This window comes from Rhizobium sp. A37_96 (genome assembly GCF_053521765.1).
The window spans coordinates 1-224,362 of sequence record NZ_JBNWDS010000002.1 but is presented as its reverse complement, the minus strand read 5'-3'; the positions used below and the strand labels follow the sequence as shown (position 1 = coordinate 224,362).

The 224,362-nt window shown below is 62.4% G+C and carries 221 protein-coding genes and 2 tRNA genes (1 of these 223 cut by a window edge); 122 read left to right on the top strand and 101 right to left on the bottom strand.

All coding sequences use genetic code 11. The annotated features are described in order from the left end of the window. The 4 genes in view from ACQZ6J_RS07500 to ACQZ6J_RS07485 are tightly spaced (at most 45 nt apart) and all read left to right on the top strand, a layout consistent with a single transcriptional unit that may run on beyond the window. On the top strand, positions 1-1,048 hold the 3' portion of the coding sequence (locus ACQZ6J_RS07500) for an imelysin family protein (RefSeq protein ID WP_163984954.1). The gene continues 242 nt to the left of window position 1, outside the view; only the last 1,048 of its 1,290 coding nucleotides appear in the window; its start codon lies beyond the left edge, outside the window; it ends in the stop codon at positions 1,046-1,048. 45 nt (positions 1,049-1,093) lie between these two features. Continuing rightward, a complete protein-coding gene (locus ACQZ6J_RS07495) occupies positions 1,094-2,653 on the top strand; it encodes a di-heme oxidoreductase family protein (protein WP_449083104.1) in 1,560 nt (519 codons plus the stop codon). Continuing rightward, the gene (locus tag ACQZ6J_RS07490) at positions 2,653-3,762 is read left to right on the top strand and encodes an imelysin family protein (protein WP_449083102.1); all 1,110 of its coding nucleotides are present in this window, start codon (positions 2,653-2,655) and stop codon (positions 3,760-3,762) included. The genes ACQZ6J_RS07495 and ACQZ6J_RS07490 overlap by 1 nt, the downstream gene beginning before the upstream one ends. 5 nt (positions 3,763-3,767) lie before the next feature. Next, entirely contained in the window at positions 3,768-4,853 is a 1,086-nt protein-coding gene (locus ACQZ6J_RS07485; protein WP_449083100.1) for a DUF1513 domain-containing protein, read from the top strand. 116 nt (positions 4,854-4,969) lie between these two features. On the opposite strand, the gene ACQZ6J_RS07480 is transcribed toward ACQZ6J_RS07485, so the two are convergent. Next, complete coding sequence (locus ACQZ6J_RS07480; RefSeq protein WP_163984958.1) at positions 4,970-5,650, bottom strand: GntR family transcriptional regulator; 681 nt, start codon at positions 5,648-5,650, stop codon at positions 4,970-4,972. A gap of 329 nt (positions 5,651-5,979) precedes the next feature. Here ACQZ6J_RS07480 and ACQZ6J_RS07475 point away from each other — a divergent pair, with 329 nt between their 5' ends. Then, entirely contained in the window at positions 5,980-6,777 is a 798-nt protein-coding gene (locus tag ACQZ6J_RS07475) for an alpha/beta fold hydrolase (protein ID WP_449083097.1), read from the top strand. Positions 6,778-6,793: 16 nt separating this feature from the next. Here the strand turns inward: ACQZ6J_RS07475 and ACQZ6J_RS07470 are convergent, their stop codons facing one another. Next, a complete protein-coding gene (locus ACQZ6J_RS07470; protein WP_449083095.1) occupies positions 6,794-7,870 on the bottom strand; it encodes a DUF2252 family protein in 1,077 nt (358 codons plus the stop codon). Positions 7,871-8,033: 163 nt separating this feature from the next. On the opposite strand from ACQZ6J_RS07470, the gene ACQZ6J_RS07465 reads away from it, so the two are divergent. The 3 genes from ACQZ6J_RS07465 (at position 8,034) to guaA (ending at position 10,799) form a co-directional block, all read left to right on the top strand. After that, positions 8,034-8,495 (top strand): PaaI family thioesterase, encoded by a 462-nt coding sequence (locus ACQZ6J_RS07465; protein WP_163984961.1) that lies wholly within the window; start codon positions 8,034-8,036, stop codon positions 8,493-8,495. Next, entirely contained in the window at positions 8,492-9,133 is a 642-nt protein-coding gene (locus ACQZ6J_RS07460; protein WP_163984962.1) for a 5'-methylthioadenosine/S-adenosylhomocysteine nucleosidase, read from the top strand. Before ACQZ6J_RS07465 ends, ACQZ6J_RS07460 begins: the two co-directional genes overlap by 4 nt. Before the next feature lie 103 nt (positions 9,134-9,236). Further along, on the top strand, positions 9,237-10,799 hold the full coding sequence (gene guaA / locus ACQZ6J_RS07455) for a glutamine-hydrolyzing GMP synthase (RefSeq protein ID WP_163984963.1): 1,563 nt from the start codon (positions 9,237-9,239) through the stop codon (positions 10,797-10,799). A gap of 92 nt (positions 10,800-10,891) precedes the next feature. On the opposite strand, the gene ACQZ6J_RS07450 is transcribed toward guaA, so the two are convergent. Next, the gene (locus tag ACQZ6J_RS07450; RefSeq protein WP_163984964.1) at positions 10,892-11,332 is read right to left on the bottom strand and encodes a lipid-binding SYLF domain-containing protein; all 441 of its coding nucleotides are present in this window, start codon (positions 11,330-11,332) and stop codon (positions 10,892-10,894) included. Positions 11,333-11,594: 262 nt separating this feature from the next. Between ACQZ6J_RS07450 and mug the strand changes: the two genes are divergently transcribed. Next, positions 11,595-12,149: a G/U mismatch-specific DNA glycosylase gene (gene mug, locus ACQZ6J_RS07445; RefSeq protein ID WP_449083092.1), complete on the top strand. Its 555-nt coding sequence runs from the start codon at positions 11,595-11,597 to the stop codon at positions 12,147-12,149. Between the two features lie 28 nt (positions 12,150-12,177). Here the strand turns inward: mug and ACQZ6J_RS07440 are convergent, their stop codons facing one another. Beyond that, positions 12,178-12,732, bottom strand: coding sequence for an NADPH-dependent FMN reductase (locus ACQZ6J_RS07440; protein WP_449083090.1), 555 nt, complete (start codon positions 12,730-12,732; stop codon positions 12,178-12,180). A 59-nt stretch (positions 12,733-12,791) separates the two neighbouring features. Here ACQZ6J_RS07440 and ACQZ6J_RS07435 point away from each other — a divergent pair, with 59 nt between their 5' ends. Further along, a complete protein-coding gene (locus tag ACQZ6J_RS07435) occupies positions 12,792-13,274 on the top strand; it encodes a MarR family winged helix-turn-helix transcriptional regulator (protein WP_348643430.1) in 483 nt (160 codons plus the stop codon). A 7-nt stretch (positions 13,275-13,281) separates the two neighbouring features. On the opposite strand, the gene ACQZ6J_RS07430 is transcribed toward ACQZ6J_RS07435, so the two are convergent. Further along, the gene (locus tag ACQZ6J_RS07430) at positions 13,282-13,788 is read right to left on the bottom strand and encodes a hypothetical protein (RefSeq protein WP_449083088.1); all 507 of its coding nucleotides are present in this window, start codon (positions 13,786-13,788) and stop codon (positions 13,282-13,284) included. Positions 13,789-13,871: 83 nt separating this feature from the next. Here ACQZ6J_RS07430 and ACQZ6J_RS07425 point away from each other — a divergent pair, with 83 nt between their 5' ends. The 3 genes from ACQZ6J_RS07425 (at position 13,872) to ACQZ6J_RS07415 (ending at position 15,532) form a co-directional block, all read left to right on the top strand. Further along, positions 13,872-14,486 carry a TetR/AcrR family transcriptional regulator gene (locus tag ACQZ6J_RS07425; RefSeq protein WP_449083086.1) on the top strand — a complete coding sequence of 205 codons (615 nt, stop codon included), beginning with the start codon at positions 13,872-13,874 and terminating at the stop codon, positions 14,484-14,486. A 101-nt stretch (positions 14,487-14,587) separates the two neighbouring features. Further along, the gene (locus tag ACQZ6J_RS07420; protein WP_449083084.1) at positions 14,588-14,962 is read left to right on the top strand and encodes a DUF4180 domain-containing protein; all 375 of its coding nucleotides are present in this window, start codon (positions 14,588-14,590) and stop codon (positions 14,960-14,962) included. An 18-nt stretch (positions 14,963-14,980) separates the two neighbouring features. After that, the gene (locus ACQZ6J_RS07415; RefSeq protein ID WP_449083082.1) at positions 14,981-15,532 is read left to right on the top strand and encodes a GNAT family N-acetyltransferase; all 552 of its coding nucleotides are present in this window, start codon (positions 14,981-14,983) and stop codon (positions 15,530-15,532) included. A 10-nt stretch (positions 15,533-15,542) separates the two neighbouring features. On the opposite strand, the gene ACQZ6J_RS07410 is transcribed toward ACQZ6J_RS07415, so the two are convergent. Continuing rightward, positions 15,543-16,106: a methylated-DNA--[protein]-cysteine S-methyltransferase gene (locus ACQZ6J_RS07410; RefSeq protein ID WP_449083080.1), complete on the bottom strand. Its 564-nt coding sequence runs from the start codon at positions 16,104-16,106 to the stop codon at positions 15,543-15,545. A 504-nt stretch (positions 16,107-16,610) separates the two neighbouring features. Between ACQZ6J_RS07410 and ACQZ6J_RS07405 the strand changes: the two genes are divergently transcribed. Then, complete coding sequence (locus ACQZ6J_RS07405) at positions 16,611-17,234, top strand: 2'-5' RNA ligase family protein (RefSeq protein WP_449083078.1); 624 nt, start codon at positions 16,611-16,613, stop codon at positions 17,232-17,234. Positions 17,235-17,243: 9 nt separating this feature from the next. Here the strand turns inward: ACQZ6J_RS07405 and ACQZ6J_RS07400 are convergent, their stop codons facing one another. Both ACQZ6J_RS07400 and ACQZ6J_RS07395 read right to left on the bottom strand, forming a co-directional pair. Beyond that, a complete protein-coding gene (locus ACQZ6J_RS07400) occupies positions 17,244-18,881 on the bottom strand; it encodes a SulP family inorganic anion transporter (protein WP_449083076.1) in 1,638 nt (545 codons plus the stop codon). A gap of 89 nt (positions 18,882-18,970) precedes the next feature. Continuing rightward, positions 18,971-19,852, bottom strand: a complete 882-nt coding sequence (locus tag ACQZ6J_RS07395; RefSeq protein WP_163984975.1) for a LysR family transcriptional regulator — start codon at positions 19,850-19,852, stop codon at positions 18,971-18,973. A gap of 91 nt (positions 19,853-19,943) precedes the next feature. Between ACQZ6J_RS07395 and ACQZ6J_RS07390 the strand changes: the two genes are divergently transcribed. The 3 genes from ACQZ6J_RS07390 (at position 19,944) to ACQZ6J_RS07380 (ending at position 23,539) form a co-directional block, all read left to right on the top strand. Continuing rightward, positions 19,944-20,918, top strand: coding sequence for a quinone oxidoreductase family protein (locus tag ACQZ6J_RS07390; RefSeq protein WP_449083074.1), 975 nt, complete (start codon positions 19,944-19,946; stop codon positions 20,916-20,918). A gap of 258 nt (positions 20,919-21,176) precedes the next feature. Next, positions 21,177-22,358 carry an MFS transporter gene (locus ACQZ6J_RS07385; RefSeq protein ID WP_449083072.1) on the top strand — a complete coding sequence of 394 codons (1,182 nt, stop codon included), beginning with the start codon at positions 21,177-21,179 and terminating at the stop codon, positions 22,356-22,358. Positions 22,359-22,477: 119 nt separating this feature from the next. Beyond that, on the top strand, positions 22,478-23,539 hold the full coding sequence (locus ACQZ6J_RS07380) for a M14 family zinc carboxypeptidase (protein WP_449083070.1): 1,062 nt from the start codon (positions 22,478-22,480) through the stop codon (positions 23,537-23,539). 291 nt (positions 23,540-23,830) lie between these two features. Here the strand turns inward: ACQZ6J_RS07380 and ACQZ6J_RS07375 are convergent, their stop codons facing one another. After that, complete coding sequence (locus ACQZ6J_RS07375; RefSeq protein WP_449083068.1) at positions 23,831-24,352, bottom strand: MarR family winged helix-turn-helix transcriptional regulator; 522 nt, start codon at positions 24,350-24,352, stop codon at positions 23,831-23,833. A gap of 155 nt (positions 24,353-24,507) precedes the next feature. Between ACQZ6J_RS07375 and ACQZ6J_RS07370 the strand changes: the two genes are divergently transcribed. The 5 genes from ACQZ6J_RS07370 (at position 24,508) to ACQZ6J_RS07350 (ending at position 27,433) form a co-directional block, all read left to right on the top strand. Further along, positions 24,508-24,858 (top strand): ArsC family reductase, encoded by a 351-nt coding sequence (locus ACQZ6J_RS07370; RefSeq protein WP_449083066.1) that lies wholly within the window; start codon positions 24,508-24,510, stop codon positions 24,856-24,858. Positions 24,859-24,907: 49 nt separating this feature from the next. After that, positions 24,908-25,333: a putative toxin-antitoxin system toxin component, PIN family gene (locus tag ACQZ6J_RS07365; RefSeq protein WP_449083064.1), complete on the top strand. Its 426-nt coding sequence runs from the start codon at positions 24,908-24,910 to the stop codon at positions 25,331-25,333. Between the two features lies 1 nt (position 25,334). Further along, positions 25,335-25,562: a toxin-antitoxin system HicB family antitoxin gene (locus tag ACQZ6J_RS07360; protein ID WP_163984982.1), complete on the top strand. Its 228-nt coding sequence runs from the start codon at positions 25,335-25,337 to the stop codon at positions 25,560-25,562. A 27-nt stretch (positions 25,563-25,589) separates the two neighbouring features. After that, positions 25,590-26,063, top strand: a complete 474-nt coding sequence (gene ybaK, locus ACQZ6J_RS07355) for a Cys-tRNA(Pro) deacylase (RefSeq protein WP_449083061.1) — start codon at positions 25,590-25,592, stop codon at positions 26,061-26,063. A 116-nt stretch (positions 26,064-26,179) separates the two neighbouring features. Then, positions 26,180-27,433 carry an aminopeptidase gene (locus ACQZ6J_RS07350; RefSeq protein WP_449083059.1) on the top strand — a complete coding sequence of 418 codons (1,254 nt, stop codon included), beginning with the start codon at positions 26,180-26,182 and terminating at the stop codon, positions 27,431-27,433. A gap of 75 nt (positions 27,434-27,508) precedes the next feature. Here the strand turns inward: ACQZ6J_RS07350 and ACQZ6J_RS07345 are convergent, their stop codons facing one another. Together ACQZ6J_RS07345 and xseA are read right to left on the bottom strand one after the other, a co-directional pair. Continuing rightward, a complete protein-coding gene (locus ACQZ6J_RS07345) occupies positions 27,509-28,099 on the bottom strand; it encodes an NAD(P)H-dependent oxidoreductase (protein ID WP_449083058.1) in 591 nt (196 codons plus the stop codon). Beyond that, positions 28,099-29,700 carry an exodeoxyribonuclease VII large subunit gene (xseA, locus tag ACQZ6J_RS07340; RefSeq protein ID WP_449083056.1) on the bottom strand — a complete coding sequence of 534 codons (1,602 nt, stop codon included), beginning with the start codon at positions 29,698-29,700 and terminating at the stop codon, positions 28,099-28,101. Before xseA ends, ACQZ6J_RS07345 begins: the two co-directional genes overlap by 1 nt. 238 nt (positions 29,701-29,938) lie before the next feature. On the opposite strand from xseA, the gene ACQZ6J_RS07335 reads away from it, so the two are divergent. Further along, complete coding sequence (locus ACQZ6J_RS07335) at positions 29,939-30,169, top strand: homogentisate export protein (RefSeq protein WP_163984987.1); 231 nt, start codon at positions 29,939-29,941, stop codon at positions 30,167-30,169. 1 nt (position 30,170) lies between these two features. On the opposite strand, the gene ACQZ6J_RS07330 is transcribed toward ACQZ6J_RS07335, so the two are convergent. Beyond that, complete coding sequence (locus tag ACQZ6J_RS07330; RefSeq protein ID WP_449083054.1) at positions 30,171-32,009, bottom strand: hypothetical protein; 1,839 nt, start codon at positions 32,007-32,009, stop codon at positions 30,171-30,173. Between the two features lie 238 nt (positions 32,010-32,247). On the opposite strand from ACQZ6J_RS07330, the gene ACQZ6J_RS07325 reads away from it, so the two are divergent. Both ACQZ6J_RS07325 and ACQZ6J_RS07320 read left to right on the top strand, forming a co-directional pair. Continuing rightward, positions 32,248-33,261, top strand: a complete 1,014-nt coding sequence (locus ACQZ6J_RS07325) for a glycosyltransferase (protein WP_449083052.1) — start codon at positions 32,248-32,250, stop codon at positions 33,259-33,261. Continuing rightward, the gene (locus tag ACQZ6J_RS07320) at positions 33,258-33,644 is read left to right on the top strand and encodes a GtrA family protein (protein WP_163984989.1); all 387 of its coding nucleotides are present in this window, start codon (positions 33,258-33,260) and stop codon (positions 33,642-33,644) included. Before ACQZ6J_RS07325 ends, ACQZ6J_RS07320 begins: the two co-directional genes overlap by 4 nt. 104 nt (positions 33,645-33,748) lie before the next feature. Here ACQZ6J_RS07320 and ACQZ6J_RS07315 read toward each other — a convergent pair whose 3' ends face one another. Next, the gene (locus ACQZ6J_RS07315; protein WP_449083049.1) at positions 33,749-34,735 is read right to left on the bottom strand and encodes a Gfo/Idh/MocA family protein; all 987 of its coding nucleotides are present in this window, start codon (positions 34,733-34,735) and stop codon (positions 33,749-33,751) included. Between the two features lie 317 nt (positions 34,736-35,052). Here ACQZ6J_RS07315 and ACQZ6J_RS07310 point away from each other — a divergent pair, with 317 nt between their 5' ends. From ACQZ6J_RS07310 to ACQZ6J_RS07295, 4 genes are all read left to right on the top strand, one after another. Beyond that, entirely contained in the window at positions 35,053-35,622 is a 570-nt protein-coding gene (locus ACQZ6J_RS07310; protein WP_163984991.1) for an isochorismatase family protein, read from the top strand. Beyond that, positions 35,619-36,617, top strand: coding sequence for a GlxA family transcriptional regulator (locus tag ACQZ6J_RS07305; RefSeq protein WP_449083047.1), 999 nt, complete (start codon positions 35,619-35,621; stop codon positions 36,615-36,617). The genes ACQZ6J_RS07310 and ACQZ6J_RS07305 overlap by 4 nt, the downstream gene beginning before the upstream one ends. A gap of 106 nt (positions 36,618-36,723) precedes the next feature. After that, the gene (locus ACQZ6J_RS07300) at positions 36,724-37,674 is read left to right on the top strand and encodes an aldo/keto reductase (RefSeq protein WP_449083045.1); all 951 of its coding nucleotides are present in this window, start codon (positions 36,724-36,726) and stop codon (positions 37,672-37,674) included. Positions 37,675-37,689: 15 nt separating this feature from the next. Continuing rightward, positions 37,690-38,133 (top strand): N-acetyltransferase family protein, encoded by a 444-nt coding sequence (locus ACQZ6J_RS07295; protein ID WP_449083043.1) that lies wholly within the window; start codon positions 37,690-37,692, stop codon positions 38,131-38,133. Here ACQZ6J_RS07295 and ACQZ6J_RS07290 read toward each other — a convergent pair. Further along, positions 38,123-38,740 (bottom strand): hypothetical protein, encoded by a 618-nt coding sequence (locus ACQZ6J_RS07290; RefSeq protein WP_449083041.1) that lies wholly within the window; start codon positions 38,738-38,740, stop codon positions 38,123-38,125. The genes ACQZ6J_RS07295 and ACQZ6J_RS07290 overlap by 11 nt on opposite strands. 165 nt (positions 38,741-38,905) lie before the next feature. On the opposite strand from ACQZ6J_RS07290, the gene ACQZ6J_RS07285 reads away from it, so the two are divergent. Next, positions 38,906-39,400 (top strand): YciE/YciF ferroxidase family protein, encoded by a 495-nt coding sequence (locus tag ACQZ6J_RS07285; RefSeq protein WP_449083039.1) that lies wholly within the window; start codon positions 38,906-38,908, stop codon positions 39,398-39,400. A gap of 54 nt (positions 39,401-39,454) precedes the next feature. On the opposite strand, the gene ACQZ6J_RS07280 is transcribed toward ACQZ6J_RS07285, so the two are convergent. Next, entirely contained in the window at positions 39,455-40,348 is an 894-nt protein-coding gene (locus tag ACQZ6J_RS07280) for a LysR family transcriptional regulator (protein WP_449083037.1), read from the bottom strand. Between the two features lie 130 nt (positions 40,349-40,478). Here ACQZ6J_RS07280 and ACQZ6J_RS07275 point away from each other — a divergent pair, with 130 nt between their 5' ends. From ACQZ6J_RS07275 to ACQZ6J_RS07260, 4 genes are all read left to right on the top strand, one after another. Continuing rightward, positions 40,479-41,474, top strand: coding sequence for an aldo/keto reductase (locus ACQZ6J_RS07275; RefSeq protein WP_449083035.1), 996 nt, complete (start codon positions 40,479-40,481; stop codon positions 41,472-41,474). Positions 41,475-41,727: 253 nt separating this feature from the next. After that, positions 41,728-47,241 (top strand): alpha-2-macroglobulin family protein, encoded by a 5,514-nt coding sequence (locus ACQZ6J_RS07270; protein ID WP_449083033.1) that lies wholly within the window; start codon positions 41,728-41,730, stop codon positions 47,239-47,241. A 9-nt stretch (positions 47,242-47,250) separates the two neighbouring features. Next, entirely contained in the window at positions 47,251-49,338 is a 2,088-nt protein-coding gene (pbpC, locus tag ACQZ6J_RS07265) for a penicillin-binding protein 1C (protein ID WP_449083031.1), read from the top strand. A gap of 78 nt (positions 49,339-49,416) precedes the next feature. After that, entirely contained in the window at positions 49,417-49,776 is a 360-nt protein-coding gene (locus ACQZ6J_RS07260; RefSeq protein WP_163985001.1) for a nuclear transport factor 2 family protein, read from the top strand. A gap of 268 nt (positions 49,777-50,044) precedes the next feature. Here ACQZ6J_RS07260 and pheT read toward each other — a convergent pair whose 3' ends face one another. The 6 genes from pheT to infC all read right to left on the bottom strand — a co-directional run bounded on the left by pheT (position 50,045) and on the right by infC (position 56,080). After that, positions 50,045-52,468, bottom strand: coding sequence for a phenylalanine--tRNA ligase subunit beta (gene pheT / locus ACQZ6J_RS07255; protein ID WP_449083029.1), 2,424 nt, complete (start codon positions 52,466-52,468; stop codon positions 50,045-50,047). Between the two features lie 16 nt (positions 52,469-52,484). Further along, positions 52,485-53,567 carry a phenylalanine--tRNA ligase subunit alpha gene (pheS, locus tag ACQZ6J_RS07250; protein WP_163985003.1) on the bottom strand — a complete coding sequence of 361 codons (1,083 nt, stop codon included), beginning with the start codon at positions 53,565-53,567 and terminating at the stop codon, positions 52,485-52,487. Between the two features lie 36 nt (positions 53,568-53,603). After that, entirely contained in the window at positions 53,604-54,440 is an 837-nt protein-coding gene (locus ACQZ6J_RS07245; protein ID WP_449083027.1) for a serine/threonine protein phosphatase, read from the bottom strand. A 138-nt stretch (positions 54,441-54,578) separates the two neighbouring features. Further along, positions 54,579-54,983 carry a 50S ribosomal protein L20 gene (gene rplT, locus ACQZ6J_RS07240; protein WP_112801302.1) on the bottom strand — a complete coding sequence of 135 codons (405 nt, stop codon included), beginning with the start codon at positions 54,981-54,983 and terminating at the stop codon, positions 54,579-54,581. A gap of 37 nt (positions 54,984-55,020) precedes the next feature. After that, positions 55,021-55,224 (bottom strand): 50S ribosomal protein L35, encoded by a 204-nt coding sequence (rpmI, locus tag ACQZ6J_RS07235; RefSeq protein WP_003544621.1) that lies wholly within the window; start codon positions 55,222-55,224, stop codon positions 55,021-55,023. A 319-nt stretch (positions 55,225-55,543) separates the two neighbouring features. Next, positions 55,544-56,080: a translation initiation factor IF-3 gene (gene infC / locus ACQZ6J_RS07230; RefSeq protein ID WP_028750883.1), complete on the bottom strand. Its 537-nt coding sequence runs from the start codon at positions 56,078-56,080 to the stop codon at positions 55,544-55,546. A 278-nt stretch (positions 56,081-56,358) separates the two neighbouring features. On the opposite strand from infC, the gene ACQZ6J_RS07225 reads away from it, so the two are divergent. Together ACQZ6J_RS07225 and ACQZ6J_RS07220 are read left to right on the top strand one after the other, a co-directional pair. After that, positions 56,359-57,171, top strand: coding sequence for an alpha/beta hydrolase (locus ACQZ6J_RS07225; protein ID WP_449083025.1), 813 nt, complete (start codon positions 56,359-56,361; stop codon positions 57,169-57,171). A gap of 234 nt (positions 57,172-57,405) precedes the next feature. After that, complete coding sequence (locus ACQZ6J_RS07220; protein WP_449083024.1) at positions 57,406-58,005, top strand: transglutaminase-like cysteine peptidase; 600 nt, start codon at positions 57,406-57,408, stop codon at positions 58,003-58,005. A gap of 117 nt (positions 58,006-58,122) precedes the next feature. Here ACQZ6J_RS07220 and ACQZ6J_RS07215 read toward each other — a convergent pair whose 3' ends face one another. Further along, positions 58,123-58,308 (bottom strand): hypothetical protein, encoded by a 186-nt coding sequence (locus tag ACQZ6J_RS07215; RefSeq protein WP_449083022.1) that lies wholly within the window; start codon positions 58,306-58,308, stop codon positions 58,123-58,125. 120 nt (positions 58,309-58,428) lie between these two features. Next, positions 58,429-59,412 carry an iron exporter MbfA gene (mbfA, locus tag ACQZ6J_RS07210; RefSeq protein WP_163985008.1) on the bottom strand — a complete coding sequence of 328 codons (984 nt, stop codon included), beginning with the start codon at positions 59,410-59,412 and terminating at the stop codon, positions 58,429-58,431. A gap of 258 nt (positions 59,413-59,670) precedes the next feature. Here mbfA and ACQZ6J_RS07205 point away from each other — a divergent pair, with 258 nt between their 5' ends. Further along, positions 59,671-60,138: a group III truncated hemoglobin gene (locus ACQZ6J_RS07205; RefSeq protein WP_163985009.1), complete on the top strand. Its 468-nt coding sequence runs from the start codon at positions 59,671-59,673 to the stop codon at positions 60,136-60,138. Between the two features lie 222 nt (positions 60,139-60,360). Here the strand turns inward: ACQZ6J_RS07205 and ACQZ6J_RS07200 are convergent, their stop codons facing one another. Then, positions 60,361-60,918, bottom strand: a complete 558-nt coding sequence (locus tag ACQZ6J_RS07200) for a DUF308 domain-containing protein (RefSeq protein WP_163985010.1) — start codon at positions 60,916-60,918, stop codon at positions 60,361-60,363. A 140-nt stretch (positions 60,919-61,058) separates the two neighbouring features. On the opposite strand from ACQZ6J_RS07200, the gene ACQZ6J_RS07195 reads away from it, so the two are divergent. Continuing rightward, complete coding sequence (locus ACQZ6J_RS07195; protein ID WP_449083019.1) at positions 61,059-61,682, top strand: TetR/AcrR family transcriptional regulator; 624 nt, start codon at positions 61,059-61,061, stop codon at positions 61,680-61,682. A gap of 9 nt (positions 61,683-61,691) precedes the next feature. On the opposite strand, the gene ACQZ6J_RS07190 is transcribed toward ACQZ6J_RS07195, so the two are convergent. The 3 genes from ACQZ6J_RS07190 to ACQZ6J_RS07180 form a co-directional block, all read right to left on the bottom strand. Further along, a complete protein-coding gene (locus ACQZ6J_RS07190; protein ID WP_163985012.1) occupies positions 61,692-62,606 on the bottom strand; it encodes an EamA family transporter in 915 nt (304 codons plus the stop codon). A gap of 131 nt (positions 62,607-62,737) precedes the next feature. Beyond that, positions 62,738-63,259: a GNAT family N-acetyltransferase gene (locus ACQZ6J_RS07185; protein WP_449083016.1), complete on the bottom strand. Its 522-nt coding sequence runs from the start codon at positions 63,257-63,259 to the stop codon at positions 62,738-62,740. A gap of 17 nt (positions 63,260-63,276) precedes the next feature. Next, positions 63,277-63,849 carry a helix-turn-helix domain-containing protein gene (locus ACQZ6J_RS07180; RefSeq protein WP_449083014.1) on the bottom strand — a complete coding sequence of 191 codons (573 nt, stop codon included), beginning with the start codon at positions 63,847-63,849 and terminating at the stop codon, positions 63,277-63,279. Positions 63,850-64,020: 171 nt separating this feature from the next. Here ACQZ6J_RS07180 and lepA point away from each other — a divergent pair, with 171 nt between their 5' ends. Genes lepA through ACQZ6J_RS07165 form a run of 3 tightly spaced genes read left to right on the top strand, consistent with a single transcriptional unit; the run spans position 64,021 to position 66,441 of the window. Further along, positions 64,021-65,853 (top strand): translation elongation factor 4, encoded by a 1,833-nt coding sequence (lepA, locus tag ACQZ6J_RS07175; RefSeq protein WP_163985015.1) that lies wholly within the window; start codon positions 64,021-64,023, stop codon positions 65,851-65,853. A 59-nt stretch (positions 65,854-65,912) separates the two neighbouring features. Further along, positions 65,913-66,143, top strand: a complete 231-nt coding sequence (locus ACQZ6J_RS07170) for a type II toxin-antitoxin system CcdA family antitoxin (protein ID WP_449083012.1) — start codon at positions 65,913-65,915, stop codon at positions 66,141-66,143. Next, positions 66,097-66,441 (top strand): CcdB family protein, encoded by a 345-nt coding sequence (locus tag ACQZ6J_RS07165; protein WP_449083010.1) that lies wholly within the window; start codon positions 66,097-66,099, stop codon positions 66,439-66,441. Before ACQZ6J_RS07170 ends, ACQZ6J_RS07165 begins: the two co-directional genes overlap by 47 nt. A 2-nt stretch (positions 66,442-66,443) precedes the next feature. Here ACQZ6J_RS07165 and ACQZ6J_RS07160 read toward each other — a convergent pair whose 3' ends face one another. Beyond that, positions 66,444-66,899 (bottom strand): GFA family protein, encoded by a 456-nt coding sequence (locus ACQZ6J_RS07160; protein ID WP_449083008.1) that lies wholly within the window; start codon positions 66,897-66,899, stop codon positions 66,444-66,446. Positions 66,900-66,996: 97 nt separating this feature from the next. Then, on the bottom strand, positions 66,997-67,731 hold the full coding sequence (locus ACQZ6J_RS07155; RefSeq protein ID WP_449083006.1) for a type 1 glutamine amidotransferase: 735 nt from the start codon (positions 67,729-67,731) through the stop codon (positions 66,997-66,999). A 226-nt stretch (positions 67,732-67,957) separates the two neighbouring features. Between ACQZ6J_RS07155 and ACQZ6J_RS07150 the strand changes: the two genes are divergently transcribed. Then, positions 67,958-68,251, top strand: a complete 294-nt coding sequence (locus ACQZ6J_RS07150; RefSeq protein WP_153367239.1) for an Rdx family protein — start codon at positions 67,958-67,960, stop codon at positions 68,249-68,251. A gap of 23 nt (positions 68,252-68,274) precedes the next feature. Here the strand turns inward: ACQZ6J_RS07150 and ACQZ6J_RS07145 are convergent, their stop codons facing one another. After that, positions 68,275-68,703 (bottom strand): BA14K family protein, encoded by a 429-nt coding sequence (locus ACQZ6J_RS07145; RefSeq protein ID WP_449083004.1) that lies wholly within the window; start codon positions 68,701-68,703, stop codon positions 68,275-68,277. 179 nt (positions 68,704-68,882) lie between these two features. On the opposite strand from ACQZ6J_RS07145, the gene ACQZ6J_RS07140 reads away from it, so the two are divergent. The 3 genes from ACQZ6J_RS07140 (at position 68,883) to ACQZ6J_RS07130 (ending at position 70,894) form a co-directional block, all read left to right on the top strand. Continuing rightward, a complete protein-coding gene (locus tag ACQZ6J_RS07140; RefSeq protein ID WP_449083002.1) occupies positions 68,883-70,313 on the top strand; it encodes a phosphomannomutase in 1,431 nt (476 codons plus the stop codon). 92 nt (positions 70,314-70,405) lie between these two features. Then, positions 70,406-70,492 (top strand) — tRNA-Leu (locus ACQZ6J_RS07135). A 273-nt stretch (positions 70,493-70,765) separates the two neighbouring features. After that, the gene (locus ACQZ6J_RS07130) at positions 70,766-70,894 is read left to right on the top strand and encodes a hypothetical protein (RefSeq protein WP_281411016.1); all 129 of its coding nucleotides are present in this window, start codon (positions 70,766-70,768) and stop codon (positions 70,892-70,894) included. 68 nt (positions 70,895-70,962) lie between these two features. Here the strand turns inward: ACQZ6J_RS07130 and ACQZ6J_RS07125 are convergent, their stop codons facing one another. Continuing rightward, positions 70,963-71,229, bottom strand: coding sequence for a DUF982 domain-containing protein (locus tag ACQZ6J_RS07125; protein WP_163985021.1), 267 nt, complete (start codon positions 71,227-71,229; stop codon positions 70,963-70,965). A 365-nt stretch (positions 71,230-71,594) separates the two neighbouring features. Here ACQZ6J_RS07125 and ACQZ6J_RS07120 point away from each other — a divergent pair, with 365 nt between their 5' ends. Beyond that, complete coding sequence (locus ACQZ6J_RS07120; protein ID WP_163985022.1) at positions 71,595-71,768, top strand: hypothetical protein; 174 nt, start codon at positions 71,595-71,597, stop codon at positions 71,766-71,768. A 147-nt stretch (positions 71,769-71,915) separates the two neighbouring features. On the opposite strand, the gene ACQZ6J_RS07115 is transcribed toward ACQZ6J_RS07120, so the two are convergent. The 3 genes from ACQZ6J_RS07115 to ACQZ6J_RS07105 form a co-directional block, all read right to left on the bottom strand. Continuing rightward, positions 71,916-73,835 (bottom strand): beta-N-acetylhexosaminidase, encoded by a 1,920-nt coding sequence (locus ACQZ6J_RS07115; RefSeq protein WP_449082999.1) that lies wholly within the window; start codon positions 73,833-73,835, stop codon positions 71,916-71,918. A gap of 24 nt (positions 73,836-73,859) precedes the next feature. Further along, a complete protein-coding gene (locus ACQZ6J_RS07110) occupies positions 73,860-74,636 on the bottom strand; it encodes an SDR family oxidoreductase (RefSeq protein WP_449082997.1) in 777 nt (258 codons plus the stop codon). An 83-nt stretch (positions 74,637-74,719) separates the two neighbouring features. Beyond that, positions 74,720-75,583: a MurR/RpiR family transcriptional regulator gene (locus ACQZ6J_RS07105; RefSeq protein WP_163985025.1), complete on the bottom strand. Its 864-nt coding sequence runs from the start codon at positions 75,581-75,583 to the stop codon at positions 74,720-74,722. A 274-nt stretch (positions 75,584-75,857) separates the two neighbouring features. Here ACQZ6J_RS07105 and ACQZ6J_RS07100 point away from each other — a divergent pair, with 274 nt between their 5' ends. The 3 genes from ACQZ6J_RS07100 to ACQZ6J_RS07090 are packed head-to-tail and all read left to right on the top strand — an operon-like array spanning position 75,858 to position 78,935. Next, on the top strand, positions 75,858-76,343 hold the full coding sequence (locus ACQZ6J_RS07100; RefSeq protein ID WP_163985172.1) for a hypothetical protein: 486 nt from the start codon (positions 75,858-75,860) through the stop codon (positions 76,341-76,343). 11 nt (positions 76,344-76,354) lie between these two features. Then, a complete protein-coding gene (locus ACQZ6J_RS07095; protein ID WP_163985026.1) occupies positions 76,355-77,830 on the top strand; it encodes a M81 family metallopeptidase in 1,476 nt (491 codons plus the stop codon). A gap of 1 nt (position 77,831) precedes the next feature. Then, positions 77,832-78,935, top strand: coding sequence for a D-TA family PLP-dependent enzyme (locus ACQZ6J_RS07090; protein WP_449082994.1), 1,104 nt, complete (start codon positions 77,832-77,834; stop codon positions 78,933-78,935). Positions 78,936-79,109: 174 nt separating this feature from the next. On the opposite strand, the gene ACQZ6J_RS07085 is transcribed toward ACQZ6J_RS07090, so the two are convergent. The 6 genes from ACQZ6J_RS07085 to ACQZ6J_RS07060 form a co-directional block, all read right to left on the bottom strand. Then, positions 79,110-80,243: an ABC transporter ATP-binding protein gene (locus tag ACQZ6J_RS07085; protein ID WP_163985028.1), complete on the bottom strand. Its 1,134-nt coding sequence runs from the start codon at positions 80,241-80,243 to the stop codon at positions 79,110-79,112. Between the two features lie 84 nt (positions 80,244-80,327). Then, positions 80,328-81,557, bottom strand: a complete 1,230-nt coding sequence (locus tag ACQZ6J_RS07080; RefSeq protein ID WP_163985029.1) for an extracellular solute-binding protein — start codon at positions 81,555-81,557, stop codon at positions 80,328-80,330. Between the two features lie 36 nt (positions 81,558-81,593). Continuing rightward, positions 81,594-82,451 (bottom strand): carbohydrate ABC transporter permease, encoded by an 858-nt coding sequence (locus tag ACQZ6J_RS07075; protein ID WP_163985030.1) that lies wholly within the window; start codon positions 82,449-82,451, stop codon positions 81,594-81,596. Further along, positions 82,448-83,335: a carbohydrate ABC transporter permease gene (locus ACQZ6J_RS07070; RefSeq protein WP_163985031.1), complete on the bottom strand. Its 888-nt coding sequence runs from the start codon at positions 83,333-83,335 to the stop codon at positions 82,448-82,450. Before ACQZ6J_RS07070 ends, ACQZ6J_RS07075 begins: the two co-directional genes overlap by 4 nt. A 13-nt stretch (positions 83,336-83,348) precedes the next feature. Further along, on the bottom strand, positions 83,349-84,509 hold the full coding sequence (locus ACQZ6J_RS07065; protein WP_163985032.1) for a Gfo/Idh/MocA family protein: 1,161 nt from the start codon (positions 84,507-84,509) through the stop codon (positions 83,349-83,351). Between the two features lie 194 nt (positions 84,510-84,703). Continuing rightward, the gene (locus ACQZ6J_RS07060; protein ID WP_163985033.1) at positions 84,704-85,036 is read right to left on the bottom strand and encodes a hypothetical protein; all 333 of its coding nucleotides are present in this window, start codon (positions 85,034-85,036) and stop codon (positions 84,704-84,706) included. 256 nt (positions 85,037-85,292) lie between these two features. Between ACQZ6J_RS07060 and ACQZ6J_RS07055 the strand changes: the two genes are divergently transcribed. Further along, positions 85,293-86,165: a glycosyltransferase family 25 protein gene (locus ACQZ6J_RS07055; protein ID WP_449082990.1), complete on the top strand. Its 873-nt coding sequence runs from the start codon at positions 85,293-85,295 to the stop codon at positions 86,163-86,165. Positions 86,166-86,211: 46 nt separating this feature from the next. Here ACQZ6J_RS07055 and ACQZ6J_RS07050 read toward each other — a convergent pair whose 3' ends face one another. Both ACQZ6J_RS07050 and ACQZ6J_RS07045 read right to left on the bottom strand, forming a co-directional pair. After that, a complete protein-coding gene (locus ACQZ6J_RS07050) occupies positions 86,212-88,194 on the bottom strand; it encodes a polysaccharide biosynthesis protein (protein WP_163985035.1) in 1,983 nt (660 codons plus the stop codon). A gap of 217 nt (positions 88,195-88,411) precedes the next feature. Then, positions 88,412-90,091, bottom strand: a complete 1,680-nt coding sequence (locus ACQZ6J_RS07045) for a GumC family protein (protein WP_449082987.1) — start codon at positions 90,089-90,091, stop codon at positions 88,412-88,414. Between the two features lie 195 nt (positions 90,092-90,286). On the opposite strand from ACQZ6J_RS07045, the gene ACQZ6J_RS07040 reads away from it, so the two are divergent. The 11 genes from ACQZ6J_RS07040 (at position 90,287) to ACQZ6J_RS06990 (ending at position 104,416) form a co-directional block, all read left to right on the top strand. Continuing rightward, positions 90,287-91,366: a glycoside hydrolase family 5 protein gene (locus ACQZ6J_RS07040; RefSeq protein ID WP_449082985.1), complete on the top strand. Its 1,080-nt coding sequence runs from the start codon at positions 90,287-90,289 to the stop codon at positions 91,364-91,366. Positions 91,367-91,454: 88 nt separating this feature from the next. Beyond that, complete coding sequence (locus tag ACQZ6J_RS07035; protein ID WP_163985038.1) at positions 91,455-92,690, top strand: hypothetical protein; 1,236 nt, start codon at positions 91,455-91,457, stop codon at positions 92,688-92,690. Positions 92,691-92,843: 153 nt separating this feature from the next. Continuing rightward, complete coding sequence (gene purU, locus ACQZ6J_RS07030) at positions 92,844-93,728, top strand: formyltetrahydrofolate deformylase (protein ID WP_163985039.1); 885 nt, start codon at positions 92,844-92,846, stop codon at positions 93,726-93,728. A gap of 99 nt (positions 93,729-93,827) precedes the next feature. Next, positions 93,828-94,379 (top strand): hypothetical protein, encoded by a 552-nt coding sequence (locus tag ACQZ6J_RS07025; protein WP_449082982.1) that lies wholly within the window; start codon positions 93,828-93,830, stop codon positions 94,377-94,379. Between the two features lie 134 nt (positions 94,380-94,513). Next, positions 94,514-97,441: an aminotransferase gene (locus ACQZ6J_RS07020; RefSeq protein WP_449082980.1), complete on the top strand. Its 2,928-nt coding sequence runs from the start codon at positions 94,514-94,516 to the stop codon at positions 97,439-97,441. A gap of 512 nt (positions 97,442-97,953) precedes the next feature. Next, positions 97,954-98,148 carry a hypothetical protein gene (locus tag ACQZ6J_RS07015; RefSeq protein ID WP_034489296.1) on the top strand — a complete coding sequence of 65 codons (195 nt, stop codon included), beginning with the start codon at positions 97,954-97,956 and terminating at the stop codon, positions 98,146-98,148. A gap of 304 nt (positions 98,149-98,452) precedes the next feature. Then, a complete protein-coding gene (locus ACQZ6J_RS07010; protein ID WP_449082978.1) occupies positions 98,453-99,463 on the top strand; it encodes a P1 family peptidase in 1,011 nt (336 codons plus the stop codon). Positions 99,464-99,568: 105 nt separating this feature from the next. Continuing rightward, a complete protein-coding gene (locus tag ACQZ6J_RS07005; RefSeq protein WP_449082976.1) occupies positions 99,569-101,098 on the top strand; it encodes an ABC transporter substrate-binding protein in 1,530 nt (509 codons plus the stop codon). Positions 101,099-101,185: 87 nt separating this feature from the next. Beyond that, on the top strand, positions 101,186-102,139 hold the full coding sequence (locus ACQZ6J_RS07000) for an ABC transporter permease (RefSeq protein ID WP_449082974.1): 954 nt from the start codon (positions 101,186-101,188) through the stop codon (positions 102,137-102,139). Next, complete coding sequence (locus ACQZ6J_RS06995) at positions 102,136-103,002, top strand: ABC transporter permease (RefSeq protein WP_449082972.1); 867 nt, start codon at positions 102,136-102,138, stop codon at positions 103,000-103,002. Before ACQZ6J_RS07000 ends, ACQZ6J_RS06995 begins: the two co-directional genes overlap by 4 nt. A gap of 22 nt (positions 103,003-103,024) precedes the next feature. Further along, entirely contained in the window at positions 103,025-104,416 is a 1,392-nt protein-coding gene (locus ACQZ6J_RS06990) for an amidase (RefSeq protein ID WP_449082970.1), read from the top strand. A gap of 21 nt (positions 104,417-104,437) precedes the next feature. Here the strand turns inward: ACQZ6J_RS06990 and ACQZ6J_RS06985 are convergent, their stop codons facing one another. Further along, a complete protein-coding gene (locus ACQZ6J_RS06985) occupies positions 104,438-104,917 on the bottom strand; it encodes an Lrp/AsnC family transcriptional regulator (protein ID WP_163985047.1) in 480 nt (159 codons plus the stop codon). Positions 104,918-105,041: 124 nt separating this feature from the next. Between ACQZ6J_RS06985 and ACQZ6J_RS06980 the strand changes: the two genes are divergently transcribed. Then, positions 105,042-105,968: a DMT family transporter gene (locus tag ACQZ6J_RS06980; RefSeq protein ID WP_449082967.1), complete on the top strand. Its 927-nt coding sequence runs from the start codon at positions 105,042-105,044 to the stop codon at positions 105,966-105,968. A gap of 67 nt (positions 105,969-106,035) precedes the next feature. On the opposite strand, the gene ACQZ6J_RS06975 is transcribed toward ACQZ6J_RS06980, so the two are convergent. From ACQZ6J_RS06975 to ACQZ6J_RS06955, 5 genes are all read right to left on the bottom strand, one after another. Then, positions 106,036-106,275, bottom strand: a complete 240-nt coding sequence (locus ACQZ6J_RS06975; RefSeq protein WP_163985049.1) for a hypothetical protein — start codon at positions 106,273-106,275, stop codon at positions 106,036-106,038. 74 nt (positions 106,276-106,349) lie between these two features. Then, a complete protein-coding gene (locus ACQZ6J_RS06970; RefSeq protein WP_449082965.1) occupies positions 106,350-107,204 on the bottom strand; it encodes a C40 family peptidase in 855 nt (284 codons plus the stop codon). A 15-nt stretch (positions 107,205-107,219) separates the two neighbouring features. Further along, positions 107,220-107,564, bottom strand: a complete 345-nt coding sequence (locus ACQZ6J_RS06965) for a MarR family transcriptional regulator (protein ID WP_163985051.1) — start codon at positions 107,562-107,564, stop codon at positions 107,220-107,222. A 214-nt stretch (positions 107,565-107,778) separates the two neighbouring features. Then, entirely contained in the window at positions 107,779-108,171 is a 393-nt protein-coding gene (locus ACQZ6J_RS06960; protein WP_449082962.1) for a GFA family protein, read from the bottom strand. Between the two features lie 132 nt (positions 108,172-108,303). Further along, a complete protein-coding gene (locus ACQZ6J_RS06955) occupies positions 108,304-109,695 on the bottom strand; it encodes a leucyl aminopeptidase family protein (RefSeq protein WP_163985053.1) in 1,392 nt (463 codons plus the stop codon). Between the two features lie 149 nt (positions 109,696-109,844). On the opposite strand from ACQZ6J_RS06955, the gene ACQZ6J_RS06950 reads away from it, so the two are divergent. Further along, positions 109,845-110,672 (top strand): tetratricopeptide repeat protein, encoded by an 828-nt coding sequence (locus ACQZ6J_RS06950; RefSeq protein WP_449082960.1) that lies wholly within the window; start codon positions 109,845-109,847, stop codon positions 110,670-110,672. Positions 110,673-110,768: 96 nt separating this feature from the next. Here ACQZ6J_RS06950 and ACQZ6J_RS06945 read toward each other — a convergent pair whose 3' ends face one another. The 11 genes from ACQZ6J_RS06945 to ACQZ6J_RS06895 all read right to left on the bottom strand — a co-directional run bounded on the left by ACQZ6J_RS06945 (position 110,769) and on the right by ACQZ6J_RS06895 (position 120,853). After that, positions 110,769-111,413 (bottom strand): LysE family translocator, encoded by a 645-nt coding sequence (locus ACQZ6J_RS06945; protein WP_449082958.1) that lies wholly within the window; start codon positions 111,411-111,413, stop codon positions 110,769-110,771. 141 nt (positions 111,414-111,554) lie between these two features. Continuing rightward, positions 111,555-112,532 carry a type II secretion system F family protein gene (locus ACQZ6J_RS06940; RefSeq protein WP_163985056.1) on the bottom strand — a complete coding sequence of 326 codons (978 nt, stop codon included), beginning with the start codon at positions 112,530-112,532 and terminating at the stop codon, positions 111,555-111,557. Positions 112,533-112,554: 22 nt separating this feature from the next. Continuing rightward, entirely contained in the window at positions 112,555-113,562 is a 1,008-nt protein-coding gene (locus ACQZ6J_RS06935; RefSeq protein WP_163985057.1) for a type II secretion system F family protein, read from the bottom strand. Positions 113,563-113,570: 8 nt separating this feature from the next. After that, a complete protein-coding gene (locus tag ACQZ6J_RS06930) occupies positions 113,571-115,052 on the bottom strand; it encodes a CpaF family protein (protein ID WP_163985058.1) in 1,482 nt (493 codons plus the stop codon). A gap of 79 nt (positions 115,053-115,131) precedes the next feature. After that, positions 115,132-116,403, bottom strand: a complete 1,272-nt coding sequence (locus ACQZ6J_RS06925; RefSeq protein WP_163985059.1) for an AAA family ATPase — start codon at positions 116,401-116,403, stop codon at positions 115,132-115,134. 31 nt (positions 116,404-116,434) lie between these two features. Beyond that, entirely contained in the window at positions 116,435-117,166 is a 732-nt protein-coding gene (locus tag ACQZ6J_RS06920; protein ID WP_449082955.1) for a CpaD family pilus assembly protein, read from the bottom strand. Between the two features lie 56 nt (positions 117,167-117,222). Further along, entirely contained in the window at positions 117,223-118,755 is a 1,533-nt protein-coding gene (locus tag ACQZ6J_RS06915) for a type II and III secretion system protein family protein (RefSeq protein ID WP_163985061.1), read from the bottom strand. A gap of 14 nt (positions 118,756-118,769) precedes the next feature. Next, positions 118,770-119,585 (bottom strand): Flp pilus assembly protein CpaB, encoded by an 816-nt coding sequence (gene cpaB / locus ACQZ6J_RS06910; protein WP_163985062.1) that lies wholly within the window; start codon positions 119,583-119,585, stop codon positions 118,770-118,772. Between the two features lie 162 nt (positions 119,586-119,747). Further along, entirely contained in the window at positions 119,748-120,260 is a 513-nt protein-coding gene (locus ACQZ6J_RS06905) for an A24 family peptidase (RefSeq protein ID WP_449082952.1), read from the bottom strand. Positions 120,261-120,352: 92 nt separating this feature from the next. Further along, on the bottom strand, positions 120,353-120,535 hold the full coding sequence (locus ACQZ6J_RS06900) for a Flp family type IVb pilin (RefSeq protein ID WP_449082950.1): 183 nt from the start codon (positions 120,533-120,535) through the stop codon (positions 120,353-120,355). 135 nt (positions 120,536-120,670) lie between these two features. Then, complete coding sequence (locus ACQZ6J_RS06895) at positions 120,671-120,853, bottom strand: Flp family type IVb pilin (RefSeq protein ID WP_449082948.1); 183 nt, start codon at positions 120,851-120,853, stop codon at positions 120,671-120,673. Positions 120,854-121,256: 403 nt separating this feature from the next. On the opposite strand from ACQZ6J_RS06895, the gene ACQZ6J_RS06890 reads away from it, so the two are divergent. From ACQZ6J_RS06890 to ACQZ6J_RS06860, 7 genes are all read left to right on the top strand, one after another. Continuing rightward, positions 121,257-121,679: a pilus assembly protein N-terminal domain-containing protein gene (locus ACQZ6J_RS06890; protein WP_449082946.1), complete on the top strand. Its 423-nt coding sequence runs from the start codon at positions 121,257-121,259 to the stop codon at positions 121,677-121,679. A gap of 155 nt (positions 121,680-121,834) precedes the next feature. Continuing rightward, complete coding sequence (locus ACQZ6J_RS06885; protein WP_449082944.1) at positions 121,835-122,470, top strand: TadE/TadG family type IV pilus assembly protein; 636 nt, start codon at positions 121,835-121,837, stop codon at positions 122,468-122,470. A 14-nt stretch (positions 122,471-122,484) separates the two neighbouring features. Then, positions 122,485-123,057 (top strand): TadE/TadG family type IV pilus assembly protein, encoded by a 573-nt coding sequence (locus ACQZ6J_RS06880; RefSeq protein ID WP_449084148.1) that lies wholly within the window; start codon positions 122,485-122,487, stop codon positions 123,055-123,057. A gap of 138 nt (positions 123,058-123,195) precedes the next feature. Further along, positions 123,196-124,416, top strand: a complete 1,221-nt coding sequence (locus ACQZ6J_RS06875; RefSeq protein ID WP_449082942.1) for a phosphopentomutase — start codon at positions 123,196-123,198, stop codon at positions 124,414-124,416. Beyond that, on the top strand, positions 124,413-125,381 hold the full coding sequence (locus ACQZ6J_RS06870) for an adenosine deaminase (RefSeq protein WP_449082940.1): 969 nt from the start codon (positions 124,413-124,415) through the stop codon (positions 125,379-125,381). The genes ACQZ6J_RS06875 and ACQZ6J_RS06870 overlap by 4 nt, the downstream gene beginning before the upstream one ends. A 120-nt stretch (positions 125,382-125,501) precedes the next feature. Then, positions 125,502-126,131, top strand: coding sequence for a uracil phosphoribosyltransferase (gene upp / locus ACQZ6J_RS06865; RefSeq protein ID WP_112801400.1), 630 nt, complete (start codon positions 125,502-125,504; stop codon positions 126,129-126,131). A 127-nt stretch (positions 126,132-126,258) separates the two neighbouring features. Then, complete coding sequence (locus tag ACQZ6J_RS06860) at positions 126,259-126,783, top strand: TIGR02281 family clan AA aspartic protease (RefSeq protein ID WP_449084147.1); 525 nt, start codon at positions 126,259-126,261, stop codon at positions 126,781-126,783. 49 nt (positions 126,784-126,832) lie between these two features. Here ACQZ6J_RS06860 and deoA read toward each other — a convergent pair whose 3' ends face one another. From deoA to ACQZ6J_RS06815, 9 genes are all read right to left on the bottom strand, one after another. Beyond that, positions 126,833-128,140, bottom strand: a complete 1,308-nt coding sequence (deoA, locus tag ACQZ6J_RS06855) for a thymidine phosphorylase (protein ID WP_449082938.1) — start codon at positions 128,138-128,140, stop codon at positions 126,833-126,835. Positions 128,141-128,144: 4 nt separating this feature from the next. Continuing rightward, the gene (deoC, locus tag ACQZ6J_RS06850) at positions 128,145-128,918 is read right to left on the bottom strand and encodes a deoxyribose-phosphate aldolase (RefSeq protein ID WP_449082936.1); all 774 of its coding nucleotides are present in this window, start codon (positions 128,916-128,918) and stop codon (positions 128,145-128,147) included. Continuing rightward, a complete protein-coding gene (locus tag ACQZ6J_RS06845) occupies positions 128,915-129,721 on the bottom strand; it encodes a purine-nucleoside phosphorylase (RefSeq protein ID WP_449082934.1) in 807 nt (268 codons plus the stop codon). The genes deoC and ACQZ6J_RS06845 overlap by 4 nt, the downstream gene beginning before the upstream one ends. Then, positions 129,718-130,110 carry a cytidine deaminase gene (locus tag ACQZ6J_RS06840; RefSeq protein WP_028754402.1) on the bottom strand — a complete coding sequence of 131 codons (393 nt, stop codon included), beginning with the start codon at positions 130,108-130,110 and terminating at the stop codon, positions 129,718-129,720. Before ACQZ6J_RS06840 ends, ACQZ6J_RS06845 begins: the two co-directional genes overlap by 4 nt. Positions 130,111-130,113: 3 nt before the next feature. Beyond that, on the bottom strand, positions 130,114-131,085 hold the full coding sequence (locus tag ACQZ6J_RS06835; RefSeq protein ID WP_163985073.1) for an ABC transporter permease: 972 nt from the start codon (positions 131,083-131,085) through the stop codon (positions 130,114-130,116). 10 nt (positions 131,086-131,095) lie between these two features. Further along, entirely contained in the window at positions 131,096-132,199 is a 1,104-nt protein-coding gene (locus ACQZ6J_RS06830) for an ABC transporter permease (protein WP_163985074.1), read from the bottom strand. 7 nt (positions 132,200-132,206) lie between these two features. Beyond that, positions 132,207-133,718, bottom strand: coding sequence for an ABC transporter ATP-binding protein (locus ACQZ6J_RS06825; RefSeq protein WP_449082931.1), 1,512 nt, complete (start codon positions 133,716-133,718; stop codon positions 132,207-132,209). Between the two features lie 81 nt (positions 133,719-133,799). Beyond that, positions 133,800-134,795, bottom strand: a complete 996-nt coding sequence (locus tag ACQZ6J_RS06820) for a BMP family lipoprotein (protein WP_163985076.1) — start codon at positions 134,793-134,795, stop codon at positions 133,800-133,802. 371 nt (positions 134,796-135,166) lie between these two features. After that, entirely contained in the window at positions 135,167-135,484 is a 318-nt protein-coding gene (locus ACQZ6J_RS06815; RefSeq protein ID WP_163985077.1) for a hypothetical protein, read from the bottom strand. A gap of 231 nt (positions 135,485-135,715) precedes the next feature. Between ACQZ6J_RS06815 and ACQZ6J_RS06810 the strand changes: the two genes are divergently transcribed. Then, a tRNA-Ser gene (locus tag ACQZ6J_RS06810) sits at positions 135,716-135,805 on the top strand. Positions 135,806-135,997: 192 nt separating this feature from the next. Here the strand turns inward: ACQZ6J_RS06810 and ACQZ6J_RS06805 are convergent. Further along, positions 135,998-136,894 (bottom strand): SDR family oxidoreductase, encoded by an 897-nt coding sequence (locus tag ACQZ6J_RS06805; RefSeq protein ID WP_449082928.1) that lies wholly within the window; start codon positions 136,892-136,894, stop codon positions 135,998-136,000. Positions 136,895-136,987: 93 nt separating this feature from the next. Here ACQZ6J_RS06805 and ACQZ6J_RS06800 point away from each other — a divergent pair, with 93 nt between their 5' ends. Both ACQZ6J_RS06800 and ACQZ6J_RS06795 read left to right on the top strand, forming a co-directional pair. Further along, positions 136,988-137,821 carry a helix-turn-helix transcriptional regulator gene (locus tag ACQZ6J_RS06800; protein ID WP_163985079.1) on the top strand — a complete coding sequence of 278 codons (834 nt, stop codon included), beginning with the start codon at positions 136,988-136,990 and terminating at the stop codon, positions 137,819-137,821. A 247-nt stretch (positions 137,822-138,068) separates the two neighbouring features. Next, positions 138,069-139,004 (top strand): SDR family oxidoreductase, encoded by a 936-nt coding sequence (locus ACQZ6J_RS06795; protein ID WP_449082926.1) that lies wholly within the window; start codon positions 138,069-138,071, stop codon positions 139,002-139,004. Positions 139,005-139,121: 117 nt separating this feature from the next. Here the strand turns inward: ACQZ6J_RS06795 and attM are convergent, their stop codons facing one another. Then, positions 139,122-139,913: an AttM family quorum-quenching N-acyl homoserine lactonase gene (attM, locus tag ACQZ6J_RS06790; protein WP_449084146.1), complete on the bottom strand. Its 792-nt coding sequence runs from the start codon at positions 139,911-139,913 to the stop codon at positions 139,122-139,124. Between the two features lie 122 nt (positions 139,914-140,035). Between attM and ACQZ6J_RS06785 the strand changes: the two genes are divergently transcribed. Next, positions 140,036-140,929, top strand: coding sequence for a LysR family transcriptional regulator (locus ACQZ6J_RS06785; protein WP_449082924.1), 894 nt, complete (start codon positions 140,036-140,038; stop codon positions 140,927-140,929). A gap of 33 nt (positions 140,930-140,962) precedes the next feature. On the opposite strand, the gene ACQZ6J_RS06780 is transcribed toward ACQZ6J_RS06785, so the two are convergent. Beyond that, positions 140,963-142,267 (bottom strand): MFS transporter, encoded by a 1,305-nt coding sequence (locus ACQZ6J_RS06780; RefSeq protein ID WP_449082922.1) that lies wholly within the window; start codon positions 142,265-142,267, stop codon positions 140,963-140,965. Positions 142,268-142,376: 109 nt separating this feature from the next. On the opposite strand from ACQZ6J_RS06780, the gene ACQZ6J_RS06775 reads away from it, so the two are divergent. Continuing rightward, a complete protein-coding gene (locus tag ACQZ6J_RS06775) occupies positions 142,377-142,829 on the top strand; it encodes a winged helix-turn-helix transcriptional regulator (RefSeq protein ID WP_449082920.1) in 453 nt (150 codons plus the stop codon). A 49-nt stretch (positions 142,830-142,878) separates the two neighbouring features. Here the strand turns inward: ACQZ6J_RS06775 and ACQZ6J_RS06770 are convergent, their stop codons facing one another. The 4 genes from ACQZ6J_RS06770 to ACQZ6J_RS06755 form a co-directional block, all read right to left on the bottom strand. Further along, positions 142,879-143,760, bottom strand: coding sequence for an NAD(P)/FAD-dependent oxidoreductase (locus ACQZ6J_RS06770; protein WP_449082918.1), 882 nt, complete (start codon positions 143,758-143,760; stop codon positions 142,879-142,881). Beyond that, positions 143,757-144,206 (bottom strand): RrF2 family transcriptional regulator, encoded by a 450-nt coding sequence (locus ACQZ6J_RS06765; protein ID WP_449082916.1) that lies wholly within the window; start codon positions 144,204-144,206, stop codon positions 143,757-143,759. The genes ACQZ6J_RS06770 and ACQZ6J_RS06765 overlap by 4 nt, the downstream gene beginning before the upstream one ends. Before the next feature lie 128 nt (positions 144,207-144,334). Beyond that, positions 144,335-144,919 carry an isochorismatase family protein gene (locus ACQZ6J_RS06760; protein WP_449082914.1) on the bottom strand — a complete coding sequence of 195 codons (585 nt, stop codon included), beginning with the start codon at positions 144,917-144,919 and terminating at the stop codon, positions 144,335-144,337. Between the two features lie 78 nt (positions 144,920-144,997). Beyond that, positions 144,998-145,747 carry a sulfite exporter TauE/SafE family protein gene (locus ACQZ6J_RS06755; RefSeq protein WP_449082912.1) on the bottom strand — a complete coding sequence of 250 codons (750 nt, stop codon included), beginning with the start codon at positions 145,745-145,747 and terminating at the stop codon, positions 144,998-145,000. 98 nt (positions 145,748-145,845) lie between these two features. Here ACQZ6J_RS06755 and ACQZ6J_RS06750 point away from each other — a divergent pair, with 98 nt between their 5' ends. The 4 genes from ACQZ6J_RS06750 (at position 145,846) to ACQZ6J_RS06735 (ending at position 149,602) form a co-directional block, all read left to right on the top strand. Then, a complete protein-coding gene (locus ACQZ6J_RS06750) occupies positions 145,846-146,727 on the top strand; it encodes a LysR family transcriptional regulator (protein WP_449082910.1) in 882 nt (293 codons plus the stop codon). Positions 146,728-146,812: 85 nt separating this feature from the next. Continuing rightward, positions 146,813-147,619 carry an alpha/beta fold hydrolase gene (locus ACQZ6J_RS06745; RefSeq protein ID WP_449082908.1) on the top strand — a complete coding sequence of 269 codons (807 nt, stop codon included), beginning with the start codon at positions 146,813-146,815 and terminating at the stop codon, positions 147,617-147,619. Positions 147,620-147,755: 136 nt separating this feature from the next. After that, positions 147,756-148,877: an alkene reductase gene (locus ACQZ6J_RS06740; protein WP_449082906.1), complete on the top strand. Its 1,122-nt coding sequence runs from the start codon at positions 147,756-147,758 to the stop codon at positions 148,875-148,877. After that, positions 148,874-149,602 (top strand): SDR family NAD(P)-dependent oxidoreductase, encoded by a 729-nt coding sequence (locus ACQZ6J_RS06735; RefSeq protein WP_449082904.1) that lies wholly within the window; start codon positions 148,874-148,876, stop codon positions 149,600-149,602. Before ACQZ6J_RS06740 ends, ACQZ6J_RS06735 begins: the two co-directional genes overlap by 4 nt. 13 nt (positions 149,603-149,615) lie before the next feature. Here ACQZ6J_RS06735 and ACQZ6J_RS06730 read toward each other — a convergent pair whose 3' ends face one another. Further along, positions 149,616-149,906, bottom strand: a complete 291-nt coding sequence (locus tag ACQZ6J_RS06730; protein ID WP_449082902.1) for a hypothetical protein — start codon at positions 149,904-149,906, stop codon at positions 149,616-149,618. A 152-nt stretch (positions 149,907-150,058) separates the two neighbouring features. Between ACQZ6J_RS06730 and ACQZ6J_RS06725 the strand changes: the two genes are divergently transcribed. Next, the gene (locus tag ACQZ6J_RS06725) at positions 150,059-151,117 is read left to right on the top strand and encodes a LacI family DNA-binding transcriptional regulator (protein ID WP_449082900.1); all 1,059 of its coding nucleotides are present in this window, start codon (positions 150,059-150,061) and stop codon (positions 151,115-151,117) included. A 13-nt stretch (positions 151,118-151,130) separates the two neighbouring features. On the opposite strand, the gene ACQZ6J_RS06720 is transcribed toward ACQZ6J_RS06725, so the two are convergent. Next, complete coding sequence (locus ACQZ6J_RS06720; RefSeq protein WP_449082898.1) at positions 151,131-153,290, bottom strand: mechanosensitive ion channel family protein; 2,160 nt, start codon at positions 153,288-153,290, stop codon at positions 151,131-151,133. Positions 153,291-153,456: 166 nt separating this feature from the next. Between ACQZ6J_RS06720 and ACQZ6J_RS06715 the strand changes: the two genes are divergently transcribed. Beyond that, complete coding sequence (locus ACQZ6J_RS06715; protein WP_204326232.1) at positions 153,457-154,428, top strand: DUF1444 domain-containing protein; 972 nt, start codon at positions 153,457-153,459, stop codon at positions 154,426-154,428. Between the two features lie 101 nt (positions 154,429-154,529). Here ACQZ6J_RS06715 and pncB read toward each other — a convergent pair whose 3' ends face one another. From pncB to ACQZ6J_RS06680, 7 genes are all read right to left on the bottom strand, one after another. Further along, positions 154,530-155,834, bottom strand: coding sequence for a nicotinate phosphoribosyltransferase (pncB, locus tag ACQZ6J_RS06710; protein ID WP_449082896.1), 1,305 nt, complete (start codon positions 155,832-155,834; stop codon positions 154,530-154,532). Positions 155,835-156,038: 204 nt separating this feature from the next. After that, positions 156,039-156,998 (bottom strand): 2-hydroxyacid dehydrogenase, encoded by a 960-nt coding sequence (locus ACQZ6J_RS06705; RefSeq protein ID WP_449082894.1) that lies wholly within the window; start codon positions 156,996-156,998, stop codon positions 156,039-156,041. Positions 156,999-157,009: 11 nt separating this feature from the next. Then, positions 157,010-158,647, bottom strand: coding sequence for an ABC transporter ATP-binding protein (locus tag ACQZ6J_RS06700; RefSeq protein ID WP_449082892.1), 1,638 nt, complete (start codon positions 158,645-158,647; stop codon positions 157,010-157,012). Beyond that, the gene (locus ACQZ6J_RS06695; protein ID WP_449082890.1) at positions 158,644-159,798 is read right to left on the bottom strand and encodes an ABC transporter permease; all 1,155 of its coding nucleotides are present in this window, start codon (positions 159,796-159,798) and stop codon (positions 158,644-158,646) included. The genes ACQZ6J_RS06700 and ACQZ6J_RS06695 overlap by 4 nt, the downstream gene beginning before the upstream one ends. After that, positions 159,798-160,889 carry a microcin C ABC transporter permease YejB gene (locus tag ACQZ6J_RS06690; protein ID WP_449082888.1) on the bottom strand — a complete coding sequence of 364 codons (1,092 nt, stop codon included), beginning with the start codon at positions 160,887-160,889 and terminating at the stop codon, positions 159,798-159,800. Before ACQZ6J_RS06690 ends, ACQZ6J_RS06695 begins: the two co-directional genes overlap by 1 nt. A 170-nt stretch (positions 160,890-161,059) precedes the next feature. Further along, positions 161,060-162,913 (bottom strand): extracellular solute-binding protein, encoded by a 1,854-nt coding sequence (locus ACQZ6J_RS06685; protein WP_449082886.1) that lies wholly within the window; start codon positions 162,911-162,913, stop codon positions 161,060-161,062. A gap of 109 nt (positions 162,914-163,022) precedes the next feature. Beyond that, positions 163,023-163,658: a TetR/AcrR family transcriptional regulator gene (locus ACQZ6J_RS06680; protein ID WP_163985100.1), complete on the bottom strand. Its 636-nt coding sequence runs from the start codon at positions 163,656-163,658 to the stop codon at positions 163,023-163,025. A gap of 37 nt (positions 163,659-163,695) precedes the next feature. Between ACQZ6J_RS06680 and ACQZ6J_RS06675 the strand changes: the two genes are divergently transcribed. The 7 genes from ACQZ6J_RS06675 (at position 163,696) to ACQZ6J_RS06645 (ending at position 170,597) form a co-directional block, all read left to right on the top strand. Further along, complete coding sequence (locus tag ACQZ6J_RS06675; RefSeq protein WP_449082883.1) at positions 163,696-164,265, top strand: isochorismatase family protein; 570 nt, start codon at positions 163,696-163,698, stop codon at positions 164,263-164,265. 158 nt (positions 164,266-164,423) lie between these two features. Beyond that, on the top strand, positions 164,424-165,458 hold the full coding sequence (gene mepA, locus ACQZ6J_RS06670; protein WP_449082881.1) for a penicillin-insensitive murein endopeptidase: 1,035 nt from the start codon (positions 164,424-164,426) through the stop codon (positions 165,456-165,458). 99 nt (positions 165,459-165,557) lie between these two features. After that, the gene (locus tag ACQZ6J_RS06665; protein WP_163985103.1) at positions 165,558-165,938 is read left to right on the top strand and encodes a methylglyoxal synthase; all 381 of its coding nucleotides are present in this window, start codon (positions 165,558-165,560) and stop codon (positions 165,936-165,938) included. Between the two features lie 34 nt (positions 165,939-165,972). Next, positions 165,973-166,995 carry a glucokinase gene (locus ACQZ6J_RS06660; RefSeq protein WP_449082879.1) on the top strand — a complete coding sequence of 341 codons (1,023 nt, stop codon included), beginning with the start codon at positions 165,973-165,975 and terminating at the stop codon, positions 166,993-166,995. 210 nt (positions 166,996-167,205) lie between these two features. Beyond that, positions 167,206-168,999, top strand: coding sequence for an ABC transporter ATP-binding protein (locus ACQZ6J_RS06655; RefSeq protein ID WP_163985105.1), 1,794 nt, complete (start codon positions 167,206-167,208; stop codon positions 168,997-168,999). A gap of 14 nt (positions 169,000-169,013) precedes the next feature. Then, positions 169,014-169,838, top strand: a complete 825-nt coding sequence (dapB, locus tag ACQZ6J_RS06650) for a 4-hydroxy-tetrahydrodipicolinate reductase (RefSeq protein ID WP_449082876.1) — start codon at positions 169,014-169,016, stop codon at positions 169,836-169,838. 123 nt (positions 169,839-169,961) lie between these two features. After that, entirely contained in the window at positions 169,962-170,597 is a 636-nt protein-coding gene (locus ACQZ6J_RS06645) for a 2,3-bisphosphoglycerate-dependent phosphoglycerate mutase (RefSeq protein ID WP_163985107.1), read from the top strand. A gap of 195 nt (positions 170,598-170,792) precedes the next feature. On the opposite strand, the gene phnF is transcribed toward ACQZ6J_RS06645, so the two are convergent. Beyond that, on the bottom strand, positions 170,793-171,527 hold the full coding sequence (phnF, locus tag ACQZ6J_RS06640; protein ID WP_163985108.1) for a phosphonate metabolism transcriptional regulator PhnF: 735 nt from the start codon (positions 171,525-171,527) through the stop codon (positions 170,793-170,795). 101 nt (positions 171,528-171,628) lie between these two features. Between phnF and phnG the strand changes: the two genes are divergently transcribed. The 15 genes from phnG to phnN all read left to right on the top strand — a co-directional run bounded on the left by phnG (position 171,629) and on the right by phnN (position 184,614). Further along, complete coding sequence (gene phnG, locus ACQZ6J_RS06635) at positions 171,629-172,105, top strand: phosphonate C-P lyase system protein PhnG (protein WP_163985109.1); 477 nt, start codon at positions 171,629-171,631, stop codon at positions 172,103-172,105. Further along, the gene (gene phnH, locus ACQZ6J_RS06630; RefSeq protein WP_163985110.1) at positions 172,105-172,731 is read left to right on the top strand and encodes a phosphonate C-P lyase system protein PhnH; all 627 of its coding nucleotides are present in this window, start codon (positions 172,105-172,107) and stop codon (positions 172,729-172,731) included. The genes phnG and phnH overlap by 1 nt, the downstream gene beginning before the upstream one ends. Before the next feature lie 3 nt (positions 172,732-172,734). Then, positions 172,735-173,844, top strand: a complete 1,110-nt coding sequence (locus tag ACQZ6J_RS06625; RefSeq protein ID WP_163985111.1) for a carbon-phosphorus lyase complex subunit PhnI — start codon at positions 172,735-172,737, stop codon at positions 173,842-173,844. Beyond that, complete coding sequence (locus ACQZ6J_RS06620; RefSeq protein WP_163985112.1) at positions 173,841-174,752, top strand: alpha-D-ribose 1-methylphosphonate 5-phosphate C-P-lyase PhnJ; 912 nt, start codon at positions 173,841-173,843, stop codon at positions 174,750-174,752. The genes ACQZ6J_RS06625 and ACQZ6J_RS06620 overlap by 4 nt, the downstream gene beginning before the upstream one ends. Continuing rightward, positions 174,749-175,525: a phosphonate C-P lyase system protein PhnK gene (phnK, locus tag ACQZ6J_RS06615; protein ID WP_047634880.1), complete on the top strand. Its 777-nt coding sequence runs from the start codon at positions 174,749-174,751 to the stop codon at positions 175,523-175,525. Before ACQZ6J_RS06620 ends, phnK begins: the two co-directional genes overlap by 4 nt. A gap of 9 nt (positions 175,526-175,534) precedes the next feature. Next, the gene (gene phnL, locus ACQZ6J_RS06610) at positions 175,535-176,242 is read left to right on the top strand and encodes a phosphonate C-P lyase system protein PhnL (protein WP_163985113.1); all 708 of its coding nucleotides are present in this window, start codon (positions 175,535-175,537) and stop codon (positions 176,240-176,242) included. Further along, entirely contained in the window at positions 176,239-176,856 is a 618-nt protein-coding gene (locus ACQZ6J_RS06605) for a DapH/DapD/GlmU-related protein (RefSeq protein WP_449082872.1), read from the top strand. The genes phnL and ACQZ6J_RS06605 overlap by 4 nt, the downstream gene beginning before the upstream one ends. 94 nt (positions 176,857-176,950) lie before the next feature. Continuing rightward, positions 176,951-177,505 (top strand): pyridoxamine 5'-phosphate oxidase family protein, encoded by a 555-nt coding sequence (locus ACQZ6J_RS06600; protein ID WP_449082870.1) that lies wholly within the window; start codon positions 176,951-176,953, stop codon positions 177,503-177,505. Between the two features lie 223 nt (positions 177,506-177,728). Next, positions 177,729-178,583 (top strand): phosphonate ABC transporter ATP-binding protein, encoded by an 855-nt coding sequence (gene phnC / locus ACQZ6J_RS06595; protein ID WP_449082868.1) that lies wholly within the window; start codon positions 177,729-177,731, stop codon positions 178,581-178,583. Between the two features lie 93 nt (positions 178,584-178,676). Next, entirely contained in the window at positions 178,677-179,582 is a 906-nt protein-coding gene (gene phnD, locus ACQZ6J_RS06590) for a phosphonate ABC transporter substrate-binding protein (RefSeq protein WP_163985117.1), read from the top strand. A gap of 65 nt (positions 179,583-179,647) precedes the next feature. Beyond that, positions 179,648-180,628: a phosphonate ABC transporter, permease protein PhnE gene (phnE, locus tag ACQZ6J_RS06585; RefSeq protein ID WP_449082865.1), complete on the top strand. Its 981-nt coding sequence runs from the start codon at positions 179,648-179,650 to the stop codon at positions 180,626-180,628. Between the two features lie 8 nt (positions 180,629-180,636). Continuing rightward, positions 180,637-181,983 (top strand): phosphonate ABC transporter, permease protein PhnE, encoded by a 1,347-nt coding sequence (phnE, locus tag ACQZ6J_RS06580; RefSeq protein WP_449082863.1) that lies wholly within the window; start codon positions 180,637-180,639, stop codon positions 181,981-181,983. Positions 181,984-182,169: 186 nt separating this feature from the next. After that, positions 182,170-182,856: a DUF1045 domain-containing protein gene (locus ACQZ6J_RS06575; protein ID WP_449082861.1), complete on the top strand. Its 687-nt coding sequence runs from the start codon at positions 182,170-182,172 to the stop codon at positions 182,854-182,856. A 16-nt stretch (positions 182,857-182,872) separates the two neighbouring features. After that, the gene (locus tag ACQZ6J_RS06570; RefSeq protein ID WP_449082859.1) at positions 182,873-184,012 is read left to right on the top strand and encodes an alpha-D-ribose 1-methylphosphonate 5-triphosphate diphosphatase; all 1,140 of its coding nucleotides are present in this window, start codon (positions 182,873-182,875) and stop codon (positions 184,010-184,012) included. After that, positions 184,009-184,614 (top strand): phosphonate metabolism protein/1,5-bisphosphokinase (PRPP-forming) PhnN, encoded by a 606-nt coding sequence (gene phnN, locus ACQZ6J_RS06565; protein WP_449082858.1) that lies wholly within the window; start codon positions 184,009-184,011, stop codon positions 184,612-184,614. Before ACQZ6J_RS06570 ends, phnN begins: the two co-directional genes overlap by 4 nt. Before the next feature lie 224 nt (positions 184,615-184,838). On the opposite strand, the gene polA is transcribed toward phnN, so the two are convergent. Continuing rightward, positions 184,839-187,841 carry a DNA polymerase I gene (gene polA / locus ACQZ6J_RS06560; RefSeq protein ID WP_449082856.1) on the bottom strand — a complete coding sequence of 1,001 codons (3,003 nt, stop codon included), beginning with the start codon at positions 187,839-187,841 and terminating at the stop codon, positions 184,839-184,841. Positions 187,842-188,277: 436 nt separating this feature from the next. Between polA and ACQZ6J_RS06555 the strand changes: the two genes are divergently transcribed. Next, complete coding sequence (locus ACQZ6J_RS06555; protein ID WP_163985124.1) at positions 188,278-188,700, top strand: MarR family winged helix-turn-helix transcriptional regulator; 423 nt, start codon at positions 188,278-188,280, stop codon at positions 188,698-188,700. Here ACQZ6J_RS06555 and ACQZ6J_RS06550 read toward each other — a convergent pair. After that, positions 188,691-191,024 carry a bifunctional diguanylate cyclase/phosphodiesterase gene (locus ACQZ6J_RS06550; protein WP_449082853.1) on the bottom strand — a complete coding sequence of 778 codons (2,334 nt, stop codon included), beginning with the start codon at positions 191,022-191,024 and terminating at the stop codon, positions 188,691-188,693. The two genes, ACQZ6J_RS06555 and ACQZ6J_RS06550, sit on opposite strands and share 10 nt — an antisense overlap. Positions 191,025-191,223: 199 nt before the next feature. Here ACQZ6J_RS06550 and ACQZ6J_RS06545 point away from each other — a divergent pair, with 199 nt between their 5' ends. Both ACQZ6J_RS06545 and ACQZ6J_RS06540 read left to right on the top strand, forming a co-directional pair. Continuing rightward, entirely contained in the window at positions 191,224-192,612 is a 1,389-nt protein-coding gene (locus ACQZ6J_RS06545; protein ID WP_449082851.1) for a dipeptidase, read from the top strand. 134 nt (positions 192,613-192,746) lie between these two features. After that, complete coding sequence (locus tag ACQZ6J_RS06540; protein ID WP_449082849.1) at positions 192,747-193,673, top strand: nucleoside hydrolase; 927 nt, start codon at positions 192,747-192,749, stop codon at positions 193,671-193,673. A 40-nt stretch (positions 193,674-193,713) separates the two neighbouring features. On the opposite strand, the gene ACQZ6J_RS06535 is transcribed toward ACQZ6J_RS06540, so the two are convergent. The 7 genes from ACQZ6J_RS06535 to ACQZ6J_RS06505 form a co-directional block, all read right to left on the bottom strand. Next, on the bottom strand, positions 193,714-194,715 hold the full coding sequence (locus ACQZ6J_RS06535) for an alpha/beta hydrolase (protein ID WP_449082847.1): 1,002 nt from the start codon (positions 194,713-194,715) through the stop codon (positions 193,714-193,716). A 58-nt stretch (positions 194,716-194,773) separates the two neighbouring features. Then, on the bottom strand, positions 194,774-195,349 hold the full coding sequence (locus tag ACQZ6J_RS06530) for a TetR/AcrR family transcriptional regulator (RefSeq protein WP_449082845.1): 576 nt from the start codon (positions 195,347-195,349) through the stop codon (positions 194,774-194,776). 239 nt (positions 195,350-195,588) lie between these two features. Continuing rightward, positions 195,589-196,758 carry a M20 aminoacylase family protein gene (locus ACQZ6J_RS06525; RefSeq protein WP_449082843.1) on the bottom strand — a complete coding sequence of 390 codons (1,170 nt, stop codon included), beginning with the start codon at positions 196,756-196,758 and terminating at the stop codon, positions 195,589-195,591. 78 nt (positions 196,759-196,836) lie between these two features. Then, entirely contained in the window at positions 196,837-197,898 is a 1,062-nt protein-coding gene (locus ACQZ6J_RS06520; protein WP_449082841.1) for an ABC transporter ATP-binding protein, read from the bottom strand. After that, positions 197,895-199,448 carry an ABC transporter permease gene (locus ACQZ6J_RS06515; protein WP_449084145.1) on the bottom strand — a complete coding sequence of 518 codons (1,554 nt, stop codon included), beginning with the start codon at positions 199,446-199,448 and terminating at the stop codon, positions 197,895-197,897. Before ACQZ6J_RS06515 ends, ACQZ6J_RS06520 begins: the two co-directional genes overlap by 4 nt. A gap of 211 nt (positions 199,449-199,659) precedes the next feature. Next, positions 199,660-200,676 (bottom strand): iron ABC transporter substrate-binding protein, encoded by a 1,017-nt coding sequence (locus ACQZ6J_RS06510; RefSeq protein WP_449082839.1) that lies wholly within the window; start codon positions 200,674-200,676, stop codon positions 199,660-199,662. A gap of 118 nt (positions 200,677-200,794) precedes the next feature. After that, a complete protein-coding gene (locus ACQZ6J_RS06505; RefSeq protein ID WP_449082837.1) occupies positions 200,795-201,679 on the bottom strand; it encodes a LysR family transcriptional regulator in 885 nt (294 codons plus the stop codon). A gap of 99 nt (positions 201,680-201,778) precedes the next feature. On the opposite strand from ACQZ6J_RS06505, the gene ACQZ6J_RS06500 reads away from it, so the two are divergent. Next, the gene (locus ACQZ6J_RS06500) at positions 201,779-202,186 is read left to right on the top strand and encodes a CidA/LrgA family protein (protein WP_163985135.1); all 408 of its coding nucleotides are present in this window, start codon (positions 201,779-201,781) and stop codon (positions 202,184-202,186) included. After that, complete coding sequence (locus tag ACQZ6J_RS06495) at positions 202,173-202,877, top strand: LrgB family protein (RefSeq protein ID WP_449082835.1); 705 nt, start codon at positions 202,173-202,175, stop codon at positions 202,875-202,877. Before ACQZ6J_RS06500 ends, ACQZ6J_RS06495 begins: the two co-directional genes overlap by 14 nt. A 56-nt stretch (positions 202,878-202,933) precedes the next feature. On the opposite strand, the gene ACQZ6J_RS06490 is transcribed toward ACQZ6J_RS06495, so the two are convergent. Next, on the bottom strand, positions 202,934-204,271 hold the full coding sequence (locus ACQZ6J_RS06490; RefSeq protein ID WP_163985137.1) for an MFS transporter: 1,338 nt from the start codon (positions 204,269-204,271) through the stop codon (positions 202,934-202,936). A gap of 392 nt (positions 204,272-204,663) precedes the next feature. Between ACQZ6J_RS06490 and cyoA the strand changes: the two genes are divergently transcribed. From cyoA to ACQZ6J_RS06465, 5 genes are all read left to right on the top strand, one after another. Further along, positions 204,664-205,797, top strand: coding sequence for a ubiquinol oxidase subunit II (gene cyoA, locus ACQZ6J_RS06485; RefSeq protein ID WP_449082833.1), 1,134 nt, complete (start codon positions 204,664-204,666; stop codon positions 205,795-205,797). A 47-nt stretch (positions 205,798-205,844) separates the two neighbouring features. Then, entirely contained in the window at positions 205,845-207,848 is a 2,004-nt protein-coding gene (cyoB, locus tag ACQZ6J_RS06480; protein WP_449082831.1) for a cytochrome o ubiquinol oxidase subunit I, read from the top strand. A gap of 5 nt (positions 207,849-207,853) precedes the next feature. Continuing rightward, positions 207,854-208,483, top strand: a complete 630-nt coding sequence (cyoC, locus tag ACQZ6J_RS06475) for a cytochrome o ubiquinol oxidase subunit III (protein ID WP_163994985.1) — start codon at positions 207,854-207,856, stop codon at positions 208,481-208,483. Then, positions 208,480-208,884: a cytochrome o ubiquinol oxidase subunit IV gene (gene cyoD / locus ACQZ6J_RS06470; protein WP_163994841.1), complete on the top strand. Its 405-nt coding sequence runs from the start codon at positions 208,480-208,482 to the stop codon at positions 208,882-208,884. The genes cyoC and cyoD overlap by 4 nt, the downstream gene beginning before the upstream one ends. Positions 208,885-209,077: 193 nt before the next feature. Beyond that, positions 209,078-209,842: an SURF1 family protein gene (locus ACQZ6J_RS06465; RefSeq protein ID WP_449082828.1), complete on the top strand. Its 765-nt coding sequence runs from the start codon at positions 209,078-209,080 to the stop codon at positions 209,840-209,842. 55 nt (positions 209,843-209,897) lie between these two features. Here the strand turns inward: ACQZ6J_RS06465 and ACQZ6J_RS06460 are convergent, their stop codons facing one another. Beyond that, entirely contained in the window at positions 209,898-210,512 is a 615-nt protein-coding gene (locus ACQZ6J_RS06460; RefSeq protein ID WP_449082826.1) for a histidine phosphatase family protein, read from the bottom strand. A gap of 228 nt (positions 210,513-210,740) precedes the next feature. Here ACQZ6J_RS06460 and ACQZ6J_RS06455 point away from each other — a divergent pair, with 228 nt between their 5' ends. From ACQZ6J_RS06455 to ACQZ6J_RS06445, 3 genes are read left to right on the top strand one after another with little or no spacing between them, the layout of a single operon-like run. Continuing rightward, the gene (locus ACQZ6J_RS06455) at positions 210,741-210,950 is read left to right on the top strand and encodes a CbtB domain-containing protein (protein WP_112801541.1); all 210 of its coding nucleotides are present in this window, start codon (positions 210,741-210,743) and stop codon (positions 210,948-210,950) included. 12 nt (positions 210,951-210,962) lie between these two features. Further along, complete coding sequence (locus ACQZ6J_RS06450) at positions 210,963-211,703, top strand: CbtA family protein (protein ID WP_449082824.1); 741 nt, start codon at positions 210,963-210,965, stop codon at positions 211,701-211,703. Between the two features lie 34 nt (positions 211,704-211,737). Beyond that, positions 211,738-212,361, top strand: a complete 624-nt coding sequence (locus tag ACQZ6J_RS06445; protein ID WP_449082822.1) for a hypothetical protein — start codon at positions 211,738-211,740, stop codon at positions 212,359-212,361. A 59-nt stretch (positions 212,362-212,420) separates the two neighbouring features. Here ACQZ6J_RS06445 and ACQZ6J_RS06440 read toward each other — a convergent pair whose 3' ends face one another. After that, positions 212,421-212,720 (bottom strand): GCG_CRPN prefix-to-repeats domain-containing protein, encoded by a 300-nt coding sequence (locus ACQZ6J_RS06440; RefSeq protein ID WP_449082820.1) that lies wholly within the window; start codon positions 212,718-212,720, stop codon positions 212,421-212,423. Positions 212,721-212,959: 239 nt separating this feature from the next. On the opposite strand from ACQZ6J_RS06440, the gene ACQZ6J_RS06435 reads away from it, so the two are divergent. After that, positions 212,960-214,567, top strand: coding sequence for an inorganic phosphate transporter (locus tag ACQZ6J_RS06435; protein ID WP_163994851.1), 1,608 nt, complete (start codon positions 212,960-212,962; stop codon positions 214,565-214,567). Between the two features lie 196 nt (positions 214,568-214,763). On the opposite strand, the gene ACQZ6J_RS06430 is transcribed toward ACQZ6J_RS06435, so the two are convergent. From ACQZ6J_RS06430 to ACQZ6J_RS06415, 4 genes are all read right to left on the bottom strand, one after another. Further along, complete coding sequence (locus ACQZ6J_RS06430) at positions 214,764-215,213, bottom strand: Ros/MucR family transcriptional regulator (RefSeq protein ID WP_163994853.1); 450 nt, start codon at positions 215,211-215,213, stop codon at positions 214,764-214,766. Positions 215,214-215,486: 273 nt separating this feature from the next. Then, the gene (locus ACQZ6J_RS06425; protein WP_449082817.1) at positions 215,487-216,275 is read right to left on the bottom strand and encodes an EAL domain-containing protein; all 789 of its coding nucleotides are present in this window, start codon (positions 216,273-216,275) and stop codon (positions 215,487-215,489) included. A gap of 335 nt (positions 216,276-216,610) precedes the next feature. Continuing rightward, positions 216,611-217,456, bottom strand: a complete 846-nt coding sequence (locus tag ACQZ6J_RS06420; RefSeq protein WP_449082815.1) for a sugar phosphate isomerase/epimerase family protein — start codon at positions 217,454-217,456, stop codon at positions 216,611-216,613. A gap of 222 nt (positions 217,457-217,678) precedes the next feature. Beyond that, positions 217,679-219,556: an adenine deaminase gene (locus tag ACQZ6J_RS06415; protein ID WP_449082813.1), complete on the bottom strand. Its 1,878-nt coding sequence runs from the start codon at positions 219,554-219,556 to the stop codon at positions 217,679-217,681. Positions 219,557-219,828: 272 nt separating this feature from the next. On the opposite strand from ACQZ6J_RS06415, the gene ACQZ6J_RS06410 reads away from it, so the two are divergent. The 5 genes from ACQZ6J_RS06410 to ACQZ6J_RS06390 all read left to right on the top strand — a co-directional run bounded on the left by ACQZ6J_RS06410 (position 219,829) and on the right by ACQZ6J_RS06390 (position 224,209). Further along, complete coding sequence (locus tag ACQZ6J_RS06410) at positions 219,829-220,866, top strand: ABC transporter substrate-binding protein (RefSeq protein ID WP_449082811.1); 1,038 nt, start codon at positions 219,829-219,831, stop codon at positions 220,864-220,866. Between the two features lie 46 nt (positions 220,867-220,912). Continuing rightward, positions 220,913-221,737, top strand: coding sequence for an ABC transporter permease (locus tag ACQZ6J_RS06405; protein ID WP_163994861.1), 825 nt, complete (start codon positions 220,913-220,915; stop codon positions 221,735-221,737). Between the two features lies 1 nt (position 221,738). Beyond that, on the top strand, positions 221,739-222,527 hold the full coding sequence (locus ACQZ6J_RS06400; RefSeq protein WP_163994863.1) for an ABC transporter permease: 789 nt from the start codon (positions 221,739-221,741) through the stop codon (positions 222,525-222,527). 6 nt (positions 222,528-222,533) lie between these two features. Beyond that, positions 222,534-223,592 carry an ABC transporter ATP-binding protein gene (locus tag ACQZ6J_RS06395; RefSeq protein ID WP_449082808.1) on the top strand — a complete coding sequence of 353 codons (1,059 nt, stop codon included), beginning with the start codon at positions 222,534-222,536 and terminating at the stop codon, positions 223,590-223,592. Between the two features lie 83 nt (positions 223,593-223,675). Further along, complete coding sequence (locus ACQZ6J_RS06390) at positions 223,676-224,209, top strand: cupin domain-containing protein (RefSeq protein WP_449082806.1); 534 nt, start codon at positions 223,676-223,678, stop codon at positions 224,207-224,209. The last annotated feature ends 153 nt before the right edge of the window (positions 224,210-224,362 follow it).

Sequence of the window (224,362 nt, the reverse complement as noted above, 5' to 3'; positions counted from 1 at the left end):
CAAGGCCCGCGTTCCCTATGCGCAGACGGAAGCCTACCGCTTCGGCAACTCGATCGTCGACGACTGGGAAGGCAAGGTAAACTCCTGGCCGCTGGATGAAGGCCTGATCGACTATGTCGACGCCTCCTACGGCACCGAAAGCGACGAGAACGCGCTCTACGTCGCCAACGTCATCGCCAACAAGACGATCAAGATCAACGGCAAGGATGTCGACGCTTCGCATCTGACTCCGGAATTCCTGTCGGGCACGCTGCATCAGGCGGGCGGTGTCGAAGCCAACGTCGCGACCGGCTATCACGCCATCGAATTCCTGCTGTGGGGCCAGGACCTGCACGGCACCGGACCGGGCGCCGGCGAACGCCCCGCCACGGACTACGATCTGAAGAATTGCACGCACGGCAATTGCGACCGCCGCGCCGAATATCTGAGGTCCGCCTCGACGCTCCTCGTTTCCGACCTGCAGGACATGACCGACAAGTGGGCGCCGGAAGGCGAAGCCACCAAGCATATCGAAGCCGATCCGAAGGCCGGCCTTACCGCCATCCTGACCGGCATGGGCTCGCTCTCCTACGGTGAACTCGCCGGCGAGCGCATGAAGCTCGGCCTGCTGCTGCACGATCCGGAAGAAGAGCAGGATTGCTTCTCCGACAATACCTATAACGAGCACAATGGCGACGCCATCGGCATCGCTGCCTCCTATACCGGCAACTACACCCGCATCGACGGCACGAAGCTGAAGGGTCCGTCGCTGCACGATCTGGTCAAGGCCAAGGATCCGGCGCTCGACAAGGAAATGGAAGGCAAGCTCAACACCACGCTTGCAGCCATGAAGGCCCTGGTGCATCGCGGCGAGACGGTCGAAAAGTACGACCAGATGATCGGCGAAGGCAACAAGGAAGGCAACGCCACCGTGCAGAAGGCCATCGACGGCCTGCTCGACCAGACGAAGAGCATCCAGCGCGTCATCGCTGCGCTCGATCTCGGCACGATCAAGCTCGAAGGTTCGGACAGCCTGGACAATCCGAACGCCGTCTTCACGAAGAAGTAATGAGGGAGAGCGGCAGCGCGACAGAGCGCTGCCGCCCCGATACCCATGATGCATATCCCGGCCAACCGTGCCCTTTTGCCCGCCATCGCTGCGGGTTTTTTGGTTTTTTCCATTACCCTCGCCGTCGCCGGTATCCTCGATTTTCCGACCGTCCGCACCGACCTCTCGCCCGAACAATTGAAGCGGGTCAGCGACGTTACCCGCGCAACGACGAATTTCTCCAAAGCCGAGCCTTATGAGACGATGCAGGGCGGTGCGGCCACCTCGATCGATCCCGTCAATCGCGATATTTTCTCCCGCCCTTCCGCCAATCTGAGCGATGAAGGCGGGCAGGATTTTCATCTCGGCAACGCCCTCTTCCGCAAGCTCTGGGTCTCGGCTCCCTCGTCCACCCAGGCATCCGACGGGCTCGGCCCGTTGTTCAATGCCCGTTCCTGCCAGAGCTGCCATATCCGCGACGGCCGCGGCCACCCGCCGGAGGCTGGCGGGGCGGTTGCGACCTCGATGGTATTGCGTCTGGCTCGGACGGCCGTCACTGCGGACGAGGAACAGGCCATCAAGGATTTTCATGCGCTGAATTTCCCTGATCCGACCTACGGCGTGCAGCTGCAGGATCTTGCCGTGCCCGGCCTTGCCGCCGAAGGCAAGGTGACGGTCGGCTATAGCGAGGAAGCGGTGACGCTTGCCGGTGGAGAGACCGTGACGCTGCGCAGGCCCAGCTACGGCATATCCGATCTTGCCTATGGGCCACTGGATGCGGCCACCACGCTTTCGCCGCGCATCGCGCCGCCCATGATCGGCCTCGGCCTGATCGAAGCCATTCCGGATGCCGATATCCTGGCCAATGCGGACCCGGATGGCAAGAAAGGCACCGGCATCCGTGGCCGCCCCGCCATCGTTCGCGACCATCGCACCGGCCAGATCGCACTCGGCCGCTTCGGCTGGAAAGCGCAGAATGCGACCGTGCGCGACCAGGTGGCCGATGCCTTCTCGGTGGATATCGGCATTTCGACACCCGACCGGCCGAATGCTCACGGCGACTGCACCCCGAACGAAGCACACTGCCTCGCCATGCCGACCGGCGTGCAGAAGCGTCTGGGCGACACGGAAGCACCGGACCCGATCTTGCCTCTCGTCACCTTCTATTCCGAAAACCTCGCCGTACCGGCCCGCCGCAAGGCCAGCCTTCCCCCCGTGCTGCACGGCAAGGAGATGTTCTACCGCTCCGGCTGCGCGGCCTGTCACACCCCGAAATTCGTCACCCGCGACGGCATAAAGGACAAGGACGGCAAGGATTCGCCGCAGGCGTTCCAGCTGATCTGGCCCTATTCCGATTTTCTGCTCCACGACATGGGCGAAGGTCTTTCGGATGGGCAGCAGGTGGGCGTGGCATCCGGTCGCGATTGGCGCACGCCGCCGCTCTGGGGTATAGGCCTGACACAGACCGTCAGCGGCCAGCAGGCCTATCTGCATGACGGCCGCGCCCGCACATTGACCGAAGCCATCCTCTGGCATGGAGGAGAGGCTGAAAAAGCCCGCAACGCATTCGCCGACCTTTCGAAGGACGATCGGCAAGCCCTCATCAACTTTCTGGAGTCACTCTGATGCACCACTGGAAACGCCTTGCTGCCAGCCTTCTCCTCACCGTTGCGGCCTTGCCTGCCCATGCCGAAGACGCGACGACCAACGGCGCCGGCCTGAACGAGGCGGCGGTGCCGGCCACGCTGCAGAAGGCGGTGGACGACGTCATTCGTCCCGGCTATCGTGCCATGCACGATTCCGCCTCGAAGCTGACGGTGGCGATGAAGGCGCTTTGCGCCGATCCCACGGACGCAACCCTTGCCGGCGCCAAATCGGCGTTCGGCGACACGGTGAAGAGCTGGTCGCGCATCGAAATCGTCGATACCGGCCCGATCATCGAAAAGAACCGTTTCGAGCACATCCTGTTCTACCCCGACCGCAAGGGCGTCGGCCTCAAGCAGGTACAGGCGCTGATCGCCAAGGCGGACGGGCAGGACACGACCGTCGAGGCCGTCGCCGGCAAGAGCGTGGCGCTCATGAGCATGACGGCGCTGGAATACGTGCTCTACGGCAACGGTTCGGATGTGCTCGGCAAGGACAAGCAGGGCTTCCGGTGCCGCTATGGCGCGGCCGTCGCCGGCAATATCGAAAACACGGCCAAGGAAATCGCCGACGAATGGGATGCGCCCGACGGCGTGCAGAAATCCTGGAAATTCCCCGGCAAGTCCAGCAACGATTTCATGGACAACAAGGAAGCCGTTACGGCGCTGCTCGGCATCCTCGTGCATGGGGCGGCCAATATCCGCGACCAGCGGCTGGAAACCTTCTACAAGGGCGATCCGGCCGCGGCACGGCCGAAGATGGCGATCTACTGGCGCTCGGCAAACACCTGGACGTCGTTCACCGGCAATGTCGAGGGCCTGAAGACGCTCTGGGAAAAGGCCGATATGGCAAGCCTGCTGCCGGCGGACAAGCGTGCTACCGCCACCAAGATCGATGGATTGCTGAACGAGCTTGCGACAATCGCGCCGACGATCAATCCGGATATCGAGGCTGCCATCGGCGGCGACGCGGAACGCGCCAAGATCGACAAGCTGCTTTCCGTCAGCCGCGACCTCGCCACCAGCTTCAGCGATGAATATGGCGGCGCCATCGGGCTTTCGGCCGGCTTCTCCTTCGCGGACGGAGACTAAGCGCCATGCGCAGCGGCCTCATCGATCGGAGAGCTTTCGTCAAGGCTGCGGGGCTGACCTTCCTTGCGGCCCTGAAGCCCGGCGCATTGATGGCGCTGGAGCGGGCCGATGCGGTCTATGCTTCCGGCATCCGCGCCGCCGACGGCTCGTTTGCCGTGGCGACGGTGACAGAACAGGGCCGCATCGTCGACCAGGTCGCCCTGCCCGCCCGCGCCCATGGCATGGCTTTTTCGAAGGCGACCGGCAAGACCGTTGCCTTCGCCCGCCGGCCCGGCACCTATGCCATGATCTTCGATCCATGGAACAAGGCCGAGCCGATCGTCATCTCTGCCAAAGAGGGGCGGCATTTCTACGGGCATGGCACGTTTTCGCCCGACGGCAGGCTGCTCTACTCCAGTGAGAACGATTTCGACAACAATCGCGGCATTATCGGGCTTTACGATGCCCGCAACCGCTTTGCCCGTATCGGCGAGTACGAGACCTATGGCGTCGGCCCGCACGACATGACGGTCTCGGACGACGGCAGGTTCCTGATCGTCGCCAACGGCGGCATCGAGACGCATCCGGATTTCGGCCGCACCAAGCTCAACCTCGACCATATGCAGCCGTCGCTGACGCTGATCGACGCGGCGAGCGGCCGGCTGATCGAGAAACACACGCTGCCGCCGCAATATGCCCGGGTCTCGACCCGCCATGTCGATATCGATGCAAGCGGCCGGGTCTGGTTTGCCTGCCAGTACGAAGGCCACCGCAACGACCTGCCGCCGCTTGTCGGCCACTTCACGAAGGGCGAGGACCTGACCTTCGTCACCCTGCCCGACGATACGACGCGGGCGCTCGGAAACTATGTGGGCGCCATTGCCGTCAATCGCGCCGAAAACCTTGTCGGCGTCACCTCGCCGATCGAAGGGACGTCGGTGACGCTCGATGCGGCGACGGGCAAGGTACTGAAGGTGGAGAGCATCGCCGATGCGGCAGGCATCGCCTCGGCCCGGAAAGGCTTCGCCGTTTCGTCCTATGACGGTGATTTCCTGGGGGAGCATAGCGACGTCGCCTGGGACCAGCACATCGTCCGCATCGCCCACAGCTGATCCGACTGCGGTCCAAAGCGCATCGCGATCTCAAGGATTCGCTTCCTGCGCTTCGGGTTCTTGATCGTGAGCATGTCGATGCCGCAAAACCGCTGAACGCTTTTGCGCGACCTGCTTCAGGCAAGCTTGCTGGCTTCGATGAAGCGCCGTAGTGCCGTCGCCGCGTTCAGCATGTGTGCCCGCATGCGCCGCGACGCCATCTCGCCGTCACCCTCGGCGATTGCCTGCATGATGGCCTCATGCTCCGCTCGGGATCGATCGAGGCGCTGCTCCTGCTGCAGTTGCGCGCGGCGGAAGGCCGTCAGGCGGCTGCGGATCGCGATTGCCTGTTCGGCCAGAAAACTGTTGTGGGTGGCGTGATAGATCGCCTCGTGGAAAGCGCGGTTGAACGTATCGTAGGCATCGAAATCACCCTTCTTGACGAGTGTTTCTGAAGCATCGTGCAGTTCGATCAGATGGCTGCGCTCGAGCGGCGTCATGCGATAGGTGGCAAGCCTGGCGCACATCGCTTCGATTTCGGCAACCGTTTCGAACATGTCCATGATGCGCTCAGGTGTCATGCGGGCGACGACGACCCCGCGCCGCGCCCGTACCTCGACAAGGCCGCTTGCCGCCAATTGCCGCAACGCCTCGCGGACAGGAGTGCGCGAGGCGCCGAAGCGATCGGCAAGCTGCTGCTCGTCCAGCGCCGCGCCCGCCTCCAGCCTCCCGGTCGCGATCTCGTCCGCCAGGGCGTTGCGGATTCGATCGGAGAGCAAACCGCGATCCTCGATCGTGTCATCCAATCCATCCGTCATCCAAGATCCCCGTTATCCGTTGCCTGCTGTATGCAGCCACAATCTCATTTGCCGATTTTGCATGCAAATCCACCATCACGCAACCGTTACGCATCCAATAATTGACTCTATCCGATATAAAGAATACAAAAACCGTCATTGAGGCTGCTTTTGCATACACAAGGCGGTCTGGATGACAAATCGGAATGCAAAACGGGGCATGTTTGATCCGAGCAAGGTCGGGCAGGTGCCTATCCGAGAAATACGACAACGGCAGGAAGCTCAGCGTCCCGGCATCCGGGCGAACGGTCTCCTGCCGTCTCCTCCCTTTCAAAACAAGGAACACGACGATGATGATAACCAGACGGAATTTCTCGACCGCCATTGTTGCGGGCGCGGCCGCCTCCCTCATGTCCACCCACAGCATGGCAGCCAGCAACCCGGCCGCCGGCTCGGCAGTCTCAGCCCCGCCAAAGGCCCGCAACGTCGTCCTTGCGCATGGTCTTTTCGCAGACGGCTCCTGCTGGACGGACGTCATTGCGCGGCTGCAGGCAAAGGGGATGAATTGCACGGCGGTGCAGAATCCGCTGACGACGCTGCCCGAGGCCGTGGCGGCAACCCAGCGCGTTCTCGACCGGCAGGACGGACCGACCGTCCTCGTCGGCCATTCCTTCTCCGGCATGATCGTCACCGAAGCCGGCGTGCATCCGAAGGTTTCCTCGCTCGTCTATGTCGCGGCCCGCGCACCGGATGCGGGTGAGGATTATACCGCGCTCGCCAAGACATATCCGACGCCGCCGGCATCGGCAGGGATCGTCTTCGACGGCGACGAGGGGCGGTTGACGGAGGAAGCCTTCCTGCGTGACTTCGCCGGCGACCTGCCCAAAGCCAAGGCAGAGGTGCTTTACGCCGTGCAGCAGCCCTTCCAGAAAGCCCTGCTGGCCGGCAAGACGACCCAGGCCGCCTGGCGCAGCAAGCCCAGCTGGTATGCGGTTTCCACCGAGGACAGGACGATCAATCCGGATCTGGAACGCTTCATGGCCAAGCGCATGGGCGCCAGGACCATCGAAGTAAAGGCCAGCCATCTCTCGCTGATCTCGCATCCCGATAGGATCGCCCAACTGATCCTGGAAGCCGCCGGGCATTGACCGATATCCCGCCGGCCTAGCTTTTCCTGGCAAATTCCGCCTGCTCGGCGCTGACCGCGACGGTGGCGGCCTTGGCGGCCGCGCGCAGCCAGTCCGGGCCGCGCGTATCGAGATCGGCAAGAATGCCGGGAACGAGCGAGGCGTCGTTGACATGGCAATTGCCGATTTCGAAACCCATCAGATCCAGCATATCGGGCGACAGGAGCACCTCCGCATCGCCCAGGACCTCGATCTTGCGGCTGTTCGGCGACAGGCGGCGAACCAGCAAGGTCCCATCCACCTTGTAGCGCGGATCGGGCGAACGCGCCCGGCCCGTCGCGATGATCCCCGTGTGGATCGTCTGGTCCGACGGATCATGCTTGAGCGACCAGCCCGACTGCAGGAGCGCCTTCACCTCGCGCAGGACCGGGCCGCCACGCCATTCGACATAGGCGACGAAGCGCGGACGGCCGAGGCTGCCGGTGCCGGCCAGGCGCGGTTTCGGCTCGAACGTCGTCGCCGGATCCGGCAGAGCCTTGTGCAGCGCCTTGAGATAGCGATTGGCCACGGGATCAGTTGCCGGCGGCAAGGTGCGATATTTTTCCCAGAAAGCCTTGCGCTCGGCATTCGGCAGCAGCACGGCATTGCGCAGCCACTTGTAGTCGCGCTCCAGGATGACGGGAGACGGCTGCTGCAAGCCTCGGCGATAACCCGCCAGGATGGCATCGGCAACGGCGCGCGGCGTGGGGCCGCCATCGGCGCGTGCCAGGACGGCGCTGGTCGTGAGACGAACGAGATCGAGCGCGTAGGGCATGACGGCCGCCTCGTCGAAATCATTGGCGCCCCAGACGAGCCGCCCTTCCTCATCGCGCCAGGTGCCGAAATTTTCGAGATGCGTGTCGCCGATCGCCAATAGCCGCGGGGCGGTCTTGAGGTCGGGGCAGATGTCGAGAATGATTTCAGCCCAGCGCCAGTAGGTTCCGCGCAGAAAAGAGAAGCTGTCGCGCTTCATCAGCTTGTGTTTTTTTATCAGGCCGGCCTCGACCAGATCCGCACCAAGCTGCGCCCGCATCCAGGTCTCGTAGGCCGCTACCGATTGCAGGATCGTCGTCATTCCGGCACCTCGTCGTGGGATCTGTCGTTTCGGATAACATGGCACTGCCATTGAGGAAATTCGATGTCGGCAAACGAGGCCTCGGAGCATCGCCTTTTCCACCGGATAACCCTTGTCCAAAGCGCCTCTCCGTGCCAATTTCGCACCCGCAAAAGGGGATGGCATGACAGGGGCAAGCGAGACGGGGACCAGCGGCGATTTCAGGACCCGCATCAAGACGAGCTTCGACCGGCAGGCGGCGATGGCGACGATCGGCGCGGAGCTGACGCGCGTCGAGCATGGTACGGTCGAGATCGAGCTGCCGTTCGACGTGAAGCTGACGCAGCAGCATGGCATCCTGCACGCAGGCATCATCGCCGCGGCGCTGGATTCGGCCTGCGGGTTTGCCGCCTACAGCGTCATCGATCCCTCCGCATCCATCCTCACCATCGAATTCAAGATCAACCTGATGTCGCCGGGGCGCGGCGAACGCTTCCTGTTTCGCGGCGACGTCACCAAGCCCGGCACGACGATCATCGTCGCCGACGGCCGCGGCTACGCCATCGGCGACGGACCGGCCAAGCTGATTGCCTCGATGACGGGAACTATGATGGTCATCCGGGGCAGAGAGGGAATTAGCGGATGAAATTCGAACTGAAGCGCGTATCGGGCAAATCGATCCTGTTCGTGATGGCGGCCGAGGCCGAATACGGGCCTTTCCTGCGCTCGCGCATCGATCCGCTGATGACGGGCGTCGGCCCCGTGGAAGCATCGATCGCGCTCACCCGCGCCCTGGCCCACCTCGAAGCGCAGGACGACCTGCCCGATCTCGTGGTTTCGCTCGGCTCGGCAGGCTCTTCCAGGCTGGAGCAGACGGAAGTCTATCAGGTCACCTCCGTTTCCTATCGCGACATGGACGCCTCGCCGCTGGGCTTCGAAAGAGGCCGCACGCCCTTCCTCGACCTGCCGGCGACGATCGAGCTGCCACTGCGCATCCCCACCATCGCCGAGGGCAGCCTTTCGACGGGCGCCAACATCGTGTCCGGCTCGGATGCCTACGAGCGCATCGGCACCGACATGGTCGACATGGAAACCTTCGCGGTGCTGCGCGCCTGCCAGATCTACGGCCTGCCGCTCATCGGACTGCGCGGCATTTCCGACGGGCAGGTCGAACTGCAGCGCATTTCCGACTGGACGGAATATCTGCATGTGATCGACCGCAAACTGTCCTACGCCGTCGACGGGCTGTTTACGGCGCTGGAAGACGGCGTATTCTGGTTCTGATCGACCCGGAAGCACGAGAATCGAGGACAATCGGGACAATAAAATCGGCTCCGGCCTGATTTGCCCAATTGCCAGGGAAAGCGCTTTTCATTAAAGGCTCGCCATGACCCAGACAGCACATCCAGACACCGTTCTCATCGTCGATTTTGGCAGCCAGGTGACGCAGCTCATCGCACGCCGCGTGCGCGAAGCCGGCGTCTACTGCGAAATCGTTCCTTTCCAATCCGCCGAAGCCGGTTTCAAGCGGCTGCAGCCGAAGGCCGTGATCCTCTCCGGCAGCCCGGCCTCGACCGTGGACGAAGGCTCGCCGCGCGCGCCGCAGATCGTCTTCGACAGCGGCATCCCGGTGTTCGGCATCTGCTACGGCCAGCAGACGATGTGCATGCAGCTCGGCGGCAAGGTCGAGAGCGGCCATCACCGCGAATTCGGCCGCGCCTTCCTGGAAGTCGACAAGGATTGCGCCCTCTTCGAAGGGCTGTGGTCGAACGGTTCGCGCCATCAGGTGTGGATGAGCCACGGCGACCGCGTGACCGCGCTGCCCGAAGGCTTCGAAGTGGTCGCCACCTCCTCGAACGCGCCCTACGCCTTCATCGCCGACGAGAAGCGCAAATATTACGGCGTGCAGTTCCATCCGGAAGTCGTGCATACGCCCGATGGCGCCAAGCTGATCGGCAACTTCATTCACAACATCGCCGGGATCAAGGGCGACTGGTCGATGTCGGCCTATCGCGCCAAGGCCGTGCAGGCGATCCGCGACCAGGTCGGTGACAAGCGCGTCATCTGCGCGCTCTCCGGCGGCGTCGACTCTTCCGTCGCCGCGCTGCTGATCCACGAGGCCGTCGGCGACCAGCTGACCTGCATCCTCGTCGACCACGGCCTGATGCGCAAGGACGAGGCGGCCAACGTCGTCGCCATGTTCCGCGAGCACTACAACCTGCACCTGCTGCATGTGGACGCCTCGGACCGCTTCATCGGCGAGCTGGAGGGTGTTTCCGACCCCGAGACCAAGCGCAAGATCATCGGCCGGCTCTTCATCGAGACCTTCGAGGAAGAGGCCAAGAAGCTCGGCGGCGCCGACTTCCTCGGCCAGGGCACGCTCTATCCCGACGTGATCGAGAGCGTTTCCTTCACTGGCGGCCCCTCGGTCACCATCAAGTCGCACCACAATGTCGGCGGCCTGCCGGAGCGCATGAAGATGCAGCTCGTCGAGCCGCTGCGCGAACTCTTCAAGGACGAAGTGCGCGCGCTCGGCAAGGAGCTCGGCCTGCCCGACAGCTTCATCGGCCGCCACCCCTTCCCCGGCCCCGGCCTCGCGATCCGCTGCCCCGGCGGCATCACCCGCGAAAAGCTGGAGATCCTGCGCGAAGCCGACGCCATCTATCTCGACGAAATCCGCAAGGCAGGCCTCTACGACGCCATCTGGCAGGCATTCGCCGTATTGCTGCCGGTCCAGACCGTCGGCGTCATGGGCGACGGCCGCACCTACGAATTCGTGTGCGCACTACGCGCCGTCACTTCCGTCGATGGCATGACGGCGGATTTCTATCATTACGACATGGAATTCCTCGGCCGCGCCGCGACCCGCATCATCAACGAAGTCCGCGGCATCAACCGCGTGGTCTACGACGTCACGTCGAAGCCGCCCGGCACGATCGAGTGGGAATAAGGGCGAACCGCCCTTTCCGGACAGGAGAAGGGCCTGATCGCGAATTCCGCAAATCAGGCCCCTCAGGAAATTACGTCGGCGGAATTGCGCCCTTACTTCACCGTGACGCTCAAGCCGCTGATATCGGCATTGACCTGAAGACCGACCTGCTTGCCCGTGAGTTCGAGCTGGGCACCCTTGTCATTGGTCATGACAATCATCTGAGCACCCTTGCCAATCGCGCCGCCACCACCGGCAGCGCCGTATACGCCGCTGACATCCCGGGCGCGGCGAATATTGCGCACGGTACCGTGGAAGTATGTCTTGGAGGCTCCAAAGGCGAGACCGCCCGAGATGCCGCCGATCGAGATGGGATATTTGCGGCCATGGAAGGTCAGCGTGCCCTCGCCTCCGGAGCCGCCAACGAAGAAGGCCGCCTTGTAGACGGAGAAGCGGATCGTGCCGCTATCGGCATGCGCGGCGCCGGCAAAGCCAATTCCCGCGGCGGCGATGGCGGCAACCGCGACTGAACGAAATCCAGACGAAATCTTCATGATGATATATCCCTCAACAGCGCCGCTTCCCCAGCCGGCCGGGCACGACGTCACCGTCGTAACAAAGTCATATATAAACAATCTCGCACGCGATTAGTTCCAAAGCACGACAATAACAAAGTGTTGGAACAGGTCAAAATAATCGAGTGGCTTGAGGGCCCTTATCGGCTAACCTCTGCGCGGACAGCGCTACGCCGCGTCGGCTCTCGCCTCCGCTTCCGCCGGAAGTCTCCATATGCAAGATGATGCCAGAGCCGAAAGTATGGACGCCCAATGCGAAACGGCCGCACCGGCCGGTGGATTGTCCGAGATTCTTGCCCCTCGCCTCTCGGTGGTTTTCTGCGGATTGAATCCCGCGCTCACGGCACATCGGGACGGCCATAACTTCTCGAACCGCAGCAATCGCTTCTGGCGGGTACTGCATCTTGCCGGCTTCACCCCTCGCCTGCTGCGGGCGGAGGAAGAACGGGAGATGCTGCGATACGGCCTTGGCCTGACATCGGCCGTCTCCCGTCCGACGAAAAGTGCCAGCGAGCTGAAAAGGAGCGACTATATTGCCGCCGCCCCCGCGCTCGAAGACAAGATCCGAAGGCTTGCGCCAGGCCACCTGGCGTTTCTGGGCAAGGCGGCCTATGCGGCCATCAGCCTTCGGGCCGATATCGAATGGGGCAGGCAACCGGATGACTTTGCCGGCGCGTCGGTCTGGGTGCTACCGAACCCAAGCGGCCTCAACAGGGCTTTCGACCTGGCGAAACTGACCGAGCATTATCGCGAAATGAAGCTGGCGATCGATCGTGCGGCGGCCTCCACCGGATAGCCGGCATGCACAACGGACAAACTGCCGGTCAGCCGCGGCCCAATTCGCCGAATGCCTGTTCGAGCATCGGCCGTCCCTCGGCGAACTCCGTCTCGGGCTCCACCTCGCCGGCATTCGCCTCGATGCGGGCACGCGACAGGGTGAAGCCGGGCATGGTTTCGACCGGTTTCATCTTCAATCCGGTCAACACCTGATGAAGCTGGGCGGCGCATTTGTTGCCGCCATGGCCGCCATAGGTCACGATCATGGCCGGCTTGCCGGCCCACTCCCGATAGAGATGGTCAAGGGCATTCTTCAGCACGGCCGGATAGCCCCAATTATATTGCGGGCTGACGAAGACAATGGCGTCGCCGCTGGCGATCTTTTCGCTCCAGGCCTTGGTGAGACCGGTGTGATAGTCGCCCGTTGCCGGGATGCTCGGCTCGCCGTCCATCGGCAAGGGCCAGTCGCGGAGATCGACAATCTCGAACTCGGCCGGCAGCATCGCGCGGCCGACCGAGGTCACCCATTCGGCAACAGCGGGGCATATGCGGTTCGGCCTGACACTGCCGACGATGACGAGAATTCTGGATGGTACAGGCATGGCGTACTCTCTATTTGTGTGTATAATACACCTAAATCCAAAAGGCGGGATCTGTAAAGGTGCAAAATACACATATTCTCGATGAGCTGGCCGGAGGCCTGCTCGACATCGTCAATTTCCTGAACGCGCCGCAACGCGACGAAGCTCTTTTGCGCGCGGCGGGCGTGCAGCTCGACCGCGCCCTGTTTCCATTGCTCGCGAGGCTGGGGATGCAAGGACCGCTCGGCGTTGCCGAACTCTCCGAGCAGGTGGGACGCGATTATACGACGGTCAGCCGCCAGCTGGCGCGGCTGGAAAGCCTCGGGCTCGTCACCCGCAACGCCGACATCGAAGATCGGCGCCGATCGATCGCGGAGATTACCGACGAGGGCAGCATACGCTTCAGGGCGGTGCGCGCGGCACGCAGGCGGGCCTTGACCCAGGCGCTTGCCGACTGGACCGATGACGACCGGCAATCGCTCACGCGGCTCGTCCGCCGCTTCGCCGATGCGCTCGGCGAGCTGCCGCTGATGGAGGGCGATAGCGACCCTGGTTCGGCCTGAGGTCGCTTCATCCCGCCCGATCGGCCGATTGCGCGGCAACGCTCATGTAGCGCGACAGCAGATGCAGGTTGCGGCCGAGCGACATGCCAATGAAGCCGGCCCAGATCGCGGCCGCAAGCGGCGGGACGACGGGGGCTGAAAACCAGACGGCATGCATCGCCGCTGCGGCATGCAACAGGAATTCAAAGGCAAAGGATGCAAGGATGATGACCAGCATCATGATATCGCCGGGCAGCGAGAGCGATCTCTTCACCCTGTCGACCTCCAGCTTCCAGGCGCCGACATGCCGCCAGCCGATTGCCGCGCCGATACCGAGCCCGATGAGCGCGAAAAGCAGATCGAGCGAACTTGCCTCCGAGAAGAGCCCGTCAAAGCCGCGTGCGCCCAGAACCGCCATCAGGACCGGCATGACGGCCAGGCGTTCGACGCGGATCGTGCGCGGCCGGCAACGCGACACGCCGATCCATAACAGCAGCAGGAACAACGCATAGACATAGACGGGAATATGGGTCATCGCCGGAGCTCCGTGACGGCAGGATTGCGGGCGGGGAAGAAATAGCCGATAATCTTAACGACGTAAAGATTGGAGACGATCGATTGACCAGCAACGAGGCCGGCCCTCCCTCGCGCTACCATCACGGGGATTTACGCAACGCCTTGCTGGCGGCAGGCCGTGCCCTGCTCGAAGAGGGCGGACCGACGGCACTCAGCATGAGAGAGATCGCGCGCCGCGTCGGCGTTTCCGCGCCGGCCGCCTATCATCATTTTTCCGGGCTGGACGACATTGCCGTAGCACTTGCCGAGCGCGGCTTTGCCGAATTGGCGGAACGCCTCCAGGCCGCGCCCAGCAACGCCAAGGGCCAGCTGGCACCGGCAGGCATGGCCTATGTCGCCTTTGCCCGGGAAAATCCGGGGCTGTACCGCCTGATGTTCGGCGAGGGCTTCCATACCGCCTTCGCCGCCGACGACAGGATACGCTCGCTGCGCTCGGCCGCATACGAGGTTCTCAAAGCTGGACTTTCGAAGCGCCTGCCGCCCGACGAGATCGGCACGGCGGCGCTTTTTCTCTGGTCCTTGACCCATGGGCTGGCGCTGCTGATGATCGATGGCCAATTTGATCCGGGTGCGGACCCCGATGCATTGGTCGCCGCGGTTCTGCGGCTGTCCGGCAAAGGGCTTCCGACCTCCGCGGGTTCGAGGGATCATGCATAGCGGCTCTAGGATCGGCATGCCCCGCATGATAGCTATCCTCGGCCAACCGCACGGAATGGTGGCGCAAGCTTTCCTTTCAACAGAACGCAAAGTCGAAGAGCATGTACACAGTCAAAGATTTCTCCGGCCGAAAGGTCGTCATCGGCGATGACAGCGGCCCGATTCTGGCCAGCGAAAGGGACGTGAACGATTGGATCAGCGCGGCGTGGGATGCGGATGCCAAGCTTGTGGTCGTTCCGACATCGCGGCTGAACGAGGAATTTTTCCAGCTCTCGACCCGCATTGCCGGCGCAGTCATCCAGAAATTCGTCAACTATCGCTCTCAGCTCGTCATCCTCGGCGATATCTCGCAATGGGTCGCGGGCAGCAACGCATTGCGCGATTTCGTCTATGAATCGAACAAGGGGCGCGAGGTCTGGTTTCTGCCGGATATGGATGCTCTGGCTCAGCGCCTTCAGCCGACCGCCCAAAACTAGCTCCGAAGGTTTGACTTCATGGAACCAACGCTCTCGCCGCCGCGACTGGAAACAGAGCGGCTCATCCTGACCGGCCATACGCTTGATGACTTCGTACCGCTTGCCGGCATGTGGAGCGATCCGCTGGTCGTAAAGCATATTTTCGGCAACGTCGTCTCCACCTCCAGGGAATCGTGGATGCGGATGCTGTCCTATCACGGCCTTTGGCCGTTGCTCGGACATGGCTACTGGGCGGTGCGCGAGAAATCTTCCGGCCGATATGCCGGCGATCTCGGCTTTGCCGATTTTCATCGGGTCATGGAACCGCCGATCAAGGGCATTCCGGAAGCCGGCTGGGCGCTGGCGACATGGGCGCACGGCAAGGGCTTTGCCACCGAAGCGCTGGGAGCCGCCGTTGCCTGGCTCGACGATCAGCCGCGATTTGACCGCAGCGTCTGTCTCATCTCGCCCGGCAATACGGCTTCGATCCGCGTCGCCGAAAAGGCCGGCTATCGCGATCCGAAGCCGGTCCGTTTCAACGACAAGGACACGCTGCTGTTCTCGCGCGCCCGTCAGGCGCGGAAAGAATAGGGCGAGCAGCTTAAAACGCCAGCGACTGCTGTACCGGCTTCGGCGGCGCCAGCTGAACGCCTTCCAGCTCCAGCATGCGCGCCTTGGCGTTCGAGCCACCGGGCGCGGAAAAGCCGCCGATCTTGCCGCCGGCCGCCAGCACGCGATGGCAGGGGATAATCAACGCCACCGGATTTTTGGCCATGGCCTGCCCGACATCGCGGGCGGCTTCCGGCCCGGCGCCGAGCTGCTTGGCCAAGCTTCCATAGGTGGTGGTATGGCCCCAGCCGACCTGCCGGGCGGCATCGTAGATCTGCCTGAAGAACGCATCCTGCTCGCCGAGATCGAGCGTGACGCCGGAAAAGTCGATCTCCTCGCCCGCGAAATAACGCTTCACCTGGGCGATCACCTCTGCGACCGCCGGGGTCGGCGTGCCGGGCTGCGCATCCGGCAGCCGGCGCAGAAGCAGGCGCTCGGTCGCTGCCGCATCCTTGGTCGGCAATTGAAAGCGCAGGATGCCGACATCGCTCCAGGCGATGCCGCAGAAACCGCCGGCGGTTTCGAAGATCGAATAATTCTGCCTTGTCTCGTTCATAACGAAAGCTCCCGTGTTTCCACTTGTCATGAAAATCGTCCCGGAGAGCGTCGAATTCAACCCGATTCTTGCGAGGATCGAGTTGCCACCGTCTTTGCCACAACGAAATCCCGCAAAGACGGTGGCGAGCACGTCTATCAATACCCGCCGCCGGACGGAGGAGAACTCTGCGTCATGCCGCTGCCGGAACTGCCGCCACCGGACGTGGAACAAGACGCGACCCCAAGGCCGATAAGAGCGAGAACAACGGCCGAAAAGAAAATTTTGGCACACATGGATGGTCATTCCTTTTTGAGAGAGAACGGCTACGAAACCCCGGCCTAGGATGAACAGATCAGGCCGGACTTTTATTCGGTCGCTCTTTTCAAAATGAGGATTGCCGGTCGCAGCCGCGCTCAGCCGCCATTTGTTCTTGTTTTGTTCTTGATCTGACTGCTGTCTCGTCGTATGATTTCTGGATCGGGAAAATGGAAGGAGGCAGAGCGGGCAAGCTTTGAGCGATCCATGAAGAACAGCGGACAACTTTCACTCAATCTTGGAAACGGATCGCGCAGCCGGACGCCGCCGCCTCCGGGGCAAGAACCCGCCAATGGACTCTATTTTGCCATCCTGCCCGACCAGGAGACTGCCGCGCGCAGTTTTGAACTCGCCGGAACGTTTCACCGCCAATACGGCTTTTCAACGAAGCCGCGGCGCAAGGATCTATTGCATATCACCCTCTATCAAATGCAAATCGATCCGGCGCGCGAATTGCCGGAGGACGTGGCGTTTGCGGCAATGGAAGCAGCGTCGACGATCAGAAAGCGATCGTTTCCAGTCCTGTTCGATCGGGCTGTGAGCTTCGGCAATAGAGACAATCGGCCGCTTGTCTTGTGGAACAAGGATGGAAACGCGGAGCTGAAAGCGCTTCATCGCGAACTGGATGAAGCCGTGGAACTGACAGGCTTCAAGAGAGGGCGCGAAAAGCTGGTCGAGCCGCATATGACGCTGCTTTATCGCGGGCACGTCATTCCGGATATCTTGCTTGAGGAACCCGTTTCTTGGACCGCCAGGGATTTCGTGCTGATCAATAGCCTCTACGGCAAGGCAACTCACGATCACCTTTGCTATTGGACGCTGCACGACTGAACGGGGCGCTCAAACCTTTGGCTGATCGCCCGCCATCACCGCCGCAACGGCGTCATCGACGCTGAAGCTGCAGCGGCCGTTGACGTCGGCAATGCCGGCGACCGTCATGAGATCGCGGACGCGGTCATGCACACGGGCAAACTGGACGCGCAGGCCCGTGCGCTGCATGGCGCCATCGAATTCCGTCAGGGCGTCCATCGCCGTGCTGTCGATGTCGGAGCTTTCTTCCAGGCTGAGGATGACGGCCCGCAGCCCGGCTTCGCTGCGGCTGTCCGAAAGTATCTCGCCGAAGATCGTATCGGCATTGCCGAAGAACAGGGTTTCGCCGGGACGCCAGATGGCGATGCCCGGTATCTCGGAGGCATTGTCGTGTCTGGCGATATCGACGAAGTCATGGCTGTTATCCAGCCGGCCCAGACGGGCGACATGCGGCGAGGCCAGGCGATGCATCATGGCGGCGAGCGAGAGCGCGATTGCCAGCAGCATGCCGTTGAGGACGCCGAAGGCCAGCACGCCGGCAGCGGCGCCCAGCGCCACGTAGAAATCGCGATGCAGGCGGCGCAAACGCAGGATCGGGCTGGGATCGAGCGCATGCGTAAGGGCCGCGATAACAACGGCTGCCAGCACCGGTTCCGGCAGAAGCGCGACGAGCGGCCCGGCGCAGGCAATCAGGATGGCAAGGCCGACAGCGGCAAAGACGGTGGTGGCCCGCGTCTTCGCCCCGGCCGCCTCGCTGGCGAAACCGGCAGAAAAACCCGCGCCGACCGGCATGCCCTGAACGACGGCACTCGCTATATTGGCGGCACCGAGCGCGCCGAGCTCGCGATTGACCTCCAGCGTCTCGCCGTAACGCAGCGCCAGAGCCCGCATCGTTCCCCAGGATTCGGCAAAGAGGATGAGCACGAGCGGCACGGTGAACTGCACGAGCCGCGAATAGGACGTCCAGTCGGCATCCGGCAGCGACGGCCACTGCGGCAGGATCTCGATAGGTCCGACCAGCTTCACCCCATGGCTTTCAAGGCCGAACAGATAGGAGGATAGGATGCCGGCGGCGAGCACGAGGAAGGCGCCGGGAACACCCGGCTGTCGCTTCAGCAGCAGCAATGCCGCCAGCGCGACGACACCAACGGCGACGCTGATCGGATTCCATTGCAGGACGGCACCGAACAGCGCGGCCGCATAGGTCAGGATGTTCGAGCCCTGCACCGGCACGCCGACGAGGATCGGAAGCTGATGCAGGATGATGGTGATCGCCAACCCGAAGGCGAAGCCGCGCAGCACGGGCCGCGAAATGAAGCCGGTGATGCCGCCAAGGCGCAATGCGCCGGCGACGACGAAGAGAATGCCGGCAAGCGCCACGGCTACCGTGGCAAGTCCCGCCTTGACGGTGGCGTCGCCCGGCACCACCGCCAAGGTGGCGGCAAGAATGGCGGCCGACGAGGATGTGGGAGAGACGATGGCGAAGCGGCTGCGCCCGAATATGGCATAGACCAGACATCCGGCGATGCCGGCGAGAATGGCCCGATGCGGCGGCAGACCTGCAATCCCTGCGTAAGCGACCGCTTCCGGCAACATCAGCCCGGCAACCGATATGCCCGCGACAAGATCCGCCTTGTCCACCACGAACCAACTGCCCAGCTTCGTCATCGATCACCGACCGTAAGGATCGCCCATCCGCCTATGGATAGAGATTCGCCGCCTGGCTGCAACAGGAAAATTCTGATCGGAATCTGGCCTTACGCGGCCGCGTCAGCGCCATCGCGCAGCGGGCAGCTTCGCCCGATGACGTCGGTGACGAAGTCCATCACCGCCCGGATGGCCGGCGAGCGGCGCAGATCCGGATAGGTGACGAGCCAGAGGTCGCGCGTGGGCGACGGGATCGCCACGGGCAGGCGCGTCAGACCCGCCTCGCGATTGCCCAGAAAGGCCGGAAGCGCCACGACGCCGAGGCCGGCGCGCGCGGCCTCGAGCTGGCCGAATACGTCGGTGGCGCGAAAGACGATCGGCCGGCCGTCGAGGAGGCTGCGCAGCCAGGTCTGCTGCGTCAGATGCTCCATTGCCGTGTCGTAACCGATGAAAGCCCAATCCTTCTCGGGCATTTGCGCCACGGACGGTATGGCATAGAGGCCAAAGCGCATGACCCCGATGCGCCGTACCAGCAGATCGCTCTCTTCCGGCCGCGTCATGCGCACGGCAATGTCGGCCTCGCCGTAATTGAGCGCGGCCCGGCGGGTGACGCCTGCAATGGTGAGGGTGATATCCGGATGCTCCGCGCGGAACAGGGCGGCTTTCTGGGCGAGAAGATGGGCGGCGATCGAGGGCGGCGCGCTGACCTTGACGGCAGCCGAAAGGCCGGCGACGGCGCTCTTCGAATAGCGCCTGATCGCCTCGACATTCTCCTCCATCCCCGTCACCAGTTCGGCAATGGCGCGGCCGTCCGCCGTCAAAGGCGAGGTGCGCGGCCGCCGGTCGATGAGGCGCAGGTCGAGCGACCGCTCCAGCGCGGCAATGCGCCGGCCGACCGTTGCGTGGTCGACGCCCAGCTCCCGCGCCGCCGCCGAAAGCGAGCCGGTTCGTGCCAGGGTGGCGAAATGAAGAAGGTCCTGCCAATCGATCATCGGTGCATTATTGCACAGATACGGTGAGTTCATACCGAATTTATTCAAATCGGCGTTTATGGTCAAAGGTCTCCTGAAAGGAGACTTCCGCATGCCCCTAGCGATTGCCATTACCGGCCCCGGTGGACCCGAGGCCATGAAAGCCGTCGATCTCCCAGCCACAGAACCAGGCTCCGGCCAAGCCCGGATCCGCCAAAGCATATCCGGCGTCAACTTCGTCGATATCTACGTCCGTTCCGGGCTCTATCCGCTGCCGCCGGGCCAGAGTGTGCTCGGTTTCGAGGGCGCCGGCGTCATCGAGGCGGTCGGCCCCGACGTCGAAGGGCTGAAAGCCGGTGACCGTGTCGCCTATATCGGCCACCCGCTCGGCAGCTACGCCGAGGTGCGCACGATGCCGGCCGCCCGTCTTGTGAAATTACCCGACGACGTCAGCGAGCGGGTTGCCGGCAGCACGATGCTGCGCGGGCTGACAGCCCATATGGTGCTGCAAAAGGTCTATCCCGTAAAAGCCGGCGAATGGGTGCTGGTCCACGCAGGAGCCGGCGGCCTCGGCCAGCTCGTCACGCGCCTTGCCAAGCGGCTCGGCGCGAACGTCATCGCCACGGTCGGTTCCGAAGCCAAGGCCGGTTTTGCCTACGAGGCCGGAGCCGATGTGGTTCTCCTGCATACATCCGAGGATTGGGTGGAGGAAGCGCGCCGCATTGCCGATGGCCGCGGCGTCCATCTCGCCGTCGACGGGATCGGCGGCACGATGCTGTCGCAGACGCTTGCCTCCGTCCGCCCCTTCGGCATGGTGGCAAGCGTCGGCCAGGCCGCCGGTCCTATCCCGCCGATCCAGATCGAGGAGCTGACCGCGCCCCGCGCCATCGGCTTGGCGCGACCGAGCATATTGACCTACGCGAACGATCCTGAACTTTATCGTCAAGGCACGACGGCGCTGATGGCGGCGCTGCAGGCCGGACTGGTCAACCCGATCGGCGCCGAATACGAGCTCAAGGATGCGGCCCGCGCCCACGCCGATCTCGAGGCCGGGCGCACGACGGCCAGTGTCATCCTCACGATGTGAGGCGTTTCGGGCGGGGCCGGCAAACCGGCCCTGCTCCCGCGATGCGGGATTTTCAGAGGCACGCATAATCAATTCATCCCGTCAATGGCTTTTGCTGCAAGGCAGCAATTCGTTGACCATGCCTGCCCTTGCCTGATACCGATTATCCGTGGCGACGCACGGCCGCTGGGCCGCCGCCGTCATGGCTATCCGATACAAACCCCGTCCTTCGTGGCAAACAGCATGGACACCGTTGCCGGTGCCCGCAGGCGATATCCCGTGAACACTGCCTCCCAGACCATCCGCTCCACCTCGACGCTATCCCTCCTGTCGATCGTCGCACTGACATTTTTCGGCTATATCGCCATCGGCCTTCCGCTCGCGGTGCTGCCGACCTATGTCGATAGCGGCCTCGGCTTCGGCGTCATCTGGGCCGGCATCGCCGTCAGCACGCAATATGTCGCGACCATCGTCAGCCGCGCGCAAGTCGGGCGGCTCTGCGATCAATACGGGCCACGCCGCTCGGTCTTGCTCGGGTTCCTTGCCTACGGGCTTTCCGGCGTCCTGACGCTCGCCTCCACGTTCACGGTCCATGTCCCGACGGCGAGCCTTGCGCTGCTGCTTGCCGGCCGGCTGGCGCTCGGCATCGGCGAAAGCTGGGTGAGCACGGCGGCGATCACCTGGGCGATCGGCCTGATGGGATCGCGCGAGACGGTTCGCATCATCTCCTGGAACGGCATCGCCACCTACGGCGGCATCGCGCTCGCCGCACCCTTCGGCGCCTGGCTGCAGGGGCAATACGGCTTCTTCGCCATCGGCGTCGTCACCATCGTCCTTGCCGTCGCCGGCTTCATGCTGGCGCAGACGCGGCCGCCCGTACCCGGCGTCAAGGAAAAGGGCATCGGCACCGGCCAGGTGCTGAGCCGTGTCGCGCCGTTCGGCATCGCGCTCGCGCTTGCCTCCAGCGGCTTCGGCGTGGTCATGGCTTTCGTCGCCCTGTTCTTCCATAGCCGCAACTGGGATGGCGCCTCTTTCGCCCTTAGTGCTTTCGGCCTCGCCTTCATGGGCGTGCGCCTCGGCCTTGCACAGGCAGTCGCCCGCTTCGGCGGCCTGCCGCTGGTGCGAATTTCCCTCGTCGTCGAGATCATCGGGCTGGCGGCTCTTGCCGTCGCGCCCTCCCCGACCGTCGCCATCATCGGCGCGGCGCTTGCCGGCGCCGGCTTTGCGCCTGTCTTCCCGGCGCTCGGCAACGAAGCCATGGAACGCATCCCGCCGCAGAACCGCGGCGTCGCGCTCGGGCTCTATTCAATCTTCCTCGATGTATCGCTCGGCAGCACCGGCCCGATCGCAGGCCTTTTTGCCGATCATCTCGGTTATGCCGCGCCCTTCTCCTTCGGCGTCGGCGCGGTGCTGCTCGGCCTGATCCTGAGCTTCTGCCTGCGCAGGAACCGCAGCCTCTGACAGGCATTTCGACCCACTCTCTCCGACCCAAATCTGGTCGGATCGTGACAAACGGTTGCGGCATGCGGGCAACGCTTGATATGGGTCTGCGATCATTATCGGCAGCAGGAGGCCCGCACATGAACGTCACCGAAATCGTTATAGAGGGCGATACTCCGGGGATTGCCTGGCGGCTGCCAATCCTGCATTTCGCCGGCAACAGGGCCGATGCGCCCAAGGTCTATATTCAGGCCGCCCTGCATGCCGGCGAGCTTCCGGGCACGGCCCTGGTGCATTTCCTTTGCGAGCGGCTTCGCAAAGCGGAAGCTGCCGGGACTATCTCGAGCGATATCGTCGTCGTGCCGCATGCCAATCCGATCGGCGCGGCGCAATCGCACTTTGGCGAGATGCAGGGCCGCTTCGACCTGGGCTCGCGCACCAATTTCAACCGCGATTTCCCGCTGATCTCGTTGCGCGACCGCGATCATCTGATCGAGAATCTCGAACGCTACCCTGCGGTCGACAGGCTGAAGCGGCAGCTGATCCACATGGCGCTCGGCGCCGATCTGGTGATCGATCTCCACTGCGACGACGAATCCCTGCAATATGCCTATATCGACGAGGCCTTCTGGCCCGAGGCATCGGACCTCGCCGCAGCGCTTAAGATGGATGCCGTGCTGTTGTCGGACGGCGAAAGCTCCGCCTTCGAGGAAGCCGTCAGCTTCGCCTGGAAATACGAAGTGCCTGGAGAAAAGAAGGCACAGCTGCCGGGCAAACTTTCGGTGACGGTCGAATTGCGCGGCACCCGCGATGTCTATCCGGAAATGGCAAAGGACGATGCCGAAGGCCTCTGGCGCTTCCTGGCGGCGCGCGGCGCGGTGCAGGACGACAGCGTCGCACTCGGCGCCTTTGCCGGGCCGGCAGTGCCGCTCGACAATGTAGAGATGATCCGCGCTCCGCAGGCCGGAACCGTGCTTTTCCATCGCAATATCGGCGAGCGCGTCGAAGCGGGCGATCTGCTGGCGACCATCATCACAGCCCCAGGCATGCCGGACGGGACCATCGATGTGCGCGCACCGCAGGCGGGCCTGATCGTGACCCGCGTTTCGGACCGGCTGGTGCGCCGTCGGGGCGACCTGATGAAGATCGGCTCGGAAAAGCCAAGCTCGGTCGTTCGCAAGCCGGGCACGCTGGAAGACTAAGCCGCCCTACCGGCCGTCAATCACCTTACATCGTATGGCAAAGGCGATGACGGCCGCTTCCCGCAGGAGCGTACCGAGACGGCGAACAAGATGTTGCGCGCCCATAAGGGCCGCGAGGACGACGTCCGTTAGCCGGGTAATTTTTGAACGATTTTCCATCACGATCATGCCTCCGATCGAATTGATGCAGGCGATGTTCAGATCATCGAAGGAAGCAATCACACGTCCTTCAAAATATATGCATGCATAGTGCATATATTTTGAAGGCCTGTCAAGACCGTGTTCCCGAGGCTATGTCAGGAAGGTGATGGGGCAGCGATCCTGGTCGCAAACGCCCTGATCGCAAACGCGACAGACCACATCCTGATCGTCGCCGAGATCGACCAGGGCCGGCAACAGCTTCTCGACCAGGCGACCTAGCTGCTCCGCCTCTTCAGGCTTCAAGGCTTTGAACGCCCGGCCGATGACGGCGCGGCGGGCGGCAAGGCTACGATCGAAAAGCACACGACCGCTCTCGGTCAATTGCAGCGATCGGGCGCGCTTGTCCCCTTCGACGCCGCCGGCGCGCAACACGAGATCGGACGCCACCAACTGGTCGACAAGGCGCACGGTGGCGGAATGGGAGAGCGCGATCATCCGGCGCAGGGTCTCGATGGTCAGGCCGGGCTCGGTGCCGATTTGAACGATGGCAGCAATGGCGCTCGGCCCAAGGCCGGTTTCGTCGGCAAAAGCCTTTTCCATCTTGTCCACCAGAGCGAGGCTCATGGCGCCAAAGAGATTTTCCAGCCGTAAAGTTTCCCTGTCTGTCGTCATGCTCTGCCCGCCATGAATATGCATGCTGCATATTTACAGGATTGTCGGTGGCAACCGCAATGGATGATGAAGAGAACCGCTTCACCATACCTCCGGCTTTCGCTGGGCTTTGTTCGCATGCTATGCGCTATCAGACAGCAAGAGACGGATTCGACATGACGATCACCATTTACGGCATCAAGAACTGCGACACGATGAAGAAGGCGCGCACCTGGCTCGAAGGTCACGGCATCGCCTATGATTTCCATGACTACAAGGCTGTCGGCATCGACAGGGATCATCTGCAGCGCTGGACGAAGGAAGCGGGCTGGGAAGTCGTCCTCAACCGCGCCGGCACGACCTTCAAGGCCCTGCCGGAAGCGGATCGCACCGATCTGACGCAGGACAAGGCCATTGCCTTGATGCTGGCGCAACCTTCGATGATCAAGCGTCCGGTTCTGGAAGCCGACGGAAAACTGCTTGTTGGATTCAAGCCGGATATTTATGCGGGCTTCTTCGAGGCTTAAATGGCCGCCGCATCTTTGAAAGTGATAGCGTATACGCTATCACTTTCGCATGAAGGTCGTCATTGACACGAACATCCTCGTTTCCGCGATCATGAACGCCGACGGTGCACCACGACAGGTCATCCGCCTCTGTCTTGAAGAGCGCCTGGTTCCACTGGTCAGCAATGCTTTGTTTACCGAATACGAGGACGTTTGCGGAAGGGATGCCCTTTTCGATAGTCGGTTCATCTCGAAAGAAGAGCGCATCGTGCTCCTCGATGCATTTCTTTCAAGCTGCCTGTGGATTCCCATATATTACCTATGGCGCCCAAACTTGCGCGACGAGGGAGACAATCATTTGATCGAACTCGCGGTTGGTGGCGGCGCTTCGGCATTGATAACCGCAAACAAGAAAGATTTCGCCCAAGCGGAATTGCTGTTTCCGCGGCTGGAAATTCAGACAGCAGGTGAGTTCCTTATTCGGAGGAAGATTTGACATGAGCACGCTGACAATTCGCCTTCCAAACGATCAGCACGAACGGCTGAAGGCTCTTGCTGCTTCTCGCGGGACAAGCCTCAACAAGCTTTTCGAAGAGCTGACCACAAAAGCACTCACGGAGTTCGATGCCGAGACACGGTTTCGGCTCAGAGCGGCCAAGGGCGACAAAACTCGTGGCCTGGAAATTCTCGAAAAGCTCGATCGCGCTCATTCCGAGCACCGATAAAGTCGTACGCCTGGAAATATTGCTGCCATGTCAAAAACCACCCGCGCGACGCAAGTGCTGACCCAGGCGAAGGTCGCCTTCACCGTCCATACCTACGACTACGATCCGACCGCCGAGCGTGTCGGCCTGCAGGCGGCGGAAGCGCTGGGCGAGGAGCCGCATCGCGTGCTGAAGACGCTGATGGCGGAAGTGGACGGCAAGCCGGTTTGCGCCGTCGTCCCCTCCAATCACGAGGTCAGCATGAAAAAGCTCGCGGCGGCCTTCGGCGGCAAGTCGGCTGCCATGATGAAACCCGCCGATGCCGAGCGCCTGACGGGCTATCATGTCGGCGGCATCAGCCCCTTCGGCCAGAAAAAGCTGGTGCCGACCGCGATCGAGGCGCAGGCGATGACCGAGGCCTATGTCTACATCAACGGCGGTCAGCGCGGTCTGCAGGTGAGGCTCAGCCCACAGGATGCCTTGACCGCGCTCAAGGCCAAGGCCGCGCCGCTGATTGCCTGACGATCGCTCGACGATCACTTGACGATCTCCGGGATCGGACAAAGCGCCTTCAATTTCGCCGCAAAGCGGTCTAAGTCTTCAAACCATCTTTCGATAGCAAGCACGCAGGTTTCGCCATGACATCAGCCTCCCCCAACCATCACCCCGTCGATCACACCAAGCTGGAGAAGCTCGCGGAAGTGGCCGTAAAGGTCGGGTTGCAGCTTCAGGAAGGCCAGGATCTGCTCGTGACGGCGCCTGTCGCGGCAATGCCGCTGGTGCGGCTGATCACCCGCGAGGCCTATAAGGCCGGCGCCGGGCTCGTCTCCACCTTCTATTCCGACGAAGAGACGACGCTTGCTCGCTATGAATATGGTCAGGATGCAAGCTTCGACCGCGCCGCGAACTGGCTCTACGAGGGTATGGCCAAGGCTTTCTCCAACAATACGGCGCGGCTCGCCATTGCCGGCGACAACCCGATGCTGCTCTCCAATCAGGATCCGGCCAAGGTAGCCCGCGCCAATCGCGCCAATTCGGCCGCCTACAAGCCGGCGCTGGAAAAGATCTCGAATTTCGACACCAATTGGAACATCGTCTCCTATCCGAACCCCTCCTGGGCGAAGCTGGTCTTCCCGAACGACCCGGAAGCCATCGCGGTTGCCAAGCTCGCCAAGGCGATCTTCTCGGCCTCGCGCGTCGATGTCGAAGATCCGATCGCCGCATGGGCGGAACACAATGCCAATCTGCGCAAGCGTTCGGCCTGGATGAACGGCCAGCGCTTTGCCGCCCTGCATTTCCAGGGACCGGGCACCGACCTGACGGTCGGTCTCGCCGATGGCCATGAATGGCACGGCGGCGCCTCGACGGCCAAGAACGGCATCACCTGCAACCCGAATATCCCGACGGAAGAGGTCTTTACCACGCCGCATGCGCTGCGCGTCGAGGGCCATGTCTCTTCCACCAAGCCGCTGTCGCATCAGGGCACGCTGATCGACAATATCCAGGTGCGCTTCGAAGGCGGCCGGATCGTCGAGGCCAAGGCGACGCGCGGCGAGGAAGTGCTGAACAAGGTGCTCGACACCGACGAAGGCGCACGCCGGCTCGGCGAAGTGGCGCTGGTGCCGCATTCCTCGCCGATCTCGGCGAGCGGCATCCTGTTCTACAACACGCTGTTCGATGAAAACGCCTCATGCCACATCGCGCTCGGGCAGTGCTATTCGAAGTGCTTCATCGATGGCGCCAAGCTCAGCCAGGAGCAGATCAAGGCGCAGGGCGGCAATTCCAGCCTGATTCATATCGACTGGATGATCGGCTCCGACAAGGTGGATATCGACGGCATCAATGCCGACGGCTCACGCGTGCCCGTCATGCGCAAGGGCGAATGGGCGTAACCAGGTCCAGACATTCAAATGCGAACGCGCCGCGGCACTCCTGCCGCGGCATCTTTTTTGGCAAGAATCGCAGGATCAGATCGTCGCCAGGGCTTTCCTGACGCGGGCAAGATGCGCCTTGCGGCCGGCTTCGGTGACGCGATCCATGTCATGCAGCGCCAGCATGCGGAAACTCAGCCGCTTGGCGCAAAAGGCGGCGATGCCGCGCTTCAACAGGCGGCGCACAGGATTGCCCATATAGAAGTGCACGATCCACCAGGGCGAGCCGGTCGTCGTCAGCGCCCAGAACAGGCGGATGTTTGTGAGCCGCGGCACGATGCGGCCGCCGGCCGGGTCATGGGTGAAAGCGACCCCGGGCGCGAAGGCGCGATCGAAGAAACCCTTGAGAATGGCCGGAAAATTGAACCACCATTGCGGAAAGACCAGGATCAGGCCTTCGGCCGTGCGCAACCGCGTCACGATGTCGTCGACGCCTGCGGTATCATAAGTCTGGTCGAAGTAACTGCGCCGCTCGGCTTCCGAGAGACTGGGATTGAAACCTTCGCGGTAGAGATCGAGCAGATCGACCTCATGGCCGCCGGCAACAAGCGTCTCCCGCGCAACCTTTGCTACAGAAGCAGCAAAGCTATCCTCCAGCGGATGGGCCAGGACCAGCAGGATGCGCATCAGAAGAGGCTTCCCTGTTTCGGCGGAGCGGCAGGTTCGGCCGGCTTGGTGGCGCGCTTCTTCGAAGGCGGCGCGGTCGGCGACGGCGTTGCCTCGCTCTCGCCGGTGACTGCGCCGATGCGCCCATCCGCGAACTCGATCGAGATGGCGGCGCCGGTTGAAAGCGCTGCCGCCAGCGAAACCGGGCGGTCATCCTCATCCCGCACGACCGCGTATCCGCGCTTCAGAACGTTCTTGTAGGAGAGCGATTGCAGGATGCGCTCCTGCGCCACGAGCTCGCTGCGCGCGCGCGTCAATTGATGGCGGATGGCGGTATCGGTGCGCTGCACGAGATTGCCAAGACGGTCGCGGGCGCGGCCCGTCTGCGCTTCGAGGCGCGACGGCAGCGTGGCGAAGACGGCATCGGCGCGTTCGATGCGGGCGCGCGAACGGTCGAGCATGCGCTCGATGGTCCGCTCGGCGCGGGTCATCCGCTCACCCAGCTGCTGGCGGCGCTCCGCAATGCGGTTCGACAGGATATCCGGCCGCAGCTGCGTGGCCATGCGTTCGAAGGAACGGCGCTTGTTAAGCGTGTTCAGCTCCAGCCCCCGGCCGAGGCCGGCGGCGGCCTCGTCGAAGCGACGGCGCGGCAGGGCCAGAATCTGGTCGAGCGATGGCAGGGCGCGCAACAGTGCGCGCACAGCTTGCCGGCGCTGATCCATCTGCCTGCTCACCCCACCCTGCAGCCGGGCGGCAAGGCTTGCGAGCTGGGCTTCCAACTCGGCCTTGACCGGCACGGCCATTTCTGCCGCCCCGGTTGGGGTCGGCGCGCGTACGTCTGCCGCATAATCGATCAAGGTCCAGTCGGTCTCGTGCCCCACGGCCGAAATCAGCGGGATCCCGCTGGCCGCGGCAGCACGGACGACAGCCTCGTCGTTGAAGCTCCAGAGGTCCTCAAGACTGCCGCCACCGCGCGCCACGATCAGTACATCGGGGCGCGGGATCGGCCCATCGGGCGCAAATTCGTTGAAGCCGCGGATGGCGTTCGCCACCTCGTCGCCGGAGCCCTCTCCCTGCACCTTCACCGGCCAGACCAGAACATGTACGGGGAAACGATCGGAGATGCGGTGCAGGATATCGCGGATGACGGCACCGGTCGGCGACGTGACCACACCGATCACCTTCGGCATGAAGGGAAGCCTGCGCTTGCGCTCGGGATCGAAAAGACCCTCGGCGCCGAGCTTGCGCTTGCGCTCCTCCAGCAGCGCCATCAAGGCACCCGCGCCGGCCGGCTCCAGGGTCTCGATGACGATCTGATATTTCGAGGAGCCCGGGAAGGTCGTCACCTTGCCCGTCGCGATCACTTCCATCCCCTCCTCAGGGCGGAATTTCAGCTTGGAGAAGGTGCCTTTCCAGATCACCGCATCGATGCGGGACCTGTCGTCCTTCAGCGAAAAATAGGCGTGGCCCGAGGAATGCGGTCCGCGATAGCCGGAGATTTCCCCGCGCACGCGCACCTGGTCGAACGCGTTCTCGACCGTGCGCTTGATCGACCCGGACAATTCCGAGACGGAATATTCCGTCAGGTTCGACGGCGAATCACTCTCAAAAAAGCTGCTCATGGCTTCTTTCTAGCCCATGTCGCGGAAAATGCGGAGCCTAGCGCACAACCCCTCAAACCGGAATCGCTCGAAAAAAGGATTGTACGCAGATTTAAAGTGCTGCCGCGTCATTGCCCATAGCGAAGGCCGCGCGGTGCGGCCGCGCTTCATCAAGCGTTAACCCTGTCGGCAAAGCCTTTTTTAGCCATCCACGCGTAAATCTGTGCAAACTGGATTTTGGTAAAGAGGACATGGAGCGATGATATTCGCGACCGCCACGATCATCGGAATTGCCGCCGGCCTGCAGCGCTCGACGATCGGCGCGTTGCTGGGCGTGGCGCTGATGAGCATCGCCTTCATGGCGGCGGTGGCGATATCAATCGTTCCTCCGCCGCTGGTGACGCTCTTCGTCGCCCTCGGCGGCTACAATCTCGGCTTCATCGGCTACCTCATCACGGCCGATATGGTGGGGCATCGCCGCCGCGCCTAGCTCAATCCTGCGGCTTGAAGCGGAAGAACTGAACATCCGAACTGGCCGAGGCTGGAATGGGCTGCAGATAGGCCGGCACATGGCCCGCGCCAAGTTGGGCATAGAGCCCCTTGGGCGCCCGCTCGGCCAGCATTCCCACCTGCGGATCGCCCTTGCAGAAGGCGAGCAGGGTTACCTTCGCCTCGCGCAAGAGCGCTTCCGCCTGTTGCGGCTCCGCAAGAGCAATATGCAGTTCGGCGAGCATCCCGGCCTGATCGCGATGATAAGGCCCGGAAAGAGCGCGATGCGGCGTGAAGCGCAGAAGCGGCGCACCCATGTTGGAAGCTGACACGATCACGCCGGGCTCCAGGCCGGAGATAGGCGCAAGCGCCGCCTTCGAGGCGCAATCAGCAGTCTCCTCGGCCTTGGCGGGCGTCGCGACGGCCAGGCCATTACCAAGTCCCTTGCTGGCAAGCGCGCCGCCGACTGCCCACACGGCCGGAACGGAAACCAGCATCGTCAGCACATAGAGCAAGGCGGAGCGCAGGCTCCCGGTATCGGCCATATAGTTCCGGCGCAATTCAGCGATCAACTGCGCCAATGGCAGGATTGCCAGCAGATTGGCGAATTCCGCGCCACGTACCTGCACGAGCGTAATCGCCCAGTTGATCCCGATCACGGCCATCAGCAGCGCATACAGGCTCGCGCGATCGCGGCGCAGGATGCGAACCGCACAGACGATCAGGGCCAGAAGGCCCGTGGCATAGAAAGCGCCGAGCGTATCGGGCTCGGTGCGGGCGATCGAGAAGATCGGCTGTGCTTCGGTCACCCTGCTCAGCCAGAGGTCCACCAGCATCGGATCCAGATCGGCGAGCGGATTGCGCAGGCATTGCGGCGCGAGCGCCACGATCGTCGCGAAAACGAACGCGCCATTGGCCGCCAGTACGGCAATCCGCCACGGGCGGGACAGGCGGCTGGCAAAGAGCGCCGACAGTAGAAGCCCGATGCAGCCGGCGCTGGTGATGCCGTAGAAGCCGAGCGAAAGATTGTCGCAAGTGACCGTGGAATAGAGACGCGGCGGCACGAGCGAGAAAAAGGCCGCGCTGACGGCAATCGTCAACGTCAGGGCAAAGGCCTTTGCAGCGGGGGCGAAGACCTCGGCTTTCCAGGCCCACAAGCAGGATACCGCCATGCAGGTGACAGCGACGAAGGGCGTCGTCTCCGCACCGATGCCAAGCTGGACGGCAAGCGCGACGGCGGCGATGGCGAAATTGCGCGGCCGATAGGTTTCATCGACCAGCATGGCGGCCGTGAGGGCGACGAGGCCGAGCTGGACATTGTCGTGATCGATGGATCCCGGCACGAAGCGCGACGAGATCAGGATGAAGAGCGCCGTCAGGATCAGCGAAAAATGCATGCCTTCCGTACCGGCGATGCGCCGACCCGCAAGGCCCATGAAGAACAGCAGCGGCAGGATGAGCAAGAGCGGCCAGACGGTGAGCGCCGCCGCTTCGGCCCCTTCGGGTGAGAAGAACATCCGGAAGAAGAGGATGAGGCTCGCAATCGGCAGATCGATGAAGCGCGACCAGTGCATCAGCGTTCCGCCTTCGAGGCCGAGGCGGTATTGCATCATGTCGAACCAGCCCTGACCGGCGAGGAAATCGCGCACCTCGACGAGACGCATCGTATCGTCGTTGTCGGGGCCGACATAGTCCGTAAAGTGGCGATGAATGACGAGCTGCGCGACGATGACGACGACGGCATAGATGAGCGCGACCCAGGCGGGATGTGACCAGCGCAGCGGCGCCTTCCTGTCTGCCGCTCCGGCTGCCTCGGGCGGCATTGCCAAGCTCTGCGCCATGTCGATGAACCCCATGTTGGAAGCATATTCGGGCGATACGCTAGCGGCTGCCCATCAAAAAAAAGTAAAGCGGATGCCCGCTGCCGAAATCATCACGATAATGTTTTTCGCAATGCCGGGATCCCGCCATTTTTATTGCGCAGCCATAGGGTCTTATTAACAGCCAACGGGATAAGCTCTCGTCCGGATTGTCCATCGGGCCTCACCTGGACTTCACACTTAGCAACCGGCCAAGACCATGTGGAATGAGAAGCTGAACATCGCCGTCCTTCTGCCCTGCTACAACGAGGCCGCAACGATCGGCGATGTCGTGCGGGGCTTTCGCAAGGCACTGCCACAGGCCTTGATCTACGTCTACGACAACAATTCCACCGACGGCACCGCGCTGCACGCCATGCTCGCCGGCGCGACGGTCGTGCGCGAGCGCCGCCAGGGCAAAGGGCATGTGGTGCGCCGCATGTTCGCCGATATCGATGCCGACATCTATCTGATGGCCGACGGTGACGGCACCTATGCGCCGGAAGATGCCGAAGAGCTGATCCGCACGCTGCTGACGGAAGGCTCCGACATGGTCGTCGGCACGCGGCGCAACGTGCATAACGACGCCGGCCGCCAGGGCCACGCCTTCGGCAACCGCATTTTCAACTGGCTCTACCGCACCATTTTCGGCACCGATTTCACCGATATCTTTTCCGGCTACCGCGCCTTCTCGCGCCGCTTCGTCAAGAGCTTCCCGGCAGTTTCCGGCGGCTTCGAGATCGAGACCGAAATGTCGGTCCACGCCTCACGGCTGAAGCTGCCCGTCAGCGAACTGGAGCTCGACTATGGCCGGCGGCCGGAAGGCTCGCACTCCAAGCTTTCCACCTTCCGCGATGGTTGGAAGATCCTCTGGATGTTCGCGATGCTGATGAAGGAAACGCGGCCTTTCGCCTTCTTCGGCATTCTGAGCGCCATTTCCATGGAGCTCAGCATCGGTTTTTCTATCCCGGTCCTCTTCGAGTATTTCGAAACCGGCCTCGTGACGCGCATGCCGACCTGGGTGCTCTCGATGGCGCTGATGATGATTGCCTTCATGCTGTTTACCGCCGGCCTGATCCTCGATTCCGTGGCGCGTGCGCGTGCGGAGCAATTGCGCATCCACTATATGAGCCTGGCCAAGCCGACCTCGCGCGAGAGCGGCGAAGACCAGACGGTCTACACGACGGAAATTGAGAAGCCGGCAAGCCGGAAGAAAAGGGCCAAGGCCGCATGAAGAAGCTGCTTCGCTTCCTGATCGCCGGCGGCGTCGGCTTCGTGGTCGACGCCGGCGTCCTGCACCTGCTGCTGTGGTTCACGCCGGTCGGCCCCTTCATCGGCCGGGCCGTCTCCATCCCGAGTGCGCTGCTTGCGACGTGGTTCATCAACCGCAACTTCACCTTCGGGCGATCCGACCGGTCGCTGGCGGCCGAGGGCTTTCGCTACGGATCGGTGGGCCTGACCTCCGCGCTTTTGAACTATGCCCTGTTCAGCTCGCTGCTGATGGCCGAGCCGGGGCTCAGGCCGATCATCGCCCTGACGCTCGCTTCGGCGGCGGCGACGGCGTTCAGCTTCTTCGGCTATTCACGCTTCGTCTTCCGCCACCGGCAAAATCCCTGAAACAATTCCAGGAAAAATGCGAAGCGGTCTTCCGTCCGGAACTGCGTAAAAAATAGAGCGGCTCGGCGCTTTCGTGAAAAGCCGGGCCGCTCTAAAAAGGCAGGTCAGACCGGCTCCCAGCCATCCTTTTCGCTGGCGCGATAGATGGCGTCGATGACCTTCTGGTTGAGCTTCGAGCTTTCCAGCGGCACGATTTCCGTACCCTCGCCGAGGGCGGCCGAGGCGAAGGCCTCCGCCTCGCGCTTGTACTGGCGGCTGTCGGGGAAGCGGAAGATCTGCGATTCCGAGTGACCGCGATTGCTCAGCTCCAGCTCTTCCGCGCCATAGCGATCGGCATTGAAGGGCGACTTCACCTCGATGAAACCCTCGGTGCCGTGGAAGACCATGACCTGGCGATTGGCCATCTGCGTCGAGATGTAGAAGGTGAGTTCGAAGTCGCCGAAATCGGCCTTGACGCTGGAATAGATGTCGGTGCCGAATTCCGGGTCGCGCTCCGTCACCGCCTGGATGCGCAGGGGTTCGCGGCCGGTGACGAAACGGGTGCTGATCGTCGGGTAGACGCCGATATCGGGCAGGCCGCCGCCGCCGAGCGCCGGGATATTGCGCATGTTGCCGGCATCGCGGTTGAAATAGGTGAAGGCGCCCTGGATATGGCGAAGGCGGCCGATGGCGCCATCGGCGAGCAGCGAGCGGACCTTCCGCCAGACCGGCGTATAGGTGACCATATAGGCTTCCGTCACCAGCACCTTGTTGCGATCCCGGGCGGCGATCAGGCTATCGATTTCATCCGCCTTGAGCGCGATCGGCTTTTCGCACAGCACATGCTTGCCGGCATCGGCCGCCTTGATCGTCCATTCGACATGCTGCGAGGTCGGCAGGGGGATGTAGACCGCGTCGATGGTGTCGGAGGCAAGCATCTCCTCATAGGAGCCGAAGGCATGCGGCACCGAGAAGCGATCCGCCATCTGCCGGGCGCGATCGAGATCGCGGCTGGCGATCGCGGTAACAACGCAGTTTTCCGCATCCTGAATGGCCGGCACCACCAATTCGCGGCCGATCTTCGCCGTCGATAGAATTCCGAAGCGCAGCATACTCTCTCTCCTGAAACATCGTCCCGAAGCAGACGGCCGCATGGCGATGATCGCAAGACGGCCCTTCCGGCGGGATCCTTTATGAACACGGTGCGTGAAGCGAAACGCGGGTCATTCCGCTCTGGACAAAACCGGCGCAACCTTATTCGGCCCTTGCCGAAGGCGCAACGCCCGAAGCGGTCCGCACGCGCAAACGCGGTGGCGCCACTGTCATGGCGCGATGTCCGTATTTGTCCTCTTTCTGTCCGCCAGATGGCTTTCGCACCCTTCAAGCGCGACCTAGTCTCGGCTATCCTTCAAGCACAGGAGATACCGAAATGTCCCACGCGGATACTGCATTGCTCGTCATCGACGCTCAGGAATCCTTTCGTCAGCGCCCCTATTGGCGAGCCGACGATCTGCCTGTTTTCACCAGCCGCCTGCAGGCGCTGATCGACGGAGCCAAGGCGAAGGGAATTCCCGTCATCCAGATTTTCCATGTCGAGGATGACGACGCGCATTTCAGCCTGAAGAGCGGCTTCGTGCGCAAGCTCGACGAAATCTCGCTGGAGGCCGATGCCGTGTTCCACAAGCGCCGCCATTCGGCGCTCGTCGGTTCCGGCCTCGATGTCTGGCTGGTGGCGAACGGCATCCGCAAGGTGATCGTTTCGGGCATTCGCACGGAGCAATGCTGCGAGACCACCACGCGGCATGCCTCCGATCTCGGTTACGAGGTCGACTACGTCACCGAGGCGACCCTGACCTTTCCGATGACGCACGCCTCGGGCACGGTCTTCAGCGTCGACGATATCAAGAAGCGCAGCGAGCTGGTGCTGTCGGGCCGTTTCGCCCGCATAGCAACCGTCGAGGAAGCGCTTGCCGATGCCCCGATCCGGAGCGCCGCATGAGCCAAAGCGGCCCGCGCCTCCATCGACGGACCATTCCCGTCTACGTCCTTCTGCCGCCCTATACGCTGCTGATGGATGTGGCCGGGCCGGTGGAGGTGCTGCGCCGCGCCAATGTCGAACAGGACGACGTCCTGTTCGACTATCGTTTCATCGCCGCCCAGCCATCGCAGACGACCTCGGTCGGGCTGACGCTTGCCGATCTCAAACCGTTGCCCGATCACATTCCCGATGGCGCCTATGTCATCCTCTCCGGCAGCGTCACGCCGCCCGACGATGCCGAGGATATCGAGCCCGAAACAGCCATGCTTGCCGCCTGGCTGAGAGGCGCGATCCGTCCGGGCATCACCCTCGTCACCATCTGCTCCGGCGCCGTGCTTGCGGCGCGTGCCGGCCTGATGGACGGCTATGCCTGCACCACGCACGCCGCCTGCCTCGACGAGGTCCGAGAACACGCGCCGACGGCGAGGGTCCTCGACAACCGGCTCTATGTCGAAGACCGGGACCGCTATTCGAGCGCCGGCATCACCACAGGCACCGACCTGATGCTGCATCTCGCCTCCAAGCTGACCTCGCCGATGACAGCGCTGACCATTGCCCGGCACATGGTCGTCTACATCAGGCGGACCGGCGCCGAGCCGCAGCTTTCGCCCTGGCTCAGCGGCAGAAACCATGTGCATCCCGCCATCCATCGCGCTCAGGATGCGATCATGGCCGATCCCGCTCACACCTGGTCGCTTTCCGAGCTTGCCGCCATCGGAGCGATGAGCGCCCGGCATATTTCACGGCTGTTTCAGGAGCATGCCGGCCTGTCGGTGACGGCCTATGTCAATCTGATGCGCGTCACGCTGGCGCGGGACGTGCTCGCCAATTCGCGGCTGGACATGGAGAGCGTGGCGGAGAAGTCCGGCTTCGCGTCGCCGCGGCACATGCGGCGCGTCTGGTCGAAATACAACGCCCTGCCGCCAAGCCACTACCGGCGCTCGACGGCGGAATAAAGAAATCGTTAGTGGCGTTCACCGCGAAAGGCCGGTAGCCTGCCTTGTCCCTCCCTGCTGGCGCCTCTGACGCCGGCTTCCTGCTCAAGTGATTTGGAGATGCATCATGGACCTGCGCAAGCTTGGACGAACCGATCTTTTGGTCGCCCCCATCGTTTTCGGCGGCAACGTCTTCGGCTGGACGGCCGATGAGAAGACTTCCTACGCATTGCTCGACGCCTTCTTCGAGGCCGGTTTCAACACCATCGACACGGCCGATGTCTATTCCCGCTGGGTTCCAGGCAACAAGGGCGGAGATTCCGAAGAGATCATCGGCAAATGGCTGAAACAAAGCCGCGTTGCCCGCGACAAGGCCATCATCATCACCAAGGTCGGATCGGACATGGGTCCGGGCAAGAAAGGACTCAAGGCCGATTATATCATCGAGGCAGCCGAAGCCTCGCTGAAGCGGCTGCAGACCGATCATATCGACCTTTATCTGTCGCACTGGCCGGACCCGGAAACGCCGCACGAGGAATCGCTCGCCGCCTATGCGAAGCTGAAGGAACAGGGCAAGATCCGCCATGTCGGCTGCTCCAACCTCGATGCGACGCAGCTTCAGGCCTCGCTCGATGCCGCCGCCAAGGCCGGCCTGCCGCGCTACGACGTGCTGCAGCCCGAATATAACCTCTATGCCCGCGACAGTTTCGAGGGACCGCTGGCGGATCTCTGCGTGAAGGAAGAGATCGGCGTCATCACCTATTTCAGCCTTGCCGCCGGCTTCCTGACCGGCAAATACCGGACAAAGGCGGATACGGAAGGCAGAGCGCGCGAAAACCGGGTTGCCGCCTATCTCGACGACAAGGGCCTGCGCATTCTTGCTGCCCTCGACAAGGTTGCGGCCGAAACCGGCGCGAAGCCGGCCGAGATCGCGCTTGCCTGGCTGCTGCGCAAGCGCGGCGTCACAGCTCCGATCGCCAGCGCCACTAGCCTCGGCCAGCTCGACGCGCTAATCAATTCGGCAAAGCTTTCGCTTTCCGACGAAGCCATGCGCCTGCTCGACGCAGCCGGCGAATAAACAGAAGGCCGGCCGATGACCGTGACGATCCGAGACGCCAGACCCGACGACGAAGCGCGCTGGCGCGCGCTATGGAACGGATATCTGGCTTTCTACGGCGTCACCATCGCACCCGACATCACCGATGCGACCTGGCGCCGGGTCTTCGATCCGGCGTCGGCGATCTTCATGCGCGTGGCGGAAGTCGACAGCGAGGTAAAGGGTTTCACCCTCTGCCTCGTCCATGAGGGAACATGGGTACGCGCGCCGGATTGCTACCTGGAAGACCTGTTCGTCGACGAAAGCGCCCGAGGCCGCGGCGTCGGGCGCGCGCTGCTGGACGATCTGGTCTCGCTCTGCAAGAAGAACGGCTGGGCCCGCCTCTACTGGCATACCGAGGAAAGCAATGCGACCGCCCGCAAGCTCTACGACACCTATGTCGAGAGCGACGGCCACATTCGCTACCGCATCAGCTTCTGAGCTTCGGGAAACCCTCATAAAGAGCGGAATGATCCCCTTCCCAATTGGCCATGCCCGGCTTGGTCAGCATGCCGCGCGGGCTGACATAGCTCTGGATGGTCCGCATCGGCCGCTCGTGCCACTGGATATTGAAGGCCCAAAGCTTCGGAAAGAAGCAGAGCGACGCATAAGGCAAATGGTCGTGGATCCACCAGGCGAGCTTCTGCCAATCGCCTTCATGACTGTGGTGATCGATCAGCCATGGCACGACGATGCTGACGGCCGAGCCCATGCAGCCGTCGAGATCGCGCATATCCCAGATGTGGTGCGCGGCGGTGTGGGCGTTGGTCGAACAATTGAGCCCGTTCCTGTTGCCGAAGGCATTGACCTCGGGCGAGCGGTAACCGGAGCGGATGTGTAGCCGGCCAAAGGTCGCCTCCAACGGCTCCAGCAACTCCTCGCACAGCCTGCGTCCCGTTTCGATCGCGAGATCGGGATCCTCCGGAATATTGGGGATGCGATAGAAATCGGCGATTTCCGAATGCAGGAAATCGCGAAAGAAAAAGTTCTTCGACAGCCTGACGCGGCCCAGATCCTCGAGCCCCTTCATCGATCCCGGTTTTTTCATCGCTCGCAATTCCTCCCTGCCATCGCTGCAACTCAGCCGACTTTGAACCGGATCGCCACCCGAATCCGTCAGCAACGGGAACAATTCGGCCCACACCGACTTGGATAGGGGTCGCTGACTGCGGCGAGCCCTTGAAAATCCGAGCCCCGAACATGGAGAGAAACAATGCCGAAGGACAAGACACTGGAAGATCTTTTCTACGACACGCTGAAGGACATCTACTATGCCGAAAGGCAGATCGTGCGGGCCTTGCCCAAGATGGCGCGCGCGGCGCAAGCTCCGGATCTGAAGGCCGGCTTCGAAAAGCATCTGCAGGAAACCGAGGGCCATGTCGAACGCCTGCAGCAGGTCTTCGACCTGATCGGCAAGCGCGCCCAGGGCAAGACCTGCGAAGCCATTCAGGGGATCCTTGCCGAAGGCGAGGAGATCATCGAGGAATTCAAGGGAACACCGGCTCTCGATGCCGGACTGATATCGGCGGCGCAGGCCGTCGAGCACTACGAGATCGCCCGCTACGGAACGCTGCGGACCTGGGCGAACACGCTCGGCCAGAAGAAGGTCGTCGAGCTGCTCGACCAGACGCTGCAGGAAGAGGGAAATACCGACAAGATCCTCTCGAAGCTGGCGATGTCCGCAGCCAATCAAAAGGCCGCAGCCTGACACCGCTTGCCTGACCGCCACGCATGGGGCGGCGGACCGGCAATGCCGCCGCCCTCACGGTCCCGTATACCTGAAGAAATCGATGAAGGCCCTGAGCGCCGGGCGCATCTGGCGGCGGCTCGGATAGTAGATGCAGAAACCGGGGTAAGGCGGGCACCAATCCTCCAGCACGCGGATGAGTTTGCCTTCCGCCAGTTCCTGCTGCACGCGTATGTCGAACAGATAGGCAAGGCCGGCGCCGTTGACGGCGGCTAGAACCGCGAGCCGGTCCTCGATGACGATCAGCGGCCCGTCGATCGCCACGATCAATTCGCGGCCATCCTTTTCGAACTCCCAGCGATAGAGCGAGCCATCGGTAAACCGCCGCTTGATGCAGCGATGATGGACGAGATCGCGCGGATGCACCGGTTTCGGGTGTTTCTCGAAATAGGCCGGGGAGCCGGCAATGACGGTGCGGATGTCAGGCGAAACCTTCACCGCGATCATGTCGCCCTCTATGCTCTCCTCCAGCCGGATGCCGGCGTCGAAGCCTTCCTTGACGATATCGCTGAAACCGTCCTCGTTGGCGATCTCCAGCGTGATATCCGGATAGGCGTTGAGGAAATCGCCGATGCGCGGCGCCATCAGCAGGTCGGAGGCAAAGCGCGGAGCGGTGATGCGGAGATTGCCGGCCGGCCGGCCACGGGTCGCAAGCGCATCCTCCAGTGCGATATCGATCTCCTCCAAAGCCGGCGACAACCGCTGGAGCAATGCCTGGCCCTCTTCGGTCGGGAGAACGCTTCGGGTGGTGCGGGCCAGCAGCCGCACGCCGAGGCTTTCCTCGAGACTGGAAACGGCATGGCTGACCGCCGAGGGCGCGATCGACAGTTCCTTACCGGCGGCACGAAAGCTGCGATGGGCGGCGACGGCGGCAAAAACCGCGAGCTGGGAGAGCTGTGTCCTGTTCATTGATCTAAATTATAGAACAAGCTGTAAGGATTTGCATGGATTTTCATTCATTGTGCCGGACCCTAACTTGAACCTGTCGGCAACGGGCATCGACCCGCTGCCGCTTTCATAAGCTCAAGAGGAATACACCATGAAAACCCGCAGGCTTGGTAAGGATCTCACTGTTTCCGCCGTCGGACTCGGCTGCATGGGCATGAGCTTTGCCTATGGCGCGACCGACGAGGCCGAATCCGTCAAGACGCTCCACCGCGCCGTCGATCTCGGCGTCACCTTTTTCGATACGGCCGAAACCTATGGGCCGTTCACCAACGAGGAGCTGCTCGGCCGTACGCTGAAGCCCGTTCGCGACCGCGTCGTCATCGCCACCAAATTCGGCTTCAAGCTCGATCACACGAAAACCGGCCCGGCCGCGATGATCGGCGTCGACAGCCGGCCGGAACATGTCAAGGAGGTGGCGGAAGCCTCGCTGAAGCGGCTCGGCACCGATGTCATCGACCTCTTCTACCAGCACCGCGTCGATCCGAACGTCCCGATCGAAGATACGGTCGGCGCCATGGCGGAGCTGGTGAGAGAAGGCAAGGTGCGCGCGCTCGGCCTTTCCGAAGCGGGCGCCGCCACCATCCGCCGCGCCCATGCGGTGCATCCGATCGCCGCCGTGCAGAGCGAGTATTCGCTGTGGAGCCGCGATCCCGAGGAAGACGTGCTCGCCGCCTGCCGCGAGCTCGGCATCGGCTTCGTGCCCTACAGCCCGCTTGGCCGCGGCTTCCTGACCGGCGCGATCCGCCAGACGGACGATCTTGCCAGCGACGATTTCCGCCGCTCGCTGCCGCGCTTCCAGAGCGGGAACTTCGATGCCAACGCGGCCCTGGTCGCAAGACTCCAGGCGCTTGCCGGGGAAAAGGGCGTCACGGCCGCACAACTGGCGCTCGCATGGGTGCTGTATCAGGGCGAGGATATCGTGCCCATCCCCGGAGCACGCAAGCTGCACCATCTGGAACAGAACGCGGCGGCCGCCGATATCGTCCTTTCGGTACAGGAAGTGAAGGAGCTCGGCGAGATCATCACACCGGAGAACGTCGTCGGCAAACGGTATAATGATGCCGCACTTGCCCTGACAAATATATGACGGGTCAGGCGCTCCTCCTGCTCAGGCAAAGACATCGGCCGTCGAGGCCGGTGTCATTTTGGGACTGAAAAGAAAAGTGAAGCGCCATCAAGGGATGAGAGAACATGTGAAACGCCTGAATTGCAGGCTCTTTCAAGCTCCTAGACAGATCGTTATGGGCGTAAATCGTCTCCAGCGTTCGACGCTCGGTTGACAAACGGGTTCGAAATTTGAAGATTGCCGCCATCAAAAACGGGCAGCGTTGGGAGGACTTATGTCTAAGCGCGCGTTTATCGGCTTCTCCGCTTTTCTTCTCGCCACTTTCGCATCCCTGAGCCCTTCGCTCGCCGCCGACGTCAAGCGTCAGGTGGTCACCACCAAGGATGGCGACTACTTCGGCTTCGATCTGCGCACCGAGCAGAACGTGACGCTGGACCAGTGCTCAGCCTCCTGCATCGGCGACAAGTCCTGCAAGGCCTTCACCTACAATCCCAAGGTGAAGTGGTGCTTCCTGAAGTCCGACTTCAACCAGCTCAACAGCTTCCCCGGCGCGATCGCCGGCAAGGTCGTCGAGACGGCGGCCACCAGCGAGCCGGATATCGGCGCGGCCCCCGCCCTTTCCTTCCTCTCCGACAATTTCGTCCAGAGCGCGCGCGACGCGAAGAGCACGCTGACGCTCGGCGACGAGCTGAAGGGCCAGGGCGTCGAAAGCCTGATCGCGCTCGGCCGTATCGAGCTGACCTCGGGCAACGTCAACAATGCCCTGAACGCCTTCCAGGGCGCACTCTCGCTCAGCCCCGACAATGGCGATCTGTGGATCGAGATGGCGCGCGCCGCCAACACGATCACGAACGACACGTCTGTTGCGACCAAGGCAGCCTATGCCGCGCTCAACGGCTACCAGCTCACCCGCACGACGAGCAGCCGCGCGGATGCGCTGGCGGTGCTCGCCGAAGCGCTGAAGAACGCACAGAGCTATCGCCCGGCGCTCAGCGCCTACAAGGCGAGCCTCGATCTCGCCAGCTCCGCCGCAGTCCAGGCAGCCTATGTCGACCTGAGGGAGCGCCAGGGCTTCCGCGTGACGGGCAATACGCTCGACAACGACAATGCCTCGCCGCGCGCCTGCGTGCAGTTCTCCGAAAAGCTGGTGAAGAGCGGCGTCGATTACACGCCTTTCGTCACCGTCAATGGGGCCGCGCCGAAGGGCGTCGACGCCAAGGACAACCAGATCTGCGTCGAGGGCCTGGAATTCGGCCAGCACTACCGCGTTTCGCTGCGTGCCGGCCTACCCTCGTCGGTGGATGAGAATCTCCCCTCGCAGGTCAATGTCGACGTCTACGTCAAGGACCGCACGGCGTCGCTGCGCTTCACCGGCGACAATTTCGTGCTGCCCTCGACCGCGCGCCGCGGCATCCCGATCATTTCCGTCAACGCCAACACGGCCAATCTCAAGCTCTACCGCATCGGCGACCGCAATATCGCGCAGCTTCTGAACAATTCGCAGTTCCTGACGCAGGTGGACAGCTACAGCGCGCAGACCATCCAGGACACCAATGGCGAGCTGGTCTGGCAGGGCTCCATCGAAATCCAACAGGACCTCAACAAGGAAGTGGCAACCAGCTTCCCGGTCGACGAGGTGCTGCCGAAGCGCAAGCCCGGCGTCTACGTGCTGACCGCGGTTGCGCCCAACAGCGGCGGCCAGGAATGGGATCCGCAGGCGACGCAATGGTTCGTCGTCTCCGATATCGGCGTCACCACCTATGCCGGCACCGACGGACTGAGCGTTTTCGCCCGCTCGCTCGGCAGCGCCAAGCCGCTGGCCGGCATTCAGCTGCAATTGCTTGCCAAGAACAATGAGATCCTCGGCACGGCAAAGACCGACGACAACGGCCGCGCCATCTTCAGCGCCGGCCTGATGCGCGGCACGGCGGGCATGACGCCGGCTGTCATCACCGCCCAGAACGGCGATCAGGATTACGTCTTCCTCGACATGACGCGCGCCGGCTTCGATCTTTCCGACCGCGGCGTCGCCGGCAGAACCGCGCCCGGCGCGATCGACCTGCTGACCTGGACGGAACGCGGCATCTATCGTGCCGGCGAGACGGTTCATGCTTCGGCGCTTGCCCGCGACGTCAGCTCGACGGCGGTTGAAAACCTGCCGCTGACCTTCGTCTTCCTGCGCCCGGATGGCGTCGAGGACCGCCGCATCGTCACCGACGGCGGCAAGCTTGGCGGCTACAATGTCGACCTGCCGCTGCAGCAGACCTCGATGCGCGGCACCTGGACGATGAATATCTATACCGACCCGAAGGGCTCCTCCATCGGCTCGCAGACCTTCCTCGTCGACGATTTCGTGCCGGATCGCATCGAATTCGACATGGCGAGCGATGCCAAGGAGATCGAAGTCGGCCAGCCGACGCCGGTCAATGTCGTCGGACGCTACCTTTACGGCGCACCGGCGGCCGGCCTCAATCTGGAAGGCGAAGTGACGCTGAAGCCGACGCGCCAGAGCGACGCCTACAAGGGCTATCAGTTCGGCCTTGCCGACGAAGGCGCGGGCAAGGACGACAATGACGACGACAGCAGCGGCGGCGACAGCAAGGCCGAGAGCACGCAGGTGCCGTTGGAAGACCTGCAGGCGCTGGACGAAGACGGCAAGACCACCTTCGACGTCACCATCAGCGACACGCCTTCGACCACGCAGCTTCTGAACGCCAATATCACGGTTCGCATGCAGGAAGCCGGCGGCCGCGCCGTCGAGCGCTCGCTGACCCTCCCCGTCAAGGCGGACGGACCGCGCATCGGCATCAAGCCGGAATTCGACGGCGATCTCGGCGAAAACTCCGTCGGCAACTTCCACGTCATCGCTGTCGACGCCAACGGCCAGAAGCAGGCCATGCAGGGCCTGACCTGGAAGCTGCTGAGCGTCGAGCGCGATTATCAATGGTATCGCGACGGCAACAGCTGGAAGTACGAGCCGATCATCTCGACCAAGCAGGTGGCCGTCGGCACCGTCAACGCCACGACGGACGGTGCGGCGATTTCCATGCCCGTCACCTGGGGCCGCTACCGGCTCGAAGTCTCCACCGCCGATGCCAACGGCCCGGAATCCAGCGTCGAGTTCAATGCCGGCTGGTATGTCGCCGCCAGCTCGACCGAGACGCCGGATGCGCTGGAGATCGCGCTCGACAAGGCAAGCTACCATGTCGGCGATACCGCCAAGCTCAAGGTGACTTCGCGCTATGCCGGCCAGCTGATGGTGACGGCCGGCTCCGAAACGCTGATTTCGGTCACCAATGCCGATATCGGCGCCACGGGCGGAGAAGTCGACGTTCCCGTAACGGCCGACTGGGGCGCTGGCACCTATCTGACGGCCACGCTCTTCCGTCCCGGCGAGGCCCAGGAAAGCCGCATGCCGATGCGCGCCATCGGCATCAAGTGGGCGCCGGTCGACCCCGGCGAGCGCAAGCTGCAGATCAAGATCGATGCGCCTGAAAAGACGCTGCCGCGTCAGCCGCTCAATATCGGCCTTCAGGTTTCAGGCGCGGGCGCCAATGAGGACGCCTACGTCACGATCGCCGCCGTCGATGTCGGCATCCTCAATCTGACACGCTACCAGCCGCCGGCACCGGACGACTGGTATTACGGCCAGCGCCAGCTCGGCCTCGAAATCCGCGATATTTACGGTCGCCTCATCGACGGCTCGCTCGGCGCGACCGGCAAGCTGCGTACCGGCGGCGATGGTGGGCAGGCAGCCTTGCAGGCAAGCCCGCCGAAGGAAAAGCTGGTTGCCTTCTTCTCCGGCCCGGTCAAGCTGGATGCGGACGGCAAGGCGAATGTCAGCTTCGATATTCCGCAGTTCAACGGCACGGCACGTCTGATGGCGGTTGCCTGGTCCAAGGCCGGCGTCGGTCACGCAACGCAGGACGTCATCATCCGCGATCCCGTCGTCGTCACCGCAAGCCTGCCGAAGTTCCTGGCGCCCGGAGACAAGGCGAACCTGCGCCTCGATGTCGCCAATACCGATGCGCCTGCCGGCGAGTACACGCTCGCGGTCACGGGCAACAATGCGGTCAACGTGGACGCCAGTGCCACGCAGCAGAAGATCAACCTCGAGGCCAACGGCAAATACAACATCACGCTGCCGCTGACCGGCGGACAACCGGGCGACGGCACGGTTTCGATCAAGCTGTCGAATGCTTCGGGACTATCGCTCGATCAATCGATCGATATTCCCGTTCGCCCGTCACAGCTGCCGCTCACCGAACGGCGCGTCATCGCGCTTGCCCCCGGCAAGAGCCTGACCGTCAATGCCGACCTTCTCGCCGACAGCGTCCTGCCCGGCGCCTCGGTCAGCGTCAATGTCAGCCGCTCCAGCGCCTTCGACGTGCCGGCCCTGCTGATGAGCCTCAGCCGCTATCCCTATGGCTGCGCCGAACAGACGGCGAGCAGCGCCTTGCCGCTGCTCTATTTCAGCGACATGGCGATCAAGAACGGCCTTGCGGACGACGCTGAAATCCACAAGCGCGTGCAGGACGCCATCTATCGCGAAATGTCCTACCAGTCCTCGACCGGCAGCTTCGGCCTCTGGGGCCCGGGCTCGGGCGATCTCTGGCTGGACGCCTACGTGACAGACTTCCTGACCCGCGCGCGCGAGCAGAAGTACAACGTGCCGGATCAGGCCATGGTGCAGGCGCTGGAAAACCTCCAGAACGCGCTGAGCGCCAATACCAACGTCAAGGACAACGGCAACGAGATCGCCTATGCGCTCTATGTGCTGGCGCGCAACAAGAAAGCTTCGATCAGCGATCTGCGCTACTATGCGGACACGATGCTGAACGACTTCCCGACGCCGCTCTCCAAGGCGCATCTGGCCGCCGCACTGGCGCTTTACGGAGATGCGCAGCGCTCGCGCAACATCTTCGTGGATTCGCTGCAGATGTCGCAGCAGGGGGCAATCACGAAGGTCAGCTTCGCCCGCTCGGACTATGGTTCGTCGCTGCGCGACGGTGCCGCCGTGCTGGCGCTTGCCGCCGAAAGCCGCCCGGTGCCGCCGATCATTCCGGATCTCGCAAGCGTCGTCGCCAAGGATTGGCAGAGCCGGAAATATACGAGCACCCAGGAGCAGACCTGGATGCTGCTCGCCGCCCGCGCCCTGCAGAACGGCGATGACGGCCTGACGCTCGACGTCAACGGCGCCGCCCATAGCGGCACCTACATGGCGCAGATGTCCGGCGATGCGCTGATGGGCCATCCGCTCACCGTCACCAACACGACGCGCCAGCCATTGTCTGCCGCCGTGACCACGGTCGCGGCTCCGGTTGCGCAGCTGCCGGCAAGCGGCAACGGCTTCAAGATCGAGCGCAAATACTACACGCTCGATGGCGAAGAGGCGAATGTCAGCCAGGCACAGCAGAACGAACGCTATGTCGTCGTGCTGCATGTGACCGAGGACAATGACTGGCCGCAACGCATCCTCGTGACCGATCTCCTGCCGGCAGGCTTTGAGATCGACAATCCGAGCATCGTCAACAGCGCTCAGCTTTCGAATTTCGACTGGCTCAGCGACGTCCAGCCCGCCCATGTCGAATTCCGCAATGACCGTTTCGTTGCCGCCTTCGACCAGGGCTCCGGAGCCGACCGTGACATGACCTTCGCCTATGTCGTGCGCGCCGTGACCCCCGGCGTCTACGATCATCCGGCCGCGAGCGTCGAGGACATGTATCGTCCGCAGTTCTCGGCGCGCACGGCGATGGGCCGCATGGAAGTGCTGGCCGCACAGCAGTAAGAAGCAGCCATGAAGGCGCGATGGAAGATTGCGATAGGCCTTGGAGCCACTGCCCTGACGGCGGTGGCGCTGGTCTTCGGCCTTGAGGCTGCGGACCGCGCCTATCCGCCGCCTCTGGACAATGCCCGCGTGGTCTCGGCGGAAGTGCTCGACGCCAATGGCGATCTGCTGCGCGCCTTTGCCACGCCCGAGGGGCGCTGGCGGCTGAAAACCGACGTTGCCGATGTCGATCCGCAATATCTACGCATGCTGGTCGCCTATGAGGACCGGCGCTTCTACGATCACCACGGCGTCGATCCCATGGCGATCGGCCGCGCCTTCCTGCAGCTCGTCACGCATGGCCGCATCGTCTCGGGCGGCTCGACGCTTTCCATGCAGGTGGCGCGGCTGATCGAGCCGCGCAGCGAGCGCTCGATGACGGCGAAGCTGCTGCAGGTCGTCCGCGCCATCCAGATCGAGCGGCGGCTCAGCAAGGAGCAGATCCTCGACCTTTACCTGACGCATGCACCCTATGGCGGCAATCTGGAAGGCGTTCGGGCCGCAAGCCTTGCCTATTTCGGCAAGGAACCGCGGCATCTGACCGTCGCTCAGGCTGGCCTGCTGGTGGCCCTGCCGCAGCTGCCGGAAAAGCGACGGCCGGACCGCAATCTCGCCGCCGCGCAGGCCGCCCGCCATCGCGTGCTGGAGCGGGCCGCCGTCGCCACCGTCATCGGCGAAGGAGAGGCGGAACGCGCCTCGCTCTCCCCCATTCCGGCGGAGCGGCGGCAATTGCCGGCCTATGCCGCGCATCTCGCCGAACTGGCGCTCCGAAAGCAGCCCGGCATCAGCAAGCATAAGACCACGCTGCGGCGCGACGTCCAGCAAGGACTGGAAGCCGTCGCGGATGCGGCGGCCAAGCGACTGGGTCCGAAAGTCTCGGTCGCCATGATCATGGCCGATGCCAAGACCGGCGAGATCATCGGCGAAGTCGGTTCGGCCAACTATTTCGATTCCTCGCGCGCCGGCTGGGTGGACATGACCCGCGTGCTGCGTTCGCCGGGCTCGACGCTGAAGCCTTTCATCTATGGCCTTGCCTTCGAGCAGGGTTATGTGGCGCAGGAAACGATCATCGAGGATCGCCCCGCCGATTTCTACGGCTACCGGCCGCGCAATTTCGACATGACCTACCAGGGCGACGTGAGCGTGCGCCAGGCGCTGCAGCTCTCGCTCAACGTGCCGGCCGTACGCCTGCTCGATGCCGTCGGGCCGACGCGGCTGCTGGTGCGCTTCCGCCGCGCCGAGGTGAAGCCGAAGCTGCCGCCAAACGAGGCACCCGGCCTCGCCATCGGCCTCGGCGGCGTCGGTGTCACCCTCAAGGACCTCGTGCAGCTCTATGCCGGGCTTGCCAATCGCGGCAAGGCGATGCGGATCGGCGATGGCGTTCAGGACGAGCCGGGTCCGATCGACGGCGAGCCGCTGATGGAGCCGATCGCGGTGTGGAACATCACCGATATCCTTTCCGACATCATCGCGCCGCGCGGCAGCAAGCAACTCGGCATCGCCTACAAGACCGGCACCAGCTACGGCAATCGCGATGCGTGGTCGATCGGCTATGACGGCGCGCATGTGCTCGGTGTCTGGGTCGGCCGCCCGGACAATGGCGCCGTGCCGGGGCTGGCCGGCTATGTCTCGGCCGCTCCCATCCTGTTCGAGGCCTTTGCCAAATCCGGCGTTGCCATAACCCCCTTCCCTCCGGCGCCGATGGGCGCCGTGCGCATCGCTCCGACCGAGCTGCCGATCAGCCAGCGGCGCTTTTCCGTTACCGCCGCCGGGCTGCTGGCCGCTTCCAGCCGCGAACCGGCGCCGCAGATCGTCTATCCGCCGGAAGGTGCCCGCGTCGATCTCGGCGCCAGCAGCGGCGGCAATGAGATCATGCCGCTGGCGCTGAAACTGCAGGGCGGACGGGCGCCGTTCCGCTGGCTCGCCAACGGCAAGCCGCTGCCGGACATGTCGCGCCGCCGCACCAACCAGTGGACTCCCGACGGTGCCGGCTATTCGACGCTGACCGTCATCGATGCCGCCGGGCGGGCGGCAAGCGTGCGCGTATTCGTGGAATAGGTCGATGTTCGCCTCGGGCTTTTGCTCGCCGGCCTCGGCTGTGATAGTTTACCGAATACTCAAACAAGGAATGACGAGATGTCGGAAGAGCAGGCAATCCGTGCGGTTGTTCATCTCTATGTCGATGGCATGGCATTTGCGAATGAGCCAGCGCTGCGCAAGGCGTTTCATCCACGAGCGACGATCATCGGCAATTATCAGGGCGCGCTGGAGTGGATGACGCGCGATGAATTCATCTCCGCCATCGCCGAACAAGGCAGCGCGCCTCCGGACACGATCCCTCTGATGGAGATCGAGCTGATCGACATCGAGGGCGACGCGGCAAGCGTCAAGGTCGTCGACGAATTTGCCGGCATGCGCTTTTCGGATTATCTGTCGCTGGTGAAGATCGACGGGCGATGGAGCGTGGTGAACAAGGTTTATCATCTGCATCGATAGATGGGCTGGCCTCAAAGGTTGGCTTTTTCTATGCCGTGCCTCTGATACCCCCTCTGTCGCTGTCGCGACATCTCCCCCACAAGGGGGGAGATTGTTGGGAGTATGCGGCTCTTTGTCCATAAAACAGCAAGCTGCAGTTTCTGCGGACTCGATGTTTGCTTGAGGCAGATGAGTTCAGCGAATTGCCAATCTCCCCCCTTGTGGGGGAGATGTCGCGAAAGCGACAGAGGGGGGTCGCCGCCCCCTCCGCAAACTCGATGGCGGCCGATTAACCGCGCAACACCCCACCCGTCGACTTCGTCACGTTCGCCACGATCTTCTGTGTCAGCGCCTCGAAATCCTCATCGGTCAGCGTGCGCTCGGCCGGCTGGATCTGAACTTCGATGGCGATGGACTTCTTGCCTTCGCCGAGCGATGCGCCTTCGAAGATGTCGAAGACGTTGACGCCGGTCACCAGCTTGCGGTCGGCACCGACGGCGGCGCGGACGACAGCGCCGGCTTCCACCGACTTGTCGACCACGAAGGCGAAGTCGCGCTTGACGGCCTGGAACGGAGAAAGCTCCAGCGCCGGCTTGGTGCGGGTCGCCTTCTTCTTCGGCTCGGGCATGGCATCGACGTAGACTTCGAAGCCGGCCAGCGCGCCGGATACGTCAAGAGCTTCCAGCGTCTTCGGGTGGAACTCGCCGAAATAGCCAAGCACGACCTTCGGGCCCATCTTGATGGTGCCGGAGCGGCCGGGATGATACCAGGCCGGGCCGCCCTGCTCGATCTGGATATTGCCCATCGGCAGGCCGCAGGCCTCGATCACGGCAAGAGCATCGGCCTTGGCGTCGAAGACGTCGACCGGCTTGCCGCCGCCCTTGGCAGCGTTCGACCACATGCGGCCGGCGCCGGCGAGCGTTGCCGTGCCGCGGCGAATACCGCCGGCGACGCGACGCTGACCTGCGGGCGTGTCGTTTTCATAGGTGCCGGAGACTTCGAAGATCGCGACGTCGCCATAGCCCTTGTCGGCATTGCGCTGCGCTGCCGACAGCAGGCCCGGCAGCAGCGAGGGGCGCATGTCCGACATGTCTGCGGCGATCGGGTTGGCAAGCTTCAGGGCATTGGAGCCACCGCCGAACAGCTTGGCCTGATCTTCGGAAATGAAGGACCAGGTGACGGCTTCGAGCATGCCGCGCGAAGCCAGCGCCCGCTTGGCCGTACGGGTACGGATCTGCAGCGTCGTCAGGATCTTGCCGTTGACGGCGGCATGGCTGCTAAGCGGCTGCGGCTTGATGTTGTCGACGCCGTGGATACGCATGATCTCTTCGACCAGATCGGCCTTGCCGTCGACATCGGGACGCCAGGACGGAACGGCGACCGAGACGCGCTCGCCCGAACCGGAGACCGAGAAGCCGAGCTTCGTCAGGATGGACTTGCTCTCGTCGGCCGAGACCTCGAGGCCGGTCAGGCGCTTGACTTCCGACAGCGGGAAATCGACCACCTTGGCTTCATAACCCTTGTAGCCTTCGACCCGCGCCTTGGCGGCCGTGCCGCCGCAGCAGGCAAGCACCAGCTCCGTGGTGCGCTCGAGGCCCGGAACCATATACTCCGGATCGACGCCACGCTCGAAGCGATAGCGCGCGTCGGTGATGATGCCGAGGCTGCGGCCACTCTTGGCGATGTTCATCGGATCCCAGAGGGCCGACTCGATCAGAACGTCGGTGGTGTTTTCGTCGCAGCCGGAATGTTCGCCGCCCATGATGCCGCCGATCGACTCGACGCCATTGTCATCGGAGATGACGACATTGCTCGGATTGAGCTTGTATTCGCGCTCGTCCAGCGCCAGTACGGTCTCGCCGTCCCTGGCGCGGCGCACGACCAGATTGCCCTTGACCTTGGCGGCGTCGAAGACGTGCATCGGCCGGCCCTGGTCGAAGGTCATGTAGTTGGTGATATCGACCAGCGCGCTGATCGGGCGCAGGCCGATGGCGAGCAGACGCTGCTGCATCCACTTCGGGCTCGGGCCGTTCTTCACGCCGCGCACGAGGCGAAGCGCAAAGCCGGGGCAAAGGCGGGCGTCGTCCAGATCGATCGTGAGCTCGGTCGTCGTTTCGCCTTCGACGACGAAGGACGGGGCCGCAGGTGACTTCAGCGTGCCGAGACCGGACGCGGCAAGATCGCGGGCGATGCCGTAGACGCTGGTGCAATCCGGGCGGTTCGGCGTCAGGTTGATCTCGATGACCGGATCGTCGAGACCGGCATAAGAGGCAAAGCTCGTGCCGACGGGCGCATCCTCGGGCAGGTCGATGATGCCGTCGTGGCTGTCGGAGATTTCCAGTTCCTTTTCCGAGCACATCATGCCGCGGCTTTCGACGCCGCGAATGTTGCCGATGGCAAGCGTCACGTCGATGCCGGGAACATAGATGCCGGGCGCCGCGAAGGCGCCGACGAGGCCGGCGCGCGCATTGGGTGCGCCGCAGACGACCTGAACGGGCGCGCCGCTGCCGGTATCGACCATCAGCACCTTCAGGCGGTCGGCCTGCGGGTGTTTTTCAGCCGAGAGAACCTTGGCGATGACGAAGGGCTTGAACGCGGCCTTGTCGTCGACGTCTTCGACTTCCAGCCCGATCATCGTCAGGCGGGCGCAGATCTCGTCGAGCGTGGCGTCGGTTTCCAGGTGCTCTTTCAGCCAGGAGAGTGTGAATTTCATGTGCTCTATCCCTTCCTTACGCGCTCAAACCGCCGAACAGCGTCGGCATGTCGAGCGGGCGGAAGCCGTAGTGGTTCATCCAGCGGACATCGGCATTGAAGAAGTCACGCAGGTCCGGCATGCCGTATTTCAGCATGGCGATGCGGTCGAGGCCCATGCCCCAGGCGAAGCCCTGGTACTCGTCCGGATCGAGGCCGCCATAGCGCAGCACGTTCGGGTGCACCATGCCGCAGCCGAGGATTTCCATCCAGTCGGTGCCTTCGCCGAACTTGACGATCGGGCCGGAGCGGTCGCACTGGATATCGACCTCGAAGGAGGGCTCCGTGAATGGGAAGAACGACGGGCGGAAGCGCATCGTCACATTGTCGACCTCGAAGAAGGTCTTGCAGAACTCTTCCAGCACCCAGCGGATATTGCCGACATTCGCCGTCTTGTCGATGACGAGGCCTTCCACCTGATGAAACATCGGCGAATGCGTGGCGTCGCTATCCTGGCGGTAGGTCTTGCCGGGGATGATGATGCGGATCGGCGGCTTCTGCGCTTCCATGGTGCGCACCTGCACCGGCGAGGTGTGCGTGCGCAGCACCTTGCGCTCACCCTTTTCGTCCGGCTGGAAGAAGAAGGTGTCGTGCATCTCGCGGGCCGGATGCCCTTCGGGGAAGTTCAGCGCCGTGAAGTTATAGTAGTCGGTCTCGACATCGGGACCTTCCGCGATCGAGAAACCCATGTCGCCGAAGATCGCGGTGATCTCGTCCACGATCTGGCTGATCGGATGGATGCGGCCACGCTCGGCTGGCGACGAGCGCACCGGCAGGCTGACATCGACGGTCTCGGCCTTCAGCTTGGCTTCGATCGCCGCGTCGCGCAGCGCACCCTTGCGCTCGTTGATCGCATCGGTCACGGAATTCTTCAGCGCGTTGATTGCCGCGCCGCGCGTCTGCCGTTCTTCCGGCGACATCGAGCCCAGCGTCTTCAGCAGTTCCGAAACCGAGCCCTTCTTGCCGAGCGCGGCAACCCTGACTGCCTCGATCGACTGTTCGTCGGTCGCCGCGGCCACTTCGGCCATGAGTTGGGTTTCAAGTGATACGAGTTCCGTCATCTGGTCCTGCCTTGCGGACCACGGGCCATCCGGCTCTCAGTCCACGGAATAAGTGGTGAACGCATGCATCAGAAAGCTTGTCGCAACGATGAAGCGCTGCAGATCACTACCCATGTGCACGCGGCCAATCAACCGGGCAAGGAACAAAAAACCGCCGAGAAAGCGAATCATGCGCTGAAGCTCGCCACGCGCGGCTGCCGGCGCCTGTTCGAACCAGGCTTCATAGGCCCTGTTCTGCGTCGCAAGACCGAGGCGGGCGCCGGTTGCGATCTGCAGGAACAGCAGCCAGACATCGCGAGCCTGAGCGACCGCGAGTGGCATGACCGTCTGCGGGTCCTCCTCGAAATCCATGAAGCCGAGCCGGTTGCCGGCAAAGAACATATCGCGGGGATACGGCCGGCCGTGGCACAGCCCCTTGGCATGCAGCCGGCCGAGTTCGGCCGCGCAGGCGACCATGAGATCGTCATGGGCGGCTGGGTCGCTATCCTTCAGCTGCCCGAGGCGCCGCTGCACCGTTATTCCCGCATCGGCCAGGACGATTGCGCCGTTCGATGCATAGAGGATTTCCGGAACGGCGATCCCGTGCTCCCTGAACATGCCTATGCGCCGGGTTTCACGTTCCGCCATTTGTTGCGGCGCGAGATAGGCGCAGGGACGCAGGAAAGTGACAGGGAGAATACGTGAGCAAAGGGTCTGCAGATGGCGCCAGACCGATGGCTTTTCCGTGCCGTATCGCTTGATCCATACCTGACCTGAGGAAAGGGGGACGCGCTCGATACGCTTGGATCCGCTCACCAGCACCGTCAGCAAGGCCTCGATATCCTTGCCGCTGAGATTGGGTATGGAATTTAATTCTCTGGTCTTGCCATTCAACAATTTCACCTATCCCCGACAGCGGGAATCCCCGAGGTGATCATCGTAAATTGATTGTATCCCGGAAAATACAAAACCCGCGCTGGTTTCACAAGCGCGGGTTTCACAAATATGACAAAAACCGTCTAGAAGGCGTTCTTAGCCAACGGTGGCTTCGAACTCGTTCTTCGTGCCAGCTTCCTTCAGGTACTCGAGTGCCTTCTTGGAGGCAGCAACGAGGGCGCCGAAAGCTTCCGGCTCATGGATCGCCATGTCGGAGAGAACCTTGCGGTCCACTTCGATGCCAGCCTTGTTCAGACCGTCGATGAAACGGCCGTAGGTCAGGCCGAATTCGCGGACGGCAGCGTTGATGCGCTGGATCCAGAGGGCGCGGAAGTTGCGCTTGTTGACCTTGCGGTCGCGGTAAGCGTACTGCTTGGAACGGTCGACGGCGGCCTTGGCTGTACGGATGGTGTTCTTGCGGCGGCCGTAGAAGCCCTTGGCTGCCTTCAGAACCTTCTTGTGCTTGGCGTGGGCGGTAACGCCTCTTTTTACGCGTGCCATTTCATGATCTCCTTAGTCTATAGCGTTACGAATAGTCTTAGAGACCGTTCGGCAAGTAGTTCTTGATAACCTTACGGCCATCCGGTTCTGCGAGAACCATGGTGCCGCGGGCATCGCGAATGAACTTGTTGCTACGCTTGATCATGCCGTGGCGCTTGCCAGCAGCTGCGGCCTTGACCTTGCCGGTTGCGGTGATCTTGAACCGCTTCTTGGCAGAGGACTTCGTCTTCATCTTGGGCATTTTGCTACTCCTTCGATGCTTCCTGGCGCGCTTTGCTAAAAGCCCTTCCCACAGAACCGGACAAGCCGGGCTGCAACAAGGTGCCGGAGCGTTTGTTGTTAAACGGCGGATCCGGTGACGAACCGCTCCGCCAGCATTCTGAACTGCCACGGCATGCCCTGCCGGTCAGTTCGGACGCGCGCTTATAACCGCAGTTGCCCACAAGTGCAACGGGCCAGACGCCGGAATCTTTGCAGATCGATGACAACGATCGATCCGGCGCACAAAAGGAAAAAGCCGCCCAATGGGACGGCTCCGACCTCTTGCTTCGCCTTGCGCCTCACTTCGGCGCAAGCACCATCATCATCTGGCGGCCTTCGAGCTTCGGCTCGGCTTCCACCTTGGCGATCTCGAGCGTATCTTCCTTGACCTGCTGAAGAAGCTTCATACCGAGTTCCTGGTGGGCCATTTCGCGGCCACGGAACTTCAAGGTCACCTTCACCTTGTCACCTTCCTCGAAGAAACGGCCGATCGCCTTCATCTTCACCTCATAGTCATGGGTGTCGATGTTGGGGCGCATCTTGATTTCTTTGACTTCGACGATCTTCTGCTTCTTGCGCGCCTCGGCGGCCTTCTTCTGGTTGGCGTATTTCAGCTTGCCCAGGTCGAGGATCTTGCACACAGGCGGTTCAGCATTGGGGGAAATCTCTACCAGATCGAGACCGGCCTCCTCCGCCATTCTCAATGCCTGGTCGGTCGGGACGATGCCCATATTCGCGCCGTCAGCTGCGATAAGCTGAACTTTGGGAATGCGAATTTCCCTGTTGGAACGTGGCCCGTCCTTTACGGGCGCATCGGTTTTAAAGGGTCTGCGAATGGTCGTATTCTCCACGAATTGTTTCGGATAGCTGCAGCCTCTCGCTCCCCATCGGCGCAACTGACGGAAATGTCGTAAAAGCTGTGTTGAAGTCAATAGCATGACAGCAGGAAAAAAGCACCTCCCGCGTGTCAATAGAATGTCATGGAAGCGCGAGATGCGCCAAGGACACAGTATCGTTCGCGGATTATATAGTGACCCTTGCGTAAAGATCGAGGTTTTTTCGGGTCACGCCGGCGCGAATCTGCTTTATAGGGCGAAAAATCCGGGAGTTTTCGATGTCCGAAACAGCCACAGCAATCCAGCCGACCTTCCTTTCCGTCGGCACGGGCGAGAACGAACGCCAGATCGCAATCATTCAACGCGCCGCCGGCAAGGGCGCCGGGAACATCAGCTTCGTCTGGTTGTCCGGCTATCGATCCGACATGACCGGCACCAAGGCCGTGGAACTCGATGCGCTGGCCGCGCGGCTCGGCGTGGGCTGCATCCGCTTCGACTATTCCGGCCATGGCCAGTCCGGCGGCAAGTTCACCGACGGCACGATCTCGCGCTGGCTGGAAGAGGCGCTCGATGTCATCGATCATACCAAGCCGAAGAAGATCGTCCTCGTCGGCTCCTCGATGGGCGGCTGGATCGCGCTCAGGGTCATCCAGGAGCTGCGCAAGCGCAAGAAGGCACCCGTCGTCGCGGGCCTCGTGCTGATCGCGCCGGCACCCGATTTCACCGTCGATCTCATCGAGCCCAATCTCTCCGACGTCGAGCGGCGCTCGCTGGCGGAACGCGGTTATTTCGAAGAGCCATCGGATTACAGCCCGGAGCCGAACATCTTCACCCGTGCCCTCATCGAGGACGGCCGCGCCAACCGCGTGCTCACGGGGATCATCGAGACCGGCTGCCCGGTACACATATTGCAGGGCATGCAGGATGCCGACGTGCCCTTCGCGCATTCGTTAAAGCTGGTCGAGCACCTGCCGGCCGACGATGTGGTGTTAACACTTGTGCGCGATGGCGACCATCGCCTGTCGCGCCCGCAGGATCTCGAGCGCATGCTCGCTGTTTCCGAGACGCTGGCGCTGCATAATACACTGTAGAAACAAGTAGATACGTTCCGATCGAACTCAACATGCGTCCGTTTCCGGGCGCTGTCCCGCCATGCCTGTGTAATCACAGGAGGCATGAAATTGTGGCGACTAGCCTCTGGATTGTGCCGAAATTAACCATAAGGCCCGGTTCCGGCGTTAACACTTAAGTAACGATTGACTTCCCACGCCCCCCTACATTAACAATTTGTTAACAAATGCAGGGACGATACAAGGATAGTGGGCGTGCGTATTAAGGGCGTATTGATTGCCTTCGCTGCTATAGTTGCGATGTCGTCGTCGGCGGTGCCGGCGTCCGAACAGACCGCGTCGATGACCGTCGGCAACGTCACTTCCCAGCCGATCGGGCACTATGATTTCTGCCAGAGGCACACCGACGAATGCGGCCCGACCCGCAATGTCGGCCCCATCGACATGAACGCCGCCGCCTGGGCACTGGTCAACCAGATCAACCTGCGCGTCAACAAGACCATCCGGCCGGCGACCGACGTGGAAGTCTACGGCCAGGAAGAATATTGGGAATACCCGAAGACTGCCGGCGATTGCGAGGATTTTGCGCTGCTGAAGCGCAAGCTGCTGATGCAGAGCGGCATTTCCGCCTCTGACCTGCTGATGACGGTCGTGCGCAAGCCGGACGGCGAGGGCCATGCCGTGCTGACGCTGCGCACCAAGCAGGGTGACTACATCCTCGACAACCTCGAAGACGATGTGAAGGTCTGGTACAGGACCCCCTATTCCTACCTGAAGCGTCAGGCGAGCTTCAATGCGGGCCGCTGGGTTACCATCGAAAATGGCAACGACATTCTGGTCGGCGCCGTCAAGTAAACGGAAAAGCAATTCGTTGCATACAGGAAGGCCGGCCCCATCGGGCCGGCCTTTTGCGTTTCCTCATGTGGTAAGAGCAGTCCGCAGGCGCGGACGAATTGATTGTCGCGATGAACCCTAATGGTTCTTGTGGCTCTGCTGCCCCGCCTTGACATGCTGCTCGTGGGTGCCGCCACGGGAGCCGCCGGAGTGCTGCTCGTGCGAGCCGGAGGAAGAGGCATTCCTGGTGTTGTCCTCCATGTTCTTGTGACTCTGCTGGCCTGCCTTGACGTGCTGGTCGTGGGTTCCACCTTGGTTTGCCATTGGATATCTCCTTTGGGTTAGCATGCGAGGCCAAGAGCGGCCTCGTGGTGCTAACCGACGGCGGCGGCGGGCGTTCCGAACTTTAACATTTCGTGAATAGCGGAGCGACCCGACAGGGCCTCACCCGTTTCCGATGAGAATGCCGGCGCCGAGGACCAGCGAGCCGCCGAGAACGACCTGGAAGGCCGCGCGCAGGAACGGTGTCTCCATGTATTTGTTCTGAATGAAGGCGATGGCCCAGAGCTCGAAGAAAACCACGACGGCCGCCGTGATCGTCGCTGTCCAGAAATGCGGAATGAGGTAAGGCAGCGCATGGCCGAGGCCGCCAAGCGCGGTCATGATGCCGCAGGCAAGGCCGCGCTTGATCGGCGAGCCACGGCCGGAGATTTTTCCGTCGTCGTGTGCCGCTTCCGTGAAGCCCATGGAAATACCGGCGCCCACGGAGGCCGACAGGCCGACAAGGAACGTCTGCCAGGTCTGCTGGGTGGCGAAGGCGGCGGCGAAGATCGGCGCCAGGGTGGAAACGGACCCGTCCATGAGGCCCGCAAGGCCCGGCTGCACATAGGTCAGCACGAACTGGCGGCGCGCTTGCGCATCCTCTTCCTGCCTGACCGTATCCGGCGTATGCTTGTCTTCCAGCAGGTGCGCAATATCCTCGTGCCCCTGCTCCGCGAGCGCGAGATCGCCGAGAAGCTGGCGCGTCGAGGCATCGGAAACCTGCTTGGCCGCTTCGACATAGAAATTATAGGCCTGCCGCTCCATTGCCTCGGCCTCCTCGCGAATGGCATCGAGGGAGAGGTTCTTGCGCAGCCAATCCGGCTTGCGCTCGTAGAAGCCACGCACATGCTCGCGCCGGATCAGCGGGATCCGTTCGCCGAAGCGGCGGCGATGCATGTCGATCAATGTCTTGCGGTGGGTATCCTCGACTTCGGCCATATCCTCGAAAACCTTGGCGGAATCGGGGTAGTTCTGACGCAGGATATCGGCATAGGCGAGATAGATGCGCGAATCGTCCTCCTCCGCCGCGATGGCGATCGCCAGGATCTCCTGTTCGGAAAGGGAGGTGAAGTGACGTTTCGAGGGACGGAACAGACCTAGCAGCATGGGGGCAACCTCATAACTTTAGAATTATTCTAATTCTAAAGTGGGTCGTTATGCGGGTCAAGCGCGGAGGTGCTTTCGTCAGGGGAAATCGTGCTGGAAAATATGCTGGCCGTCATAAAGGCGGCGTGGCCATCGCCATGCGGTTTTGACAGATTGCCGCAACATCACCATGACGTCTTGGTTATGCTGGCGAATTGCATACATAGGGAAACGGAAGCTGGCCGCGGCGATATCTCGCCCGAGCGCCCGGAGAAGACCATGGAACATGACCTGCAGGCTCGCGCGGCTCATCTTGCCGGCATTCGCGAAAAGGCCGAGGCCGAGATGGCGAGGATCGGCATCGATGCCGCTTTCATCGACAGGCTGGTCGACACATTCTATGGGCGCGTCCAGGCGCACCCCCGGCTCGGACCGGTGTTCGATGGACGTCTTGCCGGGCGCTGGCCCGATCACATGGAAAAGATGAAACGCTTCTGGTCGTCGGTCGCTTTCAAGAACGGCGCCTATGGCGGCAAGCCGGTGCAGGCGCATCTCGGCGTCGAGGGCATGGCGGCCGACCTCTTTCCGGAATGGCTGTCGCTTTTCTCCGCGACGCTTGCCGATATCGCGCCTTCCGAGGCGGCGAAGGACTGGTTCATGGCGACAGCGGAACGCATCGCCAAAAGCCTGACATTGTCGCTGTTCTATAATCCGGCGCTCGACGATCCCGCGCGGAAAACCGTCTAAGGCATCTCGCGCGGCAAAGTCGAATTCGGCGGCAGATGCCACCAGACATCGGTGACATTCACTGCGATTTTACGCCGATAGCGATCGTTACGGATATCAATGCCGGCAGGCGAACGGATTGACGAAATGTCATCGCCAACAGCGGTGGCGATGAATGAGCGATCCAGCTCTCTCGACGGCGGCAAATGACTTCAAACTTGCCGCCGCAGTGTCAGGTACTGCCTATGCATGTACTTTGCGGTAGGATGCGACGGCGAGCCAGATTGCGGAAAGCAGGAAGTAGAAGGCGCCGAACGCTACATAGGGGACAATATCCAGAATCGACGGCGCAGCGGCGCCAAAGGCTCGGCTGATCATGAAGCCGCCGGCAAGGGCCGACTGCGCGCCGCTCAGGATCATCACCCATTGGGCGCCATAAGCACGCCAGCGCCTGACTCCCGTATAGAGTTGCAGCAGACCCGAGAGGATCGCCCAGACTCCGAACACCGCCAGAACGGCGTAGGTGCTGTTGCTGACCGCCACGACAACGGCGAGCGTCGTGATCGTGCTGACCACAACATTCAATGACTGGGACGGATTTGCCTTGAGGCCGCCGTTTACGCGGGCGTCGATGAGATTGGCGACGGCATCCCATAGAGGATAGATCACCAGCAGAAATGCTGCGGGCAGCGGTTGTCCGCGCAAGAGAATGGCGGCGGAGATCCAGGCCACAGAGAACAGGGCACGCGTGAAATAGTAGGATCGCAGCCAGTTGGGCTGGGTTGAAGTATGGCTTTGCATCGGCAAGCTCCTTGTTGTTGCCTACCTACTAGTAGGAAGTTAAATCCTGAGAGTCAACATGACGTTCGAACACCGTTTTGTGAGAGCCGGAAGTGTTGCCGCAGCCTTGACAATAAGCCTACCAGAAGGTAGGCAGCGACATGAAATCAACGACTTCGACCTCAGAAAAAATCCTCGACATCGCGCAGTCCCTCGTCGTGGCGGGAGGCTATAACGGCTTCAGCTATGCCGATATCTCGGCTGCGATCGGCATCAGGAAGGCGAGCATCCACCATCATTTTCCGACGAAGGCCGAGCTGGTTTCGGCGCTGGTGGATCGCTACAGGCAGCAGACGGGAGCAGGTTTGAAGTCTCTGCGCGAGGGGATCTCAGACCCCTCCGAACAGCTGCAGGCCTATGTGAACTTCTGGCATTCCTGCATTGGCGACGCCTCGCTGCCCTTCTGCATCTGCGCGATGCTTGCCAGCGAGATGCAGATGCTGCCGGGAGAGGTCGCATCGCAGGTCCGCGCCCATTTCCATGGGCTTGCGGAATGGCTCGCGTCGGTGCTGCAATCCGGAGCGGAGGCTGGCCGGTTCCGGTTGGACAACCGGCCGGAAGAAGAGGCCCAAATACTGATGGCCTCGGTGCATGGAGCAATGCTCTCCGCGAGGGCTTTCGGCGACCCCGGACTGTTCATCGTAATCGTCGCCCCGCAGATCGCCAGGCTGCAGGCGCCCGATCGGCAAGGAAATGCCGGACCGGAATCGCCGACGCACGGCTGATGGCGCCGCTCAGCTTTTCGCCGCGAAGATCGTTGCCCCGATGCTGGCGGCGACGACGAGCGCCGTGCCGAACATTTGCGACGGCGTCATCGGCTGCGACAGGATGACGAAGCCGGCAAAGGCGCCGATGGCGGGCTCGAGGCTCATGAGAATGCCGAAGGATGAGGTCGGCATGCGCCGCAGCGCCGTCATTTCCAAGGCATAGGGAAGCAGCGGGACAAGCACGGCCAGCCCGGCCATTTCGAGAAGACCGGAGGCCGTGATGTGCGGAACGGCGGAGGCGAAGCCGAAGGGTGTGGCGACCACGGCGGCAACCAGCAGCGACATGGAAAGACCTTCGAGACCCTTGAAGGCATCGCCAACCCTTTTCGTCAGCAGAATATAGCACGCCCAGCCCGCACCCGCGCCGCAGGCGTAGAGGATGCCCGGCAGATTGCCCACCCACTCCTCACCATCATAAGCGAGCAGCAACACGCCGATGGCGGCGACGACGGGCCAGAGAAGCTGGCGGCTGAGGCCGAAGCCGAGAGTTGCGACCAGCAGAGGCCCGAGGAAGTCGATCGCAACGGCAAGACCCAGCGGAATGCGCGCGATCGCCGAGAAGAAGGAAATCGTCATCAGCGCCGACACGGTGCCGAGCACCAGCACGGCAATCCATTGCGCGCGGCTATAACGCGTCACCTTCGGCCTGACGATAACAGCCAATATAACGGATGCGAAGGCGAGCCGGAGCCATGTTGCGCCCGTCGGGCCGAATGTTGCGATGGCGGAGGCCGACAGCGCCGAACCGAATTGGATCGACGACATGGACATCACGCACATCAGCACGCCGGCGGCAATGCCGCCGGTCGACGGTGCGACATCCGGATGCGGCATCAGCGCAGCGCCGCCGTCCGTGCCACTTTCGACAAGCTTCTGGTCCATGGCCTCTCTCCTTGCCGGTGGTTTGTAGAGACCGGGCCTGACGCTGACAAATTCAAACTTTTCATCCTGCGATCAGGCGCTTTGATCCAAGACCTCTCGGACTTCACGGCCCTGCAGCACATTGGCGAGGTTCAGGCAGCGATGCGCTTGTAGAAGAATGTCGTGTCGCACAGGCCGCCTTCAGGCCACATGGCATAGTCCGGCACGATGCCGACGCGCTGCCAGCCCAGGCGCGGATAGATCGCCTCGGCATCGCTGCCGGTCGCGGTATCGAGCACGAGCAAGGTCTTGCCGATGCGGGCCGCTTCACGCTCTGCTGCTTCCATCAGGAGACGTGCCAGCCCCTTTCCGCGCGCCGACCGATGCACCAGCAGCTTCTTGAGATCGCCGCGATGCGGCTGGTTCGGCATCTGCGCGGCACCCACCTGCACCGTTCCGGCAACCCTGCCCTCGATCACGGCGACAAGCAGCAGCGTCGCGCCGCTTTCGACGCTATCGGCGACGCCCTGCCAGTAGGGCACGGCATCGGCCGGCCCGTAAGGCTGCATGAAGCCGACCGATGCGCCACCATTGACGCAATCGGCAAGCACGTCGCAGAGATCGGTGAGGAGGGCGCGGGCGTCGCCGGCGGAAAGAAGAAGAATGTCGGGCATGAAACGATCCTTGGTAGTTATGAGCGCCCACGGTCGAGGATGACGCCGTAGCGCGCCGGCACCTCGCCGGGATTATGGAAGGCGTGACCGTCACCCACGCCCATGAAGAGACAATCGCCAGGCATCAGGCGGTGGACGACATCGCGATGCGTCACCTCCATCTCGCCCTCGAACAGCCAGACATGCTGGGTCATGCCGAGGCTTGCGGTGTTCGGCGGGAAGATGACCCGCGCGCCGGCGGGGAAGGCGACTTCGACGACATCGACCTTCGAGCCCGTTCCCGGCGGCGAGACGGCACGCCTGACATAGCCGGTTCCAGGGTCGCGCCAGATCGCCTGCTGATCGCGGCGGGCAAGCGGCGACACTTCCTCGTCCTCCTCGGCAAAGAAAGCCGAAAGCGAAAGGCCGAGCGCCGCGCAAAGCCGCGACAGCAGCGAAGCCGTCGGGCTCGCCTCCGCCCGCTCGATGCGCGAGATCATCGCGCGGCTGACGGATGAGGCATCGGCAAGTTCGTCCAGCGTCAGACCGCGGGCGATGCGCAACTCCTTGATGCGCGCGCCGATCGCCAATTCCAGATCATCATCCGCCATTACCGATGTCTCGCACTTCATAATTCCACTATATGAGAAATACGCGATCTCATGATGGAATCAAGAGCGCTCCGACATTCATCGACGGCGGGTCGGAAAAGGCTAACATAGCGTGAAGATAGCCGCCAAAGCCCCGCTTTTCCGCTTTGCGGCGCGGGGCGGCGCTGCTATATGGCGCGCATGAGCACCAATTCCACCACTCCGCTTTCGCATATCCGCAACTTCTCGATCGTGGCCCATATCGACCACGGCAAATCGACGCTGGCCGACCGCCTGATCCAGACGACGGGCGGCCTTGCCGAACGCGAGATGTCGGAGCAGGTGCTGGACAACATGGAGATCGAGCGCGAGCGCGGCATCACCATCAAGGCCCAGACGGTGCGCCTGCACTACAAGGCCAACAATGGCGAGACCTATATCCTCAACCTGATCGACACGCCCGGACACGTCGACTTCGCCTATGAAGTCTCGCGCTCGCTCTCGGCCTGCGAGGGTTCGCTGCTCGTCGTTGACGCATCGCAGGGCGTGGAAGCGCAGACGCTCGCCAACGTCTATCAGGCGATCGACAACAATCACGAGCTCGTCACCGTCCTCAACAAGATCGACCTGCCGGCGGCCGAACCCGACCGCATCAAGGACCAGATCGAGGAAGTGATCGGCATCGACGCTTCCGACGCCGTGCTGATTTCGGCCAAGACCGGCCTCGGCATTCCCGACGTTCTCGAAGCCATCGTCCACAAGCTGCCGGCGCCGAAGAGCCCGGGCGGCGAAAAGGCGCCCTTGAAGGCGCTGCTGGTCGACAGCTGGTACGACACCTATCTCGGCGTCATGGTTCTGGTGCGCATCATCGACGGCACGCTGACCAAGGGCCAGACCATCCGCATGATGGGCACGGACGCAAAATACCAGATCGAGCGCGTCGGCGTTCTCACCCCGAAGATGGTTGCGGTCGACAGCCTCGGCCCGGGCGAGATCGGCTTCATCACCGCCTCGATCAAGGAAGTGGCCGACACCCGCGTCGGCGACACTATCACCGAGGACAAGCGCCCGACGGCCGCGGCCCTGCCGGGCTTCAAGCCGGCGCAGCCTGTCGTGTTCTGCGGCCTCTTCCCGGTCGATGCCGCCGATTTCGAAGACCTGCGCTCCGCCATGGGCAAGCTGCGCCTCAACGACGCCAGCTTCTCCTTCGAGATGGAATCATCGGCCGCTCTCGGCTTCGGCTTCCGCTGCGGATTCCTCGGCCTGCTGCATCTGGAAATCATCCAGGAGCGCCTGGAGCGCGAATTCAATCTCGACCTGATCGCGACGGCTCCGTCCGTCGTCTATCAGCTCACCATGACCGACGGCACCGAGATCGAGCTGCACAATCCGGCCGACATGCCCGACGTCGTCAAGATCTCCGAATTCCGCGAGCCGTGGATCAAGGCGACGATCCTGACGCCGGACGATTATCTCGGCTCGATCCTGAAGCTCTGCCAGGACCGCCGCGGCATCCAGACCGAGCTGACCTATGTCGGCAACCGCGCCATGATCACCTACGACCTGCCGCTCAACGAAGTCGTCTTCGACTTCTACGACCGCCTGAAGTCGATCTCCAAGGGCTATGCCTCCTTCGACTACAGCCTGACCGACTATCGCGAAAGCGATCTCGTCAAGATGTCGATCCTCGTCAATGCCGAGCCGGTGGACGCGCTCTCCATGCTCGTACACCGCTCCGCCGCCGAAAAGCGTGGCCGCGTGATGTGCGAGAAGCTGAAGGACCTGATCCCGCAGCACATGTTCCAGATCCCGATCCAGGCCGCCATCGGCGGGCGCATCATCGCCCGCGAGACGGTGAAGGCGCTGCGCAAGGACGTGACCGCCAAGTGCTACGGCGGCGACGCCACCCGCAAGCGCAAGCTGCTCGACAAGCAGAAGGAAGGCAAGAAGCGCATGCGGCAGTTCGGCAAGGTCGAAATCCCGCAGGAGGCCTTCATCGCCGCGCTGAAGATGGGGGACGAGTGAGGCTCTTACCAAAGGCAAATTATGCGCATATAGTTTGCGCATAATTTGAGAAGCGCCTCATGATCCAGACAACCCGAAAGGCTGCAAACTTATCCCTCGACGAGAGGTTGGTTTCAGACGCACGCGAGTTGAAAATCAATATTTCGCGTGCCGCCGAAGAGGGCATAGCAAGCGCCATCAAGGCTGAGCGCGAGCGCCTATGGCTTTTGGAAAATGCAGAGGCTATCGAACAAGCCAATGCCTATGTTGAAAAACACGGCCTGCCGTTTGGAAAATATCGGCAGTTCTGATGGCAAGGTTCATGTCTATGGCCTTAAGCAGAGCCGAGCGCTCACTCTGGATCTTCAGTCAGACCTGTTAGCAGGGCTAAGCACGCGGATGATGGCGCCACTGCTTCGCGCAGAGAATATCTCAATGCCAATGGCAAGGCTCAATCCGCAATTTACAATCAACGGCAAGCCATACGTCATGGCGACACAATTGATGGCGGCAATCCCCCTTATCGAGATCGGGGAGTTCATCATCGATCTGAGCTCGCACGGCGATCAGATTACCGCCGCAACAGACTTTCTTTTCCAGGGCTTCTGACCTTAGTTCCCGGCCATATACTCCTTGATCAAGCCTTCATAGTCTTCCATGGCCGGCAGCGCGGCATAGCTGTGCCTGGCGGGCGTCGTCACCCAGGGGAGCTTTTCGCTCGTCCAGGTCTCGATGAAGGGTGCGTACCAGCTGACGTCGTTGAGCATGGTGGCGCGGACGTTGACGAACGAGTCGACGCCCTCGAGCCGCGTGAACAGCCAGCTCATGCAATGCGGGCAGAAATAGTGATGGATGATATCCCCATGCAGGCCGCCGATGACAGGCTCGCCCTCCGTTACCTCGAAACCCTCCGTGGGGATGGCGGCGCTCAGCGAATAAGGGCCGCCCGTCATGCGCTGGCAGCCTGTGCAATGGCAGGCCATGGTGACCATTGGTTTGGCGCTGATCTTCAAACGCACCTGCCCGCAACGGCAGCGGCCTTCGCTGGGTAGTTCCATCGTGCTCATAATGTCCTTCTCTCCCGTCTTCCAAGGCTGGCGACGCGACACAGGACGCCACCGGATCGCTGAGCCTTGCCTGATCATTGAAAGCCTTTACCAGTCCTCAGGCCTCTGCCGCCTGAGGACGTTCCACTTGCGCTTCTATCGTCCGCACCCAAGCCCGTGCGATGGCGAGACCGGCCGTCTCCGCCGCCGCGGCGTGCTTGGCGACAAGCTCCGGATATTTCTCCAGCCAGCCCGGTTCCTTGCGCTCGATCGTTTCCTGGAATTCGCTCCGCCAGCGATCGACCACGGCGGCGTTGGCTTCGAAGTGGAACTGGGTGCCATAGGTGGCGCGGCCGATGCGGAAGGCCTGGTTCCGTGTCACCCCATTGGTTGCCAGGTGCACGGCGCCCGCCGGCAAGGCAAAGGTATCGGAATGCCATTCGAAGATGGTGAATTCGTCGCCGACATCGGCCAGCAACGCATCCGCCCTGCCTTCCTCGGTGAGGCCGACGGTCTTCCAGCCGAATTCGTGAGCGGTGCCGAGAAGGTTTTCCGCCTCGTAGGCGCGCGCCAGGAGCTGGCTGCCGAGGCAGATGCCGAGCACCGCCTTGTCGTCGCGCTCGAAACGGCGCATCAGGCGCGCCAGTTCGGGCAGGTATGGGTGGGTTTCATCGTCGCGCGCGCTCTGTTCACCGCCGAGCACGACCAGCGCGTCGTAGGATAGCGTGTCGTTGGGCAGCGCCTCGCCATCCCACGGACGAAACAATCTTATCTCTGCCCCCGCCTCCTCGAGCGCGATGCCGAGGGCACCGAGCGGCGTGTTGTTCATGTTCTCGACAATGGCGACGCGCATTCCGATAATCCCCAAACGATAGTCCGGCCAGACATGAGCATGTGGAGACGCGTCAGGCAAGAGCCCGGAGCTGGTTCCGCGTTTCACTGCGCCGCCAAATCGCTCTGTCTGCTTGTCTTTCCGCAATTCCGGGCGGGAAAACCCCCTTGCACTTTTCTCGAAACCGCCCTGACTTGCAGCCGATTAAAGTTGAGCATAAATGTCAGCAAACAGCGAGGATCATACGATGAGCGACAAGCCCCGGATCACCATTCTCTACTGCACGCAATGCAACTGGCTTCTGCGTTCCGGCTGGATGGCGCAGGAGCTGCTGCAGACCTTTACCGACAGCCTCGGCGAGGTGGCGCTGATCCCCGGCACCGGCGGCGTCTTCGAAATCCGCATCGATGGCGAGCTCCTGTGGGAACGCAAGCGCGACGGCGGCTTCCCGGGGCCGAAGGAATTGAAGCAACGGGTGCGGGATATCATCGACCCCGACCGCGATCTTGGCCACACGGATCGCGCGTCGCTGGAAAGCTGAGCCGCCCTCCCCCTGCCGAACCTTCAGTCGAAAGGCGAGTGGCAGGTCCGGAAGCCATTATGGATCGTGGAATAAAGGTTGGTGCCCGGATTGTAAGTGCGGTAGCGTTCGGAGCACCACATCTGATGCCGCGTGCGCTGCTGGGCCGGCGAAGGATAGACCGCTCTGGGCGGCGTGTAGGTTTCGCGCGGCGGAATTTGAATCCGCGGCGCGTCGTAGCGATTGACGCCTCCATTGTAAGGCGGCGTAATCGGAAGCGGCTGGCCGGGCCGGGTGTAGAACTGCCGCTCCCCGAACCCGAAGCAGCCCCGCGAATCGCAGATGACGGAATTCGTGCTGCGCGGCTGTATGACGATCTTCGGAGGATTCGAGGCCGCCGCGGCGAAATCCGCCTGCAACAACAAGGCCAGTACGAGAGCGCATCCAGATGCGATCCTGCCGAAAACAGCCATGACGAACTCCTGTCCTGCCTGCGGTGAAACGGTATCTTTTCACGGCAGCTCCCATCTATCTAAGGTCGCAGAGACCGCAAAACCAGTGTTACCAATGCGGGCAGACCGCTCTTCTCGATGAGTTGATCGACAACGCACCTTACTTCATAACATCAGGAGCATTCCAAGGGAGATCGCCTGTGAGCAGCTTGAAATTCGGCACCAGCGGCCTTCGCGGCCTGTCAGCAGACCTGGTAGGACGGGCGTCCGCTCTCTATGCGACGGCCTTTGCCCACTACCTGCTGAAGAGCGGCCACGCCAACCCCGGCGATCTCGTTCTGGTCGGCCGCGATTTTCGCGAATCGAGCCCGGCGATCTCCGCCACCTGCATCGGCGCGCTGCGGCGCGCCGGCCTGACGCCGATCGACTGCGGCACGTTGCCGACGCCGGCGCTGGCGCTTTACGGGCTGCAGCTGAAAGCGGCCTCGCTGATGATCACCGGCTCGCATATCCCCGCCGACCGCAACGGCATCAAATTCTACCGGCCGGACGGCGAAATCGACAAGCGCGACGAAGTGGCGATCGGCGAGGAAGCGCTGGCGATCGGCGATTCCGTGCTCGACGAAACGCCGGCCGAGGCGGAAAACCGTACGGCACAGACGGAAGCGCTGTTCCTGGACCGCAACAAGAGCCTGCTGCCATCAGGCAGCCTTGCCGGCCTCACCATCGGCGTCTATCAGCACAGCACGGTGGCGCGCGATCTCTTCGGCCAGGTGCTTGCGCATTACGGCGCCCGCGTGGTGCCGCTCGGCCGCTCAGAAAGCTTCATTCCGGTGGATACCGAAGCGGTCTCTTCCGACACGATCCGCCTCATGAAGGGCTGGGCGCCGGAGCACGGACTGGACGCCATCGTCTCCGCCGATGGCGACGGCGACCGGCCGCTGGTGGCAGACGAAGCCGGCGAGCCGCTGCGTGGCGATCTGCTCGGCCTCATCGCCGCCAACTTCCTCGGCGCCGACGTGGTGGTCACCCCGGTCACCTCCAATTCCGGTATCGAAGCAGCCGGCCCCTATGCCGTCACCCGCACCCGCGTCGGCTCTCCTTACGTGATCGCGGGCATGGACGAGGCCGTTGCCGCCGGAAAGGCCAATGTCATGGGCTTCGAGGCCAATGGCGGCACGCTGACGGCCAGCCGCTTCAGCGTCGAAGGCAAACCCTTCGACCCGCTGCCGACCCGCGACAGCTTTCTGCCGATCCTGGCGACGCTCCATGCCGCCGCAAAGGCAGGCAAGCCGCTTTCGGCCGTTGCCGGCAGCTACCGCCTGCCCTTTGCCGCCGCCGACCGCCTCGAGAATTTTCCGGTCGAAACCAGCGCGGCGCTGATGGCCTATCTGCGCGCCTCCGACGCCAATCTCGCGGATTTTCTCAAGCCCGTCGCAGCCGTCGCCTCGACGAGCGATATCGACGGACTGCGGGTTGCGCTTGTGGATAACCGAATCATCCATTTCCGTCCTTCCGGAAATGCACCGGAAATGCGCTGCTATGTCGAATCGAGCAGCGAAAGCGAGGCAAAGGCCTTGCTGGAACAGGGACTTGGCTTGATTCAAGCATGGGCGGCAGCCCGGCTCTGACCCATGCTTGAACGGCTTTTTTCACGATTGACACGAAAACTTCAAAAACCCTGTTGACACCGGACGGCCACCCCCTTACATGCGTGTCCGTCGCCCAGATGGCGGAATTGGTAGACGCGCCAGCTTCAGGTGCTGGTACCCGAAAGGGTGTGGAGGTTCGAGTCCTCTTCTGGGCACCATTCCATTTTTGAGAAACGTGGATTTCTCAATTATTTCAAAACATAGCAGTGTTCGTGATACGCACTCCGGTTCGCCGGAGGCGCGGTGGACACTGGTTTTGAAAGATGCGATCAGCCTGCGTAATCGGCAAACGATTTGAGAAATTCGGGGCGACCGAACCCGGCGCCGGCCTGTCAGGAACCGCATCCTCGCCTTCTGTTTCTCAACCCCTATAAATCATTGACTGTCGAGATAACCGGGACCCTAATGGGAGGGAACTCGAGGGACCTTCGATGAGTGAAAAGCGCGACTGGTATGAGCTGATCGTCGGCGACGGCAACGTCAACGAAGGGCTTGGGCGGATGATGGGTTTCATCCTCGCGGTGATCGTGATCCTCGGCCTGATCTTCTGGATAATCTGAGCATCTTCGATGGGAGCGATTTCGGCCCGGCAGTTGGGGCCGGACACACCGCGACTGATGCGACCGACCTAATGAAGGCTTTCGGAGTCCGGCCTGACGCTAAGCCCGGCTTCGCGCACTGCTTCCAGAAAAGCTTCCCGCGCCTCCTCGGCGGAAGCCTTGCCGAGAACGGCATCGAGGCACACCAGCACAGCCTCGTCTACCGCAGGCCCGCTATTCAGCGGCCACTCCTCGCTCATGCAGTTCGCCGCATCGAGCGCGTTGGTGATGATCGCGAAATGACCGGCGCGGCCGAGTTCGAGTATGACGGGATTGTTCCAATCACCATGTTCCATGGCAAGGCTCCTCATCCGTAGAGCGCTACAAGCGCTGCGATCAGAAAGGAACCGGTGCCGGCGCACGCGGCCATCGTCGTATAATAGTCCATGATTTCAACTCCTCGCCTCACACCGTGATGCAATAACGAAGAGCGGTGCCGAGATGTTCCCGGGTTGTCGGCATGGCGTTAAGATTTTCTTAGCGTTTCGGCGAATCCGCCGCGATACGACGCGCTGTCGCGAAAGCCGCCAGGCCATTTGACGGATCCGTCTGCGCTTCCCGTTTTGCGCAGACCTCCATCCCGCTACCGCGCTACCTCCCGCATCTCCATGCGGTTAACCTTTCAGGCAGGGAGGGTAAGGCGAATAAGGGGAACAACAAAATGAACCACGTCTGCAATCTGCTCTGGCTTGCCTTCAGCGTTGCTCTTCTCTTTGCCGCCTTGAACCGGCGGCTGGTCGGGGATTACGTCAGCATGTGGTATCTGCTCGTCATCACGGCCATGGCGGTGATGGCCTGGGCAGGTTTCTTCCCGACCGACATGGGAACCGTCTGAGCCCAGCTAATTCGACAAGGCGGCAACGATGCAGTCTTCCGGCCGTCGCTTTCCCCCTATCGGCATAGGAAAGCCGCCGAAAGAAACTTTCGGCGGCCTCGGGCGTAATCGGATGCCGGCGGCCGATACCAGCCTCCGGCGATAACCCTAAAGCTTCGGGCTGAGCGGCACGATGGCGGCAAAGCGCAGCCAATCCTTCTGTGCCTTCGGCGTCCAGGCAGCTTCGGCAATGGCCGGCAGACGCGGGAAGACGAGACGGTTGAAATAGTCGCGGGAGACAAAGTTCTCCTGCCAGATGCAGGCCTGCACGCCCTTCATCAGGTGCTTCAGCTCATCCGGAAAATCTCCCTCGGCCTCGTAGGCATAGGTGTGGGCCGGCGGCACGGTGCCTGCCCAGCTCGCGCCCGGCTCCTGCCAGGCGTCGGCCTGCACCATGTCGAGATAGTAGGCCTGGCCCGGCGTCATGACGACTTCATAGCCCTCGCGCGCCAGCTCGATGCCGACCTCCGGCTTTTCCCAGGCCATCAGCAGCGTACTTTCGGGATCGACGCCGCCGCCATGGGCGACTTCGTTCCAGCCGGCAAGCTTGCGGCCGCGCTCGGTGAGCATGGCCTTGATACGCTTCAGGAAATAGGACTGCAGCGCAAATGTCCCCGAAAGGCCCTCCTTCTCCATCAGCTTGCGCGCCAGCGGCGATGCGAGCCAGGAGCCGTTGGCGACCTCGTCGCCGCCGATATGGATATATTCGGACGGGAAGAGCTCGACCATTTCATCGAAGACCTTGGCCAGGAATTCATAGGTGAGCTCGATCGCCGGGTTCAGCGCATTATTCGGATACCCCTGGACCGAGTGATAGCTGTCGGGCGCCTCCTGCCCATCCGTCAGGTCAGGCAGGGCGACAAGCGTCGCGGTGCTGTGGCCGGGGATATCGATCTCCGGGATCACCTCGATGCCGAGCGCGGTGGCGTGGGCGACGATTTCCCTGACATCGGCCTGCGAATAGAAGCCGCCAACCGGCTCGGCGGCATTGCCGAGCTGCGGCAGTAGCGGCTCGTCCGGTCCGCGCAGCACGCCCGTGGTGGTCAGCTGCGGATAGGCGCGGATCTCGAGCCGCCAGGCCTCGTCGTCTGTCAGGTGCCAATGGAAGATATTGAGCTTCAGCCAGGCGAGAATGTCGAGCAGGCGCAGGACATCCGCCTTGGGAGTGAATTGCCTGGATACGTCGAGATGGCAGCCGCGCCAGCCGTAGCGCGGCTGGTCGGCGATCACGCCCGCAACCGGAAAGCGGAACTTGCCCGGCTCGCGTCGCGCGCCATCCAGAAGCTGCGCCAGCGTCGTCAAGCCATATAGGCGGCCTGAAGCGGCGGAGAAGGAAAGCACGACCTCATTGCCGGAGAAGGAAAGCTCATAGGCTTCGCTGGAGAGCGCCGGCCGCTCGACGAAACGCAGCGCCCTGCCCTGTGGGGCGGCTATGAGGCTGAAGGGAATGTGATTGGAAGGAAACAGGCGGCGGAAGAGCGCCTGCGCCGAGGCCAGCGCCTTTACGCTTGCGGCGTCCGAGCCCTTGGCCGGATAGAGCGCGACCGGAAAGTCCTCGCCGGGCTTGACGTCGATCGCCGCCGGCCAAGGCTGGATGGCGTAGGGAAGCTCCAGCCTGCCTTCCGGCAGCAGCACGGGCGGCGGCTCGCTGGCGCGATCGGCAAGCAGCAGGTCCGAGGTGAAGACCGTGACATGCGTGCCATCCGCCAGCGTCACGTAGGCGGACTTGGCGCCATCGGTGCAATGCCGCGCAATCCGGTGAAGAGCGGAAACCGTGAACGTCCAGCTCTCCCCGGGCGCGATGGACACGCCGGCCGGCGGTGCGAACTCATGGAAATTGGCGTTGCGGCGCACGAAGACGGCGTTGTCGCAGGCTTGCGGATCGATGAAGCGGGTCAGCGTCGTATAGGCGAGACGAAAGTCGGCAAGCGGCGCATCCGAGAAATTGAAAAGCGTCAGGGTCAGTCGACCATGCTTTCCGCCCTCGGGAGACCAGGTGTTTTCGAGATGATAGGAGGACGGCTGCATCATGTTCCTCTTTGGCAACGAGCGTCAGTAGTGATCGGATTGGGAGAAGGTGCGGGCGAGTTCCGCCTGCCCTGCCGTCAGGCCGCAATCGACGGGCAGGCAGACGCCTGTTATGGCCGAAGCGAGCGGGCTTGCGAGGAAGGACACGGCATTGGCGACATCGACCGGGTCGACGACGCGCTGCAGCGCATACCAGCGCTTCGCCTCCTCGAAGACATTCGGGTTTGCAGCGGCACGCACTTCCCAGGCCTGGGTGCGCACGGTGCCGGGCGCCACCGCATTCGAGCGAATGCCGAACTTGCCGTATTCGACGGCGACCAACCGGGTGAAATGCAGGAGGCCGGCCTTGGCGGCGCTGTAGGCCGGATGGCCGAAGACGGCCATGCCGTTGACCGACGCAATATTGATGACCGACCCCTTCGACGCCTTCAGCAGATCCTCGACGGCGCGGAAGCACAGGAATGCCGCCTCGAGATTGAGGGCATTGTCGGCCCGCCATATTGCGGGCGTGGTATCGTGAAGGCTGACGGCACGGGCAGCGCCGGCATTGTTGACCAGCGTCTTCACCCCGCCCAAATCCGCTGCGGCCCCGGCCATGCCGGCGACATCGACGTCGCTGGTGATATCCGCCTTGAGTGCCACGAAACGCTCCGCCGGGCCGAGCGCCTCCGCCGCCTTCCGCGCGGCCGCCTCGTCGATATCGACGAGCAGGATGGCGTCATGGTCATCCGACAGGCGCTTTGCGATGGCACGGCCGATATCGCCGGCCGCCCCCGTGACGATGGCAACGGATTTGCTCATATGGTGTTCCTTCGATTAAGTCCCCGAACGGCGAAGGCCCGCCGCCCTGTCGTTGTTTTTGCGTGCCCGCCGCGGAAACGGCCTCAGTCCCCGAGCAGCTGGCGGTCGTCGCCGTCGCGATGGGTGACGAGCTGCTGCTTGATGCGGCGCAACGTCACCGTGGCTTGCGGCTGGATGCGGTAGGCGATCAGGCTGGCGAGAATGTCCACCACGGCGAGATAGGCAATGCGGGTCGATGTCGGCCGATAGATATTGTCTCCTTCCGGCAGATCGACGGGCAGCGTGATCTCGGCCGCATTCGCCACCGGGCTTCCGCTCTGCGTCAGCGCGATAGTCGGCACCTTGGCCTCGCGCGCCAGCATGAAGGCGCGCACCAGCTCGGCGTTGCGGCCGGAGAAGGAGGAGCCGATCAGCACGTCCGTCGGTTTGGCCGCCGCCGCCATCATCAGCTGCATGCTGTGGTCGGAGCTCGCGGTGATGCGAAGGCCAAGCCGGAACAGGCGGTTCTGCAGCTCGTTGGCGATCATCGAGGAATTGCCGCCGGAGCCGAAGGCATAGATCATCTCCGCGCCGGCAAGCCGGTTGGCCGCCCGCTCGATAGCATCGACATCCAGGCCGCGATGCAGCAGGAAGAGTGCGTTCTGCGCCTTGGTAATAATGTCCTGGGCGACGTCGGCCGGCGCGATGCTCTTCGGTTCCGGCTTGAGATAGCGCATGCCGACATAGGCCGTGCGTGCAAGCTGCACCTTGAAATCGGAAAAGCTTTCGCAGCCCAGGCGCCGGCAGAAGCGCGTCACCGTCGGCGGCGAGACATCCGCCTTGCCCGCAAGCTCGATGATGGAAGCATTGACCGCGAATTCGAAATCATTGAGGACGATATCGGCGATGCGGATTTCCGATTGCGAAAGCCGGCCCCTCTCGTCCTGCATGGTCGTGAAGATATCCATCAGCCCCCCTTTGTCGCTGCTTTGCAAACGTATGATACGTAGGCAGCGACGCGATCCATCTCAATCTCACCATTTCCGCCAGCACCCGTGGACAGGCTTGCGGGCGGATGCGGCGCGTCATTCGTTCCCATTCGGCGGGAACCTTGACATGTGATGGCCACCATGCGGTTCCTGCAAATTATTTTCTTGATACGTTGACAAATGACCATAGAAAGCAGAATTTGACCAGTGAAAATCGTAAATTATGAAAAGAATTTAAATGGCGGCTGTTACCATGCGTGATCCTTTCAAGAATCCCTTCCCTGCCAGCGATACGCCCCGGCATTCGATCTGGGAGATGCTCGTTCCGCGCGACATCGACGCTTTTCTTGCCGCCGACTGGTCGATGGTCGCGGGCGATTTCGTCGAAGAGGGCTTCATCGGCATCGACGGCAAGCGTGACGTCAGCCCGGACAAGTGGCGCCTCGCTTTCCCGACGCTATCAGCCTATCGCGACGAGTGGCTGCGCCAGGCCCGCGACTTCGCCACCCAGTCCTTCGCCGAGGATCCGCGCACGGCCATCTTCACCACGACGACGCTCGAAGACATCGAGATCGAAGGCGACATGGCCCTGGTGCGCAAGAAGTTCGATGGCAGCCTGAAGAAGTCGGACGGCAGCACCGACGTTATGAAATGGCAGACTCTTTATTACTGCCGCCTGCATGAAGGGCGCTGGAAAATCTGCGGCTTCACCGGTTACCTGCCGAACCCCATGGAATAGAGGCGACAGCATTGCGCATTTTCACCGCAGCCCTCGCGACCGAGACGAACACCTTCTCTCCCATCTGCATCGACCGGCGTGCTTTCGAAGCCTCTCTCTATGCACCCCCCGGCATGCATCCTGAAACGCCGACGCTGTGTTCCGCCCCGATTACCGTCGGCAGGCGCATTGCCGCTCAAAAGGGCTGGGAAGTGATCGAGGGCACGGCCACCTGGGCCGATCCGGCCGGCCTGGTGAACCGCCGGACCTATGAGGACCTGCGGGACGAAATTCTCGACCAGTTGCGGGCCGCCATGCCGGTCGACGCCGTCGTTCTCGGGCTGCACGGCGCCATGGTCGCGGATGGCTACGAGGATACGGAAGGCGATTTCCTGTCGCGCGTCCGCGAGATCGTGGGGCCGGATATCCTGGTCTGCGCCGAACTCGATCCGCACAGCCACCTGACAGGGAAGCGCCTCGCCGCCGCGAATTTCTTCGTCTACTTCAAGGAATTCCCGCATACGGATTTCGTCGATCGCGCCGAAGATCTCTGGCGTATTGCCATCGATACGCTGGAAGGCCGCGTCGAGCCGGTCATGTCCGTCTTCGACTGCCGCATGATCGATGTCTTTCCGACGTCGCGCGAGCCCATGCGCTCCTTCGTCGACAAGATCATGGCGCTGGAAAAGAGCGATGCCGACGTCCTGTCGATTTCTGTCATTCACGGCTTCATGGCCGGCGACGTGCCGGAAATGGGGACGAAACTGCTCGTCGTCACCAACAACAAGCCAGATAAGGGCTCCGCTATCGGCCGGGAGCTCGGTCTCGAGCTTTTTTCGAAACGCGGCACCTTCATCATGCCGCAGATCGACGAGAAGCAGGCGGTGAGCGAGGCGATGGCCGCAACCTCCGGCCCGGTTGTCATTGCCGACCTATGGGACAATCCCGGCGGCGGCACGGCGGGGGATGCGACGGTCGTCCTGCAGGAATTGCTCGATCGCGGCGCCACCGACACGGCGATCGGCACGATCTGGGATCCCATGGCCGTGCAGATCTGCATGGCGGCCGGCGAAGGTGCGGAAATCCCGCTGCGCTTCGGTGCGAAATCCGCGCCGGGCACGGGCAATCCCATCGACGGTCATGTCAAGATCGTCCGTCTCGTCACCAACGCCGAGATGCGCTTCGGCGAGAGCTTTGCGCCGTTCGGCGATGCCGCGCATATCCAGCTCGACGGTATCGACATCATACTGAATTCGACGCGCGCCCAGAGCTTCGATCCGAGCCTGTTCTCCGTCATGGGCATCGAGCCGGCGACCAAGAAGATCCTGGTGATCAAATCGACCAATCACTTCTACGCGTCCTTCTCCAAGATCGCGGCGCAGATCCTTTACTGCTCCGCGGGAACGCCTTATCCCAACAATCCGGCGCGCACGCCCTATCGCCGCGCGCGGAAGGATATCTGGCCGATGGTGGCGGATCCCTTTGCAGAAGAACGGAAAGACGCCTGAGATGGCACATGACATCGCCTCGGAAATCAGCCCCAAGCCTGGCGACCGGATCGAAGGACTATCGACCCCGCGCCCGATCATCGACGAGGACCGACTGGCCGGAAACATTGCGCGCGTGCAGTCCTACATGGATCAGCACGGCCTGAACTTCCGCCCGCACATCAAGACGCACAAGATTCCCGCGCTCGCACGCGCTCAGGTCGCCGCCGGTGCCAAGGGCATCAACTGCCAGAAGATCACCGAAGCGGAAGCCTTCGCCGACGCGGGCTTCGAAGATATCCTGATTACCTTCAATATTCTCGGCCCGGAGAAGCTCGTTCGCCTCTCGGCGCTCAACGATCGCATTTCCGGCCTTAAGGTCGTGGCCGACAGCGCCGTCACCGTCGACGGGCTCTCCAGCTACTTTGCGGCGCGCAAGCCGCTGACGGTGCTGGTGGAATGCGATACCGGCGGCGCGCGCTGCGGCGTGCAATCGCCGGCGGAAGCCGCAAGGCTCGGCACATACATCGCCGGCAAGCCGGGGCTCGCCTTTGCCGGCCTCATGACCTACCCAAAGCCGGACAATGCCGCCGCGACGCAGGAATTCCTGTCGGAAGCGGTAAAGCTCCTGAAGGCGGATGGCGTGGAGTGCCCGATCGTCAGCAATGGCGGCACGCCCAGCCTCTTCGACGCGCATCTTGTGACCGCAGCGACGGAACATCGCGCCGGAACCTACATCTACAACGACCGCTCGATGGTGCGCGCGGGCCACTGCCGGGAAGAGGATTGCGCGATGCATATCCTCGCCACCGTCGTCTCGAGGCCGACCGAGGACCGCGCTGTCATCGATGCCGGCTCGAAGGCTCTGACCTCGGATCTTCTCGGCTTTGCCGACTATGGTCAGGTGGTCGGCTATCCCGACGCCGTCATCAAGGGGCTTTCGGAAGAGCATGGCGTCATCGACCTGTCGAAGTGCGCCGGCCCTCGCCCACGGATCGGCGACAAGATCCGCATCATCCCCAACCACACCTGCGTCGTTTCCAACCTCTTCGACCAGATGGTCTTTCATCGTGATGGCGTGGTGACGCGCGTCGAAGACGTGGCAGCTCGCGGCCTGGTCTGGTAGCTGCTTCGGGCAATCCGCCCTCGTGGTTCGAGACGGCCCTTCGGGCCTCCTCGCCATGGGGGCTGATCCTCTATGCCGTAGCCAAAAAGCGGTAAGGCGTATCGAGGACCAGATTCGCTCCATCCCCACCCTGAACGTGTCGAAGGGCGAGGATGGCCCGGCAACCGCCTCCCGTCAGGAGGCGGCCTGGTTCAGCAATTCCATGTCGATTTCGGTCAGTTCCACCCGCCGCTCGAAAGCCTCGCCGCTTTCGTCGAAGAGGTGGCAATCGCCAATGCGGATACCTGTCTTGATCGGCGCATCCATGCGGATGGCAGCGCTGCCGGGCAAAGTCGCGCAGAAATTCTCGTCGATGCCATCCGCCGTGGCATAGGCAACGGTTTGAGCACCGAGACGTTCGACAACCGTCGGCACGATGGTCAAGCTGAGATCGCCATCGCCGAGCTGGACATGTTCCGGCCGGATACCGAGCGTCAGCGCCTTGCCGACCGCGCCTGCGCGCGGGGTCACCGGCAACACGACCTTCTGGCCCTTGTAATCGATCTCCACGCCCGCATCGCTGACGTTCGTGCAGGTCACAGGCAGGAAGTTCATCTTGGGATTGCCGATGAAGCGGGCGACGAAGGTATTCGCCGGCTTGTGATAAAGCTCCAGCGGGGCGCCGACCTGCGATATCTCGCCGGCGTTCAGTACGACGATGCGATCGGCCATGGTCATGGCCTCGACCTGATCGTGCGTCACATAGATCATGGTCGCCTGCAGCTGGCGGTGCAGCTTCGCCAGCTCGATGCGCATGTCGGCGCGCAGCGCGGCATCGAGGTTCGACAGCGGCTCGTCGAAGAGAAAGATCTTCGGCTCGCGCACGATGGCACGGCCGATGGCGACACGCTGGCGCTGGCCGCCGGAAAGCTGACCCGGCTTCTGCTGCAAGCGTTGATCGAGATGGAGGATGCGGGCGGCGTGCTCGACCTTGGCCTTGAGCTTGTCTTCCGGCATCTTTTCCACCCGCAGGGGGAAGGCGATGTTTTCGAACACCGACATGTGCGGATAGAGGGCATAGGACTGGAAGACCATGGCGATACCGCGCTTGACGGGCGCCAGATCGTTGACGCGGACACCATCGATCATGATGTCGCCGGTGGTCACTTCATCGAGGCCTGCGATCATGCGCAGCAGGGTCGACTTGCCGCAGCCGGACGGACCGACGAAGACGATGAATTCACCGTCCGTTACGTCGAGTTCGACGCCCTTGATGACCTCGAAATGACCGTAGAATTTTTTGACCTGATTAAGGTGCAGCTTTCCCAAACTCTGTCTCCGCGCGGCGCCGCCGGTTGGCGGGCAGGGCTCCAAAGGCCGCGCGCATTGCGCGCGGCCCGGTGATTTGCAGGCTTATTTGTACTGCTCGAGGTCGGCGGCAGCCTTCTTCAGCGCGTCGGCCGGCTGGGCCTGGCCGGTCACGACCGACTGGACCATCTCGATCATGACGTTCTGGAAGCCCTTGTAGTCCTTGAACAGCGGCTCGGGACCACCATAGGCGATGCCATCGATGAACGGCTTCCAGGAAGCGTCCTTCTTGACGAACTCGTCAACCAGCGCCGACGGGCGCAGCGGCGTAAGGCCGGCGCCGCCCTGCAGTTCGTATTCCGCCTGCGGGCCGGGAGACGTGATGAACTTGGCGAAGTCGATCGCCTTGTCCTCGACGCCGCTGCCCTTGAAGACAGCAAGGCTGTCGGTGATGAGCAGCGTGCCCTGGCCCTTGGCCGAAGGACCGAGCGGCAGCGGCGCCACGCCCCAGTTGATCTTCGTTTCCTTCAAGCGAGCGGCGGCGCCGGAGCCGGCCTGGATCATGCCGACCTTGCCATCGAGGAAGATGGCGCGCATTTCGTTCTGCTCGTAGGCCGTCGGTCCTTCGACCGAGTAAGGCGTGATGTCCTTGTAGGCCTGGAGAGCTGCCAGAACTTCGGGGCTGTCGAGGACGATCTTGTCGCCGTCGATGACCTTGCCATTGTTGGTGTAAACCCAATGCAGGAACTGGTGCATGGTGTTGTCGAAGGTCTTGGCCGAGAGGCCGTAGCCGGGGATGCCGGTCTTTTCCTTGATCGTCTTGGCGTCGGCGATTTCCTCGGCCCAGGTGGTCGGCGGCTTCTCGGGATCGAGGCCGGCCTGCTTGAAGAGATCCTTGTTCCAGTACAGCGCCTTGGTCGAGAAGGCGATCGGCGTGCCCCACTGCTGACCATCGATAGTAACAGTATCGACGATGCCGGGATAATAGGCCTTCTTTTCGTCATCCGTCATCGGGATCTGAACGATCAGATCGTTGTCAGCGAACTGCTTGAGCGTACGCGAACCAACATAGGCCATGGCGACTGGCGTCCCGGCAGCGGCAAGCGTCGTTGCCTTATCCTGGCACAATTCCCAGCCGACGAGTTCTGGCTTGACTGCCCAGCCCGGATTCTTGTCTTCCCACTGCTTGATATATTTCACATGGATCGGATCGATGGTGTCGCCGCAATAGATCCAGCTGATTTCCTTGTCGGCGGCCTGGGCGTTCACGACGCCAAGCGCGGTGGAGCCGAGCAAAGCAAGGGCAAGCAGCCCCGTCTTGAAATGGAATGTCACGTTTAAGCTCCCGTTCTCTCTGGTGGTTGATTGGTTTTATTGCTTCACCGCGCCGGCGGTCAGACCGCTGACGAGATACCGTTGCAGGAAGAAGATCAGGATCAGCGCCGGCGTGATACCGACGAAACTTGCGGCCATGAGCTCATTCCAGACGACCTCCTGCCGGCCGAAATAGGCAAACAGGCCTACCGGCAGTGGCATGTATTCAGTCTTCGAGTTGAAGGTAAGAGCATAGATGAACTGCTGCGCATATGCCTCGATAAACGAGGAAATCGCGACGACGACGATACCAGGCATGGCAATCGGCAGGATAACGCGACGCAGGGTATAGAGCTGGCTTGCGCCATCGACATAAGCGGCTTCGTCGAGCTCCCGCGGGATACGCCTGATATAGGTGTGCAGCAGCCAGATCCCCGTGGGGATGATGAAGGCGACACCCGGCACGATCATGGCGAAATAGGTGTTCAGCACGCCGAAGGACCGCATGAGTCGGAACAGCGGGATGAGCAGCACAGCGCCCGAAAACATCTTCACCGCCAGAAAACCACCCAGCAACAAGCCCGAACCCTTGAACTCAAAGCGGGCGAAGGCGTAGGCCGCCGGCACCACGAGAATGAGCACGATGATGGTGATCGAACCGGAAACTAGGAACGAGTTGAAAATGTACCAGCCGAAGCCCGGCACGCTGGTCCACATCGTCCGGTAGGCTGCAAAAGAGCCATTTTCGGGAATGAACCGGTAGGGCGAAGAGAAAAGCTGGCTGAGCGGCTTCAGCGAGACCAGGAACCCTTCGACGAAGGGCGCCAGCACGAAGGTGAGGAACAGCAGGATCCCGGCATAGATGCCGATGAGCTCGTACCACTTGTAGCGATGGATCATCGAAGGCTGGCTCATCGCTGCTTGGCTCCCGTGGAAAAGCGGCTGGTCAGGCGGAAATAAGCTAGGCAGAAGAGCGACAGGAAGATGCAGATCAACACCGCGCGGGCCGCGCCTTCACCATATTTGTAGGATCCGATCGCGGTGCGATAGGTGTCGATAATCATCGTCGTCGTCTCGCCGTTCGGGCCGCCGCGAGTCAAAATCCAGATGATGTCGAAGGAATTGAACGTCGAAATCAACGAGAGCATCGACATGGTGACCAGGGAAGGCACGAGCAGCGGCAGCGTGATGCGGCGGAAGCGATAGAAGCGGCCGGCGCCATCCGTCCAGGCGGCCTCATACAGATCGTGCGGGACCGCCTGCATGGCCGCCAGCATGTAAAGGGTGACCATCGGCACGCCGATCCAGACGTCGGTAACGATCGTTGCCCAGAAAGCCGAGCTGCCATAGGCCAGGAATGCGACCGGACTGCCGACGATGCCAAAACGCTGCAGCAGGCCCGATATCATGCCGAACTGGCCGTTATACATCCAGCCCCACATGAAGATGCCGATCGCCATGGGCACGATCCAGGGCGGCATGGTCAGCACCCTGAAAAGCGACCGGCCCGGCACCGCGGAATTCAGCAGCGCCGCGCCCAAGGTGCCGATAACCATCTTGAACGACACGGAAAAGAAGGTCCAGATGAAGGTTCGGACAATGACGCCGGCGAAGGTGTCGTTGAAGATCTTGGCGTAGTTCTCCAGACCGACCCAATTCGTCACCTTCTTCAACGACGCGTCGGTGAAGGACAGGATTATCGTGTCCACCAGCGGATAGGCGACGATGACGGTGACGTAAAGAAGAGCCGGAAAAAGCAGGACCCAGGCGAAGATGACCGTGCTGCGTTGAACACCCATCCTGCGCCCCTCCCTAGGCGGCTCTTGAATGAAGCGCCTCGTCGAACTCGTCCCATATCGGTCGGAGATCGACGACGGTCTTCTTCATGCGCGCCTCGTCCATCGACAAGGCGAGAATTCCCGCTTCCAGCGCATTCTGGGTCGAAACCGGCAGGTGCAGGCCCGTTTTGACATGCGCGATAATGTCGGCGGCCATCTGCTCATCGGCGCCGTAGTGCTGCGACAACGTCGTGCGCGTCGCATAGGTCTTCTCGATCACCTTCTTGCCGGTGAGCATCTCATGCACGTTGAAATAACCGCGAATGAAATCGCCTTCGGCCATGCCGCGCGAGCCCATGATGGCGAAACGGCGGAACTGGTCCGGCACGTTCAGGTTGGTGTGGAAGTTCATGCCGACGCCATTGGCATATTCGACGATCGCGACCTGATAGTCGATGATGTCGCCATCGCTGTCGAACACCTTGTCCGATCCCATCCAGCCGCTCGGCTTGCGATGGAAAAGTTCGAGATCGTTGATCCCCTCCCGTGCCGGGTCGTTTTCCGGGATGAAGCTCTTGCGTCCGCCGAAGCTTGCGACCCTTTCCGGACGCGCGCCGACCACGCCATTATAAAGATCGAGGTCGTGGCAGCATTTCTCCAGCATGAAGCTGCCGGAATAATGTTCGTAGCGGCGCCAATCACGCATGAAGAACGCGCCGTGATAGGGCTCGATATGCTCGGATGCCTCGATGGAAACGACCTTGCCGAGCTTTCCCTCGGCCTGCGCGACCAAAAGATCGCGATACATGGGCGAATAGCGCAGGACGAGCCCGACATTCAGTCGCTCATGGCCGAATTTCGCCATCAGCTTTGCGAGTTCGATGCTGTCCTTGATCGTCGTGACGATCGGCTTTTCACAGAAGATCTTGAGGCCGGCCTCAAGGCCGATGCGGATATGATCGAGATGCATGTGGTTCGGCGAACCAATCATCAGGAGGTCGATCTTTTCGTTGGCAATCAGCTCTTGAGGCGTCGCATAGGCTTTTCCGGCAGAAATGCCCTGCTCGATCAAACCAGGCAGGCCCGCAGGTTCCGGATCGACATATCCGGCAATCTCGAAGCTCTCGTCGATCGCCTTGAAGACATAGCCCAGATATCCCAGGCGGAATCCCAGCCCAATGATTCCAACTCGCATGCTTTTGAGTTCCCATTACGTAATTTATTTTCGTAATCTTGGGGCAAATTTTCGCATTCGTCAACGACGTTCGCGCATTTTACCAAAAACATGAAATTTATTTTCAGACCATCATCAAAACTTGCGCGACGTCAGCCTGACGCCGCGCAAGTTTTGATTGCGCTGCCGTTTATTTCGGCAGGCTGCCCGCGGCATCATCTGCCCGGGCCGTTATATTGCCAATATTTATAGTTCGGCTTGCGGGTGCTGCTGGAAATGACGCCATCCTGCTCGCAAACGTAACCGAGGCGCGGCAGGCTCCGATAGAACAGTCCCTCGCGGAAATAGTCCGCATAAAGGGTCGTCGTGCGGCACTCAAACTTCTCGTCGGCCGCCATTTTCGGCGCCGTCACGCCCGGCAGGTTCTTGTAAGGATAGACGGGAGCGACATATGGCTTGGGGAGAAGCGGATTGTCGGCGAACGCCGCTGCAGGCGCAAGGCTCGCGAGGAGAACAGCTGCAATGGCGATTTTCGATTTGATCCACATGGCCTGCGACGATCCTTTACCTGCGAAGGCGACACCATGGTGCCGCATACCATAAATATAATAACGCAGCCGATGCGCGCCAACGCCCAATCACCAAAAACGCGCCTAAATGGCTGCCTGCGCGAGGCTGCCGGCCCGATCACGTTGCGTTACACCAATGGAAATGCTTTTATCTGCAAATACAACATAAACGTGCAGTACCCATTTGCGACAAGTCACGAATATGTTATATACTATAGAAATATCATATTAGTTGGTGTCCACGCGATTTCTGTTTGCAGGAGTAACGGTCATTCTCGAACAGATTAATCGCATTCCGAGTCCCGGCGGCTCTGAGATCGCGGGCGATGCCGCCCAGAAAATCCGTATCTATGTCATCAATCTCGATCGTTCGCGTGATCGCTGGAAGCGCCTTTGCAACCAGGCCGTGGAATACGACCTGCACATTACACGCGTTCCCGCCATCGATGGGCGCGTGATCGCAGACGAAGATCGCGTCGACTTCCATCCGCATTCGTTCATCTATCATAACGGCCGCAAGCTTTTGCCGGGCGAATACGGATGCTATCGCAGCCACCTGCTCGCGCTCGAGCAATTTGTCGCCAGCGGCGACAAGATGGCGATCATCATGGAAGACGACATCGAGCTCAACGAAAGGCTGATCCCCCGCGCGATCGCCGCGATGGAAAGCGTTCAGGGCACCCGCCTGGTCAAGCTCGTCAACCATCGTCTCGTCGGCTTCAAGCAGATCTGTCGGACCACCGAAAACGATATCATCGGTCGCTGTATGCACGGCCCGCAGGGGTCGGCAGCCTGTTATATCGTCAACCGCAAGGCAGCCCAAAAGCTGCTGACGACGCTGAAACCGATGATCCTTCCCTATGACGTCGCTCTGGAGCGGGGGTGGTCGACGGGCGTCGAGACGTTCACGACACTCGAAGGTCTGGTCGATTTCAGTCCACACCGCGCAGACACCACGATCGGCAAACGCGTCCACTACCGGGCCGTCAAGCGGCATTCGCTGTTGCGGCTGACGGCGCACTGGTTCCGCACATGCGATCAGCTGCGGCGCTGGCACTATGCCATCAAGGCCAAGCAGGGAATGACGGCAAAGGCCGTCGAGCGCTAAGTCCGGCAGGCCGGAGAACGGCGGACCGATTTTCCGGGACTACATCCTATAGCTGCGCGACATTGTCGAGGCTCGGCTGATCGACCGTCAGGTCGTGCTCGCGCTCGCGATAGACAAGGTCGACTACTTCGCTGCTCGGCTCATAGCCGGAGACCAGCTTCTGCAGCAGGATCCTGGCCTCGGGGATATCGTTCTCGTCCAGCGCCGCATCCAGCGCGGCAAGCCGGTTCGACAGCTCCGGCCAGGGCAGGAAATCCTCCTTGGCCTGCATGATGCGCGGATGGCCCGTCGTCTGCGGATTGTCGCCGATCAGCAACTCCTCGTAGAGCTTTTCGCCGGGCCTCAGGCCGGTGATTTCCAGCTCGATATCGCCATCCGGCTCGTCCTCGTCGCGCACCGTCAGTCCGGACAGTTCCACCATGCGGCGGGCGAGATCGGCGATGAGCACCGGCTCGCCCATATCGAGCAGGAAGACATCGCCGCCACCGGACATGGCACCGGCCTGGATCACGAGCTGCGATGCCTCGGGGATGGTCATGAAATAGCGGGTAATGTCGGGATGCGTCAGCGTGATCGGCCCGCCGTCGCGAATCTGCTGGCGGAACAGCGGCACGACGGAGCCGGAAGAGCCAAGCACGTTGCCGAAACGGACCATGGCGAAATTGGTGCTGTCGGCACCCGATCTGCGGTCGGCATCCATGGCCTGCAGCACCATTTCCGCCAGCCGCTTGCTCGCCCCCATGATGTTGGTCGGCCGCACGGCTTTGTCCGTGCTGATGAGGACGAAATTCTCGACGCCGCAATCGCGGGCGGCTTCAGCCGTTATCAGCGTTCCCAGCACATTGTTGCGGATGCCTTCGACGGGATTGTACTCGACGAGCGGCACATGCTTGTAGGCGGCGGCGTGATAGACGGTCTTCGGCCGCCATGCCTCCATGATCTGCCTGATGCGCTGCCCATCCCTGACGGAGGCGAGGAAGGGGATGATGCGCACTTCGGCATAGCCTGCGGACGCTGCCAGTTTCTCCAGCTCGCCATGAATGGCATAGAGAGCGAATTCGCTCTGCTCGACCAACAGGAGCGAAGACGGACCGTTCTTCAGGATCTGGCGGCAGAGCTCGCCGCCGATCGAGCCACCGGCGCCGGTGACCATGACCACCTTGCCGCGAATGTTCTTCTCGATCAGGTCACGGTCGGGCGCGATCACATTGCGGCCGAGCAGATCTTCGATATCCAGTTCGCGCAGATCCGAGACCGCGACGCGCCCCTGGGCGAGCGCCGTCAGATCCGGCATGGTGCGCACGGTGACGCGGGCCTTGCGCATGTTTTCGAGGATTTCGTTGCGTCTCTGTCGCGTGGCATTCGGCAAGGCCAGCAGCACGTCCCTGATATCGCCCGAGACGGCGAGCGCGGGCAGATCGGTCGGGTCGTAGATCGGCAGGCCGCCCATGATGCTGCCATGCAGGTTGCGGTCATCATCGAGATAGCCGACGACATTCAGCTCGGCGCTGTTGGCAAGCGCACCCGCAAGCTGCCGCCCGGACGCCCCGGCGCCGTAGATCAGAACCTTGGCGAGCTGATTGCGGTTCAGGAGCCGTTGATAGGCATTGCCGAGCCAGTACCGCGTCCACATGCGCGACAGGCCGATGGCGATCAGCAACAGCAATGGCTGCAATATGCCGACCGTGCGCGGCACGCCCGGCACGCTGATCGCGGTGAAGATCGTCATGAAGGCGAGAGCGTAGATCGCCACCGCCTTGACAACGGTCACGAACGCCGAAAGGCCCGCATACCGGAAAATGGCGCGGTAAAGACCAAGGACGATGAAGATCGGTATGGCAAGCAGAAGAGAAACGATGGCCGGCAGCCATTCGACGCCTTCGAGAATGACCCAGTCATCGAGGCGCAGGCAATAGGCGAACCAGACCGTGAGCACGCACAGGCTGGCATCGACCAGGAGCGCCAGCACGCGCTTGGTCGGCCGCGGCAGCGCCAGGAACGGCAGAACGAGTTTATCCGCAGGCACCATCGCTCAATTCCCTCCGGCGTCGGAGCGCGCGACAGCACAGCGCTTCTTTCGCATAGAATGTCTCACGATGCACCACCGGCGTATGATGACCGCATTGCGCTTTCATTAGCATGTTTCAATTATTCCCAGCGCCGATTTACATCTAGAACAGTCGGCGCACAATTGCATCTGCATCATCGATGCTAAGAAGCCGACGGCGCGAAAAATGGAAAAGGGATCACCTGCCGAAATAGCTGCGGATGACAGGGTGCCGAAACAGGCCGAAAAGAATGGCGAAGGCCATGCCGAGACCGGCGCCGAAGATCGCGCCGGCAATCAGGCCGGCCACCATCATCACCTTCCGGCTCGGCCCATCCGCCTTCAGCGGGGGTTCCGCCTCGGAAATCACGCGAATATTGCTCTGCGACAGATCCTGCGCATCGCTGGCCTGTCCGGATCGCTTCAGCAGCGATTCGTAGATATCGCGGGTGGCAGTCGCCTGGCGCTGCAGCTCGTTCAGACCGACAAGCTTGCCTGAGGTGTTGACCTGCGAGGCCTTCTGCACCGACAGCTCCTTGGCGATATCCTGCTCGGCCCGCTGCGCCTGCTCATAGTCGGCGCGGGCCGAGGTCATCTGCCGCTGCAACTCGGCGCGGATTTCCGCGGCAAGGCTTTCCAATGAGGATTTGGCCGCAAGCAGGCGCGGATGGCGGGCGCCGAGCTGGCTTTGAAGGCTGCCGACATTGGCTGCCAGCGTCGCATATTGCTGCCGCAGGCTGCTCAATGCCGTCGACGTCGTTCCGGACGAGGAGGTGTTGGACACCACATCCTCGAAACTGAGTTTGCCGGCCGCCTCGGCCCGGGCTCTCGCCTCGATCGTCTTCTGTTGGGCGGTGACCAGCAAGTCGTTCAACGCAGTCAGGCGCTTGTCGGAGATCAGATTGCCTTCGACAGCCACCATGTCGTTATCGGCGCGGTAGGTCTCGACGGCCTTTTCGGCGGCAAGCACCTGCTGGCGCAGATCTTCGAGGCGGGAGTCCAGCGCTGTGTTGCTGCTTCTATAGCTGTTTGCAGCCGCCTTGCTTTCCTCTTCGATGAAAGAGGTTACGATCTGATTGGCGATCCGAGCAGATTTCTGCGGGTCGCCGGTCGTCACCTTCGCCGTCACGACATAGGTGCTGGACTCGCGCGCGATCAGCACGGCTTTTGCCAAGGCAGCCGTCGCGATGTATTTCGCCGCCTCGCCGCTGGCGCCGCCGTCAAACTGCGGATCCTGATCGAGCTTCAACGCATCGACGACACGGCCCAGCACCTTGCCGGAAGACAGGATCTGCGTCTGGCTGTCGATCATCGTGGTGATCAACTCCGGCGCCGTTGGAGCCTGCTGGGAAGAATCGGGGCCGCCGATGGGACGGGGGTCGAAATAAAGGCTCGTTTCGGCCGTGAATTTCTGCGGTATCAGCGGGATGACCGCGCCACCCAGCGCGGCGCCGATGCCGGCCAATACGATAACCACGAGCTTCTTTGCCCAAATCGAGCGAATGGCGGAGCGAACATCGAGCAGCGGCATGTTCGCAGCCGGCATCGGTGCCGATTGCGCCGCGGCATTCGTCGCGGCAACAGCCGCCGGCTGCACGGCCGGGGCAGCGGCGATCACGACCGGCTCGGCTGCGGTTTGCGCGATTGCGGCGTCTTCAGGCTCGGCTCTGCCTGCGGCGTCTTCAGGTCCCGGAAGGTCAGGGGCGGGCGTCTTGGGCTGCTCGGCGGCGGCTGTGACTGGCTCGGCTGCGTCGACGAAATCGCGCGGACGCAAGATCGGACTGCGCGGGCGCATGCCGTCGCGCCGCGCGTCAGACGGCTCGGCACCGTGCCAACTCGCAAGTTGGTCCGATCTCTTGCTTCGTTCCATTGAGCTCATGTCAGACTTTCAATGCTTCGTAGGCGGATTCCACGCAGCAGATACCTTGAGTTTAGAAATTTTTGGCTAACGGAACATTAAGGACGCTCCAAGGAAATCGCGATATGGCGGCCGGCACGACCTGCCTCTTCATCATTGCTCAACACCATGATCCCTATGAGAAGCGGATATCCGCACGGAACACGGGAAGCAGCGATGACAGCACAGAGGAAGACGGTGTTACGGCGCCTGCTGGCCGCAGCAGCCATGCTTGCTTTCACGGCGCAGGCGGAAAGCGGCCTTGCAGCGCCGCAGCTGTGCTACCGCGGCGTCAATCTCTCCGGTGCGGAATATGGCGAGCGCGACGGCGCGGTCAACGTGAACTACACCTACCCCTCGGAAGCGACGGTGCGTTATTTTGCCGAAAAGGGCATGAACGTCATCCGCCTGCCTTTCCGCTGGGAGCGGCTGCAACCCACGCTCGGCCAGCCCCTGAACGGCGACGAACTGCAGCGGCTGAAGGATGCCGTCGATCTCATCCAGAAGCATGGGATGGCCGTCGTCCTCGATCCCCACAATTACGGCTATTACGACAAGATCCAGCTCAAGCAGGCTCCGGCGACGGATCTGGCCTTCGGTGATTTCTGGGCGCGGCTCGCGGTCGAGTTCTCCAATCGCAAGGGCGTTGCCTTCGGCCTGATGAACGAGCCGCACGATATCAAGGCCCCCGATTGGCTGGAGCTCGCCAATACCGCCATTCGCAGCATCCGGACCGTCGGCGCGCGCAATCTCATTCTCGTGCCCGGCACGAACTGGACGGGCGCGCATAGCTGGTCCGCCGACGCTCTTGGCGGCGGCGCGAACGGAACGGTCATGCTCGGCGTCAAGGATCCGATCGATTTCTACGCCTTCGAGTTCCACCAGTACCTCGATGCGGACAGCTCGGGCACCCATCCAGTCTGCGATGGCACCGACAGCGCAAAGAAGGGCCTGAACGACGTCACGGACTGGCTGCGCAAGAACGGGAAGCGCGGATTTCTGGGCGAGTTCGGCGTCGCCGCCAATGACGGCTGCCTTGATGGGCTGAAGCAGGTTCTCGGCATCATGAACGCCAACAGCGACGTCTGGCTCGGCTGGAGCTACTGGGCGGCCGGCGACTGGTGGCCGCCGGAGGAGCCGCTCAACGTCCAGCCGCACAACGGCCGCGACAAACCCCAGATGAAGGTCCTGGCCGAGGGCCTGAGCCGAAAAGTGGCGCTGGCGCCATCGTGCGCGCTGGTCAAGTCCGCGAAATGACTAGTGACGGCCAGCCGGCTCTTTGTCGCGAATCATCGGGCTGATATGCTGGCGCGGCCAGAGAAGACGCCACGACCCCGGATATCCAATGCAAAGTTCAGGCGAAAAGCAGCCGATCAATTTCGTCATTCTCACGATTTCGCTGCTGGCGGTCTGCTATAACTGCATCCTTGCTTTCATCAACCACAATATCACGCCGCTGACGCCCAACGCCGTCGTGCTGTGCGAAGTGGTGCTCCAGATCGCAAGTTTCAGCTATCTCCTGACGAAGGGGATCTACGAGGAGGATATCGCGCCTCTCTTTTACCTGCTGCTGACGATCGTGCTGACGATCTTCGTCATTGCCATCAACAAGCAGGCCTATATCGACCATCTCCGCAACGTCATGATCATCTTCGCCTTTTCGATCATGGGGCGGCTATCCAACGAGCGCACGGTCAAGCTCACCTTCAAGATTTCCTGCATTATCGTGCTTGCCGTGCTCATCTGCGAAATCGTGTCGGTGAAGGAATATGTCGCGCTGTTCCATCCGGCCGAGTATTTCCAGAACACGCGCGGCGTGCCGCCGGCCACGTATAGCGATCTCGGGCTGTTCCGCGGCGCGCTCGGCTTCGAGGGGCGGTTTTCCTTTGGCTTGATCGACCACCGGTCGTCCTCGATCTTCCTGGAACAGGTGTCTCTCGCCAATTTCTGCGGCGTGATGGTGCTGTATCTGATCAGTTTTTCCAATCGGCTGGGATTGTTGGACCGGTTGCTGTTCTTCTCGACGGTCGTGCTGATCCTGCTCACGAACGACACCCGCACGATGCTGATCTTCAGCCTCATCTGCGTCGCGGGCTATTTCATCTATCCCTGGCTTCCGAAGGCGCTGGACCTTCTGACCATGCCCGTGATCATCGTCGTCGGCTTCGTCATTCATGCCCTCAAGCCGACCGTCACCGGCGATAATTTCGTCGGGCGCATCAACGGCACGGTGAAGGCTTTCCTCGGCATGGACCTGCAAAGCACCATCGGCCTGCAGCTCGACCAGGTCGGCATTTTCTTCGACAGCGGATACGTCTACATCATCTATGGCGCCACCATCTTCGGGCTGATCCTGTTCTGGCTTTACGCCTCCCTCTATCCGGGCGGCGAGACGGTCAACCAGCGGCGTCTCGGCCATGCGCTTTCCCTCTTCCTGTTCCTGAACCTGATGATCGGCTCCACCGCCATCTTCTCCATGAAGACCGCCGGGCTGGTCTGGCTTCTGGTCGGCTTCCTGAAATTCCACGAGGGCACGCAGGCGAAGCAACCGCAAAAGCTCGCCCTGGCCACCAGCAGCTGAGGCGGGGATGCGCCGTCCGAAGGCGCAATGGGAACGGCTTTTTCCTCGCCATCCTGCCTAAATATCCGTCGAAACATGGCTGGGGGGAGGGTATTTCCCAGACCTCGGATTTCATCTAAGCAGGCGGCGTCCTCGGTATAAGAAAGAAGAGACATGACGAGCTATGTATTGACAGTGACGTGCCAGTCGACGCGCGGGATCGTTGCGGCGATATCGAACTATCTGGCGGATCAGGGCTGCAACATCGTCGATTCCAGCCAGTTCGACGATCTCGACACCGGCAAGTTCTTCATGCGCGTCTCCTTCATCTCCGAGGAAGGGGTTGGCGAGGCGGCGCTGGTGGAAGGCTTCAAGCCGATCGCCGAGAAGTTTGCCATGGATGCGGAGATCCACGATGCCAAGAAGCGCATGAAGGTGCTGCTGATGGTCTCGCGCTTCGGCCACTGCCTCAACGACCTGCTCTACCGCTGGAAGATCGGCGCGCTGCCGATCGACATCGTCGGCGTCGTCTCCAACCATTTCGAATACCAGAAGGTGGTCGTCAACCACGACATCCCCTTCCACCACATCAAGGTGACGAAGGACAACAAGCCGCAGGCCGAAGCGCAGCTGCTCGACATCGTCGACCAGACCGGCACCGAGCTCGTCGTGCTGGCGCGCTACATGCAGGTGCTGTCGGATGCGCTGTGCCGGAAGATGTCGGGCCGCATCATCAACATCCACCATTCCTTCCTGCCGTCCTTCAAGGGGGCCAACCCCTACAAGCAGGCCTATGAGCGCGGGGTGAAGCTGATCGGGGCGACGGCGCACTACGTCACCGCCGATCTGGACGAGGGTCCGATCATCGAGCAGGACACGGCGCGCATCACGCATGCGCAGTCTGCCGACGACTATGTCTCGATCGGCCGCGATGTGGAGAGCCAGGTGCTGGCGCGCGCCATCCATGCGCATATCCACTTCCGCACCTTCCTCAACGGCAACCGCACCGTCGTCTTCCCGGCTAGCCCCGGATCATACGCATCCGAACGCATGGGCTGAGACGTCGTCGCGCTATTGCGGCCGGCTCTCTTTTCTTTTCGCTCCGAAGCGCGATTTGATACTGAAGCTATCGAATCGCGCGGAGCTGAAGGAGAGATTATGTCATTCTATCGCCACGGAACGCTGGCGCTGGCGGCGTTCCTGCTGTCTGCGCCGGCATCTTTTGCCACGACCGCGGAACAGGACCCCTCTCGGATCGATCTCGCCAAGCTGATCGAATGCACGACCTACGACGTGCCGAGCTACAACGATTTCGCCATGTGGCTGACGGGGCCGGAGAGTGTTACCGCCATGAAGCGGTTCGGCATCAGCGAGCTGCCGTCAAACAATCCCTTCCTGCGGGAATTCCAGCTTTCAGCGCCGGTCACGGTCTTCGGACGGCAGACGAGCAGGATCGTCTTTGCCTCCACCGGGCCGCTCGCCGTGCTCGATGAGCCCGATCCGCATCCGCTTGCCAAGCAGCTCGGCGTGACGGCTTCGGTCGATCTGCCGAACAAGTTCCTCGGCGAAAAGGAAATCCTGTCGATCAAGGACCAGCAGGAAAATTCCGACACCGTGCTGCACACGCGCATCTCGCTCAACGTCTCGACCGTTGACGACCACCCGGGCAAGACCCTCGCCGGTTGCAGTTATTCGATCGAGGTCGAATAAGAGATCACGCCTAGCCGGCTGCATTCTGTGGCCTATCTTCCTCCTCATCGCTCGATCACCCTATCTGTTTTGGGTAATTTTCTTTAGGATGGAATGGTTTAGTGTCGATGCAAATGAACCATCCGGGGGATGCCATGGCCGACGCCACGCTTGCAAATCGTATGCAACTGCCGAGACCGGACGTGACGCCGGAGGAGGCGGCCGAAATCCTGCAGACGCATTACGGCCTGAGCGGAACGTTGACAGAGCTCGGCAGCCAGCAGGATCGCAACTACCGCGTCGACGCCGGCGACAATGCCTATGTGCTGAAGATTTGCCATGCCGAATACGAGCTGGTGGAGCTCGAGGCGCAGAACGCCGCCATTCGCCATCTGCAGGACAAACCCGATGCCCCGCGCGTGCCCGAGGTGGTGCCGGCGCTGAACGGCCGCGACATCCTCAGCGTCACTCTCCGCGAGCGGGACTATCTCGTGCGGCTGCTCGGCTTCCTTCCTGGCCAGACGCTGACGCGCTGCAAGCATCTGCCGCCGGCTTCAGTCGCCGGGCTCGGCGCGCTTTCGGCCAGGCTTGCCCGCGACCTTGCCGATTTCGACCATCCCGGCCTCCACCGGAACCTGCAATGGGACCTGCGCCGGGCAGGACCGGTCGCCGTGCAGCTCCTGTCGGCCATAACGGACCACGAAGCGCGCGACCGCATCGCCAAGGCAATGGTCGCGGCCGTCAAGCGCATCCAGCCGCTCGCGGCCGATTTGCGCGTGCAGCCGGTGCATCACGACGTTACCGACGACAATGTCGTCAGCCATCCCGACGCCCATGGCCAGCTCGTGCCGGACGGCGTCATCGATTTCGGCGACATCATCCAGGGGTGGCTCGTCGGCGACCTTGCCGTGACCTGCGCCTCGCTGCTGCACCACGCGGAGGGCAACCCCTTCTACATTCTTCCCGCCATCAAGGCCTATCATGCGGTCTATCCGCTGCAGGAGGTGGAGGCCAAGGCGCTGTGGCCGCTGATCGTCGCGCGCGCGGTCATCCTTGCCGCCAGCGGCGAGCAGCAGCTCGCCATCGATCCGGACAACGACTATGTGCGCGGCAATCTCGAGTTCGAGCGCGAGATTTTCGATGTCGCGACCGGCGCGCAGCCGGACGTGATGGACGCGGCGATCCTGCGGACGATCGGCTTCGACGTCGCGCCGATCACGCCCGAAGGCTGGTCGCCGCTGCTGCCTGACCTCGACCCCTCGCAGATCGCGGCCGTCGATCTCTCGGTCACCGGACACGACTTCATCGACGGCAACTGGCAGAAGCCCGACATGGACTGGCGGCTGCTTGCCCAGACGGCAATGACGTCAGGCGCCGCGGCAACCCGTTACGGCGAATTCCGCCTGTCCCTCGCCGCCCCGCTCACCATGGCGCCGCCACAGAATTTCGCCCTTCATTGCGATGTCTGCCTGCCGGCCGGAGCCACCGTCGCCGCGCCCTTCGCCGGCCTGCTGCAAAGGGAGGGCCAGCATTTCGTGCTGGCCGGCGAGGACGTAAGCCTTCATCTGGACGGTATCGAAAGCGCGCTCGAGGACGGAGCAGCCATCGAGCAAGGTGCGACAATAGGCACGATCGGCAGCGAAGGCTCGGCGATCGGAGGATTGCGCGTGCAGCTTTGCCGCGTGCCAAACCTCGTGCCGCCGCTCTTTGCGACGGCAGATCAGGCGGACGGCTGGTCGGTTGTCTCGCCCTCGCCCGCCTCTCTCCTCAATCCGGCATGCGAGGCGCCGAGACCGGATGCGTCAGCGCTTCTTTCCCTGCGCAATGCCCGCTTCGCCAAACCGCAGAAGCACTATTATGAGCTGCCGCCGCAGATCGAGCGCGGCTGGCGCGAATTCCTGTTCGACATGCAGGGCCGCTGCTACCTCGACATGGTCAACAACGTCACCACGCTCGGCCATGCCCATCCGCGGCTGACGGCGGCGATCGCGCAGCAATGGTCGAGGCTCAACACCAATTCCCGCTTCCACTACGCCGCCGTCGCTGAATTTTCCGAACGGCTGGCGATGCTGGCGCCGGAAGGGCTGGACAGCGTCTTCCTCGTCAACAGCGGCTCGGAGGCCAATGATCTCGCCATCCGCCTTGCCTGGGCCCATAGCGGCAAAAGGAACATGCTGTGCCTGCTGGAGGCCTATCACGGCTGGACTGTCGCGAGCGATGCCGTCTCCACGTCGATTGCCGACAACCCGCAGGCGCTGACGACACGGCCGGACTGGGTGCATCCGGTCCTCTCGCCCAATACCTATCGCGGCCCGTTCCGAGGTCCGGATTCGGGGCCTGACTATCTCAACGACGTCACCGCCAAATTGCAAGCCATCGACGAGAAAGGCGGCGGGCTTGCCGGCTTCATCGCCGAACCGGTCTACGGCAATGCCGGCGGCATCGCGCTGCCGCATGGCTATCTTGCCGGCGTTTACGATGCCGTCCATCAGCGCGGCGGCCTTTGCATCGCCGACGAAGTGCAGGTTGGCTACGGACGGCTGGGCGAACACTTCTGGGGCTTCGAAACGCAAGGGGTGATGCCCGACATCATCACCATTGCCAAGGGCATGGGCAATGGCCATCCGCTCGGCGCCGTCATCACCCGCCGCGAGATCGCCGAGTCGCTGGAAAAGGAAGGCTATTTCTTCTCGTCGGCCGGCGGCAGCCCGGTCAGCTGCGTCGTCGGCCTGACCGTTCTCGATATCCTCAAGGACGAGAATCTGCAGGAAAACGCCCGGGCCGTCGGCGACCAGCTGAAGGCAGGGCTGATCGCCCTGATGGATCGCTTCGCGCTGATCGGCGCCGTGCACGGCACGGGACTTTATCTCGGCGTGGAATTCGTTCGCGACCGCGAGGCGCTGACGCCGGCGACCGAAGAAACGGCCGCGATCTGCGAACGCCTGCTCGATCTCGGGGTCATCATGCAGCCGACCGGCGATCACCTGAATGTGTTGAAGATCAAGCCGCCGCTGTGCCTTGCGCCCGAAAGCGCCGATTTCTTCGTGAAAGCCCTGGAAAGAGCGCTTGAGGACGGATTTTGATGCCCTCGCTGCGCCGTTAACCATTGAGGTGATTTAGCGGCGAGGGAATTTAAATGCCGTTGCGGGATTGTCGAATCTCGCGCCAGTTCCTATCTGTCTGTCGGTGATCGGCGAGCCGTTCCGACACGGATAGCAACGTGAAGGCATTTAACACAGCCTTCCCCGCAACCCGCCAGGCTCGGAATTTTATTTTCCCGATCGTCGACATTTTGACATCTTTCGGAATATGTTTCTGAAGATGCAATTGCTATTATCTACTAAAGTAGTGGATAATAGTGCACCGGATCGCGGTGCTCCGTTGTTGGAGCCCCGTCAAGTACAACGCCAGATGAGGAAGTGACATGCTGAATACTGAAGTCATCGCTTCGATCCTTGGGCGGTCCGTGCTTGGCAATGACCGTTCGGGCGCGCTCTCCCGCCCGTGCTGTCGAATGTGACGTTCGTCCTCCCTACCGGAATCAAACAGTCAATTCGCCATGTCTGCGCCGTGCGTGCGCAGAGGGAGTCTATTTATGAAGAAGCAAGTTATCGAGTACGCCGGCGTTCCCGTCGGCATCGTCGTTCCGGATCAGGATCGGCTCAAGTTCATCGCTGTCAAATATCACGTCCATGATCTGGACGAGCAGCATTTCAGAAACGCGGACGAAGTAAGGCTTGCGATCCGCGATCTCCTCTCCCGCCAGCAGGCAAAGCCGATCCATGTTTGATGGATCGGCTCGCCTCTACGCCTGCCCGACAAAATCACCCGCCCTCCTGGTTCGAAACGCCCTACAGGCCTCTTGACCACGAGGGCTGGTCTCTCGCATCAAGCCGGTGCATAGACTTTTCGCTGTTTCTCGCTGCATTCTCTCCTCCCCCAAGGTGAGGCACGCGGGCTGAAAGCCGGAGCCTCGAACCACAAGTGCCGGTCCGCACAGCACTCCTCCCGAACACACCCACCTTGTCTTTTGATCCTCTTTACGGTCCTATCGCCATGACGACCTCGCGTTGCAAACGGCGAAGGATTTTTCATTGGCTGATTATCTCAATCTCCTGACCGATGTCGAAGGCGTCGCCGTCGGGCACTCCACCGATCTTGCGCTCGGCTCCGGCGTCACCGCCATCATTTTCGATGAACCGGCGGTCGCATCCTGCACCGTTCTCGGCGGCGCACCGGGCGGGCGCGATACGGCGCTGCTCGATCCAGCAATGACGGTCGGCGTGGTGGATGGCCTCGTTCTCTCGGGTGGCTCAGCCTTCGGGCTAGACGCCGCAGGAGGAGTGCAGGCCGGCTTGAGGGAAATCGGCCGAGGCCTCAAGGTCGGCAATGCGCTGGTGCCGATCGTGCCGCAAGCAATCCTCTTCGACCTCATCAATGGCGGCAACAAGGACTGGGGCTTGCATTCGCCCTATCGCGATCTCGGCTATGCCGCCTTCAAGGCGACCGGCAAGGGCCCATTCGCGCTCGGCTCGGTCGGCGCCGGAACGGGCGCCACCACGGCGACGGTCAAGGGCGGACTTGGCTCGGCCAGCGCTACCAGCAGCAAGGGATACAAGATCGCCGCCATCGTCGCCGTCAATGCCCTCGGCTCCGCCACCATCGGCGACGGCCCGCATTTCTGGGCGGCGCCGTTCGAGAAGGGTGGCGAATTCGGCGGTCTCGGCATGCCTGAGACCATCGATTCACGCCTGCGGCTGAAGGGCACCAACATCACCGCCACGACCATCGGCGCCATCGTCACCGATGCCCGGCTGACAAAGGCGGAAGCGCATCGCCTGTCCATCTCAGCCCATGACGGCTTTGCCCGCGCCCTGCTGCCGACGCATCTGCCGCTCGACGGCGATACCGTGTTTGCCGCCTCCACCGGCAGGCGCGCTCGCGACGATATGCCTGGTTTCATGGAGCTCTGCCACCTCGCCGCCATCGTCATGGCGCGGGCGATCGCCCGCGGCGTCTTTGAGGCGGCGGCGTTGCCGGTCGAAGGCGCGCAGCCTGCATGGCGGGACCGTTTCGCCGGGCCTCCGGGCATCCGACCGCACTAGCACAAATTTTCAGAATTGTGTGTGCGCCTGCGAGATGACACTATCCATCGAAAGACCGCAAGCCGGAGGGAAACCGGGCTTCCGGGCAAAAGCAAGGGAACTGAGATGACCAAGTTTTCACGCCAGAGCCTTAGCGATGTCGCGCGCCGGCTTGCCTGTGGCGCCGCACTTTCCGCCGGGCTGCTGATGATGGGCCTGACACAGGCCGAGGCAGCAAAGACGACACTCAACCTCGGCATGAGCGTCGAGCCGACGGGCCTCGATCCGACGATCGCCGCTCCCGTCGCGATCGGACAAGTTACCTGGCAGAACATCTTCGAAGGGCTAGTTGCCATCGACGAAAGCGGCAAGATCGTGCCGCAGCTCGCAAAGAGCTGGGAGATTTCGCCTGACGGCCTGACCTATACGTTCAAGCTGCAAAGCGGCGTGAAATTCCACGATGGCGAGACTTTCGATTCGGCTGCCGCCAAGTTCGCGCTCGATCGCGCCCGAGGCAGCGATTCCGTCAATCCGCAGAAGCGCTTCTTTTCGACCATCGCTTCGATAGACACGCCGGATCCCGAAACGCTGATCCTGCATCTGTCCTCGCCGACCGGCAGCCTGCTCTACTGGCTCGGCTGGCCCTCTTCCGTCATGGTCGGACCAAAATCCTCCGCCAATGACAAGACGACGCCCGTTGGCACCGGTCCCTTCAAATTCTCCGCCTGGGCCAAGGGCGACCATGTCGATCTGGTCAAGAACCCGGACTACTGGAACAAGTCGGTCGACGTGAAGCTCGACAAGGTGACATTCCGCTTCATTTCCGACCCGCAGGCCGAGGCCGCGGCGCTCAAGGCCGGCGATGTCGATGCCTTTCCGGAGTTTGCCGCGCCCGAGCTGATGAGCTCCTTCGACGGCGACCCCAGGCTGATGACCAAGGTCGGCAATACCGAGCTGAAGGTCGTGGCCGGCATGAACAACACCCGCAAGCCCTTCGACGACAAGCGCGTGCGCCAGGCGCTGATGATGGCGCTCGACCGCAAGACGATCATCGACGGCGCGTGGTCCGGTTTCGGCACCGCGATCGGCAGCCACTACACCCCGAACGACCCCGGCTACAAGGACCTGACCAGCACGCTGCCCTACGATCCTGCCAAGGCCAAGGCGCTGCTTTCCGAAGCCGGCTATCCAAATGGCTTCAGCTTCACCATCAAGACGCCGCAGATGGCCTATGCCCCGCGCAGCGCGCAGGTGATGCAGGCGATGTTTGCCGATATCGGCGTGACGATGAACATCGAGCCGACGGAATTCCCGGCGAAATGGGTGCAGGACGTCTTCAGCGGCCGCAACTACGACATGACCATCGTTGCCCATGCCGAGCCGCTGGATATCGATATCTATTCGCGCGACCCCTATTACTTCAACTATAAGAACCCGGCCTTCGACGAGCTGATGAAGAAGATCCAGCTCACCGCCGATCCCGCCGAGCAAAACAAGCTCTATGGAGAGGCGCAGACCATTCTTGCCGAGGATGTGCCGGCCCTCTTCCTCTTCGTCATGCCGAAGCTCGGCGTCTGGGACAAGAAGCTGAAGGGTCTTTGGGAGAACGAGCCCATCCCCTCGAACGTGCTGACCAACGTATCCTGGGAAGACTGAGCGCTTCCGTGCGACGATGCCGACGGGCGGATCGCGCTGCCCGCCGTCAAACATCTCGATGCCGGCGTGATCGGCCATGGACATGCTATGATCGTACTGCTCACCCGCCGGATTTTCGGACTTGTCCTGACGCTGATTGCCGTCTCGCTCCTGGTCTTCGTGGTCATGGCGCTGCTGCCGGGCGATCCGGCCGCCATTACGCTCGGCACCTCGGCGACGCCGGAAACGCTTGCGGCGCTGAGGCACGATATGGGTCTCGACCAGCCGCTGATCGTCCGCTACGGGCAGTGGCTTGCCGGCGCGCTGACGGGGGATCTCGGCAAATCCTATACTTACGGCGTGCCGGTCGCCGGTCTGATCGCCGAGCGGCTGGCCGTGACCTTGCCGCTCGCCGCCCTCGCCGTCGTGCTGTCCGTCCTCATTGCCGTGCCGCTCGGCGTGGCGGCCGCGGCAAGGCGCGGCGGCTTCTTCGATATCCTTGCCGCGCTGTTTTCGCAGATGGGCATCGCCGTGCCGGGCTTCTGGGTCGGCCTGCTATTGGTGCTGCTGTTTGCCACATCGCTCGGCTGGATGCCGGCCGGCGGCTTTCCTGGCTGGAGCAACGGATTGTGGCCGGCCCTGAAATCCCTCGTGCTGCCGGCCGTGGCGCTTGCGCTGCCGCAGGCGGCGGTGCTGACCCGAGTGACGCGCTCGGCCGTGCTCGACACGCTGCATGAGGATTTTGCCCGCACGGCGGTCGCCAAGGGCCTGTCGCGCAGCCGCGTGCTCTGGGGGCATGTGGTGCCGAACGCGCTCGTGCCGGTGCTGACCATTCTCGGGCTGCAATTCACCTTTCTGGTCGCCGGCGCCGTGCTGATCGAAAACGTCTTCACCCTGCCCGGTCTCGGCCGCCTCGCCTATCAGGCGCTCAGCCAGCGCGATGTCATCGTGCTTCAGGATGTCGTGCTGTTCTTTGCCGGCCTCGTCATCGTCGTCAACTTTCTGGTGGATCTCTCCTATCTCGCCGTCGATCCCCGCCTGCGCGCCGGAGGGACACGATGACGATAGCCGAAGCCAGAGCTGCCGCCGGGCCCCATCGCCGCAGTTTTCGGGCGCTGCGCCGCCCCAACCTGATTGTCGGCGCCCTCATCATCCTCTCGCTCGCCTGCGTCGCCGTCGTTTCGCTGTTCTGGACGCCGGTTCCGCCGGCAAAGATGCAGATCGTCCACAAGCTGCAGCCACCCTTCGGCTTCGGGCTTCTCGGCACCGATCAGCTCGGCCACGACGTCCTGTCGATGCTGATGGCCGGCTGCTGGAATTCGCTGTCGATCTCCGTTTCCGCCGTCGCGATCGGCGGGACGATCGGGACGATCATCGGCGTTTCCGCCGCCGCTCAGCGCGGCCTCTTCGAAACGCTGGTCATGCGCGCCTGCGACGTGATCTTCGCGCTGCCGCCGATCCTTTCGGCCATGATCCTTGGCGCATTTCTCGGGACGGGGCGCATGACCGCCATTATCGCCATCGCGGTGTTCATGGTGCCGGTCTTTGCCCGCGTATCGCTCGGCTCGGCGCTGCAGGCGTGGAGCCGCGACTATGTGCTGGCGGCACGCGCCATCGGCAACACGCAGCTTGCCATCACGCTCCGCCATGTCCTGCCGAACATCATGGGCAGCATCATCGTCCAGGCGACGATCCAGCTCGGCCTTGCGATCCTGACCGAGGCCGGGCTTGCCTTCCTGGGCTTGAGCGTGCCGCCGCCGGCGCCGACCTGGGGACGGATGCTAGCCGACGCGCAGACCTATTTCCACGTCGCGCCGTGGCTGGCTCTCCTGCCGGGGCTAGCCATCGCGCTCTCCGTCCTCGGCTTCAACCTGCTCGGCGACGGGCTGCGCGATCTCCTTGACCCCCGCGAGGCGACGCGCTGATTGAGACAGAAAAGTAGAGACCATGACCGAACCGACCGATCTTTCCATCCGAGACCTCAGACGCAAATTCACCGACAAGAGCCTCTCACCCAGCGAATACTGGCTGGCGCTCGAACAGCATGTCGAGGCGTGGGAGCCGACGATAGCGGCGCTCTATGCCTATGATCCCGAGGATGCGCGCAGACAGGCGGCCGCGTCCACCGAACGCTGGGCGAAGGGTGCGCCGCTTGGCCCCCTCGACGGCATTCCGGTGACACTGAAGGAACTGATCGCCACCAAGGGACAGCCGGTGCCGCTCGGCACGGCGGCCGTCGAGCTTGTTCCCGCCGCCGAGGACGCGCCAATCGCCGCCCGCCTGCGCGAGGACGGCGCGGTGATTTTCGCCAAGACCACCTGCCCCGACTACGGCATGCTGTCATCAGGCCTTTCCAGCTTCCACAAGCTCAGCCGCAATCCGTGGGACCCCAGCCAGAATCCGGGCGGCTCCAGCGCCGGCGCGTCGGCCGCGGCCGCAGCCGGCTACGGGCCGCTGCATATCGGCACGGATATCGGCGGCTCGGTGCGCCTTCCAGCCGGATGGACCGGCATTTTCGGCTTCAAGCCGAGCCATGGCCGCATTCCGGTCGATCCCTATTATGTCGGGCGATGCGCCGGGCCGATGACCCGCGCGGTCGAGGATGCGGCCTTCTCGATGGCGACGCTGTCTCGTTCTGACTGGCGCGACGGCACCAGCCTGCCGCCGAACGAGATCGACTGGATGAATCTCGACATCGACGTCAGCGGCATGAAGATCGGCCTGATGCTCGACGCAGGCTGCGGCCTGGCTGTCGATGACGAGGTGCGCGATGCGGTCGCAGCCGCCGCCAGACGCTTCGAGGAAGCGGGCGCGATCATCATCGACGTCGCGCCGGTGCTGACGCGGCAGATGCTGGATGGGCTCGATGCCTTCTGGCGCGCGCGTTTCTGGGGCGACATCATGGGCTTGAGCGAGGAACGCCGCAATTCGATCCTGCCCTACATCCACAGCTGGGCGAAGCGCGGCGCCGAAGTCAGCGGTGTCGATGCCGTTCGCGGCTTCAACCAGACCATCGAGATGCGCAGGAGCTGCGGCAGGCTTTTCACGCAGGTGGACGCCGTGCTTTCGCCGACCAACCCGATCGTTTCCTATCCCGCCGAATGGGCCTCCCCCACCAACGACCCCGCCCTGCCGTTCGAACACATTGCCTTCACCGTTCCCTGGAACATGTCGGAGCAGCCGGCGGCGTCGATCAATTGCGGCTTCTCCCGTTCGGGCATGCCGATCGGCCTGCAGATCGTCGGCCCGCGCTTCGACGACATGCTGGTACTTCGCCTGTCCAAGGCCTTCGAGGACTGGACCGGCGGCGTTGCGGACTGGCCCAAGCGGCCGGCATGACCGCGCCATACGAATAGCCGGCTACTCCCGCGTCAATGGCAGGGAAAGACCGACCTTCACCCGATCCATGGTGACGAGCGATTTGAACTTCGTCACATTCGGATTGTCGTGGAAAAGGCGGCGGCTAAGCGCCTGATAATCGGACATGCTGGCCACCACGACGACCAGAACGAAATCCGCCTCGCCGGTCACCTGATAACATTGCTGAACCTCGGAGGCCTCGAGGAAGCTGCGCTTTATCGCATTGAGAAGATCGTAGCGTTCGTCGGCGATCTGGACTTCGACGATGATTGTGATCGGCAAAGCGACGGCTGCCGGATCGACGACCGCGATATTCGCCTGGATGACGCCGCTCGCTTCCATACGCTTGATGCGCCGCTGTATGGCCGGTGCCGACAGGTTGATCTGCTCGCCGATTTCGCGCTGCGGGACGGTGCTGTCCTTTTGGAGAATCTCGAGAATCGCCAGGTCGAATGCATCGAGATCGGCGGATTTGCGCATTTGAAAACATCCTTACCGCAAAGAGGAAACAAAATTGCATGAAAACTCTCAAAATGGAGCCAAATACTCTTTCCGTCTGTAATAGGTTTGCGCCACAACTCAGCTGACTTGCAAAGGCAAAAGAATGTCACAGCCGGACACCGAATACGATACACGCAGCCGCAGCCTCGGCGAAAACGCCGATACGAATGGCTTTCTCCTCGGTGTTGTGGCGATGCTTCTTGCAGCGCTGGCCATGAGCATCTCGCCAAGCCTTGTGCGCCTCGCCGATGTCGGGCCGTTCGCCAGCGCGTTCTGGCGCGTCTTCCTGGCGCTGCCGGTTCTGTGGATCTGGATGCGATATGCGGAGGCTGCCGAACCCGATGCGCCTCGCGCCAGCTTTACGCTGCCGACCATCCTTGCCGGCATTGCCTTTACGGGCGACCTGTTCTTCTGGCACCTTTCCATCATGCGGACAACCATTGCCAACGCCACGTTCTTCGCGACGATGGCGCCGCTCTGGGTCGTCATCTTCGGCTGGCTTCTGTTGCGGCAGAGGGTCGATCGCGCCACGCTCATCGGGCTTCTGATCTGCCTTGCGGGCGGCACGGCGCTGGTGGTGCAAAGCCTGGCGTTCAATCCGAGCCGCGCTGTCGGCGACGGGTTGGCAATCGTCACCGGCGCCTTCTTCGGCCTTTATTTCCTGGCAGTCGGCGCGGCGCGCCCAAGGACGAATGCCGCCCGCGTCACTTTCGAGCTCAGCATCATAACCTCGGCCATCCTGTTTCTCATCGCCTTCTTCTTCGAGCCGCGGATCCTGCCGCAGTCGATCTCGGGATGGTGCGTGCTTCTGGCACTCGGCCTCGTCAGCCATGCCGGCGGACAGGGCCTGCTATCGGTGGCGCTCGGACGGCTGCCGACCGTTTTCTCCTCACTCGTCATTTTCCTGGAATCGATCGCGGCCGCCCTTTTTGCCTGGATCCTGTTCGGCGAAAACGTCACGCTGCTTCAGGCCCTCGGCGGCATCGTCATCGTTGCCGGGATCTGGATTGCGCGGCCACGTACGGCCTAACGCAATTCACCGCAATCCCAGGAAGGCGAGACCGCTCGAATGGGCGGGCTGAACGAAGGCGCAGCGACTATAAGGTCGCGGCGCCTTTTTCCATGACATCGGCATCGAGATCATGCAGCGCCTTTTCAATCACGCGCAGATCGTCCTGAAGGCCGTCATCCGCGCTCATCGCGCTTTCGCTGCCGGCGCGCTGGATACCACGCGCCTCATTGCGCAACTCACGGAGCCTGTCGATCTTGCCGTTCCTGCGCATGCGGTTGTCGAACAGAATATCCCGGACCGTCTTTTCCATGGCCGTGATGGGCATCTCTCTTCTCCTCTCGATAGGATATCTCGATCAAAGAGATAACGAACGAGCGAAAAGACGGTTCCGATGCGGGATCACTCGACGAAGCGGCGATAGCCTGTCGGGCGTTCGTAGAGCCAGCCGATGCGCTCGATGGCGGCGGCGAAATTCTCCCGCGCGACAGTCATGGTATGGCCGTTGGCATGAACGATGGTTTCCGGGTCTTCCATGATTGCGACATGGCCCTTCCAGAAGACAAAGTCGCCGCGCTTCAACTCGTCGCGGTCGATCGGCTGGCCGAGACCGGCGGCCTGCATGTCGGTGTCGCGCGGCGCTGTGCGGCCGGTCATCGACAGCGCCAGCTGCACGAGGCCGGAGCAATCGATGCCCAGCCCCGAGCGGCCTCCCCAGAGATAGGGCGTCTCGAGGAAGCGCAAGGCGACATCGACAAAGTCGCCGCCCTCATTGTCGCCGATCGGCTGCACATGCTTGGCGAAGATGGCGGTGCCGTCCTCAAGGGTGACATAGTGATTGCCGCGCGCCTCCGCCGTACCGGCAACATGGACGCGGCTGCCCATGGAAAGGACGGCGACATGCGGCTTGCGCAATTCCGGCTCGGGATAGAGGAAGGTGCGCTGCGGACCGACGATATGCGTCGGCGCTGCCGTTCCTTCCCTGATCGCGGTTTCGGGAAGATAGCCGACATAACCGTCCGCCAGCGCCTTGACCCAGCACCAGCCGTCGCGGCGCTCGAACACCGCCACCTCTTCACCCATCAGCAGCTCGGTATCGATGCCCGAGGCGAGATCCGGCCTGGGCCGGAGCGCGATAACCGGAATGGCGACACGGGCGCTGCTGCCTTCGACGAAGCGCTCGGCCTCCACCTTGCCCTTGAGAGAAGCCTCCGCGAGATCGGGCCTGAAAGCATTGAGACGGCGGTCGAGCGTCATGACGAAATTCCCAGATTACAGTTTGCGGCCGTGCTCGATGACGAGATCGCCGAGTTTTTCCAGATAAAGCGCGCCGGTGACCGTGCGCTTGATGATGACATTGCGGCGATCACGCTCGTCGCGCACGCGATCGACCAAGCCCATCTCGCCCATGGTGTCAAGCGCCCGGGTGATGACCGGCTTGGTGACGCCGAGCGTCGCGGCGAGACCGCGCACGGTATGCGGCGGCGGCACGAGATAGATCTGCAGCAGGATCGCCGTCTGCCGTAGCGTCAAATCATGGTCCTCGCGGCGCACCTGAGCGAGCGTCACGCCATGCCAGAGGCCTAGAGCCTGCGAGGCAGAGAGTTCAAGCGGCAAGGGCAACCCCGAGATTCGTTACGCTACCGTTCCAGTTTGCTGGAGGATTATGGTGGTTTCAAGGGATGTATTTCTTCCTGAGCGTAAAACGACGCTTGAGGGCGTTGGGTTCCCGGTAAACGCGAGCCATCCATCAACAAGGCAACGAAGAGCGGTAGGCCTGCCCTTCCGAGGGGCACGGACGAATTCGATCCGATGAGCCTGTTGCGAGCTGCTATCCCTCGGAGCGGCTGGAGGGATCCCGATCACGGTCATAGTGCTTGGCGACCGGAAACGGCGGCAGCCAGGACTCGCGGCGGACGGTCCAGAGCTCGTAGGTCGGCGTCAGCTGGTCGGGCGCATCCAGCGATCCCAGATTCACTTCGATTTCGTCTGCCGTGCGCGCGAAAACGGAGGAACCGCAGCGGGGGCAGAAGAAACGCCCGGCGTAGTCGCGGGTCTGTCCCTCAATCGTCACCGCATCCTGCGGGAATATGGCGGACGCGTGAAAAAGCGCTCCATGATGCTTGCGGCAATCCAGACAATGGCAAAGACCGACCCGGTACGGCAGTCCCGATGCCACGATCCGGACGCTGCCGCACAGGCAACCGCCCGTGAAACGATCCATGCTCCGTCTCCTCCAAAACAAGAACGGGCAGAATATTTACAACGAGCGGCCCTCTCCTTGCAATCGGCCGCCAGGGGCGGCCGCTGCCGACGAGCCTGCAGCCGGATGATTTTCACCCGGCGGCCGCCGGCGTCAGCGCACGCTTTGGCGGATGTGGTGATACAGCGCCCGGATCGCCTGCGCCTCGCCACCGCCGGGCGAATGCGGCCGCTCGCTCTGAGCCCAGCCGTAAATATCGAAATGCGCCCAGCTCGGCGTTTTCGTCACGAAGCGCTTGAGGAACAAGGCGGCGGTGATGGAACCGGCCATGCCGCCGGCCGGAGCGTTGGTGATATCGGCGAATTTCGTGCGGATATCCTTGTCGTAGCCCATGTAGAGCGGCATGCGCCACAGCGGATCGTCAGTCTCCAGGCTGGCCTCGGTCAGATCGCGGGCAAGGTCGTTGTCGTCGGTGAAGAAGGGCGGCAGGTCCGGGCCGAGCGCGACGCGGGCAGCGCCCGTCAGCGTCGCCATGTCGATCATCAGGTCCGGCGCGTCTTCGTCGGCGTAGGCGAGCGCGTCGGCGAGAATCAGCCGCCCCTCGGCATCGGTGTTGTCGATCTGTACCGTCAGCCCCTTGCGGCTCCTGTAGATATCGCCGGGCCGAAAAGCGTTGGAGGAAATCGAGTTCTCGACGACCGGCACGATGACGCGCAGGTCGACCTTGAGCTTGGCATCCATGATCATCAGCGCCAGGCCCATGACGTTGGCGGCGCCGCCCATGTCCTTCTTCATCAGCAGCATCGAGGATGCCGGCTTGATGTCGAGGCCGCCGGTATCGAAGCACACGCCCTTGCCGACGAGCGTGATGCGGCGATGGCCCTTCTTGCCCCAGCGCATTTCCAGGAGGCGTGGTGCATCGGCACTGGCGCGTCCCACGGTATGCACGAGCGGGAAATTCTCCTTCAGGAGATCATCGCCGATGATGACCGACATTTCCGCCTTGTAGTGTTCGGCCAATGCCCGAAAAGCGGCTTCGAGCTGTTCCGGCCCCATGTCGTTGGTCGGGGTGTTGATGAGATCGCGCGCCAGGAAGACACCGGCAAGCTGACGCTTGATATCGGCGGCATCGGCATCGCGCGGAATCATCAGCGTCGGCACAGTCGCTTTCTCGGACTTGTAGCGCTCGAAGCGATAGCTGCCGAGACCGAAGCCGAGCGAGAGCCGGTTTGCCGTCAGCGGCGCCGTCTCGATATGCCAATCGCCCGCCGGCAGGCTGCGTGCGAGCCTGCCCGTCAGGAAGGGCTGCTCGGAGGGATTGGCGCCGAGGCCGAACAGGGCCCCGCCGAGATGTCCGTCCGCCGTCGGGATCAGCAGGAGCGAGCCGCTTTCCGCCTTGTAGCCGGCCTTGCGGGCCCAATCGAGCGCGATGGGATCGATGGTGCCCGTTTCGATGTGCGCCGGGGTGACGGCAAAGATCGGCAGCGTCGAGCCACCCTTCGAATTGAAAGGCGTCGCGCGCTCGATGAATTGATAGGGGGCCATGACCATCCTTTGACACTGACTTCAGGGAATCGAGAGTTAACCGTCTGTTAGGGTTAACAGATTATTGCTGGAGCGAACATTGCGTCGAACCTTTCCCTGTTCCGATTCTAGGCCGGGCGCAAGATCCAAGGAATTCAGGGATAAGCGAGATGCCCGCGGTCTCAACCACATCTTCATTCAGAACCTTCCTTTTTCGGGGTGCTTCCGCAGCGCTTCTGGCGCTCGCGCTCGCAAGCTGCTCGACGACCGGAAAAGACAAGATGACGACCGGCTCGATCCCCACGGCCTCGAAGCCTCTCGACACGATGAACAGCACCGATCTGGCGCAGGCAACCGCGACATACGGCAAGGCCTACGACGCCAATCCGAAGGACCGCGACGCCGGCGTCAACTACGCCAATGCCCTGCGCATGAGCGGCCGCAACGATCAGGCGCTCGCCGTCATGCAGCAGGTGGCAATCGCCAATCCGGGCGATCGTGGCGTGCTCGCCGCCTACGGCAAGGCGCAGGCCGCGGCCGGCCAGCTTGCCGAAGCGCTATCGACCATCGACCGCGCCCAGCTTCCGGATCGGCCCGACTGGCGCCTCGTCTCCGCGCAAGGCGCGATCCTCGATCAGCTCGGGCGCTCCGTCGATGCACGCGCCAAATATCGCGACGCGCTGCTGCTGGCGCCCAACGAGCCGACGATCCTATCCAATCTCGGCATGTCCTACGTGCTCACGGGCGATCTCAAGAATGCCGAAAGCTATCTTCGCTCCGCCGTTGCCCAGCCGGAGGCGGACAGCCGCGTGCGGCAGAATCTGGCGCTGGTCGTCGGGTTACAGGGCCGTTTCGCCGAGGCCGAACAGATTGCCCGCCAGGAGCTGACGCCGGAGCAGGCAAACGCCAATGTCGCCTATCTGCGCGGCATGCTGGCGCAGCGCAATTCCTGGCAGAAGCTTGCCACCAACAGCGATGCCAAGCAGACAGTCCAATAACGATCCGCCGCGCTCAACAGGGTTTTCCGCGCGACGAGCCTGAAGGCGGACGCTCGGATCATCGAGCGTTTCCGTGACTGCCCGATGGCTTGGCGCTCAGCGCCAGATGTGGCGCGGCAGGCCCTCTGCCACCAGCCGGGCTCCAAGCACGCCCATCACGGCGCCGGCAACCCTGTCGATCCAGAGCTTTGCGCCCAGATAGAGGGCGCGCGGGCGGTTCGATGAGAAGGCGATGGTCACCACCGTGTACCAGCCGACTTCGACCAGAAAGACCGCGGGCGGAACCGCAAACAGCAGCCAGGGAACCGGCGCCGCCGGCAGAAGTGCTGCAAAGATACTGCCATAGAAAATCGCCGTCTTCGGATTGCTGAGCTGCGTGCCGAGAGCGAAGAGGAAATTGCGCGCAACACCTCCCGCAGCCGGCGTGGCGGGCATATCGATGGGCAGATCCTGTGCGGCGCTACGCCAGATGCGGATGCCGACATAGATCAGATAGAGCCCACCGCCGACCTTCAGCGCGAGATACAGCCACTCCACCTTCATCAGCAATGCGCTAAGGCCGAACAGGGCCAGGGTGGCGAAAATGACGCTGCCGGTTCCCATGCCGAAGGCTGCGGCGAGACCTGCCTTGCGCGACCGGGAAACGGCGATGCGGGAGACGAGCACGAAGCTTGGACCGGGGCTGACAGCCCCGATGAAGACTGCGGCGATGACACTGAAAAATACGGCCATGGACGACATGCGGCACCTCCCGAGACGGCTGAAGTTCAGCCTTGCCGGCCGGACAGGAACCTCCGCTTGCATCCGGGAGATCGTACGCTCTGCGCGGCGACATTGCCGCGCGAGATTAGCCACACCCGCATGCCGCGGCAAGCGGGCAGATCAGAACTTGTCCATGGCCTGGATGATCGCGGGACCGAGAATGACGGCCATCAGGACCGGCAGGAAGAAGACGATCATCGGCACGGTCAGCTTCGGCGGGAGGGCAGCCGCTTTCTTCTCCGCCTCGTTCATGCGCTCGTCGCGGCCTTCCTGCGCCATGACGCGCAAGGCCTGCGAGAGCGGCGTGCCGTAGCGCTCGGCCTGAATAAGGGCTTGCGTTACCGATTTCACCAGCTCGATCTGCGTGCGGGCGGCGAGATTGTCGAAGGCGGTGCGGCGCTCCTGCAGGAAGGAGAGTTCCGCCGTGGTCAGCACCATTTCCTCGGCCAGCGCCGGCGACTGCTCCGCCATCTCCTCGGACACGCGATGCATGCCGGCTTCGATCGATATGCCCGACTCCACGCAGATCAGCATCAGGTCGAGAGCGTCGGGCCAGGCGCGCTTGATCGACTTCTGTCGCTTGGACATCCGGTTGGAAACGTAGATATTCGGCGAATAGAAGCCCAGATAGGCGGTGCCGATGACGCCGAGCAGGCGGATCGGCAGAGGCTTTGCGGCAAACCAGCCGAGAACGAAAACGAGGACGATCGCAATCGCCAGGAACAGGAACGGCAGCAGAAAACGCGCTACGAGGAACATGTTGAGGGCATTTTCCGAGCGCAGGCCGGCAGCGCGCAGACGATTGACGGTGTTGGCATCGACGAGCGCGTTTCGCAGATTGAAGCGCTCGACGATCTGCCGGACGTTCCGGTTGTTGTGGTTGCGCAGCGATGCCTTGCCGCCCTCGGCGGTCAACCGCGCCCGCTCCCGCGCGCGAATCTGCTCGCGCTCCGTCGACACGGCCTTCATGCGCTTGCTGAGATCGCCGCGCTCCAGCAAGGGGATGGCGATCGTGTAGAAGGTGGCAAAGACGGCGATCGCGACGACGACGGCGAGCAGCGTGCTCGGATCGGTCAGTTTGGCAGCCAGATCGGACATGGGCTATGCGGCTCCCTTCCGCTCAGATCTCGAAATTGACCATGTTGCGCATGATGTAGATGCCGATCGACATCCAGAGGCCGGCGCCGATCAGGATCAGATGGCCCCGCGGATCGGTGAACAGGATCATCATGTATTGCGGCGACGTCAGGTAGACGAGCAGCATGACGATGAAGGGCAGAGCGCCGATGATGACGGCGGATGCCTTTGCCTCCATCGACAGCGCCTTGACCTTCGCCTTCATTTTCTTGCGCTCGCGCAGCACCTTCGCGAGGTTGCCCAGAGCTTCCGACAGGTTGCCGCCCGCCTGGGCCTGAATGGTGATGACGATCGCGAAGAAGCTCACTTCCTGCAGCGGCATGTGGTTCGTCATGCGCGTGCAGGCATCCGACATGCTGAGGCCGACCTGCTGGGCCTCTACCACACGCCGGAACTCCGCCTTGACCGGTTCACGGGCCTCGGCGGCCACCAGCCGCACGGCATCGTTGAGCGGAAGGCCGGAGCGTATCGAACGGGTAATGAGATCGAGCGCATTGGGAAATTCGTCGAGAAACTTGGCCTGGCGGCGCTTGATCAGGAAGCCGATGACCCAGAGCGGCAGGCCGAACATCACCGCAAAGGGCAGCCCCAGGATGACAAGAGGCGGCGCGTGGAGGATGAAAAGGATCAGCATGACGAAGAGGCCGAAGAGCATGCTGAAGAGATAAAAGCGCGACGGCGTCAGCGATAGGCCGGCCTGCGCCAGCCGCGCCTTGAGCGACTGCCTCTTCTTGCTGTTTTCGGACTGGCGCCGCTCCAGATCCTTGAGCGTGTCCTGCACCGACTTGCGCCGCTTGGACATTTCCTGGACGCGGTCACGCGCTGCCTTGACCTTCACGCGGTCGGTTTCAGCCTGCTTGACCCTGTTGACGCGGCTATCGGCCTTCTTCTGGTTTTCGATCCGCGAGTAGAGAATGCCGTAGCAGACGGCAGCAGCAGAGACCGCCGTCAGCAAAACAATCAACAGCACTGTTGGATCGGCACCGAACATCGTAAATCCTATTGCGCCTTCTGTTCCATCTCGTCGAGGGCGGCGGCCAGGCGCCGTTCCTCGTTATAGTAGCGGGCTCGATCCCAGAAATGCGGCTTGCCGATGCCGGTGGAAACGTGCCGGCCGATAATCTTGCCGTTCGCATCCTCGCCTTCGATCTCGTAGCGCATCAGGTCCTGGGTGATGATCACATCGCCTTCCATGCCGATCACCTCGGTAATCTGCGTGATGCGGCGCGAACCGTCGCGCAGGCGCGCGGCCTGGATGATGACATCGATCGATGTGGAAACGATCTCGCGCACGGTCTTGGCGGGCAGGCTGAAGCCGCCCATGGCGATCATCGATTCGATACGGCTCAGGCATTCGCGCGGCGTATTGGCGTGGATCGTGCCCATGGAGCCATCGTGACCCGTGTTCATCGCCTGCAACAGGTCGAAAACCTCGGGTCCGCGCACTTCGCCGACGATGATACGTTCGGGACGCATACGCAGGCAGTTCTTAACCAGATCGCGCATGGTGATCTCGCCCTCGCCCTCGATGTTCGGCGGGCGGGTTTCGAGACGGACGACATGCGGCTGCTGCAGCTGAAGCTCGGCCGTGTCCTCGCAGGTGATGACGCGCTCGTCGCGGTCTATGTAGTTGGTCAGGCAGTTCAGAAGCGTCGTCTTGCCCGAGCCCGTACCGCCGGAAATGACGACGTTGCAGCGCACGCGCCCGATGACCTGCAGCAGCGTCGCGCCTTCGGGCGTGATGGCGCCGAAGCGAACGAGCTGATCGAGCGTCAGCTTGTCCTTCTTGAACTTACGAATGGTGAGCGCCGGACCGTCGATCGCCAGAGGCGGGGCAATGACGTTGACGCGCGAGCCGTCAGGCAGGCGGGCATCGCAGATGGGGCTTGATTCATCGACGCGCCGGCCGACCTGGCTGACGATGCGCTGGCAGATGGAGAGAAGCTGCGCGTTGTCGCGGAAGCGGATTTCCGATTCGACGGTCTTGCCGCCGACTTCGATAAAGGTCTGACCCGATCCGTTGACCATGATGTCGGCGATGTCGTCGCGGGCCAGCAACGGCTCCAGCGGACCATAGCCAAGCACGTCGTTGCAGATGTCCTCGAGCAGTTCCTCCTGCTCGGAAATCGACATCGCGAAATTCTTGATCGTGATGATATCGTTGACGATATCACGGATTTCCTCGCGCGCGGCCTCGTTGCCGAGCTTGGAGAGCTGCGACAGGTCGATCGTGTCTATGAGCGCGGAAAAGACCTGCGACTTGGTGTCGTAATATTCTTCGGTGCGGACGGGGCGGCGACGGCTGGGCGTCTGCATCGGCGGCGGCGCAACCTGCTGGCGCGGCTGTGCCGTGTCGCGCGACGGCTCGATCAGAACGGCCGGTGCCGTGGGCGCACCCGCGGCGGGCGCACGCGCCGGTGCCGGCGGAGGCATCGTGCCGCCGCTCCTTGCAGGACCTTCACTTCCGCGCTTGCCAAACATGCTTTCGATCCAATTCTACTGCTGCTGCATGATTTTCACGAAGGGTTCGCCTTTGCGAAGTTCACGCAAAATCAAACGACTATTTCCGCTTCAGGAGGCCGAGCAGACCGCCCTTTCTCGCCTTCTTCAAAGCGACGCGTCCGGTGACGATGTGCGATATCTGCGAAAAGGTCTCTGCAATCGGCGACTTCGGATCCGTCTCCGAAATCATCTGCCCGCTGTTCGCCGCATTGCCGAACAGGTTGATGTCGAAGGGAATGATGGCGATCGGGTCCGTTTCCAGCGGCGCGCAGAATTCCGAAGGATTGATCTCCGGACGCTTCGGCATGCCGACCTGATTGAGGATGAGATGCGGCGCCTTGTCATTGGGCCGCAGCTTGCGCAGAGCGTCGATCAGGTTCTTGGCATTGCGCAGGTTGGCGAGATCCGGTGCCGCGCAAATGACGACTTCGTCGACGGCGGCAAGCACCGAGCGCGTCCATTCCGTCCAGACATGGGGGACGTCGAGGACGGCCACCGGGGCGCTGCGCTGAAGAACGTCGAGCACCGGCAGGAAAGCCTGCCCTTCAAAATCATAGGCGCGATCCAGCATGGAAGGCGCCGCCAGCAGCGAGAGATGCTGCGAGCATTTGGTCAGCAATCGATCGAGAAAGACTTCATCCAGACGCTCCGGCGAATAGACGGCTTCGGCGATCCCTTGGGCGGGATCCTGATCGAAGTCGATATTCGCCGTACCGTAAGGCAGGTCGAGATCGGCAAGGATGGTTTCGGTGGAGAAAAGGCTCGAAATTCCGAAGGCGCAATTGTGGGCAATGGTGGATGCACCCACTCCCCCCTTGGCGCCGATGAAGGCAATGCTGCGGCCGAGCGGCTCGGCATCCGGATCGATGAAGATCGCCGTCATCGCCGTCATCAGATCGACCATATCGGTCGGCTGCACGATGTATTCGGAGATGCCGTTGCGGATGAGCTCGCGATACAGGCCGATATCGTTGTGATAGCCGACGATGATGACCTTGGTGCTCGGATCGCAGACGGCGGCGAGCGGCTCGAGTTCGGTCAGCACGTTGCGCGGATTGGCGCGCGTCTCGAGGATGATCAGATTCGGCGTCGGCGCCGAGGCGAACATGTTCGCCGCCGCCGCAACGCCGCCGCTGGTGATCCGCAGGCTGACCTTCGACATGCGGCGATCATTGGCACACTGGTCCATCACCCGCTGCAGCTGTTCGCTTTCGCAGAAGGCGTGCACGGAAATACGCGGCAGCGGCCGCAGATTTTCAAGATTGCCAGAGCGCGAACCTTCCTCGGTCTCCTCGGCAGACGAACCAATATCGTATTCGATGGCGTTCATGATCTCATCCGGTTCCGCCGGCCCCTCGTTCTCAATTTCCGCTGCCGAAGCCGCCGACCGTTGCCGAGCTGACCGGGGACGAGCCGTTGCGATAGCTGTCGATAACCTTGCTGCGCTGATCGGCGTCGATCGGCGTCATCGCGCGCGGCGAGACCAGATCCGTCGGATTGGCGACCTGCGCCGCCAGATTCTGCTGGGTCGCGCAGCCGAAATTGTAATAATTCTGGTTGTCGAAAGCGTTGTCGGCAAGGTCGTCGGGCCATTGGCCGCAGCTGTTGGTGGCTGCCGTGGTCGCCGTGAAGCGCAGGCGGATCGGTGCGGCATCGCCGGGACCGCCGGCCGCATAATAGCTGGTGACGACGCGCCCGGACGGAACGCCGTTTGCGACCAGTTCCCGGCGGATCTGCTGGCTCAACGCCGATGCCGCCGGAGTGTTTACCGATTCGCGCGGCGACAGAATTTCGACAGTGCCGCTGGCATGCGCGCGATAATCCTGCACGAAGCCGCGAATGACATCGCGCATACCCGTCGTCAGATGACGGTCGCTCGCGGCGACCGGTATGTCGATATTGTGCTCCTTCTCCGTCAGCACGATCGGATGCCGCTGACGGTAGTCGTCCCTGATGGCGCTCGTCGTCATGCCGTCCGGAGAGCCGGCACAGCCGGTAACGGCGCCCGCCAGCACCAGGGCCGGCAGGATCAGCGCCAGCCGCGGGAAACGAGGCCGCACGGTGCGGGGCGCATTGCGTTCGAGGCTTGCCATCTTTTGATCTCTGGTTGATCCCGTTGAAAAGGCGCGCTTCATGATCCGTTTCCCCCTCATTTGTAGATGAAGCCGACGGTGCCGTGGAAATCGGCGTCGGCGACCGGCGGACCATCCCTGCGGCCGTAGATCTTGTTGACACGGTTCATGAAGAAGATGCCGGCATCGTTCGTCGGCGAAAAATTGTCGTCCGGGCGAGCCAGCTTGTCGCGTGCCACCGGGCGCACGAGGTAAGGCGTCGCGATGATCACCAGCTCGCTTTCATCCCGCTGGAAGCTCTTTTGACGGAACAATGCACCCAGGATCGGGATTTTCGATGCGCCCGGCGTGCCTGACGTGGACTGTTGCACATTGTCGCTGAGAAGGCCGGCAAGGGCGATCGACCCGCCGGACGGCAGTTCGACCGAAGTGTTGGCGGCGCGGTTGTTGTAAGTCGGGACCGATGACGATGCGACCGGCTCGGAGACCTGGGTCTGCACATGCAGGCTGATACGGCCGCCGGCAAGGACCACAGGCGTAAATGCCAGCGAGATACCATAGGTATAGGGCGTGATCGTCGTGTTGCCGTCCTTGTCGGTGGTGGAATAAAGCGTCTGGCCGCCGGAGTTGAACGTCGCGGCCTGCCCGGAAATCGCCGTCAGGGTCGGCTCGGCCAATGTGCGGACGGCGCCGGCCTGTTCCAGTGCGTTCAGGTAGGTGCTGATATTGTACTTGCCGAGGGCATATTTGAAGAGCGTCGAGAGACCGCCCGCACCGGTGGCATTGGTGGGATCGCCGTTGACGCCGAGAGAGTTTATCGTTCCGGTATTTCCTATGTTGCCGAGCTGGGCGACACCGAGACCGGAGGAATTGCTGACCAGATTGTCGAACCCGATCTGCTTCAGGACACTGCGCTTGATTTCAGCGACCGTGACCTTCAGCGTTACCTGATCCTCGCCTTCGATCTGCAGCATGTTGACGATCTGCGAGGTCTGCCGTCCTTCGGCAAAGAGGGCGACGGAGTCGGTGCCGCCGCTTCCGGAAGCGGTCTCCGTGCGGGTCGTGGCCTCGCCGCCCTTCAGGAAGGCTTCGGCGAGCTGCTGCGCGCGGATCGAATCCTGCGGCGTGCGCACCATGCCGGTGAGAACGATGTTGTCGGAAATGATCTCGACGTTGATGTCGGAGTCGGGGATGAAGCGCTTGATGTTGTCCTGAAGGCCGGCGATATCACGCTCGATCTGGAGGTCGAGACTGACGATTTCCTTGCCGTCGGCACCGAAGACGAAGATGTTGGTCTGGCCGACCGTCTTGCCGAAAAGATAGATGCGGCGCGAAGTCCGCGTCACCGCATCCGCCATTTTAGGGTCGGAAACGAGAATATCGTGTGCGTCGGCCGGCAAATCCACCACCAGCGCCTTGTTGAGGCCAAGCTTCAACGTGCGCTTGCTGCCGAGACCGGCGATGGTGACGATGCTGTCGGAGCCGCCCGCAAACGCAGATGGCATGTGAAGAAAGGCCGGCAGGCCGGCCAAGGGCAGACCGGCGAAGGCAACCGAGAAAGAGAGAGCCGCAGCGAGAGGAAGGCTGGCTTTCCTGCTTGTCTTGAACATGTTTTTGCCCCTACTCATTGTGGTTTCGGCCCGGTCGGACCGTCGGTCACGATCGCTCCCGACTTGATGACCTGGACGAGCCCGCCGCCATTGTCTCCGGCCAGCAGGTAGTCCGCCGCGGTCGTATCGGGCTGCTGTGCGTCGGCGACGGAGCGCAATGCCAGGGTCAGGCGGTCGGCCATCTGATGCGCGACGGCCAGGACTTTCGTCTGGTCCGGCGTCAGCTCCAGCGTGGCTGTCGCGCCGACCACGGCCTTGCTTCCATCCTGCTTTTCCTCGATCTGCTGATCGACGGCCAACACGCGGACATTGCTGAGGACGGTTTCGGTCACGAGCTGCTGCTGCGAGCCCTTGCGAACCATGATCACATCGACGCGATCATTCGGAAGGATGAAGCCGCCGGCGCCCGTGGAGACGGAAATCTCGGTGGCAACCGCCCGCTTGCCTGCCGGCAGCAGCGAGGACAGGATGCGGCTGTTTGAATCGGCGACCTTCTCCTCGCGGATCGGCTCGCCCTCGAATATCGGCAGGCGAACGACCGCGCCGGTCAGATCCTTCAAAGCGTCGGGTCGATCGGCCTGGGTGATGAAGCCCTTGACGATGCCGCTTTCCGGCCAACCCATCCAATGAATCGATTTCTCGTCCAGCCGCGAGCCGACGGGCAGATTGGCGCTTGAAACAAGCACATTGACCGTGGCTTCCTTTTCCACCACCGCCGCAATCTGCTGCGGCACGATATCGCGTGAACCGGCCAGGCGCACCGCCAGCAAGCCGGCCATGCCGGCGGCGACGGCTGCCACTGCGAGTATCATTAAGCGAGCGGGTTTCATGGTCATTCCTTGGGGAACAGGATTCTTCGCCCCGTAGAATGACCGGCAATTGGTGTAATTATGGTTAATGGTACGTTACATTTATTGTTACTTAACCATGATTACTTGGCGCAAATTAGAGACGCGTCACATGAAGAGCGAGTTGTACTCGCGAATTGGGGCCTAAAGCATCCCTTTTGTCGCCGCGATGACCAGCGGCGATGCCGGAAAGGCGAGAATTCCGCCCGTGGCGATGGCGATGCCATAAGGGATCTTCTTGGCATGCAGCAATGAATTCGGCAGGGGAAGGCCGATAGCCATGATGATGTGCGACTGAGACCGCAACAGCACGATGACGACCGTTATGAGGCCGCCGATGAGGGCGACGTAGACGGCGAACGACAAAAGAGAGGGATCAAGGCCGAACCACAATGCAGCGGCGGCAAGCAGCTTGGCGTCGCCGCCTCCCATGACATTGAGCGCAAAAAGAGCGAAGCAGGCACAGAAGACAATCCCGGCGCCGGCAAAGTGCATACCGAGCTCCGACAACGGCAACCCGCAGAGCGGCGCCAATACGACGAAGGCTACCGCCAGTGCGATCGATACCCGATTGGGTATCGTCATGGTCAATAGATCGGAAATGGCCGCAATCGACATGCAAAGCGGAAAGATAAGCAAGACCGCAACTTCAAGCATGACACTGCTCCAAACCCATGTAGTGGAAACTAAAACCGCCCATTTTACTGGGCGGTTTTCGGGCTAAACATACCGGTTCACGTCTCGATCGCTTAATGTGCGACCGAGGCCGTATTCATCTTGTCCGAAATGCCGTTAAACGTGGTGCTGAGCGTGTTGCCCAGCGTCGTTGCACCGGCAATGATGGCAACCGAGATCAGAGCGGCAATCAGGCCGTATTCGATAGCGGTCGCACCCGATTCATCCTTCAGGAAGCGAGAAAAAAGCTTGGACATGAGTTTAACTCCACCTTGTTGACATCAAGCCCGTCAACTGTTGCCGTTGAACGGATGAGTTACTCGGTATCCATTTGCCTTTTCCATCGCTTTGCGGTTTCCGGGCTAAACGTACCGATTCAATAGCTTGAAGTATTAATGCGCGACCGAGGCCGCATTCATCTTGGTCGAAATGCCGTTGAACGTGGTGCTGAGCGTGTTGCCCAGGGTGGTGGCGCCAGCAATGATGGCAACCGAGATCAGGGCAGCAATCAGGCCGTATTCGATAGCAGTCGCACCCGATTCATCGTTCAGGAAGCGCGAAATAAGCTTGGACATGAGTTTAACTCCACTTTGTTGACAGCACGTCCGTCAACTGTTGCCGTTGATCGGATGAGTTGCACGGTATCCATCTGCCGTTTCCATCGCTTTAAAGAACTAGGTTAACGTACAGTAAATACGAAAGCCAAAATAGAATAGTTAATGCGAATCTTATGTCCTTCGATGCATTTTTAAAGAAATTCTTCAGCCAAATAGAAATTATTAGATGCATGAATATTAGTGCGATATACGATTCGTCTCAAAGTAACTCATGTTTTGAAAGAAGCAGCGACCGCATGGCCCGCATATGGGACATTTGCACCATAGTCGCACGACAGCTGGCCTTCTTAATCGTTCATTCACCATTTCTTCTCATTCTATACGACAACACTTTTCGCCATATGCTTTGCGAGGCCAAGCCATGCCAATCGGCGGCAGAACAGCATTCCTAGCCGGTATCGTCGCCTTGGCCGGCGCGATACCACAGCTTTCCCACGCTGCCGGAGAAAGCATGCTGCGCGTGTATATGGATCACGCGCGCGTACTGAAGCTCGATCGCCCCGTCAGCAAGGTCATCGTCGGCAATGCGCAGGTTGCCGACGCCACGGTCGCCGATCCGAAGACCATCGTGCTGACCGGCCGCGCCTTCGGCACGACGAACATCATTCTGCTCGATGCCGACGGCAATGCCATCGTGGATGAGCAGATCCTGGTGTCGATCGACGAAGGCAATACGGTGCGCGTCTATCGCCAGACGGACCGGGCCGTGTTGTCGTGCACGCCCAATTGCGAGCAGCATGCACAGCAGAACAATGCGGCGGCCACCCCGGCAGCCGGACAATAGTTACATTCGCTAGCGCAAATATTCTAAAGTAATTCCTTGATACTTGCGCGGCGATCAATAATCCCTGTTTCCTCTAAATATGAATAGAGAAGAGAAACGGATTATCAACAAAGCAATTCTAGTGTCGTCCGCGTGTAAATCGCCGCGGATTCCCCATGACGCCAGATGACGACCCTCTCGCCAATACAAGCCCAGCGCGGCGACATGCCCGCGGCGGATTGCGCGGCTTCGTCCGCTCTCGGGATGGCGCGGCAGCGATTGAATTTGCCTTGCTGGCGATTCCCTATTTCCTGATCGTCTTTGCGATCATCGAGACCTTCGTCGCCTTCACAGCCGAGCAGATCGTTTCCAATGCCGTCGACACCTTGTCGCGTCAGATCAGAACGGGGCAGATTACCGTCGACCCCAACAAGACGTCGTATACTACCACACAGCAGTTCCGGCAGGCATTCTGCAATGAGATTTCCGTGCTCATTACTTGCTCCGCGTCAGAAGTGCAGACACCCGCGAACCTTTATCTCGATGTGAAGACCTATACGAGCTTTGCGTCCATGCCGACGACGATCCCGAGAAAGTCGTCCACCGATCCCTATTCCGATCTGGATACCACAGGGTTCACGTTCACGCCCGGCGGGTCCAAGTCTCTGAACATGGTCCGGGCCTACTATCGCTGGCAAATCATCACCGACCTGCTGCGCCCCTACCTTACGAACGTACGCCCGTCCGACGGCTCGGCGTCAGTCTATCTCATCGTTGCGACAGCAGCCTTCCAAAACGAGAACTATCCGTGAGCGGGCCGGTGACCATGGTTGCTAAAGAGAATACGCCCGTCGGCATCCTGCGGCGCTTTGCCGGAGATAAACGCGGCGTCGGCGCGATCGAATTCGCCATTCTTTTTCCCGTGCTGCTGATGCTCTATCTCGGTGCCTTCGAGCTTACCGTCGGCCTCAACGTTTCGAAGCGCGCCAGCCGCTCCGCGGGATCGATCGCGGACATCGTCTCGCAGCAGTCGAGCGTCACCAAATCCGTGCTGGCGACCATGCCCTCCGTGGCGGGCGCCATCTTCGCGCCCTACAGCACGACCGGCCTGACGCTGAAGATCACCGGTATTGCGATCGACGGCACGGGCAAGGCCACCGTGGCCTGGTCCTGGGCACAGGACGGGAGCAAGCCTTATAGCGCCGGCAGCCCCGTCACCGTGCCGGCCAATATGAACCAGGCAAGCACTTTCCTGGTTCGCAGCGAGCTCGCCCTTCCCTATCAGCTTCTGACCTTCGGCTCCAATTTCCTTCCGAGCGGCACCAACCAGATCACCATCAGCCGGCAATATTATTATCGCCAGCGCGTCGGCAATTCGATCAGCTGCAGCGACTGCTAAGGCCTGCGGCGTCGAGACGGTCCTCAGGCGGGCCATTCCAAAACGGAAAATTGCCAAGTCGATGCCTCCGTTATATGGGTGACGTCCTATATTCCGGGGGACCTTCCCGGAATGACGACATTCTTGATCGGGTGATGTATGGCGCGCGCCTTTCTCTTTGTTCTGGATTCCTTCGGCGTCGGCGGCGGCCCGGATGCGGCAAGCTATGGCGATGAAGGCGCGGATACGCTCGGCCATATCGCCGAATTCTGCGCGGCCGGCGCTGCCGACCGCCAAGGCCTGCGGCAAGGACCGTTGGCGCTGCCGAACATGGCCGGCCTCGGCCTGCTGGAGATCGCCAAGGCGGCGACGGGCAACTATCCCGCCGGCATGCCGCTGCCGGAAAAGCTGTATGGCCTTTATGGCTGCGCCAGCGAAGTCTCGCGCGGCAAGGACACGCCGTCCGGCCATTGGGAGATCGCCGGAACGCCCGTTATGTTCGACTGGGGTTACTTTCCGGCCGAGGGCGACGCCTTTCCGCCGGAGCTGGTAAAAGCCATCTGCGAGGCGGCCGACCTGCCCGGCATCCTCGGCAACTGTCACGCGTCGGGTACGGATATCATTACCAGGCTGGGCGAAGAACACATCCGCAGCGGCAAGCCGATCTGCTACACGTCGTCGGATTCCGTCTTCCAGATCGCGGCGCACGAGCGGCATTTCGGCCTCGATCGGCTGATTGCCCTCTGTAAGACCGTGCGCACCCTGCTCGACCCCTACAATATCGGCCGCGTCATCGCCCGCCCGTTCGTCGGCGAGAGCGCGGCGACATTCGAGCGAACCGGCAACCGTCGCGATTTCTCGGTGCTGCCGCCGGAGCCGACGCTGCTTGACCGTCTGGTCAAGGCGGAGCGCACCGTGCATGCCGTCGGCAAGATCGGCGATATCTTCGCCCATCAGGGCATTTCCAAAGTCATCAAGGCCAATGGCAACATGGCGCTGATGGATGCGACGCTGGCGGCGATGGACGAGGCCGCCGACGGCGATCTGGTCTTCACCAATTTCGTCGATTTCGACATGGTCTATGGCCACCGCCGCGACGTGCCGGGCTATGCCGCCGCGCTCGAGGCCTTCGATGCGCGCCTGCCGGAGGTGCACAAGAAGCTGAAGGCGGGTGATCTCGTCATTCTGACGGCCGATCACGGCTGCGATCCGACCTGGCGCGGCACCGACCACACGCGCGAGCGCGTGCCGGTCATGGCTTACGGACCGGGCATCCGCTCGCGCTCCATCGGCATCCGCCAGACCTATGCCGATATCGGCGAGACGGTCGCACGACATCTGGGTATTGCGGCGGGGCCGCACGGGAGGAGTTTCCTTTGACATCGCATCTGAAGAAAGTGGAGCTGCACTGCCATCTGGAGGGCGCGGCACCGCCGGCGCTGACGCTGGCGCAGGCGGAGAAATATGGCGTCGATACCAGCGCCTTCCTCAAGGATGGCATCTATCTCTGGAAGGATTTTGCCGAGTTCCTCGTCTGTTACGACAAGGTTTCCGAGGTCTACCGTACCGAGGAAGACTATGCGCTGCTGACGGAAACCTATCTCGAGGAGCTTGCCGGCATCGGCACGATCTATAGCGAACTCATCGTCTCGCCCGACCATGGCGACCGTATCGGCCTCGGCGCCGATGCCTATATGGCTGGTGTTTCGGCCGGCATCCGTGCCGCAAAGGCAAAGACCGGCATCGAGGCGCGGCTGATCGTGACAGGCGAGCGCCATTTTGGCCCGGACCGCGTGGTGAAGGCGGCCGAATATGCCGCCAAAAGCGACAACCCGCTGATAACAGGCTTCAACATGGCCGGAGAAGAGCGCATGGGCCGCGTCGCCGACTACGCCCGCGCTTTCGACATCGCCCGCGAGGCGGGCCTCGGCATCACCATCCATGCCGGTGAGGTGTGCGGCGCCTTTTCCGTCGCCGACGCCGTCGAGCTGGTGCGCCCTGATCGTATCGGCCATGGCGTGCGCGCCATCGAGGACATGGATCTCGTCAAGCGCCTTGCCGATCTCGGTACGGTGCTGGAGGTCTGCCCCGGCTCCAACATCGCACTCAAGGTCTTCCCGGACTTCCAGTCGCACCCGCTGCGCAAGCTGCGCGATGCCGGCGTGAAGGTCACGATCAATTCCGACGACCCGCCGTTCTTCCACACATCGCTGAAGCGTGAGTATGAACTGGCGTCATCCGCCTTCGGCTTCAGCGACAACGAGATCGATGCCATGACGCGCACGGCGATCGAAGCTGCCTTCGTGGACGAGGCAACGCGGGCGGCATTGCTGGCTAAGTTGTAAAAGCAGGATTTGGGCCGCTGTTGGGGATGAAATCTCGAAAAGCGGCCTATTTTCTTGCACCAGAGGCGATTTCCGTGAAAGAAACATCTCATATCGCGGAATTACTGGAAGGCTGAAACCATGGACGGCGTCACTGTCATCGATCACCCGCTTGTGCAACACAAGCTCACAATCATGCGCAAGAAGGACACGTCGACGGGAAGCTTCCGCCGGTTGCTGCGCGAGATTTCGACGCTGCTCTGTTACGAAGTCACGCGCGACCTGGAACTGACGATCCAGACCATCGAGACGCCGCTGCAGCCGATGGACGCGCCGATCCTCGAGGGCAAGAAGCTGGTCTTCGCCTCGATCCTGCGGGCCGGCAACGGCCTGCTCGAAGGCATGCTCGACCTCGTGCCCTCGGCTCGCGTCTCGCATATCGGCGTCTACCGCGACCACGAAACGCTGCAGCCGGTCGAATATTACTTCAAGGCGCCGGAGGATATTTCCGAACGCCTCATCATCGTCGTCGATCCGATGCTGGCAACCGGCAACTCCTCGATTGCCGCCATCGACAAGCTGAAGGAGCGCGGCGCGCACAATATCCGCTTCCTTTGCCTGCTCGCGGCTCCGGAGGGCATTGCCAACTTCCGCAAGGCGCACCCGGACGTGCCGGTCTTCACCGCGGCGATCGACAGCCATCTCAACGAGCTTGGCTACATCGTGCCCGGCCTCGGCGACGCCGGCGACCGCATGTACGGCACGAAGTAAAATCCGCAGCTATACGCTTCTTGCAGCCCGGTAGTTGTTCAACTGCCGGGCTTTTTATTGATTGCCTTAGCGTGATTTCAGTAAACCTGGCTTACAAATGGCAAGGCCCGCAGGAGGGGTCTTGTCGATGCTCGTTCGCGTTCTTGTCATTGCCGGAATCATCGCCGCTGCGGCGACCCAGGTGCCGATGCTGGTGAATGGCTATGGCGAACACGCGGAGAAGCCTATGCCGGTGGAAGCGGTTGCGCTTGCGCCGCCAAAGGTGGACGCGCCTGTTTCCTACGGCAGCGTTTCACTGCGCGCCGATGCGGGCGGCCACTATCAAGGTGATTTCACGATAAACGGCCGCACGGTGCATGGAATGATCGACACCGGCGCAACCTATGTCGCGATCAACGAAAGTACCGCGCGCAGCCTGGGTTTCAGCAGCGTCGATCTGGATTATCGCTACACGACGCAAACGGCGAATGGAACTTCCAAGGTTGCTCTCGTCAAGCTCGCTCGGCTGGAGATCGGCAACATACGCGTGCGTGATGTCGATGCCGTGGTGGCGAAGGACAGCGCTCTCAGTACGACGCTAATCGGCATGAGCTTCATGAAGAAGCTGAACTCTTTCGGAGTCCAGAACGGCACTTTGCTGCTGAAGCAATGAGGCAATCAGGCCCCAAGAGGGGCCGATTGCAGCCGCAAGGCCTTTTCCATCAGATCCTGCTGATGATGACGGGTGATGCAGCGGGCGCTGTATCGACGAGGCGATAATTGGCCGCGAGATCGGCAACAGCCTTCTCCGCGCCCGCCTCGTCCGCGGCGTGAACGGTTGCGATACGATCACCCTTGCTTACCTTGGTGCCGAGCGGCAGGATATCGCTGAAGCCGACGCGATGATCGATCTTGTCCCGAGGACGGCGGCGGCCACCGCCGAGATCGATCACGCTCATGCCGATCCCCCGGGCATCGCAAGCGCCGAGCCAGCCGTCGGCAGCGGCGAGAACCGGCTTCCGCACCGGCGCGCTGACCAGATAGCGATCGGGATTTTCGAACAGGTCCACCGGGCCGCCGAGACCATGCACCATGCGGCCGAAGATCTCCGCCGCCTTGCCGGACGCCAGGGCCGCCCGCGCTCTGCCCTCTGCCTCGACGATACCAGGCGCAACGCCGGCTTGAACCAGCATTTCAGACGCAAAGGCGAGGACGACCGTCTCCAACCGCGTGCCGGCCTTGCTGCCCTTCAGGAACTCCAGGCAGTTGCGAAGCTCGACCACATTGCCGGCGGCATCGGCCAGCGGCTGGTTCATGTCGGTGATCAGGGCCGAGGTCTTGACCCCGCCGCCGTTTGCGACCTCCACCAGCGAGCGCGCCAGCGTCTCGGCTTCTTCCTGCGAGGTCATGAAGGCACCGCTGCCGATCTTGACGTCGAGCACCAGCGTTTCCAGCCCCGCCGCCAGCTTCTTCGACAGGATGGAGGCCGTGATCAGCGGCACGGAATCGACGGTCGCGGTGACGTCGCGAACCGCATAGAGCTTGCCGTCGGCGGGTGCGAGCGCGCCGGTCTGGCCGATGATGGCGCAGCCTACCTCGTCGACCACCTTGCGGAAACGGACGGCATCCGGGGTGATGCCATAGCCGGGAATGGATTCCAGCTTGTCGAGCGTGCCGCCGGTGTGGCCGAGACCGCGACCCGATATCATCGGCACGGCGAGGCCGCAGGCGGCTGCGATGGGAGCCAGCATCAGCGAGACGTTGTCGCCAACGCCACCCGTCGAATGCTTGTCGGCAATCGGCCTGCCGATGCCGGACCAGGACAGCGTGTCGCCGGAGCGGGCCATGGCCAGCGTCAGCGCCACCGTTTCCTCACGCGTCATGCCGCGAAACCAGATGGCCATGGCAAAGGCGCCGATCTGGCTTTCGGCCAGTTCGCCGCGTCCGAGTGCGCCGATGAAGCTGTCGATGTCGGCGGCCGAAAGGACGGCGCCGTTCCGCTTCTGCCGGATGATTTCCTGCGGGATCATAGGGTTAATAGCCTGAGGAGGCCGTTTTGGACTCGCCGCCGGCCAGCACGTTCAAGATATCGTCGAGCAGGCTCGATGCGCCGAAACGGAAGGTCGAGGGCATGGCCCAGTCGGGCGCCATGATGGTTTCGGCAAGGCTCAGATAGAGCGCCGCGTCGGCGACCGAACCGATGCCGCCCGCCGGCTTGAAGCCGACCTTGCGGCCGCTGGCGCGGATTGCCCGCAGCATGATGTCTGCGGCCTCGAGCGTGGCGTTGACGGCGACCTTGCCCGTGGAGGTCTTGATGAAATCGGAACCGGCATCGATCGCAAGTTCAGAGGCGCGCTGGATCAGCGCCGCGTCCTTGATCTCGCCGGTTTCAAGGATGGTCTTCAGGATAACCGGCCCCTTGCATTCGGCTTTGACGGCAGCGACCATATCGGTGACGGCCTGTTCGTTGCCCGCCAGGAAGGCGCGGTAGGGAATGACCAGATCGATCTCGTCGGCACCGTCGGCGATCGCTTCGCGGGCTTCGGCGGCAACATCCGCCACCTCCATGTCGCCAGCGGGGAAGTTCACCACGGTCGCGATCTTCACGGCATGATCGGTTCCGAGAATGCCGCGCGCCTGGGCGACGAAGCGCGGCCAGATGCAGATGGCGGCGGTATTGCCATAGGGCGACTGCGCGCGGGCGCAAAGCGCCTCGATCTGCGCAGGCGTGCAGTCATCCTTCAAGTTGGTCAAATCGAGAAGGGAAAGCGCAACAGCTGCCGTTTCTCTCAGGGAATGGCCTGTCATTGTGGATCTCCTTCGTCAGCAATCATTTCTTTCAGAATAGCGGCCAGACGTGCGCCGCCGACCGGAGCCATGTCCTTCGTCTCGTCATGCGAGAGTTCGCCACCGGTCATGCCAGCACCATAGTTAGTGATGACGGAGGCGGCGGCAACCCTCAGGCCGAAAAGACGGGCCAGAATGACCTCCGGCACGGTCGACATGCCGACAGCATCTGCCCCTAGAATGCGCGCCATGCGGATCTCCGCCGGCGTTTCGAAGCTCGGTCCGGAAAACCACATATAGACGCCGTGTGACAGCTTGATCTCAGCCTTTTCCGCCGCCTTGCGCATCCGCATGATCAAGTCGACGTCATAGGCGCTGGTCATGCCGACGAAGCGCTTGTCGCTTTCCTCGCCGATCAGCGGGTTCATGCCGGAATAGTTGATGTGGTCGGTGATCTGCATCACCGAGCCCGGCGGCATCTCCTCCCGCAACGATCCGGCCGAGTTCGTCAGAATCAGCGTATCGACGCCGAGCGCCTTCAGCGTCTCGATCGGCGCGCGCATGGCATTGGCGTCGCCCTTTTCGTAATAATGCACGCGGCCGGACAGCATGATGACAGGAACATCCCCGAGCTTGCCGGCGACCAGCGTACCGGCATGGCCGGACACGGCGCTGACCGGGAAGCCCGGCAGATCGGCATAGGGAATGCGCAAAGCGTCCTTGACCGCATCGACAAGGGTGCCGAGGCCGGAGCCGAGAACGATGCCGTAGCGCGGTTTCAGATCGCCAAGCTTCTCGGCAAGGATGTCGGCGGCCGCGCTCATCCGAGTATCTCGGTTTCGAAGCTGAAGGGCAGCATCTCGTCCATGGTCATGGTCTTCTTCACGCCGGTTTCGTCGCAAAGATAGATCCGCGTTTCCTTGCTGGCAAATTCGGCGATCTTCTGCCGGCACCCGCCGCAGGGCGGGCAGAGCGGCAGCTTCTCGGCAATGACGGCCATTTCGACGATCTTCTTGGCGCCGCCCATGATCATGTGGCTGATCGCGGTCGGCTCGGCGCACCAGCCCTGCGGGAAGGACAGGTTTTCGATATTGGCGCCGGCATAGATCTTGCCGTCCTCGGCGCGGATCGCCGCGCCGACGGGAAATTTCGAATAGGGGGCATGAGCGAAAGCCATCGCTCCGCGAGCGGCCTCGAACAGATCATGCGACATGGACTAGCGCTCCTTGGTATAGGGCACGCCACCCGCCTTCGGGGGCTTGGCGACGCCGATGAAGCCTGCAAGCAGGATGCAGGTGAGGATATAGGGCAGCGCCTGGAAAATCTGTACCGGCACCTCGCCCATGCCTGGGATCGACTTGCCCTGCATGAAATTGGCGAAGGCATCGAGGAAACCGAACAGAAGGCAGGTGAACATGACCGGTACCGGCTTCCATTTGGCGAAGATCAGCGCGGCCAGTGCGATATAGCCCTTGCCCGCCGACATGTTGTTGATGAAGGCGGCCGACTGGGCGATGGCGAGATAGGTGCCGGAGAAGCCGCAGAGAATGCCGGCGGCGATCAGCGACCGGTAGCGCAGCCATTCGACCGAGATGCCGGCCGTATCGACGGCGCCGGGATTTTCACCGACGGCGCGCAGCCGCAGGCCGAAACGGGTGCGATAGAGGATCCACCACGAAATCGGCACCGCAAGGAAGGCCAGATAGGTCAGGATGTTGTTGCCGGAGATGACGTTCGCGTAGAGTGGCCCGATAAAAGGCACATCGCGAATGGCGTCGGCGCCCGGCAGGGTGATGGCGGAAAAGCGCGCCGTGGCGGGCAAGGTCGGCGTGCGTCCGCCCTGCCCGAACCATGCCTGACCGAGAACGATCGTCAGGCCGGCGGTCAGGAAGTTGATCGCGACGCCCGAGACGATCTGGTTGCCGCGATTGGTGATCGATGCGAAGCCGTGCAGCAGGCCAAGGACGATCGAAACGACGATACCGGCGCCGAGCCCGGCCCAGGGCGAACCGCTGATTGCGGCTATGCAAGCCGCCGCGAAGGCCGATGCAAGCATCTTGCCTTCAAGACCGATATCGAAGATGCCGGCGCGCTCGGAGAACAGGCCCGCAAGCGCGGTGAAGATCAGCGGAATCGACAGGCGGATGGTCGAGCCCAATATGCTGATGAGAAGCTCATAATATTCCATCGTCCGCTCCTCACGTCCTGACAAATTGCTGGTAGATACGCGCGAGCGCAGGCCGGAACATGTACTCGAGCGCACCTGCGAACAGGATGACGAGACCCTGGATCACCACGATCATGTCACGCGTGATGTTCGGCATGTCGAAGGATAGCGCATCGCCGCCCTGATAGAGGATGCCGAACAGGATCGCCGCCAGGATGATGCCGAGCGGATGGTTGCGGCCCATCAGCGACACGGCGATGCCGACAAAGCCCGCGCCGAGCACGAACTCCACCTGCAGGCGCGCGGAGGCGCCCATGACGGGATTGAGCGACATCATGCCGGCGAGGCCGCCGGAGATCAGCATGGCGATAACGACGGTGCGGGCATAGGGAATGCCGGCATAGACGGCGGCCGAGGGGCTCAAGCCCAGCGTGCGCATTTCATAGCCAAGCTTGGTGCGCCAGACGAGCACCCAGACGAGGAAGCACATGACCAACGCGATCAGGAAGGACACGTTGAGGGGGGCGGCACCGATGGTCGACCCGAAGATATCCATCAACCAGCCGAGCTTGGGCAGCTGGCCTCCCTCGAGGAAGGTACGGGTTTCCGGGGCCATCTTGCCCGGCACGATCAGCACATGCACCAGCAGGAAGTTCATCATCGCCGATGCGATGAAGTTGAACATGATGGTGGTGATGACGACGTGGCTGCCGCGCTTGGCCTGCAGCCAGGCGGGGATGAGGGCCCAGAGCGCGCCGAAGATCGCCGCGCCGATAACCGCAAACGGCATGGTCACGTACCAGGGCACGTATTTGTCGAGCGCCAGCGCCACCAGGGCACAGCCGAGACCGCCGACATAGGCCTGGCCTTCCGAGCCGATATTGAACAGCCCGGCGTGGATGGCGACGGCGACCGAAAGCCCGGTGAAGATGAAGCTCGTCGCGTAATAGAGGGTGAAGCCGATGCCCTCGCCGCTGCCGAGCGCGCCCTGCAGCAGCAGCACGAGCGCGTCGAGCGGACTTTCGCCGATGAACCAGACCACAAGGCCCGATATCAGGAAGGCAACGATCAGGTTGAGAATGGGGATCAGACCGTAGTTGATCCAATTTGGGAGCGGAACGGAAGCCGTGCTCATAAACGCCTCATGCGGCAATGCCGGCCATCATCAGGCCGAGTGTTTGTTCACCGGCCTCAGCCGACTTTTCACCGACGATATGGCCGGCGAACATGACAAGGATACGGTCCGAAAGCGCGCGGATCTCATCCAGCTCCACCGATACCAGCAGGATCGCCTTGCCGGCGTCGCGCATCTCGATGATGCGGCGATGGATGAATTCGATGGCGCCGATATCGACGCCGCGCGTCGGCTGGCCGATCAGCAGAGCCTTCGGATCGCGCTCGATCTCGCGGGCGACGACGATCTTCTGCTGGTTGCCGCCGGAGAAGTTGGCGGTCTTCAGCCGCGCATTCGGCGGGCGGATATCGTATTTTTCGATCTTCTCGATCGCATCCTTGCGCATGGCTTCCAGATCGAGCATGCCGCCGCGCCCGTATTTGGGATCGCGGTGATAGCCGAGCATGGAATTCTCATACTCCTCGAATTTGAGAACGAGGCCCATGTGATGCCGATCTTCCGGAATATGCGCAAGCCCGAGATCGCGCAGGGCGGCCGGATCGGCATTGCCGATCGGCTTGCCATGCAGAAGGATCTCGCCCGAGGCCGGCTTGCGGATGCCGGCGATCGCCTCCAGCAGTTCGGACTGGCCGTTTCCGGCAACGCCGGCAATGCCGACGATTTCACCGGCGCGGACATCGAAGGAGACATTGTCGACCATGATGACACCGCGACCGTCCTTGACGGTGAGGTTGCGGACCGACAACAGCACCTCGCCGGGATTGGACGCACCCTTTTCGACGCGCAGCAGCACGCGGCGCCCGACCATCAGCTCGGCCAGTTCCTCCACCGTGGTTTCCGCCGTCTTGCGGGTCGCGACCATCTCGCCGCGGCGCATGACGGAAACCGTGTCGGTGATCGCCATGATTTCGCGCAGCTTGTGGGTGATGAGGATGATCGTCTTGCCCTGGTCGCGCAGCACGCGGAGAATGCGAAACAGATTGTCGGCCTCGGCGGGCGTCAAAACGCCGGTGGGCTCATCGAGGATGAGGATTTCGGCGCCGCGATACATCGCCTTGAGGATTTCGACGCGCTGCTGCTGGCCTACCGGCAGTTCTTCGATCAGCGCGTCCGGATCGACCTCCAGGCCATAATCCTTTTCCAGGCGGCCCAGTTCGGCGCGCGTGGCGGCGACGCCCTTGGCGAGCAGCGCGCCGCCTTCGGCGCCCAGCATCACATTCTCAAGGACGGTGAAATTATCGACCAGCATGAAATGCTGGTGGACCATGCCGATGCCGGCGGAGATCGCCGTCTGGCTGTCACGGATGGCGATAGGGTTGCCGTTGATGCGGATTTCGCCGCTGTCGGCCTGGTAGAATCCGTAGATAATCGACATCAGAGTCGATTTCCCGGCACCGTTCTCGCCGATGATCCCGTGGATCGAGCCCTTGGCGACGGTCAGGTTGATATCTTTGTTTGCGTGGACAGCACCGAACTTCTTGTCGATGTCCACGAGCTCGATGGCAGGCGATTGGCTCACTATAGGGGGCTCCAGAAACCGGATTCCGGATAAGAAAAGGGCGTATGACGGTTTGCCACGTCATACGCCCTTGTTTCATTATCAGCTCTTCGGGCAGGCGTTGTCGGTCAGATAGTCGTGGACCTTGATGGTTCCGCCAACGATATCGGCACGCGCCTTGTCGATGGCAGCCTGCATTTCCGGAGTGACGAGCGGCTTGTTGTTGTCGTCGATGGCAACGGTGACGCCGTCTTCCTTCAGGCCGAGCTCCTGGGTGCCGGGCGTAAACTTGCCGTTCTTGGCATCGCTGAAGGCATTGTACACCGCCAGATCGACGCGCTTGACGACGGAGGTCAGAACGGAACCGGGATGCAGGTAGTTCTGATTGCTATCGACGCCGATCGACAGCTTCTTGTTGTCGGCAGCCGTCTGCAGCACGCCGAGGCCGGTCGCGCCGGCAGCCGCGTAGACGACGTCCGCGCCCTGGTCGATCTGGTTCTTGGTGAGCTCGCCGCCGCGAACCGGGTCGTTCCAGGCAGCGCCGGTCGTGCCGGTCATGTTCTGGAAGACTTCGATCTTCGGATTGGTCGCGCGCGCGCCCAGCTCGTAACCACACTCGAACTTGCGGATCAGCGGAATGTCCATGCCGCCGACGAAGCCAACCTTGCCGGTCTTCGAAGCCATGGCCGCCATGACGCCAGCGAGGTAGGAGCCTTCGTTTTCCTTGAACTTGACCGAGCGGACGTTCGGCAGATCGAGGCTGTCGTCGATCAGCACGAATTCGGTCTTCGGATATTCGGCGGCAACCTTCTGGAGAGCGGAGGTCCAGGCGAAGGAGACGGCGATGACCGGATTGAAGCCCTTGCTGGCGAAGTTGCGCAACGCCTGCTCACCCTGGGTGTCGCCTGTCGGCTCGAAATCGCGATAGGCGATGCCGGTTTCCTTCTTGAACTTTTCGGCGCCGTTATAGGCAGCTTCGTTGAAGGACTTGTCGAACTTGCCACCGGTTCCGTAGACGATTGCCGGCTTGATATCGGCCGCAAGCGCCGTTGCCGACATGGCGGCCAAGGCAAAAAGGGTCAGAAGGGATTTTTTCATGTGTCGCAGCCCTGTTGTTGCTATCTTGTTGGGTCCTCCCGCAAGCCCGTTGACCGGGCATGTCTGCGGAACCGCTGACCTCCCCCGAGGCCAAGCTGGCGCGCATCCTTGCATGGCTGCACGAAAAACTCACGAGAAATTTTTCAGTTGGTAAAGATTTGTGGGAATTGGTGAAAACCCGCCCAAATGACCCGTTTTTTAAACAATTTCGGCCCAAAACTGCAATTTTATTGGTCAAAGAGGCGGCTGATCGGCGCTTCGCAATCGCTGGCTCCAGCCCTTGCGGCACGGCAACAAGCCCGTCGCCAGACACCCTCCGGCAGCCCCGAATTCCTCAAATGGCACAGGCCGAAAGGCGCGCTCCAACCCTCTCAGGCGCTGAAGCGGCCGGCTGCGGGCTGGCGCTTGTAGGCGATCATCCACAGGAGCAGCGAGACCGCCAGGAAGACGGCGAAAGCCGGCTGAAACAACAGCCATTGCATCACCATGTCGTAGAACTGCGGATGGACGTAATAGGCAATCGCCGAACGAAGCCTGGCCAGCGACGAAGGGCTGACATCGTTCCATGCATCGCCCATCGGGGTGAGCACCACGGCGGAAGCAGCAACGGATTGAATGGAATCGATGGTGCCGGCGATGACCGCCACCACGAGCGCGACGAGGCTGGCAAAACGCAGCAGGAAACGCATAAACCCCTCCGGATACACATTACGCCCGGCCTTTTCAGGCCGACCGGTCTTAGGCCGCCTCATCTTCTTCTTAGATAATTTGCGCGCGAAACAAGCGCAATGGGGATGAGAAACAGAGTTTTGCATCGACAAGTCAAAAATCTGTCAGATTCGGGTTGATTGCGCGAAATTCATCGGTATATATCGCGCCGTTCCGACGATTTGCTTCCTGACCGGGTGCGAAACGCCAAAGGACAGGTGGCCGAGTGGTTTAAGGCGCACGCCTGGAACGCGTGTGTACGTGAAAGCGTACCGAGGGTTCGAATCCCTCCCTGTCCGCCATATATATTTCTGTCCAATCGCTGTTTTTCCGAATTCCCGCATCTTACCGGCTGTCTGCCGTTCTTGATCGGAAACCTGCGCTCATGGCTCCCGCAAACGAAAAAACCCGGCCAGTGAAACCCGGCCGGGCCTTGGGCTACGCGGCCCGTCTGATTCCGAATCCGCGAGCGGATCGGAATCCTGCAATGAAGATCACGCCCCGGAAACCTGCAGCTCGGCAAGATCGGCGAGCAGCGTCGGGCCGGTGGGGTTCCAGCCCAGCTTCTGCCGCGTCTGGGCACTGGAGGCCGGCATGTCGTGGCCGGCGAACATGGAAAGCCAGCCGAAATATTGCCCGGCCTCCTCTTCGCCGACGGATTTGACGGGCAGGTTCAGGCGCCGGCCGATAATCTCGGCGATATCGCGCATCGCGACACCCTCCTCGGCGACGGCGTGATATCTCGCGTTCGGCTCGGCACGCTCGACGACAAGGCGATAAAGGCGGGCGACGTCGGAAAAATGCGCGGCCGGCCAGCGATTGTGTCCGTCCCCGACATAGGCGCAGACGCCCTTTTCCCGATATATCTGGATCAAGGGCGTAATCAGCCCCTGCGAGACCGGATCATGCACCTGCGGCAGCCGCACGACCGAGACGTTGACGCCGATCTCGCCGGCAAGGGTGGCAGCCTCTTCGGAAGCCGCGCGGGGGTGCCTGTCGGAGCCGACGGTCGGATTGTCTTCCCGGGCAGGTTCGCCCGGCACCGTATTGGCAATCGCCGTTCCCGAGGTGATGACGAGCGGGCGAGCCGAACCGGCAAGCGCCGAGGCGAGCGTTGCGATGACGCGGCGATCATCTTCGCAATTCGCCGCGAACCTCGAGAAGTCGTGATTGAAGGCCAGATGGATGACGCCGTCCGACTGCGAGGCGCCGCTTTTCAGGATTTCCATATCCTCGAGCGTTCCGTGAAGAACCTCGGCGCCGGCGGCGGCGAGCGCCACGGCCTTCTCCTTGGAACGGGAAAGGCCGAGCACCTGATGGCCAGCCGCAATCAACTCCCTGACGACATTCGAGCCGACATTTCCGGTCGCGCCAGTAACGAATACACGCATAAGCACAGTCTCCTTATTTCACTGGAGACAAGTTTGAGCCCATCTGCTATTCTGGTAAAGTAGTGACCTTATCATAGTAAAAGCACTAACAGGATGACCGATCTTCTCGAAACGGAGAATCCGCTCGGGGCCTATCTGAGGGACCGACGCGCCAGGCTCGATCCAGCCGTCCTCGGCTTTGCCTCCGAGCGGCGGCGAACGCCCGGGCTGCGGCGCGAGGAAGTGGCGCAGCGCGCCAATATCAGCCCGACCTGGTACACATGGCTGGAACAGGGGCGCGGCGGCGCGCCGTCCGCCGACGTGCTCGACCGGATCGCCCGCGCCTTGATGCTGACAGAGGTGGAGCGGGAACATCTGTTCCTGCTCGGGCTTGGGCGCCCGCCCGAAGCACGCTACCGCAAGAATGACGGCGTGACGCCGCGGCTGCAGCGCGTACTCGATGCCCTCGACCCCTGCCCCGCCCTCATCAGGACCGCCACCTGGGATGTCGTCGCCTGGAACAAGGCGGCGACCATCATGCTGGTGGACTACGGATCGCTGCCGCCGGAAGAGCGCAATATCCTGCGCTATATCTTCCTCGATCCGCGTGCCCGCGCGGCGCAATATGACTGGGAAAGCGTGGCGCGCTTCGCTCTGGGCTCGTTCCGTGTCGATGCCGCCCGCGCGGGCGCGGCGGCCGAGATAGAGCCCTTCGTCGCCGAGCTCTGCCGGGCCAGCCCCGAGTTCAGCGCCATGTGGCGCGACAACGTCATTGCAGGCACGCATGGCGAGGCCGTCAAGCACATACGCCATCCCGTCCTCGGCCCGCTCGCATTCGAATATTCGGCCTTCTCGGTCGATGGCCGGACGGATCTGAGCATGGTCGTCTACAACCCGGCGACACCCGACGATGCCGAACGGATCGAGGCGTTTCTGCCCCAAGTCTAGTGCGCGGGGGCGCGGCGCGGCTTCATCTTTCCATTGACGCCGATCTTGAAGCCGGCCTACATTCTCCCTGTCGAAAATGGCTGGCTTGGTCTCGGTAGGCCCAGGCCCTTCTCCCGAAATGGGGAAGCTCTGTTCCACGCGATGCGTGGATACCCCGACAGTCCCTGCGCTTCGGGCGCGTTTCGGGTCTGTTCGGTGGCCATCCGACGATGTTCCTTCGGCAGACCTATTTCGAAGGAACCGTTGCATGTCCACTATCGATCAATCCCAACCGATCCTCGTCTATCTCGCCGCCGGCGTCCAAGGTGGCGCCGTCGTCCGCGCCGCTCTTCGGCGCGGCTTCAAGGTCAGGGCCCTTGTCCGGGACCGGACGCGCGTTCGGGCGCTCGCGGCCCTCGGCATAGAGCTTGCCGAAGGTGACCTTCGCGATCCCGCCTCGCTTCGCGCCGCCGGCACCGGCATCAGGCACGCGGTGCTGCAGATTCCGATAGGGCCGCAGGAGGCCATGCGCATACAAGCCGAAAATGCGGTGTCGGCCTCCCTTGCATGCGGCCTCGAATCCATTGTCCTGAAGCTTGCCAGCGCCAGCCGCCCGGCGCCCTGCGAGGAGCCGAGCTTCGTCGCCAACGCCATGATCGAGGACGTGGCCCGCGCTTCGGGCCTGCCCTTCGCCGTCGTCCGCCCCACCATGTATCTCGACAATCTCCTGAAGCCCTCGGCGCGGATGGAAATCATCGATGAGGGGGCTTTCGCGCCGCCGATCGCCGAATCCCAGCGCATCGCCTGGACCTCGGTCGACGATTGCGCCCGCGCTGCCATCACCCTGCTGGAGCGCGGCGTCCATTCCGGCGACCATCGTATCGCCGGGCTGGAAAGTGTGTCGGGGAGCGAACTCGCCTCGCGGATCAGCGCGGGGCTCGGACGCCCCGTCACCTATCGCGCCCAGCCGCTCGATCAATTCGAGAGGGAAGTGGATGCGGCGATGGGGCCGGGAACGGGGCGGCGCGTCGCCTCGAAATTCCGCTTCTTCGCATCGCACCGGCATGAGGCGGATGCGATGCTGGCTGCTCCATTCGAGCCGCAACCCGGTCTGGAGGATTTCCAGCCGACCGGCATCGAGGAATGGGTCCGCCAGCACCGGACGCAGTTTTACGACACCGGCCAGATGCCGTCGGTCGAATGAGACCGAAGACCTCGCAATAGCGCGCCGACGGCGAAATGCGTCCCGGCGGGCCCTGCAGGATCTGATTTTCAGAGCGGTCCCGCGTGGCCTGCTTTTCAAGGCTCACCGGATACAGCTTCAATCATAATAGGCCGGAGCCTGCCTGAACTTAGGCCAGGCTTCAGGATCGTGGCCCATGACCACCAGCGCATCGGTCTGCTCGGCGAGCGCGCGCAGCTTGCCGACCGATCGCACCGTGTCGACGGCCGAAGCCATGAAGCCGGGCAGCGCGCGCTCATTCCAATGATCGAGCGTGTACGCGGCGTCGATGGCCAGCAAAACCGCGCCCGTGTTGGGCAAGCGCACCAGGAAGGACTGGTGGCCGACGCTGTGACCCGGCGTGAAGACCATCCGCAGCGTTCCGTCGCCATGGAGATCATAGGCGTCGGTGGCATCGCCTTCCAGGAAATGCCATTTCAGGCCGGGCCGGTCGAAGTCCCGGCGGACATAGGCGCCGGCCGCGAACCAGTCCGGCGCGAAGGCATATTCATATTCCCGGCGCTGGACGATGTGGGTCGCATTGGGAAACCGGCCGACAGCGCCGCTGTGATCGGAATGTAAATGCGACAAGACGACGAAGCGGACGTCCTCGCGCGAGATGCCGAGCTTCGCCAGCTGCGCGACGCATCCCTGCTCTTCGGTCATGATGGGCCGATAGCTATCGACGACATCGCCCCAATAACCGCGCGGATCGGCCAGCCCTTCAGCCGCAAGCCCGCCATCGATGATGACGTTGCCCCTGGGATGGGTCAGCAGAAACCACGGCACCGGTATTTCATAATCGGCGCCGTCTCCCTGGTTCATCCTGATGTCGTGGGCCTTGCACCGCTGCGTGCCCGATTGAAACATGTAAAGCCTGATATCGCCCATGAGCCTGACCTGTGTTTTGCGATTGAGAGCCAAAGCGTGCATCCTTTTCGGCGATCAGCGACCCGGTCACCAGACCGCTTGATCCACTTACATTTATCGGCTGTGCCGATATATTGCCCCGCATGGATCTGTTGGTGGCAATGCGCGTCTATGTCAGGGTGGTGGAACGGGGCAGCATGTCGGCCGCCGCCCGCGATCTCGGCATGGGCCAGCCCGCCGTCAGCGAGCGCATCGATCGGCTGGAGCAATATCTCGGCACGCGGCTGCTGCTGCGCAACACCCGCAAGCTTTCCGTCACCGATGTCGGCGCCGCCTTCTACGAGCGCAGCAAGCAGGTTCTCGACAGCGCAAGCGACGCCCTGACGGTCGTAAACGGCGATCAGTCATTGCGCGGCACGCTCCGGATCGCAGCGCCTCATGGGCTCGGCGACATCATCCTGCCGCCGATCCTGCTACAGATGCGCAAACGTCATCCGCTGCTCAAGATCGAGCTGGTGCTCAACGACAGGATCGTCGATCCGGTGACGGAGGGCGTCGATCTCTCGCTGCGCCTGGGCGATCTCGGCGAGGGCAGCTTCGTTGCCCGGAAGCTCGGCCATATCGCCCGCGTTCTGGTGGCATCGCCGGGCTATCTCGATCTGTATGGGACGCCGGCAGAGCCGGATGAGCTTGCCAACCATCCTTTCCTCCGGGTCTCGGGCCTGTTCAACAACGGCCGGCTTCCGTTGATCGGCGTCGACCAGCAAATCGGCTTTGCCGCCATCGACACCGTCCTGAGCACCAGTCACTGGCGGCCGCTGCACCGCCTGTTGCTCGATGGAGCTGGCATCGGCGTGCTGCAGGAGCCGGTCTGCGCCGAGGATCTTGCCAGCGGCAGGCTGATACGCCTGCTGCCCGGATTTACCGTGCCGGGATTTGATCTGCATGCTCTTTATCCGGCCATAAAGCCCGTTCCACCCCGAATTCGAGCGGTCCTCTCCCTTCTGGAAGAACAGTTGCCGGCGATGCTGCCCTGAGCAGGCCCGAGCGCTGAAAAACTAGCTGTCGTCTTAAACGACGCTTTGCGTCGCCACCCTGGGCGTTGCCCGCAAGGTGAGCGCCCAGAAGAGAAGCGTCGCGAGGCTTATCGCCGCACCGGACAGGCACACCCCCGGCCAGCCTGCATGGGCGTATATGATGGTCGATGTCGACGAGCCGACGGCGCTGCCGATGGAATAGAAGACCATATAGGCGGCGGTCAGCCTGTTCTGCGCATCGGGCCTGACACGGTAGATCATGCCCTGATTGGTGACGTGCGTCGCCTGCAGGCCGAAGTCGATGACGAGCACGCCGAGGATGAGCCAGAAGATCGAGTGATCCAACATCGAGATCGGCAGCCAGGCGGCGAGCATCAGCGCGAGCGCGATGCCGGTCGTGCGCTGACCATGGCCGCGGTCGGCCCAGCGCCCTGCCCTGATGGCGCCGAGCGCGCCGGCTGCGCCGGCAAGACCGAACAGGCCGACTTCGGTGTGGGACAGCGAATAAGGCGGCGCGGTCAGCGGCAGGACGAGCGGCGCCAGGAGCGTGGTGATATTGGCGAAGATCAGCATGGCGATGACGGCGCGGATGCGCAGGACCGGTTCTTCGGCAAGCAGGACGCCAAGCGAGCGGATGAGGCCGAAATAGGAAAGACTCGTCTGCGGTCTTTGCTGGCGCGGCAGCGCACGCCAGAGGAGAAGCGCGATCGCCAGCGTCAGCACGGCAGAGACGATATAGACCGTTCGCCAGCCGGAGAGATCGGTCAGCGTTCCCGCGACGCTGCGCGCCAAAAGAATGCCGAGCACGATGCCGCTCGTGACCATGCCGACGATATGGCCGCGCTCGGAGGGATGCGACAGGCTGGCGGCGTAGGCGACCAAGGCCTGCGTCACCACCGCCAGGAAGCCGACGGCGGCCATGGAGCCGAGCAGCATGGCCGCACTGGACGAAAAGCCGACGCAGACGAGTGCCGCCACGCTCAGCAGCGATTGCACGACGATGAGCTTGCGCCGGTCGACGAGATCGCCGAGCGGCACAAGCAGGATCAGGCCGAGCCCATAGCCGAGTTGCGTCGCGCCGACGATCAGGCCGGCAACCGTGCGCGACAGCTTGAGGTCGTCAGCCATGACATCGAGAAGCGGATGGGCGAAATAGGCATTCGCCACGGCGAGGCCGCTGGCGACCGCAAACAGGAAAATCGTGGCGCGCGTGAGCGGCAGATTGCCTTCGGCGGAGGGCTGCACCCCCTCGTTCCCGAACACGTCTTTAAGCGAGGAATGAAGGCGCGCGCTATCGTTCGCGCTGCCCGCCGGCGGCGCGTCCTGATCGATCGTCATTGCAAAACTCCCGATTTTTCGGTTTAATAATGAAACCATCAATCGGGTACCATTATTGGTTTAATAATGCAACCATTCTTGCAGACAAAAGACCGGGAGCTTTGAGCGGATGGTCGCGCGAAAAAGCCTGAAAGGCGATTATTGCCCAAGCGCCCGCTCGCTCGACGTCATCGGCGACTGGTGGTCGCTGCTGATCGTGCGCGATGCGTTCGACGGGCTGACACGCTTCGGCGAATTTCAGAAGAGCCTCGGCATCGCCAAGAACATTCTGACCGAGCGCCTGCGGACGCTGGTGGCGAGCGGCATTCTGGAGCTGGCTCCCGCCAGCGAGGGCGGCACGCGCATGGAATATCGCCTGACGGCGATGGGAAAGGACCTCTTCCCGGTCATGGTGGCATTGCGGAAGTTCGGCGAACGCCATCTCTTCGCGCCGGCCGAGGAGCATTCGCTGCTGGTGGATCGCGCCACCGGACAGCCGGTGCAACTCGAAATCCGGGCGCGGGACGGACGCACCATCGGCCCGGACGAGGCGCTGATCCTGAAGGTGCCCGAAGAGAAATAGGGCAAAGGTGCCGGAGCCCGGAGGGCAGAAGCACCCTCCGGGGCCAGTTCTAAAACACCAGCGAGCGGTGCAGCTGCGCGCCGGCCCAGGCGCCGTCGCCGACGGCCAGCGACACCGAATGCGGGATGCGCGCGGCATCGCCGCAGGCGAAAGCGCCGAAAACGGTCGTCTCCTTCGTAGCATCCGTCTGGATCTGCAAGCCAAAGGGCGTCTCTTCGAGCGCGCAGCCGAGCTGTTCGGCGACCGGGCTTGAGGGCGACACGCGCGATGCTGTGAAGAGGCCGGCAAACTGCAGCAGTCGTCCGTCTGTAAGCCGCACGTCGGCCGCTCCCTCGAGCCTTGCGACCGGCGTTTCCTCGATCGCCACGCCGCGCGCGGCCAGATCGGCGCGCTGTGCCTCGTCCGGAGCAAACGAACCGTTGAGAAACAGCGTCACCTCGCCCCATTCCGGCAGCAATTGCGCCTGATGCAGCGACATCGACCCGGTGGCGATGCAGCCGATGCGGCCCTGATCGAGCTCGTAGCCATGGCAATAGGGGCAATGGAAGACGCTTCGGCCCCAACGCTCCCCCAGCCCCTCGACCTCGGGCAACGCATCGGAGACGCCGGTGGCGAAAAGCAGGCGCCGGGCATTGTGGCGCGCGCCGTCCGCCGTGGTTACGGCGAAGGCATCCTTCTCGCCCTCGGCCTGCTTGGCGATCCCCTCGACCCAAGACAATGTCGGATAGGCGGAAAGCTGCTCGCGCGCCTTACGGGCGATCTCGCCAGGATTGACGCCATCCTGCCCGAGAAAGCCGTGGGAGGCATCCGCAAAACGATTGCGGCGCTTGCCGGCGTCGATCACCAGCACCTTGCGCCGGGCGCGGAGAAGCTGGAGGGCGGCCGCCATTCCGGCGTAGCCGCCCCCGATAACGATGACGTCATGGGTCATAAGAGGGTCCTTTCTGTGCGCCACTGCGCATGACGCCTTGCAAATTCGGCGGCGAGATCGGCAAGCGTGACACTCTCAAAACGCTTGAGCAGAAGCGCCTCCGCTTCCGCAAAAGCATCGTCGAGCACGGAATTGACCGATTGCTCGACAAGGCATTCCGGCGTCTCGTTGCGATTGCCGATGGCGAAGACGGCCGGTTCGCCGAGTGCTTCGTGCAGCTGGCGCAACGTCACGCTTCCAAGATCGGCGGCGATCGTCCAGCCGCCTGTATGCCCCTTGGCGGAACGCACGATTCCGACCTCGCGCAAAAGCCCCATGGTGCGCCGTACCACGACGGGATTGGTATGCATGCATTGCGCCAGGGTTTCGGATGTCACCGGCGCATCCTGCTCGGCCATATGGAGCAGGGCATGGAGAACGGAGGAAAGTCTGCTGTCGCGTTTCATGTAACTTCAATTATTACGATTCGACGCAATATTCAAGAGTTGGCTCGACTTATGTGCCCACCGAGCGCAATTCAGCCGCGCTGAGAGGGATTTGGCCGCCGCCGTCTGTCTTCGCATCCATCGCGCGATTAACAGCGCTTTCTGAACTGAACATCGCGTGCCGAGGCGCAGATGCGCACCTCGTCGCCCAGCGACCATTCAGCCGCCCGTGCAGCCATGGCTGCGGGCACGCCTTGCGACCCCGGCCCGGCGGGAACGTCATAGGTGGCGTGCGCATCATGCGGCAGCAGTACGCCATAGCCACGCTGAAGTGCCGACCGCGCCGTTGCGGCAACGCACATTTCCGAAAGCACGCCTGATATCACCAGTTCGCGCACGCCGAATGCGGCGAGGACGGCATCGAGATCGGTGCCCTCGAAGCCATCATCCTCCGTCTTCCGAATGACCACTTCGCCTGACTGAGGCGGGAAATGGAGTTTCCATCCCGGCTGAAACGGCTCATCCGGCGCACCGGCTGGACCATCGTTCTGCAGGAAAATCACCGGCGCCCATGCCGACCGCGCCTTATCCAGCAGGAGCTCGACCACCGACCTCAGCGTTGCATCGCCGGGCACGGCCTCCGGCCCCTCGACAAAGGCATTCTGCACATCGACGACGAGCAGGGCATCGGCGGGCGGATGACCATCAGAAATCGCTTGCTGCTCTTTTTGCATCGATCAACCGGCCTCCGTCGGAAACGAACTTCGAAGCATATGGGAACGCACGGGGCAACCCGGCAACACAGGACTGCCTCAGAAAGCGGCTTTGACGACCATCTCGGCGCCAAGCACCAGAAGGCACAGCAGAAACCATCGGCGGAACGTTGCCGGGCTGACGCGGTTGCGGATGATCTGGCCGGCCCACATCCCGGCGAGCGCCGGCACGATCGCCAGCGCAGACAGCGCGAGATTGTCGACGCGGAAGGCGCCGTGCCAGGCGAGCGCGCCGGCCAGCGCCACGGTGGAAACGGTGAAGGAAAGGCCGAGCGCCTGAACCAGCTCTTCCTTCTCCAGCCTCAGCGCCTGCAGATAGGGCACGGCGGGAACGACAAAGACGCCGGTCGCGCCGGTCAGCAGGCCGGTAATCAGGCCGACGACCGGCGATAGCAGCGGCTCCAGCGTCGAAGGCACATGAAGCTGGCGGGCAAGCAAGGCATGGCCGGCATAGAGGATGAGCGCCCCGCCCAGCGCTCCCGTCGTCAGCCGCGTATCGCCGGTCGCCAGAAGATATGAGCCGGCAAAGGTTCCGACGACGACGGCAAACGCCAGCAGGGAAAACCGTCGCACGAGCGCGCGGAAGCTCGGGCCCGCCAGAAGCTGCCAGACATTGGTGACGAAGGACGGCACGATCAGCAGGCTGGCCGCCGTAAGCGGCGAAATCAGGGTGCTCAAGACCCCCATCGCCACGGTCGGCAGCCCCATGCCGGTGACGCCCTTGACCATGCCGGCGACAAAGAAGGTGGCGGAAATGGCGGCAAGAAGCGATATCGAATGATCCATCATATCCCTCCCCTAGCAAATACAGGGCCATGGACAATGCGGATGACGCGAAGGCAGCCTTCGGCTATCCCGAAGGCTGAACATGCGATAATCTCCGATCCATGCGCTTCGATCTGACCGACCTTCGCCTTTTCCTCGCCGTCGTCGATGCCGGCAGCATTACCCATGGCGCCGCCGATGTCGGGCTTTCGCTGCCGGCCGCCAGCGAGCGGCTGCGCGACATGGAGGCCAATGGCGGCGTAAAGCTTCTGGAACGCGGGCGACGCGGCATCCGCCCGACACCGGCCGGAGAGGCATTGGCACACCACGCGCGACTGATACAGCGGCAGCTGGCGCAGATGCGCGGCGAACTCGGGGAGCATGCGAGCGGCCTGCGGGCAACCATCCGGCTTGCGGCCAATACCGCCGCAATCGCCGAATACCTGCCGTCACGGCTTGCGGACTGGATGAGCAGGCATCCGCGAACCGATATCGACCTCAAGGAGCGGCAGAGCATCGAAATCGCGCGGGCCGTTTCAGCCGGGCACGCCGACATCGGCATCCTGTCCGACGCCGTCGATACCTCTGGCCTGATATTGCGGCCCTTCGCGATCGACCGGCTGGTGGTGGTCGTGTCTCGCGATCATGCGCTTGCCGCAACGAAGCAGATCGCTTTCGCAGATGTCCTGCACGAGCATTTCATCGGGCTCGCCGGCGGGGCGCTACAGGACCACATCGACGCGCGGGCCGCCCGCCTCGGCGCCCGATTGAAGATGCGGGTGCGGATGCGGACATTCGAGGGCATCTGCGACATGGCAGGCCATGGCGTCGGCCTCGGCATCGTGCCCGAAACCGCGGCGCGTCGCTGCGGCCGGTCGGCGAAGATCGCGGCGCTGCGCCTCACCGACAGCTGGGCCACGCGCCGGCTTTCGATCTGCACGCGCTCCCTCGATGACCTGCCGTCACCGGCCCGGGATCTCTTCGAGCATCTTGCAACGGCATGATCGCGACCCTGTTGGAAAAACGGGGCCGGATCGAATAGTCTCGTCCGATGGCTGCCGGATGGAGGCAGCACAATGGGGGGTGGATATGGATTTTCGCGACGACGAGCTTCATCGCTTCGAAGCCGAGGGCGCCGCATCCCTGCCGCAAGCCGAGACGGAGGGCCATGTCGATCACGATGGCGCCCGCATCTGGTATGCGTCCCATGGCAGCGGCGCTCCGGTGATCCTCCTGCATGGAGGGCTCGGAAACAGCGGCAATTGGGGCTATCAGGTGCCGGCCCTGATCGACGCCGGCCATCAGGTCATCGTCATCGACAGCCGCGGTCATGGCCGCAGCACACGCGACGAGCGGCCATACACCTACGAACTGATGGCATCCGACGTTCTCGCCGTCATGGACAGGCTGAAGATTGAAAAGGCAGCCATTGCCGGATGGAGCGATGGCGCCTGCACGGGCATGATCCTTGGAAGAACCCATCCGGAGCGCGTGTCCGGCGTTTTCTTCTTTGCCTGCAACATGGACCCGAGCGGCACCAAGGAATTCGTGGCGACGCCCGTCATCGAGCGCTGCTTCTCCCGCCACACGAAGGATTATGCCGCCCTCTCCGCCACGCCCGACAGGTTCGACGCCTTCGTCGAGGCCGTCGGCCTGATGCAGCGGACGGAGCCGAACTATACGATCGCCGATCTCGCCGATATCCACGTGCCCGTCGCCATCGCGCACAGCGAGCATGACGAGTTCATCAAGCGCGAACATGCCGATCATCTCGTGCGGCACATTCCCGGCGCGGAGCTGATACTCCTGCCCGGCGTCAGCCATTTCGCCCCGCTGCAGCGGCCGGCGCAGTTCAACGCCAGCTTGCTCGACTTTCTTGCAAGGATTCCGGCCTGACGTCAGATTCAGTTGCGCACGTCCGATTGTTCGAATAAATGATGAACATCATCTTATTCGAACTCCCGAGACCGAATCGCCGCTGACAGGCCCTTCCGCCCCGGGGAGCAATCTTGGCTCCAGGCAGGAGAATTTTATGACAAACACCTTATTTTCGCCGCTCACCATCGGCCCCTACGAGCTTGAACATCGCATCGTCATGGCGCCGCTGACCCGCATGCGGGCGAGCCAGCCGGGCAACGTGCCCTCCGCACTGAATGCCGAATATTATGCCCAGCGCGCAAGCAAGGGCGGCCTGATTATTTCCGAGGGCTCGCAGATTTCCCGCGCAGGACAGGGCATGCCGGCAACGCCGGGCATCCACACGGCGGAGCAAATCGCCGGCTGGAAGGTCGTGACGGATGCCGTTCATGGCAAGGGCGGCAGGATTTTCCTGCAGCTCTGGCATGTCGGCCGCATTTCGCATTCGTCTCACCAGCCGGGCGGCGCTCTGCCGATTGCCCCTTCCGCCATCGCCGCCAAGGGACAAGCCTTCACCGCCTCCTTCGAGCGCGTTCCCTTCGAGACGCCGCAGGCGATCGATATCGACCTGATGCCGCTCTTGATCGAGGTCTATGCGCAGGCGGCCGCCAATGCGAAACAGGCCGGCTTCGACGGTGTCGAAATCCACGGCGCCAACGGCTATCTGATCGAGCAGTTCCTGCAGGCGCGCACGAACCAGCGCACCGACCAGTATGGCGGCTCGATCGAGAACCGCACGCGGCTGCTGCTCGAGGTCGTCGAGGCGGTTTCCGATGTCTGGGGTTCCGATCGGGTCGGCGTTCGCCTGTCGCCATTCGGCATCGCCAACGACAGTGGCGAGGACGACCCATTGCGTCTCTACGGCCATGTCATTCGCGAGCTGGACCGGCTCAATCTCGCCTACCTGCATCTGATCGAGCCGCGCGCCAGCGGCGCCGGCCAGGCCGAAGTCGACCACAAGAACGTGCCGTCCGCCGCAGAACTGTTCCGCCCCGCCTGGTCGGGCACGCTGATCGCCGCGGGCAATTTCCAGCCGGACACAGCCGAAGCGGCAGTTGCCGCCGGTCATGCCGACGCTATCGCCTTCGGCCGGCTGTTCATCGCCAATCCCGACCTGCCGGAGCGCATCCGCAGCGGCGCGCCCCTCAACCCCTATCATCGCCCCACGTTCTATGGCGGCGGCGCCGAGGGTTATACCGACTATCCGACGCTGAATACCAGGGAGGCCGCCGAATGAGCACGCCAAGCGCCATCATCGTCGGAGTGGGAGCGGAACAGGGGCTGGGAGCCGCACTCTGCCGCCTTCTCGCCGACAAGGGCTATCATGTCGTCATTGCCGGCCGGACGCCGGCGAAGATCGATCAGGTCGCCGCGAGCATCAAGGCATCCGGCGGCAGCGCCGAAGCCGTCGAAACGGACGCGACGGATGAAGCTGCGGTCATTCGGCTCTTCGAGCATGCCTTCACGGCGCGAGACGACATTGCTGCGCCCGATTTCGTCGTCTTCAACGCCGGCATAAACCGTCCGATCGGCTTCCGCGATCTGACGGCCGCACAATTCGAGGAATTCTGGCGCATCTGCTGCTTCGGCGGCTTTCTCGTCGGCCGGGAGGCGGCGCGACATCTGGCGCCGTTCGGCCGCGGCACCGTGATCTTCACCGGCGCTTCCGCCAGCCTGCGTGGCAAGGCCGGTTTCGCGCAGTTTGCCGCCGCCAAGGCGGGCCTTCGCATGATCAGCCAGAGCATGGCGCGGGAATTCGGCCCGCTCGGCCTGCACGTCGCCCACACCATCATCGACGGCGGCATTGACGGGGAGCGGCTGCGCTCGCGCCGGCCGGATGTCGATGCCGATGGGCTCCTGAATATAGACGCCATCGCCGAGAGCTACTGGCACATTCATCGCCAACATCCTTCGGCCTGGACACAGGAGCTGGATTTGCGGCCTTACAAGGAAAACTTCTGACGCGGAGACGGCATTAGCAATTCCGTGACAGGGCCTTGGCGACGGCGAGGAACTTCGCGTCTTCGTTCCGGGTGCGACGGCGACTATCGGTTTCGCCGTCCGCGTCGGGCATTTCGCTCGGGATCGTGAAGGACCAGGCAGACGGACGATTCCGTCGTCGGCGCAGGAAGCCGGCCAACCGGCCCAGAATGCCTTGCTCGCCGACGCCGTTGCCCTCCGGCGAGGGCGGATCGGCGGCATTCGGATTGGCGGGGTTGCCCCAGCTATCATCATAGAGATCCTTGAAGAAATAGTTGGTCAACATCGGTTTTCCTTTTAGTTGAATCGATTCAATATCGACTCGCGTTCATTGATTGAATCGGTTCAACCGTACGCTCCAAAAATCTTCTGTCAAGCAGAATTGAACCGATACAAATTCATTGCTAGGATCTGCCGGCAAAACAAAGGGAGATTGCATTGGCCAAGGGCACCATCAGGCTCGCGGATGTCGCCAGGGCGGCGGGCGTATCGCAGGGAACCGCCTCCAATGTTTTCAGCCGGCCGGACGTGGTGCGCGAAGAGGTGCGCGAGCATGTGCTCGAAACGGCCAAGCGGCTCGGCTATGCCGGCCCAAGCTTGACGGGTCGTTTGCTGCGGGCCGGAAAGGTCAACGCCATCGGCGTCGCCGCAGTCGAGCCGCTTGCCTATTTCTTCGACGATCCATGGGCCAGGGCGCTTCTGGCGGCCGTTTCCCAGGTCTGCGACGCCAACGGCACCGGCCTGGCGCTGGTTTCGGCCAAGGACCGGCAAAAGCTGGACTGGAACATCAGGAGCGCGCTGGTCGACGGTTTTATTCTTCTCTGCGTCGAAGGCGGCGAAAAGCTTGTGCAGTTGACGCGCGAGCGGCAATTGCCCTTCGTCGCTCTGGCCCTGAACGACGACGACCCGTCGATCGCTTCGATCAGCGTCGACAATCTCGGCGGCGCGGCTGACGCCGCCCGACATCTGGCGGAGCTGGGCCACAGGCGTTTTGCCGTGCTCGCGACCGAACTTTCGCACGACCATGTCGGGCCGGTCGGCGTCGACGAGATCAGGCAGGCGATCTACTCCACGTCGCGCGACCGTGCGCTCGGCTACTGGCAGGCGCTCGAAGCCTTCGGTATCCGCCGGCAGGACGTGCCGATCTATGAGACGATCAACGACAAGGCCAGTGTCGAGGCCGGCCTGGAACTGCTGTTCTCCGCGCCCGAACCGCCGACGGCGCTCCTCGCCATGTCCGACAACATCGCTTTGCTGGCGATCAACTGGTTGCGGGCGCGGGGCCTTTCGGTTCCGCACGACATCTCGGTCATCGGCTTCGACGGCGTGCCGGAGGGCGGCATGGTGGAGCCGGGCCTGACGACCATGGCGCAGCCCTTCGCCGAGATCGCGCAACGCGCCGTGCGGGCCATTCTCGATGACGCCGTGCCGAGCGAACGCGAAACGATCGGCGTCACGCTGATCGTGCGCGGCAGCACGGCCCCTCCCAGGCAGTGACCTCGCTTCGCCGCTAGCCGGCCTGCTGCCCGCCATCCAGAGCAGCCGCACGCATCTCGATGAGCTGCCGGGCAGCGGCTGCAGCAGCATCCTTGTCGCTTGCCACCTGCACCGTCGGGAAGGCAAACTGGATGCCGTTTTCGTCGAAGGCTTGCTTGATCAACGCCAGCGCGTTGCGGCGGATGACCGAGAGTTCATTGGGCTTGGCGGTAATCGCAAGCCTGATCTCGACCGCGAAATCGCCGAACTGTTCGACGCCCTTCATCTTCAGCGTCTGAATGATGCTCGGGGCCAGATCGGCATCCTCGAGCAGGCGCTGGCCGATATCCTTGATGATCCGCTTCAGCTTCACAAGGTCGGTGTCGTAGGTGACCTTGACGATGATCTTGTCGATAGCCCAGTCGCGGTTCATGTTGTTGACCGCGCCGAGAGAACCGAAGGGGATCGTCGCCAGCGGGCCGCGCTGATGGCGCAGCTTCACCGAGCGCAGGCTGAAGGACTCCACCACGCCCTTGTAGTGGCCGCTTTCGATATATTCACCGATGCGGAAAGCATCGTCCCAGAGGTAGAAGATACCGCTGATGACATCCTTGACGATGGTCTGCGCACCGAAGCCGACCGCAACGCCGACAACGCCGGCGCCGGCGATCAGCGGCCCGATCTGGACGCCGAGGCCCGACAGCACCATCATCACCGCGATGATGCCGATGATGACGGCTAGAATGTTGCGGAAGATCGGCAGCAGCGTCTGCAGCCGGGCGCGGCTCGCCCTCATGTCCTCGCTGTCGCTGACGGCTGGCAGGGCCTGCATCAGCTTGCCGTCGATGTAGGTTTTCGCCAGCTGCCAGACGAGATCGGCGATCAGCAGGATGACGATGCCGCCCAGAATGCCGCGCGCCACCCGACCGACGACGGATTCGCTGCCGCTCATCATCGCATGCGCTTCGACACCCAGCATCCGGCCCAGCCAAAGCGCGGCGAATGTGATGATCAGCGCCCGCACACCACGATCGAGAAGAACGGTCGCCAGTTTTCCGGCGCCGAAGATGCCGTCGGCGGCATCGTGCAGCGCCTCGATCGCCTGCGTCGATACGGAGAGAACGCGCGGCAGCAATATCGCATAGATGCCGAGCCAGAGGAGGCCATCGAAACCGGCCACCCACAAGCACCAGAGAGCCGCAAAGAAGATCGTCAGCAGCCAGGAAACCGTCTTCGCTCCGCGCTTCTCCGGTGCAAGCGGTCTCGACCATACGGCGGTCACGGCGATCAGGAACAGGCCGACGCCGAGGGCGTAGCCGATGAGATCCTGCGCGCCCGCCGAAAAACCGAGCGAAATCACGGCCTGAATGACAGCCCAGCCGCAGGCGAAATAGACCGCAAACAGCGTGCACCGCCGATACCAGTAGGTTGCCACGCGCCGCCGCTCGGCGATGCGGGCGGTCCCTCCATCCTCGTCCAGCACATCGTTGGCGCGGCGCATCGCGATCAGCTCCATCATCAGCTTGCCGATGGAAATCGCCAATCGGATGGAGACCAATGCGATGACGCAGGCAATCGCAAAGCTTTCGATGGCCGGCGGCCAATCGAAAGCAAGCAGCGGAACGAGTGTCACCAGACCATGAATGACGGCTGGCACGACACCGCCCAGGAACTGAAACCGGGCGGCCTGCAACGCCGTCTCGGTGCCGGCGGCCCTTTCGGCGCGCTGCATGTGCCTGGCGTTGATGAAACGCGCAACCGTGAGCTCGGCCACCAGCCCCAGGAAGAAGAGGATCACGATCTGGATGACGATGCGCAGCAGGCCAACGGCCCTGCCCTCGCCTTCCAGCTTTTCCGATGCCGTCATGACCTCGTAAGGCAGCGTCATCGCCGCGCCGGACACCACTTCGAGATGGCGCCGCGTGTGGCCGAGCATGCCCGACAGAACCGACATCTGATCGCCGTTGGTCGTGACCGGATTGCCGGCGGCGACCGGCTGATTGTTGAGCTGCGCGCCAAGCCATTGCCTGACGTCAGGCTCGTTCATCAGCTCGATCAGCTGGCGCACCTTGTCTGGAGGGGGAGCCGCCGGTTGCGGCGCAGCCTGCGCGAGCGCCGCAACCGGCGTCGCCAATGCGAAAAAACACAAAAGCAGCGCCCAGATCGACAGCCTGCCACCCCCGACATTCCTCATATGCGCCGCCCTTCCCGCAATCGGGCCATCTGGTCCGTTCCCGCAGACTATACGCGTTTTTTGCGCGGGCAAGCAGGCACTTACGGGGTAACCCATCATCATGCCGGCATTGCCCCGGAACGGCAGCCGCGCTAGGTTCTGCAGCAATACCGTTCAGGACTCGGGGATGCGCGTGTTCAACTTCCTGAAAAGGCTCTTCGGCAAAGGCAAGCAGGCGGACACGCGCCGCGAACAGACGCCCCCAACGTCCGAGCCTGCGGACACGGCGGCAACGAAGACGCTCGATCTCAACATTCCCGACGAAGCCCTGCGGGACGAAGCAAGCTTTGCGGCCTATCTGCAGGAACGGCTGCCGTTCTTCGGCGACCTGATCCGCGTCGACTACGACCCCGCCGCCGGCAGCCTGACGCTGCACAGCCGCAACGGCGATACGATGACGAAGTTCCTGAACAATGCGCTGCTGGCGTTGCGCGAAAAGCGGGGACGGGCTCGCGCACAGGCGCTGCTCAACTATCTCAACATGACGGAAACCATGGCCGACAACGGCGAGATCGCCAAGGTTCTTCCGGTCCTGAAGGCGCGAGATTTCGTCGACGTGGCCCGGCAGCAGATGATACAAGCCGCGAAAGACGAGCCTGATCCGCCGCAATTCGTCTATCTCGACGAAGCCGAAAACCTGATCAAGCTCTTCGTCGTCAACGGCGAGACCGCCGTCAGCTACGTCATGTCCTCGGCGTTGGAAGACTGGGGTATCGATGTCCGCGAGTTGGCGGAGATGGCGCAGGCCAACCTGCAGAAATTCCTCGCCAAGACCGGCGTTCAGATCGCCAGGCGCAGCCGGTTTCAATATGTCGAAGTGGATGGCCAGTTCGAATCCAGCGTCGCCTTCGTGCCGAACTTCTGGGCGCAGGTGCAGGAGCAATCCGGCGGCGCTGCCCCGATCGCGGCGTTCCTGTCTCGCGACAAGGTGTTCTTCACGCATGAGAACGACACCGAGGGCCTGCAGCTTCTGGAACTTATCAGCGCCGATCTCAGCGACGTGGCCTATGTTATTTCGCCGGATCAGTATCGCTGGGAAAACGGCCGATGGACGCTGTTCCGGCGTGTGGCCCGGATGGAAGCAACCGTCCGGCATTAGAGTAATTCCGGGAAAAGCGTATAGCGGTTTCCTGCCCGGAATTGCTTAGAACAGAGAGAGAGAGAGTGCGGTTCCGCCATTCCATGAAACGCGGAGCCGCTCTAAACCAGCACTTCCTGGTCGACACGGTCCTCCGCGCCGAAGAACTTCAGATAGCGCTCGACTTCCGCCGGCTCTCCCGTCGCCTTCTGGGGATTGTCCGAGAGCTTGACGGCCGGGCGGCCGTTGGCCTCGATCACCTTGCAGACGATGGAGATGGGGCTGAGGCCCTTGAGTTCGGTCGGCGCGCAGCCGGCGAAGTCGTTGGTCAGGTTGGTGCCCCAGCCGAAGCTCATGCGCACGCGACCGTCGAAATGCTTGTAGGTGTCGATGATCGCCTCGACATCGAGGCCATCGGAAAAGATCAACAGCTTCTGGCGCGGGTCGCGGCCCATCTTCTTCCACCAGTCGATGATCTTTTCGCCGCCTTCGATCGGCGGAGCGCTGTCGGGCCTGAAGCCGGTCCAGTCGGCTACCCATTCCGGCGCGTTGCGCAGGAAGGAGGCGGTGCCGAAGGCATCGGGCAGCACGACCAAAAGATTGCCGCCGTAGAGGCGGTTCCAGTCGCGCAACACCTTATAGGGCGCCTTGCCGAGTTCCTCGTCGTTCTTGGCAAGTGCCGCCGCGACCATTGGCAGCTCATGCGCATTGGTGCCGACGGCCTCGAGATCGGAATCCATGGCGAGCAGCACGTTGCTCGTGCCGGTGAAAGCGTGGGGCACGCCTTCCTTCAACGCCTCGACGCACCAGCGCTGCCAGAGGAAGCTATGGCGGCGGCGAGTGCCGAAATCGGAGATGCGCAGGCCCGGCAGCTCCCGCAGCCGGTCCACCTTTTCCCACATCTTCGCCTTGGCGCGCGCATAGAGCACGTCGAGCGTGAAAGGACCGAGCGCCTTCAGCGCCGTGCGCGAACGAAGCTCGTTGATGATGGCGAGCGCGGGGATCTCCCACATCGTCGTTTCCTTCCACGAGCCATGGAAGTCGAGAATATACTGGCCGTCACGCTTCGAAAGCTCATATTCCGGCAGCTGGAAATTCGACAGCCAGGCGAGGAATTCCGGCTCGAAGATCTGGGCGCGGCCGTAGAAGCTGTTACCCGCAAGCCAGATCATCTCCTTCTTGGAGAGCCGGAGCGTGCGGGCATGATCGAGCTGGTCGCGCAACTCCTTCTCGTCGATCACCTCGGCAAGGCGAACGCTCTTGGTGCGATTGATCAGGGAGAAGGTGGCATCGACATCAGGATAGAGCTTCCAGATCATCTGGAGCATCAGGAGCTTGTAGAAATCCGTATCGATCAGGCTGCGGACGATCGGATCGAGCTTCCAGGTATGGTTATAGACGCGGGTGGCGATATCCGTCTTGGTCATGTCGTTCCTGCCCCGTCTCCTGCCCTGCGCACGTCATGCTGCTCGCCAGCAAGCGTGCCGGCATGCGTGCATAGCGCTCTGTTATCAAAAAATGTTGACCGAAAGTCCAGTCACTGAAAGAAAATTGATACCAGAGTAAATGGGTCGCGTATCGCTGGCAACAGCCGAGGCGAAGGACCCCGGTCGTTGCCCGACGATACAGACTTAGTAACCCCGGCTGCGATCCACCAGATGCTGCAGCGGCTCGCCGCGTTCGAAGCGAGCGATCTGCTCCTCGACATGGCGCATGAGCGCCTTTTCCTCCGACACCGCGGAATCATGCGGCGTGATGATGACGTTTTCCAGGGTCCAGAGCGGATCGTCCGCCGAGAGCGGCTCGATGGCGAAGACATCGAGAGAGGCGCCGCCGAGAATGCCGGTACGGATCGCCGCGGCGATATCGGCCTGAACCTGGCTCTTGCCGCGACCGGCATTGATGAAGACCGGCTTGCCGAGCGCACTCTGGCGGTGCAGCCTGGCAAAGAGCGAGGCGTTGTAGATGCCCGTCGTTTCCGGCGTCAGCGGCAGCAGGCCGACGAGGATATCGGTGCGCGCCAGAAACGCATCCAGCCCGCCGGCATCGAAGGTTTCCATGCCGTCGATCTGCTTCTTGCCGCGCGACCAGCCGATGACGTTGAAGCCCATGACCTTCAATTTGGCGGCGGCATCGCAGCCGAGAACGCCGAGGCCCATGATGCCGATGGTGACGTCGGCCGCCTCGGGACCATGCTGCGGCGCCCATACATGCTGGCGCTGGTTGCGCATGTGCCCCTGCACGTCGCGCAGATGCATCAGGCACTGCATCACGACCCATTCGCTCATGCGCGTCGTGAGGCTGCGATCGACGAAGCGGACGATCGGAATGTCCGGCAGGCCGGAAACGGACATCATGGAATCGACGCCGGCGCCGCCCGAGAAGATGACCTTGAGGTTGCGCGCCCGCTGGAACAGATCGGCATCCGGCTTCCACAGCAACGCATAATCCACATGGGAGAGATCCGCGCTCTTGCTGGCGGGGTCGGCCAGATTGATGCTGCCACGATCGGCAAAGGCTGTTTCGAGCGCTTTGGCAACGATCGCGGGATCGAATTTGAGATCGACGAGAACGGGGCTTTTGGCCGGCATGGCGATGGCCTTCATTGCTGGATGGCGGCAGTCGGCACTGCCTCGATGTTGAATGCGGCGGCGAGAAGCGCCTTGGTATAATCCTCTTTCGGAGCCCGGAAGACATCGACCGAGGCGCCCTGCTCCACCACCTTGCCGAAGCGCATGACGATCAGCTCGTTGGCAAGCGCTTTTACCACTCTCAGGTCGTGGCTGATGAAGAGATAGGCAAGGTCGTGCTTCTTCTGCAGGTCACGCAGAAGGTCGACCACCTGTGCCTGCACGCTCATATCGAGCGCCGAGGTCGGCTCGTCCAGCATGACGAAGCGCGGCTTCAGCACCATGGCGCGGGCAATCGCGATGCGCTGGCGCTGGCCGCCGGAAAATTCATGCGGGAAACGCCAGCGGGTCGATGGATCGAGACCGACCTCCTCCAGCGCCCAGCAGACGCGCTTGTCACGCTCCTCGGCCGAAAGCGACCGCTCATGCACCTTCAACCCCTCGGCGATGATCTCGCCGACCGACATGCGCGGGCTGAGCGATCCATAGGGATCCTGGAAGACGACCTGTAGCTGGTTGCGCAGCGGCCGCATCTCTCGGAACGAATAGCCGGCTATATCCTTGCCGACGAAGGCGATGCGTCCGCGGGAGGAAATGAGCCGGGCGAGCGCGAGGCCGAGCGTCGTCTTGCCGGAGCCGGATTCGCCGACGACGCCGAGCGTCTGGCCGGCCCTGAGCTTCAGATCGATGCCATCGACCGCCTTTACGTGATCGACGACCTTGCGCATGAAACCCGCCTTGATCGGGAACCAGACGCGAATATCGCTGCCTTCCATGACGACAGGCTTGGCGGCGTCGCTCACCGGCGGCTCGCCGCGTGGCTCGGCTGCCAGCAGATGGCGGGTATACTCGTGCTGCGGCCGGGTGAAGACGTCTTCCACCGTGCCGGTCTCGACGATACGGCCCTTTGTCATCACGCAGACGCGGTCGGCGAACTTGCGGACGATGCCGAGGTCGTGGGTGATGAACAGCATCGACATGCCGTGCGCACCCTTGAGCTCGCGCAGCAGCTCGAGGATCTGCGCCTGCACGGTAACGTCGAGCGCCGTCGTCGGCTCGTCGGCGATCAGCAGTTCGGGACGGTTGGCGAGCGCCATGGCGATCATCACGCGCTGGCGCTGGCCGCCGGACAGCTCATGCGGGTAGGCCTTGAGGCGCTTCTCCGGTTCGCGGATGCCGACCTGGTTCAAAAGCTCCAGCGTGCGGCTGCGGGCGGCATGACCGGTCATGCCCTGATGCAAGGCCAGGATTTCGCTGATCTGCCTTTCGATCGAATGGAGCGGATTGAGCGAGGTCATCGGCTCCTGGAAGATCATGGTGATGTCGTTGCCGCGCACGGCGCGCAGCTCGTTGTCCGATGCCTTCAGCAGATCCTTGCCCTTGAACAGTATCTCGCCGGAGGGGTGGCTGGCGGCCGGATAGGGCAGCAGCTTCAGGATCGAATTCGCGGAAACGGATTTGCCGGAGCCGGATTCGCCGACCAGCGCCAGCACCTCGCCCTTTCTTATATCGAAGGAAACGCCGTCGACGGCAGTCGAGGTTTTTCCGCCCTGGTGAAAGGCGACCGACAGATTGCGGACGGAGAGCAGCGGAGTTGAGTTTTCGCTCATCGGAACGTCTTCCTCGGATCGAAGGCGTCGCGCACGGCCTCGCCGATGAAAATCAGCAGCGACAGCATGATCGACATGGTGAAGAAGGCCGAGAGCCCGAGCCAGGGAGCCTGAAGGTTGGATTTGCCCTGGGCGATCATCTCACCCAGCGACGGCGAGCCGGGCGGCATGCCGAAGCCGAGGAAGTCGAGCGAGGTCAGGGTGGTGATCGAACCCGACAGGATGAAGGGGACGAAGGTCAGCGTCGCGACCATCGCATTCGGCAGGAGATGGCGATACATGATGGTGTGGTTGTCGACGCCAAGCGCCCTGGCGGCGCGGACATATTCGAAGTTGCGCGCCCGCAGGAATTCGGCGCGCACGACACCGACGAGCCCCACCCAGGAAAACAGCAGCAGGATACCGAGCAGGATGAAGAAGCCGGGCGGCAGCACCGAGGCGATGATTAGCAGGATGTAAAGCACCGGCATCGACGACCAGATCTCGATGAAGCGCTGCATCAGCAGGTCCGTCCATCCGCCGAAATAGCCCTGCACCGCGCCGGCGCAGACGCCGACGACAGCCGAGCAGATGGTGAGAACGAGTCCGAACAGCACCGATATGCGGAAGCCGTAGATCAGGCGGGCGAGCACGTCACGCGCCTGATCGTCGGTGCCGAGCCAGTTGAAATTGCTCCAGTTGCAGTTCGGGTCGGCGACGCCGCCGGCATAACCCGAGCAGCGTTGTTCCCTGCTCATCGCCCAGAAAGGCGGGGTCGGAGCCGACATTCCCTGGGGAAGGTTGGAATTGGCGGTCTGATAGGAATAGTGGATCGGCGGCCAGATCATCCAGCCATTGGCGTTGATCTCGTCCTGAATGTCCTGGGCGCGATAGTCCGTCTGCGCCAGGAAGCCGCCGAACTTCTCCTCCGGATAGTCGACGAAGATCGGCGTCAGGATCTCGCCCTTGTAGGAGACGAGGATCGGCCGGTCGTTGGCGATGAACTCGGCCCCGAGGGCGAGGACGAACAGAACGAGGAAGAGCCAGAGCGACCAGTAGCCGCGGCGGTTCGCCTTGAAATTCTCCCAGCGCCGCACGTTGGTCGGCGAGAACAGGCCCTTGCGCGGCGGCTTCACCGTGAGCGGGGGCGCGGCATGATTGGTTGCATCCATCACACGTCCCTCCGCTCGAAGTCGATGCGCGGATCGATCCAGGTGTAGATCAGGTCGGACACGAGGCTGACGACAAGGCCCAGCAGCGAGAAGATGAACAGCGTTGCAAACACCACGGGATAGTCGCGCTGGACGACGGAGAGATAGCTGAGGCGTCCGAGGCCATCCAGCGAGAAGATGTTCTCGATCAGCAGCGAGCCGGTGAAAAAGGCGGAGATGAAGGCGCCGGGGAAGCCGGCGATGACGATGAGCATGGCGTTGCGGAAGACATGGCCATAGAGCACGCGCCGTTCGCTGAGGCCCTTGGCGCGGGCGGTGATGACATACTGCTTCTTGATCTCTTCGATGAAGGAATTCTTCGTCAGCAGCGTCGTGGTGGCGAAGGCGGCGAGCGACAGCGAAATCAGCGGCAGCACCAGATGCCAGAGATAATCGAGGATCTTCTGCCACCAGCTGAGATCGGCGAAATTGTCCGACACGAGGCCGCGCAGCGGGAACCAGTCGAAAAAGGAGCCGCCGGCAAACAGCACGATCAGCATGATGCCGAACAGGAAGCTCGGGACGGCATAGCCGATGATGATGATGCCCGACGTCCAGACATCGAACGTCGATCCGTCCTGCACGGCCTTGCGGATACCGAGCGGGATCGAGATCGCATAGGAGAAGATCAGGATCCAGATCCCCAGCGAGATCGACACCGGCAGCTTCTCGGCTATGAGGTCGATGACCGAAGTATTGCGGAAGAAGCTCTCGCCGAAATCGAAGCGGATATAGTTCCACATCATCTGGCCGAAGCGCTCGAGCGGCGGCTTGTCGAAGCCGAACTGCTTGTCGAGCTTGGCGATCAGCTCGGGATCGAGCCCCTGCGCGCCGCGATATTTCGAGCTGCTGTCGTCGAGGGACTGCTGGGCCAGCATGTCGGTGCCGCCCGACAGGCGGCCGGTGGCGTTGTCGCCCTGGCCCGTCAGCTGCGCGATGACCTGCTCGACCGGGCCGCCGGGCGCAAACTGGACGATGGTAAAGGAAATCGCCATGATGCCGACGATGGTCGGGATCATCAGCAGCAGGCGTCGCAGGATATAAGCGCCCATCAGCCGGCCGCTCCCTCGAAATGGGGTATAGTCCGCCTCGCCTCAATCCATCCGTCGATCAAATCATAGTCCCTTCCGCCGGATACAGGCCGGCGCAGTCATTTCGGCTTGAACCTATCCGAATCAGCCTGAGCATTTGGAGCCAGCAAGCCCTTCATTGCAAGAGAGGCTCATTTCCCGGCGTTTTTCGACCACCACACATCGGGAAAGCCGATCGAATATTTGGGCAGCTCGGCCGAATGCTCGAACTTGTCCCAATAGGCGATGTGGAAGCTGGTCGTGTAGTACAGCGGCACAACATAGTGGTGAGCCAGCAGGACGCGGTCGAGCGCCTTGGCGGTCGCATCCTTTTCGGTGACGTCCTTGGCGAAGATGACCTTGTTGATGAGGGCATCGATGCCGGGATCGGAGATGCCGCCGTAGTTGCGCGAGCCCTGGCGATTGGCCGAAGCGGAGCCCCAGTAGTCGATCTGCTCATTGCCGGGATTGAGCGACTGGGCCCAGACGGTCCAGATCATGTCATAGTCGAAACTGCGGATACGATTGATATATTGCGATGAATCGACCGTGCGCACGGTGGCGTTGATGCCGATCTTCTTCAGGTTCTGCGTGTAGGGCAGCACCCATTTTTCCACGAAGGGGCTGCCGAGCAGGATTTCGAAGGCGAAAGGCTGGCCCGTCTGGGCGTTCACCATCTGATTGCCCTTGAGGACATAGCCCGCCTGCTTGAACAGATCGAGCGCCTTGCGCAGATTGTCGCGGGCCTTCTGCGGATCGCCTCCGGCGGGATTGGTGTAGGGCGTGGTGAAGACGCCGGCCGGGACCTTGTCCTTCACCTCGTTCAGAACATTCAGCTCGTCGCCCTGCGGCAGGCCGGACGACGCAAGCTTGGTGCCGAAAAAGTAGCTGTTGATGCGGCTGTATTGATTGAAGGCGATGGTGCGATTGAGTTCCTCGAAATCGAAGGCGTAGTTCAGCGCCTCGCGAACGCGCTCGTCCTTGAACTGATCGCGGCGCATGTTCGGCACCAGGGCCTGCATGACACCGGCCGCGCGCAGCGGATTGGGCACTTCCTCGCGCTTGATGCGCCCGTCCTTGGCGGCCGGAAAATCATAGCCGGTCACCCAGCGGCTCGCGACGTTATCCTGCCAATAGTCGATGGTGCCGCCGCGAAAGGCCTCGAACTCCACATCGTTGTCGGCGAAATAGGTATAGGAAATCGACTTGAAGTTGTTCTCGCCGACATTGACGGGCAGGTCCTTGCCCCAATAGTCGTCGCGCAATTCATAGCGGATGGTGGAGCCGGGCGAGACCGAAACGATCTTGTAGGGCCCCGAGCCCATGACGGGCTCGAGCGTGGTGCGGGAGATATCGCGCGGCTTGCCGTCCGGCCCCGTGCCCTCCCACCAATGCTTCGGCACGATCGGGAACTGGCCAAGGATCGACGGCAGCTCTCGATTGTTCTTTTCGTCGAAAGAGAAAGTCACGTCACGATCGCCGGTCTTTTCGGCGCGCGTCACATGGCTGTAGTAGCTGGTGAAGAGCGGGTTGAGCTCCTTCGCCTTGTCGAAGCTGAAGACGACATCCTCGGGCGTCACAGGCTGCCCGTCAGCCCATTTGGCCTCGGGCCGCAGGCGAAAGGTGGCGCTGGAGATATCGTCTGGATAGGAAACACCCTCGGCAAGCAATCCGTAAGAGGAGGAGACCTCGTCATCCGCCGACTTCAACAGGCTGTCGAAGATCAGACCGGAGCCGAGGGAGGCGATGCCTGCGACCGGATTTCCCTTGAACAGGATCGGGTTGAGCGTGTCGAACGTGCCGTTGCTAGACAGCTTCACATCGCCGCCCTTCGGCGCGTCAGGATTGACATAGTCGAAATGCCTGAAGCCCGGCTGGTATTTGAGATCGCCGAGAATGGCCGTGCCGATGCGGAATTGCGGCTCCTCCGCCTTCGAGGATATCGGCATTGCCAGCAGGCAAAAAAGAGATACGACCAAGCCTGCTTTCAACCGCGACAACGCCATTCATGATCTCCTGATGATTTCTTGAGAATCAGCATAAGGCAAATGAGGGCAAAAAGCAGGACGCAATAGCTAAGCCTCTCACAAAGACACCGGAGAACGGCATCCGAAATCAGCGTGTTGCGGTCGCCTCCTCCAGGCGCTTGCGCAGCATCAGGCGCAACTCGCCGACGACGCGGCGGTCTTCCGCGGCGTCCGGGTCGTTGGTGACGACGACGGCGATGCGCAGCAGTTCGAGCACGATGCCGGACATCACGCCGATATCGTCCGTTATCGGCGGCTGCGCCTGCCGCAGAACGCTCGCAATCAGCTCCTTCAATTCCGCGCGCGACTGCGCCTTGCGCTCCCTGGGAATATCGCGGCGGCCGGCCAGCACCACAAACTCCGGATACTGCTCGATGAAGGCGCCGAGAGCATCGAAGATCGCTTCGCCGCTATCGGCCGCGGAGAGACCGGCGCTGCGGTCCGCCATGTTCCGAAGCCCCGCCTTCAGCCGCTCCAGTCGATCGACATGCAGCGCCTCGGCAAGCAGCGGCTTGGTCGGAAAGAATTGGTAAAGCGAGCCGATGGAGGAATTTGCCTCCACCGCAATCTCGGTCATCGTTGCCGCGTCGTAGCCCTTGCGCGCAAGAACCCTGGCGGTCGCCTCCAGCAGAACAGCGACGCGATCATGGCCGCGCTGGCGCTTGGGAACACGCGTCTTCAATTCTTCACTTGATTTTTGTGAGGATTCCCTCATATTTTTCATTGCGAGGATATCCTCATATTTCTCCCGGAGCCCCCAAATGCCACTCTACGATCCCAAGACCACCGCCCTCGTTTCCATCGACCTGCAAGGCTTCGTTCTCAGCCGCCCACTTGCGCCCCACTCCGGCCAGCAGATCGTTGCCAACACGGTCGCCATCGCCAACAGACTGAAGGCCGATGGCGGAACGACCGTTTTCGTGACGGTCGGATTTTCCTCGGACTATGCCGACGCTGTCAATCAGCCGATCGACGAAACCTTCACGCTTCCCCCGGGAGGTTTGCCGCCGGCAGCGCTCGCGGCGCCCGAGGAGATAGCAGCGCTGACGCCGGATGTCGCCATCGTCAAGCGCCAGTGGAGCGCCTTCTACGGCACGGAACTGGACCTGCAGCTTCGCCGCCGGGGCATCAAGACGCTGATCCTGACCGGCGTCGCGACCAATTTCGGCGTCGAATCGACCGTGCGCGATGCCTATGCGGCAAATTATGCCGTCGTCGTCGCGGAAGACGCGGTGACGACCTTCTCGCAGGACATGCAGGATTTCGCCTGCACGAAGGTGCTGCCGCGGCTGTCGCGCATCCGCAAGACGGCGGAAATTCTGGCGAACTGATCGGCCCCGGACACCGGCCCATGCCAAGAAAGGCGGTCGCTCGTCGGCCACCTGTGATTGCCGCGGATTAACTTCCATCCTTTTTCAGGATAGTCTCGCCGCAAATCACTTCGGCCCAAATCATCTCGGATAGTGCCGACCGCCTTTCAAGGATATGCATGGCTTCACTTCTGGCACGCGCCTTTCGAACGATCGGCAAATTGTCCCTCGCCACGACGATAGGGATGGGTCTTGTCGCCGGCGATGCGCTGGCGCAGCAGGCCACGCCCTCGCCCGGAAGCGCCAAGGCGGTCTTCGGAGCGGTGACGCTGCCGACGCAGGGAGCGCCGCAATCGATCGGCTTCTACGCCAAGGGCTGCCTTGCAGGCGCCGTCGCGCTGCCGGCCGATGGCCCGACATGGCAGGCCATGCGCCTGTCGCGCAATCGCCGCTGGGGCCGGCCCGAAATGATCGGCCTGCTGGAGCGCCTGTCGCGCGATGCGGCCAGGAATGACGGCTGGCCGGGCCTGCTCGTCGGCGATATCTCGCAACCGCGTGGCGGCCCGATGTTCAACGGCCATGCCTCGCACCAGATCGGCCTCGATGCCGACGTCTGGCTGACGCCGATGCCGCGGCACAGGATGACGGCCGAGGAGCGCGAGGCCCTGCCTTTCACCACGATGCTGGCGAAAGACAAGTTCCTGACGATCAACGACAAGGTCTGGACGCCGGCGCATGCGCGCCTGCTGATGCGCGCCGCCAGCTATCCGGAAGTCGAGCGTATCTTCGTCAACCCGGCGATCAAGAAGAAGATGTGCGACACATGGGCCGGAGACCGCACCAATCTCGGCAAGCTGCGGCCGGAATACGGGCACGACTCGCATTTCCATATCCGCATCCGCTGCCCGGCCGGCTCGGTCGGCTGCACGCCGCAGGCCCCGGTCGCCGCCGGCGACGGTTGCGACAAGACGCTCGCCTGGTGGCTGGGCCCCGAGCCGTGGGCGAAGCCGAAGCCCGGCACGAAACCTCCGGTAAAGCCGCGCGAAGTCATGGTTTCCGATCTGCCGAAGACCTGCCAGGCCGTATTGGCTGCACCGGCAGTCTCTTCCGCCCGCGCCGCCACCTTTGGCGTCAAGGGTGTCGGTTCGGCGGCGGAAACGGACGCGATGCCTGCTTCCGGCAATACGCCACCCGGCCAGATCCCGCAGCAGTGAAGCCCGGACTGTCTCCGTCGGGGTAGTCTTTCAAAAGGCGCGCCCTTGGTATAGAAGGCGAATAAATCGATTGAAAGCGTTGGGTGGAGCAAGGATTTCATGGCCGGCAGCAAATGCATCGCGCTGATCGCGCACGATCAGAAAAAAGATGCGATGGCGGAGTTTGCGCGGCGCAATCAGGCAGCCCTTGCCGACTGGCATATCGTTGCAACCGGCACGACGGGCGGCCGGGTGCTTGACGCCTGCCCGGATCTGAAAGTCACCCGGCTGAAAAGCGGGCCGCTCGGCGGCGACCAGCAGATCGGCGCCCTGATCGCCACCGGCGAGATCGACATGCTCGTCTTCTTCATCGATCCCCTCACCCCCCTGCCGCACGACGTCGACGTGAAGGCATTGACGCGGCTTGCCGTTGTCTACGACATTCCGATGGCGCTCAACGAATCCACCGCCGAGCGGCTGATCAAAACACTGAACCATTAGTCCGCCTTGCCGGCGGCAGACCACGGACCTGGCCATGCCCGAGCTCAATCACAGCGATGCCCCCCTGCCTTTCCCAATCCTGATCGGCGATATCGGCGGCACAAATGCACGCTTCTCGATTATTGCCGATGCGGACTCCGAACAGGAGCATTTTCCGGTCGTGCAGACCGCGAATTTCGAGACGATCGACGACGCGATCAAGCTGACCCTCGAGAAGAGCAAGGTGCAGCCGCGCGCCGCCATCCTTGCCATGGCCGGCCCCGTGCAGGGCGACGAAATTCCGCTGACCAATTGCGACTGGGTAATCCGCCCGAAGACGATGATCGCCAATCTCGGCATCGAGGACGTGCTCGTCATCAACGATTTCGAAGCGCAGGCGCTGGCGATCGCCGAGGTTGCCGACGAGCATCGCGAAACCATCGGTGAAACCTCCGGCAACACCACCGCCTCGCGCGCCGTTCTCGGACCGGGCACCGGGCTCGGCGTTGCCGGCCTCGTTCACACGCAGCATCAATGGATACCGGTGCCCGGCGAGGGCGGCCATATCGACCTCGGGCCGCGCACGGAACGCGACCTGCAGATCTGGCCGCACCTGGAACCCATCGAAGGCCGCATTTCAGCCGAGCAGGTCATTTGCGGCCGTGGCCTGCAGAACCTCTATCACGCCATCTGCAAGGTCGACGGCATCGAGCCGAGCCTGAAGGAACCGGCCGACATCACCACCCACGCGCTTGCCGGCACGAATGCGCAGGCTGAAGAGACGCTGACGCTTTTCGTCACCTATCTGGGTCGTGTCGCCGGCGATATCGCCATGATCTTCATGGCGCGCGGCGGCGTCTATCTCTCCGGCGGCATCCCGCAGAAGATCCTGCCGGCGCTGCAGAAGCCGGAATTTCGCGCCGCTTTCGAGGACAAGGCGCCGCATACCGAAATGATGAAGACGATCCCGACGCATGTGGTGACGCATCCGCTGGCCGCCCTTTCCGGCCTGGCGACCTATGCCCGCAAGCCGGCAAGCTTCGGCCTCGCGACCGAAGGCCGCCGCTGGCGGCGTTAACCGCTTGGTAAACAGCCCATGGCGCGCCGAAACAGCCGGTGCGCCATACCTTTTTGAAGAGGCCGCTTTCCTCTATAATGGACCCGGCTCCGTGATCGGCCTTAACCAGTGCGGCAGGCCATCCCTAGCCAAAGCCGTCCTAACTCTTTATAGAGCCGCGAAAGCACGCAGCACATGCGGCTTGCTTGGTTCAACACAGGAAGCCGATTATTGAAGTCGCCAGATCCGAAAAAGACTGATGTCGACAGTGAGACCATCACCGTTGTGCTGAAGCGTATCATTGCTGAAAACGGTCGCGATCATATCTGGGGCTATTCGATCGCAATCTTTTGTCTCATCGTCGTCGCGGCATCCACGGCGACGATGGCCTTTGTCATGAGGCCGATCGTCAACGGCGCCTTCTACGAGCGCCGCGCCGAAGTCATGTGGCTGATTTGCCTTGCGATTCTCGCAGCCTTCATAGCGCGAGGCTTTGCCGGCTATTTCCAGTCGGTTATTCTGTCCAAGATCGGCAACGACATCATTGCCCGCTATCAACGGCGCCTCTATGCGCATCTGATGACGCTGTCGGTCGGTTTCTTCAGTGAAGCCCGCTCGGCTCAGATTGCCGCGCGGGTGAGCCAGAACGTTTCCGGCATCCGCGATGTGATGAACCTCGTCATTACATCCACGGCGCGCGACTTTCTGTCGTTCGTCTTTCTGCTCGGCAACATGGTCTATCAGGACCCGTTGCTCAGCCTTATCTTCTTCGTCATTGCCCCGCCCGTGTTTCTGGCGTTGCGCCATATCTCCAAGCGCCTGCGCGCCGTCACGCGCGAGGCGGTCGTTCTCAACAGCCGCGTGCTCGGGGCGATGCAGGAAACCATTCAAGGCATTTCCATCGTCAAGGCCTTTACGATGGAGCGCGAGCTCGACCGCAAGATCAACAAGCTGATTACGGCGGCCGAGAATCGGCAAAACCGTATCGTTCGCATTTCCGAGCGCAACGGCCCGCTGATCGAAACGGTTGCGGGCTTTGCCGTCGCCGGCGTTTTTGCCTATGCCGCCTACCGTTCGATCTATGCAAATGTGCCGCCAGGCGCGGTGTTTTCCTTCATCGTGTCGCTGCTTCTGGCCTATGATCCGGCCCGCCGCCTCGCCAAACTGCAGACGCAGCTGGAGCGTGCCGTCGTCAATGCGCGGATGATCTACGAACTGCTCGACATGGAACCGCGCCAGCGCGACCTGCCGGATGCCAAGCCGCTCGCCGTGACCAACGCCCGCATCGAATTCCGCGACGTTCATTTCGCCTATGGCGACGAAGCTGTCCTGTCCGGCGTCAATTTTACCGCCGAGGGCGGGCAGACGACGGCGCTCGTCGGCCCTTCCGGCGCCGGCAAGTCCACCGTCATCAACCTGATCCCGCGCTTCTACGATCCGAAGGACGGCAGCATCTTCATCGACGGGCAGGATATCGCCCATGTGACGAAGCAGTCGCTGCGCATGCAGATCGCCTATGTCTCACAGCAGCCCTATCTCTTCGAAGGCACGATCCGCGACAATATCCGCTACGGGCGCCCGGAAGCGACCGATACCGAGATCGAGGAAGCAGCCCGTCTTGCCTATGCGCATGATTTCATCGAGGCGCAGCCGATGGGCTACGACACCCCCGTCGGCGAAAACGGCGTGACGCTCTCCGGCGGCCAGCGGCAGCGCCTGTCGATCGCCCGCGCGCTGGTGCGCAACGCGCCGATCCTGCTTCTGGACGAGGCGACCTCGGCGCTCGACACCGAATCCGAAGCGGCCGTGCAGAAGGCGCTGGAAGAGGCGATGAGCGGCCGCACGGTCGTCGTCATCGCACACCGCCTGTCGACGGTTGTCCGCGCCGAGAAGATCGTCGTCATGCAGAACGGCCGGGTTGTCGAGGAAGGCAACCACGAGACGCTTGCGACGGCCGACAATGGCCTTTACGCTCGGCTCAACAACCTGCAGCTACCGGCCGTATCAAGCAATTCCCGCAAATAAACGATAGAGACGACATGAGCGACGATGCGATGAAGCTGGTGGTGGTTGGCGCGGCGGGCCGCATGGGGCAGACCCTGATCCGTCTTATCCATGCGACGGACGGCGTAAGCCTGCATGCAGCCGTGGAACGTCCCGGCTCGCCCTTCATCGGCAAGGATGCCGGCGAGATCGCAGGGCTTGGGCCTATCGGCGTTGCAGCCACTGACGATCCGCTCGCCGCCTTCCTCCATGCCGAAGCCGTGATCGATTTCACGACGCCGGCAAGCAGCGTTGCCTTTGCTGGCTTGGCCGCGCAGGCGCGCATCGTCCACGTTATCGGCACGACCGGCTGCTCTGACGAAGACGAGGCGAAGTTCAAGGCGGCAGCCCGCCATGCCCGCATCGTCAAATCGGGCAATATGGGCCTTGGCATCAACCTCTTGAGCGTGCTTGTCGAGCAGGCGGCGCGCGCGCTGCCTTCGAGGGACTGGGACATCGAGGTGCTGGAAATGCATCATCGCCATAAGGTCGATGCGCCCTCGGGCACGGCGCTTCTGCTCGGCCAGGCGGCGGCGAAGGGCCGCGGCATCGATCTCAACGACAATTCCGTGCGCATGCGCGATGGCCATACCGGCCCGCGCCCGGCAGGCACGATCGGCTTTGCAACCCTGCGCGGCGGCGGCGTGATCGGCGATCATTCGGTGATCTTCGCCAGCGAGAGCGAGCGGGTAACGCTGTCGCACAATGCCGGCGACCGTTCGCTGTTTGCGCGCGGCGCGCTGCAGGCAGCACTCTGGGCGCGCGACAAGAAACCCGGCTTCTATTCCATGCTCGATGTTCTCGGGCTCTCCACACGTTGATGCGATGCTGGAGCGGATCGGCACGGAACTGCCGACCCGCTCCAGCATTTTTATTGTCCCGCAATTCCTGACGGAAGACCGCCACGCACCTTTCCTGGAATTGCTCTATCAAGGAGAAATTTTATGAGCGGTACTCTCGTTCTCGTTCGCCATGGGCAGAGCGACTGGAATTTGAAGAATCTCTTCACCGGCTGGAAGGATCCCGATCTGACCGCGCTCGGCATCGAGGAAGCCAAGACGGGCGGCAAGGCGCTGGCCGACTACGGCATCAAGTACGATATCGCCTTCACCTCGGCGCTGACGCGCGCCCAGCACACACTGAAGATCATCCTCGATGAAATCGGCCAGCAGGGCCTGGAAACCATCAGGGACCAGGCGCTGAACGAGCGCGACTATGGCGATCTCTCCGGCCTCAACAAGGACGATGCCCGCGCCAAGTGGGGCGAAGAGCAGGTTCACATCTGGCGCCGCTCCTACGACGTTCCGCCGCCCGGCGGCGAAAGCCTGCGCGACACCGGCGCCCGCGTCTGGCCCTATTACCTGACGGAAATCCTGCCGCGCGTGCTTGCCGGCCAGAACGTGCTGGTTGCCGCCCACGGCAATTCGCTGCGCTCGCTCGTCATGGTTCTCGATCGGCTGAGCAAGGCGCAGATCCTGGAGCTCAACCTCGCGACCGGCGTGCCGATGGTCTACAAGCTCAAGGCCGACTCCACGGTCGCCTCGAAGGAAGTCCTCGGCGACATGTCCGGCGCGCATTGAGCGCCATTTAACTCGCTACCTCTGAAAAGCCCCTCACCCTAGCCCTCTCCCCGTAAACGGGGAGAGGGGACGATCTCTGTCGTAAATTCCCGATTCGCACAGGGTTGAGATGCGACAGCGGGCGCGTCTTTCCCCTTCTCCCCGTCAAGACGGGGAGAAGGTGGCCGATAGGCCGGATGAGGGGCAGCTATATCCTCAATTCTCGACGGTGAAACGCACCCTGTCGGCGGCGAAGCGTGAAATCGAATATTGCACCGGCACGTCGTCGAGATCCGCGTTGAGCGCCTGGGCAACCAATACGATGGCGCCCGGCGATAATTGCAGATCGGCCAGATCGCTCTCGTCGGCATGGGTCGCGGTGATCTCGGTGACGACGCGCACGTAGTCCGGCACGCCAAGCTCCTTGAATGCCTTGGTGATCGATCCGGTTGCCTGGTAGATTTCGGCGATCTTCCCGAAGCGGTCGGCCGGAAACCAGCTCGTGGCGCGCGACACAGGGCGATGATCCGCCTGGCCGAGCGTTTCCAGGCGTACCAGCGGCGTGCCGGCCCTGATCTTGAGCTGCCGGGCCAATTCCGTGCTCGCGGCTTCCTCGCTGGTCGCAAGCAGGACGCTGCGGGTCTCGCGCACCTGATCGCCAATGCCCTGCGAGAAGCGTGTCCGCTTCGAAATCGGGAAACTCAGGCGCTCCTTGCGCTCGATCAGCGTTCCTCGCCCCTGCACGGCCCTGACGATCCCTTCCTGCGCCAGCGCAGCGAGCGCGCTTCTGATCGTGTGCCGGTTGACCCCGAATTGCAGCGCCAGCGTCGTTTCCGGCGGCACCATGCCCGTCTCGTCGAAATCTCCGTGGTTGATGGATGTGCGGATCCGGTCGGCGATCTGCCGCCAGAGCGCCACGCCCGTCTGCCTCTGTATCTTCTGTCCTGCCATCTCGCCCACTCGCCCTGTCACACGCTTGTCACGACTCACTAATAAATATAAAACTATCTTGTATGGTTGTCTATATCAATAGACATTTAGAGGAAAGCGCGATGAATTCAGCACAAAGGCAGGAAGCGGCCGCACAGGAGCGTAGGGAACGCAAGCGCGTCGCCGATCTTCTGGCGCAGGCGGAGCGCGACGAGCTAGAGGCGGCATGGGAAGCCCTGCCGAGCAAGCCGGCAGCCCAGCCGGTTCGCGGGCCAGAAACCGGGCTTGTCATGGTGCGCGGCCGCATCGGCGGCGGCGGCTCCCCCTTCAACCTCGGCGAAGTCACCGTGACGCGCGCCACCATACGGCTGGCATCCGGCGCCATAGGCCATTCGCACGCGCTTGGGACCGATCGGGAAAAAGCCCGGCTCTCGGCGATCTTCGACGCCCTCTGGCAGCAATCGGCCACAAGGGATTTTGTCGAGAAGGCGCTCCTGCAGCCGGTCACCCAGCGCATCGCAGACTACGATCGCAAGCGCGCCGAAGAGACGGCCGCGACCCGCGTCGATTTCTTCACCATGGTTCGCGGAGAAGATTGATGAGCCTTTTCAACACCCCCACCTTCGGCAACGAGGCCTTGACCGGCGGCTTCAGCGACCCGGTCTTCGACGCACAGAGCGTCTTCAAGATGACGATGGACGCCATGGCGCGTCCGGGAACCCTGCAAACCGTCACGACCGACATCGCGCCGCCGGCGCCGCTCGGCATTGCCGCCGGCGCCATCGGCCTGACGCTTTGCGATCACGACACGCCGGTCTGGCTTTCCAACAGCCTGGGAAGATCGACATTGCCGGAATGGCTGGCCTTCCACACGGGAGCACCCATCGTCTCCGAACGGCTGGAGGCGCATTTCGCCTTCGTCGAGGCCGGCATGGCGCTTTCCTCCTTCAGCCAGTTCGGCGTGGGCACGCAGGAATACCCCGATCGCTCGACGACCATCGTGCTGGAGATCGAAAGCCTGGAGGGCGGCAAGCAGCTGGCGCTTTCCGGCCCCGGCATCAAGGATCTGACCATGATCGCCCCGGCCGGACTGCCCGACGCATTCCTGCGCATCTGGAACGACAATCGCGCGCTCTTCCCGCGCGGCGTCGATCTCATCCTGACGGCCGGCCGGCAATTCCTTTGCCTGCCGCGCACCACCAAGATCATCGCGACGGAGATGTGACATATGTATGTTGCCGTAAAGGGTGGCGAAGCCGCCATCGCCAATGCTCACCGGCTGCTGGCCGACCGTCGCCGCGGCGACCGTTCGCTGCCGGCGCTCGGCATCGACCAGATCGTCGAGCAACTCGCGCTCGGCGTCGATCGCGTCATGGCCGAAGCCTCGCTTTATGACCGCACCCTGGCGGCGCTTGCCGTCCGCCAGGCGCGCGGCGACATGATCGAGGCGATCTTCCTGCTGCGCGCCTACCGCACGACGCTGCCGCGCTTCGGCTATTCCCAGCCGCTCGACACCGCAGCGATGAAAATCGAGCGCCGTATCTCCGCCACCTACAAGGACCTGCCGGGCGGCCAGCTTCTGGGCCCGACCTTCGACTATACGCATCGTCTGCTCGACCCGAGCCTCTTGACCGACGAGGCGGTGGACGAACCGATGCAGCGGCCGGCGGAAGAGGGTCGCGTCATGCGCGTTTCCGAAATCCTCGCGCAGGAAGGCCTGATCGAAGGCGACGGCACCATGCCGATCGATCATGAGATCGGCGACCTGACGCGCGAGCCGATGGAATTCCCGATGACCCGCGATCTTCGCCTGCAGGCCCTTGCCCGAGGCGATGAAGGCTTCCTGCTGGCGCTCGGCTATTCCACCCAGCGCGGCTACGGCCGCAACCATCCCTTCACCGGCGAAATCCGCATCGGCGAAGTCGAGGTGGAATTCGATGTGCCGGAACTCGGCTTTGCCGTCTCGCTCGGCCGCATCCAGGTGACCGAATGCCAGATGGTCAACCAGTTCGCCGGCTCGGCCAAGGCGCCGCCGCAGTTTACCCGCGGCTACGGCCTGGTCTTCGGCCAGAGCGAGCGCAAGGCCATGGCCATGTCGCTGGTCGATCGGGCGCTGCGCGCCGAAGAGCTTGGCGAAGACATCACGGCGCCGGCGCAGGACGAGGAATTCGTCATCTCCCACTCCGACAACGTGCAGGCGACCGGCTTCGTCGAACATCTGAAGCTGCCGCACTATGTCGACTTCCAGGCCGAGCTCGACCTGGTGCGGCGTATGCGCCGCGATTTCGAGGCCGCTCGCGATAGCGGCATGGATCCCCTGACGGAGGCAGCCGAATGACCGAACTCGCCACCTACAACTTCGCCTATCTCGACGAGCAGACCAAGCGGATGATTCGCCGCGCCATCCTGAAGGCGATCTCCATACCCGGCTATCAAGTGCCCTTCGCCTCCCGCGAAATGCCGATGCCTTACGGCTGGGGCACCGGCGGCGTGCAGCTGACGGCGGCCATCATCGGGCCGAACGACGTGCTGAAGGTGATCGACCAGGGAGCCGACGACACCACCAATGCCGTTTCCATCCGCGCCTTCTTCCAGAAGGTCGCCAATGTCGCCGTCACCACGCGCACCGACGAGGCGACCATCATCCAGACGCGCCACCGCATCCCCGAGGCCAAGCTCGGCCCCAACCAGGTGCTGGTCTACCAGGTGCCGATCCCGGAACCGCTGCGTTTCCTGGAGCCGCGCGAAACCGAGACGCGCAAGATGCATGCGCTCGAGGAATACGGCCTGATGCATGTGAAGCTCTACGAGGATATCGCCCGCAACGGCCGCATCGCCACGACCTACGCCTATCCGGTCAAGGTCGCGGGCCGCTATGTCATGGACCCGTCGCCGACGCCGAAGTTCGACAATCCGAAAATGCATCTGTCCGACGCGCTGCAGCTGTTCGGCGCCGGACGTGAAAAGCGCATCTATGCCGTGCCGCCCTATACCGAAGTCGTCAGCCTGGATTTCGAAGACCATCCGTTCGAGGTGCAGCGCTTCGACAAGCCCTGCGCGCTCTGCGGCGCCGAGCAGGTCTATCTCGACGAGGTGATCCTCGACGACAAGGGCGGGCGCATGTTCGTCTGCTCCGATACCGATTTCTGCGAAGACCGTCGTGCCCACGGCCATGCCGGCCACATGCTGGCGTCAGATGGGCTCGCATCCGATGGACTGCCTGGTGGCAAGGAGGCTGCCGAATGAGTGATTCACCCCTTCTCAAGGTCAAGGACATCTCGAAGTTCTACGGCAGCCGCATCGGTTGCCGCGACGTATCCTTCGAGCTCTGGCCCGGCGAAGTCCTCGCCATCGTCGGCGAATCCGGCTCCGGCAAGACGACGCTGCTCAACTGCATCTCGACGCGGCTGCTGCCGACGACCGGCAGCGTCGAATACCACATGCGCGACGAGACCTATCGCGACCTGTTCCGCATGAACGAGGCCGAGCGCCGTTTCCTGATGCGCACCGACTGGGGCTTCGTGCATCAAAACCCGGCCGATGGCCTTCGCATGACGGTTTCGGCCGGCGCCAATGTCGGCGAGCGGCTGATGGCCATCGGCAACCGCCATTACGGCAACATCCGCAACACGGCCATCGACTGGCTGGAGCGGGTCGAGATCGATGCCGACCGCATCGACGACCAGCCGCGCGCCTTTTCCGGCGGCATGCGCCAGCGCCTGCAGATCGCCCGCAATCTGGTGACCGGCCCGCGCCTGGTGTTCATGGACGAGCCGACCGGCGGCCTCGACGTTTCGGTGCAGGCCCGCCTGCTCGATCTGGTGCGCGGCCTCGTCAACGATCTCGGCCTGTCGGCGATCATCGTCACGCACGACCTCGCCGTCGCCCGGCTGCTGTCGCATCGCATGATGGTGATGAAGGATGGATACGTCATCGAGCACGGTCTGACCGATCGCGTGCTCGATGACCCGCGTGAACCCTATACCCAACTGCTCGTCTCTTCGATCCTGCAGGTCTGAGGAACAAACATGGCAACCCCACTCGTCGTTTCCGAAGTCTTCAAAAGCTTCACCATGCACCTGCGCGACGGCATTCGCCTGCCCGTCGTCGCCGATGTCTCCTTCTCCGTCGCATCAGGCGAATGCGTCGTGCTCGGCGGCCCGTCCGGCATCGGCAAAAGCTCGCTGCTGAAGATGATCTACGGCAACTATGCCGTCGACAGCGGCCAGATCCTCGTCGCCCACAAGGGCAGGATCGTCGATCTCGCCACCGCCGACCCGCGCACCGTGCTCGAGGTGCGCCGGCAGACCATGGGCTATGTCAGCCAGTTCCTGCGCACCGTGCCGCGCGTCGCCGCCATCGATGTCGTTGCCGAACCGCTGGTGGCCCGTGGCGTGGCCGTGGCGGACGCCCGCGACAGGGCAGCCGAACTGCTGGCACAGCTGAACCTGCCGCAGGAGCTCTGGCAGCTGCCGCCCGCCACCTTCTCCGGCGGCGAGCAGCAGCGCGTCAATATCGCCCGCGGCTTCATCACCGACCATGCCATCCTACTGCTCGACGAACCCACGGCGTCGCTCGACGCCCGGAACCGGGCCGTCGTCGTCGACATGATCGAGCAGAAGAAGCGGGAGGGCGTGGCCCTTCTCGGCATCTTCCATGACGAGGAGGTGCGCGAGGCCGTCGGCAGCCGCATTCTCGACGTCTCGCAATTCTCGCCGCGAAAGGCAGCAGCATGAGCCGCGAATTGGGCGAGACGCCCTTCATCAGCCCCACGGCCAGCGTCAACAAGTCGACGCTCGGCCGCTATACGGAAGTCTCCGACCGCTGCCGCATCGACGAAGCCGAGATCGGCGACTATTCCTATATCATGCAGGATGGCGCCGTCTGGTGCGCGACGATCGGCAAGTTCGTCAACATCGCCGCCGCCGTGCGCATCAACGCCACGAACCATCCGACATGGCGCGCAACGCTGCATCACTTCACCTACCGCGCCGCCGACTACTGGCCGGATGCCGATATGGAAACCGATTTCTTCAGCTGGCGGCGCGACCATCGCGTCGTGATCGGCCATGACGTCTGGATCGGCCACGGCGCCACCATCCTGCCGGGCGTCGAGGTCGGCAATGGCGCCGTCATCGGTGCGGGCGCCGTCGTTTCCAAGGATGTGGCGCCTTACACCATCGTCGGCGGCGTGCCGGCGAAGCTGATCCGCGAGCGCTTCACCGCCGAAGTCGGCGCGCGCATGGACAAGCTGGCCTGGTGGGACTGGGATCACGACCGCCTTCGCATGGCGCTCGCGGACTTCCGCGCCCTTTCGGCGGAAGAATTTCTGGATCGCTACGACGCCTGAGAACTGATTCCGCCCGAGCCGGACTTGCAAGGCGCTGATGGGCGATCCAGCTTTCAGGCGGCCTCACTAGTCCCGGATCGGGAGGAGTTCTCTCATGGCAAAGCAGTTTTCAAACATCGACGACCGGCTGCGCGATTTCATCGCGCGGCAACATGTTTTCTTCACCGCATCGGCGACATCGGATTCCCGTGTCAACGTTTCGCCACGCGAAACGCTGTGCCTGCGCATCACCTCCCCGAACACCGCCATCTATCTCGACCGCACCGGCAGCGGCAACGAGACGTCGGCCCATATGAAGGCCGACGGCCGGCTGACGATCATGTTCTGCGCCGTCGCGGGGCCGCCGATGATCCTGCGCCTCTACGGCCGTGGCCGCATCATCCATCGATCGTCTCCCGAATATCGGCAATTGCTGCACGATCACTATGCGGGCGAAGAGCCGCTCGGTGCGCGCCAGATCGTGTGGCTGGATATCGATCTGGTGCAGACATCCTGCGGTTTCGGCGTGCCGCTCTTCTCCTATGAAGGGGAAAGGCCGAGCCTCGATCAGTGGGCGAAGGCGAAAGGGCCGGAGGCCATCGAGGAATACCGGCGCGAAAAGAACGCCTTCAGCATGGATGGCATGCCGACGGGCATGTTTGACGGCTAAATACAAAGAAAGCATTCAGCCGGCTAATCTTGCAAAATCGCCGGGAATTGTAACAGCACTTACACAAAACTGACATTGGAGCTTCATGAAGCGGGGCTAATCGGTTGCCTTGTGGTTGGCGCCAGCCCCCTTCGAAACTTCCTTCGAGGCTGGGGCACGCGCCCATTCTAGCACCGGTACCGCTGAAATTTCTGCAGCCCGGCAGCCGCGAAAGGGAAGCACTATGTTCGAACTCAGGAATGTCTCGCGCCGGTTTGGAAACAAGCTCGCTGTCGATTCCGTGACTTTGGACATACCCCAGGGGCAGATGGTCGGCGTCATCGGCCGCTCCGGCGCCGGCAAGTCGACGCTGCTGCGCATGATCAACCGCCTGGCCGATCCGAGCTCAGGCTCCATCCATTTCTCCGGCGTCGAGGTTTCCAAGCTCAGAGGCCGCGCGCTGCGCAGCTGGCAGCGCGACTGCGCCATGATCTTCCAGCAGTTCAACCTCGTTCCGCGCCTCGACGTGCTCACCAACGTCATGCTCGGTCGCCTCAACCAGCGCTCGACGATCATGAGCCTTCTCTCGGTCTTCACCCGCGAGGAACGCATCGAGGCCATCGCGGCGCTTGAGCGCCTCGGCATCGAGCAGACGGCCCTTCAGATGGCCGGCACGCTTTCCGGCGGCCAGCAGCAGCGCGTCGCCATCTGCCGCGCCCTGATGCAGCAGCCGAAGATGATGCTGGCCGACGAGCCGATCGCCTCTCTCGACCCGCTGAACGCAAAGATCGTCATGGATGCGCTGCGCGATATCAACGAGCGTGAAGGCATTACCGTCATCACCAACCTGCATACGCTGGATACGGCCCGCAACTATTGCGAACGCATCATCGGCATGGCCGCCGGCCGCGTCGTCTTCGACGGCAAGGCGTCCGAACTGACGGCTGCTGCCGTCAAGGAAATCTACGGCACCGACAAGGATGGCGCCGGCGTCGACGAGACCATGACGTCGACCTCCATCAACTTCGCCGATCCGGCCGCGCAAGCCGCGGCCATCGAATCCGCCGGCCCGCAACCGCTGGCACTGGCCGGTCTCTGAGAGGGACGGCCGGGATCGAGAGCCCGCGTCAAGGGCACATTTCTTCTAGACCGAAGGCATCCGGGGACACCGGTTAATCAGGAGACGAACCCAATGTTGAAGAAGACTCTTCTCGCAGCCACGGCGCTTCTCGCGCTCGCTGGCGGCGCTGCCGCCCAAGACCTCAAGGAATTCCGCGTCGGCATTCTCGGTGGCGAAAACGAAGCCGACCGCCTGCGCAACTATGCCTGCCTCTCCGACCACCTGAAGAAGGAATTTGGCTTCGAGAAGGTATCGCTGTTCCCGGCCGCCGACTATGACGGCGTTATCCAGGGCCTGCTCGGCGGCACGCTCGACTTCGCCGAACTCGGCGCTTCCGGCTACGCTGCCGTCGCCATCAAGGACCCGAAGGCCGTTACCCCGATCCTGACCACGCAGCAGGAAGACGGCTCGACCGGCTACTACTCGATCGGTCTCGCTCTCAAGTCCTCCGGCATCAAGACCATCAAGGACGCCAAGGGCAAGAAGCTCGGCTACGCCGATCCGGACTCCACCTCGGGCTATCTCGTTCCGCTGACGCAGATCCCGAAGGACACGGGCATGCCGAACGACAAGTTCTTCGCCTCGACCCAGTTCAACGGCGGCCACGAGAACAACCTGCTTGCCGCTTATGACGGCAAGGTCGACGTCGCTGTCGACGACTCCTCGGGCATCGGCGACTTCAAGGACGGTTTCACCTCCGGCACCTTCCGCAAGGAAGTCGACAAGGGCGCCGTAGACCCGAACAAGCTCGTCGAAGTATGGCGTTCGCCGCTGATCCCGAACGGCCCGCTCGTCGTTCGCAACGCTCTCGGCAACGAATGGCAGGCCAAGCTGACGGACTTCTTCCTGAAGCTGCCGACGACCGACGCCAAGTGCTTCTCGGCCATCGAAGGCGGCGACTTCAAGGGTTACGTCAAGGTCACCCCGGACTTCTACAACGCCGTTATCGACGTTCGTAAGGCTGCTATCGGCGGCTGATGCGCATTCCGAATACGGGGCGGCCGGCAACGGCCGCCCTTTTGCTATCACAAGGGCAGGATTTCATGACGATTGCCGATACGCAGCTGAAGATGCAGGGCGCACCGCAGAGCGCCAGGGATATCGGCGACGCCTGGAGCAAGATGGTAGCACGCCGCCGCCTCTATACGGGCATCGGCCTGCTCATCCTGCTGATCGCCTTCGTCAGTTCCGTCCGCTTTGCCGACGAAAGCAATGCCGGGCATTTCTTCGAGCGGCTGCCGCATCTCTTCGACTTCCTGAGCTGGCTCATTCCCAAGGATTGGGCGGACGTCTATCGCGCGCTCTTCGATCTGCCGAGCCCCAACGGCGCAAACGGCGTCGGCGGCGAGGAATTCAACTTCCCCCTCGGCCGCGTCTATGTCTGGGGCGATTTCTATATTCCCGAATATTTCGAGCTGATGATCATCACGATCAACGTGGCGCTGGTATCGACCATCGTCGGCTTCGTCTTCGCAGTACCCTTGAGCTTCTTAGCCGCACGCAACCTGTCGCCGTCCAATCCCGTCCGCCTGGTGACGAAGCGCATCATGGAAATCCTGCGCGCCTTCCCGGAAATCGTCATCGCCGGGCTGTTCTCCGCAATTCTGTCGATCGGACCGATCGCCGCCATCATCGCGGTCGGCCTGCACACGATCGGCGCGCTCGGCAAGCTGTTCTACGAAGTCGTCGAGAATGTCGACATGAAGCCCGATGAGGGGATGCGCGCCGTCGGCGCGAGCTGGACGGAACGCGTCCGCTTCGCAGCTCTGCCGCAGGTGCTGCCGAATTTCATGTCCTATGCGCTGCTGCGCCTGGAGATCAACGTCCGCGCCTCCACCATCATCGGCGCCGTCGGCGGCGGCGGTATCGGCGAGGAGCTGAAGCTGTCGATCTCACGCGGCTTCGGCGCCAAGACCATGGCGCTGGTGCTGCTGCTCTTCGTGACCATCATCGCCGTCGACCAGTTTTCCGCATGGCTTCGCCGCCGCCTCGTCGGTGAGCACGCCTTCCTTTTGCAGCATTGAGGTTGACCATGTCCGTTATCGACGCCGGCCGTATGCAGGAAATCGAAGCGCGTTATCCGGAGTTCTTTCATCGATCGTTCCGCCAGCGCTATGGCGCGCTGATGATGTTCGTCGGCGTGATCCTTTACGGCTTCTATGCCGTCTGGTTCTTCGACCTGCCGAAAGTCATCGCGGAAGCGCATTGGGAGCGCGTCGGCATCTATCTCAGCGAGTGGATCAGCTATGACGTGCAGCCGGAGTTCCGCATTTCCGGCGACAAGATCAGCATCAAGTATCCACGCTTCTCGCCGCTCGGCGACAACCCGAACCCGGACTGGGTGAAGACCGCGCCCGACGGCAGCATGACCGTCTCGGTCAGCGGCAGCAGCCGCACCGTCACGATCACCAAGACGCAGGCGATCCTCACGGCCCATGGCATCACCATCCCGATCGACATCAGCGGCGACGCGCCGAAGATCGTCGGGTCCGAGCCGGTGCCGAGCTGGATGACCGTCTATGACGACAACATCCTCGCAAACATGGGCTTTGCCGGCGATGTCAGCATTTCCACGGACCGCGTGAAGATCCGCAAGCGCTTCCTCGGCTGGGCCAATTTCGTCTTCGACACGCACTCGCCATTCTTCGACAAGCCGGCGAGCGAAGTCATCGGCCTGATCGTCTCCGGGCCGCGGCTCGATCCCTCGCAATCCAATCTCTCGCTGGCTTTCGACAACATCTGGAACAATGGCGCCTGGCAGCACGGCGACGTGTGGACCAAGCTGTTCCAGACGATCGTCATGGCCTTTCTCGGCACGCTGCTGGGTTCGCTCGCCGCCTTCCCGCTCGCCTTCCTCGCGGCCCGCAACATCACGCCGAACCGGCTGCTCAATCAGGTGCTGAAGCGCTTCTTCGATTTCCTGCGCTCCGTCGACATGCTGATCTGGGCGCTGTTCCTGACGCGCGCCTTTGGCCCCGGCCCGCTCGCCGGCAGCGGCGCGATCTTCCTCACCGAGACCGGCACGCTCGGCAAGCTTTACTCCGAGGGCCTGGAAAACATCGACAACAAGCCGCGCGAGGGCGTGAAATCCACCGGCTCGTCGACGATCCTCGTGCATCGCTACGGCATCATGCCGCAGATCGTGCCCGTCATCGTCAGCCAGACGCTCTATCAGTGGGAATCCAACGTGCGCGGCGCGACCATCATCGGCGCGGTCGGCGCGGGCGGCATCGGCCTGAAGCTTTGGGAAGCGATGCGCACCAACGCCAACTGGGAAAACGTCGCCTATATGGTGCTGCTGATCCTGATCGTCGTCTTCCTGTTCGACGCCGCGTCCAACGCACTGCGCTCCCGCCTGATGGGTACGCGGGGCAAATAAAAGAACAAGAAAAATCGTGGCGCATCATCATTCTGTCACGGGAATCCGGTAGCGGAGGCCGGCAAGACCGCAGCGTTCGAGCCGGCTTTAGCCGGATTCGATTCGTTGCTGCCTTGCTGCTCTTGCGGTTTGTCGCAAATCACCCAACAGTGTCCCGCGCAGCCGATTTTTCCAAGGAATGCAGCCTTGCGCTATGCTCTCTATTTTACGCCGCCCAAAGATCATCCGTTGACGTCGCTGGCCGCCCGCTGGCTGGGTCGCGATGCATTTTCCGACGAGATCTTTTCCGACAAGGCCATGGGGCCGGTGCCGGAAGACCATGCCGAACTGACGGCGGATCCACGCCGCTACGGCTTCCATGCAACGCTGAAGGCACCGTTCGAGCTTGCCGGCTCCGTGACCGAACGCGATCTTCTCGAAGTCGCCGCCGAATTCGCCTCGCGGACCAAGGCGTTCACCATTCCGGAGCTGGTGCTTGGCCAGCTCGGCCATTTCTTCGCGCTCGTGCCGGGCTCGCTTTGCCAGCCGCTGCAGGATTTCGCCTCGCGCGTGGTCAAGACCTTCGAGCCGTTCCGCGCGCCGCTTTCGGATCATGATATCGCGCGGCGCAAGCCGGAAGGCCTGACCGAGCCGCAGCGTGCCAATCTGCTGCGCTGGGGCTATCCCTACGTCAATGACGAGTTCCGTTTCCATATGACGTTGACCGGGCGCGTCCCGGCCGAGCGCCAGGCCGAGATGCACGACGTCCTGCGTGAGCGCTTCGCCGCGCATACCGGCAAACCGCTCGACGTTTCGGGCCTCGCCATCTTTATCGAAGAAAAGCGTGGCGCACCCTTTACCGTCCGTTCATGGCTGCCGCTGAACGGCGCCTAATAGTGAAAGACCTGACATGACCAAAGAAACCGTCCTTTCCAATGCCCGCATCGTCCTCGAAGACAAGATCGTCGAAGGCTCCATGCTGATCCGTGACGGTCGCATTGCCGGCATTTCCGAAGGCAAGTCCGCTATCGGCGAGGATTTCGAGGGCGATTACCTGATCCCCGGCCTGGTCGAGCTGCATACCGACCATCTGGAAGCGCATTATTCGCCGCGTCCGGGCGTGCGCTGGAACAAGACGGCCGCCATCCAGGCGCATGACGCCCAGATCGTCACCTCGGGAATCACGACCGTATTCGACTGCCTGCGCATGGGCTCGGACGAGGACGGCGGCTTCGAAAAGGGCGAGATGCGCGACATGGCCGACGCCATCCAGGCGGCCCAGCGCGAAGATCGGCTGCGCGCCGACCACCTGATCCATCTGCGCTGCGAGGTTTCCTCCGACAACGTTCTCGATCACTTCGAGGATTTCGAGAAGGATCCCTACGTGCGCCTGGTCTCGCTGATGGACCATGCGCCGGGCCAGCGCCAGTTCCAGACCATGGACCAATATATCTTCTACTACCAGAAGAAGCGCGGCCTGAGCGACGAGGCCTTTGCCAAATTCGTCGCCAAGCGCCAGGAAGAATCGGCGAAGTACGCGACACCCAGCCGCGACGCGATTTCCAAGGTCTGCGCCGAGCGCGGCATCACCATCGCCAGCCATGACGACGCGACGCTCGCCCATGTCGACGAAGCCATCAACTATGGCGTCCGCCTGGCGGAATTCCCGACCAGCATCGACGCCGCGAAGGCATCGCATGGCGCCGGCATGAGCGTGCTGATGGGGGCGCCGAACATCGTGCGCGGCAAGTCGCACTCGGGCAACATCGCCGCCCGCGATCTCGCCGAACTCGGCGTGCTGGACGTGCTCTCCTCCGACTACGTGCCGCTCAGCCTGCTGCACGCACCCTTCATCCTCGCTGACGAAGTCGAGGGTATTTCGTTGCCGCAAGCCATCGCCATGGTGACGGCGACGCCGGCAAGGACGGTCAGCCTCAATGATCGCGGGCGCATCGCCGAGGGCCTGCGCGGCGACCTGGTTCGCGTTCGCCGCGATCAAGGCGTGCCGGTCACGCGTTCGGTATGGCGCGAAGGACGGCGCGTGGCATGAGCACGGACGCGAATATCAAGCCGGCTAAGGTCGGCCTGGCGGATACAGCGGCGGGCACGCTCGCTGTCGTCGTCGGTCCGAGCGGCGCCGGCAAGGATACGCTGATGAATCTCGCCGCCCGGCATTTCGCCGGCCGGCCGGACGTCCATTTCGTCCGCCGGGTCATCACCCGCGACGGCGATGCCGGCAATGAGGACCACAGAAGCGTTTCGGAAGCGGACTTCGACGCCATGGAGCAGGCCGGTGCCTTTGCCGTCTCCTGGGAGGCGCATGGGCTGAAATACGGCATTCCTGCCGAAGTTGCCGGCGAGCTTGCGCGCGGCAATCTGGTCATCGCCAATGGCTCACGTTCGGCGCTGCATCATTTCCAGACCGCATTCCCACGGCTGAAGGTCATCAACATCACGGCGCGGCGCGAGGTGCTTGCCGAGCGGCTGATGGCGCGCGGACGCGAGAGCCGTGAAGACGTGTTGAAGCGCCTGGATCGCAGCACCATCACCTTTGACGGCAGCTACGACGTGATCGATATCGACAATAGCGGCACGCTTGAGGATGCCGAGCGCACGATCATCTCCGCGCTGAAAGTGCTGATCGGGAAATAAGTGTTACGGACTTGCGATGGTCCGGGATCATCGCGACGCTTTCACATTCATGCCGGATCGCAAATCTCTCACCACCTCATGCTGAGGTGCGTTGGCGTCAGGGCCTCGAAGCGCGAAGTGGCCCCGAGCGATATCCCACCCGCCCCCGTGGTTCGAGGCTTCGGCCTTTCAGGCCTTCGCACCCCACCATGCAGGCTGATCTTCTCGCCATGCCTGCTTTGACCTCAGTGTGCCTCGTCCCAATTGTCGGCGGCACGCGCATCGACCTTCAGCGGCACCGCCATGTCCACCGCCGGCATGGCGGCGTTTTCCATGACCGAGACGATGATCGGCGTCGTGCGCTCGACATCCGCGTCCTCGACTTCGAAGATCAGTTCGTCGTGCACCTGCAGCAGCATTCGCACGCGATCGCCGAGCCCGGCCGAAGCCAGAGCCGGCTCCATCTTGATCATGGCCCGGCGGATGACGTCGGCAGCCGAACCCTGGATCGGCGCGTTGATCGAAGCGCGCTCGTTGAAGGCGCGGACGGAAGGATTGGAGGAGCGGATTTCCGGGAAATGGATGCGGCGGCCGAAGATGGTCTCGACATAGCCCTTGTCGCGCGCCGTCTGCTTGGTGCTGTCCATGTAATCGCGGATGCCGGGGAAGCGCTCGAAATACTTCTTGATGTAATCGCCGGCTTCCGAGCGCTCGATGGAGAGCTGGTTGGCGAGGCCGAAAGCGGAAATGCCGTAGATGATGCCGAAGTTGATCGCCTTGGCGCGACGGCGCACTTCGCTGGGCATCCCCTCCACCGGAACGCCGAACATTTCCGACGCCGTCATGGCGTGAATGTCGATGCCGTCTTCGAAGGCCTGCTTGAGCTGCGGGATATTGGCGACATGCGCCAGCACGCGCAGTTCGATCTGGCTGTAGTCGGCCGACACCAGCTTGTGTCCGGGCGTCGAAATGAAGGCCGTGCGGATCTTGCGGCCTTCCGCCGTGCGCACCGGAATATTCTGCAGGTTCGGCTCGGAAGACGATAGGCGCCCCGTCGTCGTCGACGCCAGCGAATAAGAGGTGTGGACACGCTTCGTCTGCGGATGAACATAGCCCGGCAAGGCGTCCGTATAGGTCGATTTCAGCTTGGTGAGCTGACGCCAGTCGACGATCTTGCGCGGCAGCTCGAAGCCGGCGGCCGCCAGGTCTTCCAGCACTTGCGCCGAGGTCGACCATTGGCCCGTCTTGGTCTTGCTGCCGCCGGCCAATCCCATCTTGCCGAAGAGGATATCGCCAAGCTGCTTGGGAGAGCCGATGTTGAAGCGTTCGCCCGCCAGCGTATAGATCTCGTCTTCCAGCCGCGCCGCGCCCTGCGCCAGCTCACCGGAGAGACGCGACAGAATCTGCCGGTCGATGGTGATGCCGCGCTCCTCCATATGGGCGAGCACCGGCACCAGGGGCCGCTCCAGCCGCTCGTAGACGGCTGACAGCTTTTCCGCCGCGAGCCGCGGCTTCAAGACCAGCCAGAGACGCAGCGTGACGTCGGCATCCTCGGCGGCATAGGCCGTGGCGCGATCGATATCGACGAGATCGAAGGTGACGTTGGATTTGCCGCTGCCGGCCACGTCCTTATAGGCGATCGGCTTGTGGCCGAGCCAGCGCTCGGACAGGCTGTCCATGCCGTGAAGGGCATTGGAGCCGCCGTCGAGCACGTAGGAGAGCAGCATCGTGTCGTCGAAGGACCTGGTCTCGATGCCATAGCGCTTCATCAGCAGGTAGTCGTATTTCAGGTTCTGCGCGATCTTGAGGATGGAGGTGTCCTCGAGCAGGTCCTTCAGGCGCGGCAATGCATCGCGCAGCGGAATCTGATTGTCCGCCAGACCGCCGCCAAGCAAGTCGCCGACGCCGTTCTTGTGGCTGAGGGGCACATAGGCGGCGCGGATGGAGGAGCCGGTTGGATCGGCCCGATTATCGGCAATTGCCAGCGAAAAGCCGACGATCTCCGCCTGCATGACATCGAGCGACGTCGTCTCCGTATCGAAGGCGACGATGCCGGTCTCGCGCGCATCGGCAATCCACTGGTCGAGGGTGGCGACATCGCGGATGGTCACATATTTCGAATGGTCGATCGGCGCGGTGGCGAAGCTTGCCGCGCGCGCATTGGCAAGGTCGGCCGGCTCAGTCAGCCCCTCGACAGCCAAACGCGGCTTTACCGCCGGCGCCGGAACGGAGGAACCCGCGGCCACGACCGCGCTGCCCGCGACGAGTTCGGCATTTTCATCGACGTCGAGATCCGGGCCGTGCGCGGTATCGCCCAGCTCGACCTTGACGACGGACGGCTCGATCGCCGCCGGATCGCAATCGCAGGCATCGGCGACGCGGCGCGTCAGAGAGGTGAATTCCATCGCCTTCAGGAAGCCGATCAGTTTCGGGCCATTCTGCGGCTCGAGAATCAATGCGTCGAGCTCAAGGTCCAGCGGCACGTCGGTCCTGAGCGCCACCAGCTGCCGGGAGATCCGGGCCAGCTCGGCATTGGCGATGATGTTCTCCCGGCGCTTCTGCTGCTTGATTTCCTCGGCACGGGCAAGCAGCGTGTCGAGATCGCCGAATTCTTCCAGAAGCTGTGCCGCCGTCTTCGGGCCGATGCCGGGGATGCCGGGGACATTGTCGACGGAATCGCCGGTCATGGCCTGAAGGTCGATCATCTTTTCGGGTGGCACGCCCCATTTTTCGATGACGTCGGGAATGCCGATCTGCTTGTCCTTCATGCTGTCGTACATGTGGACCGTCGGCGTGACCAGCTGCATCAGGTCCTTGTCGGACGAGATGATCGTCACATCGGCGCCGGTCGCCTCAGCCTGCCGGGCATAGGTGGCGATGATGTCATCGGCCTCGAAGCCGTCGGTCTCGATGCAGGGCAGATTGAAGGCGCGCGTCGCCTCGCGGATCAGGCCGAATTGCGGGATCAGCTCCTCGGGCGGGGCAGAGCGGTTTGCCTTGTACTCCGGAAAAATCTCCTTGCGGAAGGTCTTCGAGGAATAGTCGAAGATGACGGCGAAATGCGTCGGCGTCACCCCGACCGAGGTATCACGCGCCGAGGTCAGCAGCTTCCACAGCATATTGCAGAAACCGGAGACGGCGCCGACCGGCAATCCGTCGGACTTGCGCGTCAGCGGCGGCAGAGCGTGAAAGGCCCGGAAAATGAAACCGGAGCCGTCGACGAGGAAGAGATGATCACCTTTTTTCATGGAAGCATGGATAGCGTGACGCACCTCCAACGTCCATATAAAGTTCTGCTTTTGCAGCCCTGGGGAGCGCGGGATCTCTCACCGAAACGTTACTAACTTTTAATCAATCTAATCTGCATATTCCCTTGAAAAACCACATTTGAAACCACAAATCTTACTCACCGGCGATTGATACGCCGAGGGTCTGACAACCGGCCTGTCCCCCGCCACGTCAGACTCGGACAAAGGCCTATCCCCTCTCCGGGCCTTTGTCCCCCCTTTTACGAGCCGCCATGGCGAACCTCCAGGCCATGGCGGCTTTTTCATGCCAAAAATACAATCCATGAATGTAAAAAAACGCATCGAAGTTGCTGTTTTCGGAGCACCTCTACCCAAGAATTGCTGATTGTCTTGATTTTGAATTGTCGGCATATTTGCAATCATGGGATTTAATCGGATGGACTCCGCTGCCTACCTTGCCAGCCAGATGGCGAAGGGATTCGCTCGCTCGTTACAGCAACGCGCGGCAAAGCTTGGATTTTCCCCCGGTCAGTTTCCCATCCTTCTGGAACTATGGTCCGAAGACGGGCTCACGCAGAAGCAATTGCTGGAGCGGGTCGATATCGAGCAGGCAACGATGGCCAATACGCTGTCGCGCATGGAGCGCGACGGGCTGGTGGAGCGCCGACCGCATCCCTCGGACAAGCGGGCTCAGCTTATCTTCCTGACCAGCAAGGCCGCCGCCATGCAGGCCGACGCCATCGAGGCCGCCATGGCCGCCGATACGGATCTTCTCAAAAACTTCCGCCAATTCGAGCGCGAGCTTTTGCTGGAATATATCCGGCGCATTCTGGAAAATGCCAGGAACCTTCAGGCCTGACCGACGGCCTTATCCAGCATGAAATACTGGCTCGGTCCGACATCGGGCTTGCCGAAGAACATGCCCTGAAGCTGCGCGCAACCTTCCTCGACGACGATGCGGCGCTGAAGCTCCGTTTCCACGCCTTCCGTCACGACAGGCATGTTCAGGCTGTTTCCAAGACCGATGATGGCGCGGACGATCGAGCGCGCCGCCGGATCATGCTCCAGCGCCCCGGTAAAGCTGCGGTCGACCTTGATCTTGTCGAAGGGGAAGGCGCGCAGATTGCTGAGCGATGAGAAGCCGGTTCCGAAGTCGTCCATGACCACGCGCACGCCGAGACGGTGAAGCCGCTGCAAGGTGGCAATGACAGCCGCACGCTCCCGCATCAGGGCCGCTTCGGTGATCTCCAGCTCGAGACGCCGCGGATCGAGGCCGGCTTCGCGCAAAATCCGCTCGATCTGGTCGTAAAGGGTGGGAATCATGAATTGCAGCGGCGACAGGTTTACCGCGACATTGGCAGGCTCGTGCCACCGCGCCGCCTCCTCGCATGCCTGCTCCAGCACCCATTCGCCGATTGCCGCGATGGAGCCGCTCTCCTCGGCAATGGGTATGAAGGTTTCCGGCTCGATAACGCCTCGTTCCGGATGTGCCCAACGCAGCAGCGCCTCGTAGCCGCTGACATTCTGGCTGCCGACATCGAAGATCGGCTGATACTCAAGGTAGAGCTGCTTGCGCAGAATGGCCTGACGCAGATCGCTCTCGAGCTGACGGCGCGTGCGCACGGCCTTGTCCATTTCCGCATCGAAGAAGCAGGCATGGCCCCGGCCTGCGCGCTTGGCGCGATAAAGCGCCGTATCCGCATTGGCATAGAGCTGTTCGGCGTTCGCGCAGTCGCGCGGATAGATGGCAATACCGAGACTGACGCCGACGGCCGTCGGGTCGCGCGCCATATCCATTTCCGCGGCGAACTCCGCGAGGATGCGCCCGGCAAGGCGCCTGGCTCCTTCCGGCTGCGGGCGCTTCGGCTGGATGATGGCGAACTCGTCGCCGCCCAGCCGCGCCACTGTATCGCCCTCCTCGATCACGCGTTGCAGGATCCCGGCGACCTTGCAGAGGATGCGATCGCCTTCGGCATGGCCGAACACGTCGTTGATCGCCTTGAAGCGATCCAGATCCAGGCAGAAGATCGCGACTTCGCCGCCCCTCCGGTTGACCGTCTGCAGCGCCTGGCGCATGCGCTTCTCGAACAGCGAGCGATTGGGCAGGTCCGTCAGGATATCGTGGTGCGCCAGATGCTCGATCATCTGCTGCGCCCGGCGCCGCTCCGTCAGGTCGCGCACGACAAGCACGCTGCATTCATGGCCGCGATAGGTGATGGAGCGCTGCACCGTCTCGACGGGGATAACCTTGCCATCCCGGCCCGAAAGCGTCGTCTCGAACGGGATGGCGGCTTCGGCATCCATATCTATGGTCAGGAAAGTCTCGGGCGCCATGCCGATCACCTGATGGGCGGACCATCCGGAAATATCGAAAAATCTCTCGTTCGCGTCGAGGACGCGACCGTCGCGCAAGACGAGCAGCCCCTCGAGCGAGGCATTGGCGAAGCCGCGAAGGTCGGTGAGCTGGCGGTCGATGAAGGTGGCGCCGAGAGCGATGAGAATCAGACCTATCGCGGCAGCCGTGACGATGCCGGCAAGGATGCTTCTGTCGATGGAGAGGGCGGCTGTCGACACCTCCGATTCAAGCGTGAACGTGACCCCGCTCATGGCGATGAAGTGCAGGGAGCAGACCGCAAACAGCAGCAGGAAGGCGCCGGCAAAGATGCGCCGTACGCCAGGAAGGCTGCGAAAGGCGAGAAAGGCCAGCGAGGAGAAACCTGTCCCCATGGCGATGGAGGCGAATACGCGCGGCATGCTGTAGGAAAGCCGGGCCGAGCCTTCTATGGCCTGCATGCTGGTAAAATGCATGGCGGCAATGCCGAAAGCCATCAGGATGCCGCCAACGGCGAACGAGGCGCCGCTGTCCCATTCGAAGGCGACGGCAATGGCAAGCCACGATCCCATGATCGCGAGAATCATCGAGAACATGGTCAGCGAGAGGCCATAGGAGAAAGGAAGGCTACCCTCATATGCCAGCATCGCGATGAAATGCGTCGCCCAGATACCGATGCCGCTGGCAAAGGCCGCGGCGGCGATCCAGTGGCGACGCTGATGCGAGCGGCATTCCTGCGCACGCGAAAACAAAAGCATGGTGGCAAGGCTGCCGATGAGGCAGATGACCGCGGCCACGAGGACGAGCCGGATGTCATGATCGTCACGAATGCATGCAATCACTGAAAACATTTCGCGTCTCCAGAATACGCTCCTGGATTGAGGTTATTTCCAATAGTCTAAAAAACTTGTAAATTACATTCTCAATCACTCACATAAGAACAGGCCTCTGCCTCAAGGGGCGAACTACGGTAAATTTTCGGTTTTGATGCCTCGAAACCAGCTGGGCTTTGGTCTATCGTCCCTCCAAATCTCATGTAAGGAGTCGGACATGACCGATCTATCGCCCGTTCTCGATCGCGCCGATCAGAACCTCCCCTCCAGCCTCGACAATCTGTTCGAACTGCTGCGCATCAAGTCCATCTCGACGGATCCGGACTTCAAGGCGGAATGCCGCAAGGCAGCGGAATGGCTGGTCGCCTATCTGAACTCTCTCGGCTTCACCGCCTCCGTGCGCGACACGCCCGGCCATCCGATGGTGGTTGCCCATCACGATGCCGGCAGCGCCGATGCGCCGCATGTCCTTTTCTATGGACATTACGACGTGCAGCCGGTCGACCCCATCGAGCTCTGGGAGAGCGATCCCTTCGCTCCTGCGATCAAGGACATGGGCAACGGCCGCAAGATCCTGACCGGCCGCGGCACCTCGGACGACAAGGGCCAGCTGATGACCTTCGTCGAGGCGGTGCGCGCCTACAAGGAGACCAAGGGCACGCTTCCCGTGCGCATCACCATCCTGTTCGAAGGCGAAGAGGAATCCGGATCGCCCTCGCTCAAGCCGTTCCTCGAAGCCAATGCCGCCGAACTGAAGGCGGACTTCGCCCTCGTCTGCGATACCGGCATGTGGGACGGCGAAACGCCGGCGATTTCTGCCGGCCTGCGCGGGCTGGTGGGCGAGGAAATCGTCATCACCGCAGCCGACCGCGACCTGCATTCGGGCGTCTTCGGCGGCGCGGCAGCCAATCCGATCCATATCCTGACCGATATCCTCGCGGGCCTGCACGACGAGACGGGCCGCGTCACGCTTTCCGGCTTCTACGACGGCGTCGAGGAAACACCCTCCAACATCAAGGCCTCCTGGGAAAAGCTCGGGATGACAGCTGAAAAATTCCTCGGCGAAGTGGGCCTGTCGATCCCTTCGGGCGAAAAGGGCCGCTCGGTGATGGAACAGACGTGGGCGCGGCCGACGGCGGAGGTCAACGGCATCTGGGGCGGCTATACCGGTGCCGGCTTCAAGACCGTAATCGCGGCCAAGGCATCGGCGAAGGTCTCGTTCCGGCTCGTCGGCCAGCAGAACCCGGCTGCGATCCGCGAAAGCTTCCGCGCCTATGTGCGCTCGAAGATCCCCGCGGACTGCTCGGTGGAGTTTCATGAGCATGGCGGCTCGCCGGCCATCCAGCTCTCCTACGATTCGCCGGCCCTGACCAAGGCAAAGACGGCGCTTTCCAACGAATGGCCGAAGCCCGCCATCGTCATCGGCATGGGCGGCTCGATCCCGATCGTTGGCGATTTCCAGAAGATGCTCGGCATGGAATCATTGCTCATCGGCTTCGGTCTCTCCGACGACCGCATCCATTCGCCGAACGAGAAATACGAACTGCGATCCTACCACAAGGGCATCCGCTCCTGGATCCGCGTCCTCGACGCGCTCGCCGGCTAAGCGATCTGCGGGACGCGCAAGCTTCATCGCGCATCCCGCAGCCAATTCCGCCCGGACGGCAAGACCGGCCGTCTTCCAGACCGAGGGGCGAACGCCCGTTTTCGCGCATTTTGCCGCGACCGATGAGATAGAGCATGGGAATCTGGATCGATACCGACATGGGGTTCGATGACATTGCCGCCATTCTGGTGGTGGCGCATTCGGATCTTGTCATCGACGGCGTTTCGCTCGTCAGCGGCAACGCGCCGCTGTCCCACGTCCAGGCCAATGCGGCAAGCGCAGCCGCCGTCTTCGGCTGGACGTTTCCGATCCATACCGGTCGCGAGCTGCCCGTTCTGTGCAAGCTGGAAACGGCGCAGAGCATTCTCGGCCAGACCGGCATTCCAACGACAGGGCGGAGCCTGCCGCCGGCCGATCGGCTGCCGGCGAGCGATGCCTTTGCCGCGCTCTGCGCCTGGCTTTCCGATGGCAAGGGGCCGAAGCGCATTCTGGCGCTCGGGCCGCTCACCAATATCGCGGCCGTGGCGCTGGCGCGGCCGGACCTCGCTGCCCGCATCGACGAGCTGACATGGATGGGCGGCGGGGTTACCTCGGGCAATCACACCGCATCGGCGGAATTCAATGCCGTTGCCGATCCGGAGGCGCTCGCCATCGTACTGGCGCATGATCTGCCGTTGCGCATGGTCGATCTCGATATCTGCCGCAAGGTACTGGCCTGGCCCGAGGATGTCGCGCGTATTCGCGAGATCGACGGCGAAAAGGCGCAGCTGCTCGCCGATCTTTTGGCAGGCTACGTCAACATCGCCATCAGCCGCGGCCGGCCGGCCATGGCCATCTACGATCCGACGGCGGCCGCCATTTTCGTCGAGCCGGAAATCGCCACCCTTCGGCACGCGCGCATCGACGCGGAACTATATGGGCAGCATACGCGCGGGCGCACCGTCGTCGAAACGCGCGCTTCGCATGCGCAATTCAACGCCCATTTCGCCGCCGAAATCGATGCGGAGAAGACGCGGCTCATCATATTCGACGCGCTGCTTCGAGAGGCAGGTCGTCGCTGACCTCCCGCGATGGGCGGCGGCGGTCGCCGTTCCCGCTGCCTTACGTGCGCTGGCCCCGACCCAGATGCTGCCTTACAAAACGCGTGACTTCCTCGCTCAACTCGCGGTCCTCGGGCGCGCCCATGAAACCGCCATGCGGCATGGCTTCAAAGACATGAAGCTCGACGGGAACCCCGGCGCGGAGCAAAAATCGATGCATTCGCACGGCATTGGAGAGGAACAGGTCTCGCGTGCCGCTCTGCAGAAAGGTCGGCGGAAAGCCCGTGGAAAAATCGCCGAAGAGCGGCGACAGGTAAGGATGGGCGAGATCCGCTCCCTGCGCGTAGAGCAGATTGTTCGGCATGAGCGATCCCGGCAGCACGACATCGACGAGCCGATTGACCTCGAAGCTGTCTCCCGACTCCGTGAGGTCCAGCTCTGGCGAGAGAAGAACGAGCGCGGCCGGCAGCGGCAATCCTTCATCGCGGACCCGTAACGTCATCGCAGCTGCCAGGTTACCCCCAGCGGAGCGGCCCCCGATGATGATGTTTTCAGGCCTGTATTGCTTTAGCATGTGGCGATAAACCGCCACGCAATCATCGAGCGCCGCGGGATAGGGGTGCTCCGGCGGCATGCGATAGTCTATGCCGTAGCAACGGATTCCGTGCTGATCCGCCTGGGTCTGCGCGCCGGCACGGCAGGCGCCGCCGCCGCCTATGACGAGCGCGCCGCCATGGAGGTCGATATAGGCATAGTCTTCCGGGAACGCGCCGCCCGGCGTCGCGATGTGGACGCAAGCCTCTTCGATCCGTACCGTCTCCACGCTGGCGCACAATTGTCCCGCCAGCCTTTCGGCCGCCGCCTGATAGTAGACATCGGCGAAGGCCTTCAGCTTCATCCAGCCATTGAAATCGCTCACGTCAGGCATGACATGCAGCGCATTCAAGGGGATGCCGTCTTCGCCGACCGCGCGACGCAGCGCCTCCTGCGCCTCCTGGCTTATCGAAAGCGGAAACGGCACCGTCCGCTCCGGCAGCCTTACTCCCTTGCGCTTGTCGTTCATGATGTCTCCCGACAGATTTGCCGGCGATCGCACGCCGAGGTCTTGATGTTGATGGCGATCAGGGTGCGGCAGCCGGCCAGGTTCGCAACGTCGCATCGAGTGCATCCAGGGCCCGCAGCCATGAGGATTCCGGATCGGGCGGGCTGTGGGAAAAGCCGCCCGCCAGCTCCAGGGTCACGAACCCCATGAAGAAGCCGCCCAACAGGCGGATGGCATGAACCTGCTCGGCTTCCGGAAGATCGTAGCTGCGCAGGACGGCCCGCATCATTTGCGCAATCGCCGGCCCCGCGCTTCCGCTGGCCTCTCCTGCTGGCAGGGGATGCCTTGCCGCGGCAAACCGGCCGGGATGCTCGCGCGCATAGTCGCGATAGACATTCGCGAGCGCCACCAGCGCCTCCTTGCCCGTTCGGCCAGCCAGCGCTTCGGCGGAACGGGCCGCAATTTCGCCGAGCGCCAGATGCGCGATCCTGCTCTTCAAGTCATCGAAGCTTGCCATGTGCGAATAAAGGCTGGCCTGCTTCACGTTGAAGTGCTTTGCAAGCGCGGCCCCGGTGATATGAGCGAATCCGATCTCGTCGGCCAGTTCCGCCCCGGCCTGCACCAGCCGATCCGTCGTCAATCCAGCGCGCGCCATTCCAGTTCCTAATGATATTAGTTTTTAACCTAACTACATTAGGTTTCGGAGCGACGTCAATGCCTTTTCAAGGAAGCGAAAGCAGGATCGAGGCATTGGCGGATATGATGACCAGCAAGCTACTCAAGGCGCCCGCGCCCGGGGAGGTTCGGGTTCTTCGCTTCACATAGCCAGCACTCAGAGGGAGATATCAGCGGCGCGACAAGCTTGGAGGCTCAGTCGGAGCAGAACGCTCCCGCCTACTCTCCCAGTTCCTGCTCGACCAATGTCGTCCAGAAGGCCACGCCCGAGGCGATCGCGTCGTCATTGAAATCATAGGCCGTGTTGTGATGCAGGGCGCCGTCCACCGCCGGACCGTTGCCCAGCCAGACGTAGCAGCCCGGAGCCTTCTGGCCGAAAAACGCGAAATCGTCGCCGGCGGTCGATGGCGGGAAGCGGGTCAGCACGTTCTCGCCAAAGACTGTCGTTGCGGCTTTCAGCGCCCGCCCGGTGGCATCGGCATCGTTGACCACGGGCGGAATGCGGCGCTCGAACCGGTAGTCGACCGCGATGCCGAACATGGCGGCCGTGCCATGCGCCAGCCGTCCGATTTCTTCCTCCAGCTGATCGCGGACCTTGGGCGTATAGGCGCGTGCCGTACCGCCGATATCGACCGTATCGGGAATGACGTTCAGCGCCTGCGGATCGCCCGCCTGCAGCGAGCAGGCACTGACGACGGCCGGCTGCAACGGATCGACCACCCGCCCGACGATGGTCTGCAGCGAAGACAGGAACGTCGCCGCCGCCGTGATCGGGTCCTTGCCGAGATGCGGTTTGGCGCCATGGGTGCCCGTGCCGCGGAAGGTAATGCGCCAGCTGTCCGACGAAGCAAGCTGCGGGCCTTCGACGACGGCCATCTCGTCGACCGCAAGACCGGGCATATTGTGCAGCCCGTAAACCGCGTCGCAGGGAAACAGGTCGAAGAGGCCCTCCTCCACCATGCGCTGTGCGCCGCCGCGGCCCTCCTCGGCCGGCTGGAAGATGAAATGCACCGTGCCGGAAAAGCCGCGCTTGGCGGCAAGATGCCGCGCCGCGCCGATCAGCATGGTCGCGTGGCCGTCGTGACCGCAGGCGTGCATCTTGCCCGGAATGGTGGATTTGTACGGCCGGTTGGCCTTCTCCGGCATGGCGAGCGCGTCCATGTCGGCGCGAAGGCCGATGCGGCGCGTGCCGTTGCCGACCTGCAGCGTGCCGACCACCCCGGTCTTGCCGAGGCCGCGATGCACGGTCAGCCCGGCCTCCTCCAGCAAGGTGGCGACGATGCCACTAGTGCGCTCCTCCTCGAAACCGAGTTCGGGGTAGGCATGAAGGTTGTGGCGAAGCGAGGTGAGGAAAGGAAGATCCTGGGCGATCTCATCGGGCAAAGACATGGTCATTCCTTCGGCATGGGGCAATGATGGCGAAACCTATCTTCCCCAAAGCACCGCCTGCTTCAACGCAAATAATGCTCAGCCATCAAGCTTGTTGAAGACATGCGCCTTTCCGAGAACGGTCACCGACACCATGCTGCCGATTTCGGGCAAGCCGACGCCGGAGCTCTTGATGTTCAATGTCTCCGAGCCGTTGGCATTGGACAGGACGACGGTCACCGCGCAGATGGCGCCGCCGAATTCGATATCGGTGACCTTGCCGATGCAAACCGCGTTCGCGCCGGCGTCATCGACGGCTCCCAGGCGCAACTGCTCCGGGCGCAGCATGATGTCGGTGCGTCCCTGCCGGTTCGCGGCATCGACCGGGATATGTCCGAGAATACATTTGGCAGATCCGCTATCGAGATCGGCCGGCAACACGATGGCATCGCCGAGAAAAAGCGCGGTCTCGCGGTCCTGTGGGCTGAGGTAGAGGGCCTGCGGGGTCCCCGCCTGTATCAGCGCGCCCTCGCGCAGCACGGCGACCTGGTCCGCGAAGGACAAAGCCTCCGTCTGGTCGTGCGTCACCAGAACCGCCGTGATGCCGGCAATCTGCAGCACGCGGGCGACCGCTTTGCGCATGTTTTCGCGCAAGCCCGTGTCGAGCGCGGAAAAAGGCTCGTCGAGCAACATCAGCCTCGGCTTGCGGCCGAGCGCGCGCGCAAGCGCAACGCGCTGCTGCTGGCCGCCGGAGAGCTGATGCGGGCGGCGATCGAGCATGCCGCGATGCAGTTCGACCATATCGATGAGGGCGTTGATCCTCTGCTCGCGATCACGCGCGCCGCGCTCCATGCCGAAGCCGATGTTCTCCGCCACGCTCAGATGGGGGAATAGGGCGCCGTCCTGCGAGACGATGCCGATGCCGCGGCGATGCGCCGGCACGATGGCCTCGCCGTCCGCCAGGGTTTCGCCTTCGAGTATCACCTGTCCCGCGTCGGGGATCTCGAAGCCGGCAATGATGCGCAGCAACGTCGTCTTGCCGGAACCGGAAGGGCCGACGATGGCCGTACGGCTGCCGGCGGCGACCGTCAGGTCTATATTGTTCAACGCATGCACGGGGCCATAGCGCTTGCTGATATTCTTGATCGCCAGAAAGGTCATTGTCCGGCCGTTCGCTTGGATTGCACGTAGAGAAGAAGGGTGAGCGGCAGCGACAGCACGACCATCATGAAGGCGTAAGGCGCTGCCGAAACATAATCGATCTCGCTGGTCAGCGACCAGAATTTCGTCGCCAACGTTTCCGTGCCGTTGGGAGAGAGCATCAGCGTTGCCGTCAGCTCATTGGTGATGCCGAGCGCGACGAGCGCCACGCTGGCGGCAAAGCCCGGAGCGGCAAGACGCATGGTGATTTGCCGTACGGCCTGCGCGGGCGTACGGCCGAGCGCCATGGCGGCACGCTCGAGCTCGACGGGTGCCTGGGCGATGCTGGCGCGCAGGCCGACCATGGCGCGCGGCAGGAAGAGCAGGACATAGGCGAGCAGCAGCGTGGCGAAGGTCTGGTAGAGCGGCAGGATCAGCCGGACGGTGATCGAGACCAGCGCCAGCGCGACGACGACGCCCGGCAGCGAGCCGACATAATAGTGGCAGGCCTCGAGAACGCGCTGCAGCCGGCCCGGCGCGCGTACCGACAGCCATGCCATGGGCGTCGCGGCGATGGTGGCGAGCAGGCCACCGGCGATTGCCAGAACGATGGTTTGCAGCAAGGCGGAACCGACCGTATCGATCCGCCAGATGCCTATTCCGCCCAGATAGAGCCAGCGGGCAAGGGTCACGAAGGGAATGCCGAGCGTCAGCACGGCGGTAACGACGGGCAAGGCGATGGCGGGAGCGACGAACCAGCCGAGACGACGGCGATCCGTCGGCCGGGCGGCGCCCGAACCGATGCGGGCATAGCGCTCGTTTCCGCGCACCAGCACCTCTATGCCGAGCAGCAGCAGGCAGCAGAACACGAGGACGCCGCCGAGCATGTTTGCGGCGGGGCTGTTGTAGGCCGATTGGAACTGGTCGACGATCGCGGTCGAGAAGGTGTCGAAGCGGATCATCACGTAGAGACCGTATTCCGCCAGAAGATGCAGGCCGATCAGCAGCGATCCGCCGCAGATGGCCAGACGAAGCTGCGGCAGGATCGCGCGGAAGAAGACGCGCCAGGGGCCAAGCCCGAGCGAGGCGGCGGCATCCTCGATCGCGGGATCCAGCCGGCGGAGCGTTGCCGCGACCGGCAGATAGAGGAAGGGAAAATAAGCAAGCACCGACACGAGCACGCCGCTCCACAGTCCGCGCATGCTCGGCACGAGACTGACCCAGGCATAGCTGTGCACGAAGGCGGGCACCGCAAGCGGCGCGACGGCCAGCCAGGACCAGATGCGGGCGCCGGGAATATCGGTACGCTCCGTCAGCCAGGCGAGCGTCACCGCCAGCAGAATCGACAGCGGGATGGTGCAGACTTCGAGCAGGACGGTGTTGACGAGCAGTTCGCCGACGCGATTGCGGAAGATCAGAGCAACGACTTCGGCCCAGCCGGTATCGATCGTGATCCAGATGATGAAGCCGAGCGGCACGAGGCTCAGGAGCGCGACGATGGAGGCAAGGGCGACGACGGAGGCGTGCCGGACGCGGCTGCGGGGCGCAGCCGTCAACTGGGGCATTCGCATGGCGGCAGGCTCGCCGGCATATGTGTTCTTCTGCAGCAAATCCGAGCTGCCTTTCACGCCCTGAAATAGGAAGACAACCGCCGCTTGCGGCGGTTGTCCGATCGATCGGCCCCAAGGCCATCCGTATGCCCCTAGCAGGGCATGCGACAGTGATGCAAGAGCAAAGCCCGCCGGAGCACGCTCGAAACGCGCTCCGACATGGGCTTTCGCTTTAGATCAGCCCGGCTTCGGTCATCAGATCGGTGACCTTCTTGCTGTTCAGCTTGGAAGGCTCGACCTTCGGTGCCTGCAGGTCGGTGAGCGGCACCAGCTTCGGATTGGAGGCTTCGCCATTGCCGACAGCATATTCATAGGAATCGCCGTCGCGCAGAACGGCCTGGCCGCCCTTGCCGGTGATCCACTTCAGAAATGCCTGGGCTTCCTTCTGGTGCTGGCTGGAGGCGAGAATGCCGCCGCCGGAGATGCTGACGAAAGCGCCCGGATCCTGGTTCTTGAAGTAATGCAGGGCGACGTTCTTGCTGTTTTCAGCCGTCTTCGCCTGATCGCCGAACCAATAGTAGTGATAGATGACAGCGCCTTCGATCTCGCCGGCATTGACGGCCTTCATGGCGACGCTGTTACCCTTGTAGAAGCTGGCGTTTTCCTTCATCGCCTTCAGCCAGGCGCGGGTGGCATCCTCGCCCTTCAGCTCCAGAAGCGCGCTGATGATCGCCTGGAAATCGGCACCGGCCGGAGCGCCGCCCCAGCGGCCCTTCCACTTGGGATCGGCCAGATCCAGCAGCGACTTCGGCAGGTCTGCTTCCTTCAGCTTGGTCTTGTCATAGGCGAAAACCGTGGAGCGGGCGGCAACGCCGATCCAGTTGCCATCGGCGGCCTTGAAGGTTTCCGGCACCTGGGCCAGCGTATCGGCATCGACCGGCGCAAAAAGCTTGTTGGCGTCGACCAGCGTCATGCCGGGGGAATTTTCCGTCAAATAGACATCCGCCGGGGAAGCCGCGCCTTCCTGAATGATCTGGTTGGCGAACTGCATGTCGCTACCGTTGCGGATCGTGACCTTGATGCCGGTTTCCTTGGTGAAACCATCTGCCCAAGCCTGCGTCAGCGCCTCGTGCTGGGCGTTGTAGACGACGATGCCTTCGGAGTCGGCGGCGTTCGCCATCATCGGGGCAACGACGAGGCCTGCGGCAAGCGCCAGCGCACTGGTGAGATGAGAAAAGGAAAAAGTCATGAATCCCCTCGCTATGAAGCTGCCGCCACCGGCAGCAATGCGATAGCCTATATTTTTCCTGACTGCCATTTTCAAGTTTACAGTCGTATCCCTCTATCACAAAAGCTTGAGAATGGAGTCAAGTTTTCACCGCGATCTCCGCGGCAAGGTCGAGCCAAGCGCGGCCGGCATGCGACAGATAACCTCCACGCCGCCATATCCATGCCATATGCCAGTCCATTTCCGGCTCGACGACGAGAGCGTGACCGATGCCTGGCCGACAGCGCTGCTCCGCGATCAATCGCGGCAGGAAGCCGACGCCGAGGCCGGCGGCAACCAGCTCGACAATGAAATTGATCTGGCTCGAGCGGGCGGCGATATCCGGCGCGAAGCCCGCCGTACGACAGGCATCGAGAATGATGCCGTTGAGCGCGAAGCCCATTTCGAACAGGAGGAAGGGATTGCCCTTCAGCGCCGCCAACGGCACGACATCGCGGCCGGCGAGCGGGTGCGCCGGCGGCAGGAGAACATGTATCGGCTCGCAGCGCACGCTTTGCCACTCGAGCGCATCGAGCGTCGGAAGGAGCGAGGCGCCGAGATCGACCTCGTCGGCAAGCACCATTTCCTCCAGACGCTTCGCCCCCTGTTCCACCAGCCTGATCTCGATGCCGGGATAACGGTTGCGGAAGACGGCAAAAACCGGCGCGAACAGCGCATCGTTGCCGATCGGCGGCAGGCCGAGGCGCAAGGTGCCGCGTGTCAGGCCGCGCAGCTCGGACAATTCGGCAAGCAGGTCGTCTCGCCCGGCAAGAATGGCCACCGCCCGGCGATAGACCACCTCGCCCGCGTCGGTCAGCGTCGTGCGATGACCGACGCGATTGAGCAGCGGCAGGCCGAGTTCATCCTCGAGCTGCCGCACGGCCTTGCTGACGGCGGATTGCGTCGTGAACACCACCTTGGCGGCCTCCGAAAAACCGCCCTGGCGCACCACCTCGACAAAGGCTCTCAGCGTCCGAAGCTCCATCACTATTCCTTATAGGACTAGTTTCAATGAAATCAATTCATTTTGTTCATGCTCCGGAAAGGCCTATCTTCAGGTCATCAGATTTTCCCGAGTTTTTCCATGCGTATCGAGCTAAAGAACCATCCGAACCTGAGCCGCCTGGCTCAGATCCTGCTGCTGCTGGCCTTCTGGCAGGCGGGCGAGGCCATCGTGCGTCTCGCGCATCTGCCGATACCCGGCGCGATCGCCGGAATGCTGCTGGTGCTCGCATTGTTTGCAAGCGGCAAAGCCAGTGTGACGAGCATGAAGCGCGGCGCGGAGTGGTTTCTCGCCGAGATGCTGCTGTTCTTCGTGCCGGCGGTCCTCGCCCTGCTCGACCACGGCGAATTCATCGGCATCGTCGGGCTGAAGGTGCTTGCGGTCATCTTCGCCGGCACCATCATCGTCATGGGCGTTACCGCGATAGCCATCGACATCGGCTACCGCCTGATGATGCATCCAGGAGCATCCCGTCATGTCCACCATTGAAAGCGCCGCATCCGGCCTGTTCTGGCCGCTGGCGACGATCGGCCTCTACTATCTCTCCAAGGCGCTCTATCGGCGCTGGCCCTCGATCTGGCTGTCGCCGCTGGTGGCGGCACCCGCCGTCCTGATCGTCATCGCGCTCGTGCTGCATGCCAATTATCAGGACTACATGCACGACAGCCGCTGGCTGCTTGCCCTGCTCGGCCCCGCGACCGTCGCCTTTGCCGTGCCGATCTACGAGCAGCGCGCGCTGATCAGGCGCTATTGGCCCATCCTGCTGTTCGGCGTGACGGTCGGCAGCACGACGGCCATGGTTTCGGCCTGGGGGCTTGCCAGCCTCCTCGGCCTCGACGCCAGCCTGCGGCTCAGCCTGATGCCGCGCTCGATCAGCACGCCTTTCGCCATGGTGGTTTCGGGCGATATCGGCGGCGTGCCCAACCTGACCGCCGTCTTCGTCGTCATCACCGGCCTGTTCGGCGCCGTCGTCGGGCAGACGCTGTTGCGGCTGCTGCCGCTGCAATCGGGCATGGCCCGGGGCGCGCTTTACGGCATGGGAGCGCACGGTGTCGGCGTCGCCAAGGCGCATGAGATCGGACGCGAGGAAGGATCGATCGCCGGTCTCGTCATGGTGCTGGTGGGACTGACCAACGTGCTGGCGGCGCCGGTGCTTGCCTGGCTCATGCATTCAGCCTGAACGAAAACGGCCGCGGCATCTTCATGCCGCGGCCGTTCTCAATTCGAACATCCGGCTCAGTTGTCTCGCGTCTCCAGCGTCTTGCTGAAGAAGATCGCAACCAGCGTGCAGACGACGCCGGACAGCAGATAGAGGCTGGTATAGACGAGGCCGAACTGGCTGGAGAGGCTGAGCGCCACGAAAGGCGCAAAGCCGGCACCGATCAGCCAGGACAGATCCGAGGTCAGGGCCGAGCCGCTGTAGCGATAGTTGCGGCTGAAGCGAGAGGCGCTGGCGCCTGCCGCCTGACCGAAGGAAAGGCCCAGCAGCGTGAAGCCGAGGACGACGTAGATGTGACGGCCAGTCACGCCGCCATCGAGCAGCCATGGCGCGATGAAAGCAAAGCAGGCGATCAGCACGGCGGCAACGGCAAGCTGGTTGCGACGGCCGATCCGGTCGGCCAGCAGGCCGGAACAGATGATGGAGACAATGCCGCAAATGGCGCCGAGGAATTCCATCAAGAGGAACGAGCCGGGAGTCTGCTCGCTGTAAAGCGTCACCCAGCTCAGCGGGAAGACGGTGACCAGATGGAAAGCCGCGAAGCTTGCCAGCGGCACGAAGGCGCCGATCAGCACGTCGCGGCCATGTACGCGCAGCAGTTCCGTCATCTTTACCGGCTCGAGCTCATGGCGCTCCAGCAGGGTGCCGAACTCTTCGGTCGCCACCAGACGCAGGCGAGCGAAAAGCGCGACGACGTTGACCGCGAAGGCGCAGAAGAACGGATAACGCCAGCCCCAATCGAGGAAGTCCGCCGTCGTCAGGCTGGTGGCGAAATAGGCAAACAGCGCGCTTGCGAGCATGAAGCCGATCGGCGCGCCGAGCTGCGGGATCATCGCATACCAGCCGCGATGGTTGGCCGGGGCATTGAGAGCCAGAAGCGAAGCCAGACCATCCCAGGCGCCGCCGAGCGCAAGGCCCTGGCCTATGCGGAAGAGAGCGAGCAGGACGATCGCATAGGCGCCGACCTCGGAGTAGCCGGGCAGGAAGCTCATCGCAGCCGTCGAGCCGCCGAGCAGGAACAGAGCGATGGTGAGCTTGACGCCGCGCCCGTATCGACGATCGATCGCCATGAAGATGAACGAACCGATCGGCCGGGCGATGAAGGCAAGCGCGAACACGAGGAAGGAAAGCAGCGTGCCGTGCAGCGGGTCCGCGAAGGGAAACATCAATTTCGGGAAAACCAGCACCGATGCGATGGCATAGGTGAAGAAATCGAAAAATTCGGAGGTGCGACCGATGATCACGCCGATGGCGATGTTGCCGGGAGCGACGGAGCCGCCAGCATGCATGCTGCGAGCGTCACTTTCGAGTGTTGAAGACGTGGGGTTTAAAGTTTCATGTGTCACGCTGACCATGTATGGGAGCCTCCCTCTCCAAGCGCGAACTCCTCCACGAATTCGCGCATAATCAAAATGTCGGCCAATCGTGCGAACATATCAAGTATCTAGCATGAAATAATTCGCAAATTAGCCATTTAACCCGTCCTTGCCCGGCTTTGTCGCCTTGTCATCTGAATATGGGAAAAGGCGACCGATGGTCATTTGTTCCGATCCGGGTATATTAGCCGCGATAAAAGCGAATGATCGATGGAAAACCTTCTGGATTTCAGCAGGTTTTCCCGATAGGTGGGACCGCATTCCATACCGCATTGCACTCGCACTTGCTGCGGTGCGACGAAACACCTCATATCGTTCATGACCGCCGTCCTTTAGTCGCGGTAGGGTCGAAACAAAAAGAGCTTTAAGACGTGCTAAGACTATCGAAGATTTTCAGCCGCTTATCTGTCATCCCACTGTTTTTGCTGCTTTCTGGCTGCAATCTCGTGGTGATGGCCCCCTCCGGCGATATCGCCATGCAGCAGCGAGACCTGATCATCATCTCGGTCGTGCTGATGCTGATCATTATCATCCCCGTGATCTTCCTGACGCTGTTCTTTGCCTGGAGATACCGCCAGTCGAACACCGAGGCGACCTACGAGCCGGAATGGCATCATTCGACGCGTCTGGAGCTGGTCATCTGGTCCGCTCCGCTTGCCATCATCATCGCGCTCGGCGCGGTGACCTGGATCAGCACACACCAGCTCGACCCCTACCGTCCGCTCGACCGCATCGCGGCCGACAAGCCAATCACCGCCGACGTGAAGCCGCTGACGGTCGAAGTGGTCGCGCTCGACTGGAAATGGCTGTTCTTCTATCCGGACTACGGCATCGCCACCGTCAACGAGATGGCTGCGCCGGTCGACCGGCCGATCAACTTCAAGATCACGGCTTCCGCGGTCATGAACTCGTTCTTCATTCCGGCGCTGGCAGGCCAGATCTACGCCATGCCGGGCATGGAGACGAAGCTGCACGCCGTCATCAATCATCCCGGCGAATTCCAGGGCCTGTCGGCCAACTACAGCGGCGCGGGCTTCTCGAACATGCGCTTCAAGTTCCATGGCCTCGACCAGGCGGATTTCGACCAGTGGATTCAGAAGGCCAAGAGCCAGGGCTCGGCGCTTGGCCGCTCGGAATATCTGGCGCTGGCCAAGCCGAGCGAACGCAACCCGGTGCAGTATTTCAACGCCGTCGACGATGGCCTCTACAACGCCATCCTCAACATGTGCGCCGACCCGAGCAAGATGTGCATGAGCGAAATGATGCATATCGACGCCAAGGGCGGCGGCGGCAAGGAAAGCCAGGAAAACCGCGAGCGTCTGATCTACGACAACCGCGATGGCGCCTCGGCCGAAGTCACGCCCGTCAAGGCCGACGGCTCCGCCGGCCACACCATGCAGCATGGAGACAACTCGATGCAGGGCATGTCCATGCAAGGCATGGATATGGGCAACGGCTCTTCTTCCGATTCGTCGACCGGTTCGGCGCAGCATCAGGATCATTGATCCGATGCGCTCAATAACAAGACATTCATAAGGGACAGAGGCAATCCATGTTTTCCAACCCGGACCTCTATAAATTCATCTTCGGTCGGCTGACGCTCGACTCCATCCCGTATCACGAGCCGATCCTCGTCGCGACCTTCATCGGCGTCGCCATCGGCGGTATCGCCGTTCTCGGCCTGCTGACCTACTTCCGCCTCTGGGGCTTCCTCTGGAAGGAGTGGTTCACCAGCATCGATCACAAGAAAATCGGCATCATGTACGTGGTGCTGGCGCTGATCATGCTGCTGCGCGGCTTTTCGGACGCGCTGCTCATGCGTGTGCAGCAGGCCATCGCCTTCAACGGTTCCGAGGGCTACCTGCCGCCGCACCATTACGACCAGATCTTCACCGCCCACGGCGTCATCATGATCTTTTTCGTGGCGATGCCCTTCGTCACCGGCCTGATGAACCTCGTCGTGCCGCTGCAGATCGGCGCCCGCGACGTGTCCTTCCCGTTCCTGAACAACTTTTCGTTCTGGATGACGACGGCCGGTGCGATCATCATCATGATCTCGCTCTTCATCGGCGAATTCGCAAAGACCGGCTGGCTCGCCTATCCGCCGCTTTCCGGCATCGCCTACAGTCCCGACGTCGGCGTCGACTATTATATCTGGGGCCTGCAGGTCGCCGGTATCGGCACGACGCTTTCCGGCATCAACCTGATCGCCACCATCGTCAAGATGCGCGCACCGGGCATGACCTTCATGAAAATGCCGGTCTTCACCTGGACGTCGCTCTGCACCAACATCCTGATCGTTGCGTCCTTCCCGATCCTGACCGCAACGCTCGCCCTGCTCACCCTCGATCGCTACGCCGGCACGAACTTCTTCACGAACGATCTCGGCGGCAACCCGATGATGTATGTCAACCTCATCTGGATCTGGGGTCACCCGGAAGTCTACATCCTGATCCTGCCGGCCTTCGGCGTCTTCTCGGAAGTCGTCGCCACCTTCTCCGGCAAGCGCCTCTTCGGCTACGCCTCGATGGTTTACGCCACCTGCGTGATCATGATCCTCTCCTACCTCGTCTGGCTGCACCACTTCTTCACGATGGGCTCGGGCGCCAGCGTCAACTCCTTCTTCGGCATCACGACGATGATCATCTCGATCCCGACGGGTGCGAAGCTCTTCAACTGGCTGTTCACGATGTATCACGGCCGCATCCGCTACGAGCCGCCGATGCTGTGGACCGTCGGCTTCATGGTGACCTTCACCATCGGCGGCATGACCGGCGTCATGCTCGCAGTTCCGCCGGCCGACTTCGTGCTGCACAACTCGCTGTTCCTGATCGCCCACTTCCATAACGTCATCATCGGCGGCGTGCTGTTCGGCATGTTCGCGGGCGTCAACTACTGGTTCCCGAAGGCCTTCGGCTTCAAGCTCGACCCCTTCTGGGGCAAGATGAGCTTCTGGTTCTGGCAGATCGGCTTCTGGTTCGCCTTCATGCCGCTCTACATTCTCGGCCTGATGGGCGTCACCCGCCGCGTCAGCCAGTTCGACGACTCCTCGCTGCAGATCTGGTTCATCATCGCAGCCTTCGGCGCCGGACTGATCGCCATCGGCATCGCCTGCTTCCTGATCCAGCTCGCCGTCAGCTTCATGAAGCGCGAAGAGCTTCGCGACCACACCGGCGACCCCTGGAACGGCCGCACGCTGGAATGGTCCACGTCGTCGCCGCCGCCGGCCTACAACTTCGCCTTCACGCCGGTCGTCTACGATCACGACGCCTGGTGGGACATGAAGAACCGCGGCTACAAGCGTCCGACCGAGGGCTTCATCCCGATCCACATGCCGAAGAATACCGGCACCGGCATCATCCTCGGCGTTCTCTCGATCGGCTTCGCATTCGGCATGATCTGGTACATGTGGTGGCTCGCCGCCATCACCTTCGTCGCAATGATCGCCATCACGATCGGCCATACCTTCAACTATAAGCGCGACTTCTACATTCCCGCCGACGAGGTCGTGAAGACCGAGAGCGAGCGTACGAAGCAGCTCGCAGGACAGGTGTAAGACCTATGACGACCCAAACCGCACAGGCTCCCATGGACGGCGAAACACCCGCCTTCTACCTGACGGAGGAGCATCATCCGGAAGGCAGCACCATGCTGGGCTTCTGGATCTACATCATGAGCGACTGCCTGATCTTCGCAGTCCTCTTCGCCACCTATGCCGTGCTCGGCCACAGCTATGCGGCCGGCCCGTCTCCGGCCGACCTGTTCGAGCTGCCGCTCGTCGCCCTCAACACCGCGATGCTGCTCTTCTCTTCCATCACCTATGGCTTTGCCATGCTGGCGATGGAAAAGGACAACAAGTCGGGCACGCTGATGTGGCTGGCGATCACAGGCATCTTCGGCGCCCTCTTCATCTTCTTCGAACTCTATGAGTTCTATCACCTGATCCTCGACGGCGCCGGCCCGCAGCGCAGCGCCTTCCTCTCGGCCTTCTTCACGCTGGTCGGCACCCACGGTCTGCACGTCACCACCGGTATCGTCTGGCTGATCACGCTGATGGCGCAGGTCACAAACCGCGGCCTGATCCCGGAAAACAAGCGCCGCCTGATGTGCCTGTCGATGTTCTGGCACTTCCTGGACGTCGTCTGGATCGGCGTGTTTTCCCTCGTCTATCTCATGGGAGTTCTCGGATGAGCTCGAACTCAAGTCATTCGCATCCTTCCGCCGACGCCCACGGCCATGACCACCATGGCGGCCACGAGGCTGCACACGGCACCTTCAAGAGCTACATGACGGGGTTCGTCCTCTCCGTCATCCTGACCGCCATTCCCTTCTGGCTGGTCATGGGCAAGGTCTTCTCCGATCCGGCCGTCACCGGGGCGATCGTCATGATCTTCGGCGCGATCCAGATCGTCGTGCACATGATCTACTTCCTGCACATGAACACCCGCTCGGAGGGCGGCTGGAACATGATGGCGCTGATCTTCACCATCGTGATCGTCGTCATCGCGCTTTCCGGCTCGCTCTGGGTCATGCATCACCTCAACGCGAACATGATGCCCATGTCGCCCGAGATGATGCGCAACATGCCGTAAGACCGAAGGGTGGGCCTTCGATGAAAGGCCCACCCTCTTCCCGGCGCATGTATCCCGCCGGACGCTGCAAGGCGCATTTTTGAGAATGCCTGAAATCGCAGCCAAAGTTTTCCAGACCACGCATGATCTTCACCAAAGAGAATTAAAGATCTCCCGAAATCATGCGCCAGCGCGTCCCCCGGAGACCAGCGCCATGACCGATATTTCCACGAGCACATCCCTTGGCAAGCCGCGCTCGACGCTTGTTCTCGCCATCTGGGTGCTGCTGCTTCTGCTCCTGACCGCCCTCCTGGTCGGGCTCGGCACCTGGCAGGTGGAGCGATTGCACTGGAAGCTGGATCTGATCGCCAGGGTCGACGCACGCGTACATGCCCCGGCCGTTGCCGCTCCCGGCCCGGCGCAATGGGCTGACGTCAACGCCGAAAGCTCCGAATACAAGCATGTGCAGGCAAGCGGCACCTTCCTCAACGACAAGGAAACGCAGGTCTATGCCTCGACCGAACTTGGCCCGGGCTATTGGGTGCTGACACCGCTGAAGCTCCCCGACGGCACGATCATCATCGTCAACCGCGGTTTCGTGCCGACCGAAAAGCGCAATCCGTCAACACGGCCCGAAGGCCAGATCGCGGCGGAGACCAGCATCACCGGCCTGCTGCGGATCAGCGAACCCAAAGGCACGCTGCTGCGCTCGAACGTACCGGCGGAAGACCGCTGGTATTCGCGTGACGTCGCCGCGATCGCGGAAAGCCGCGGCCTGCAGAACACGGCGCCCTATTTCATCGATGCAGACGATACGAAGAACCCCGGCGGATTGCCGGTGGGAGGGCTGACGCAGATCAGCTTCCACAACAGCCATCTCGTCTACGCCATCACCTGGTACGGACTGGCCGTCATGACGCTCGGCATGGCCGTCTATCTCGTCTATTTCGAGCGGCAGCGGGCCAAGGCGAGCCGCTGATCCCCAGCGCCTTCCTGCCTTTCCCCGAATCGCGAGAACGCTCTATCCTTTTGTTTCACGCAATTCCGGACCGAAAGCCGCCATGCACTTTTCCTGGAATTGCCTGAGCCGCCATCTTCGGGAAGCGAAGCTGCCAGCGCCGGCCGTCGCTCGTCATTTCGACGATGCCGAACGGCTCGATGTCGATTGCCCAGAAAGCCGGCGGCGGCGCCTGCAGGACATGCAGAATAGCGGCCCGGATGACCGTTGCATGGGTGACGGCGACGGTATGGCCGGCGTCCCCGATGCGACGCCCCATCCACTCGGCCACGCGCCCTGCGACGGCCGACAGGGATTCCCCGCCATGGGGCGCCGCCGACAGATCCGTCATCCACAGGGCAAGCGAGCCCGGATCGCTGTCGTGGAGTTCGGTGAGCGATCGGCCTCGCCAATTGCCATAGTCGCATTCGCGCAAGGCAAGTTCCGGGCTCGCATCGAGGCCAAGGACCGTTGCCGTCTGCCGGGCGCGCAGGGCCGGGCTCGTCCAGATCCGGTCGACCGCGCCGAGCCTGAAAGATGGCAAGTCATCGCGCTGCAACGCCTTGGCTTCCAGCGGCTCGTCATCCGGGAAGCAACCCTTGCGATTGGCCTGGGTCGGCCCGTGGCAAATCCAGCTCAGGCGCGCTTTCATTCGATTTCATAACTCCGTCGCTGTCGCGATTTCGCATCATGATGACGCTTGATTGACAACTATCTTTGCAGACAGATATAAACTCAGGCTTGCGGGTGTGGAAGCCGGTGAAATCCCGGCGCGGTCGCGCCACTGTAATCGACGGGCGGATACCGCCCCCAGAGAGTCAGACCCTTCCCGTGAGAACCCTTCCGTAATGGAACGCGCCTTTCTTAATGAGGGAATACAATGTCTGATACCGCTCTTGCACCTACCGCAATTCCGCAGCCGATTCCGCTCGGCCAAATCCTGCCATGGGCCATTTTCGCGGGCCTGCTGATGCTGCTGGCGATCTATTTCGTCGGCGCGGAAGAAGGCGCGACCTCGCTGATATCGGGCATGTACGTGCACGAATTCGTGCATGACGGCCGCCACCTGCTCGGCTTCCCCTGCCACTAAGGGAGCAATCACATGGTTGGACGTCTTTTGCTCCGCGGCATGATCGTCGGGGCCCTTGCGGGTATTCTCATTTTTGCTTTCGCCCACACCTTCGGCGAACCCCTGGTCGATTGGGCCATCGGCTTTGAAGAAAAGGCAGCCCAGGCTGCCGGCGAGGCGCCCGAGCCGGAAATCGTCAGCCGCGCCACGCAGGCGGGCATCGGTCTCTTCACCGGCATCATGGTCTATTCGACGGCGATCGGCGGCTTGTTCGCGCTGGTCTTCTCCTTCGTCTACGGGCGCATCAGCCCGCTCGGCGCACGCGGCACGGCAGCGCTGCTCGCAATCGCCGCTTTCGTGACGATTTCGCTGGTTCCCGACATCAAATATCCGGCAAACCCGCCGGCCGTCGGCAATCCCGATACGATCGGCGCCAGAACCGAACTGTTCTTCATCATGATCGTCGCATCCATCGTCGGCATGATCGTCGCCGTGGGCTTCGGCCGCCGGCTGGCGGCACGTTACGGATCCTGGAACGGAGCGATCATCGCCGGCATCGGCTATATCGTCTTCGTCGCGCTGATCCAGTATCTGCTTCCGCCGATCAACGAAGTGCCGGAACAGTTCTCGGCCGTCGTGCTCTGGCGATTCCGCCTCACGTCGCTCGGGATGCACGTCATCCTGTGGACCACGCTCGGACTTGCTTTCGGAGCCTGGGCGGAACGCGAGCTGCCGCAGGTGCGCTATCGCAATGCGGCTCTGCGCCGGGCCTGAGATGCCACGCAACACAGCTCCCGCGCATGGTCACATGCGCGGGAAACGCTTGGGCGCAGGCGGCATATTGCTCGCGGTTCTCTGCCTTTTGCTGTCGGGCTGGCCGACAGCGGTTGCCGCCCATGGCGGCTCTTCCGGAAGCCAGGCCGGAATCCCGATACCTTCACTCACGCATGGCGAAATGGCCGTGATCGCGCCCTACTACGGGCGGATCGTCTCGCTTGCCGAGGATGTCTCCGACACCAATGAAACCTTCCGCCGTCTCCTGAATTTCGCACAGATCCAGCGAGCCTATTGCCTCTGGGGCCTGATGCCCGGCAGCGTCACCGACGAGGAAAGCCCATTCAACGAATGTTCGCATGCCTATCTGGCGGCGGCGAAAGCCGTATTGCTTGAGATGCGAACGATGAAGGGGAAGAAGGCATCGGTGGACGATCTCGTCTCCGATATCGACGCTTCGCTCGTTCGCAACAACCTCTCGCTCGTCCTCTGCAAGTTCAGCGGCGAGAGCTTCAACACCGCCGACCTCATCCGCCCGAAACCCGCCGATATCCTGATGCACGCGAAAAGCCTCATGGCCATTCTGTCGGCCACGGTCGTCATGATCGCGGGATTGTGGTTTGCCGCACGCGCGTTGCGGACAGCGCCGCAATCATAAGAAAACACCGCCACTCGATGTGGCGGTGCTTGTCATTTTACCAATAGAATGGCGGCTACTCACCAGTAGCGCGGGCGATCACGCCAACCGTCATCGCGCCAATGGCGACGATGGTCACGCCAGCCCCAGGGTGGCGGCGGTGGCGGTCGATAGTAGCCCCAACGCCGAGGCGGCGGGCCCCAACGATTCGGACGGCAATCACCCCAACGCGTCACATGGCGGCCGCGGCCGCAGGCATAGTCAACTTTCACGACCGGCACGGAGGCCGTTGTCCCGACGGCGGGAACAGGCATTGCCTCCGCCGAAGTCACAGCCAGGCTGCCAAGCAAGACAGCGATGGCAATCATGGACGATCTCATCTTGATGGTCCCTTATCCAAGTCCCTTACAAGCGGGATTTAAACCTTGAGCGCATGAACGCCGCCTGAACCGAAAAAGGCGTTTTGGCGGCGAAATCAAGATGGGCGCGAACTCATATCCGCGACCGAAAATGCTTCTGTTGCCGGTATTTACGGGCGACCGCAACTTACTCGCGCGTCACGAGAGTTTCATGAACGAGGCTTACACCGGAAATATCACTTTCAATAAAGGAGCTCGGGATGGTCGACCTCGTTTCAAACAGCTCGGAGGGTGGTAATGCCAATCACCCGATTCACGGTGCCAGCGGCTCGGCGAAGTGGTTTTTGCCAATCTTCGGCATCGTCGTCCTCGGCGGCCTGGCTTATGTCGGCTACGCCCTCGGCAGCGACCTCGCCGACGCGGCCACTGTTCCGTGGATCCTGCTCGGCCTGGCATTGCTGATCGCGCTCGGTTTCGAATTCGTTAACGGCTTTCACGATACCGCCAACGCCGTTGCCACCGTCATCTATACCCGCTCGCTGCCGGCTGAATTTGCCGTCATCTGGTCCGGCTTCTTCAACTTCCTCGGCGTTTTGACCTCGTCCGGCGCCGTTGCCTTCGGCATTCTCGCCCTCCTGCCGGTCGAATTGATCCTGCAGGTCGGCTCCGGCTCGGGCCTTGCCATGGTCTTCGCCCTCCTGATCGCCGCGATCATATGGAACCTCGGCACCTGGTATCTGGGCCTGCCGGCCTCGAGCTCGCACACGCTTGTCGGCTCCATCATCGGTGTCGGCCTTGCCAACCAGTTCCTGGCGCCCGCCGGCTCCGCCACCAGCGGCGTCGACTGGTCGCAGGCAACCAGCGTGGGCATGTCGCTGCTGCTCTCGCCGATCATCGGCTTCGGCATGGCAGCCGTCCTGCTGCTGGTCGCCAAGGTGCTGATCCGCAACAAGGAGCTCTACGAAGCACCCAAGGGCGACGCGCCGCCGCCGGCTTGGATCCGAGGCCTGCTGATCTTCACCTGCACCGGCGTCAGCTTCGCCCACGGCTCGAATGACGGCCAGAAGGGCATGGGCCTGATCATGCTCATCCTCATCGGCCTCGTGCCGACGGCCTTCGCGCTGAACCGCACGCCCGACGTCAACTATCTCGAAGCCTACAAGGCCGCCTCGGCGCAGGTCGAGACCGTGCTTGGCAAGTATGTGAAGCCGGGCGTCACGGCACCGGCCGATGCGAAGGCTGCCGTCAGCGATGCGGTAAAGACCAAGACCTGGACGGATGCAACGACACCGGCGCTGCAGGCCTATATCCACGCCACCAGCGCCGAGATCGCCGCCTATCCGAGTGTCGAGAAGCTGCCGAACGGGCTCGTCGGCAACGTTCGTAACGACATCTACCTCATCGGCGAATCGCTGAAGCTGATCGACAAGCAGAAGCTGCTGCCGATGGGCGACGACGACCTGAAGGCCGTGACCAACTACCACGCCGCCGTCGATCACGCGACCAAGTTCATCCCGCTCTGGGTGAAGGTTGCCGTCGCGCTGGCGCTCGGGCTCGGCACCATGGTCGGCTGGAAGCGCATCGTCGTGACGGTCGGCGAAAAAATCGGCAAGACGCACCTGACCTATGGCCAGGGTGCAGCCGCCGAAGTGGTCGCCATGCTGACGATCGGCGCGGCCGATCACCTCGGCCTGCCGGTTTCGACCACGCACGTCCTGTCCTCCGGCGTCGCCGGCACCATGGCTGCGAACGGTTCCGGCCTGCAATGGTCGACCGTGCGCAACATGCTGATGGCCTGGATCCTGACACTTCCGGCCTCCATCGCGCTCGCCTTCGTGCTGTTCCTCGTTCTGCGCCAGGTTTTCTGACCGCTCGGCGGCATCCGCCCCGGAAGCCTCAAGACAAAAATGGCGCCTTGCAGGCGCCATTTTTATTGCAGCGCTCGTGCCGGCAAACGGCATGGCGACAAGCATGCAATCTCTTCACATGCGGCCAACACAAGTTTCCTCATGGACCGCCGAAGCAATCGCACGCGAGAATGTGCTCGGCTTTTCTGAAAGCGTTCTAGCCGACGCTTTCCTTCTTGCCGCCATTGGCGCCGAGGCCGGAAATCTTGGCCAGCTCCGAACGGCGGTTGGCATAGTTCTCGGCAACCATCGGATAGTTGGGCGCCAGCCCCCATTTCTGCCGGTATTCATCCGGCGTCATGCCATAGTGAACGCGCAGATGGCGCTTCAAGGTCTTGAAGCGTTTGCCGTCTTCGAGGCAGACGATGTAGTCGCTCGTTACCGATTTCTTCAGATCCACGGCCGGCACCGGATTGCCGCGATTGATGACGGAAACGGGGTCCTCCAGCGTCTGCAGCGCCTGATGAATATCCTTGATCAGCCGGGAAAGGCCGGCAACCGGGATCGTATTGTGACTAACATAGGCCGAAGCGATCTTTGCGCAGCCGTCGAGCAGGAAGTGTTTCTTCGATGAAGCGGGGTCTTTTCTCTCGCTGAAAGAATCCATGATCTTTTTCCGGATCTCATTTGGTTCCTCGTGCGCCGCCCCGCTCGAATTGCATCATGGGCGACGTCCGCTGCCGGACGTCACGCCGTCTTGAATTGCGCCGTCTACGGCGCGCGATCCCCTATTCAAACACCGGGACAGACTGCGTTCGCAATCACAACCGGCAATCCTTCATTCCATAGTCCGCGCTTGCCGCAGAGGCCGACGAGCGGCATACCGAAGGCGCTCTCAAGTCGCGCCGCAGAAACCTCACAGGCCGATGCGCAGGAACGCTCATCCCAATCCTCGCAGAACGATCTTCCGCCTGCGGCGTCGAAGCTGCGCCAGTGAAACGGGCTTCGACAGAAGGAAGCCCTGCACATGCGTTGCCCCGGCCTCTCGCGCCGCTTCGAGCTGAGCGCTTGTTTCAATGCCCTCGACGACGACAAAGGGGGCAAAGCAGGACGCGAAGCCAACGAGATGGGAGAGGCTGTCGCTGCCGTCCCGGCTGCGCCTGTTATCCCTTATAAAGGCCGCATCGATCTTGACGATATCGGCGGCGACCCGCAGCAGCGATGCCGGCGTGGCAAAGCCGGCCCCGAAATCGTCTATCGCGATGCGGCAGCCGAGTTCACGGATCATCTTTATGCGCTCGATGGCAGCGCCGACGAGCGGATAGCTTTCCGTGATCTCGACGATCAGCCGGGAAGTAAGCTCCGGCTGACGGGTAATACGGCCGAAGACATCGGCAAACCGCTCGGGGCGCGACAAGCTGGCGGCGGAGAGATTGAAACCCAGAACAAGCGTCTTATCCGCGGCGAGGTCCGAAAGCACCATGTCGAGAATGCGCAGATCGAGATCGAACCAGCGGTCCTGCCGTTCAAGGAGCGCGACGAATGTGCCGGCCGTGTGCACTACTCCATCCGAATCCTTCACGCGCGCCAGGCTTTCCGCATAGAACACGTCGGCAACGTCCTTTGCGTCGTGGATCCACTGGGCTGCAAAACCCAGGCCACCCTCGGCAATCGCCTTTAAGATCAGGGCGCCATGCCCCTCTTCCCCGCGGCTTGCACTACCGTTCATCAAACCTCCCTTCGTCAGGGAATTGGCCGTCGATGTCTCTCCGGAGACTGAAAGCGATGACTGGAAGCTGTGTGCGTGGCTCCGAAGCATCGGATTTCCCGTGCCTAGAATCCGCCTCTTCCATCTTCCAGACACCCTTAAACCTCGTGTCACCGAGGTTCCTTTCACAGAAGCCGGAGATATCGCGCCGAAGATCATAGTCAACCCGGCACAGCGCGTCGACGAAACTATTATTTAGTTGCCATTAATACAGAAACTGACAAGTATTTGCAAAAATCAATCTACGCGCCCTTTCCCCGATACAGCTAAACTCAAATATCCATGAGCTTCAACAGCTATTTGTCGTGTCGTGCCGGCAACCACCATTTGTTATGCCGAACCGCCTGCAGAGCCTGATCCAGCGGCGGCAATTCGGCATGCCACAATCTCTCCCACTCCAGGCTGATCACGCCGGCATAGCCATCGGCGGCAAGTACGGCGGCGAGAGCGGCCATGGGGAACTCGCCGCTGCCCGGCACCACGTAGCTGTATGGCAGTCTCGAGCCCGCCCTGGAGACACTGTCCTTGACGTGAAGATGCCACGTATTGCGCCGGACCATATTCCAGGTCGCGACGGGATCCTGCCCGCCCTTGCGCCACGTATGATGCGTATCCCAGAGCAATGCGCAATCCGGCGCCATCTCCAGGAAACGGCCGATCGCGTCGGGGTAGGCAAGAAAATCATGCGTCTCGATGACCATCTCGGCCTGGAAGCCCTCGCGCCTTGCTGTTTCCCGCCACCATTCCAGCGTGGCCAGCGCCTCGGCGAATTCGCCTTCGTCGCCGGTTTCACCGCCGTCGAAAACCCGCAGCGAGGTGACACCGGCAGCCTCAGCCCAGGGAAGGTAACGCAGGAACTCTTCCTTCGTCTCCGGTGTCGCCCCGACGAGGCGCAGCGAGGTGTCGAAGGCGCATACGCCTATGGGAGAGGCTTTCAGCGCCTTGGCGAGGCCGGCCGGAGAGCCGAATCTTTCGGTGAAATAGGCGACGAGATCAATCGTGCCGCCGAGGGCGCGGATTTCGATGGCGTCGACTCCATGGCGCGCCGCCAGTGCGAGGGCCTCGTCCAATTCAAGATCCGCACATCCCAGCGTGGAAAATGCCGACGTTACCGGCGGCATATCGTTGTCAACGGCAGTCACCACGGCTTCCCCTGTCGGTTTCGGATATGGACCACGCCGCGCGAGGACGGGTACGCCTCAGCCGTTCGCGCGCGGCCCGAAGCAAGTAACCAAACGGATAATTAAGGAAGCAGCCTCGGGCGTCAAGGGCCGATGATCCGCTCAATCATGAGCCGATCTTCCATCTTATTAGCGCACAGCGGGTCGATGTCCGGAATATCCATATCCCGAGAACGGATATCCCTACCAGACGACGGGATGCGTTTCACCGGTCGCAACGTTGACAAACCCGTCCGGCGCCCTTTCGGACGGCGCGACCAGAACCCAGCGCCAGGGTGCGCAGGTGAGCGTCGCAAAGGAGAGACGCTCGGGAAAGCCCGGCCACCAGCGGGGCGAGAACGTCGGCTCGTACATCCAGTCGATCTCGGCCCCGGCCTTGTACAGCGCCTGCATTTCCGCATCCAGCGCTTCGGCCGATCGTGCCGTCATCAACCCGCCGACTTCATAGCGAACGCGGGCAACGACCTTGCCCCCCGATACCAGCACCCAGCCGCCCTGCTGCTCCTCGAGCGCGTTGACGACCATCGCCATGGCGGCGTCGGAGGAACCCACGACCCAGATATTGTGCTTGTCGTGGCCGAGCGTCGCGCCAAGCGCGGTGTCCGGCGTGCGCGGTCCCGTGCCCAGCCAGAACATGCGGGCGACCTTGGCCTCGCCGGAAAAGCGGTCGACGATGGCAAATTTCGTGACGTTGCGGTCGGAATCGCGCTGGACGGCGCCATCGCTGACGGGCAGGTCCATGGTGATGAAATCGTCGGCCCAGTGGAACGGCCGCAGCAGCGCCGCCTTTGCCGTGTCGGTTTCCGCCGGAGCGGCAATGCGGAAATCGTCCGCCGTGACGACCCTGTCGATCCGAACCGTCTTCGTCGCCCAATCCGGCCAGTCGATCTCAGGCCGGACGCCAACGAAGGTCTTGCCCTCTGACGCCGGCCTGCCATCGGCCCAGACCTTGGCGATCGACAGTGTCTTCACATCGTCCAGCAGCACGATATCGGCGAAGCGCCCCGGCGCGATCGAGCCGACCCACGGTGTCAGGCGCATGTGCCGGGCGGGATTGATCGTCACACACTGGATGGCGATTTCAGGCGCCAGTCCATTCTCGATCGCAAGCCGGACATTGTAGTCCGTAGCGCCCATCTTCAGCGTATCGCTGGCGCTGCGATCATCGGTGACGAAAGCGAACTGCGACCAATCGGACAAGCCTTTCTCAATCAGCCCCTTGATGACCTCGGGCAGGGAATGCGGCCTGAGCTCGATGAACAGGCCGTGCGTCAGCTTTTCCCAGATCTCGTCCAGGAACCAGCCTTCATGATCGGAGGCCAGGCCGGCGCCGGCAAAAGCATTGATCGACGGCAGATCGCGCAGGCCCGCGCCATGCCCTTCGACGACGCCGCGCTGCTCGAAAGTCGCGCGGATCATACCCCAGAGCCGATCGTAAGCCGGATTCTCCGGATTGCTGATCGAGGGCCAGTCCATGACCTCGTCGAGGCCGGCAACCATCAGGCTTTCGCCTAGAAAGGACTTCTGCTCGTCATAACCGAAATGGCCGCCGCCCCACTCATAAGCGGTCGGCGGCACGGCCGATCCCGGCAGGGGAAATATCTTCATCGGCGATCCGCGGCGGCGCGCTTCCAGCCAGAATTCCAGATTGCGGGCGCCATTCACATTGGAAAACTCGTGGCTCGCCTCGCAGGTCCAGGTGACGCCATGCGGCATGACCAGGGCCGCTTCCCATTCCGGCGTCAGATGCGAGCTTTCGATATGCTTGTGCGCCTCGCCGAAGCCGGGAACGGCGGCAAGGTCCGGCTCGTGCACACGCTCGCTCACCTCTCCCTCGTAGCTGCCGGCGGGGCCGACATAGGCGATCCGCCTGCCCTTGATGACGATTTCCTGATCCTCGAGCCAGGTGCGGCTATGCACGTCCAGCAGCCGGCCGACGCGCAGCAGCCGGTCGGCCGGACGGCGGCCGAGCGCGGTCAGCGTCAGATCCTGACGGATCAGCACTTCGTCCGCCGCATTGATAAGCAGATCGTCGGGAAGATTTATTATCGGGGATGTCATGAGAAGCATGCCTGCAGGAAATTCGATCAGCCGAGGGTAGAGACGGCAAACCTGCATGTAAAGCGGCTTCGCTTGTTTACGCCGAGCCGAATGATCTCAAAGGTTTGCAACAGCATGGCGCTGCAACGCAGCGACGCGGATATTTCATCCCATCAAAGGCAGAAACTGCCACCCTGCCCATTCGTTGGGCTTGTAAAGCCGCTGCTCGAAAAATAGTATCCTGCAAGCTTGAAGCATATGTCGGATTTCATTGACCAAAAAGGATTTCGAGAATGAAAGGCCTCACACTTACCCGCGCAGCGGGATTCGCGATTCTCGCCGCGGCAACCGCCGCACCGGCCTACGCCCAGGCAAAGACGCTGACCGTTTCCTGGTGGGGCTATAACGGCGAGAAGATGCAGGCCAACATCATCGAGCCGTTCAAGAAGATATGCGGCTGCGACGTCGTCTTCGAAACCGGCAACAATGCCGACCGCCTCAACAAGCTGAAACTGCGCGGCGGCAAAGGCGTCGATGTCATCTATCTCACGGACAGCTATTCGCAGCTCGGCATCCAGCAGGGTCTCTTCCAGGAAGTCGACCGCAGCAAGATCCCGAACCTTGCCGATCTCTACGATATCGCCAAGGCACCGCAGGGCAATTACGGCCCCGCTTACACGATCGGCCGCGTGGGCATCGTCTACGATACGGCGAAAGTGAACCCGCCGATCACCTCCTGGAACGATCTCTGGCGCGACGACCTGAAGGGCGCCGTTTCCCTGCCCGGCATCACCACGACAGGCGGGCCTCTGACGGTGATCGAAGCCGGCAAGCATGCCGGCGTCGATCCCTATACCGATGCCGACAAGGCCTTTGAAGCCATCGAGGCGCTGAAGCCGAACGTGACCAAAAACTACAACACCGGCTCCGAGCTGGTGAACCTGATCTCGACAGGCGAGGCCAAAGTGTCGATGACACAGGATTTTGTTCTGACATCGCTGCAATCAGCCGTTCCGACGATGGCCTGGGCCAATCTCAAGGAAGGCGATATCGCCGTCCTCAATACGGTCAATATTCCGAAGGGCTCGGAAAACGTCGAGCTGGCCCACCAGTTCATCAACTTCATCCTGTCGAAGGACGTGCAGCAGGCGGAAGCCGAACAGGGCGTCGACGCTCCGGTCTCGACCAAGGTGGTGCTGCCCCCCGAAAAGGCGAAGCTCTGGACCTATGGCGCCGATATGATCGCCAAGCTCAGCCGCATCGACTATGCGAAGCTGATCGACGCGCAGTCGGACTGGGTCGACCGCTGGAACGAGATCTTCGGCATGTAACAGGGCGTGCCGCAGGCTTTTGCGGCATCCTCACGGAATTTAGGTGATGAAGCATCTGATGAAATGGGGTTTGGCGACGCCGGCGATCCTGGCCGTAACGCTCTTCCTGCTCGTTCCCGTGATCATTACGATCGCGGCGACCTTCGGCGAACCCAAGGGGATATTTTCCCCCTATGTCGCCTTCTTCGCCAGCGGCTTTCGCCGCACGGTGCTCTACAGGACGATCGAGATTGCGCTGATTACCACAGCCATCTCGCTGATCATCGGCTTCATCGCCGCCTACGTGATCGCGCAGATGCCTGGCCGCGCCAAAAGCCTGATGATCATCGCCGCCGTCTTTCCGCTATTGACCGGCGTGGTGGTGCGCTCCTTCGCCTGGCTGATCATTCTCGGCAAGAACGGCATTCTCAACACCATCCTGCTGTCCATCGGCGTGATCGGCGAGCCGCTCTCGATGCTCTATACCGAGGGCTCGGTGATCGTCGCGATGGTCTATCTTTTCGTGCCGCTGATGATCCTGACCCTCGTCGGCGTGCTCGAGGGCATACCGCAGGATCTCATCCAGGCGGCGACCTCGCTGGGCGCCACACCGGCCGCGACGTTCCGGCAGGTCATCCTGCCACTCGCCACACCGGGCCTCATCGTCGGCGCCGTTCTTGTCTTCACCGGCAGCTTCACCTCCTATGCCACGCCGCAATTGCTCGGCGGCGAGAAGCAGATGATGATGGGCACCTTCCTCTATCAGCGCGCCATGGTCACCTTCGACTGGGTCGGCGCCTCGACGATTGCCGCCATCATGGTCGTCGTGACGATCGGTATCGTCGCGCTCATGAGCCGCCTGGCACGGCGCCTCAACCCGATGGCGGTGTGACATGGCAAAATCGGTCCACCCCGCACTCGTCGCCTTCACGGCTCTTATCTTCCTGTTCCTGCTGGCGCCTCTCGTCATCATCATCGGCGCGGCCTTCAGCGACACGACCTACCTCACCTTCCCGCCGCGAGGCCTGACGCTGCACTGGTTCTGGAACATCTTCGAAATCGAGGCTTTCCGCACGACGGCAGTCACCAGCCTGGAACTCGCCTTCCTCGGGACCGCGCTGTCGCTGCTGATCGGCATCCCCGCCGCCTATGCGATCAGCCGGTACAGGGTCGAGCTGCCGCGCTGGCTGTCGACGCTGTTCGTCCTTCCGATTCTTGTTCCGGAAATCGTCTTCGGCTTCTCGCTGATGAAATCGATCACCATCGGGCTCGATCTTCCGATCTTCCCGAGCCTGCTGATCGGCCATGCGCTCTTGGTGCTGCCCTATTCGGTTCGCGTCGTCAGCGCCAGCCTCGCGAGCTTCGATTTCTCGATCGAGGAGGCGGCAATCAGCCTGGGCTGCCCGCCCTTGAAGACCTTTTTGACGGTGGTGCTACCGAATATCCGTGCCGGCGTCATCGCCGCCTTCATTCTCGCCTTCATCACCTCGATCAACGATGTCTCGGTCTCGGTCTTCCTGACCGGCCCCGGCATCTCCACCCTTCCCATCCAGATCCTCGCCCATATGGAGCAGTTCTTCGACCCGACCATCGCCTCGGTTTCCGTGCTGCTGATGCTCGTGACCGTCGCCGTCATGGCGATCGTCGAGGCGACCCTGGGCCTAACCTTCCTGACAAAGTAGCCGCCCGTGACCGTATCGCTTTCCATCGATTCCATCAGCGCCCACTACGGCAAGACAGCCGTATTGCAGGATCTTTCGCTTTCCGTCGCGGCTGGCGAACTCGTCTCGCTGCTCGGCTCCAGCGGCTGCGGCAAGACGACGACGTTGCGGCTCGTCGCCGGCTTCCTGCAGCCGACAAGCGGCACCATCAAGCTCGGCGATCGCAACCTGACGACGCTGCCGGCGCATGCCAGGGATATCGGCCTGGTATTCCAAAACTACGCGCTGTTTCCGCATCTGACCGTGCTCGAAAACGTCGCCTTCGGCCTGAAGCAGCGCCGCATCCCGACACAGGAACGGCGGAAAAAGGCTGCGGCTATGCTCGAGCGCGTCGGACTTTCCGGCCTCGGCGACCGCCTGCCCTCGGCGCTTTCCGGCGGCCAGAAGCAGCGCGTGGCGCTGGCGCGCGCGCTCGTCATCGAACCGCCGCTCCTGATGTTCGATGAGCCGCTGTCCAATCTCGACGCCAAGCTCAGGGTCGACATGCGCGTGGAAATCCGCCAGCTGCAGCGCGCCAACGGCACGACCTCGCTTTACGTGACGCACGATCAGGAAGAAGCCTTCTCGATCTCGGATCGCGTCGCCATCATGAATGCCGGCCGCATCATGCAGCTCGATACGCCCGAAATCCTTTACCGCAAGCCCGCCAATAGCTTCGTCGCCCGGTTCGTCGGCTTCGAAAACCTGCTGCCGCTGCGGGTCGTGGAGCGGCAGGGCGCCCTCATCACGGCAGAGGCCGCGGGCGGCGCGAGGATCGCGCTATCGCAGGATGGCTTCGGCCCTGTTCCGGACAGCTTCGTCCTTGGCTGCCGCGCGGATGGATTGTCGGTTCGGCGCGAAGGGGCCGGCTTGCCGGCTGTTCTGGGAACCCGGACCTATCTCGGCCGTGCCTATCAATATCAGTGCGAAACGGCGGCCGGCAGCATCGTCGCCAATGGCCCCTTGTCGGAGCCGCTGGCTGCCGGCGATACCGCAATGCTGGTGCCTGTTCCCGAGCAATGCTGCATTCTCGCCGCGGAGGAATAAGGGCAGAAGGCCGCATAACGTGTCATCGCTTATCTGGTAAGATGTGCTTTCCGCTCATGACGACGATCATCCGGAGGCTTGAAATGAGCACAGCTGGCGAGACCAACCCACAGATTCCCGACGACGACCTCGATCGTTCATTGACGATCGCCGATCCCGACGGCCCCGACATGCGCCATGTGTCCGTTGCCGGCGGCATCTATACGATACTCGTATCCGGTTCAGAGACGAACGGGCGCTATTGCCTGATCGAAATGCTCGTACCCGATGGCGGCGGCCCACCGCCGCACAGGCATGATTTCGAAGAGATGTTCTCCCTGCTCGAAGGCGAGCTCGAGTTCACGTTTCGCGGTCAATCCCGGACCGTACTGGCGGGATCGACCGTCAATGTCCCCGCCAATGCACCGCATTCCTTCAAGAACATGTCAGGCAAGACCGCGCGGATGCTGTGCATGTGCACGCCTGCAGGGCAGGAGGATTTTTTCGCCGCAGTCGGCTTTCCGCTCAAAAGCCGGGCGTCGCAACCGCCGAAGCCCAGCCGGGAGGAATTGGAAGAGAAGAGGAAGCTGGTTTCGGCTCTGCTGCCGAGATATCGGACGGTGATGGTGGAAGGCTGAGGTCAGCGTCGACGCGCATCTGTCCCTTGAGGCTTCACCCTTGCTGCCTTTGCGCTTTGGTGTCTTTGGCGCGAGTGCCCGTGTATTGTTTTGGATTTTGGAAGTATTTGGTTGCGGGGGCAGGATTTGAACCTGCGGCCTTCAGGTTATGAG

Bases quoted from the DNA above. Each gene is read 5' to 3' on its own strand.
- ACQZ6J_RS07365 (WP_449083064.1), top strand. From the start codon at position 24,908: ATGAAGGTCGTCATTGACACGAACATCCTCGTTTCCGCGATCATGAAC.
- ACQZ6J_RS06735 (WP_449082904.1), top strand. From the start codon at position 148,874: ATGAGCACGCCAAGCGCCATCATCGTCGGAGTGGGAGCGGAACAGGGG.
- phnH (WP_163985110.1), top strand. From the start codon at position 172,105: ATGAGCCTTTTCAACACCCCCACCTTCGGCAACGAGGCCTTGACCGGC.
- ACQZ6J_RS07125 (WP_163985021.1), bottom strand. From the start codon at position 71,229: ATGGAACATGGTGATTGGAACAATCCCGTCATACTCGAACTCGGCCGC.
- ACQZ6J_RS07470 (WP_449083095.1), bottom strand. From the start codon at position 7,870: ATGACGACGATCCTGCAATCGGTAGCGGCCTACGAGACCTGGATGCGG.
- ACQZ6J_RS07120 (WP_163985022.1), top strand. From the start codon at position 71,595: ATGAACCACGTCTGCAATCTGCTCTGGCTTGCCTTCAGCGTTGCTCTT.
- ACQZ6J_RS06835 (WP_163985073.1), bottom strand. From the start codon at position 131,085: ATGGAATATTATGAGCTTCTCATCAGCATATTGGGCTCGACCATCCGC.
- ACQZ6J_RS07065 (WP_163985032.1), bottom strand. From the start codon at position 84,509: ATGCGAGTTGGAATCATTGGGCTGGGATTCCGCCTGGGATATCTGGGC.
- ACQZ6J_RS07475 (WP_449083097.1), top strand. From the start codon at position 5,980: ATGATGATAACCAGACGGAATTTCTCGACCGCCATTGTTGCGGGCGCG.
- ACQZ6J_RS06745 (WP_449082908.1), top strand. From the start codon at position 146,813: ATGGATTTTCGCGACGACGAGCTTCATCGCTTCGAAGCCGAGGGCGCC.
- ACQZ6J_RS06820 (WP_163985076.1), bottom strand. From the start codon at position 134,795: ATGAAAAAATCCCTTCTGACCCTTTTTGCCTTGGCCGCCATGTCGGCA.
- ACQZ6J_RS07495 (WP_449083104.1), top strand. From the start codon at position 1,094: ATGATGCATATCCCGGCCAACCGTGCCCTTTTGCCCGCCATCGCTGCG.
- ACQZ6J_RS06800 (WP_163985079.1), top strand. From the start codon at position 136,988: ATGACCGATCTTCTCGAAACGGAGAATCCGCTCGGGGCCTATCTGAGG.
- ACQZ6J_RS07195 (WP_449083019.1), top strand. From the start codon at position 61,059: ATGAAATCAACGACTTCGACCTCAGAAAAAATCCTCGACATCGCGCAG.
- phnG (WP_163985109.1), top strand. From the start codon at position 171,629: ATGAATTCAGCACAAAGGCAGGAAGCGGCCGCACAGGAGCGTAGGGAA.
- ACQZ6J_RS06720 (WP_449082898.1), bottom strand. From the start codon at position 153,290: ATGAGGAATGTCGGGGGTGGCAGGCTGTCGATCTGGGCGCTGCTTTTG.
- ACQZ6J_RS06920 (WP_449082955.1), bottom strand. From the start codon at position 117,166: ATGGCAAGCCTCGAACGCAATGCGCCCCGCACCGTGCGGCCTCGTTTC.
- ACQZ6J_RS07390 (WP_449083074.1), top strand. From the start codon at position 19,944: ATGCCCCTAGCGATTGCCATTACCGGCCCCGGTGGACCCGAGGCCATG.
- ACQZ6J_RS07075 (WP_163985030.1), bottom strand. From the start codon at position 82,451: ATGAGCCAGCCTTCGATGATCCATCGCTACAAGTGGTACGAGCTCATC.
- ACQZ6J_RS06675 (WP_449082883.1), top strand. From the start codon at position 163,696: ATGCCACTCTACGATCCCAAGACCACCGCCCTCGTTTCCATCGACCTG.
- ACQZ6J_RS07225 (WP_449083025.1), top strand. From the start codon at position 56,359: ATGTCCGAAACAGCCACAGCAATCCAGCCGACCTTCCTTTCCGTCGGC.
- ACQZ6J_RS06605 (WP_449082872.1), top strand. From the start codon at position 176,239: ATGAGCCGCGAATTGGGCGAGACGCCCTTCATCAGCCCCACGGCCAGC.
- ACQZ6J_RS06975 (WP_163985049.1), bottom strand. From the start codon at position 106,275: ATGCCCATCACGGCCATGGAAAAGACGGTCCGGGATATTCTGTTCGAC.
- rplT (WP_112801302.1), bottom strand. From the start codon at position 54,983: ATGGCACGCGTAAAAAGAGGCGTTACCGCCCACGCCAAGCACAAGAAG.
- ACQZ6J_RS06600 (WP_449082870.1), top strand. From the start codon at position 176,951: ATGGCAAAGCAGTTTTCAAACATCGACGACCGGCTGCGCGATTTCATC.
- ACQZ6J_RS07330 (WP_449083054.1), bottom strand. From the start codon at position 32,009: ATGGCGCAGAGCTTGGCAATGCCGCCCGAGGCAGCCGGAGCGGCAGAC.
- ACQZ6J_RS07415 (WP_449083082.1), top strand. From the start codon at position 14,981: ATGGAACCAACGCTCTCGCCGCCGCGACTGGAAACAGAGCGGCTCATC.
- ACQZ6J_RS07145 (WP_449083004.1), bottom strand. From the start codon at position 68,703: ATGGCTGTTTTCGGCAGGATCGCATCTGGATGCGCTCTCGTACTGGCC.
- phnC (WP_449082868.1), top strand. From the start codon at position 177,729: ATGTTCGAACTCAGGAATGTCTCGCGCCGGTTTGGAAACAAGCTCGCT.
- ACQZ6J_RS06540 (WP_449082849.1), top strand. From the start codon at position 192,747: ATGGGAATCTGGATCGATACCGACATGGGGTTCGATGACATTGCCGCC.
- ACQZ6J_RS07300 (WP_449083045.1), top strand. From the start codon at position 36,724: ATGGACCTGCGCAAGCTTGGACGAACCGATCTTTTGGTCGCCCCCATC.
- ACQZ6J_RS06620 (WP_163985112.1), top strand. From the start codon at position 173,841: ATGACCGAACTCGCCACCTACAACTTCGCCTATCTCGACGAGCAGACC.
- phnF (WP_163985108.1), bottom strand. From the start codon at position 171,527: ATGGCAGGACAGAAGATACAGAGGCAGACGGGCGTGGCGCTCTGGCGG.
- ACQZ6J_RS06770 (WP_449082918.1), bottom strand. From the start codon at position 143,760: ATGACCCATGACGTCATCGTTATCGGGGGCGGCTACGCCGGAATGGCG.
- phnK (WP_047634880.1), top strand. From the start codon at position 174,749: ATGAGTGATTCACCCCTTCTCAAGGTCAAGGACATCTCGAAGTTCTAC.
- ACQZ6J_RS07295 (WP_449083043.1), top strand. From the start codon at position 37,690: ATGACCGTGACGATCCGAGACGCCAGACCCGACGACGAAGCGCGCTGG.
- pncB (WP_449082896.1), bottom strand. From the start codon at position 155,834: ATGACCAAGACGGATATCGCCACCCGCGTCTATAACCATACCTGGAAG.
- attM (WP_449084146.1), bottom strand. From the start codon at position 139,913: ATGGGCGATATCAGGCTTTACATGTTTCAATCGGGCACGCAGCGGTGC.
- ACQZ6J_RS07315 (WP_449083049.1), bottom strand. From the start codon at position 34,735: ATGCTGCGCTTCGGAATTCTATCGACGGCGAAGATCGGCCGCGAATTG.
- ACQZ6J_RS06435 (WP_163994851.1), top strand. From the start codon at position 212,960: ATGGTCGACCTCGTTTCAAACAGCTCGGAGGGTGGTAATGCCAATCAC.
- ACQZ6J_RS07335 (WP_163984987.1), top strand. From the start codon at position 29,939: ATGATATTCGCGACCGCCACGATCATCGGAATTGCCGCCGGCCTGCAG.
- ACQZ6J_RS07370 (WP_449083066.1), top strand. From the start codon at position 24,508: ATGACGATCACCATTTACGGCATCAAGAACTGCGACACGATGAAGAAG.
- ACQZ6J_RS06905 (WP_449082952.1), bottom strand. From the start codon at position 120,260: ATGCTTGAAGTTGCGGTCTTGCTTATCTTTCCGCTTTGCATGTCGATT.
- ACQZ6J_RS07420 (WP_449083084.1), top strand. From the start codon at position 14,588: ATGTACACAGTCAAAGATTTCTCCGGCCGAAAGGTCGTCATCGGCGAT.
- ACQZ6J_RS07360 (WP_163984982.1), top strand. From the start codon at position 25,335: ATGAGCACGCTGACAATTCGCCTTCCAAACGATCAGCACGAACGGCTG.
- ACQZ6J_RS07325 (WP_449083052.1), top strand. From the start codon at position 32,248: ATGTGGAATGAGAAGCTGAACATCGCCGTCCTTCTGCCCTGCTACAAC.
- ACQZ6J_RS06945 (WP_449082958.1), bottom strand. From the start codon at position 111,413: ATGTCGTCCATGGCCGTATTTTTCAGTGTCATCGCCGCAGTCTTCATC.
- ACQZ6J_RS07200 (WP_163985010.1), bottom strand. From the start codon at position 60,918: ATGCAAAGCCATACTTCAACCCAGCCCAACTGGCTGCGATCCTACTAT.
- ACQZ6J_RS07380 (WP_449083070.1), top strand. From the start codon at position 22,478: ATGAACGTCACCGAAATCGTTATAGAGGGCGATACTCCGGGGATTGCC.
- ACQZ6J_RS07025 (WP_449082982.1), top strand. From the start codon at position 93,828: ATGTCATTCTATCGCCACGGAACGCTGGCGCTGGCGGCGTTCCTGCTG.
- ACQZ6J_RS07115 (WP_449082999.1), bottom strand. From the start codon at position 73,835: ATGCAGCCGTCCTCCTATCATCTCGAAAACACCTGGTCTCCCGAGGGC.
- ACQZ6J_RS07005 (WP_449082976.1), top strand. From the start codon at position 99,569: ATGACCAAGTTTTCACGCCAGAGCCTTAGCGATGTCGCGCGCCGGCTT.
- ACQZ6J_RS07285 (WP_449083039.1), top strand. From the start codon at position 38,906: ATGCCGAAGGACAAGACACTGGAAGATCTTTTCTACGACACGCTGAAG.
- polA (WP_449082856.1), bottom strand. From the start codon at position 187,841: ATGAAAAAAGGTGATCATCTCTTCCTCGTCGACGGCTCCGGTTTCATT.
- ACQZ6J_RS07100 (WP_163985172.1), top strand. From the start codon at position 75,858: ATGCGTGATCCTTTCAAGAATCCCTTCCCTGCCAGCGATACGCCCCGG.
- dapB (WP_449082876.1), top strand. From the start codon at position 169,014: ATGAGCGACGATGCGATGAAGCTGGTGGTGGTTGGCGCGGCGGGCCGC.
- ACQZ6J_RS06450 (WP_449082824.1), top strand. From the start codon at position 210,963: ATGGTTGGACGTCTTTTGCTCCGCGGCATGATCGTCGGGGCCCTTGCG.
- ACQZ6J_RS06525 (WP_449082843.1), bottom strand. From the start codon at position 196,758: ATGTCTTTGCCCGATGAGATCGCCCAGGATCTTCCTTTCCTCACCTCG.
- ACQZ6J_RS07045 (WP_449082987.1), bottom strand. From the start codon at position 90,091: ATGAGCTCAATGGAACGAAGCAAGAGATCGGACCAACTTGCGAGTTGG.
- ACQZ6J_RS06550 (WP_449082853.1), bottom strand. From the start codon at position 191,024: ATGTTTTCAGTGATTGCATGCATTCGTGACGATCATGACATCCGGCTC.
- ACQZ6J_RS07190 (WP_163985012.1), bottom strand. From the start codon at position 62,606: ATGGACCAGAAGCTTGTCGAAAGTGGCACGGACGGCGGCGCTGCGCTG.
- purU (WP_163985039.1), top strand. From the start codon at position 92,844: ATGACGAGCTATGTATTGACAGTGACGTGCCAGTCGACGCGCGGGATC.
- ACQZ6J_RS06940 (WP_163985056.1), bottom strand. From the start codon at position 112,532: ATGTCCGATCTGGCTGCCAAACTGACCGATCCGAGCACGCTGCTCGCC.
- ACQZ6J_RS06990 (WP_449082970.1), top strand. From the start codon at position 103,025: ATGACCGAACCGACCGATCTTTCCATCCGAGACCTCAGACGCAAATTC.
- ACQZ6J_RS07060 (WP_163985033.1), bottom strand. From the start codon at position 85,036: ATGTGGATCAAATCGAAAATCGCCATTGCAGCTGTTCTCCTCGCGAGC.
- ACQZ6J_RS06690 (WP_449082888.1), bottom strand. From the start codon at position 160,889: ATGGGCGCTTATATCCTGCGACGCCTGCTGCTGATGATCCCGACCATC.
- ACQZ6J_RS06390 (WP_449082806.1), top strand. From the start codon at position 223,676: ATGAGCACAGCTGGCGAGACCAACCCACAGATTCCCGACGACGACCTC.
- ACQZ6J_RS06505 (WP_449082837.1), bottom strand. From the start codon at position 201,679: ATGGAGCTTCGGACGCTGAGAGCCTTTGTCGAGGTGGTGCGCCAGGGC.
- ACQZ6J_RS07000 (WP_449082974.1), top strand. From the start codon at position 101,186: ATGATCGTACTGCTCACCCGCCGGATTTTCGGACTTGTCCTGACGCTG.
- ACQZ6J_RS07405 (WP_449083078.1), top strand. From the start codon at position 16,611: ATGAAGAACAGCGGACAACTTTCACTCAATCTTGGAAACGGATCGCGC.
- pheS (WP_163985003.1), bottom strand. From the start codon at position 53,567: ATGACGGAACTCGTATCACTTGAAACCCAACTCATGGCCGAAGTGGCC.
- ACQZ6J_RS06845 (WP_449082934.1), bottom strand. From the start codon at position 129,721: ATGAGCGCGGCCGCCGACATCCTTGCCGAGAAGCTTGGCGATCTGAAA.
- ACQZ6J_RS06890 (WP_449082946.1), top strand. From the start codon at position 121,257: ATGCCAATCGGCGGCAGAACAGCATTCCTAGCCGGTATCGTCGCCTTG.
- ACQZ6J_RS06430 (WP_163994853.1), bottom strand. From the start codon at position 215,213: ATGGATTCTTTCAGCGAGAGAAAAGACCCCGCTTCATCGAAGAAACAC.
- phnN (WP_449082858.1), top strand. From the start codon at position 184,009: ATGAGCACGGACGCGAATATCAAGCCGGCTAAGGTCGGCCTGGCGGAT.
- ACQZ6J_RS07350 (WP_449083059.1), top strand. From the start codon at position 26,180: ATGACATCAGCCTCCCCCAACCATCACCCCGTCGATCACACCAAGCTG.
- ACQZ6J_RS06695 (WP_449082890.1), bottom strand. From the start codon at position 159,798: ATGGATGCAACCAATCATGCCGCGCCCCCGCTCACGGTGAAGCCGCCG.
- ACQZ6J_RS06900 (WP_449082950.1), bottom strand. From the start codon at position 120,535: ATGTCCAAGCTTTTTTCTCGCTTCCTGAAGGATGAATCGGGTGCGACC.
- ACQZ6J_RS06490 (WP_163985137.1), bottom strand. From the start codon at position 204,271: ATGGTCAGCGTGACACATGAAACTTTAAACCCCACGTCTTCAACACTC.
- ACQZ6J_RS07395 (WP_163984975.1), bottom strand. From the start codon at position 19,852: ATGATCGATTGGCAGGACCTTCTTCATTTCGCCACCCTGGCACGAACC.
- ACQZ6J_RS06400 (WP_163994863.1), top strand. From the start codon at position 221,739: ATGGCAAAATCGGTCCACCCCGCACTCGTCGCCTTCACGGCTCTTATC.
- ACQZ6J_RS06815 (WP_163985077.1), bottom strand. From the start codon at position 135,484: ATGCGTTTCCTGCTGCGTTTTGCCAGCCTCGTCGCGCTCGTGGTGGCG.
- ACQZ6J_RS06680 (WP_163985100.1), bottom strand. From the start codon at position 163,658: ATGAAAAATATGAGGGAATCCTCACAAAAATCAAGTGAAGAATTGAAG.
- cyoC (WP_163994985.1), top strand. From the start codon at position 207,854: ATGACGACCCAAACCGCACAGGCTCCCATGGACGGCGAAACACCCGCC.
- upp (WP_112801400.1), top strand. From the start codon at position 125,502: ATGGACGGCGTCACTGTCATCGATCACCCGCTTGTGCAACACAAGCTC.
- ACQZ6J_RS07050 (WP_163985035.1), bottom strand. From the start codon at position 88,194: ATGGTGCCTGCGGATAAACTCGTTCTGCCGTTCCTGGCGCTGCCGCGG.
- deoC (WP_449082936.1), bottom strand. From the start codon at position 128,918: ATGACAGGCCATTCCCTGAGAGAAACGGCAGCTGTTGCGCTTTCCCTT.
- ACQZ6J_RS07110 (WP_449082997.1), bottom strand. From the start codon at position 74,636: ATGAGCAAATCCGTTGCCATCGTCACGGGGGCGGCCGGCGATATCGGC.
- ACQZ6J_RS07465 (WP_163984961.1), top strand. From the start codon at position 8,034: ATGACAGGGGCAAGCGAGACGGGGACCAGCGGCGATTTCAGGACCCGC.
- ACQZ6J_RS07310 (WP_163984991.1), top strand. From the start codon at position 35,053: ATGTCCCACGCGGATACTGCATTGCTCGTCATCGACGCTCAGGAATCC.
- ACQZ6J_RS07150 (WP_153367239.1), top strand. From the start codon at position 67,958: ATGAGCGACAAGCCCCGGATCACCATTCTCTACTGCACGCAATGCAAC.
- ACQZ6J_RS06750 (WP_449082910.1), top strand. From the start codon at position 145,846: ATGCGCTTCGATCTGACCGACCTTCGCCTTTTCCTCGCCGTCGTCGAT.
- ACQZ6J_RS07015 (WP_034489296.1), top strand. From the start codon at position 97,954: ATGAAGAAGCAAGTTATCGAGTACGCCGGCGTTCCCGTCGGCATCGTC.
- ACQZ6J_RS06935 (WP_163985057.1), bottom strand. From the start codon at position 113,562: ATGTTCGGTGCCGATCCAACAGTGCTGTTGATTGTTTTGCTGACGGCG.
- ACQZ6J_RS07440 (WP_449083090.1), bottom strand. From the start codon at position 12,732: ATGCCTGTACCATCCAGAATTCTCGTCATCGTCGGCAGTGTCAGGCCG.
- pbpC (WP_449083031.1), top strand. From the start codon at position 47,251: ATGAAGGCGCGATGGAAGATTGCGATAGGCCTTGGAGCCACTGCCCTG.
- ACQZ6J_RS06755 (WP_449082912.1), bottom strand. From the start codon at position 145,747: ATGATGGATCATTCGATATCGCTTCTTGCCGCCATTTCCGCCACCTTC.
- ACQZ6J_RS07155 (WP_449083006.1), bottom strand. From the start codon at position 67,731: ATGCGCGTCGCCATTGTCGAGAACATGAACAACACGCCGCTCGGTGCC.
- ACQZ6J_RS06445 (WP_449082822.1), top strand. From the start codon at position 211,738: ATGCGCGGGAAACGCTTGGGCGCAGGCGGCATATTGCTCGCGGTTCTC.
- ACQZ6J_RS06805 (WP_449082928.1), bottom strand. From the start codon at position 136,894: ATGCGTGTATTCGTTACTGGCGCGACCGGAAATGTCGGCTCGAATGTC.
- ACQZ6J_RS07105 (WP_163985025.1), bottom strand. From the start codon at position 75,583: ATGGATATCTTCACGACCATGCAGGACGAGAGGGGCCGGCTTTCGCAA.
- ACQZ6J_RS06980 (WP_449082967.1), top strand. From the start codon at position 105,042: ATGTCACAGCCGGACACCGAATACGATACACGCAGCCGCAGCCTCGGC.
- ACQZ6J_RS06460 (WP_449082826.1), bottom strand. From the start codon at position 210,512: ATGAAAGCGCGCCTGAGCTGGATTTGCCACGGGCCGACCCAGGCCAAT.
- ACQZ6J_RS06705 (WP_449082894.1), bottom strand. From the start codon at position 156,998: ATGCCGGCCAAAAGCCCCGTTCTCGTCGATCTCAAATTCGATCCCGCG.
- ACQZ6J_RS07260 (WP_163985001.1), top strand. From the start codon at position 49,417: ATGTCGGAAGAGCAGGCAATCCGTGCGGTTGTTCATCTCTATGTCGAT.
- ACQZ6J_RS06860 (WP_449084147.1), top strand. From the start codon at position 126,259: ATGCTCGTTCGCGTTCTTGTCATTGCCGGAATCATCGCCGCTGCGGCG.
- ACQZ6J_RS07460 (WP_163984962.1), top strand. From the start codon at position 8,492: ATGAAATTCGAACTGAAGCGCGTATCGGGCAAATCGATCCTGTTCGTG.
- cyoB (WP_449082831.1), top strand. From the start codon at position 205,845: ATGTTTTCCAACCCGGACCTCTATAAATTCATCTTCGGTCGGCTGACG.
- ACQZ6J_RS06665 (WP_163985103.1), top strand. From the start codon at position 165,558: ATGGCCGGCAGCAAATGCATCGCGCTGATCGCGCACGATCAGAAAAAA.
- ACQZ6J_RS06545 (WP_449082851.1), top strand. From the start codon at position 191,224: ATGACCGATCTATCGCCCGTTCTCGATCGCGCCGATCAGAACCTCCCC.
- ACQZ6J_RS06915 (WP_163985061.1), bottom strand. From the start codon at position 118,755: ATGTTCAAGACAAGCAGGAAAGCCAGCCTTCCTCTCGCTGCGGCTCTC.
- ACQZ6J_RS06510 (WP_449082839.1), bottom strand. From the start codon at position 200,676: ATGACTTTTTCCTTTTCTCATCTCACCAGTGCGCTGGCGCTTGCCGCA.
- ACQZ6J_RS06885 (WP_449082944.1), top strand. From the start codon at position 121,835: ATGACGCCAGATGACGACCCTCTCGCCAATACAAGCCCAGCGCGGCGA.
- ACQZ6J_RS07280 (WP_449083037.1), bottom strand. From the start codon at position 40,348: ATGAACAGGACACAGCTCTCCCAGCTCGCGGTTTTTGCCGCCGTCGCC.
- ACQZ6J_RS07035 (WP_163985038.1), top strand. From the start codon at position 91,455: ATGCAAAGTTCAGGCGAAAAGCAGCCGATCAATTTCGTCATTCTCACG.
- ACQZ6J_RS06660 (WP_449082879.1), top strand. From the start codon at position 165,973: ATGCCCGAGCTCAATCACAGCGATGCCCCCCTGCCTTTCCCAATCCTG.
- ACQZ6J_RS06515 (WP_449084145.1), bottom strand. From the start codon at position 199,448: ATGCGAATGCCCCAGTTGACGGCTGCGCCCCGCAGCCGCGTCCGGCAC.
- ACQZ6J_RS07275 (WP_449083035.1), top strand. From the start codon at position 40,479: ATGAAAACCCGCAGGCTTGGTAAGGATCTCACTGTTTCCGCCGTCGGA.
- ACQZ6J_RS06535 (WP_449082847.1), bottom strand. From the start codon at position 194,715: ATGAACGACAAGCGCAAGGGAGTAAGGCTGCCGGAGCGGACGGTGCCG.
- guaA (WP_163984963.1), top strand. From the start codon at position 9,237: ATGACCCAGACAGCACATCCAGACACCGTTCTCATCGTCGATTTTGGC.
- ACQZ6J_RS06530 (WP_449082845.1), bottom strand. From the start codon at position 195,349: ATGGCGCGCGCTGGATTGACGACGGATCGGCTGGTGCAGGCCGGGGCG.
- rpmI (WP_003544621.1), bottom strand. From the start codon at position 55,224: ATGCCCAAGATGAAGACGAAGTCCTCTGCCAAGAAGCGGTTCAAGATC.
- ACQZ6J_RS06970 (WP_449082965.1), bottom strand. From the start codon at position 107,204: ATGACGCTCGACCGCCGTCTCAATGCTTTCAGGCCCGATCTCGCGGAG.
- phnE (WP_449082865.1), top strand. From the start codon at position 179,648: ATGACGATTGCCGATACGCAGCTGAAGATGCAGGGCGCACCGCAGAGC.
- ACQZ6J_RS06760 (WP_449082914.1), bottom strand. From the start codon at position 144,919: ATGCAAAAAGAGCAGCAAGCGATTTCTGATGGTCATCCGCCCGCCGAT.
- pheT (WP_449083029.1), bottom strand. From the start codon at position 52,468: ATGAAATTCACACTCTCCTGGCTGAAAGAGCACCTGGAAACCGACGCC.
- ACQZ6J_RS06730 (WP_449082902.1), bottom strand. From the start codon at position 149,906: ATGTTGACCAACTATTTCTTCAAGGATCTCTATGATGATAGCTGGGGC.
- ACQZ6J_RS06625 (WP_163985111.1), top strand. From the start codon at position 172,735: ATGTATGTTGCCGTAAAGGGTGGCGAAGCCGCCATCGCCAATGCTCAC.
- ACQZ6J_RS07180 (WP_449083014.1), bottom strand. From the start codon at position 63,849: ATGGCGGATGATGATCTGGAATTGGCGATCGGCGCGCGCATCAAGGAG.
- ACQZ6J_RS07290 (WP_449083041.1), bottom strand. From the start codon at position 38,740: ATGAAAAAACCGGGATCGATGAAGGGGCTCGAGGATCTGGGCCGCGTC.
- ACQZ6J_RS07400 (WP_449083076.1), bottom strand. From the start codon at position 18,881: ATGACGAAGCTGGGCAGTTGGTTCGTGGTGGACAAGGCGGATCTTGTC.
- cpaB (WP_163985062.1), bottom strand. From the start codon at position 119,585: ATGAAACCCGCTCGCTTAATGATACTCGCAGTGGCAGCCGTCGCCGCC.
- ACQZ6J_RS06950 (WP_449082960.1), top strand. From the start codon at position 109,845: ATGCCCGCGGTCTCAACCACATCTTCATTCAGAACCTTCCTTTTTCGG.
- ACQZ6J_RS07040 (WP_449082985.1), top strand. From the start codon at position 90,287: ATGACAGCACAGAGGAAGACGGTGTTACGGCGCCTGCTGGCCGCAGCA.
- ACQZ6J_RS06795 (WP_449082926.1), top strand. From the start codon at position 138,069: ATGTCCACTATCGATCAATCCCAACCGATCCTCGTCTATCTCGCCGCC.
- ACQZ6J_RS07490 (WP_449083102.1), top strand. From the start codon at position 2,653: ATGCACCACTGGAAACGCCTTGCTGCCAGCCTTCTCCTCACCGTTGCG.
- ACQZ6J_RS06785 (WP_449082924.1), top strand. From the start codon at position 140,036: ATGGATCTGTTGGTGGCAATGCGCGTCTATGTCAGGGTGGTGGAACGG.
- ACQZ6J_RS07450 (WP_163984964.1), bottom strand. From the start codon at position 11,332: ATGAAGATTTCGTCTGGATTTCGTTCAGTCGCGGTTGCCGCCATCGCC.
- xseA (WP_449083056.1), bottom strand. From the start codon at position 29,700: ATGAGCAGCTTTTTTGAGAGTGATTCGCCGTCGAACCTGACGGAATAT.
- ACQZ6J_RS06500 (WP_163985135.1), top strand. From the start codon at position 201,779: ATGCGTATCGAGCTAAAGAACCATCCGAACCTGAGCCGCCTGGCTCAG.
- ACQZ6J_RS06995 (WP_449082972.1), top strand. From the start codon at position 102,136: ATGACGATAGCCGAAGCCAGAGCTGCCGCCGGGCCCCATCGCCGCAGT.
- ACQZ6J_RS07020 (WP_449082980.1), top strand. From the start codon at position 94,514: ATGGCCGACGCCACGCTTGCAAATCGTATGCAACTGCCGAGACCGGAC.
- ACQZ6J_RS06440 (WP_449082820.1), bottom strand. From the start codon at position 212,720: ATGAGATCGTCCATGATTGCCATCGCTGTCTTGCTTGGCAGCCTGGCT.
- ACQZ6J_RS07270 (WP_449083033.1), top strand. From the start codon at position 41,728: ATGTCTAAGCGCGCGTTTATCGGCTTCTCCGCTTTTCTTCTCGCCACT.
- ACQZ6J_RS06555 (WP_163985124.1), top strand. From the start codon at position 188,278: ATGGACTCCGCTGCCTACCTTGCCAGCCAGATGGCGAAGGGATTCGCT.
- ACQZ6J_RS06930 (WP_163985058.1), bottom strand. From the start codon at position 115,052: ATGTTTGGCAAGCGCGGAAGTGAAGGTCCTGCAAGGAGCGGCGGCACG.
- ACQZ6J_RS07410 (WP_449083080.1), bottom strand. From the start codon at position 16,106: ATGAACGAGACAAGGCAGAATTATTCGATCTTCGAAACCGCCGGCGGT.
- ACQZ6J_RS06955 (WP_163985053.1), bottom strand. From the start codon at position 109,695: ATGGCCCCCTATCAATTCATCGAGCGCGCGACGCCTTTCAATTCGAAG.
- ACQZ6J_RS06465 (WP_449082828.1), top strand. From the start codon at position 209,078: ATGACCGATATTTCCACGAGCACATCCCTTGGCAAGCCGCGCTCGACG.
- mug (WP_449083092.1), top strand. From the start codon at position 11,595: ATGGACGCCCAATGCGAAACGGCCGCACCGGCCGGTGGATTGTCCGAG.
- mbfA (WP_163985008.1), bottom strand. From the start codon at position 59,412: ATGCTGCTAGGTCTGTTCCGTCCCTCGAAACGTCACTTCACCTCCCTT.
- ACQZ6J_RS06895 (WP_449082948.1), bottom strand. From the start codon at position 120,853: ATGTCCAAGCTTATTTCGCGCTTCCTGAACGATGAATCGGGTGCGACT.
- ACQZ6J_RS07430 (WP_449083088.1), bottom strand. From the start codon at position 13,788: ATGACCCATATTCCCGTCTATGTCTATGCGTTGTTCCTGCTGCTGTTA.
- cyoD (WP_163994841.1), top strand. From the start codon at position 208,480: ATGAGCTCGAACTCAAGTCATTCGCATCCTTCCGCCGACGCCCACGGC.
- ACQZ6J_RS06685 (WP_449082886.1), bottom strand. From the start codon at position 162,913: ATGGCGTTGTCGCGGTTGAAAGCAGGCTTGGTCGTATCTCTTTTTTGC.
- lepA (WP_163985015.1), top strand. From the start codon at position 64,021: ATGGCGCGCATGAGCACCAATTCCACCACTCCGCTTTCGCATATCCGC.
- ACQZ6J_RS07485 (WP_449083100.1), top strand. From the start codon at position 3,768: ATGCGCAGCGGCCTCATCGATCGGAGAGCTTTCGTCAAGGCTGCGGGG.
- ACQZ6J_RS07070 (WP_163985031.1), bottom strand. From the start codon at position 83,335: ATGGGTGTTCAACGCAGCACGGTCATCTTCGCCTGGGTCCTGCTTTTT.
- ybaK (WP_449083061.1), top strand. From the start codon at position 25,590: ATGTCAAAAACCACCCGCGCGACGCAAGTGCTGACCCAGGCGAAGGTC.
- ACQZ6J_RS07185 (WP_449083016.1), bottom strand. From the start codon at position 63,259: ATGCCCGACATTCTTCTTCTTTCCGCCGGCGACGCCCGCGCCCTCCTC.
- ACQZ6J_RS06520 (WP_449082841.1), bottom strand. From the start codon at position 197,898: ATGACCTTTCTGGCGATCAAGAATATCAGCAAGCGCTATGGCCCCGTG.
- ACQZ6J_RS07090 (WP_449082994.1), top strand. From the start codon at position 77,832: ATGGCACATGACATCGCCTCGGAAATCAGCCCCAAGCCTGGCGACCGG.
- ACQZ6J_RS06740 (WP_449082906.1), top strand. From the start codon at position 147,756: ATGACAAACACCTTATTTTCGCCGCTCACCATCGGCCCCTACGAGCTT.
- deoA (WP_449082938.1), bottom strand. From the start codon at position 128,140: ATGATCCCGCAGGAAATCATCCGGCAGAAGCGGAACGGCGCCGTCCTT.
- ACQZ6J_RS06840 (WP_028754402.1), bottom strand. From the start codon at position 130,110: ATGTCGCATGATCTGTTCGAGGCCGCTCGCGGAGCGATGGCTTTCGCT.
- ACQZ6J_RS06765 (WP_449082916.1), bottom strand. From the start codon at position 144,206: ATGAAACGCGACAGCAGACTTTCCTCCGTTCTCCATGCCCTGCTCCAT.
- ACQZ6J_RS07345 (WP_449083058.1), bottom strand. From the start codon at position 28,099: ATGCGCATCCTGCTGGTCCTGGCCCATCCGCTGGAGGATAGCTTTGCT.
- ACQZ6J_RS07320 (WP_163984989.1), top strand. From the start codon at position 33,258: ATGAAGAAGCTGCTTCGCTTCCTGATCGCCGGCGGCGTCGGCTTCGTG.
- ACQZ6J_RS07170 (WP_449083012.1), top strand. From the start codon at position 65,913: ATGATCCAGACAACCCGAAAGGCTGCAAACTTATCCCTCGACGAGAGG.
- ACQZ6J_RS06570 (WP_449082859.1), top strand. From the start codon at position 182,873: ATGACCAAAGAAACCGTCCTTTCCAATGCCCGCATCGTCCTCGAAGAC.
- ACQZ6J_RS06715 (WP_204326232.1), top strand. From the start codon at position 153,457: ATGCGCGTGTTCAACTTCCTGAAAAGGCTCTTCGGCAAAGGCAAGCAG.
- phnE (WP_449082863.1), top strand. From the start codon at position 180,637: ATGTCCGTTATCGACGCCGGCCGTATGCAGGAAATCGAAGCGCGTTAT.
- ACQZ6J_RS07130 (WP_281411016.1), top strand. From the start codon at position 70,766: ATGAGTGAAAAGCGCGACTGGTATGAGCTGATCGTCGGCGACGGCAAC.
- ACQZ6J_RS07205 (WP_163985009.1), top strand. From the start codon at position 59,671: ATGGAACATGACCTGCAGGCTCGCGCGGCTCATCTTGCCGGCATTCGC.
- ACQZ6J_RS06925 (WP_163985059.1), bottom strand. From the start codon at position 116,403: ATGAACGCCATCGAATACGATATTGGTTCGTCTGCCGAGGAGACCGAG.
- ACQZ6J_RS06645 (WP_163985107.1), top strand. From the start codon at position 169,962: ATGAGCGGTACTCTCGTTCTCGTTCGCCATGGGCAGAGCGACTGGAAT.
- ACQZ6J_RS06780 (WP_449082922.1), bottom strand. From the start codon at position 142,267: ATGACGATCGATCAGGACGCGCCGCCGGCGGGCAGCGCGAACGATAGC.
- mepA (WP_449082881.1), top strand. From the start codon at position 164,424: ATGGCTTCACTTCTGGCACGCGCCTTTCGAACGATCGGCAAATTGTCC.
- ACQZ6J_RS06875 (WP_449082942.1), top strand. From the start codon at position 123,196: ATGGCGCGCGCCTTTCTCTTTGTTCTGGATTCCTTCGGCGTCGGCGGC.
- ACQZ6J_RS06415 (WP_449082813.1), bottom strand. From the start codon at position 219,556: ATGACATCCCCGATAATAAATCTTCCCGACGATCTGCTTATCAATGCG.
- ACQZ6J_RS06455 (WP_112801541.1), top strand. From the start codon at position 210,741: ATGTCTGATACCGCTCTTGCACCTACCGCAATTCCGCAGCCGATTCCG.
- ACQZ6J_RS07160 (WP_449083008.1), bottom strand. From the start codon at position 66,899: ATGAGCACGATGGAACTACCCAGCGAAGGCCGCTGCCGTTGCGGGCAG.
- phnD (WP_163985117.1), top strand. From the start codon at position 178,677: ATGTTGAAGAAGACTCTTCTCGCAGCCACGGCGCTTCTCGCGCTCGCT.
- ACQZ6J_RS06880 (WP_449084148.1), top strand. From the start codon at position 122,485: ATGGTTGCTAAAGAGAATACGCCCGTCGGCATCCTGCGGCGCTTTGCC.
- ACQZ6J_RS07165 (WP_449083010.1), top strand. From the start codon at position 66,097: ATGTTGAAAAACACGGCCTGCCGTTTGGAAAATATCGGCAGTTCTGAT.
- ACQZ6J_RS06495 (WP_449082835.1), top strand. From the start codon at position 202,173: ATGTCCACCATTGAAAGCGCCGCATCCGGCCTGTTCTGGCCGCTGGCG.
- ACQZ6J_RS06700 (WP_449082892.1), bottom strand. From the start codon at position 158,647: ATGAGCGAAAACTCAACTCCGCTGCTCTCCGTCCGCAATCTGTCGGTC.
- ACQZ6J_RS06425 (WP_449082817.1), bottom strand. From the start codon at position 216,275: ATGAACGGTAGTGCAAGCCGCGGGGAAGAGGGGCATGGCGCCCTGATC.
- ACQZ6J_RS06405 (WP_163994861.1), top strand. From the start codon at position 220,913: ATGAAGCATCTGATGAAATGGGGTTTGGCGACGCCGGCGATCCTGGCC.
- ACQZ6J_RS06410 (WP_449082811.1), top strand. From the start codon at position 219,829: ATGAAAGGCCTCACACTTACCCGCGCAGCGGGATTCGCGATTCTCGCC.
- ACQZ6J_RS06960 (WP_449082962.1), bottom strand. From the start codon at position 108,171: ATGGATCGTTTCACGGGCGGTTGCCTGTGCGGCAGCGTCCGGATCGTG.
- ACQZ6J_RS06775 (WP_449082920.1), top strand. From the start codon at position 142,377: ATGGTCGCGCGAAAAAGCCTGAAAGGCGATTATTGCCCAAGCGCCCGC.
- ACQZ6J_RS06830 (WP_163985074.1), bottom strand. From the start codon at position 132,199: ATGAGCACGGCTTCCGTTCCGCTCCCAAATTGGATCAACTACGGTCTG.
- phnL (WP_163985113.1), top strand. From the start codon at position 175,535: ATGGCAACCCCACTCGTCGTTTCCGAAGTCTTCAAAAGCTTCACCATG.
- ACQZ6J_RS07375 (WP_449083068.1), bottom strand. From the start codon at position 24,352: ATGACGACAGACAGGGAAACTTTACGGCTGGAAAATCTCTTTGGCGCC.
- ACQZ6J_RS07305 (WP_449083047.1), top strand. From the start codon at position 35,619: ATGAGCCAAAGCGGCCCGCGCCTCCATCGACGGACCATTCCCGTCTAC.
- ACQZ6J_RS07480 (WP_163984958.1), bottom strand. From the start codon at position 5,650: ATGACGGATGGATTGGATGACACGATCGAGGATCGCGGTTTGCTCTCC.
- ACQZ6J_RS07215 (WP_449083022.1), bottom strand. From the start codon at position 58,308: ATGGCAAACCAAGGTGGAACCCACGACCAGCACGTCAAGGCAGGCCAG.
- ACQZ6J_RS06985 (WP_163985047.1), bottom strand. From the start codon at position 104,917: ATGCGCAAATCCGCCGATCTCGATGCATTCGACCTGGCGATTCTCGAG.